Raw genomic sequence first — 225841 nt, 5'->3', positions numbered from 1 at the left:
TCGCCCATGGCATGGGCGGTGAACAGGATCTCGCCGTTGGAAAAGATCGACACCAGGCCCGACACGCCGTTCTGCGGCGGGATCACGATCGAGACCTCGCCGCCCGCGTCGATCGTGGAGGTCTGGTAGCCTTCCCAGGCCTGGCCCTGCCAGGAAATCCGCCAGACATCGCCGGCCTCCTGGATCAGGAACGGATCGCCGGCGAACGGCTCGCAGGTGCCGCCGCCGCATTGGCGGTCGATATTGCATTCGAACCCGGCAAGGGAAACGGACGGGATCAGGGCCAGCATGGCCGAAAGCGCAAGGCGGGTCATCGTCAGCCTCCCAGGAAGGACTTGCGAACGTCGGGGTCGGCCAGCAGGGCCTTGCCGGTATCGGTATAGCGGTTGGTGCCCTGCACGAGCACATAGCCCTTGTCCGCGATCTCCAGCGCCTGACGGGCATTCTGTTCCACCATGAGGATGGAAATCCCGGTGCGGGCGATCTCGATGATGCGGTCGAACAGTTCGTCCATCACGATGGGGGAAACCCCGGCGGTCGGTTCGTCCAGCATCAGGACCTTCGGCTGGGTCATCAGGGCACGGCCCACGGCGACCTGCTGGCGCTGGCCGCCCGACAGCTCTCCGGCTTTCTGATAACGCTTTTCACGCAGGATCGGGAACAGCCCGTAGATCTGCTCCATCGTGTCGCGGATCGTGTCGTCCTCGCGGATGAAGGCGCCCATCTCGAGGTTTTCCTCCACCGTCATGCCGGTGAAGATGTTGTGGGTCTGCGGGACGAAACCCATGCCCTTGCGCACCCGAGCCTGCGGCGTCAGCGTGGTGATGTCCTCTCCCATCAGCCTGACGCTGCCCTGGCGCAGTTTCAGCATCCCGAACACCGCCTTCATCGCGGTGGACTTGCCCGCGCCGTTCGGACCCACGATCACCGCGATCTCGCCGGGCTCTACCGCCAGGGTGCAGGAATGCAGGATATCGACCGCACCATAGCCGCCGGTCATGTTCTCGCCGATCAGGAAGGGTTCAGCCATGCGCGGCCTCCTCCTTCAGCTTGTTCTTAAGGCCCCGGCCCAGATAGGCCTCGATCACCCGTTCGTCGTTCTTGACCTCGTCCACCGTGCCCTCGGCCAGGACCTTGCCCTCGGCCATGCAGATCACCGGATCGCAGAGCCGCGCGATGAAATCCATGTCGTGCTCGATCACGCAGAAGGTATAACCGCGCTCCTTGTTCAGGCGCACGATGGCATCGCCGATCGTGTTCAGCAGCGTCCGGTTCACGCCGGCGCCGACCTCGTCCAGGAAGACGATCTTGGCATCCACCATCATCGTGCGGCCCAGCTCCACCAGCTTCTTCTGACCGCCCGAGATCATTCCGGCCTTCTGATCGGCGATGTGGCTGATGGTCAGGAACTCCAGCACCTCGTCGGCCTTCTGACGGATGCGCTCTTCCTCCTCGGCGACCGCCCCGCGCGAGAAGATCGCGTTCCAAAGCTTCTCTCCCGTCTGGCGCGGCGGGACCATCATCAGGTTCTCGCGCACGGTCATGCTGCCGAATTCGTGCGCGATCTGGAACGTGCGCAGAAGGCCCTTGTGGAACAACTCGTGCGGCGGCAGGCCGGTGATGTCCTCGCCGTCCATGAAGACGTGGCCGGAGGTCGGCTGGTAGCGACCGGCGATCACGTTGAACAGCGTCGTCTTGCCGGCGCCGTTCGGGCCGATCAGGCCGGTGATCGTGCCGGTCTTGATTTCCAGCGATGCGCCGTCAACGGCGTGAAAGCCGCCGAAATGCTTGTGCAGCTTCTCGACCCGGATCATGTCCTTCCCCTGTCGCGGCTCGTCTCGCCCATGGCGGCGGCCTTCTCTTGGGCAACGGCCCGGGGGTTTCCCGGGCCGCGCCGTTTCATCCGATCCGCGGACGGATCAACGGAACTTGACGGTCTCGTACTTGCCGTCCTTGACCACGAACTCCTTGTAGCGTCCGGCGGATTCGCCAGGACCGATCAGCGTCACGCCCGAGGCCCCGTCATAGTCGATGGCGGTGCCAGCCGCGATCAGCTCCAGCGCCTTGCCCAGCTCGCCCGGAAGGATCTTGGTGCCCGAACCGTCGGCCGGCCCGTTGGCGATCTCCATGATCTTTTCCTTGTAGACGTTCGGATCGGTAGAGCCCGAAGCCTCCATCGCCAGCATGATCAGCGCGGCCGCGTCGTAGCTTTCCATCGTGTAGGGCGAAGTGGCGTCATAGGCAGGGTTGTTGGCCTTGCCCATCTCGGCAAGGATCGCGGCGCCGGGGCTGTCCGACTGGGCGACCTGACCGTAGGATCCGTCCAGTGCCGGGCCGATGGCTGCGGGCAGGCTGTCGCCCACCATGCCGCCCGGCAGGCCGAAGGTCGAGAAGGCGCCGGTATCCAGCGAAGCCTGGATGATGCCCTTGCCGCCCTGGTCCAGATAGCCCGCCACGACCAGCAGGTCGCCGCCGGCTGCTGCCAGAGCCGCGACTTCGGCCGAGTAGTCCGCCTTGCCATCGTCATGTGCGGCGTTGATCGTGACGACGCCGCCCTTGGCGGTGAAGGCATTGGCGATGGCTTCGGCCAGGCCCTTGCCGTAGTCCGAGTTGGAATAGGTCAGCGCGATGGACTTCACGCCCTTTTCCACCAGGATGTCGGCCATGACTTCGCCTTCGCGCGCGTCCGACGGCGCGGTGCGGAAGAACAGACCGTTGTCCGGGTCGGCGGTCAGCGCCGGCGAGGTGGCCGAGGGCGAGACCATCACGATGCCGTTCGGCATGGCGACGTTGGTCAGCACAGCGCGGGTGACGCCCGAGCAGTCGCCGCCGATGATGCCCTTGACGCCTTCGGCGGTAATCATCCGCTCGGCAGCGGCGGTCGCTGCGGCGGCATCGGTGCAGGTCGAGTCACCGCGGACCGAGGCATAGGTGTTCTTGGCCTTGCCCGAGGCGTTCACTTCGGCCATCGCGGCTTCGGCAGCATTGGCCATGTGGCCGGTCAGCGATTCGATGGGCCCGGTGAAACCGATCAGGATGCCGATCTTCACGTCCTCGGCAGCGGCGGCACCAGCCATCAGCGCGCAGGCCGAAGCGGCCAGCAGAAGTTTCTTCATTGGTTGTGTCTCCCATGTTGGATCGAAATCCTGGCGCAGAGCGTAGAGAGGCGCCATGCAAAAGGGAAGCCCCTTTTTGTCGACACGGAGTCGGCAAGATAGCGCCGCCAAACCGGGAGTTAAGGCGGATGGCCAACCGGTAGGCGCAGGCTCTTCGGACTTCAAGCCATAAGTCACATCCTCGTGGCAGGGGCGGTCCGACCCGCGACTACGATGCTATATCTCCTGCGAGATCACCCAGTAGTTGCGCCACGGAGGTTTGGATTGTTTGCAACCCGGAAACTTCTTCTCCTCGTCATGGCGCTGGTCGCGCCATCTGTCCACGCATCGACCGTCGATACCTCGGCGGGTGGCCTGTCGATCACCAGTGTGATCGGAGGTCTTGAAGAGCCTTGGGCCATCGCCTTCCTGCCGGACGGGACGGCACTGGTCAGCGAACGCGGGGGGCGGCTGCTCAGGGTTGCGGACGGCGCAGGACAGCCCATTGCCGGAGTGCCCGAGGTGATGGCGGAAGGGCAGGGTGGATTGCTGGACGTGATGGTGCCGGCGGATTTCGACCGGACCCGGGAGGTCTGGCTCAGCTTCGCTGCGCCTGCTGGTGGCGGCGGGGCCACGGCAGCAGGTGTCGGGCGGCTCTCGCCGGACGGGCGGCGGCTGGAGGATTTCCGCGTGGTCTTTTTCGGCGAGCCCTATCGCGGCGGGCGGCACTTCGGGTCGCGGCTGGTCGAGATGCCGGATGGGTCGGTTGCGTTGACCACAGGCGACCGGGGAACCGGGCCGCAGGGGATGCAGGCGCAGGATCCGAAACTGTCGGCGGGAAAGGTGATCCTTCTGCGACGCGACGGCAAGCCGGCGGTCGCCGTCGAGGGCTGGACGCCCGGCATCCTCTCGATTGGCCACCGCAATATCCAGGGTGCGGCACTGGATCTGGAGGGCCGGCTCCTGACCGTCGAACATGGCGCCAGGGGAGGCGACGAACTGAACGCTCCGGATGCGGGCAGGAACTACGGCTGGCCGGTGATCTCCTTCGGCGTGAACTACGACGGCACCCGGATCGGCGAGGGCACGGAGAAACCGGGAATGGAGCAGCCGCTGCATTACTGGGACCCGTCGATCGCGCCTTCTGGACTGATGGTCTATTCGGGCAAGCTGATCCCGGAGTGGAAGGGGGACATCTTCTTCGGCTCGCTCAACAGCGATTTCCTCGGCCGGCTGGACCCGGACACCCCCGCCGAAACGGGCTATGCCGAGGAACGGATCAGTGCCCCGGAAACCGGCCGGGTACGAGACGTGGTCGAGGCGCCGGACGGGTCGATCTGGTTCCTGTCGGTGCTGGACGGGGCGGCCTACCGGATCGCACCGGCGGAGTAGTGTCCACGGTGGTAAAAATCAGAAAAACGCATCCCAACAATAACTTGTCGATTTGCGTTAACCTGGTCTTAACTTCTTCCCACGGTGCCTAGATCGACAGCCTGACCGGAACGGCGCCGGGAATGCCTTGCGTGCCGCGTTCACGGTAGGGCGTGGTGCTGTAGTGGCTTCGGTAGCACTTGGAGAAGTGCGACGGGCTGGCAAAGCCGCAGGCCAGCGCCACGTTGATAACGCTCATGTCGGTCTGCATCAGCAGGTTCCGCGCCTTTTGCAACCGCAGTTCCATGTAATACCGCTTGGGGCTGCGGTTCAGATAGCGGCGGAACAGACGCTCCAGCTGGCGGGTGGACATGCCCACCTCCTCGGCCAGATCGGCGGGCGACATCGGATCCTCGATGTTGCCCTCCATCATCTGGATGACCTGGCTGAGCTTGGGATGCCGCACGCCGATCCGCGTCGGGATTGACAGGCGCTGCGTGTCCTGGTCGGTGCGGATGGTGGAATAGATAAGCTGGTCGGCCACGGTATTGGCCAGATCCTCGCCATGGTCGGCGGCGATGATCTTGAGCATCAGGTCGATCGAGGAGATGCCCCCCGCCGTCGTCCAGCGGTTGCCGTCCATGACATAGACCGACTTGGTCAGCTTCACGTCCTCGAATTCCTCGGCGAAGCCATCCTGGTTTTCCCAGTGGATCGTAGCCTTCTTCCCGTCGAGAAGCCCTGCCTTGGCCAGCGCGTGCCCTCCGGTGCAGATGCCGCCGATGGTCACGCCGCGCCGCGCCTCGCGCCGCAGCCAGTTCACCACCCCCCGCGTCGTGGTGCGCTGGATGTCGATCCCGCCGCAGACCAGGATCACATCCTCGCGGTCCAACTCCTCCAGTCCCATGTCGAGGCGGAACACCGCACCGTTGGAGCAGGCCTTCTCGCTGCCTTCGCCCGCCAGCACCCAGGTGTAGAGCGTCTCGCCCGCGACGCGGTTGGCCAGGCGCAGGGGTTCGATCGCGCCGGCGAAGGAGATCATGGTGAACTTGTCGAGCAGCACGAAGACGAACCTGCGGGCGGCGGTCTGTTTCTGCGTCGGGGTTGCCTTGAGCGGCGCAAGCGTCATTTCTGCGACCTGTTCGTGTCGTTTGCGGGCCATCGAACCGCAATTTCCGCCCCTCCGCAAGGGCCGAAAGCCGCGGTTTTCGCCCAATCGCCCTTTGCAAAGGCGGAAACGGGGGCGTATATCGCAGGCCGACTGGATGACCGACCGGAGAAGCAGGATGACCAAGGGATGGACGAAATCGGCCTGGCGCGCGAAGCCGCGGATCCAGATGCCGGATTATCCCGACCAGGCGGCGCTGAACGCGGTCGAGGCGCAGCTTGCCAAGTATCCGCCGCTGGTCTTTGCCGGCGAGGCGCGGCGGCTGAAGAAGGCGCTGGCCCAGGCGGCCGAGGGCAAGGCCTTCCTGCTCCAGGGCGGCGACTGCGCCGAGAGTTTCGCCGAATTCAGTGCCGACAACATCCGCGACACCTTCCGGGTGATGCTGCAGATGGCGGTGGTGCTGACCTATGCCGCCAAGGTTCCGGTCATCAAGGTGGGCCGGATGGCCGGCCAGTTCGCCAAGCCGCGCTCTGCCCCGACCGAGGTCATCAACGGGGTGGAACTGCCCAGCTACAAGGGCGACATCATCAACGGCTTCGAGGCGACGCCCGAGGCGCGGATCCCCGATCCGAACCGGATGCTGCAGGCCTATACCCAGGCGGCGGCCAGCCTGAACCTGCTCCGCGCATTCTCGACCGGCGGTTTCGCCGATATCCACCGGGTGCACAGCTGGACGCTGGGCTTTGCCGAGCATGACAAGGCCGAACGCTACCGCGAGATGGCGAACCGCATTTCCGACGCGCTCGACTTCATGAACGCGGCCGGGGTGAACAGCGACACCGCGAACGAGCTGTCGCGGGTGGACTTCTACACCAGCCACGAGGCGCTGCTTCTGGAATACGAAGAGGCGCTGTGCCGGGTGGATTCGATCACCGGGCAGCCGGTGGCCGGATCGGGCCACATGATCTGGATCGGCGACCGCACCCGCCAGCCGGACGGCGCGCATGTGGAATTCTGCCGGGGCGTGCTGAACCCGATCGGGCTTAAATGCGGGCCCACGACCACGGCCGAGGATCTGAAGGTGCTGATGGCCAAGCTGAACCCCGAGAACGAACCCGGCCGGCTGACGCTGATTGCGCGGTTCGGCGCGGGCAAGGTGGGCGACCACCTGCCGCGGCTGATCAGGACCGTGCGCGAGGAAGGGGCGAATGTCGTCTGGTCCTGCGACCCGATGCATGGCAACACGATCAAGGCGGCCTCGGGCTACAAGACCCGGCCCTTTGACAGCGTGCTGCGCGAGGTGCGCGAGTTCTTCGCCATCCACAAGGCGGAAGGCACCGTGCCGGGCGGGGTGCATTTCGAGATGACGGGCCAGGACGTGACCGAATGCACCGGCGGCCTGCGCGCCGTGTCGGACGAGAACCTGGCCGACCGCTACCACACCGCCTGCGATCCGCGGCTCAATGCCTCGCAATCGCTGGAACTGGCCTTCCTGGTGGCCGAGGAACTGTCGTCGCACCGCGAGGCCGCTCGGCGCGTCGCGCTGTAACGGGTGCGGCAGGGCATGATGGGGCGGCGGCGTCAGTCGCTGACGTGGACCAGCGCCAGATGACCGAGGCGTCGGATCGGCCGCGCAGGCGCCGGTTCGGTCGCCGGGGGGATTGCGGGCAATTGCTGGGGCAGCGCCTCGTCGCGCCAGCTTTGCAGCTGCAACTTGCCATGCGCCGGGGCGCCGGCCACGAAGCCCAGGGCGCCGAGTATCGGCCGGCAGGTCGCCTCATCGGCCAGCGGTAGGAGCAGGAGGCGCGCGACAAGACCGGTGGCCGGCGCGCGGTCTAGGCCGAGGTCGAGCTCGACCACGGCGGGGGCCGCGAAGGCCCGTTCGACCATCAGGCCAAGCTGGGGCCGCGACTCGGCGGTGAAGAGGCAACTGAGCGGCAGGCCGCGCAGGTCGATGCCGGCAAAGTCGGCCAGCCGCGAGCCGGCGATACGCACTTGCACCAGGCCGCGCCCGATCCGTTCGGCCAGGAACACCCGGTCGAGGACGCCGATCAGCCCTCTTGGGTCGATTGCCGCCCGCTCTGGCATTGCGCCGTCGCGACGCAGACTTTCCCAATAGGCGCGGACCTGCGCCAGCCCGTCGAACACCGGCTCGGGCTGCGCCGCGGGGCGGGGACGGAAACGGTCGAGGAAACTCGCGGTCATCACACTCTCCACCTGCCGGGCGCACGGGTCTTGCAGCGGAAGGGTCCGCTGCGCCATGAAGGAAGCCTAGCGCGGATCGCGAAGATTCGGCCGAAAATCTAATCAAATGGTAAATACCGCACGCGGCGGTTGAATGGGGCCCGCATGATCTCGATGACAGGTTTTGCCGCGCGGCGGGGTGCCGGGGCTGGCTATGGCTGGGTGTGGGACCTGCGGTCGGTGAACGGCAAGGGGCTGGACCTGCGGCTCAGGGTGCCGGACTGGATCGAGGGCCTCGAGGCAGCGATCCGGACCGAGCTGCAGAAGGCGATCCCGCGCGGCAATGTCAGCCTGACGCTGAAGGTCGCGCCGGAGGAGGGGGGCGGGGATGCGGGCTTTCCGCTGAACGAGGCCGCGCTTGGCGCGGCGCTGGCCTCGCTGGCCCGGGTCGAGGCGGCGGCGATCGCGGCGGGTGTCACCCTGCGCCAGCCCACCGCAGCCGATGTGCTGACCCTGCGTGGCGTGATCGAGCAGGGCGGGCAGGAGACCGACACCGCCCCCTTGCGCGCGGCGCTTCTGGCCGATCTGCCGGCGCTGTTGGCCGATTTCGTCGCGATGCGCAGCGCCGAAGGCCGTGCCCTGGCGCAGGTCCTGTCGGGCCAGCTGGACCGCATCGCCGCGCTTACCGCCGAGGCACAGGCCGAGACCGCGACCCGCAGCGCCACGCAGGCCGACGCCTTGCGCGAGGCGCTGGCGCGGGTCCTTGCCGCGACCGATGCGGTGGACGAGACCCGCCTCGCCCAGGAACTGGCGCTGATCGCGGTCAAGACCGACGTGACCGAGGAACTCGACCGCCTCACCGCCCATGTCGCCGCCGCCCGTGCGCTGGTGGCCGATCCCGCCCCGGTGGGCCGCAAGCTGGATTTCCTGATGCAGGAATTCATGCGCGAGGCCAACACGCTCTGTTCCAAGGCACAGTCGCTGGCGCTGACCCGGATCGGCCTTGACCTGAAAACCGTCATCGATCAGATGCGCGAGCAGGTCCAGAATGTGGAATGACCGATGACCAACCAGTCACCGCGGCGCGGGCTACTCCTTATCCTATCCTCACCCTCTGGCGCGGGAAAATCGACGCTGAGCCGGATGCTGATGGCCTGGGATCCGACGATGCGCTTTTCGGTTTCGGCCACCACCCGCAAGCCGCGACCGGGGGAGGTGGACGGCCGCGAATACCATTTCCGCAGCCGCGAGGAGTTCATGGCTCTGGTCGCGGAGGGCCAGATGCTGGAACATGCCGAGGTGTTCGGCAATTTCTACGGCTCGCCGCGCGGCCCGGTCGAAGCCGCGATGCAGGCGGGCACCGACACGGTCTTCGATATCGACTGGCAGGGCGGCCAGCAGATCAAGCAGGCGATGCGCGGCGATGTGGTGTCGATCTTCATCCTGCCGCCCTCGATCGCCGAGCTTGAGCGTCGCCTGCGGGCCCGCGCCCAGGACAGCGACGAGGTGATCGCCGGCCGCATGGCGAAAAGCCGCGACGAGATCAGCCATTGGGCCGAATACGACTATGTGCTGGTCAACGACGATCTCGACCGCACCTTTGAAAGCCTCAAGACCATCCTCACCGCCGAGCGGCTGAAGCGCGAACGCCAGCCCGGCCTGTCCGCCTTCGTCCGCAGCCTGAACGAGGAGTTCGAGGCCAGATGATCTATGCACTTGACGGGATTGCTCCGACGATCGACCCCTCGGCCTGGGTGGCCGACGAGGCCACGCTGATCGGCAAGGTGGTGGTCGAGGCCGATGCCTCGGTCTGGTTCGGCGCGCAGGCGCGCGGCGACAACGAGGAAATCCGCATCGGTGCCGGGACCAACGTGCAGGAAAACTGCGTCCTGCACACCGACATGGGTTATCCGCTGGTGATCGGTGCCAACTGCACCATCGGCCACAAGGCCATTCTGCACGGCTGCACCATCGGCGAGGGCACGCTGATCGGGATGGGCGCGACGATCCTGAACGGGGCGAAGATCGGCAAGGGCTGCCTGATCGGTGCCTGTGCCCTGGTCACCGAGGGCAAGGAGATCCCGGACGGTAGCCTCGTGATGGGCGCGCCGGGCAAGGTGGTTCGCCAACTGGACGAAGGCGCGCGGGCGCGGCTTCTGGCTTCGGCCTTGGGCTATCAGGCCAATGCACGGCGGTTCAAGGCCGGATTGAGGCCGGTCTGATCCGCCTCAGCCTTCCTCGACCAGTTCGATGGTGATGCCCTGCCGGGCCGCATGGCTGCGCAGTTCGCGCAGCACGATCTGTCGGTTGGGCAGTTTCGGCGCCACCACACGCAAGGTCTTGCGGTAATCCTGCGCCCCCAGCCGTTCGATGATCTCCAGCGCGTCGAACGTGTTGCAGAACAGCGGGGCAACGACCAGTTCCAGCGCGGCCGGAAAGGGCAGGTAGCCGTCCAGTTCGTCCAAGGGTATCGAGGCGAACTCCTCCGGACGCAGGCTGCCCTCGGCCGCTCTCGCTTCCGGAATCCCGATCACCAGGCACCTGAGCTTTTGCGACATTACTCCCCAATCTCCTAGTGAGCGCCGCCAAATCGTCAGACAGAAGGACTTTCGCCGGGGACGACCCCTGTTCCGGACAAGGGCCGGTTCCGCACCGCGTTACATTTACTGCCGGGAATTTACTGGTATTCCTGCGCATGACAAGGGTCGCAATACACGCAGGGGTGGAGAGATGCGCGCATGACCGAGGTCGAGATCTCGAGGCTTCTGGCCGGCTTGCCCCTGCCGGCGATGCTGATCAGCGATGGCGAGCGGGTGCAGGCCTGCAACGCCCAGGCCCTGGCGCTTCTGGGCGAGGGGATCGTGGGTCGGCATCCTGCGATCGCCGTGCGCGCGCCGGGGGTGCTGGAGGCGATCGGCCGGGTCGGGCCGGAGACCCCGCCGCAGGAGGCGCGGATGTCGCTGCGCCGCGAGGGGCAGGAGCAGGTGTTCCAGGTCACCGTGTCTTCATTGCGCGAGGGGCTGGTGCTATGCGTGTTCCGCGACGTGACCGAGGAGGAAAAGGCCGGCGAGATGCGGCGGGATTTCGTCGCGAACGTCAGCCACGAACTGCGCACGCCGCTGACCGCGCTGATGGGCTTCATCGAGACGCTGAAACATGCCGCGAAGGACGACCCCAAGGCGCGGGAGGTGTTCCTGGGCATCATGGAGGCCGAGGCGGGCCGGATGAACCGGCTGGTGCGCGACCTGTTGCAGCTGTCCCGGGTCGAGGCCGAGGAACGGGTGCGCCCACGCGAGCCGGTGGCGCTCAAGCCGCTGCTGGAGGGCGTGATCTCGTCCCTGCGCGGGGTGGCGGAGAAGACGGGGGACCGGGTGGAGCTGGTGGGGGACCCGGTGACGGTGCCGGGGGATCGCGACCAGCTGGTGCAGGTCTTCACGAACCTGGTCGAGAACGCGCTCAAGTATGGGCGCGCGGGGCAGGTGGTGCGGGTGACGCTCACCCCGGAGGAGACAGTCCGGGGGCCGGCGGTGCGGGTGGAGGTGGCGGACGAGGGCGAGGGGATCGACCCGGTCCACCTGCCGCGGCTGACCGAGCGGTTCTACCGGGTGGACACCCACCGCTCGCGCGAGATGGGGGGGACGGGGCTGGGGCTGGCCATCGTGAAGCACATCGTGAGCCGGCACCGGGGCTGGTTGCGGGTGGAGAGCGTGGTGGGCGAGGGGAGCCGGTTCTCGGTCGTCCTGCCGCTGGGGTGAGGTGGGGGCCGCAAGGGGCTCCGGCTGTCCACGGTGGACATCTTCGGATTATGCTTTGAACGCAATGGGTTGCGCGTGGGCGTTAGGGGTCTGTTAAGGGGGTGGTTAATGTGCGTAGGGTGGGGTTTTACCCCACCGTTTGCGACGGTCTGCCCCCGCAGACTCGGGTCTTTCTGGTCGAATATGGTGGGGTGGAACCCCACCCTACGCTTGCTGGTGTTATCAGTGCATGGGTTCGATAAGCGAATGTGGGGACGCGTAAATGACTTAATAACTCGGAGAATTCTTCCACCTCACAACCTCCCCAACCGCTCCGTCAAAAGCCGGTAGAACCCCTCCCGGTCGACGGAGCCCATGAACATCGCGTTGGGCTCGCGCCCGGTCACGCGCCACCAGTCGGCGACGGTCATGCCGAGGGTGAGCTCGGAGCCCGTCTCGATCTCCACGTTGATGTGGCGGCCGTGGAAGAGGGCGGGCTCCAGGAGGTAGGCGATCACGCAGGGGTCGTGCAGGGGGGCGCCTTCGGAGCCGTATTTGGCGGTGTCGAAGCGTTCGAAGAAGTCGGTCCAGGAGGCGACGGCCTGGCCGACGGGCGTGCCGAGGGCGCGCATCTGTTCGACCCACGCCCGCGAGGTCAGGGCCTTGTGGGTGACGTCCAAGGGCATGACCACAAGGGGAACGCCGGATTTGAACACGATTTCAGCGGCTTCCGGGTCGACGTAGATGTTGAACTCGGCCGCGGGGGTGACGTTGCCGCCCTCGAAACAGCCGCCGCCCATCAGGACGATCTCGGCCACGCGGGGGATGATGTCGGGGGCGCGCTGGAAGGCGGTGGCGATGTTGGTCAGCGGGCCGAGGGGGCAGAGGGTGACGGTGCCGGGGGCATGCGCGCGCAGCGTGTCGATGAGGAAATCGACGGCGTGCTGGTCTTGCAGGGGATGCGTGGGCTCGGGCAGCGGGATGCCGTCGAGGCCGGTCTTGCCGTGGACATATTCGGCGGTGACGAGCTTGCGCTTCAGGGGCCGGTCGCAGCCGGCATAGACGGGGATCTGGCGTCCGGCCAGTTCGACCACGATGCGGGCGTTCTTCTGCGTAAGCGGCAGCGGCACGTTCCCGGCGACGGCGGTGATGCCCAGGACCTCGAGCTCGGGCGAGGCGAGGGCGAGCAGGATGGCGACGGCGTCGTCCTGGCCGGGGTCGGTGTCGATGATGATCTTGCGGGTCATGGGCGGCTCCTTTGGCGCGGGCAGTAAGCGGCATGGCGAAAAATTTGTCCAGATGGTCAGGAAATTTCGCGCTGCGCTGTGGCGGTGCGGGTGTAGGCTGCGGGGGCGGGAGAGGAGGCTGGCGATGGAGATACTGGTCGGGACGACGAAGGGGCTGTTCGTGCTGGACGGCGAGCGGGTCGAGGGTCCGTTCTGCGAGGGCTGGCCGATCAACCATGCCATAGGTCGCGGCGGCGAGATCCTCGCGGCCGGGGGCAGCGGCTGGCATGGCGCCGGGGTCTGGCGGCGACAGGGTGGCGAATGGGCGGTGTCGAAGGGGCCGTTCGAGGGGGCGGAGCAGCTCTGGTCGCTGTGTTTCGACCGGGACCGGGTGCTGGCGGGGTCGAAGCCGGCCTATCTGTTCGAGAGCCGCGACGGGGGCGCAACCTGGGCCCGGCTGGAGGCGCTGACGGATCAGCCGGGGGCGGACCAGTGGATGCCGGGAGCGGCGGGGCTGACCTTGCACACGATCCTTTCCGATCAGAAGGGCGGGATCTGGGTGGGCATCTCGGCCGCGGGGGTGTTCGAGAGCCGGGACGGCGGGCAGAGCTGGCAGCAGCGGAACCGTCGGGGGAACCGGGCCGGGCCGGCGGGTGCCTTGCCGCGCGACTGGGGCGACGGGGTGGAGTTCCGCAAGGAGGACGAGATCTTTTCCTGCGTCCACAACCTGGCCTTCGGGGCGGCGGAGGGGCTGATCTACATGCAGAACCACCAGGGGGTCTATCGCAGCCGTGACGGCGGCGCGGTCTGGGAGGAGGTGACGGAGGGGCTGCCCTCGACCTTCGGCTTCCCGGTGGCGGCGCATCCGGCGAAGCCGGGGACGGCCTGGGTCTTCCCGCTGAATGGCGACAGCCAGGGGCGGTATCCGGTGGACGGGCGGGCGCTGGTCTGGAAGACCGAGGATGGGGGCGAGACCTGGGCTGGCAAGGGGCAGGGACTGCCGGAGCGGGATTGCTTCTTCACGGTGCTGCGGCAGGGGATGGCGGCCAGCTCCGAAGGACTTGCCTTCGGGACCAATTCCGGGTCGGTTTTCCTGTCGGAAGACGAGGGCGAGAGCTGGCAGGAGCTGGCGCGGCATCTGCCGACAGTGTTGTCGGTGGAGTTCATGGGATAGGCGCGCGGGCCGAAGGAGCGACGGCTGGCCTTTTCGGGAGGCGGGCTACGACGTCGCGTCCGCGCCGGGTCCGGTGATCGGGTGGTCTGCAAGGCCCGGAAGGCGCTGGCGAGGTCGGGCATGACGGGCGCGGTTGGTGCGGTCCACTGAAGGCAGCGCGTTTTTCCGGAAGCGCACTGTGGCTGTCCCGCGTCGGGCACAGCCGACGGCCTAGACGGTCGAACTCGACCGCCATCTGACGCGCAGAATGTCAGACCTCTGCGGGGCGCCTAGGCAGGCACGGACCAGGCCGGCCGGGATCAGCCTTGTCGCGGCACCCGATCTGATAGCTCTGCGATCGCAGTCTCCGAACCGCGGGCGGCCGGGGCGGGCTTTGCCTTGCCTTTTCTCAGCACCCGCCACGCATCGCGGAAGGGCAGGAAGTAAAGCCGCAGGCAGCTGTTCAGCTCGCCGCCGCGATCCTTCTCGGTCACGCCGAACTTCACGTCGCGATTGTCCTCCGGCATCACATAGGTGCCGAACAGCACGTCCCAGAGCGGCAGGATGAAGGCGAAGTTCTTGTCCAGATGGTCCGGGTGGCAGCTGTGGTGGACCTGGTGATGCGCGGGCGAGGGGAAGACCATCGACCACCGGCCGGGCCAGCGCAGCCAGACGTGCGAATGGCGCAGGTTGTAGCCCATGAAGTTGAAAAGGAACATGAACACCGGCGCGCCGAGGAGCCAGATCATGTCGGGCACATAGCCCAGCCATTTCGCGGTCAGCGCGACAAGCAGCCCGTAGGTGATGCCGATGGTCAGCGAATAGGCGAAGTTGTCGACCGGATGTTCCCGGAAGTTAGAGATGGGATGCATCACCTCGGCGCTGTGGTGGACCTTGTGGAACTGCCACAGGACCGGGATCTTGTGCTGGAGATAGTGCATGTAGAAGGCCGTGAAGTCGGCCACGACGAGGCCGACGATCATGAAGGCCATGGTGATGCCGAAGCCTTCCCAGCCGGTCAGCGTCCGGACCTGCGACGAGGCGGACACCGCGTCGAGGCCAACAATCATGGCCACGACCGAACCGGCCGCCATCGAGCCGATGAAGGTGGCCACGAAGAAGCCCGTGATGTGGTGGAAGAAGTAGTAGCGCAGGTCCAGCCAGGCGGAGGGATGGCTCCAGACCCGCTTGGGAAAGAGGAAGCTGCGGAAGCTTTTCGCCTCGTCCGAGCCCGCCTTGCGCAGCCTGCGGTAGACCACATAGGCGAAGGCCAGGCTTGACAGGATATAGAGATAGTAGAGCCGGTTGTCGGCAAAGAGCGGAGCGAGGATCGTCTCCCGCAGGTTTACCAGAAAACTGATGACGTAGCCGGGAAGCACGTCCTCGACAGAGTAGCCGGCCAGGATGTCCATCTTGCTGCGGTGTCCCTCTTGAACGATGCGAACAGGTTACGGGCATCAGCCACCAGGGACAAGTCGGGTTGCGGCGTTGGGGCGGAGCGGCACCACAAAGGCGCGGCGCCGGGACCTGAAGGCAACACATTGCTGCTCCTGCGGAAGGGCGCAGGCGGATCCGCCCTGCCGGCAGCAGGTTGGCTTGTGCAAGCCGGACCCGGCCGACTAGTATCGGGCGTCGTGCGCATGACACGCGGCGAGAAGCGGTAGCAGGGAACAGACGATGCGGTGGTTCAAGCGGCTGAAAGGGAAACAGGGGAAGAATGAGCCGAACCCGACCGAGGTGCTGTGCCGGCTTCTGGCAAGCCAGGGGTTCCGGCCCCGGCACATCGTGGACATCGGCGGCAACTACGGCCACTGGACCCGCGCAGTTCTGCGCGTCTTTCCCGAGACGAAGGTGACGATGTTCGAGCCGCAGACCCGCCTGGCCGAGAAGCACGTCGATCTTGCGGAGGACCCCAGGGTCCGCATCGAATATGCCGGGGTTGGCGATTTCGATGGCTCTGCCGCCTTCTCGTTCCATGAAGACGTTGGCAGTTGCAGTTTCCTTTACAGTTCGGACGAGGCGGCCCGACAGGGCATGCCGCAGGAAACGATACCGATCCGCAGACTGGATACCGCCATGGCCGAGTCGCCGTTCGGCCCGCCGGACATGGTGAAGATCGACGCCGAGGGGCTGGACCTTAAAGTGCTGGCCGGAGGGCCCGAAACCATCGCCGGGGCGCAGATCGTGCTGATCGAGGCGACCGTTGCGAACGGGGTCTATCCCAATACGGCCGCCATCGTGTTCGCCCGGATGGACGAGCTTGGTTTCCGGCTGTTCGACATCACGGACCTCAACCGCACGCCGGAACGCGGGGTGCTCTGGCTGATCGAGGCGGTCTTCGTGCGCAAGGACACCGAACTGGCCTCGAAGGTGCAGGTCTACATCTGACCGGAAAGCCCCCCGGCCGGCCTGCCCGGCCGGGGGCGCAGGCGGGCCGGGTCAGCCGTCGAAGTTCACCGTCTCCATGATCTTCAGGGCCGCCGCGCGGGCCTTGGCGATCTCGGCCAAGGGCGTCGGGTCCGCGGTGAATTCGCCCCAGGAGGCGACCACCGCCGACCGCGCCACGCCGGGTTTCACCGGGTATTCGTTGTTGGTTTCGGCATAGATCCGCTGCGCCTCGTCGCCCGAGAGCCATTCCATGAACTTCAGCGCGTTCTCCTTGTTCGGGGCGGACTTGGTCATGGCCACGCCCGAGATGTTCAGGTGCGCCCCGCCGTTCTCGAAGGTCGGGAAGGTGACGTTCACCGCCTCGGCCGCCGCGCGCTGTTCGGGGTCGGCGAGCATCTGGCCGATGTAGTAGGTATTGCCGATGGCGATGTCGCATTCGCCGGCGGCAATGGCCTTGACCTGGTCACGGTCGCCGCCATCGGGCTTGCGGGCGAGGTTGGCCTTCAGTCCTTCGGCCCATTTCGTCGCCGCCTCTTCGCCGTGATGGACGATGTAGGCGCCCAGCAGCGCGATGTTGTAGTCGTTCAGCCCCGAGCGCGAGCAGATCCGGCCCTTCCATTTCTCGGAGGCGAGATCCTCGTAGGTGGTGATCTCGGCCGGGTCCACGCGGTCCTTCGCGGCATAGACGATGCGGGCACGGGCGGTCAGGCCGAACCAGTGATCGTTCGGATCGCGCAGGGCTTCGGGGATGTTGGCCTCCAGCACCTCGGACTGCACCGGCTGGGTCACGCCGGCCTCGACGATCTGGATCAGGCGGGCGATGTCCACCGTCAGCACCAGGTCGGCGGGTGAGCGGTCGCCCTCGGCCTGGAGCCGCTCGGCCATGCCCTTGTCCACGAAGGCCACGTTGACCGCGATCCCGGTCTCGGCGGTGAAGGCATCGACGAGCGGCTGGATCAGTTCCGGCTGGCGGTGGGAATAGACGTTGACCTCCTGCGCCAGAAGGGGGGTGGAGCAGGCGAGAAGCGCAAGGGTGGAAAGGCGGAACATGGTTGAGTCCTTTTGTCGGTTTATGGCGGCGGTTAAATCCGACTCTTTTACTTGGGTCAAGAGGCTGAGTGATTTTGTAGGCAATTCTCGGCGCGGTCAGGCGCCGCGTCGCGCCTTGTCCTCGGCCTTGGCCCGGTTCCACAGCGCGTCCATCTCGGCCAGATCGCTGTCGGAGGGGCTGCGGCCGGTTTCGGCCAGCCAGTCCTCGATCCGGGCGAAGCGGCGGGTGAACTTGGCGTTGGCGGCGCGCAGGGCGGCCTCTGGGTCCACCTTCAGGTGGCGGGCGAGGTTGGCCATGACGAAGAGGAGATCGCCGATTTCCTCGGTCAGGGCGTCGTGGGAAAGGCGGTCGCGGGCCTCGACCACCTCGCGGGCCTCCTCGACCAGCTTGTCCAGCACCTCGGCGGTCGAGGGCCAGTCGAAGCCGACGCGGGCGGCGCGGTTCTGCAGTTTCAACGCGCGGGTGAGCGCGGGCAGCGCGGTGGCGATGCCGTCCAGCGTGCGGGCGGTCCCGCGTTCGCGGGCCTTCTGCGCCTCCCAGTCGCGGGTCTGCTGTTCGGCGGTCTTGTCGCGGCTTTCGGAGCCGAAGACATGCGGGTGGCGGGCGATCATCTTGTCCGAGATCGCGGCCACCACGTCGTCAAACGCGAAATGCCCGGCCTCGGCGGCCATCTGCGCGTGATAGACCACCTGGAACAGGAGGTCGCCCAGTTCGCCGCGCAGCTCGTCCCAGGCCTGGCGCTCGATGGCATCGGCGACCTCGTGGGCCTCTTCCAGCGTGTAGGGGGCGATGGTGGCGAAGGTCTGCTCGATGTCCCAGGGGCAGCCCGTGGCGGGGTCGCGCAGGCGGGCCATGATGGCGAGGAGGCGGTCGATGCCGGAAGGGGGGAGGGTGTCGGTGGTCACGTAATGCCTGCGCACGGAACGATGTGCGGGCGCAGTCTAGGGATTTCGCGGGCGGAGTCACGCCCGCCAGGTGGGCGGGTCAGAAGTTGAGGCCCACGCGGAGCGAGAGGGAATTCATGTTGAGGTCCGACGAGAACGCGGTCGTAGGCACGTCGCCACTGGTCTTGCGGTTCATGTATTCGAGGCCGAGCGTGATCCGGTTGGAGACAGCATAATCCATGCCGATGCCGTAGCCCAAGCCGGTCGCGTCATAGTTGAGCGTGGGGTCGATGTCGAAGTTGTAGCCCACCTTGGAGAAACCGAGCACGCCGTAGAACAGCGCCCGGTTCGCGGCAAGGCCCACCTTTCCCTTCAGATCGAGGGAGCTGTCGATATACTCCAGCGGGAAGCCGACGGTGGTGATGTCCGAGCCCTTCGAGAAGGCCAGTTCGCCGCCATAGACCAGTGTACCGCGCTGCATCAGGTAGCCGGCGAACACCGACCGCACGGTGCCGGACTCCATGTCGAAAAACTGCGTATCGCTGTATGTGAAGTCACCCGATGCCCGTCCGTAGGCAAGGCCGACATAGGGCCCGGACCAATCATGCGCCGCGGCCGGGGCGGGCGCGACGGCAGGCACCGGATCTTCGGCGACAACGGTCGGGCCACCGGCAAATACTGGGGATCCCAGGATTGCCATGGTCGCCACAAGCGCAATCTTTCTCATTGTCCGCTCTCCAGATGGAAGGACTTTCGGTCAAGCTTACCATCCTCCCCGCATGTAAGCGTTGCCAAAAGCATCACCCGATTCGCCCCGACCCGAGACGGTGCTGCCGTGCAACACCGTGTTCGAAGGGCTGATTTCGACGCAAGCCGCGGCAAGGCAGGTTCTCCCTATCCTCCACGATCCATGCATCGCGGGAAGGTGCATTGCAGTCGGGCCGGATTTCGGATTTGATCAAAGTTTGCCGTAGACCCCGAAGGACCCGACGCCATGCCCGTTCTGAACCGCATCGCCTCTTATGCCGAGGAAATGAAGGTGTGGCGGCGCCATCTGCACCAGCATCCGGAACTGGCCTTCGCCTGTCACAATACGGCCGCATGGATCGCGGAAAGGCTGCGCGAGATCGGGGTGGACGAGATCCACGAGGGGATCGCCCAGACGGGGATCGTGGCGCTGATCCGGGGCAGGGCGCCCGGGCCGGTGATCGGGCTGCGGGCCGACATGGACGCGCTGCCGATCGAGGAACTCACCGGTGCGCCCTACGCGAGCGTCGAGAAGGGCAAGATGCATGCCTGCGGCCATGACGGGCATGTGACGATGCTGTTGGGCGCGGCGAAGTATCTGGCCGAGACGCGGAACTTCGCCGGGACCGTGGCGCTGATCTTCCAGCCGGCGGAAGAGGACGGCGGCGGCGGGCAGGTCATGGTGCAGGAGGGCATCATGGACCGGTTCGGGATCGGGCAGGTCTATGGCATCCACAACGCGCCGAACATTCCCTTCGGCCATTTCCAGACGACGCCCGGCCCCCTGATGGCCAGCGTCGATACGGCCGTGGTCAAGGTCACGGGGCGGGGCGGGCATGGCGCCACGCCGCACGAATGCGTCGATCCGGTGGTTGCCATCGTCGGCATGGTGCAGGCGGTGCAGACGATCATCCCGCGCAACGTCCATGCGCTCGACGAGGCGGTGATCTCGGTCACGATGATCCACACCGGCTCGGCCTCGAACATCATCCCCGAGGACGGCATGTTCGCCGCCACGATCCGCTGCTTCAAGCCGGACGTGCGGGCGCTCTTGAAGAAGCGGTTCTTCGAGATCGTCGAGGGCCATGCGGCCGCCTATGGCGTCAAGGCCGAGATCAGCTACGATTGGGGCTACCCGGCGACGATCAACCACGAGGACCAGGCCGAGTTCGCCGCCGAGGTCGCGCGCGAGGTTTCGGGCGCCGAGGCGGTCGATGCGCGCGCAAGCCGCGAGATGGGGTCGGAGGATTTCAGCTACATGCTCGAAGCGCGACCCGGGGCCTATCTGTTCCTGGGCACCGGTCCGGGGGCGGGGCTGCACCATCCGGCCTACGACTTCAACGACGAGGCCGCGCCCATCGGGGCGAGCTTCTTCGCCCGACTGGTCGAACGGGCTCAGCCGCTCGGCTGAGGCCGCAGCGCCGGGATCAGGCCGAAACCCACCTGTCCCGCCAGGCCCAGCAGACCGGCCGGGGTGGCCATCGCGGCAAGGAAGCCGGCGGCGGACTGGCCGAAGCTCAGCGCCGTTGCCAGTTCCAGGGCCATCAGCACCAGGAAGGCCAGCGCGCCCATGGCGAGCCTGCGGGGCCAGTCCTGCGGCCAGCGGCGCAGGACGGCTCCGGCGACCAGCCAGGAGAGGGCGAGGACGACCGGCACCTCGAGCGCGACGGCGGCCAGCGGTCCGATGCGAGGCTCGACGAGCGTCACGCGCAGCGCGCCAAGGCAGAAGGCCAGCGCGAAGACCGGCAGCGCATAGGCCAGAGCGGGCTTGACGAAGTGGCTCATCCCGGCGCCTTCTGGGGACATTCGCAGGGGCCGCAGCCGGCCCGCAAGTCACAGGAAGGAAGATTGCCGTGAAGCTGTCCAGCCTTTTCGCCGCGTGCCTGCTTTCCGCCGCGACCCTAGCAGCCCCGGGCCGGGCCGAGGACTATCTCGGCTTCCAGTCGCCGACGGGTAACATCCAGTGCGGGCTTTATCGCTGGTCGGGCGGCGCCTCGGTGCGCTGCGACCTGGCACAATTGACCCCAAGCTACACGCGGGCCCCGGCGGATTGCGAGTTCGACTGGGGTTCTTCCTTCGCGGTGGACGATCGCGGCAAGGGTTATCTGGCCTGCGTCTCGGACGCGGTGGGCGACCCTTCGAACGGAGTGCTTCCCTATGGCGAGGCGGTCAGCCTCGGCGGGATCTCGTGCGTCTCGGCGCGGACCGGAATGACCTGCACCAATGCCGAAGGGCACGGGTTCACCATCTCGAAGGCGAAACAGAAGGTGTTCTGATCCTCTGCGGCTCTGCGCTCCGGCAGAGGGATGCCTCCGCCAGCCTTTCCGGGGTTGTTCGCGAAAGGCAGGCGCGCGAATCGCCGGGCCGCGGGTCCAGCGCCCGGCCGATAGTCCTAATGGGGCCGGATCAACCTTTGGACACCATATCTTGCCCCACCCCAACCTTTGGGTCAGCGCAGGGACTGGCCGGATTTTGATCAAAGTGCTAGGCTCGGGCTGTTATCCATTCGTATCATTCACTGGAAAGGATCCCCGACATGACCGCCCAACTGGCCCTGGCACGGCCCACCCCGCACGATCTCTGGGAAATGGACCGGGCCCACGTTCTGCATCCCTGGACGAATTTCGGACCCTTCGAGCGAGAGGGCTCGCTGGTCATCACGCGGGGCGAGGGCTGTTACCTGTGGGATGCGGACGGGCGGCGCTATCTGGACGCGGTGGGGGGGCTGTGGTGCACCAACATCGGGCTGGGGCGGAAGGAGATGGCGCAGGCCATCGCCGAGCAGGCCGAGCGGCTGGCCTTCACCAATACCTTCGTCGATGTGACGAACGACCCTTCGGCCCGGCTGGCGGCGAAGCTGGCCGAGCTGGCACCGGGGGATCTGAACCGGGTGATGTTCACCACGGGCGGCTCGACCGCGGTCGATACGGCGGTGCGGGCGGTGGCCTATTACCAGACCTGCATGGGGCGCCCCGGCAAGACCGACATCGTCGCGCGGGACTACAGCTATCACGGCTCCACCTACCTCGCGCAGTCGGTGGGCAAGCGGCCGGGTGACCGGGTGCCGGAATTCCGCTACAAGGAGGACGGGATCCATCACCTTTCGGTCCCGAACCCCTACCGCCGGCCCGAGGGCATGACAGAGGCGGAGTTCTGCGACTGGCTGGTAGCCGAGTTCGAGGCGCTGATCGACCGGGTCGGGGCTGACCGGATCGGCGGCTTCATCGCCGAACCGATCCAGGCCTCGGGTGGCGTGATCGTGCCGCCCGACGGGTATCTCAAGCGGATGTGGGACATCTGCCGGCGTCACGACATCCTGTTCATCGCCGACGAGGTGGTTACCTCCTTCGGGCGGCTTGGCCACTGGTTCGCCTCGTGGGAGGTCTTCGGCGTGCAGCCCGACATGATCTGCACGGCCAAGGGGCTGACCTCGGGCTATGTGCCACTGGGCGCGCTGATCGTCAGCGACCGGATGTGGGACGCCATGGCGGCGGACGGCAGCCGCTGGTTCACCGCGGGGTTCACCTATTCCGGCCATCCGGTGTCCTGTGCCGCCGGGCTGAAGAACATCGAGATCATGGAACGCGAAGGCCTGATGGCGCAGGCGGACAAGGTGGGCCGCTATTTCGAGGCGCGGATGGCGGCGCTGGCCGACCTGCCGCTGATCGGCGACGTGCGCGGGCGGCGGCTGATGCTGTGCGTGGAAAGCGTGGCCGACAAGGCGACCAAGGCGGTGCTGCCCGAGGCGGCGAACGAGTCGAAGCGCATCTCGAACGCGGCCGAGGCGATGGGCCTTCTGGTGCGACCGATGGGGCATCTGAACGTGATGTCGCCGCCCCTGGTGATCAGCGAGGCCCAGATCGACTTCGTCGCCGAGACGCTGGAGCGCGCCATCCGCCAGGTCACGGACGAACTGGTGCGCGAGGGCTTCCGGCTGGGCTGAGCGCGCCGGAGTTTTCCAAAACTCCGGACCGGAGCCTTTGAAGGCTCCGGTGCGATTTCTTCGTAGAAATCGCCGGACCGCCCGGTCGAGGTGCTTGACTTGACGGCAGGGCAGGGGTTTCCTGCCCTTCCCGGATCCGCGCGTCTCCGTTGAACGACTGCGCCGCAAGACCCGAGATCATCACCATGGCCCTGGAAGACGCCAAGACGCAGGTCGATACTGCGTTCACCCGCCCCACGCAGCGGGGTTATGCCTTTGAAAACGCCTTCGGCGGCGCGACATCCTTCCTGCGCCGGACATACACGAAGGACCTGACCGGCGTGGACCTCGCCATCACCGGCGTGCCCTTCGACCAGGCGGTCAGCCACCGCTCCGGCACCCGCTTCGGTCCCCGCGCGATCCGCGAGGCATCCTGCCTGATGCCCTACGACCCGCCGCCCGGCTGGGGGACCAACCCCCTGGAAGAGATGGCCATCATCGACTACGGCGACGTGGCTTTCGACTATGCCAATGTGCCGGAGTTTCCCGAAACGCTGACCAACCACATCCGCACCATCCTGAAGGCCGGGGCGGGGACGGTCACCCTCGGGGGCGACCATTACATCACCTGGCCGATCCTGAAGGCCTATGCGGAAAAGTTCGGCCCCCTCGGCGTGATCCACTTCGACGCCCATTCCGACCTCTGGCCCGACGACAATCCCGCGCGGATCGACCATGGCACCATGCTCTACAAGGCGGTGAAGGCGGGCGCGGTGGACCCGAAACGCTCGGTCCAGATCGGCATCCGCACCACGACCGAGGACTACCTGGGCGTCAACGTCATCACGGCGCGCGAGGCGCACGAGTGGGGGGTGGAACGTGTCGTCGCCATGGTGAAGGACATCGTCGGGGACAAGCCCTGCTACCTGACCTTCGACATCGATGCGCTGGACCCGGCCTTCGCGCCGGGCACCGGGACGCCGGTCTGGGGCGGGCTGGCCAGCTGGCAGGCGGCGGCGATGCTGCGGGATCTGGCCGGGATCAACCTCGTCGGCGGTGACATCGTAGAGGTCTCGCCGCCCTATGACACGACCGGGGCGACGGCGATCGCGGGGGCGCATGTCGCCTACGAGCTGATCTGCCTCTACCACTGGGCGCGGACCCAGAGGTAGGCGATGCGGATGACCGGCTGGATCGTTCTTCTCGCCCTGGCGGCCCTGGTTGCGGGGGCGGTCTGGGTCCGCCTTGCGCCCGTCGATCCGGCCCGCTGGCATGCGGACCTGGGGGCGCCGGGCTTTTCGCCGGACGGGGGGGTGCTTGTCTGTCTGGCGCCGGACCAACAGGCGGGCGATCCGGCCGGGACGCTGGCGCGGCTGGAAGCCATAGCGCGCGCCACGCCGCGGACGGAACGGATTGCCGGATCTGTGGGCGAAGGCCGTGTCACCTGGGTGACGCGGTCGCGGCTTGTCGGTTTTCCCGATTTCACCACGGCGCAGATCCTGCCCGACCGGGGCCTCTGCCTCTTTGCCCGTCAGCGGTTCGGATCCTATGACTGGGGGGTGAACGCGAAGCGGCTGGAAGACTGGCAGGCCGCGCTTCTGGCCGCCGAAGGCGCGGGCTGAGCTTGCAGAGGCGGCGCGGCCATGCCAAGGGAGACCGGCGCGGGGCTGTCCTGCTGCCGTGTCCCCGTCCTTTCGGCAGGTTGCGATGACAAGCTGGCAATGCGTTCTGATCGCCTGGGGTGACCGCTACCCGGTATCCGAGATCAACCGTCTGGTCGCCTCGATCCGCGCCCAGTCGCGGGGGCCGGCGCGGTTCGTCCTCTTGTCGGACCGCCCGCGCGAGGGGCTGGACCCCGCCATCGAATTGCGTCCCATCCCGGAGTGGTTCCTTGCGCCCGAGTTTCGCGGCTCTGGCTGCCAGGCGAAGCTGTGCCTGTTCGAGCCCGGCGTGGTGCCGGACGACCTGCCGGCGATCTATCTCGATCTCGACACGATGGTCCTGGGAGACCTCTCGCGGCTGCTGGACATCATGGAGACACCGCAGACGGTGGCCATCCTGCAAAGCGCGATCCTGCCCTTCGGGGCCTTTGCCCGCTGGCTCTATCGCGTGACCGGGCAGCGGCGCTATGCCCGCGGCAATTCCTCGATCGTCGTCTATCACCCGGCACACACGGCCTATATCGCCGCGCGGTTCCGCGAACTTGCCAGTCGGCCCGATGCAAGGGACTTCAAGCCACTGCGGGCCGACGAACGCTTCATCTCCTGGGCGGCGCAGCCGGTGATGCGGGCGGTTCCCCTGCGGCTGGCGGTGAAGTTTCCCACCGAATACATGCAGCCCTGGCGCTGGCTGGTGCATCTGCGAGCAAGTCTGCCCTGGATCCGCCGCCGCCGCGCGGGGCTGATCGCGGTGACCTTTCCGGGGGTCCGGCTGAAGGGCGAGGATCTGGCGGCGCTGCCCGAAGGTGCCACTGTCGTCGATCGCAAGGGGCGGCGGCTGTTCTGGACCGACCGCGCGCTTGGCGGGCTGCGGCGGCGGATCATCGAGCATTACGGGCGATCTCCGGCCTGACCACCCCTTGACCACCCCGGGCTTCCGCGCCAAACCGCGCGCATGGTTCCCTTGGACAAACTCGCCCAGATCGTCGAGCGTTTCGAGTTCCTCGAAGCGCAGCTGAATGCGGGCGCCCCTCCGGCCGAGATCGCCCGGATCAGCCGCGAGTACACCGACCTGAAACCCGTGGTCGCCGACATCCGCGCCTATCGCCAGTCGCTGGACGATCTGGCCGAGGCCGAGGCGATGCTCGCCGACCCCGAGATGAAGGCGCTGGCCGAGGAGGAACTCCCCCGGCTCAAGGCGCGCATCCCCGAGATGGAACAGGCGCTGCGGCTGGCGCTGCTGCCGAAGGATGCGGCCGATGCCCGACCGGCGATCATCGAGATCCGCCCCGGCACCGGCGGCGAGGAGGCGGCGCTGTTCGCGGCCGACCTTGCGCGGATGTATCAACGCTATGCCGAACGCATGGGCTGGCGCTGGGAGGTGCTGGAGGAACAGGCCAGCGACCTCGGCGGGCTGAAGGAACTGGTGGCCCTGGTCTCGGGCGAGGGGGTCTTTGCCCGGCTGAAATACGAATCCGGCGTCCATCGCGTGCAGCGCGTCCCGGAAACCGAGGCCGGCGGGCGCATCCACACTTCGGCCGCGACCGTCGCCGTCCTGCCCGAAGCGGAAGAGGTGGACATCGACATCCCCGCCAGCGACATCCGCATCGACACGATGCGGTCTTCGGGCGCGGGCGGGCAGCATGTGAACACCACCGACTCGGCGGTGCGGATCACCCATATCCCGACCGGGATCGTCGTTACCTCGTCGGAAAAGTCGCAGCACCGCAACCGCGAGATCGCGATGCAGGTCCTGCGCTCGCGGCTTTATGAGGCGGAACGCGAACGGCTGCATGCCGAACGCTCGGCCGACCGGAAGGCCCAGGTGGGCTCGGGTGACCGCAGCGAACGGATCCGCACCTACAACTTCCCGCAAGGCCGGATGACCGACCACCGGATCAACCTGACGCTCTACGCCCTGCCGCAGATCATGGCGGGCGACCTGACCGAGGTGATCGACGCGCTGGTGGCCCATGACCAGGCCGAACGTCTGGCGGAGATGGAGGCGTGACAGGCGCCGAGGCGCTGCGGCTGGCGGTGCCGCGGCTGGCGGCGGCGGGGATCGACGGGGCCGCCCGCGACGCGCGGCTCCTGCTTGCCCATGCGCTGGGGATCGCCCCCGACCGGCTGACGCTGCACCTGCCCGACGAGATGAGCGCGCCGCAGGCGCGGGCATACGAGGAGGCGCTGGCCGCGCGCGTCTCGCGCCAGCCGGTGGCGCAGATCACCGGCACGCGGCTGTTCTGGGGCCTGCCGTTCCGCGTCACCCGCGACACGCTGGACCCGCGCCCCGAGACCGAGATCCTGGTCGCCGAGGCCCTGTCGCGGCCCTTCGTCAAGCTGCTGGACCTTGGCACCGGGACCGGCTGCATCCTGCTGTCCTGCCTGAAGGGAATGCCGGTCGCGCAGGGAACAGGTGTGGACATTTCCGAGGCTGCGCTTGAGGTTGCGCGGGAAAATTCACGCAACCTCGGGCTGGAGGGGCGCGCCCGCTTCCTGCGCTCGGACTGGTTCACCGGCGTTTCCGGCAGCTTCGACCTGATCGTGTCGAACCCTCCCTACATCGCGGCCGATGAAATGTCCTCGCTCGACCCCGAGGTGCGCGACTGGGAGCCGCACCAGGCGCTGACCCCCGGCGGCGACGGGCTGGACGCCTATCGCGCCATCGCGCGGGGCGCGGCGGCGCGGCTGATGCCGGGAGGGCGGCTTCTGGTCGAGATCGGGCCGACCCAGGGGCAGGCGGTGGCCGCGCTGTTCGCTGCGGCGGGGCTGGAGGACATCCGCATCCTGCCCGATCTGGACGGCCGGGACCGCGTGGTTGCGGCGGCGAAACCCGGCGCGGCGGACCGTTGCGGTTACGCCTGATCCCGCCCGAAAACGGATTGTCTGCACGATTTGCGCTTGTCAGCCGGCGGGACCTGTGATTACTGAACTCCAGCTTCGGGCGGGATCGCACCTGCCCAAAGCGCAATGCCGGCCTTGCTGACTTCATTCAGGCTGCCCGTGGCGGGCGGCGGTCGCGGGCCAAAGCCATCAAAAGGACAAGATGCGCTCCTCCAAGAAACGCTCGCGTTCCAACCAGAACCGCCCGCGCAGTCTCGGCAACATCGTCAACCGGGTCTTCGACAGCTCGGGTCCCGAAGGCAAGGTGCGTGGCACGCCGCAGCAGATCATCGAGAAATACCAGATGCTTGCTCGCGACGCGCAGCTGTCGAACGACCGCGTATCGGCCGAGAACTTCCTGCAGCACGCCGAGCACTACACGCGGATGCTGGCCGAGGCGATGAAGGAACTGGCCGCCGAACAGGAGGCGCGCCAGCAGCAGTATCAGCAGAACGGCGCCCAGCAGAACGGCAACGGCGGCGGCCAGCAGAACCAGCCGCGCGGCGACCGTCCCGAGCGCCAGGATCGCGGCGAGCGCAGCGATCGGCCCGACCGGGGCGAGCGGCGCGAGTTCAACCGCGACTTCCGCGCCGAGCGCGACCTCGGGTCCGAGGAGCAGCCGGTGATCGCCGACGTGATCGACCTCGGCACGGCCGACGAGACCGGGTTGATCGAGACGCCGGAATCCGCCGCGGACCTGCGCGGCACGGCCGAGCCCGCCGGTGCCGAGACCCGGGCCCCGGAGGACCGTCCCGCGCGGCGGCCGCGCGGCCCGCGCAAGCCCCGGGGCGAGAGCAAGCCGGACGGCGAACCGCCGCAGGAAGCCGCGGAATAGACCGGAACCGAAGGCCGCCCGCGAGGCGGCCTTTTCCTTTTGCGTCTACGGCAGGGTCAGCGCCAGTTCGCTCCGCTCGCCCGCCTTGACGGCAAGCGGAGTTTCTGCCCGCTTGTCGCCCTTGCTGATGACCACCAGGTAGTCCCCCTCCGGCAGGGTGGTCTGGAAGGCCGGGCCGTAGCCGTAGGCCAGCGAAGCGCGGTTGCCGTTGATGTCGGCTTTGCCCGCGAGGACCTCGATGAACTCGTCGCCCGGTGAGGTGAAGGCCGCGACGCCCGCGTTCAGCGGCACGATGATGTCGGTCCGCTCGCCCACCTTGACCGAGAACGGCACCTCGGCCTTCGCGGCACCGAGCGTCACCGCGGCGACGTAATCGCCGGCCGGCAGATCGAAGGTCAGCCCCGCGCCATAGCCGTAGCCCAAGGACTTGCGACTGCCGTCGATGGCCTTCTTCGCCTCGAGGATCTCGACGAAATGGTCGCCGCCCTCGACCTTCATCCCCTCGGTATAGGTCGCCTCCACGGCGGCGAGGCCGACGCCGATCACCAGGTCTAGGTCGGAGGTCTTGCCCGCTTCGATCACCACCGACTGGCTGATCTCGGCCGGGCCGAGCCGGGCGTTCAGCCCGTATTCGCCGGCCGGAAAGACGCGGAAGGCGCGCTGGTAGCCGTAGTCGGACACATCCTCCGGCCCCCGGATTTCCCAGTAGGCGTCCGGGTCGGGGTCGGCGCCCGGCGCGGGGCGCAGGGTCAGGTTCAGGATACCCGCGTCCAGCACCGCGACGGGTTGCGACAGGTCGCTGGCCGGGCCGATCTCCACCTCCTGCGTTACGACAACCTCGTGCAGCGTCGTGCGCATCTGATAGCGCCCGGCAGGCAGGGCACCCTTCGAGCGGCCATAGATCGTTGTCGCCGCTTCGGTCGCCACGGTCCCGTCGGGCGCGATGGCGAAGAAGTCGAAAACGGCATCGCTTGCGAGCTTTTCGTCAGGTTCGGGTCCGCCCTCGACGAGATGGAGCACCGGATCGACGTTCTCGGCCAGGGCGGCGGGCGGCGGGGGCGGTTCCGGCGCGGGCTGCGGCTCGGGTTCGGCGACCGCCACCGTGGTCTTCAGCGCCTGGACCAGGCTGCCGGCATCCTTGGCCTCGATGTAGCGCCCGCCGGTGTTCTCGGCCAGGCAGGCGACGGTCGCGCCTTCCTCGGCGGTCAGGCCGAAGCCCACGACATGGGCGGTGAAATCGACGCCCGAGGCTTCGAGTTCCGCGCCCAGAGCGCAGGGGTCGGCCTCGCAGGTCTCGATCCCGTCGGTGATCAGGATCACGGTCGCCTTCGCCTCGGTCGAGCGCAACTCGGCCGCGGCGCGGCGGACGGATTCGGTAAGCGGGGTCTTGCCGAGGAATTTCATTGCCTTGGCGGCATCGGTGATCGCCTGCGCGGTGCCGGGACCGGGGGGGACGACCAGTTCGATGTCCTCGCAGGATCCCTTTTCGCGGTGGCCATAGGCCATCAGGCCAAGCTCCGCCTCGGCCGGCATCTCGGACAGGACCGCCCCCAGCGCCTCGCGCGCGATTTCCAGCTTGGGCCGGCCGTCGATCTGGCCCCACATGGAGCCCGAGGCGTCCAGCACGATGATCGAGCGGTCCTGGGCCAGGGCGGGCGCGGCAAGGAAGGGGGCGGCAAGGGTCAGCAGTCGGACCAGGCGGGCAAGGGGCATGAATGGGCTCCGGCAGGTGATGAAATTGGCGAAAGCCTAGGTCAGCGGACCGCCGTAGGTCAACCGGGACGCGCATGCGAAAACGGGCCTTCGCGGGGAGGCGAAGGCCCGGACGGGGCGCCCATCGGACAGCAAGGGGACAGGAGCCGCCGATGGACACCCCGCTTGACCCTGCCGGCGTAGTGACCCGCGCGGCAGGGAGCGGCCGGCGCGATCACATCGCCGGCAGGAGCACCGTGTCGATCACATGGATCACGCCGTTCGACTGCTTGACATCGGCGATGGTGACATTGGCCACGTTGCCCTGGCCGTCCTTGATCATCACCACGCCGTCCTTGTACATCGCGGTGAACTCGCAGCCGCCCACGGTCTTGACCGGATGCGCGCCCTTGTCGTCATCGACCATCTTCATGATCGCATCCGACATGGCGTCGGCCGCGACGACGTGGCAGGTCAGGATCTTGGTCAGCTGGTCCTTGTTCTCCGGCTTGAGCAGGGTTTCCACCGTGCCCGCCGGCAGCTTGGCGAAAGCCTCGTTCGTGGGGGCAAAGACGGTGAAGGGGCCGGGGCCGGACAGCGTCTCGACCAGGCCCGCGGCCTTGACGGCGGCGACGAGCGTGGTGTGGTCGGCCGAGTTCACCGCGTTCTCGACGATGTTCTTGTCCTCGAACATCGGCGCGCCGCCGACCATCGGGTTGCCGGCCAGCGCGAGGCCGGAGGTCAGGGCCAGGATCGCGGTGCCGAGTTTCAGTGCCTTCATGGTGCATCTCCCTTCGGGGTTCGGAGGAGCGGGGTCATTCCCGCCTCGCACCCGAAGGAACGAAGGCTTTCCGGCGAAGTTTCAGCGGCTGCGCGGGCTCACGCCTTCGTGATCAGGTGGTCTCGCCCACGGTGGCGGTCAGGATCACCGGGCCGGTCGGCAGGCCGGTGGGCGAGCCCCCCTCGGGCTCGATCGAGACGGCGAAGATGAAGCCGGGCGGCGGGACCGGGTAGTCGATGACGAGGGGCTTGTCTTCCAGAAGGCCGAGCGAGACCGGGCTTGCCCCCGGCGCGATGATCCAGAGCTGGTGCACCTGGCCCGGCACGGCGGGAACGCCGGCCACGCGGGCCACCTGGAGCGTGCCGCCGAAATGGGTGATCTGGTAGGAAAGGCGGCGGTCGGCGGTGGCCAACGTGGCCACGGGCTCGGGACGGGGCGGGGCGAGGGTCGCCACGGTGGCCAGCACCAGGACCGCGGCCAGCGCGGCGCCTGCGAACCAGCCGAAACTGAAGCCCCGGCCCTGGCGCGCCGGGGCAGGGGCCTGCGGGAAGAGCCGCGCCTCGATCTTCGGCATCAGGTCCGGGGCAGGGGCCTCGGCGAAATCGTCGTTGAGGCCCGCCATCCGCGCCTCCCAGTCGCCGACACGCGCCGCAAAGCCCGGATCGCGCCGGATCCGCGCCTCGGCCTCGGCGCGTTCGGCAAGATCCAGCACGCCCAGCACATATTCGGCGGCGAGCGCGTCATCGGCTTCCTCGGGGGTGAGCGGCGCGTCGGTCATGCGTCGAGGCACTCCTTCAGCTTGAGGAGGCTGCGGCGGAGCCAGGTGCGCATCGTGTTCAGCGGCACGCCGTGGCGCGCGGCGAGGTCGTGGTAGGACATCCCTTCCAGGTAGGCCCCGCGTACCGCCTGCGCCCGGTCCGGCTCCAGCGTCTCGAAGCAGTCGGCCATCCGCCGGGCCTCGCCCTTCGCGATCAGCCTGGTCTCGGCCCGGGGCGTGGCGTCCTGCACCGTGTCGAGGCCCTCGTCCGAGGCGGCCTCGGGCCGGGCGCGCAGGCGGTCGATGGCGAGGTTGCGGGCGATGGCGATCAGCCAGGTCATGCCGCGCCCCTTCGCCGGATCGAAGCGGGCGGCGCGAAGCCAGACACGGGTATAGACTTCCTGCAAGGCATCCTCCGCCTCGGCGCGTTCCTTCAACATACGAAGCAGCACGCCCATGAGTTTCGCCGAGGTGTCGCGGTAAAGCGTCCGGAAGGCCGCCCGGTCGGCGGCGGCGCAACGCGCTATCAGCTGGGCGACGGGATCTTCCATGCGGCAGACGTTACGGATTTATCCCCTGCCCGCAAGCCTTTGCGCGACCGGGGGGGCCGGTTGGCCACGGAAATCACGCCGTTCCGAGACAGGGCGCGTAGCGGCCTAGCCCCGGCGGCGGCGACGCCCGCCCTCGTCCCCGCCGGTTTTCGGATTGTAGCTGACATCCGGCAAAGCGACGATCTGTTGCAGATTCGGAAACGGATCGACCGCATGCGGGATGGCGTTCGCGTTGACGAAATGCTCCTGGAAGCGCGGCTCGATCGCGGTTTCGACCTTGTGGATCTGCTGGACGGTGGCCTCGATCTGGTCGCGGGCCGCGACGTTGCAGAGCGCGATGCGCGCGCCGGTGCCCGCGGCGTTGCCGGCGCTGACGACCTTCTCCAGCGGCACGTCCGGGATCATCCCCAGAACCATCGCGTGTTTCGGGCTGATATGCGCCCCGAAGGCGCCGGCGAGCGTCACGCGGTCCACATGGTCCACGCCCATCTCGTCCATCAGCAGCCGCGCGCCGGCGTAGAGCGCCGACTTGGCCAGCTGGATCGCCCGGATGTCGCCCTGCGTCACGCTGATCCGCGGCCCGCCCTCGGCGCTGCCGTCATGGAGGAGGTAGGAGAAGGTGCGCCCGTGCGGCTCGCAGCGCGGGGTGCCGGTCTGCTCCGGCCCACCGATCAGCCCGCCCGCGTCGATGATACCGGCCATGCGCATCTCGGCCACGGCCTCGATGATGCCCGAGCCGCAGATGCCGGTGACGCCGGTCGTGGCGATGGCGGCCGGGAAACCTGGATCGTCCGACCAGAGGTCCGAGCCGATGACGCGGAAGCGGGGTTCCTTGGTGACCGGGTCGATCTCCACCCGCTCGATGGCGCCCGGCGCGGCGCGCTGGCCCGAGGATATCTGCGCCCCCTCGAAGGCCGGGCCCGTGGGCGAGGAACAGGCGAGCACCCGTTTCTCGTTGCCCAGAAGGATCTCGGCATTGGTGCCCACGTCAACAATCAGCACCATGTCCTTCGATTTGTTCGGCTCTTCGGACAATGCCACCGCCGCGCAATCAGCGCCGACATGACCGGCGATGCAGGGCAGCACATAGACGCGGGCGCTGTGGTTCAGGCTGGCCAGGTCCAGATCGCGGGCATCGAGGCTGAGCGACCCGGAGGTCGCCAGCGCGAAGGGGGCCTGGCCCAGTTCCACCGGATCGACGCCGAGGAACAGGTGGTGCATCACCGGGTTGCAGACCACGACCATCTCGTAGATCGCCGACGGTTCGACGCCCGCTTCCCCGGCGATGGCCCTTGCCAGCGCGTCGATCGCCTCGCGCACGGCCTTCGTCATCTCGACATCGCCGCCGGGGTTCATCATGGCATAGCTGACGCGGCTCATCAGATCCTCGCCGAAGCGGATCTGCGGGTTCATCAGGCCGGAAGAGGCCAGCACGCGCCCGTCCGTCAGGTCGCAGAGATGCGCGGCGATAGTGGTGGAGCCGAGATCCACGGCCAGGCCCAGAAGCGGGCCCTCGTGGAAGCCGGGGAAGATGTCCAGAACCCGCGTCGCGGCGTCGTGGTTGCCCTTGTGCAGGACCGCCGTGACCTTCCACTCGCCCTTGCGCAGCACGGGTTGCAGTCGGCGCAGGACGGTCAGGTCGGCCTCGATCCGGTCCACCTGCCACTGGTCCTTCAGCGCGCGGGCGAGGCGTTCGAGGTCGCCGGTCGGTTCATGCATGTCGGGCTCGGCGACCTCGACATAGACGGCGCGGGTGGCGGGGTCCATGACCATGGCGCGCTCGGTCGCCGATTTCCGGATGACCTGCTTGTGGACCTGGCTTTCGGGCGGCACGTCGATCACGACATCGCCCATGACCCTGGCCTGGCAGCCCAGCCGCCGCCCGTCGATCAGCCCGCGGATGCGCTTGTAGCGGTCCTCGACCGCGTTCCACTCGGAGAGCGCGTCCTCGGCCACCGTCACCCCGTGCTTGGGGAATTCGCCATAGCCGGGGGTGATCTGGCACTTGGAACAGATGCCGCGCCCGCCGCAGACGGAATCGAGATCCACCCCCAGCTGCCGCGCGGCGGTCAGGACAGGCGTGCCAAGCGGAAAGCGCCCCCGCTTGCCCGAGGGGGTGAAGATCACGAGGGCGTCATCGGTCATTCGGGAGTCTCATGCAGGAAACGATAGCGGATGTCGGCGAAACTGTCGGCGGCGAAGGTGTAGAACCAGCGCAGGTGGGCGGTCGCCAGGGGCACGCCATGCACCGCGCCCCCCGGGATGTAAAGCGCCACGCCCGGGGCGAGCCGGTGCTGACGACCGTCGATCGTCACCTCGCCTTCGCCCTCGAGCCCGAAATAGACTTCGGGTCCGGGGTGGGAATGCAGGGCGAAGGTCTCTCCCGGCGCCAGCATGGCGACGCCGCAGACGATCCCGGTCGTCTCGGTGTCAGGCGCCGAGATCAGGGTGCGAAAGCGGATCGTCCCGCGCGCCGGGTCATCCCAGCGCTCGTCCGGCAGGGTGGCTGAATCGATGCGCGTGACCCGGGTCACGATGTCCCTCGCTGTTCGACGCTGTTGTAGTCCGCCCGGCTGCCGGCGCAATGTCCGGAAACGGCACAGCAGAGGAACAATCCGGCACGGGTCCTCTGGCGCGGTCCGGTCAGGCGGGATCCTGCGTTTCGTCCAGCCAGGCCAGGATCGCCGCCCGGTCGCCATCCAGCCGTGGCGCCGGGGGCAGGACGGCCGGTTCGGGCAGGGTGGACAGCTTGATCGGGTTCCCCGGCGCGGTGAAGGCCGGCCCGCCCGGATGCGGCGTCACGGGCAGGATCATGTTCCGCGCGCGGAGCTGCGGGTCGGCCATCACCTCCAGCATGTCCTGCACCCGGGCCGTCGGCAGGCCGGCGGCGTCCAGCAGCGCCAGCCAGTGCGCAACCGGCTGGCCCAGGGTGACCGTCTCTATCAGCCGCTTCAGGAGCGCGTGGTTCTCGCAGCGCGCGGCATTGGTGGCAAAGCGCGGGTCGGACGCGATGTCGAGCCCGAGGACGGCGCAGAGCCGGACGAACATCGCATCGTTGCCGGCGGCGATGACGACAAAACCGTCGGCGGCCCGGAAGGTCGAGAAGGGGGTGATGGTCGGATGCCGCGCCCCGGTCGGCCCCGGCGCGACGCCGGTCGCCGAGGCGATGGCCAGCGCATGTTCCTGGATCGCAAGCTGCGCATCCAGCATGGCCACGTCGACGAAGGCACCCTCGCCGGTCCTTTGCCGCTGGAACAGCGCGGCAAGGATGCCCTGCGCCAGATACATCCCCGCCACGATGTCGCCGATGCTTGCACCCACCCGCACCGGCGGACCGCCGCTTTCGCCGGTGATCGACATCACCCCGCCGCGCGCCTGCACCACCATGTCATAGGCCGGCTTCTGCGCATCCGGCCCGGTCTGGCCGAAGCCCGAGACGGCGGCATAGATCAGCCGGGGGTGGCGGGCGTGCAGCATGTCCCAGCCGTAGCCCAGCCGCGCCATCACGCCGGGGCGGTAATTCTCAACCAGCACATCGGCCCGTGCGAGCAACCTCTCGAAGATCGCCCGGTCGGCTTCGGCCTTCAGGTCCAGCGCGATCGACTGCTTGCCCGCGTTCAGCGTGGCGAAATAGGCGCTTTCGCCGGCCACGAAGGGCGGGAAGGCGCGGGTGTCGTCGCCGGTGCCGGGACGTTCGACCTTGATGACCCTGGCCCCAAGGTCCTGAAGCGACTGGGTGCAGAAGGGACCCGCCAGCACATGTGTCAGGTCGAGGATGAGGATGCCGTCGAGGGGGGCCATGAAGGTCTCCTTTGCCGCCAGCTTGCATGTCCTGCGCGACGATACGTTGACGCCGGTCAATTCCCTCTCTACCTCGCGCGCATGGCACGCGCACCCCTTCTGCAACTTTCCGGCATCTCGCTGACCTTCGGCGGCAACCCCGTTTTCGACGATCTGTCGCTGACCGTCCAGCCCGGCGACCGCATCGCGCTGGTCGGGCGGAACGGCTCGGGCAAGTCCACGCTGATGAAGGTGATGGCGGGGCTCGTCGAACCCGACCGCGGCACCCGCACGGTGCCCCCCGGCGTGACCGTGGGCTACATGGAGCAGGAGCCCGACCTGTCGCGGTTTGCCACGCTGGGCGAGTTCGCGGCCTCGGGCCTGCCCGAGGGGCAGGAATATCGGCTGTCGGTGGTGGCCGAGGGGCTGAAGTTCGACCCCTCGACCCCGGTCGCCACCGCCAGTGGCGGGGAACGGCGGCGGGCGGCCCTGGCCAAGCTTCTGGCGGAGGCGCCCGAGCTGATGCTGCTGGACGAACCCACGAACCACCTCGACATCCAGGCGATCGAGTGGCTGGAGGCCGAGTTGCGCGAGACCCGGGCGGCCTTCGTGCTCATCTCCCACGACCGCGCCTTCCTGCGCGCCCTGTCGAAGGCGACGCTCTGGATCGACCGGGGCGAGGTGCGCCGGCGCGAGGCGGGCTTCGAGGGGTTCGAGGACTGGCGCGAGCAGGTCTGGGCAGAAGAGGACGAGGCCCGCCACAAGCTTGACCGCAAGATCAAGGCCGAGGCGAAATGGGCGGTGGAAGGCATCAGCGCCCGGCGCAAGCGGAACATGGGGCGGGTGCGCGCGCTCCAGCAGCTGCGCGCCGACCGGGCGGCGCAGATCCGGCGGCAGGGGACGGCGGCGCTGGAGCTGGCCTCGGGGCCGACCTCGGGCAAAAGGGTGATCGAGGCGCGGGGGCTGACCAAGTCCTACGGCGGCAAGGTCATCGTGAAGGACTTCGACCTGCGCGTCCTGCGCGGCGACCGGGTGGCTTTCGTCGGGCCGAACGGGGTGGGAAAGACCACCCTTCTCAAGATGTTGATCGGCGAAGTTCAACCGGATGCGGGGACTGTGACGCTCGGCACCAACCTGGAGATCGCGGTCTTCGACCAGACGCGGACGCGGCTGGACCTGGACGCAAGCCTCTGGGACAACCTGACGGTCGATCCGCTGATGCGGGTCTCGGGCGCCTCGGATCAGGTGATGGTGCGGGGCACGCCGCGGCATGTGGTGGGGTATCTGAAGGATTTCCTGTTCGACGAACGCCAGGCCCGCGCCCCGGTGCGCAGTCTTTCGGGCGGAGAGCGGGCGCGGCTTCTCCTGGCCAAGCTGATGGCGCAGCCCTCGAACCTTTTGATCCTGGACGAACCGACCAACGATCTGGACGTGGAAACGCTGGATCTGCTGCAGGACATCCTCGGCGACTACGACGGCACCGTGCTTCTGGTCAGCCACGACCGCGATTTCATCGACCGGGTGGCGACCGCGACCGTGGCGATGGAGGGGGAGGGCAGGGCGACGGTCTATCCCGGCGGCTGGTCGGACTATGCCGCGCAGCGCCCCGCCCCGGCCGAGCCGGCGGCCAGGCCTGCCGCACGCGCCGCTGCCGCCCCGGTGGCCGCGAAGGCCGCGCCGGCGGCAAAGGCCGGTGGCCTGTCCTTCACCGAGCGCAAGCGGCTGGACGACCTGCCGGACCTGATCGCGCGGCTGGAGGCCGAGATCGCAAAGCTTTCCGACCTGCTGGCCGATCCCGATCTCTTCAGTCGCGAGCCGGTCAAGTTCCGCAAGGCGACCGAGGCGCTGGCCGAGCGGCAGGCGGCGCTGGAGGCGGCGGAGGCCGAGTGGCTGGATCTGGCCGAGCGGGCTTGACCGCCGCCTGACGCCGGGGAAGACGGCAAGGCCTGGCCGAAAGGCGCGCGTGCCCTCGGCACTTCCCCGCCGGTGCCGCACACGGCCCATCAAGCGCGCGTGAGCAGGCATTGCGCCGGGGCCTGCAAGACCCCATTCCCTGTCACAGCCCCAAGGGATGCGCGCTCAGGCGCGGCGTCCGCACAGGGCCAGAACAAGGAGACAGAAATGAAAGCTATCGCAGCATTGCTGGCCACCGCCGCGCTGACCGTCCCGGCCTTTGCCGGCGGCCCGACCGTGGTTGCAGAAGAGCCGGCCATCGCCCCTGCGCCCGCCCCAATTGTCGCCCCGGGCCGTGACTGGTCGGGCGCCTATGTCGGTGCGCAACTGGGTTATGGCGACGTGGATTCGAGCGGTGCGGGCCTTGACGGCTACGGCTGGCTGGGCGGCATCCACGCCGGTTATCGCTGGGACCTGGGCAACTGGGTGGCGGCGACCGAGCTGACCTATGACAAGGCCGACATCGACCTGGGCGCAGCCGCGGGCGACAAGCTGGACGACGTGCTGGCCCTGAAACTCTCGGCCGGCTACGAGATCGGCAACAGCCTGGTCTACGGGACAGTCGGCGCGGCGCAGGCCACGGCCAGCGTCGGCGGCGTGGACCTGAAGGACACGGGCTACCTCTACGGTGTCGGCTTCGACTACGCGGTCAACGACCGCTGGACCGTCGGCGGCGAGCTTCTGGAGCACAAGTTCGACAACTACGACGGCACGGGCGTCGATGTGGGTGCGACCACCCTGAAGGCCAAGGTCGGGCTGCGCTTCTGACGCCTCCCGCCTGAGACCCCCGCGGCGCGGCTTCCCCCCGCGCCGCGGCTTGGCGGTTGCCGCCTAGCGACAGGCGGCGGGCCGCAGGAGGAACGACCGGTCGTCGCCCGCGTTTCGCTCCAGCGTCGCAAAGCCCGCGTCGTTCTCGAAGGTCATGCCGAGACTCGACACCGTCAGAAGGATCGCGCCGCCCTTCACAGGGTCGATCTGGAACCCGCCCGCGTCGCCCTCCATGCTGCAATAGAGATGCCCGGCCTCGTTCTCGCAGGCGGCATAGGCCTCGAAATCGCCGCCAGGCACGCCGCGGAGCCGGAGCGTCAGGTGCAGGCCGAGTGCGGGATCGGCAAAGCCGGGCGCGGGGCTGACCGAAATCGCGGTCACGCGCTGCGCGGGATGGGCGGCAAGGTGGGTCTTTTCGTAAGTCCGGTCATAGCAACTGCCGGCACCGGGAAGATCCGGTCCAGCGGGCTTTGCGCCAGGGCGGGCAGCCCGGCAGCAAGAGCGAGGAACGCCCCGCAGGTCATTGCCATACTTACCATTTTCCTGTTGCGCCTCCGCCCGAGGACCGGCCGCCGCCGAAGCCTCCGCCGCCGCCGTTCCCCCCGCCGCCCCGGCGGTCCTCGCGGTCGCGCCTGGCCTCGCTGCTGTTCCAGCGGATCGGATAGGACTTGCGGTCGATGAAACCGCAGGCCGAGCAGGTCAGGTGCTGCATGCCGACCCCGGGTTCGCTGCGCGTCGGGGGTTCGATGGTCTCGCGCCGGCGCTCCAGTGTGGCCGCGCCGCAGCGGGGGCAGGTGACGCGCGCGCGGCGCTGGCGCCAGATGCCGAAGCCGGCGACCGCGGCCACCGCGCCGAAGCCGAGGAGCGCCGTCGGCAGGCCCGAGCTGCCCTCGTCGGCGAATCCGTCGGTCAGCGAGACCTTCTGACCGGACCGGAAAGGCACCACCAGCCGGTCGCGGGCCGAGACGATGCCGGCCTCTATCCCCTCGGCGTAGTTGCCTGCCTGCAGGGCGGGAAGGACGGCGGTGGACAGGACCCGCGCCGCCCGGCCGTCATAGACCGGATCGTAGCCGGACCCGAGCGCGATCCGCGCCTCGCGACGTTCAGTGTCGAGAAGCATCAGGATTCCGTCGTTGCGGTCGGCCGCGCCGACCCCCCAGGCGTTGAACAGCGCCTTGGCATAGGCCTCGATCCCCTGGCCCGCGCCGCCGTAGTCCTCGAGACCCGGCAGGGTGACGACGACCATCTGCACCCCGGTCTCGTCGCGGGTGGCAGCCAGAAGCCGCGAGATGCGCCCCTCCTGCGTGGCGTCCAGCACATCGGCGAAGTCGGAGAGGGTGTCGCTGAGCGGATCGGGAATCGACTGGGCCAGCGCGGACGTGGCAAGCGTCAGCGCGACGGCAAGGGACCGGAGGAACATGATGCAAGCATTTCTTGTACTGTCGTTGACAAGAGCATGACATCTTCCTCGCGGCAGTCAAACGATCCGACCTGCACCCGGATCACAAAGCGCCCATCGACGCGGGACTGGGTCAGATAGACCCGGCCATCGTCGTTGATCCGCTGCAAAAGCGCCTCGGTGGCTGCATCTGTTTCCAGCGCGAAGGAAAAGAGCGACAGGCGCGGTTCGGTCACGATCTCGACCCCGGGCAGGGCGGCCAGCCGATTCCGCGCCTCCTCGGCCCAGCGGACATGGTTGCGAATCCGCTCCCGCAGCCCGTCGAGCCCGTAGGCGCGCAGGACGAACCACAGTTTCAGCGCCCGGAAGCGGCGGCCGAGCGGCACGGTCCATTCGTTGAAGTTGACGATCTCCTCGCGTCCCGCCGTTTCCAGGTAGGTCGGGCGCAGGCCCAGGGTGCGCACCTGCGCGCCGGGGTCCTTCAGGAACTGGACCGAACAGTCGAACTGCGCCCCCAGCCATTTGTGCGGGTTGAAGACGATGGAGTCCGCCCCCTCGACCCCGGCCCAGAGAGGACGGAACTCGGGGCAGATCATCGCCGATCCCGCCCAGGCGGCATCGACATGGACCGGCACGCCCTCGGCCCTCGCCACGGCGATGCAGTCGGCGATCCGGTCGAAGGCGCCGATGCTGGTGCCTCCGGCGCAGAGGATCACGCCGGCCGGGACCATCCCCGCCACCCTGTCCGCCGCGATGGCCGCCGCAAGTGCGGCGCCGGTCATCGCCCGGTCGGCATCGGTCGCGACCTTGACCAGGTTCCGTTGCCCGATCCCGGCCACCCGGATCGCCTTGTCCACGCTGGAATGGGTCTCGGCGCTGGCGTAGAAGCGCAAGACGGGCGCGCCCGACAGCCCCTCGTCGAGCCCGCGCCAGCCCAGCGCCTTTTCGCGCATGGTCAGCACCGCCGAAAGCGTCGCATTGGTCGCCGAATCGTGGATCGTGCCGACGAAGCCCTCGGGCAGGCCCAAGGCCTGGCGCAGCCAGTCCACCATGACCTGCTCGACTTCCGTGGCGGCCGGCGAGGTCTGCCAGATCAGCGCGTTGCAGGCCATGGCATTGACCAGCTGCTCGGCCAGCATCGAGGCGGGGGCGGCGTTGGCTGGGAAATAGGCGAAGAAGCGGGGATGCTGCCAATGGGTCATGCCGTCGGGCACGATCCGTTCGAAATCGGCCCAGATCGCCTCCATCGGCTCGGCGGCCTCGGGCGGGGTGGGGGGGAGCTGCCGGGCGATCCGGCCGGGGACCAGCGGCGCGCGCACCGGGCGGTCGCGCAGGGTGGCGTGGTAGTCGGCCGCCCAGTCCGCCGCGCGTTTCGACCAGTTTCTCAGGTCCTCGTGATCCATGCCTGCCCTCCCTCTGTGCCCGCAAATGGGCATCTTGCCGCCGAAACGGCAAGGGGCGACCGCGTTCCCGACACAGAGGCTCCTTTTTCCGGCCATTACCTGACATTAAGAAATCCGTCGCATGACTGATACCAGACGATCCGAGAGGCCCATCATGTTCCTGTCCCGCCGTGCCGCCCTGTTGGGCATCAGCGCATTCGCCCTGTCCGCCTGTGTGGGCGGCACGTTCAAGACCGAGTATCAGCGGCTTTCCCCCGAGGTGACGCGCAACTGGCGTCTGGCCGAGGTGAGGGTCGATGTGCCGCGCAGTCTCACGGTCTCGGAGGCGAAGACGCTTCTGCCGAACGCCGACATCGTCTGGCGCGAGGATCCCATGGGCGACCGTTACACCCAGGTGGGCAAGATCATGGAGGCGGCGGTGCTGCGCGGGGCGCAGGGCCTGCGCGGCTCGCGGCCCGTGGTGATCAGCATCACCGTCACCCGGTTCCACGCCCTGACCTACGAGGCGGAACTGTCCAATTCGGACTGGGGGGTGCACAACATCGACTTCACCGCCCAGGTCAACGATGCCCGCACCGGCGAGGTGCTGGTGCCGGCCACGCTGATCCGCGCCGAGACGCCCGCCTGGTCGGGCGAGCGCATGCGCGAGGCGCGGCGCAGGGGGGTCACGCAGAAGTCGATGATCTCGAACCACGTTGCGGCCACGGTGGCCGGCTGGCTGGCGATCGGCCCCGACAACCGGGGCGAGTTCAGCCGCCAGGGGAACTGAGCGCGGCCTGCACCTTCTTCGGCAGCCCGGCCCGGATCAGGGCGTAGGAGGTGGCGATGCGTTCGCAGAGCTCGTCGTCCGGCACGCGCTCGAACGGGATCCGCGCCCAGGAGGCGTGCAGGTAGGGCGCGCGGATCGCCCGGCCGGCCTCGATCAGCAGACGCGCGGTGTCGGCATGGTCGGTCTTGACCGAGACGCCGTCGCCCCTCTGGCCGATGATGGCGAACATCTTGCCGCCGACCTTCCAACAATCATGGTCGGGGCCGAAGGGCTGGCTGACCTCGGCCCCGGGGAAGGTGGCGCAGAAGCGGTTCACGAAGGCGCGGTCCTGCATGGCGATTTTCCTTGGCGCGACGGTGGCCCCGGGTGTATGTGTCCCACCCATGACGACGTTGCGCAACATCCGCATCTGCTGCATTACCCGCTGACTTCGGTCGCGCGGGCGCTTCGTCATTCCCTTCGGATGAAAAAGCCGGACCCGCGCGGGAAGCCCGCGTGCCACAGGGACTGACATGGTGACGATCCGCCTGACCAATTCGAAGACCCGCCGGAAGGAGGACTTCCGTCCGATCGACCCGGCCCATGTGCGGATGTATGTCTGCGGCCCCACGGTCTATGACCGCGCGCATCTGGGCAATGCCCGGCCGGTGGTGGTCTTCGACACGCTCTACCGGCTCTTGCGGCACGTCTATGGGGCGGACCACGTCACCTATGTCCGCAACTTCACCGACGTGGACGACAAGATCAACGCCGAGGCGCTGCGCCGCCAGCAGGCGGGGGCAGCGGGGACGCTGGAAGAGCTGATCCGCGAGCGGACCGAGGAGACCATCGCCTGGTATCATGCCGACATGGACGCGCTCGGCGCGTTGCGTCCGACGCATGAGCCGCGGGCGACGGAATACATCGGCCAGATGATCGCGATGACCGAGGGGCTGATCCGGTCCGGCCATGCCTATGTCGTGGAAGGCCATGTGCTGTTCCGCGTCCGCAGCTACCGGGACTACGGCAAGCTGTCGGGGCGCAGCGTGGACGACATGATCGCAGGCGCCCGGGTCGAGGTCGCCCCGTTCAAGGAAGACCCGATGGATTTCGTGCTGTGGAAACCGTCCTCGGCCGCCGAGCCCGGCTGGGATAGCCCCTGGGGGCGCGGTCGGCCCGGCTGGCACATCGAATGCAGCGCCATGGCGCATGAGCTTCTGGGTGCATCCTTCGACATCCACGGCGGGGGCCTCGACCTGCAATTCCCCCACCACGAGAACGAGATCGCCCAGTCCGCCTGCGCCCATCCGCACGGCGACTTCGCGCATTACTGGCTCCACAACGAGATGTTGCAGGTGGAAGGCAAGAAGATGTCCAAGTCCCTGGGCAACTTCTTCACCGTGCGCGACCTCCTGGACCAGGGCATCCCCGGCGAGGTGATCCGCTTCGTCTTCCTGATGACGCATTACCGCAGCCCGATGGACTGGACGGCCGACAAGGCGCGTGCGGCCGAGGCGACCCTGCGCAAATGGCGCGGGGCGACGGCCGCGGTTGCGGCCTCCGCGCCCCTGCCGGCTGTGGTCGAGGCGCTGGCCGACGATCTGAACACCGCCGGCGCGCTGGCCGCGCTGCATGCCGCGGCGGGCGAGGGGGACTGGGCGGGGCTGAAGGCCTCGGCGCAGCTGATGGGCCTTCTTACCGAGGATCTGGGCGCCTGGGCCGCCGCGCCGCGGGTGGACCTGTCGGGACAGGCCGAACGGCTGGCCGCGCTCCGCGCCGAGGCGATGGTGTCAAAGGATTTTTCCGCCGTCGATGCCCTGAAGGCCGCGCTGGTCGCGGCGGGGGTCGAGGTGCGGATGTCGAAGGCGGGGGTCGAGCTGCTGCCCGGCCCCGGCTTCGATGCGGCAAGGCTGGAGGCGATCAAGTGACCGTAGAGAAAGAAAAATTTTCGTCCGAAAATTTTTCGGCCCGACGTGAGCGCCTCTGGCTTTACGACACCACGCTGCGCGACGGGCAACAGACGCAGGGCGTGCAGTTCTCCACCGCCGAAAAGCAGCAGATCGCGCGCGCGCTGGATGCGCTGGGGGTGGACCACATCGAAGGCGGCTGGCCGGGCGCGAACCCAACGGACAGCGATTTCTTCGCCGCCCCGCCCGAGACTCGCGCCACGCTCACCGCCTTCGGCATGACCCGCCGCGTGGGCCGGTCGGCCGAGAACGACGACGTGCTGGCCGCCGTCCTGAACGCCGGCACCCCGGCGGTCTGTCTGGTCGGCAAGACGCATGACTTTCACGTCACCACCGCGCTTGGCGTGACGCTGGAGGAGAACCTCGAGGCCATCGCCTCCTCGATACGGCATCTGGTGGCGAAGGGCCGCGAGGCGCTGTTCGATGCGGAACATTTCTTCGACGGCTACCGCGCCAACCCGGCCTATGCGCTGGCCTGCCTGACGGCAGCGCGGGATGTGGGCGCGCGCTGGATCGTGCTGTGCGACACCAACGGCGGCACGCTGCCGGCCGAAGTGGGCCGGGTGACGGCCGAGGTCATCGCCGCCGGCATCCCCGGCGACCGGCTGGGCATCCATTGCCACGATGACACCGGCAATGCGGTGGCGAATTCGCTGGCCGCCGTCGAGGCCGGGGCGCGGCAGGTGCAGGGCACGCTGAACGGGCTGGGCGAACGCTGCGGCAATGCGAACCTGACGACGCTGATCCCGACTCTCCTCTTGAAGGAACCCTATGCCAGCCGCTTCGAGACAGGCGTCAGCCGCGCGGCGCTGGCGGGCCTTCTGAAGACCAGCCGCATGCTGGACGACATCCTGAACCGTGTGCCCCTGCGCAGCGCGCCTTACGTCGGCGCCTCGGCCTTCGCGCACAAGGCGGGGCTGCACGCCAGCGCGATCCTGAAGGATCCCTCGACCTACGAACACATCGACCCGGCGCTTGTCGGCAACGAGCGCGTGATCCCGATGTCGAACCAGGCGGGCCTGTCGAACCTGCGCGCGCGGCTCGCCTCGGCCGGGATCGAGGTCGATCCGAAGGATCCGCGCCTGGGCCGGATCATCGAGGTGGTGAAGGCGCGCGAGGATCAGGGCTATGCCTATGACGGCGCGCAGGCGAGTTTCGAGCTGGTCGCCCGGCGCGAGCTGGGCCTGTGTCCGGAGTTCTTCGAGGTGAAGCGCTACCGGGTGACGGTGGAGCGGCGGAAGAACAAGTACGACCGGATGATCTCGCTGTCCGAGGCCGTGGTGGTGGTCAAGATCGGCGACCGCAAGATGATGTCGGTCAGCGACAGCATGGACGAGACCGGCAGCGACCGCGGCCCGGTGAACGCGCTGGCCAAGGCGCTGGGGAAGGATCTCGGCCCCTATCAGGCCTGCATCGACGACATGAAGCTGGTGGACTTCAAGGTCCGCATCACCAATGGCGGGACCGAGGCGGTGACGCGCGTCATCATCGACAGCGAGGACGGGCGGGGCCACCGCTGGTCCACCGTGGGGGTCAGCGCCAACATCATCGACGCCAGTTTCGAGGCGCTGCTGGATGCGATCCAGTGGAAGCTGATCCGCGACTTCGGCCAGCCGCAGGGGGCCGCGGCATGAGCCTCGACGCCTGCGCCGGACTGGTGCAGCGGGGCGATCCCGACCGTTTCCTCGCGGTGATGGCCGCCCCCGTCGCGGTGCGGGCGCAGCTTCTTCCGCTTTACGCCTTCAACCTCGAAGTCGCCCGCGCCCCCTGGGTGACGCAGGAGCCGCTGATCGCCGAGATGCGCCTGCAATGGTGGCGCGACGTGGTGGAGAATGCGGCCTCGGGGGCTGCCCGCGCGCATGAGGTCGCGGGCCCGCTGCACGCGCTGATCCGGGATTTCGGCCTGCCGGTCGAGGTCATGGACCGCCTGATCGCCGCCCGCCGCTGGGACATCCACCACGAGTCGCATGACGGGATCGCCGGGCTGACGGCCTACCTGGACGACACCGGGGCGGGGCTGATGTGGCTCGCGGCCCGGGCGCTCGGGGCGCCGGAGGGGGCGGAACATGCGGTGCGCGCCTATGGCTGGGCCACGGCGGCGGCCTTCTACCTGCGCGCCGTGCCCGAGCTTGTGGCGCGCGGCCGGCAGCCCTTGCCCGAGGGCGTCGGCGCCGCTGACCTGGCGCGGCTGGGGCTGGAGCGGCTGACGGTTGCGCGCCAGGCGCGCAGGTCGGTGCCCAAGGGGGTCGCCCCGGCGCTTCTGGCGGGCTGGCAGACAGAGGGTCTGCTGCGTCAGGCGCTGGCCGGGGAAAGCGCATCGCTGGGGCTTTCGGACTTCCGGCGCCGCTGGCTGCTTCTGCGGCAGGGCGTCACCGGGCGCTGGTGAGGGCGGCTCCTCGTGCGACTGCGTCGCCTCGTCGCGGGACCGAGCGATGAGCGCATGCAATGCGACGAAGAGCGGCGGGTCAGGCGCGCGTCTCCTGCGGCCGCAGCCAGAGCCAGATCAGCGCGCCGCCGGCCAGCACGAGGAAGGGCAGCATGGCCAGGTTGACCATCTGCCAGCCCGCCTGCACCGACCCGCCGGAACAGTTCATCAGCCCGCCCGACGAGAACGAGGCCAGCGTCACGCCCCCGAACACCACCAGGTCGTTCAGACCCTGGAGACGCCCGCGCTCCTCCGGCCGCTGGGCGCTGGTCAGCATGGTCGTCGCGCCGATGAAGCCGAAGTTCCAGCCGATGCCGAGAAGGATCAGCGCGACGAAGAAATTCTCCAGCTCCACCCCGGCCATAGCCACGGCACCCGAGGCCGCAAGGATCGTCAGCCCGACGGCGATGATCCGCTCGGTCCCGAAGCGCGCGATCAGATGGCCGGTGAAGAACGAGGGCGCATACATCGCCAGCACATGCGCCGTCACCACATTCGCCGCATCCCCCGTCTCGAAGCCGCAGCCGACCACGGCCAGCGGCGAGGAGGTCATCACCAGGTTCATCAGCGCGTAAGACACGGTGGCGCAGATCATCGCCACCAGGATCACCGGATTGCGCAGAAGCTCGCCGCGCGACCGGCCTTCCGGGCTGCCGGCGGCCGGGGCCGGGGGCGCGGGGATCTTCAGCGCGAAGAACAAGAGCGAGCCGACCAGGTTCAGCGCGATGACCATGAGATAGGAGCCGAGGAAGGTCACCGCCATCGCATCCGAGGTCACCTTCACCAGTTGCGGGCCGACCACCGCCGACAGGAGTCCCCCCGCCATGACCCAGCTGATCGCCTTGGGCCGGTAGCCTTCCGAAGCCGTGTCGGTCGCGGCAAAGCGGTAGAAGCCGTTGGCCGACATGTAGATGCCGGAAATCAGCGCGCCGATGCAGAAGGCAAGGAAACTGCCGGCGGAAAGGCCCCAGGCGCCGATCGCCGCCCCGAGCGCCCCGCCGCCCGCGCCGAAGAAGAACCCGGCCCGCCGGCCGAAGCGCTGCATCAGCATGGACAGCGGCGTCGCGGTCAGCATCGAGCCGATCACCATCATCGTCACCGGCAGGGTCGCCCAGCAGGCGTTGGGCGCAAGGCTCGACCCGGCAAGCCCGGCGATGGTGAAGATCATCGGCAGTTGCGCACCCAGCACCGCCTGCGCGGCGACAAGGACCATGACATTGCGGCGGGCGAGGGCGTCGGTGCTCATGCGCCAAGCCCTAGACCCCGGCCGGGTCTTCCGCAAGGGGCGGGGGTTGCGGCGCCCCGCCGCGGATGCAAGGCTGCGGCCATGGTGGGACGGATCATCGAGACAGCCGACTGCGTGGCCGAGGGGGCGGAGTGGCTCGCCGCGCGCGAGCCGGCCTTTGCCCGGGCGCTGCCCCTGGTCGGGCCGCTGCCCCTGCGGCGCGAGCCCGACGGGTTCGCGGCCCTGCTGCGGGCGATCGTCGGCCAGCAGGTCTCGGTCGCCAGCGCCCGGGCGATCTGGGCGCGGCTGGAAGGCGCGGGGCTGACCGGGGCCGAGGCGATGGCGCGCGCCTCGGACGAAGAGCTGCGCGCCGCGGGCCTGTCGCGGCAGAAGGCGCGCTATGGCCGGGCGCTGGCGCAGGCGGGCATAGATTTCAACGCCTTGCGCGCTGTTCCTGATGCCGAGGTCGTTCGCACTCTGGTCGCCGTGCCGGGGATCGGGGTCTGGACGGCCGAGATCTATGCGATGTTCGCGCTGGGGCGGGCCGATGTCTTCGCCCCCGGCGACCTGGCGCTGCAAGAGGCGGCGCGGATGCTGTTCGACCTGCAAGCGCGTCCCAGCGACAAGGCGCTGCGGGTCATGGCCGAGGCCTGGTCGCCCTGGCGCTCGGTTGCGGCGCGGGTGCTTTGGGCCTACTACCGCGTGGCACGGGAACGGGAAGGGGTGATCTGATGCGGGAGTTGCGGTTCGGGCGCAAGGGCGCGGAGCGGGGGCAGGCGCGCTCGCTGGTCGTGTTCCTGCACGGCTATGGCGCGGATGGCGCGGATCTCCTGGGCCTGGCCGATGTCCTGGCGCCGCACCTGCCGGAGACGGCTTTCGTCGCCCCGGACGCGCCAGAGCGCTGCGCGGGGGGCGGCTTCGGCTATCAATGGTTCCCGATCCCCTGGCTCGACGGGTCGTCCGAGGCCGCCGCAGCCGCAGGATTGTCCTCCGCGGCCAAGGACTTGAACGGCTTTCTTGATGCGCGCCTGGCCGAAGAGGGTCTGACGCCCGACCGCATGGCGCTGGTCGGCTTCAGCCAGGGCGCGATGATGAGCCTGGAGGTCGCCCCGCGCCGCGACAGGGCCGTGGCCGGAGTGGTCGCGATCTCGGGCCGGCTGCTCCGCCCCGAGGCGCTGGCGGCCGAGGCAAAGGTCAAGCCGCCGGTCCTGCTGATCCATGGCGATCAGGATCCGGTGGTGCCGTTTTCCGACATGGCCAAGGCGGGCGATGCGCTGGTGGCGGCGGGGTTCGAGACCTTCGGCCATGTCATGCAGGGCACCGGCCACGGCATCGCGCCGGACGGGCTGGGCGTGGCGCTGCGTTTCCTGAAGGATCGGCTGGAAATAACCGAAATCCGGTGACTTACGCCTGATTGTTCAGGTAGGCGGCGCAGCCGGTCAGGGCGGCATAATCGTCCTCGACCACGGTTACCGAGAAGTCGTTCAGCAACAGGTCCACCCGCCGCGCCTCGCGGAAGCTGCGTTCCAGACCGAAGCTCTGGAACCAAGGCGTCATCGCCCGCGACATGCCGCCGATCAGGTAGATCCCGCCATAGGGCAGGTGGATCAGCGCCAGGTCGGCCAGCATCTGTCCGAGGATGTGTATATACAGCCGCGCCGCATGGGTGGCGACCGGATCACCCTGGTCCAGTGCCGCCAGTACCTCGGCCGAGGTCAGTTCCGAGGGATGGCCCGCGGCATGGGCGGCAAAGGCGTGCAGATTGGCAAGGCCGCGGCCCGCCAGAACCTCCTCGACCCCGGCATGGGGCACCTCTCCGGCGGCCTTCAGGCGGGCCTCGACAAAACGGGCCAGCAGGAAATCCTCCTCGCTGCGCACCGGCATGTTGACATGGCCGCATTCCGAAGGCGGCACCACGCGGCCCTGCGGTCCGGGATGGACCGGCGCCGCATTGACCCCGGTGCCGAGGCCGACGACCAGCATCGCGGCTCCGGTCTTGACCGGGCCAGGAATGATGTTGCGCAGGTTGGCGGCCGGGATGTGCCCCAGCGCCTGACCCTGGGCCTGCAGGTCGTTCAGGATCGCCACCCGCGCCGCGCCAGTCGCGCCCGAAAGCTTGGCGGCATCCATCACCCAGTCGAGATTGGTCATCGTCGCCACCCCGTCCTGCACCGGCCCGGCGGCGGCGACGCAGACGCCGGTCACCGTGGCCCCGGTGGCGGCGAGATAGTCGCGCAGCACATGGGCGATGTCCTGACCGCGCGCCTGATACTCGGCATTCGGATAGCGCCGGATCGAGTCGATCCGCACCCTGGCCCCCTCGGCCAGCGCAACACGGGTGTTGGTGCCGCCAATGTCGGCAAGGATCGAAAGGGTCATCGGGCAGGTCCGTCGTTCGGCATGCGCAGGTGATAGGGCGAAACCGCCGGTCGCGCCAGAGGTTTCAAAGCGGTTCGGATGGGTCAGCCGCGCGGTGCCGGCCCGGTGGACATGCCCTCGACCAGTTCGGCCTCGAGCATGCGTTCCACCTCGGGCGCGTCGGGATTGGCGATCTTTGCCAGCAACATCTCGGCCACCAGCCGCCCGGCCTGACGGACAGACGAGCGCATGGCGGTGAAGATCGGCCGCTCTTCGCCGTTCTTCAGGTAGCTCAGCTCATCGTCGAAGATGATCACCGACACGTCGCGGCCCAGTTTCAGACCCGCCCCCTCGATCGCGCGCCGCACGCCCATGCCCGACAGCATCGAGGCCGCGACGAAGGCGGTGGGCGGATCGGGCAGGGCCAGCATGGCGCGGGCGGCGCGGAAGCCCGCAAGCTCGGTCATCTCGCCCGAGGCCATCAGCGCGGGATCGGGCGCGATCTGGTGCGCGGCCAGCGCGTCCAGATAGCCGCGGCGGCGGCGGATGGCGAAATCCATGAATTCCAGCCCGTTGACCAGCGCGATCCGCCGGTGGCCGAGACCGATCAGATATTCGGTCGCCTGCTGGATGGCGCGGCGGTTGTTCACGTCCAGCCAGGAATAGGGCTCGGTCGCGCCGGTGGCCCGGCCGTGGACGACGAAGGGCAGGCCGATCTCGCGCAGAAGCGGGATGCGGGGGTCGTTCTCGCGCGGGCCGTGGACGATGACCCCGTCCACATTGCCCTTCACCTTCATCGCGCGGTAGGTCTGCGCCTCCTCCTCGTCGGGGACGACCGACAGCAGCATGTCATAATCGTTGCGGCTGTAGGTCTCGCCCGCGCCGGCGATGAAGTCGGCAAAGACCGGGTTCACGATCTCATGCTGGTTGGCGATGGCGATGACGTGGCCCACGGCCATGGCGCGCCCGGTCGCCAGCCGTATCGCCCGGGCGTTCGGGTGGTAGTTGTGTTCCTTGGCCGCCCGGATCACCCGTTCGCGCGTTGCCTCGTTCACCTCGGGATAGCCGTTCAGCGCGCGCGATACGGTGGTCGGCGACAGGCCGAGCGTCTGGGCAAGATCCTTCAGGTTCATCTGGGCAGGGCACTCAACGCGGTTTGGACGCAGCCGACCTTAGCCACAGGTCGGGGAAGCGTCAAAGCATTCAGCGCGCCAGGTTCACATCCGGATCAGCGCCAGAAGGCCCAGCCAGAACAGGCCAAGCGCGCAGGCGATCATGATCGGCACCCAGAGCGTCAGCCGGGGTGTCGGGGCGGGAGAGCGTTTCAGCGAGATGCGTTGCATGGTCGGGATTAACCGCCCGGAAATCTTTCGGTTCCATTAAGACGGCATGGCAAGTTGCGAAGAATGCGCCGGTTTCCTGCCCCTGCAGCAAAGCGCGCCCTATGCGGCGGCGCTGGAGGCTTGCGGTGCACGGGTCCGTTGGGCCGATGCGGACGGCGGGCCGGTGCTGATGGTGGAACGCGGGCGGTTGCGGCTGATCTCGCGCATCCGCCCGGCGGGCCAGCATGCCGACATGGCGCAGCGGCGCCGTGCCTTGCGCCGGCTGGCGCGCTGGCCGGGCCTGACCATTGCCACTCCCGAGACAGGCGTGCGCGGCTTTGGCCTTCTGCCGCTGGTCACGCCGATGCACCATGCGATCTGGGCGCTGGGGCCGGATCTGCGTGCCGGAATGGCGCGGACCTGGCGCGACCATCTCGCCGCGGCCGAAAGGGCCGGGCTGGCGGTGCGGCAAGGGGGCACAGCGACGCTCGACGCGCTGATCCGCGCCGAGGCGCTCCAGCGGGCCGAGCGGCGCTATCATGCGCTGCCGGAGGCCTTCACGCGCGCCCTGCCGCCATCGGACCTGCGGCTGTGGGAATGGCGGCAGAGTGGCAAGCTTCAGGCTGCGATGTGCCTTGTGGTGCATGGCGCATCGGCCAGCTATCATCTGAGCTGGGGCTCGGGCGAGGCGCGCAAGGCGGGGGCACACGGCCTGATGCTGACCCGCGCGGCCGAGGCGTTGCGCGAAGAAGGCGTGCGCTGGCTGGACCTCGGCTCGGTCGATACCGAGCGCGCGCCGGGCCTGGCGCGGTTCAAGCTGGGGACGGGGGCGCGGCTGCACCGGCTGGGCGCGACGGTGCTGGTCTTGCCCTGACCGCGGCGGCGGGGCAGGGTGGCGCAAAGCGGGGAGGCGCCGATGGTGACGGTGACGGACGAGATGGTCGAGGCCTATCAGCGCGACGGAGTCGTGCTGATCCGGGGGCTCTGGGCCGACTGGGTGGAGATGTTGCGCGCGGGCGTGGCGCGCAACATGGCCAATCCCACGAACCAGATGCCGACGCTGAAACCGGGCGAGCCGGGGTATTTCTTCGACGACTACTGCAACTGGACCAGGGTGCCGGAGTTCGCCGCCGTCATCCGCCAGTCGCAGGCGGCCGAGGTGGCGGCGCGGCTGATGCGCTCGGAAACGGTGCAGCTCTTCCACGACCACGTGCTCGTCAAGGAACCCGGCACGACCAAGCCCACACCCTGGCACACGGACGGCCCCTACTATTTTGTCGAAGGCCGCCAGACCGTCAGCTTCTGGTCGCCGCTCGATCCGGTGAGGGAGGCCTCGCTGCGCTGCGTCGCGGGCAGCCACCTGTGGGAGAAGGACGTGCTGCCGACCCGCTGGGCCGCCGAAACGAACTTCTATCCCGGAGAGGACGACTACATGCCGGTCCCCGACCCGGAGGCCGAGGGGATGCGGATCCTGGAATGGGAGATGGCGCCGGGCGATGCGGTGGCCTTCAACTTCCGCACCCTGCACGGGGCACGCGGCAACCTGGCCACCACCCGGCGCCGGGCCTTCTCGCTGCGCCTCGTCGGCGACGATGCGCGCTATGTCCAGCGGCCGGGTCCGACCTCGCCACCCTTTCCCGGCCACGGCATGCGGCCGGGCGAGCGGTTGCGCGAAGACTGGTTCCCGCGACTCCATCCCCGTGCGATCTGATGAAGAACGGGGGGCAGGACATTGACTGCGAAAGAAATTCGGCCTTGTAGATACGGACGTATATATAGCCGCATATACAGGCATTTCCGGGCCAGTGTCTCGCGCAGGCTCTGCCCTAGGGTGAGGCGGCCCGGCCCGTTTCGCGTCGGACCTGCGACCCTCTGGCATCTGGACGGGCGGGGCGATGGCTGGTTTTCCCGGGCGCAAAGGAGACCGGCATGACCCAGGAACCCGTTCGCTTCCGCCCGAAGCCCTATCCCCCGCCGGAGTTTCCCCCGCGGCGCCTGCCGGCCTTTTCCCGGACGCCCCCCGCCATCTTTCCGCCGATCCTCGGGCTGCTTGGCCTGGTGGTCGCGCTGCGCCTGGGGCTGGACATCCGGGGGCTTCCGCGCGAGATCGGCGATCTGGCGGCGGGGCTGGTCCTGGCCCTGTGGGCCTTTGCGGCCTGTGTATACATTCTTAAAATGTCACGCCGGATCAGCGTGATAACGGATGATCTTAAGGTTATGCCATCGCGTGGCGCGCTGGCGGCGGGAACGATGGGCGGCATGGTCGCGGCCGGGCTTCTGGGCAATTTCGCGCCGCGACTGGCGATCGGGCTTCTGGTCCTGATGCTGGCCCTGCACGCGGTGCTCGCCCTTCTGACGCTGCGCAAGCTGCTGTCGCTTGCGCCCGAGGCGCGCGCGGTCAATCCCGGCTGGCACATGAGCTTCGTGGGCGTCATCGTCGCCGGTCCGGCGGCGGTTTCGCTGGGCCTGCCAGAGCTGGCGCGCGTCCTTCTGTTCACCACGCTGCCCGTCGCGCTCGGGATCTGGGGGGCGAGCCTGATGCAGCTTGTCCGCCAGAGTCCGCCGGCGCCGCTGCGGCCCATGCTGGCGATCCACCTGGCACCGGCAAGCCTTATGGCCACGACGGCAAGCCTGCTGGGGCTGGAGGGCCTTGCAGCGCTCCTCGGCTGGGCCGTCGTCGCATTGGCCCTGGCCCTGTTCGCTGCGCTGCGCTGGATCACCGTGTCAGGGTTCTCGGCGCTTTGGGCCGCCTTCACCTTCCCGCTCGCTGCCGCCGCGACGGCGCTGATGCGGCAGGGAGGCGCGCTTGGCCTGGCGGGGCAGGGGCTGCTGGCCCTGGCCCTGGTGGCGGTGCCCTGGATCGCCTGGCGGGTGCTGAAGATGTGGCCGGGAGGGCAGCTGGCGGCCCGGACCAACGCGGCCGAGGCCTAGATCAACCCGACCCAGGCCCGCGCCAGCGCCAGACCATGCGCATCCGCCTCGATGCCCCGGGTCGCGGCCTCATGGTCGTGCCGCTCGGCCCAGCCGGGCAGCATGCGTTCGATCGTCTCGGGGAAACTCTGCACCCAGTCGCGCACGACCGATCGGCTGGCCTCGAAATGGAACTGTGTGCCATAGGTCGCGCGGCCGATGCGGAAGGCCTGGTTCCGCGCGCCCGGGCTTGCAGCCAGATGCAGGGCGCCTTGCGGGAGGGTGAAGGTGTCCGAGTGCCACTGGAAGATCGGAAAGCGGTCGGGAACCGCCGACAGGACCGGGTCGGCACGACCGGCCTCGGTCAGGCTGACATCGACCCAGCCGAACTCGGGCGCGGTGCCGATGTGATTCTCGCCGCCGAAGGCCCGGGCCAGAAGCTGCGAGCCGAGGCAGATGCCAAGGACCGGCCGGTCCATCGCCGTGTAGTCGGCCATCAGCCGAGCGAGATCGGGCAGGTAGGGATGGGTATGGTCGTCGGTCGCCGCCTGTTCGCCGCCGAAGACGACCAGCGCATCGGCATCGACGCTCTGCGGCAGGGGCTGGCCCGACCAGGGCTTGTAGAGGTCGATCAGCGCCGCCGCCTCGTGCAGGGCGACGCCGACCTGGCCGTGATGGGTGATCCGGGTGTTCTCGACGATGGCAACGCGCATGGGGCATCCCTTGTTTCCCGGCGTAATCTGCACGGGCGCCGGGCGGCGGCAAGGGGTGGATTGGCTCTTGCAAAGCCGGCGGCCGCGTGAAAAGGGGAACCGCCAAACGATGCTTGCTCCCGGAGGGTTCGCCTATGGAGATTCGTGAGGCTCTCACCTTTGACGACGTGCTTCTGGTGCCGGCGGCATCCAGCGTCCTGCCCTCGGATGCGGACACCTCGACCTTCGTGACGAAGGCGATCCGGATGAACATCCCGCTTCTGTCCTCGGCGATGGACACGGTGACAGAGGGGCGGATGGCGATCGCCATGGCTCAGGCGGGCGGGATCGGGGTGATCCACCGCAACCTCGACCCCGAGGCGCAGGCGCGCGAGGTGCGGCGGGTGAAACGCTTCGAGAGCGGGGTGGTCTATCAGCCGATCACGCTGCGCCCCGACCAGACTCTGGCTGATGCCAAGGCGCTGATGGAACGCTATTCGATCACCGGCTTTCCGGTGGTGGACGAGGCGGGCCGCGTCCTGGGGATCGTCACCAACCGCGACATGCGCTTTGCCAGCGACGACAAGACGCCGGTGCGGGTGATGATGACCTCGGAAAATCTCGCGGTCCTGAAGGAACCCGTGGACCGGGCCGAGGCGATTTCCCTGATGAAGGCGCGGCGGATCGAGAAGCTTCTGGTGACGGACGGGCAGGGCAAGCTGACGGGGCTTCTTACGCTGAAGGACACAGAGAAATCGGTACTGAACCCCAATGCCTGCAAGGACGAGATGGGCCGCCTGCGGGTCGCGGCGGCCTCGACCGTGGGGGATGCCGGGTTCGAGCGCAGCCAGGCGCTGATCGACGCGGGGGTGGATCTCGTTGTGATCGACACGGCGCACGGGCACAGCGAGGGCGTCTCGAAGGCGGTGGAGCGGATCAAGCGGCTGTCCAATACGGTGCAGGTCGTCGCAGGCAACGTCGCGACGGCCGAGGCGACGCGCGCGCTGATCGGCGCGGGGGCGGATGCGGTGAAGGTGGGGATCGGGCCGGGCTCGATCTGCACGACGCGGATCGTCGCGGGCGTGGGCGTGCCGCAGCTGACCGCGATCATGGATTCGGCCCGCGCGGCGGGCGACATCCCGGTCATCGCCGATGGCGGCATCAAGTATTCCGGCGACTTCGCCAAGGCCATCGCAGCCGGGGCCTCCTGCGCGATGGTGGGCTCGGCGATCGCGGGAACGGACGAAAGCCCGGGCGAGGTGATCCTGTGGCAGGGCCGCAGCTTCAAGGCCTATCGCGGCATGGGCAGCCTCGGCGCCATGGCCCGCGGCTCGGCTGACCGCTATTTCCAGAAGGACGCGGCCTCGGACAAGCTGGTGCCGGAAGGGATCGAGGGGCAGGTGCCCTACAAGGGCAGCGCTGCGGCGGTCATTCACCAGATGGTCGGAGGCCTGCGCGCCGCCATGGGCTATACCGGCAACCGCACCATCGAGGAGATGCGCACCCGCTGCCAGTTCGTGCGCATCACCGGGGCCGGGCTGAAGGAAAGCCACGTCCACGACGTGCAGATCACCCGCGAAAGCCCTAACTACCGCATCGGCTGAGGCCGGATCATGACCCCTGGCGCGCGCGCCTCGGCGGCCATCGAGATCCTCGACCGCATCCTCGCCGGCGATCCGGCCGAACGCGCTTTGACCAACTGGGGCCGCGCCAGCCGCTATGCCGGCTCGGGCGACCGGGCGGCGGTGCGGGACCTGGTGTTCGACGCGCTCCGCCAGCGCCGCTCGGCCGCTGCACGCGGGGGCGGGCTGACCGGGCGTGGCCTGGTCCTAGGGCTGATGCGGGCCGCGGGGCAGGAGGCCCTGTTTTCGGGCGAGGGCCATGCCCCGCCGCCGCCCGCTCCGGACGAGACCGGCCGCCCGCCCGACCCGGACGAGGCGCTGGACCTGCCCGACTGGCTGATCCCCGACCTCAGGGCCAGCCTCGGCCCCGACCTCCGCCCTGTTGCCGAGGCGCTGCGCCACCGCGCGCCGGTGTTCCTGCGGGTGAACCGGCTGAAGGCCGACCTGCCCGCCGCGCAGGCCGCGCTGGCCGCCGAGGGGATCGAGACCCGGCCGCACCCCCTTTCGCCCACCGCGCTGGAAGTCACCGCCAATCCGCGCAAGCTGCAGGCCAGCGCCGCCTACCGCGAGGGGCTGGTCGAACTGCAGGACGCCTCCAGCCAGGCGGTGGTGGATGCGCTGCCGCTGGCGGACGGGATGCGGGTGCTCGACCATTGTGCCGGGGGCGGGGGCAAGACGCTCGCCATGGCGGGCCGGGCGCGGCTGCGACTTTTTGCCCATGACGCGACCCCGCGGCGCATGGCCGACCTGCCCGAGCGCGCCCGGCGGGCCGGCGCCGCCGTCACCCTGACCGATCGGCCCGAGGCCGAGGCCCCCTACGACCTGATCCTGGCCGATGCGCCCTGTTCGGGCTCGGGCAGCTGGCGGCGCGACCCGGAGGGCAAGTGGAACCTCACGCCAGAAGGGCTTGATCGTACCGTGGAAATCCAGCGCGACATCCTCGACCGGCTGGCTCCGATGGTCCGCGAAGGGGGGATTCTGGCCTACGCCACCTGCTCGCTTCTCGACCGCGAGAACTCCGGCCAGGCCCGCGCATTTCTCGCCCGTCACCCGGAGTATGCCGAGGAGCGCGCGCTGACCCTGACTCCGATGCAGGGCGGCGACGGCTTCTTTCTTGCAATCTTTCGGAGACGATGAGTTTCGCTTTGCAATCTAGACGCGCATTCCGTCTCGGTTAATGATGCCTTAACCCCTTGCAGCGATGTTGATGAGCACCCGGAGAGGGGTTGGGTATTTCGGAGCACGCAGTCAATTGGCAGTTGTCGACGTTCTGGGGCCGAAGCAGACCGGGCCGGGTCTGGTGCTGGGGGCCATCGGGGCCGGGCTGATCCTGGCCTGGGTGATCCTGTGGCGGGACGGGCCGCTGCTTCCGGCCTTCGTGGGGTTGGTGCTTCTGGGGCTGGCTCTGGGACTGCTGATCCGGGGCCGGCAGGCGCAGAGCCGGGCCGACCGGCGCGGTCACCTGGCCTTCTCCCTGATGGCCGACGATCCGGCAGCCTGTTTCCTGACCGATGCGGCAGGGCAGGTGATCCTGCGCAACCGGGCGGCCGAAACCCGGTTCGGCACGGATGTGCACCGGCTGCATTCGGCACTCGCCGACCGGGTTCTGGCGCCGGGAGAGCTGCTGCTGCGCCTGCAGAAGGCGGCCGAGGCCGCGGGCGCGGCGCAGGAGGACCTGCCGGGACGCAAGACCGTCTTGCGTCTGCTGGTGCATCGCGCCGACGCCGAACACTTCTTCTGGCGGGCCGAGGATCTGCCGCTGCCGTCGGATCTGCCGCAGGCCGCCGCCGGCGACCCGGCGCCGGTCGTCACGGTGGGCGCCGATCTCGAGGAGGTGCCGGTCCCGATCCTGACTTTCGGTCCCGACGGCGTGATGCGGTCGGCCAACCTGGCGGCGCGTGAGCTGCTTTGGAAGGGCGATACCCGCGCGGCGATGTTCCACGAGTTGTTCGAGGGTCTCGGCCGGCCGGTCTCGGAATGGCTGGCCGATGTCACGGCCGGGCGCCATCCCGGCGGCTCCGAGGTGCTGCGCCTGCGCGGCGAGGAGGAACGCTTCCTGCAGATCACGCTGCGCCGCTATGTCGAGGGCGGCCGGTTGGGCGCCCTGGCGATCCTGAACGACGCGACCCGGCTCAAGACGCTTGAGGCACAGTTCGTCCAAAGCCAGAAAATGCAGGCAATCGGGCAACTTGCGGGCGGTATCGCACATGATTTCAACAACCTGCTGACGGCGATTTCCGGGCATTGCGACCTGCTGCTGCTGCGCCACGGCCGCGAGGACAACGATTTCGCCGACCTGGAACAGATCCGGCAGAACGCGAACCGCGCCGCCTCGCTGGTGGGGCAGCTTCTCGCCTTCTCGCGCAAGCAGACTCTGAACCCCGAAGTGCTGGACCTCGAGGACGTGCTGGCCGACCTGATCCACCTCCTGAACCGGCTGATGGTTGAGAAGGTGGACCTGTCGCTGGTGCATCGGGGACGCGAGGGCAACCGTCCCCTGGGCCGGATCTGGGCCGACAAGCGGCAGATCGAGCAGGTGCTGATCAATCTGGTCGTCAATGCCCGGGACGCGATGCCCGAGGGCGGCGATGTCACCATCGAGACCGAGCCCGTCACCCTGACCGAGGACCTGAAGCGCGACCGTGCCACGGTGCCGGCGGGCGACTACACGGTGGTCCGGGTGGTGGATCGCGGCATCGGCATCCCCGAACACCAGCTGCGGCAGATCTTCGAGCCCTTCTTCACCACCAAGCGTATCGGCGAGGGAACGGGCCTTGGCCTGTCGATGGCCTACGGCATCATGAAGCAGTCGGGCGGGTTCATCTTCGTCGATTCCGAAGTGGGGCAGGGCACCACCTTCTCGTTGTATTTCCCGACCCATGACGGCGAAGCGGTGAATGAAAAGCCGGTCGAGACGCGCCGACCGGCGGCGCGCAAGGGCGAGGGTGTTGTGCTCCTGGTCGAGGACGAGGCTTCTGTCCGCGCCTTCGCCGCCCGGGCGCTGACCCTGCGCGGCTATACCGTGCTGGAAGCCGCCAGCGCCGAGGAGGCACTGGCGCGGCTGGAGGACAAGAGCCTGCATGTCGATCTGTTCGTGACCGATGTGGTCATGCCGGGGATGGACGGTCCGGCCTGGGTTCGCCGGGCGCATCTGGATCGGCCGGGGGTGAAGGTGATCTTCATGTCGGGATATGCCGATGACGGGCTGGCCGAGGATCAGGCCAGGGTGCCGAACTCGGTCTTCCTGCCGAAACCCTTCTCGTTGGGCGACCTGACGAACACGGTGCAGTCCCTCTTGGGCTAGATCCACTCGGACGGCATTGGAACCCTGGTTTCCAGAAGGTTAACAGGATCTGGTAAGGTTCTGCTAATAAAAGGTTTTGCGAAAATGTCCACCGTGGACAGCGGGCGATCTCACTGCCGCAGGATCAGCTTTCCGCCGGCGAACTCCATCCGGAACTGGCCGAGATAGTCCATCCCCAGAAGCGACTGCTCAAGCTCGCCCTCGGTCACGAAGGCACTAAAGCTGTCGTTGCGGAACGGTCCCAGCTCCACGTCCTGCAGGGTGACCCGCGCCGTCCGCACCACCCCGTTTGCCGTGTTGGCCTGACCGAGGAAGCTCAGACTGTCCGGGTCGATACCCAGCCGCTCGGCGTCCCGCGCCGCCAGAACCATGCCGGAAGCCCCGGTATCCACCATGAAGGGCACCGCCGTGCCGTCGATGCGGAGCGTCAGGTAGTAGTGCCCATCCGCGGATCGCGGCACCTCGACCACGCCGTCGACCACGGACTGAACCGGCATGATGTCCTGCCGGATGTCCGACCACAGCCCGTAGCCCGCCATCATGCCCACAAAGATCATTCCCCAAGCCAGCGCCATCCGCAGCGCCTGGCCCATCCGCTGGCGAAACTCGACGATGACCCAGCCGCCCAGGGCGACCAGGATCAGCGCCAGGTAGCCCACGCGCGCCAGTGTCTCGCCGTCCATCCGCACCTCCGGTTCACGATGAATATGGGGGCAGGGGGCGCGGTTGGAAAGGTCAGCCGATCAGCCCGGTGCCCCGGACGCCATCGATCACGAATTGCACAGAAAGCGCCGCAAGCAGCATGCCAAGGAGGCGCGTGATGACGATCACCCCGGTCCGACCGAGCATCCGTTCCAGCGGCGGCGAGGCGAGAAGGAAGGCATAGGTCACGGCCATCATCAGGATAAGCAGTCCAAGCACCCAGATCGTCCCGCTCCAGTCCGGCCCGGCCTGACCGACAAGCAGGATCATCGTCGCGATGGCGCCGGGACCCGCGATGAGGGGCGTGGCCAGCGGGAACACCGAGGGGTCATGATCGGGCTCGGCCTGCTGCCCCTCGCGCCGCTGGGTGCGGCGTTCGAACAGCATGTCGAGCGCGGTCAGGAACAGCAGGATGCCGCCGGCGATGCGGAAGGCGGGCATCGAGATGCCGATGAAGGTCAGGATCGCCTCTCCGGCCAGTCCGAACAGGAGCAGAAGGCAGGCCGCGATTATGCAGGCCCGTTGCGCCATCGCCCGCCGCCGCTCCGGCCCCATCCCGCGGGTCAGGGCGATGAACAGGGGCACGAGGCCCGGCGGGTCGATCACCACGAATAGCGTGGCGAAGGCGGTGATCAGGAAAGCGGTTTCCGGCATCTGTCCCCCGGGGTTTTCCGCAGGCTAGGCGGCAAGCCGCGCTTTGGGAAGCGGAACCTCAGACGACGCCCGGGCCAAGGGTGGCCGGGTCGATGCCGGGGGGCGACCAGGATTCGGCCTCGAAGGGGGGACAGGGGGGCAAGCAACCTGTCGAAATCCGCGCGAAGGACGGATTTTCGCAGCGCATAGGCCGTCGCCTAGACGCAATTCGGCAGCGTCAGGCTGTGGTGTGGGCGCAGGGCCGTCGCCTCTGCCGTCCAGTCGGCGACGAAGAGCGCGCGCAGGACACTGGGCAGGACCTGCGCGAAGTCGAAGGCCTGTTGTGCGGTCAGCCGCCGGTGGAAGGCCTGCAAGACACCCTGGACGGCGGGAAAGGTCAGGTTGTCTGTCTCTAGGTGCATGGCCTGCCGCGCCATGGCGAGAAAGGCCTGCCATCTGCTCGTTGCCTGACGACAGGAACATGGCATCGGCATTGTGCCTCACTTCAGAACAATGTGTAAATACAGTCGTATATACAAATTGTTCTCGATTCTAAGCTATTGCAGTTTCGAGGTTTTCTTGCGCCACCAGCCAGAGCGCCTCGGCCCTGTCCAGGGCTTCCATGACCTCGGCGTATTTCCTGTTCCAGGTCTCGAGCTCGCCCTTGCGTGCGTCCTGGTAAAGCGCCGGGTCCGCGAGTTTGGCCGCCAGCTTGTCGCGCATCTCGTTCAGCTTGGTCAGCCTGTCCTCGCACCTGCGCACTTCGCCCTTCAGCGCCAGCACCTCATCGCGACTGGGTTTCTTGACCTTTTCAACCGGCTTCGTCGTTGTCTTGACCTCGTCGTCGCCGGCGAGCAACTGACGCCGGTAGGCCTCCAGGTCGTCGGTGTATGGCGTCACCGCGCCGTCCTTGACCAGCCACAGCCGATCGGCGACCAGGCCCAGTAAGTGCATGTCATGGCTGACAAGAATCACCGCGCCGGGGTATTCGGTCAAAGCCTCGACCAATGCCTCGCGGCTTTCGATGTCGAGGTGGTTGGTGGGTTCGTCCAGAATGAGCAGGTGCGGCGCGTCGATTGTCGCAAGAAGCAGCGACAATCGCGCCTTCTGTCCACCAGAGAGACGGGCGACCACCGTTTCCGCCTGGTCCGCCATCAGGCCGAACCCCGCAAGCCGAGCGCGCAGCTTCGCCTGCCCCTCGGTCGGGCGCAGCCGCATGACATGCTGGAGCGGCGTCTCGTCGAGGTGCAATTCGTCCACCTGGTGCTGCGCAAAGTAGCCGATCCGCAGCTTCGAGGACCGCGAGATCCTGCCTTCGGATGGCTGAAGTTTGCCCGCCAAGAGCTTGGAAAGCGTGGATTTTCCCTCGCCGTTCCGGCCAAGCAGGGCGATGCGGTCGTCCTGGTCGATGCGCAGGTTCAGCCGCCGCAGGACCGGCGGGCCGCCATAGCCCACTGCCGCTCCGTCGAGGTTGATGATCGGCGGCGCCAGTTCCTCGGGGGCAGGGAAGGTGAAGACGACCTTCTTCGCCTCTTCCGGCGCGGTGATCGGAGTCAGCTTCTCCAGCATCTTCACGCGGGATTGTGCCTGCACGGCCTTGGACGCCTTGGCCTTGAAGCGATCGACGAAGCTTTGCAGATGGGCCCGTCGCGCCTCGACCTTCTTCGCCTCGGCCTGCAAGACGGCGCGGCGTTCGGCCATCTGGCGGGCGAACTGGTCGTAGCCGCCTTGCCAGTAGGTGAGCTTGCGATTGTCGAGATGCAGGATGCCCTGGACCGCGCGGTTCAAGAGCCCGCGGTCGTGGCTGATGATGAGCACGGTGTGGGGATAGTTCTGCAGATAGCTTTCCAGCCAGAGCGCGCCCTCGAGGTCGAGGTAGTTGGTCGGCTCGTCCAAAAGCAGGTAGTCGGGCCGGGCAAACAGTACGCCCGCCAGCGCCACCCGCATCCGCCAGCCACCCGAGAAGGCCGAGCAGGGCATCAGCTGTTCTTCGGCTTCAAACCCCAGACCCTTGAGGATGCTGGAGGCCCGCGCCTCGGCCGACCAGGCGTCAATGTCGGCCAGCCGCGCCTGGATCTCGGCGATCCGGTGCGGATCGGAAGCGGTCTCGGCCTCGGCCAGCAGACTGGCGCGTTCGGTATCGGCGGACAGCACCGTGTCCAACAGCGAAGTCTCGGACGATGGCACTTCCTGCGCGACGCCGCCAATCCGGGCGCGTTGGGGCAGGGTGATCGTGCCTCCCTCAAGCGCAAGTTCGCCCCGGATCAGCCGGAAGAGCGTGGTCTTGCCCGCGCCGTTGCGACCGACGAGGCCGACCTTGTGTCCGGTCGGGATGGTCGCGCTCGCGTTCTGGAACAGCGGGCGACCCTCGACGCTGTAGGTGATGTCCTCGATCTTCAGCATGGGGTGCGGAGTGCCTCATGCCGGGCGTCGCGTCAATGCCGGCGCACCTTTTCAACGGGGCTTTGGCATGGTAGCAGCCGCGCGTCCCATTCCGGCGCCCGGCGCCGCAACCCATGGAGAGCCCGATGGCCATTGAACGGACCCTGTCGATCATCAAGCCTGACGCGACCAAGCGCAACCTGACCGGCAAGATCATTGCCAAGTTCGAGGAGGCGGGCCTGCGCGTCGTCGCCTCGAAGCGCATCCACCTGACGCCCGCCCAGGCCGGCCAGTTCTATGCCGAGCACAAGGAACGCCCGTTCTACGGCGAGCTCTGCGCCTTCATGGCCTCGGAGCCGGTCGTGGTGCAGGTACTGGAAGGCGAGAACGCCATCCTGAAGAACCGCGAGGTCATGGGCGCGACCGATCCGGCCCAGGCCGCGGACGGCACGATCCGCAAGGAATTCGCACTGTCCAAGGGCGAGAACTCGGTCCACGGCTCGGACAGCGAAGCTTCGGCCGCGCGCGAGATCGCGTTCTTCTTCTCGGGCCTCGAACTCGTCGGCTGAGTTCGGACGGCATTGCGGAACGGTCCGGTCACTGACCGGGCCGTTTTCTTTTGCGGGGCAGAGCCCGGACCGGCTGGTCAGATTATCGTGTAATCAATATTATGTAATGTCCCCGGATACTGGAAAGACTGCGCGCTCCGGGATATGAGGCCGGCACGCGCAAGGAGCCCTGACAGATGTTCGACCGATCGATCAAGATTGCCCCCTCGATTCTGGCCGCCGATTTCGCCAGTTTCGGAGCCGAATGTCGCGCCGTCGAGGCGGAAGGCGCTGACTGGGTGCATGTGGACGTGATGGACGGCCACTTCGTCCCGAACCTGACATTCGGTCCGGCGATGTGTGCGGCATTGCGCCCGCATATCCGGGGCGTGATGGATGTCCATCTCATGATTTCGCCGGTCGATCCTTACCTGGAGGCCTATGCCAAGGCCGGTGCCGACAACATCACGGTGCATGTCGAGGCCGGCCCCCACATTCACAGAACGCTGCAAGCCATTGCCGCATTGGGAAAAAGACCGGGTGTTGCGATTAACCCTGGCACTCCGGTCGAGGCTGTCGCCGAGCTTCTGGATCTGGTCGGGCTGGTCTGCGTGATGACGGTGAACCCGGGCTTCGGCGGCCAGGGATTCATCGAGACCCAGCTGGCCAAGATTGCCAGGCTGCGGCAGATGATCGGCGACCGGCCGGTGCATCTCGAGGTCGATGGCGGTATTTCTGCCACCACCGCGCCGCTGGTCACGCGGGCCGGGGCCGACGTGCTGGTGGCCGGCGCGGCGGTGTTCAAGGGCGGCACGCCGGAGGCGCCGGCCGCCTATGGCGCCAACATTCGCGCAATCCGGGCCGCCGCGGAAACCGGCCTGCGGTGACGGGGCGCCCCTGCCCCTCCTGAGGTCCTGGCCGATGGCCGGACCGGCCCTTTGGTCGATTTGACGCCGGACTGACGGGGCATTCACTCGACAAGCCAAGGAAATCTGCCGTATCAGGCGTCCAAGTCACCAGTGCCGCAGCGTCAAGCGATCGCGGGCGGCACCCAGGGACAAGGAACGACCGCAATGACTGATACCATCCTGCCGCTGCTGAACCGGATTGCCGCCTCGTCGCGGATCGACGATGCCTGGGACCTCGCCACGGCCCATTTCGCCGGTTTGGGCTTCGGGCGGGTCAACTACGGTTTTACCCGCTTCAAGCACCAGACGACCATCGGCGATCCGGACGATGCACTGTTCCTGTCCACCTGCGACGCAGACTACGTCAAGCGCTACTTCCAGGGCGGGTTCTACGCCAAGACCCCGGTGTTCCGCTGGGCCGAGACCAATTCGGGGATCTGCACCTGGTCCTGGGTGCGCGAGGCCTACGAGGCGGGCAGGCTGTCGCCACAGGAAGCCGAGGCAGTTCGGCAGAACATCGAGATGGGGATCGTTGCCGGGATATCGGTCAGCTTTCCCGAGGTGCTGTCACGGTCGAAGGGCGCCATGGGCCTGATCGCCGATCCCGGTATCGGCCCGCAGGAGGTAGAGGCGATCTTTGCTTCGCGCCGCGAGGAAATCCTCGCCGTGGCCAACATGATGCATCTCACAATCGTGCACCTGCCCCAGCTCTCCCGGCATCGCGCACTCAGCCCGCGCCAGCGCGAGGCACTGGAATGGGTGGCGGACGGCAAGACGACGCAGGACGTGGCGCTGTTGATGGAGGTCAGCCCGGCTATGGTCGAAAAGCACCTGCGCCTGGCCCGCGAGGCGCTGGCGGTGGAGACCACGGCGCAGGCCGTCGCCAAGGCCGCGCTGCTGAACATGATCTTCCAGCGCGCCGCCGATGTCGCGCGGGCTGCCCGCTGAGGTGAAGGTAGGGTTTTCCTTACTCGCCTGACGTTGGGTCATGTGAAACCCAAGGGTATCGGGGCGCGGATCACGGTGCGGATTCGGGCTCAACTTGCGGTGATGGTCCGTCGAGCGGGCTTGTCCCCGTAAAGTACAGATCGACAACCGTCTTGCCATCAATCGCCCCTATCCCCAAGGGGCTGGCAAGCCGATGCGGCGCGGTTTTCCCCAGAACCGCGCCGCAGATCGTTTCCGGGTGCCTGTCCGGCCGGAATCACAAGGGGCCGGCACGATGCGCCGGCCCCCTGCCCTGTCCTTGCAGGATTGACTCAGCCTTGCAGCGCCTTGGCCACTTCGGCGGCAAAGTCTTCCTGCTTCTTCTCGATGCCTTCACCCACGGCGACGCGGGCATAGCCGGTGATCTCGACCCCGGCCTCGCTGGCTGCCTGTTCCACGGTCAGGTCGGGGTTGATCACGAAGGCCTGGCCCAGAAGCGTGTTCTCGGCGAGGAACTTCTTCATCCGGCCCGGGATGATGTTCTGGTGGATCACCTGCTCGGGCTTGGGCTTGGCGGAGGCCGCGTTCTCCTCCAGCGCCTTGGCGGTCTGCACGGCAAGCTCGCGCTCCACCACGGCCGGGTCGAGGGTAGCCTCGGAGAGCGACAGCGGGTTCGTCGCGGCGATATGCATGGCGAACTGCTTGCCGATCTCTTCCGCCTTGGCCTTGTCGCCCTTCAGCGCGACGAGGACGCCGATCTTGCCCATGCCCGCGGCTGCGGCGTTGTGCACATAGGACACCACGGTGTCGCCTTCCAGCACATGCAGGCGGCGGAAGGTCATGTTCTCGCCGATGCGGGCGATGGCTTCCTGGATCACGGTCTCGACCGTCTTGCCGTTCAGATGCGCGGCCTTGACGACCTCGACCGAGTCGCCGGTGGTCAGCGCCACGTTGGCCACGTCGCGGACGAGGGCCTGGAAGTCCTCGTTCTTGGCGACGAAGTCGGTTTCCGAGTTGATCTCGATCGCCACGCCGCGGCCGTCGGTGACGGCGACGCCGATCAGGCCCTCGGCCGCCACGCGGTCGGCCTTCTTGGCGGCCTTGGCCAGGCCCTTGGTCCGCAGCCAGTCCACCGCGGCTTCCATGTCGCCGTTGGTCTCGGTCAGCGCCTTCTTGGCGTCCATCATCCCCGCGCCGGTCGATTCGCGCAGTTCCTTCACCATCTGAGCGGTGACAGTCATCGGTTCACTCCTTGGGAAATGCATGCCCCGGCGGGTAGTCCCGCCGGGTGACAGTCATGTGACGGTTCGGCCGATCAGGCCTCGGCTTCGGCCTCGGCAACCGCTTCCTCTTCCGGAGCGGCCTCGAGCGCGCCGAGATCGACACCGGCCGCACCCATCTGGGCCGACATGCCGTCGAGCGCCGCACGGGCCACCAGGTCGCAGTAGAGCGCAATGGCGCGGGCCGCATCGTCGTTGCCGGGGATCACATAATCCACGCCCTTGGGCGAGCAGTTGGTATCGACCACCGCCACGACCGGGATGCCCAGCTTCTGGGCCTCCTGCACGGCCAGGTCTTCCTTGCCCACGTCGATGATGAAAAGGAGATCCGGAATGCCGCCCATCTCGCGGATCCCGCCGAGGCTGGCCTGGAGCTTGGCCTGGTCACGCTCCATGCCGAGGCGTTCCTTCTTGGTCAGCCCCTCGCCGCCCGCGCCCAGGACCTCGTCCAGGTGCTTCAGGCGCTGGATCGACTGCGAGACGGTCTTCCAGTTGGTCAGCGTACCGCCCAGCCAGCGGTGGTTCATGTAATACTGCGCGCATTTCTCGGCGGCCTCGGCGATCGGCTTCTGGGCCTGGCGCTTGGTGCCGACGAAGAGGATGCGGCCGCCCTTGGCCACGGTGTCGCGCACGACCTTCAGCGCCGCGTCCAGCATGGGCACGGTCTGGGTCAGGTCGATGATGTGGATGCCGTTGCGCTCGCCATAGATGAACTCGCCCATGCGGGGGTTCCAGCGCGCGGTCTGGTGGCCGTAGTGAACGCCAGCTTCCAGCAGCTGACGCATGGTGAACTCGGGAAGAGCCATGCCTTATCCTTTCCGGTTTGAACCTCGGCGCCGCCGTCTTCACCCCTTGCGGGGCAACCGGTGGACCGCACGGGATTTCTCCCCGCATCGGCCCCGACGACGCCTGTGAAGTGGCGCCCGTATAGACGGGTGCGGGCGCGGATGCAAGTCCCCTGCCCTGCCCCCTGCCCCGGATGACGCCTTGCACCGGCGGAGGCTTTCGGCGATTGAGGCGCCATGACACCGGATATCCTCTGCATCGGTTCGGTCCTGTGGGATGTCATCGGCCGCTCGCCCACCGCGATGCGGCTGGGGTCGGACGTGCCGGGGCGGATCACCCGGCTGCCCGGCGGGGTGGCGATGAACATCGCCATGACGCTGCGCCGGTTCGGCCTGACGCCTGCCCTGCTCACCGCCATCGGCCGCGATGCCGAGGGCGACGAGCTGGTGGCGGCCTGCGACCGGCTGGGGCTGGTGACGGAGACGGTCTATCGCTCGGAGGACCTGCCGACGGACCGCTACATGGCCATCGAGGGCGCGAACGGGCTGATCGCGGCCATTGCCGACGCCCATTCGCTGGAGGCCGCAGGCGAAAAGATCCTGCGCCCGCTGGCGGACGGGCGGCTAGGCTCGGCAGAGGCGCCCTGGCCCGGCCCCATCGCGCTGGACGGCAACCTGACCGAGGCGCTGCTGGCCGAGATCGCCGCCTCGCCGCTGTTCGCGCGGGCCGACCTGCGGGTCGCGCCGGCCTCGCCCGGCAAGGCGGGGCGGCTCCTGCCGCTGCTGACGCATCCCTCGGCCACGCTTTATGTGAACCTCGAAGAGGCCAACATCCTGGCCCGCACCGACCATGCCAGCGCCGCCGAGGCGGCGGGCGCGCTGCTGGCGCGCGGGGCGAACCGGGTGCTGGTGACGGACGGCGGGCGTCCGGCGGCCGAGGGGCGGCGCGGCGCGGGCGTGATCGCGGGCCAGCCGCCGCAGGTGCTGGTGACGCGGGTCACCGGCGCGGGCGACACATTCATGGCCGCGCATCTGGTCGCCGAACGCCGCGGCGCGACCCGGCAAGAGGCGCTGGACGAAGCCCTGCGCGCCGCCGCAATCTATGTATCCGGAGACATCGGCTCATGACTTTGCCCCTGACCCTATCCCCCGAAGTCGCCGAGGCGCGCGCCAATGGGGCCGCGATTGTCGCGCTGGAAAGCACGATCATCACCCACGGCATGCCATTCCCGCAGAACGTGGAAACGGCACGGCGGGTGGAGGCCGAGGTGCGTGCCCATGGCGCGGTGCCGGCCACCATCGCGATCATCGACCGGCAGATCCATGTCGGCCTGACCGACAGCGAGCTTGACGCGCTGGGGCGGGCGCAGGGCGTGGCGAAGCTGTCGCGCGCGGATCTTGCGGCCTGTCTCGCTACGGGCGGCACAGGGGCCACCACGGTTGCGGCCACGATGATCTGCGCCCACCTGGCCGGGATCGGCGTGTTTGCCACCGGAGGAATCGGCGGCGTCCATCGCGGGGCCGAGACCAGCTTTGACATCTCGGCCGACCTTCGCGAACTGGCGGAAACCCCGGTTACCGTGGTCGCGGCCGGGGCGAAGGCGATCCTGGACCTGCCCAAGACGCTGGAAGTGCTGGAGACGCTGGGTGTCCCGGTGATTGCCCATGGCCAGGACGACTTCCCCGCCTTCTGGTCGCGGGCCTCGGGGCTGAAGGCGCCACTGCGCATGGACAGCGCGGCCGACATCGCCGCCGCGCACCGGATGCGCGCGTGCCTCGGCCTGCCGGGCGGTCAGCTGGTCGCCAACCCGATCCCGGCCGAGGCCGAGATCCCCCGCGCCGAGATCATGCCCCATATCGAGGCGGCCCTGGCCGAGGCCGAGGCGCAGGGCATCGCCGCCAAGGCGGTGACGCCCTTCCTGCTGCAACGGATTTTCGAACTGACCGAGGGCCGGTCCCTGACCGCCAACATCGCGCTCGTCCTGAACAATGCCCGCCTCGCTGCGGCGATTGCACTGGAACTGGCCGCGCCGCGCTGAAAATCGCATGTCGCAGACGTTCGCGCCATTGCGCAGCGCAAGGCCGAACCCCTAGATAGGCGGCGAAGGGGACCCGTCCGTGACCGAACCGACCACGCCACACCGCCGCGGCTTTCTTGCAGGTCTGCGTGCCAGCTTCCTGACGGGTCTTGTCGTGGTGCTGCCGATCGGGCTGACGATCTATTTCGTCTGGTCCGTGATCGGCTGGATCGACGGCTGGATCCTGCCCCTTATCCCGGCCTACTGGCAGCCCGATGCGGTGATGGGCCGCTGGTTCGGGCCGGACTACGAATTCCCGGTCCGCGGTGTCGGCGTCCTGGTCTTTCTGGTCGTGACCATCATCATCGGCTGGCTGGCCAAGGGCCTGATCGGCAGGACCGTCATCCGCTCGGGCGAGGATCTGGTGGACCGGATGCCGATCGTGCGCTCGATCTACAGCGCGTTGAAACAGGTGGCCGAGACCTTCTTCAACAAGAAGGAAAAGAGTTTCGACAAGGTCGTCCTCGTCGAGTTTCCGCGCCCCGGATCCTGGGCGCTCGGCTTCATGTCCACCCGTCCCAAGGGCGAACTGGCCGAACGCCTGGCGGCCATGGGGCCGGACATTTCGGCCGTCTTCGTCGGCCTGACACCCTTCACCAGCGGGATGCTCCTGTTCGTGCCGACCAAGGACCTGATCGTGATGGACATGGGCGTTGACGATGCGGCCAAGCTGATCGTCTCGGGCGGGCTGGTCTACCCGCTGCCGAAGGATCTTCAGGCCTAGCCGAGCAGCCCCTTGAGGTCGGCGCTGCCCTCGAGGCCGATCTTGGGGCCGCCCTCGGCCAGGAAGCGTTCCGCCGCCGCCCGCCCGGCCTCCTTCAGCCGCGCCAGCAGCCGGGGCGTTGGCGCCAGCTTTGAATCGACCGAGAGCGTGTTCATCAGGTCATCGTCGGCGATCAGGTGGAGGTTGACCGCCTTCATCCGCCCGCGCTCCATCCGGCCCTCCTCGATCAGCCGGCGCACGAACCTGATTGCGCGCAGCTCGCCAAGCAGGCTGGAGTTGAAACTGATCTCGTTGATCCGGTTCTGGATGTCGAGCGGGGTCTCGGGCACATCCTCGCGGCGCAAGGGGTTTATCGAGACGACGATGATGTCGTCGGGCAGGTCCGGCTCGTAGAGCGGGAAGAGCGCGGGGTTTCCGGAATAGCCGCCGTCCCAGTAGGCCTCGCCGCCGATCTCGACGGTCTGGAACACGGTAGGCAGGCAGGCCGAAGCCAGGATCGCCTCGGGGCTGATGTCCTGCCCGGTGAAGATCCTGATCCTGCCGGTCCGAACGTTCGTCGCGCTGATGAACAGTTTCGGCCCCGCCATGGCGCAGACCTGGGTGAAATCGAGGTCGCGGACGGCCGGTTCCAGCGGATTGGTCCAGGTGGAGCCGAAAACGTAGGGCGAATAGAGCTGCGCCGCGATGCCCTGGGGCGAGAACGGCAGGACGGCCGCGCTGGCCGTCTGCCAGAAGCGGATCGCGGGCAGGAAGGGTGCGATCCAGGGCAGCATGCGGAAATCGCCGATCTCGCCGACATGGGTCCAGAGCCGGTCAAGCCGCTTGCGCGCCGCTCCCCTGCCGCCGGCGATCAGCCCGGCCTTCAACGCCGCACCGTTCAGCGCGCCGGCCGAGGTGCCCGAGATGCCGGCGATCTCAAGCTCTTCCTCTTCCAGAAGCCGGTCGAGCACGCCCCAGGTGAACGCGCCATGCGCCCCACCACCCTGCAAGGCCAGGCTGACCCGCCTCACGTCCGGGCCCCGCAAATCCTTTCGAAAGGATTTGCAAGATCCTTCGAAGGATACTGGCCCGTCACAACGCCGTCCACCCGCCATCGACGCTGATCGTCGTCCCCGTCACCTGGTCTGCCGCCGGGCTGCACAGATAGACTGCCGTGCCGCCGATCTGTTCGACCGTGGCGAACTGGCGCGAGGGCTGGCGCAGCAGCATCACCTCGCGGATCACCGTCTCGCGGTCCATCTTGTGCACCTTCATCTGCTCGGGGATCTGGGCCTCGACCAACGGTGTCAGGACGTATCCCGGACAGATCGCATTGCAGGTGATCCCCTGCCCCGCCGTCTCGAGCGCTACGGTCTTGGTCAGGCCGACGATGCCGTGCTTGGCCGCGACATAGGCCGACTTGAAGGGACTGGCGGTCAGGCCGTGCGCGCTTGCCACGTTGACGATCCGCCCCCAGCCCTTGGCCCGCATCCCCGGCAGCGCCGCCGCCGTGGTGTGGAAGGTGGAACTGAGGTTGATCGCCAGGATCGCGTCCCATTTCTCGACCGGGAACTCGTCTATGGGCGAGACGAACTGGATGCCCGCGTTGTTCACCAGGATGTCGCAGCCGCCGGCCTTCTCGATCAGGGACCGGCACTCGGCGCCCTTCGACATGTCGGCCGGAATGTAGCGCGCCGCCACCCCGTGCCGCGCCCCCAGATCGCGCGCGAGATCGTGATCCTCGGGCCGGTCGGTGAAGCTGTTGAGAATCACCTCGGCGCCCGCCGCCGCCAGTGCCTCGGCCACGCCCAGCCCGATCCCCGAGTTCGACCCGGTGATGATCGCCCGCTTGCCCGAAAGTATCATCCGCGCCTCCAAATGCTGCAGTTGCGAAAGCATTGCATGCCTTACGGATGAACGGAAGTCTCGGCTGAAAGACAAAAAAACGCCGGCGCGAGGCCGGCGTTCAGTCTTTGAGGCAGGTTTCATACAGGCAAGAAACCTATCGAGCAGTAACGCCTTTATAGTCCCCTCTCCGCCGATGGCCAAGCTAAAAGTTTGAATTGATTCAATCTCCGTCCTAGTCTTGCCGCACACAACCGCAGGATAGGGGAGCGACGGGGGATGGGACGGGAAAGCAGCGCCGGTTTGCGCGGGTTCGGGCTGTCGGTGGCACTGGCAGTTCTTGCCGCAACCGCAACGGCGGAACCCATGCATGGCATAGCTATGTATGGCGACCCCGCACTTCCCCCGGATTTTGTGTCCCTGCCGCAGGTCAACCCGGACGCGCCAAAGGGAGGCACCTATCGCTGGGGCGAAGCGGGCAGCTTCGACAGTTTCAACCCCTTCGTCACCAAGGGCCGCCCGGCGCTCGGCATTTCGGCCCTGACGGTCGAGACGCTGATGGGCCGGAACTACGACGAACCCTTCTCGCTTTACGGCCTGCTGGCCGAATCGATTGATACCGACGAGGGTCGCACCTACGTCGAATTCACCCTGCGACCCGAGGCCCGATTCTCCGACGGCTCGCCTGTCACGGTCGAGGACGTGATGTGGTCGATGGAGACGCTCGGCGCCGAGGGCAACCCGCGCTATGCCGCGGCGTGGAAGAAGATCGCCTCGATGGAGAAGACCGGGGAACGGTCGGTCCGCTTTACCTTCAACGTCGAGGACCGCGAACTGCCGCTGATCCTGGGCCTGCGACCGGTTCTGAAGAAGGCGCAATGGGAGGGCAAGGACTTCGCCGAGGCGACGATGGAGGTGCCGATCGGATCGGGTCCCTATGTGCTGGCGGAGTCGGAACTGGGCGTCCATGTCACCTACAGGCGCAATCCCGACTGGTGGGGCAAGGACCTGCCCTTCAACCGGGGCCAGTGGAATTTCGACGAGATCCGCTATGACTACTACGCCAACCCGCAGGCGATCTTCGAGGCGTTCAAGGCGGGGCAGCTTTCAGCCTATCGCGAAGCAAATGTCTCGAAATGGCTGTCATCCTACGACTTCCCTGCCGTGCAGTCCGGCGATGTGGTAAAGGCCGAGATCCCGCATGGCCGGCCCTCGGGGATCGAAGGGTTCGTGATGAACACCCGCCGTCCGCTCTTTGCCGACTGGCGGGTGCGCGAGGCGCTGATCCTGGCTTTCAACTTCGAATTCATCAACCAGACCCTGAACGGCGGGCTTCTGCCGCGGATCCCGTCCTACTTCGGCAATTCCTTCCTGGGGATGGAGCCGGGCAAGCCGGCCACGGGGCGCGAGCTTGAACTGCTGGAACCCTTCAGGGCCGACCTGCCGCCCGGCGCGATCGAGGGCTATGCGCTGCCGGTGTCGGACGGCAGCCAGGCCAACCGCAAGAACATCCGCGCCGCGGCCGCGCTTCTGGAAGAGGCGGGATGGACGGTCGGCGATGACGGCGTCCTGAAGAACGCGGCCGGCGAGCCCTTCGCCTTCGAGATCCTGCTCGTCACCGGGCAGGACGAGATGGCCTCGGTCGCCGAGGTCTATATCGAGGCGCTGAAGTCCCTGGGGATCAGCGCAAGGCTGAACAAGATCGACGACGCGCAATACAAGGAGCGGACCAGCGCCTACGACTTCGACATGACGCATTACATCCGGTCGCTGTCGCTGTCGCCGGGGAACGAGCAGCTGCTCTACTGGGGCGCGGCCGGCGTCACGGAGCCGGGGACCCGGAACTGGATGGGCGTCAACTCTCCGGCGGTCGAGGCGATGATCGCGGCCATGCTGAAATCGCCGACGACCGAGGACTTCACCGCCGCGACCAGGGCGCTCGACCGCGTGCTGACCACGGGCCGCTATGTGATTCCGATCTGGTATTCCGACCGCTCGCGGCTGGCCTTCTCGGCCGATCTGAAGTATCCCGAACGCATTCCGCTTTACGGTGACTGGACGGGCTTCCTGCCCGACACCTGGTGGCATGAGCCGAGGTAGGAAAGGCGAGAGAGAGGCAAGAGCATGAAAAAGCTGCTGATTCTGGCCGCGCTGGCGGCGCTTGCGGGCTGCAACACGGTTGCCGGCGTGGGCGAGGATGTCTCGGCCGGCGCCCGCAAGGTGCAGGAGATCTTCTGATCCAGGCGCAGGAATTTTCGACGAAAATTCCTGGGCTCCCTCAGACCAGCGAGGTGACCCAGAGGATCGTCGCGTCGTCTTCCGAGAGGCTGACGACATTGTGCCCCATGGCGGCGTCGTAATAGGCGCTGTCGCCCCGGCGCAGGTCCACGGGTTCGTAGAATTCGGTGTAAAGCCGGATGACGCCGGTCAGGACATAGAGGAACTCCTCGCCGTCGTGGCGCACCCAGCCGTCGAATTCCTCGAGCGCCCGCGCCCGGATCACGGCGCGGTAGGGCAGCATCTGCTTCTTCGTCAGGCCGCCGGCCATGAGCTCGTGCTCGTAGGTCACGGTCGCCTGCGCCTGGCCTTCTCCGGCCTTCGTCACCGCCATCCGCCCCATCACCTGCGGCTTCGACGGCGGGGTGAAGAGTTGCGGTACGCTGATTGCCAGGCCCCCGGCGAGCTTCTTCAGCGCCTCGTAGGTCGGGCTCATCTGCCCGTTCTCGATCTTCGACAGCGTGGAGCGCGCCAGACCCGCCCGCACCGCCGCCTCTTCCAGCGTCCAGCCGCGCTGGCGGCGCAATTCGCGCACCCGCTCGCCCAGGTTCACCGGCTCGACATGCGCCTCGCCGCCCGCCTCGCGGGCGACACGGATCATGCTTTTCGGATCGGTCAGCGCCATGGCTCCCGGATAGTCGAGCCCGCCACGGCTTGCAACCGGCACGCAGGCCCCCTACCCCTTGACGATGCTGTCCGAGATCGACACCCGCCCCTTCCCCGCGATCCCGCCGGCCTTCAACCTGGCGGGCCATGTCCTTGCCCGGGCCGGCCAATTGGACAAGCCCGCGCTCGTCCTCCTCGCCCCCGAAGGTGACGAAACCCTCAGCTATGCCGACCTGCTGGACCTGACGCAAAGGACCGCCGGCGCGCTTCTGTCCCGGGGCCTTCTGCCCGGCGACCGCGTCCTCCTGCGCCTCGGCAACAGTCTCGCCTTTCCGATCCTCTACCTCGGCGCGATCTGGGCCGGGCTTGTGCCGGTACCGACCTCGTCCGCGCTGACCCGGGACGAGATCACCCGGCTTGCCGCGCTGGTCCGGCCGACCCTGGTCGCGGCCGAACCCGGCATCGCCCTGCCCGACCATCCGGCGCCGGTCATGATCCCGGAGCTGGCCGCCTGGGCCCGCCTGCCGCCGGCCGACCTGCATTTCGGCGACCCCGAACGCGAGGCCTACATCGTCTTCACCTCCGGCAGTTCGGGCAGTCCCATGGCCGTCAGCCACGCCCACCGCGCCATCCTTGCACGGGCCAGCATGCATCGGCACTGGGAGGGGCTCACCGGGGATGACCGCCTCCTCCACGCCGGCGCGCTGAACTGGACCTACACGCTGGGCACCGGCCTGCTGGACCCCTGGACGCTCGGCGCAACCGCCCTGATCCCGGCCGCCGGAACCTCTGTCACCGCGCTGCCCGACCTGCTTGCGCGCGCCGGGGCCACGATCATCGCCGCCGTCCCCGGCGTCTATCGCCAGATACTTCGCGCGGACCTGCCGCCCCTGCCCTGCCTCCGCCATGGCCTTTCCGCGGGCGAGGCGCTGCCCGTCGCCCTGCGCCGCCAGTGGCGCGAGCGCACGGGGACCGACCTGCACGAGGCGCTCGGGATGTCCGAGGTCTCGACCTACCTCTCCGGCTGTCCTGCGCGGCCGGCGCCCGAGGGGGCCAGCGGCTATCCCCAGCCCGGCCGTCACATCGCGATCCTCGACGATGCAGGGCGCCCGGTTCCGCGCGGGACGCCCGGGGAACTGGTGGTCTCCACCGCCGATCCCGGCCTGATGCGGCACTACCTCGGTCATCCGCCCCCGACCGGCCCCTGGTTCCGCACGGGCGATGTCGCCACCATGGCCGAGGACGGCGCCGTTACCCATCTGGGCCGCAGGGACGACCTGCTGAATGCCGGCGGCTTCCGCGTCTCGCCCTTCGAGATCGAATCCGCCTTCCAGGGCCTGCCCCTCACCGCCTGCGCCGCGACCCAGGTCGAACCCGCCCCCGGCACGACGATCCTGGCGCTGTTCTACGAGGCTCCCTGCGAAATCGCCCTCTCGACCCTGCGGGAATGCGCCGAAAAGAGCCTTGCCCGCTGGAAGCAGCCGAGGCACTACCAGCGCCTCGACGCCCTGCCCCGCACCGCCACCGGCAAGCTGATCCGCAAGGGCCTTGCCGCCCGCTACAGGAGACCCGAATGACCTCCGGCCTCGTCCGTCTCGACATCTTCTCCGACCCGGTCTGCCCCTGGTGCTATGTCGGGAAGGCGAATCTCGACCGTGCGCTTGCCGCGCATCCCGAACATCCGTTCGTAATCCAGTGGCACCCGTTCCAGCTGAACCCTGACATGCCTGTCGAAGGCGTCGAGAAGCGCGCCTATCTGGAACAGAAATTCGGCGGCAAGGCCCGGGTCGATGCGATCCACGAACGCCTGCGCGACGTAGCCCGGGCCGCCGGCGTCGATCTCGACCCCGACAAGCCGCAGCGGATGCCGAACACGCTGAACGCCCATCGGCTGATCCACTGGGCCGGGATCGAGGGTGTCCAGCCCGCCGTCGTCGCCGCCCTGATGCGCGCCTACTGGGTTGATGGCCGTGACATCGGCGATCTTCCGACCCTCGCCGACATCGCCGGCGAAAACGGCATGGACCGCGCGGCGACCCTGCGGCTCCTCCAATCCGACGCCGATGCCGACGACATCGCCGCGCGCGACGCGGACGCCCGGCACAAGGGCGTCACCGCCGTGCCGACCTTCCTGATCGCCCAGCACTATGTCGTAAGCGGCGCGCAACCGACCGAGACCTGGGGCAAGGTCATCGTAGAACTGACGGGTCGTGCCGAGTGAGCCAATCCCGCCCCTCGCAGACCGAATTCGTGGCGCTGGTCGCCATGCTGTTCGCCACCATCGCGATCTCGATCGACGCGATGCTGCCGGCGCTGCCGGACATCGCCGCCACCCTCTCGCCCGACGCCCCGAACGCGGCTCAGCTTGTCGTCACCAGCTTCGTCCTTGGCATGGGCATCGGCACCCTCTTCACCGGCCCCCTCTCCGACACCTTCGGACGCAAGCGGGTGATCCTCGTCGGCTCCGGCCTCTACGCACTTGCGGCCCTGGCCTGCTATTTCGCCCCCAGCCTGGAAATCCTGCTTGCCGCCCGCCTCCTCCAGGGCCTCGCAGCCGCCGCGCCCCGCACCGTTGCCATCGCCATGGTCCGCGACCTCTTCTCGGGCCGCGAGATGGCCAGGATCATGTCCTTCGTCATGATGATCTTCACCATCGTCCCCGCGCTGGCCCCCCTGATGGGCCAGGGGATCATCGCCCTTGGCGGCTGGCATGCGATCTTCCTGGCCTACATCCTCTTCGCCGGCCTCTCGATGCTCTGGCTCGGCTTGCGCCAGCCCGAGACGCTTCCGCCCGAAAACCGCCGCCCGCTCCACCTCGGCACGCTCTGGACCGGCACGAGGGAGCTTTTCACCCACCGCATCGTCCTGGTCTCCACGCTTCTCCAGACCCTCACCCTCGCCTGCCTCTTCGCGACCCTGTCCTCGCTGCAAGGCATCTTCGAGCGCCAGTTCGACCGGGCCGAGACCTTCCCGCTCTGGTTCGCCCTGATCGCGGTCGCCTCGATGGGCGGCAGCCTTCTGAACTCGCGCATCGTGATGACCCTCGGCATGCGCCGTGTCGTCCAGCGGACCTATGCCGGGGTCCTGGTCCTGTCGCTGCTGGCCTTGGCCACCCTCGGCACCGGCCTTCTGCACGGCAACCTCAGCTTCGCCGTGCAAATGCTTTGGTGCATTGGGCTTTTCGCAATGATGGGCCTGACGATGGGCAACCTCAACGCACTTGCGATGGAGCCCGTCGGCCACATCGCCGGCCTCGCCGCCAGCGTGATCTCCTCGCTCGCCACCGTCGGCTCGGTGGTGCTGGCCATCCCCATCGGCCTTGCCTTCAACGGCACCTCGACGCCGCTGATCCTGGGCGTCACCGTGCTTGCGGCGCTGAACCTGGTCCTGTCGCTGAATACCCTGGGCGAGCCGCGAAACTAGGCCTTCCGCCCCGCCTTAACCACTTCGGCCAGATCGCGCGCGATGTTGAAGGCACCCTTGATCCGGTCGGCTTCCGTCTTCATCTCGCCGGTCAGGACGATCCGGTTGCCGTTCACCCGTGCCGCGCCGCCTTGCGCCTTCAGGAAGTCCACCAGCCCCGCGGGATTGGCGAACTTGTCGTTGTGGAACTGGATCGTCGCCCCTTTCGGCCCCGCGTCCAGCCGCGAGATCCCCGCCCGCTTTGCCATCGCCTTGATCCGCACGATCAGCATCAGCGTGTTGACCTCTTTCGGCAGCGGCCCGAACCTGTCGATCAGCTCCGCCGCAAAGCCCTCAAGCTCGACCTTCGTGGTCAGCGAGGACAGCCGCCGATACAGCCCCAGCCGGATATCGAGGTCGGGGATGTAGCTTTCGGGGATCATCACCGGCACGCCCAGGTTCAGCTGCGGCGACCAGTCGTCGTCGATGTTCGCCAGCCCCTGCAACTCGCCCGACTTGATCCTGGCGATCGTTTCCTCAAGCATGTGCTGGTAGAGCTCATAGCCTACCTCGCGGATGTGGCCCGACTGCTCCTCGCCGAGAAGGTTCCCCGCCCCGCGCAGGTCCAGGTCGTGCGAGGCCAGGTTGAACCCCGCCCCCAGCGAGTCGAGGCTGCCGAGCAGGCGGAGCCGTTTCGTCGCCTGCGGCGTCAGCGGCGCGCGGGGCTTCGTCGTCAGGTAGCAATAGGCGCGGGTCTTGGACCGCCCGACCCGTCCCCGGATCTGGTAGAGCTGCGACAGGCCGAACATGTCCGCCCGGTGAACAATCATCGTGTTGGCCGTGGGAATATCCAAACCGCTTTCAACAATCGTCGTCGCCAGCAGCACGTCGTACTTGCCGTCGTAGAACTGGTTCATCCGGTCGTCGAGTTCCCCGGCCGCCAGTTGCCCGTGCGCGATGACGTAGGAGGCTTCCGGCACATGGGTCTTCAGGAAATCCTCGATTTCCGGCAGGTCGGCGATGCGGGGGACGACATAGAAGGTCTGCCCGCCGCGATAGCGTTCGCGCAGGATCGCCTCGCGGATCGTGATTGTGTCGAATTCGGAAACGTAGGTGCGGATCGCCAGACGGTCGACCGGGGGCGTGGCGATGATCGACAGGTCCCGCACCCCGGCCAGCGACAGTTGCAGGGTCCGCGGAATCGGCGTCGCGGTCAGGGTCAGCACATGCACCTCGGACCGCATTTCCTTCAGCCGTTCCTTGTGCACGACGCCGAAATGCTGCTCTTCGTCGATGATGAGCAGGCCGAGCTTCTTGAACGTCACCCCCTTCGCCAGAAGCGCATGGGTACCGACGACGATGTCCACCGACCCGTCCGCCATCGCCGCCCGTGTCGCATTGGCTTCCTTCGCTGGAACAAAGCGCGACAAGGGCCTGACCGATATGGGAAATCCCCGGAATCGCTCGGCAAAGCTGCGGTAGTGCTGGCGCGCCAGGAGCGTCGTCGGGCAGATCACCGCGACCTGCATCCCCGACAGGGCCGCGACGAAGGCCGCCCGCATCGCGACCTCGGTCTTGCCGAAGCCCACGTCGCCGACAATCAGCCGATCCATGGGCGAGCCCTTCGCCAGGTCCGCGACCACATCGGCGATCGCCGCCAGCTGGTCGTCGGTCTCCTGATAGGGAAACCGCGCCGCGAAGGCCTCCCAGATCGAATGCGGCGCTTCCAGGATCGGCGCATGGCGCAGCGCGCGTTCCGCCGCGACCCGCATCAGGCGGTCGGCAATCTCCTTGATCCGCTCTTTCAGCTTGGCCTTCTTCGCCTGCCAGGCCCCGCTGCCGAGACGGTCCAGCAAACCCTCCTCATGGCCATAGCGACTGAGCAGCTCGATGTTCTCTACCGGCAGGTAAAGTTTCGCGTTATCGGCATATTCGAGCATGACGCAGGCATGCGGCGCCCCGAGCGCGGTGATCGTCTCGATCCCGAGGTAGCGCCCGACCCCGTGTTCGACATGCACCACCAGGTCGCCCGGCGAAAGCGTATCGACCTCGCGCAGGAAGTTGTCGGCCTTGCGCTTACGGCGTGGCTTGGCCGTCAGCCTCTCGCCCAGCACGTCCTGTTCCGAGATGACCGCCAGACCGGGCGCGACGAACCCCGCCTCCAGCGGCCAGACCACGAGGAATAGTCCGCCCTTGCCATCCGGCACGTCGCGGAAATCGGCGATCTCCATCGCGCCTGTCACGCCGTTGTCGGCGAGCAACCCCTTCAACCGCTCGCGCGCGCCCTCGGACCACGAGGCGATGACCACCTGGCCCGCCCTGGACAGGGCTTGAACATGATCTGCCAAAGCACCGAAAAGATTGATCTTCTCTTGCTGCCGTTCCGGCGCGAAGTTGCGACCGGCGCGCGCGCCTGCGTCCAGCACCCCCGGCCCGGGCGACTGCGGCAAGGGCGACAGCTGCACCACCCGGAAGCTGGACAAAGCCGTCTCCCAGGCCGCGTCGTCCAGATAGAGGTCCTCTGCCGGCACAGGCTTGTAGACCGTGTCGAGCCGGCCCTTCGCGCCCATCGCCTCATGCCGGGCGTCGTAGCTGTCGAGGGTTGCCTCCCACCGCGCCAGCCGCGCCGCCGTCACCTGGTCGTCCAGCACCACCGAGGCGCCCGGGAGATAGTCGAAGATCGTCTCCAGCCGTTCGTGGAAGAAGGGCAGCCAATGCTCCATCCCCTGGTGCTTCCGCCCGGCGCTGACGGCTTCGTAGAGGGGATCGTCGGTGCCCGCCGCGCCGAAGGCGATCCGGTAGTTCTGCCGGAAGCGGGCAATGGCCGCCTCGTCGAGGATCACCTCGGAAACGGCTGAAAACTCGACCTTCTTCAGCTTTTCCGTGGTTCGCTGCGTCTCGGGATCGAACCGCCGCGCGCCGTCGAGCACATCGCCGAAGAAATCCAGCCGGATCGGGCCGCCGCGCCCGGGCGGGAAGATGTCCACGATCCCGCCGCGCAGCGCGTAGTCCCCCGGCTCGGCCACTGTAGATACAGGGGTAAAGCCCATCCGCGCGAGGAACCCCTTCAGCCGGGCCTCGTCCACCCGTTCGCCGATCGAGGCCCGGAAGGAGGCCGCGCGCACAACCTCGCGCGTCGGCACCTTCTGCGTGGCGGCGTTCAGCGTGGTCAGCAGCACGAAAGGCCCCGGCAGGCCGTCCGCAAGCGCGGCCAGTGTCGCCATGCGACGGGCGGAAATCTCGGGGTTGGGACTGACGCGGTCGAAAGGCAGGCAGTCCCAGGCCGGGAAGTCGAGGACCGCGACCTCGGGCGCCATCACCGCCAGCGCCGCCCGCATCGCCTCGGCCCGCTTGTCGTCGCGCGCAACATGGACGACCGGCTGGCCGCGCGACAGTTCGCGGACCAGGATCCGGGCGTCGAAGCCCTCAGGCGCTCCGCCTATCAGGATGCGTTCGGCTGTCATCGGTTCCGGACGACGGGTCAGTAGAGGATGGAAACCCGGATGTTCTGCCAGGTTCCGTAGAAGGCCGTCACCGCGATAGAGATCATGCCGATGACCTGCAAGACCCGGCGATGCACGGTCAGCCGGCGCAGCAGGGCCTCGCCGGTACTGGCGCCGGCGGCGATGCGGCGGGATTCGCGCACGCTGACCCAGACGACCAGGGACAAGGGCCCCAGAAGCAGCACCAGCGCCTGTGCGAACTCGACGTCATAGTAGAAACCCAGGACAATCAGCGTTGTCAGCCAGAAAGCCGCGAGCCCGACCACGGCCATTGCCCCGCTGTCCATGATATGCAGGATCCGGTTGACGTTGATCCGCACCAGGTCCTCGACGTCGCCCAGGGCCTGACCGCCCTCGCGCCGGGCGCGCTGGACCATGTCGTGCGGCACGCCCAGCGACCAGTGGCTGACCGATGACCATAGGACGGCCAGCATGATCCAGTACCAGAGGTTCGAGAACGACCTCAGGTCGATCACTTCCAGTGCCGTGTCGAAGACGTCCACTCTGCACGCTCTCCCTAGCCGAACCGTCGGCGGCCCAAGTGGCGACTTGAGGCCGATCCCTTTCCATGGCAGGCAGAAGCGCAAGCCGCAAGTCCCTGCCGTGCCGCAGATGAAGGAGCCAGCCATGCAGCCTGTCCAGGCGACCTATCCGATGACCCGGTTCCGCCGGCTGCGCCGGACTGCAGCCTTGCGGGCCCTGACGCAGGAGAACGCCCTGACGGCCGACGACCTGATCTGGCCGGTCTTCCTGTGCGACGGGGTGAACCAGCGCCAGCCCGTCGTTTCGATGCCCGGGGTAGAGCGGTTGTCGCTGGACCTGATCGTGGAGGCCGCCGCGATGGCCTGCGACCTGGGGATCCCGGCGATCTGCCTGTTTCCCTACACCGATCCGCGGGTGAAGACGCCCGGCTGCGAAGAGGCCTGGAACCCCGAGAACCTGACCAACCGGGCGATCCGGGCGATCAAGGCGCAGGTGCCCGACATTGCCGTGATGACCGATGTCGCGCTGGACCCTTACAACGCGCATGGTCATGACGGGCTGGTCGTGGACGGGATCATCCTGAACGACGAAACGGTCGAGGCGCTGGTGCGCATGGCCTTGGCCCAGGCCGAGGCGGGGGCGGACATCCTGGGGCCTTCGGACATGATGGACGGCCGAATCGGCGCGATGCGGTCGGCGCTGGAGGCGGCCGGGTACAAGGACATCGCGATCCTCAGCTATGCCGCAAAGTATGCCTCGGCCTTCTACGGACCGTTCCGCGATGCGGTGGGCGCCTCCGGCGCGCTGAAGGGCGACAAGAAGACCTACCAGATGAACCCCGCCAACCGGGACGAGGCGCTGCGCCTGGTCGCGCGCGACCTGGCCGAAGGGGCGGACATGGTGATGGTCAAACCCGGGATGCCCTATCTCGACATCTGCGCGCGGGTGAAGGACTCCTTCGGCGCCCCGACCTTCGCCTACCAGGTCTCGGGAGAATACGCCATGATCCGGGCGGCGGCGCAGAACGGCTGGATCGACGGCGACAAGGCAATGGTAGAGAGCCTGATGGCGTTCAAGAGGGCAGGCTGCGACGGGATCCTGACCTATTTCGCGCCCGACATGGCCCGGCTTCTGCGCAAGGGCTGACCGGGCGACGCACCTAACGCGCGGGGCTTTCGGCCTTCTTCTCCCAGCGGCCCGCTTCCTCGGACCAGTACTGCGCGGCGTGGCCGGCGGCGACGGTCGCCTTCCATTGCTGGCGCGCGGCCTGAAGCCGGTCGGGGTCGTTGCCGTCGAACAGGATCCAGACCCGCTCCATCGCCGCGATCTCGGCATCCGTCGCCATGGCCCCATCGACGAGGGCCAGAACCCTTGCCCCGTTCACCGGTGCGCCGAGGCCCAGCAGAACCGGCTGGTCGGCATCCTGAGGGCCACCCTCCAGCCCGTGCGGCAGAAAGCTCTCGTCGCCGCCCTTGAGCCAGAGTGCCGCGTCCAGCCGCTCCAGCGCCGCCGGGTCTGTGCCGCGCACCATGACGCGCCAGCCCTGCGCCAGTGCGCGCGGAGCGTTTACGGCAAGCGTATCGGCCGGGGCCGACCGCATCAGGTGGAAGAACATCACCGTGCCCATCTGGGTCCGCTCGTCGTGCGTCTGCGACTTCTCCTCGCGCCGACACCGCCCCGCGAGGAGCGATGCGGAACGCGAGCGAGGAGCCTCACTTCTCGAACCGGTCGCGGATCAGGCGATCGAGCGCCATCACGCCCCAGCCGCTTGCGCCCTTCGGGGCAAGCGTTGCGTCGGATTTCAGCAGCGCGGTCCCGGCGATGTCGAGATGGCACCACGGCACCTCCGGCTTGACGAAGCGTTGCAGGAACTGCGCCGCCGTGATCGCCCCCCCGTCGCGGCCGCCCACGTTCATCATGTCGGCAATCCGCGATTTCAGCTTGGCGTCGTAGGCATCCCCCATCGGCATGCGCCAGGCCCCCTCGCCTTCCGCCTTCGCGGCCGCGAGGAAGGCGTTGCACAGCTCGTCATTGTTGGAAAAGACACCCGTGTTCTCGTGGCCGAGGGCGATGATGATCGCGCCCGTCAGCGTCGCCAGATCGATCATGCCGGTAGGCTTGAACCTTTCCTGAGCATACCAGAGCACGTCGGCCAGGACCAGGCGCCCTTCGGCGTCGGTGTTGATGACCTCGATCGTGTCGCCCTTCATCGACTTCACGACATCGCCGGGACGCTGCGCGCGGCCGTCCGGCATGTTCTCGACCAGACCCACCAGGCCCACGACATTGGCCTTGGCCTTGCGCAGCGCCAGCGTCCGCATGACGCCGGCGACGACGCCCGCGCCGCCCATGTCCATCGTCATCTCCTCCATGCCGGCGGCCGGCTTGATCGAGATGCCGCCGGTGTCGAAGACGACGCCCTTGCCGATCAGCGCGAAGGGCGCATCGCCCTTCTTGCCGCCGTGCCACTGCATGACCACAACCTTCGACGGGCTTTCCGACCCCTGCCCCACACCGAGAAGCGCGAACATGCCCAGCTTTGTCAGATCCTCTTCCTCCAGGATCTCGACATCCAGACCGATCTCCTGCATCGCCGCTAGGCGCGCGGCGAAGTCATGCGTGGTCAGGACGTTGGCAGGTTCGTTCACCAGGTCGCGGGTGAAGAAGACGCCTTCCGCCACCGCAGCCATCGGAGCCGCGGCCTTGGCGACCGCCTCGGGGTTCGCCGCCATCAGCGTGACCGGGCCCGGCACCTTCCTGTCGCCGGTCTTGTGGCTGTCGAAGTCATAGGCCCTCAACGCCAGACCGAAGGCGATGTCGGCGGCACGCGCATGTGCTTCGGCAAGGACCAGCGAGCCCGCCGTCCCATGCGCCCGCCCGATGGCCGCGCCGGCCTTGCGCGCCTCCGCCAGATCGGCCTTCTTCGGCAACCGGACCAGTTGCACCGCCTCTGCTTCCAGACCCGGCGGGAAGGCCAGGTCCAGCGCCTCGCCCGGCTTGAGCTTGGAAAAGGCTTCCGACCCGAAGGCGCGCGACAGGGCGCCCTTCGTCAGGCGGTCGAGGCGGCGAAAGCCGGGGCTGGTCGGCAGGCCGACATCGGCCAGCACCGCGATGCGGCCCTTCTCGCTGGCGAGGGCGTCGAGGTTCGTGGCCTGGAACTGGATCGGCAGGGGTTTCGGCATCATGCGCTCTTTCGTCAGGGTGGGTCGGCAGCCTCGGCGGCGGCTTGCCGGGAGGCTACAACCGGTCATGACCGTTGGCCAGATAGCAGTTTTCGCCGCTGGTGAATTCCGCTAGGGTCCGACCCAGATGTAGTAGGGGCCGGGTCGGGCGTGTCTAGATTCGACAGATATATCTTGTCGCAACTCCTCGCGCTGTTTGGCTTTTTCGCCCTGGTGCTGGTCGCGGTCTACTGGGTGAACCGGGCGGTCGGGCTGTTCGACCAGCTGATCGGCGACGGGCAGTCGGCCCTGGTGTTCCTGGAATTCTCGATCCTGACCCTGCCGAACGCGATCCGGCTGGTCATGCCGGTGGCGGCCTTCGCCGCGACGGTCTATGCAACCAACCGGCTGATGCAGGAAAGCGAACTTGTCGTGATGCAGGCCACCGGCTTTTCCGCGTTCCGCCTTGCGCGTCCGGTGCTGTATTTCGGGCTGACGGTCATGATAATGCAACTGGTGCTGACCAACGTGCTCGTGCCCGCCAGCCAGCGGATGCTGAACGAACGCTCGGCCGAGATTTCCCGCAACGTGACCTCGCGCTTCCTGAATGCCGGGCAGTTCATGCACCCCGCACCGGGGGTCACGCTGTACATCCGCGAGATCACCCCGAACGGCGAGCTTCTCGACCTCTTCCTGTCCGACGAACGCTCGCCCACCGAGCGCGCGATCCATTCGGCGCGCAAGGCTTTCCTCGTGCGCGGCGAGACGGCGCCGAAACTGGTGATGGTCGATGGCTCGACCCAGACGCTGACTCGCGAGGGCGCACGGATGGCCGTGACGCGGTTCGCCGATTTCACCCTGGACCTCGCCGGGCTGGTTCCGGTCGGTGCCGCCGGACAGATCGCGCTGAATTCCGTTCCGACGCGCCTCCTGCTGGAAGCCGCACCCGAGGCCCAGGCGGCCACCGGGGCGAGCATTGCGCAGATGCTGGAGGAGGGTCACTCCCGCCTGGCTGCGCCCCTGCTGGCGGTGGCTGCCCCGCTGATCGGATTTGCCGCGCTGATGCTGGGCAGTTTCTCGCGCTTCGGGCTCTGGCGGCAGATGGCGCTGGCGGTGGGCCTTCTGATCGTGCTGCAACTGGTCTGGACCTGGGCCGGATCGGCGGCGATCGCCTCGGTCAGGGTCTGGCCCGCGCTCTATCTTGCACCGCTTGCCGGACTGGCAACGGCTGCGGGCCTGCTTTGGCATGCGCAGCGCCCGAGACGGCAGAGGGCAGCCACATGACGCTGAACCTCTACATCGCGCGCCGCTTTCTGGGCACCGTCGGCCGCGTGTTCCTGATCTTTTTCGCCATCCTGTTCCTGATCGACATCATCGAGCAGCTGCGCCGGTTCTCGGACGCGGGGATCGGGCTGTCCGGGGCGGCAGAAATGTCGCTGCTCAGCGTTCCCGCGACGCTGTACCGCATCCTGCCGCTGATCATGGTGATGGGGGCGATCGCCAATTTCCTCGGACTTGCCAGATCCTCGGAACTCGTGGTCGTGCGTGCGGCCGGGCGGTCGGGGCTGCATTTCCTGATGACCCCGCTTCTGGTGTCGGTCGCGCTTGGCCTGCTGGCGGTCGCACTGTTCAACCCGTTGGTCGCCGCGACCTCGAAGGCCTACGATGACAGGCGCTCCGAGCTCAGCCAGGGCGGGAGCTCGGTCCTTTCGGTTGCCGATACGGGTCTGTGGTTGCGCCAGGGGTCCGAGGATGGCCAGACGGTGATCCAGGCCGCAAGGTCGAACCTCGACGGGACCGAACTGTTCGGGGTCACCTTCGTCGGCTTCGGCGTCGACGGCACGCCCGGCAAGCGGGTCGAGGCCGAGACCGCAAGGCTGGTCGAGGGCGCCTGGGAGCTGACGGGCACCAAGAGCTGGGATCTCGCCAGCCCGAACCCGGAACTGACGGCGGTGGTCGATCCGGGGCCGGTCGCCCTGCCTTCGGACCTGACGCCCGAACGGATCCGCGACAGCTTCGGCACGCCCTCCGCGATCGCCTTCTGGGATCTGCCTGACTACATTGCCGACCTCGAGCGCGCGGGATTTTCGGCGCAGGCCTACAAGCTCTGGTACCAGATGGAACTTGCCCTGCCCCTCCTGATGGCGGCGATGGTGCTGGTGGCGGCCGGCTTCACCATGCGCCATGTCCGCTTTGGCGGCACCGGGCGGATGGTGCTTTATGCCCTCCTGGCCGGGTTCGGCTTCTACTTCCTGCGGAACTTCGCGCAGGCGCTTGGTGACAGCGGGCAGATCCCGATTCCACTGGCCGCCTGGAGCCCGCCGGTCGCGGCGGCCATGCTTTCGCTCGGCCTCTTGCTGCATCTCGAGGAGGGCTGACATGCGCCGCCTCCTGATGCTGATCGCTGCGATCCTGACCCTGACGAGCCCCGCGCTTGCGCAGGATCAGGCAACCCTGGTTTCCGACAGCCTCCGGATCACCGGGGACACCCGGCTGATTGCGGACGGCAATGTCGAGGTGTTCTTCAAGGGTCGCCGCCTGAAGGCCAGCCGCATCGTGTTTGACCAGGCGACGGACCGGCTCGAGATCTCGGGCCCCATCGTCCTGACCGAGGAAAGCGGCGCCACGCTGATCCTGGCCAGTCAGGCCGAGCTTGCCGCCGACCTTTCGGAAGGCATCCTGTCCAGCGCGCGGCTGGTGCTGAACCAGCAGCTGCAACTGGCGGCGAACCGGATGCTCCGGGTCTCGGGCCGCTACACCGCGTTGCAGAGCGTCGCAGCCTCGTCCTGCAAGGTCTGCGAGGGCGACCCGACTCCCCTGTGGGAAATCCGCGCCCGCCGTGTGGTGCATGACCAGGTGGAACGGCAGATCTACTTCGATCGTGCCCAGTTTCGTGTGGCCGGGGTGCCCGTGTTCTACATCCCGCGCCTGCGGATGCCCGACCCGACGCTGAAGCGCGCCACGGGCTTCCTGATGCCGGGGATCCGCACGACCTCTGACCTCGGCACCGGGATCAAGCTTCCCTATTTCATCGTGATCGGCAAATCCGCCGACCTGACGCTGACGCCCTACCTGACCGCCCGCAAGTCCCAGACGCTTGGCCTGCGCTACCGCCAGGCCTTCGCGACCGGCCTGGTCGAGGCTTCGGGATGGATCACGCGCGACAGGCTGCTTCCGGGTGAGACCCGGGGCTATCTGCGGCTGCAAGGGGCCTTTGCCCTGCCGCGGAACTTCCAGCTGACCTTCGATGGCCAGACGGTGACCGATCCGGCCTACATGCTGGATTACGGTCTGGGCAACGCCGACCGTCTGGACAGCCGGATGGAGATCAAGCGCACCCGCAGGAACGAGCATATTGCCGCGCGGATCATCAGCTTCCAGACCCTGCGCGAGGACGAGACCGACAGTTCGATTCCCTCGCTGGTGGCGGACCTGACCTTCCACCGGCGCTTCTCGCTTGGCCCGCTGGGCGGTGAAGGCGGGCTCAGACTTCAGACCCACAACCAGTATCGCTCGTCCTCCAGCCCCCTCGACGGGCCGGACAGCGACGGCATCCCGGATGGTCGCGATATCGGTCGGATCTCGGCCCGGATCGACTGGCGGCGCAGCTTCATTCTGCCGGCGGGAATCGAGGCCTCGGTGCTGGGCGAGCTGACGGCGGACGCCTATACGATCACCGATGATGCGGTTTACGCAGGCAGCACCACGCGCACACACGGTGCCGCCGGGGTGGAGCTGCGCTGGCCCTGGGTGAAGGTCGGCGCCGGTGGTGCGACGCATGTGATCGAGCCGGTGGTGCAGCTGCTGTATGCCTCCGAGTCCGCGGATTCCATCCCGAACGAGGATTCCGCGCTGGTGGAGTTCGACGAGGGCAACCTGTTCGCGCTCGACCGCTTTCCGGGTTCGGATGCGGTGGAGCGTGGCGCGCGCGCCAACATCGGGATCGGCTGGACCCGGCACGACCCTGCGGGTTGGTCGATGGGCGTGACCCTTGGCCGGGTGATCCGCGAGGCCGACCTGGGGCAGTTCGGACCCGGATCAGGCCTTGCCGGGATGCGCTCCGACTGGCTGGCGGCGGCCAACTTCACCCTGGCCGACGGCCTTGCGCTGACCGGGCGGCTGGTGCTGGACGACGACCTCGACCTGACCAAGGCCGAGGCGCGCCTGGCGCTGAACGGCCCGAAGACCGCGTTGTCCACCTCGCTGATCTGGGCGGTTGCCGATCCTCTGGAGAACCGGCCTGAACCGACCCGCGAGATCACTTTCGATGCGCGACGCAAGGTAACCCCGAACTGGACAGCAAATTTCTCGGGGCGCTACGATTTCGTGGCCGATCGCGGCACCGTCGCGGGCATGGGTCTGGGCTTCCAGAACGAATGTGTGCGCCTTGATGTTTCCCTCTCGCGTCGGTTCACGTCCTCGACTAGTGTGAAGCCGACGACCGACTTCGAGCTGTCTGTGGATCTGGTCGGCTTCGGCAGTGGCGTCAGCGCAGGCCCCGCGCGGACTTGCCGGAAATAGATGCGGATGGATCGCGGCGGAAGAAACGGCGGGCCCGAGACCCGCGTGATTGAGGAAGAGTGGCGGAAACGATGGGTATTTCGGTTCTGAAACGTCGGGCAGTGGCAGTCGCCATTGGCTTGGTTCTGGCCCTTCCGGTCTCGGCCCAGGACCTTTTCACTCCCCGGCTCTATGTCAACGACCGGGTCATCACCAACTACGAGGTGGCGCAGCGCGCCCTGTTCCTGCGCGTCCTGCGCGCCCCCGGCAATCCCGAGGAAGAGGCGCTGAAGGCGTTGACCGAGGACCGTCTGCGCCAGACCGAGGCCGAACGCCTCGGGCTGACGCTTTCGGACGAGGACCTGATGCGCGGCATGAACGAGTTCGCCTCGCGCGCGAACCTGACCGCAGAGCAGTTCGTGGCCGAACTGGAAAAAGCCGGGATCGCCGCCGAAACCTTCCGCGATTTCGTCGCGGCCGGCCTCTTGTGGCGTCAGGCAGTGCGGGCGCGTTTCCTTGGGCAAGTGCCGATCAGCGAAGTCGACGTGGACCGCGCGCTGGAGGCTTCGGCCCGCCCGCGCGCCTTGCAGGTTCTGGCCAGCGAACTGGTGATCCCCGCGCCCGAAGGCCAGGAGGATGCCGCCATGGCCCGCGCGCAGGAACTGTCGGATACCCTCAGCGGCGAGGCCGCCTTCGCCTCGGCCGCGCGGCGTTTTTCGGCCGCGCCCACGGCCGGGGCCGGCGGGCGGCTCGACTGGCTGCCGCTGGCGAACCTGCCCGCGGCGATCGCCCAGAAGATCCTCGCTCTCGACACCGGCGAGGTGTCCGATCCCATCGCGGTTCCGGGGGCGGTTGTGCTGTTCCTGTTGCGCGACGTCGCCATGGACACCAAGGCCGAACCGCTTTCGGTCAGCGTGGAATGGGCGGAATTCCTGGTGCCGGACGATGCCGCCGAGATCGCGAGGATCCGCGCTGCGGCCGACAGTTGCACCGATCTCTACACACAGGCGAAAGGCCTGCCCGAGGATCGGCTGACCGTCACCAAGGCCGGGATCGACCAGGTGCCGGGGGACGTGGCGCTGGAACTGGCTCGGCTCGACCGTGGCGAGATCTCGACGGCGCTGACCCGCGGCGGTTACCGGCGGCTGCTGATGCTGTGCGGCCGCGAGCAGGTGGTGGAACCGCCGCCAACCCGCGATCAGATCCGCGAGCAGGTCATCAACCAGAAGCTCGAAGGCCTGGCCGAGGGCTACATGGAAGAACTGCGCTCCGCCGCAATCATCCGCGAGCCGTGAGCGACACCGTCCTTGTGACCTGCGGCGATCCGGCCGGCATCGGCCCCGAGATCGCTGCCAAGGCTTGGGCCACGGGCGAAAGGTTCGTGTGGATCGGCGATCCCCGGCATCTGCCCCCCGGCACAGCCTGGTGCGAGATCCAGGAAGGTGAGGCACCGTGTGAAGGGCCGCTTGCGGTCCTCCGGCTGGATTTTGCCGCCGAGGCCCGGCCCGGCCGTCCAGACCCGGCCAATGCCGCCGGTGTCATTGCCGCAATCGAGCGCGCCGTGCGTCTCGTCTCGGCCGGCATGGCCGGAGCGATCTGCACCGCGCCGATCAACAAGAAGGCGCTTAAGGACGGCGCCGGCTTCGCCTTCCCGGGCCATACCGAGTTCCTTGCGCATCTCGCCGGGGTGGGCCGGGTGGTGATGATGCTGGCTTGCCCCGGACTCAGGGTGGTGCCGGCCACGATCCACATTCCCCTGTCCGAGGTGCCAGGAGCGCTGACCGAGGCGCTTCTGGAAGAGACGATCCGCATCACCCATGCCGGGCTGGTCCGCGATTTCGGGCTGCCGTCCCCGCGCATCGCGGTGGCCGGATTGAACCCTCATGCCGGCGAAGGCGGCGCGATGGGCTGGGAGGAAGAGCGGATGATCCGTCCGCTTGTTGCGCGCCTTGCGGCCGAGGGGCTGGAGGTGACCGGGCCATGGCCGGCCGACACGATGTTCCACGCTGCCGCCCGCGCCCGCTATGATGCGGCGGTCTGCACCTATCACGACCAGGCGCTGATCCCGATCAAGACCATCGACTTTGCCGGCGGGGTGAACGTGACGCTGGGCCTGCCCTTCGTGCGCACTTCGCCCGACCACGGCACCGCCTATGACATCGCCGGACAGGGTCGGGCCGATCCCTCCAGCCTGATCGCCGCCCTGCGCCTCGCCCGGGAAATGGCCGTCGCGCGCCGAGCCTAGGCAGCCATCGCCTTGGCCAGCCGGTAAAGACGGGCACGTTTCAAGAGGGCCTTCAGCCCGACCGGCTGGCCCGAGATCGCCTCGGCCTTCGCGCGCACCGTCTCGACGATGGCAGCCATCGCCTCGGGGTGGCGGGACTGCAATTCCCACAGGAAACCGTCCGGATCGCGGCGGGCGACGCCCTCGGCGGCCAGCACATGGCCGGGGAAGTCCTGCGCGTTGAAGGTGACGATGGCATCGGCGCCGCTGGCGATTGCAGTGGCCAGCACATGCCGGTCGTTCGGGTCGGGCAGGAGCAGCCGCGCCTCGATTTCGGGATGGTCGCGGACCAGCCCGCGCGGGAAGGCTGCGCGGAAGGCCGCCGCTTCGCCCGCCGCGATCGCCGGCGCCTCGGGCCCGAGCTTCGCCGTCGCCAGCACCCATTCGCGCAGGATCCGTTCGGAAAAGACCGGCTGGAACAGCCCCGCCTCCCCCGCGCCCTGCAGGATCTCGCGCAGCACCGTGGGATACAGGACACAGGCGTCGAGGACCGCCTTCATCAGCCGTCCAGCCGGAAGACCAGGGCCTTGAGGTAGGAGCTCTCCGCCAGTTGCGGCAGGACCGGATGGTCCGGCCCGGCAAAGCCGGTGTGGGTGATCTGCCCCCGCCGCCCGCCCCGCCCGATGCCCCGGGCGCTGGCGTTGCGGAAGGCCTGAAGATCGGCGGCATGCGAGCAGGAACACAGGACCAGATAGCCCCCAGGTGCGACCAGCGGCGCGGCCAGCCGCGCGATCCGCTCATAGGCGCGCAGGCCGGCCTCCAGCGCGGGTTTCGCCGGCGCAAAGGCCGGTGGATCGCAGATCACCAGGTCGAAACGCGCGCCTTCGGCCCCCAGCGCCTCCAGCACCTCGAAGGCATCGCCCTGCCGGGTCGCCAGCCGCTCGCCGAAACCCGAGGCTGAGGCTCCCTGCCCCGCCAGCGCAAGGGCGGGGGCCGAGGCATCGACGGCCAGCGCGCTTTCCGCACCGCCGGCGAGAGTGGCCAAAGCGAACCCGCCGACATGGGAAAACACGTCCAGCACGCGCGCCCCGCGCGCCAGCCTGGCCGCGAAGGCATGGTTCGGTCGCTGGTCATAGAACAGGCCGGTCTTCTGCCCACCCATCAGGTCGGCCATGTAGGTTGCCCCGTTCATCGGCACCGGCACCGGACCCTGCGGCGCCGGCCCGTGGACCACCGCCATCTCTTCGGCCAGCCCTTCCAGCCCCCGCGCCCGGCCCTGGCCGTTCTTGACGACCGTTCGCACCCCGCTCACCGCGACCAGCGCGGCGACGAGATCGGGCAGCGCGGCCTCGGCCCAGGCCGCATTGGGCTGGACCACCGCGACCTCGCCGAAGCGGTCGATGACGATGCCGGGCAACCCGTCCGCCTCGGCATGCGCCAGTCGGTAGAAGGGCGCGTCGAACAGGCGGTTACGCAGGGCTGCGGCGCGTGCAAGGCGCGCCTCGAACCAGGCCTGGTCGATCCTGGCCGCCGGGTCGCGGTCCAGCATGCGTGCGATGATCTTGGATCTCGGATTGACGGTCACGAGGCCGAGGGGCCGCCTCTCGCCGTCTTCCAGCACGGCCAGAGCGCCAGGCGACAGCGCCATGGTGCGCCGGTCCGTCACCAGTTCATCGGCATAGACCCAGGGAAAGCCATGCCGGATCGCCCGGGCCTCGGCCCGGGGCTTCAGTCGCACCACCGGACGCGCGCGTGGCGAGCTTGTCTCGTCTGTCATCCGGCGCCCCCGCGCCTCCGCTGTGTCAATCCAGCATCCGCTTAGCCGGTTTGCCCGACCACGGGAAGGGCGTATCCGGGCCCGGCTGTGTCACCCGGCCCGGTCGCGGATCAGCGGTCGGTCTCGGCGCAGTCGCCGGACTGGGCGGCAGCCAGCGTGACGCTGCGGTCGTGCAGCCGCCTGGCCGCCAACGCGTCCTGCCAGCTCTGGACTTCGCCCGCGACCCGGAACGCCGACGCGCCGCATTCGGCCTGGGCAAAGATCTCGGCCCGGTTGGGGGCCACGGCGGGTTTGCCCTTCGTCTCGACATTGGTGGTCGACGCGAACACAACGGCGGAAAGCAGCACGGGCGAAACCGCGACGGCAGCGAGGATCTTCATCGTTTTCATGGCGGGATGTCTCCTGGTTCCGGGTGATACCCGTCGATCCCACGTTTGTTTGTTGGCTTTTTGACCAGTGCGGGTAAAGATTCCGCTGACAATCGGGCATTTATGTGCAGATTGCAGACCGCTGGTCAGCAAACACAACGACGGGCGCAGAATGATGCCGGATCGGGTCCAATAGCGATTGTTAGCGCTAACAGATGCTGCTATAGACGAGACCGAACTGCCCGCAAGCGAACTGCCCCAAACCGGAAGCCGACATGACAATGCACCCCACCATCGCCCGCGTGACCGACCGCATCCGCGCCCGATCCGCAGAAGCCAGGGGACTGTATCTCGAGCGCATGCGCCGGGCCGTCTCGGACGGGCCGGTGCGCGCTCATCTCAGCTGCGGCAACCAGGCCCATGCCTATGCCGCGATGGGACCGGCCAGGGAAGCGCTCGCGGCGGCCAAGGTGCCCAACATCGGGATCGTCACGGCCTACAACGACATGCTGTCCGCGCACCAGCCCTTCGAGCGCTATCCCGACATCATCCGGGCGGCGGCGGCGAAGGCGGGCGTCACGGCCCAGGTGGCCGGCGGGGTGCCGGCAATGTGCGACGGGGTCACGCAAGGCCAGCCGGGGATGGAGCTGTCGCTGTTCAGCCGCGACGTCATCGCGCTGGCCGCAGGGGTGGCGATGAGCCACAACTGCTTTGACGCAGCACTCTATCTCGGCGTTTGCGACAAGATCGTGCCCGGCCTCGTCATCGCCGCCGCGACCTTCGGCCATGTCCCCGCGGTCTTCGTCCCCGCCGGCCCGATGACGAGCGGGATTCCGAATGACCAGAAATCCGCCGTCCGCAACGCCTATGCCGAGGGCCGGGCCACGCGGGCAGAACTGATGGCGGCCGAAATGGCCAGCTATCACGGCCCTGGAACCTGCACCTTCTACGGCACCGCCAACACCAACCAGATGCTGATGGAGATCATGGGGCTCCACCTGCCCGGCGCGAGCTTTGTCAACCCCGGCACCCCCCTGCGTGAGGCCCTGACGGTCGCCGCCGTCGAGCGGGCGGCGGCGATCACCGCCCTCGGCAACGATTTTCGCCCGGTTGGCGAGATCCTGGACGAGCGCGCCTATGTCAACGGCATCGTCGGGCTGATGGCGACGGGCGGGTCCACCAATCTGGTCCTGCACCTTCCCGCCATGGCCCGCGCGTCGGGCGTGATCCTCGACCTGGAAGACTTCGCCGAGCTGTCGGAGGCCGTGCCGCTGCTGGCCAAGGTCTATCCCAACGGCCTGGCGGACGTGAACCACTTCCATGCGGCCGGGGGGCTTCAGTTCCTTATCGGACAGCTTCTGGATGCGGGCCTCCTGCATCCCGATGCGAAAACCGTCGCCGGCGAGGGGCTCGCCGCCTACCGGCAGGAGCCGGTGCTGGAGGGCGGGCGCCTCGCGTGGCGCGACGGTCCGACCGCCAGCCTGAACGACCGGATCGTCCGTCCGGTGGCCGACCCCTTCGCGCCGCAGGGCGGACTGAGGCTGCTCGGCGGCAACCTCGGGCGTGGCGTCATCAAGATTTCCGCCGTGGCGCCCGAGCGCCAAGTCATCGAGGCACCCGCGCGGGTGTTTCACAGCCAGGATGCGGTGAAGGCCGCCTTCAAGGCAGGCGAGTTCACCTCCGACACGGTGGTGGTGGTCCGTTTCCAGGGACCGAAGGCCAACGGCATGCCGGAGTTGCACTCGCTGACCCCGACGCTTTCGGTGCTGCAGGACCGCGGGCTGAAGGTCGCGCTGGTGACCGATGGCCGGATGTCGGGCGCGAGCGGCAAGGTGCCGGCGGCAATCCATGTCGCCCCCGAGGCGGCCGCCGGCGGTCCGCTCGCCCGGTTGCGCGACGGCGACATCGTTCGCCTCGACGCGGTGGCCGGGACGTTGTCGGTGCTGGCGCCCGATTTCGACAGCCGCAGCCCGGCAGAGGCCGACCTCTCCGCCAACGAATACGGTATCGGCCGCGAACTCTTTGCCGCCTTCCGCCGCCATGCCGGCTCCGCCGACACCGGCGGGGCCCTCGTCATCTGACCGGCTCGCCCGGTCGATCTGCCACTGCCGCCGGCGGGAGAAGACCGAAACGCGCAGGTGCAGCACCCGCATTTGCCCTTTCGCAAATACTCCCGCCGGAGGCGACCCTGCCGCCCACCCCGCACCGACGCCGGGGCCCGAAGGAGCCAAGACAATGACCCCCTCCCTGCAATCCGCGAAAGCCGCAGAGATCTGCCGCCTCGCCCCCGTTGTCCCCGTTCTGGTGATCGAGGATCTTGCCCATGCCAGACCTCTGGCCGAGGCGCTGGTCGCCGGTGGCCTGCCGGCGCTCGAGGTGACGTTGCGCACGCCTTGCGCCCTGGATGCGATCCGGGCGATGGCCGAGGTCGCGGGCGGTGTCGTGGGCGCCGGCACGCTGCTGACGCCTGCCGATGTGACGGCGGCCAAGGCGGCAGGGGCGACCTTCGGGGTTTCGCCGGGTGCGACCGACCGCCTCATCGCGGCCTGCGAGGACGAGGGGCTGCCGCTTCTTCCGGGCGCAGCGACCGCCAGCGAGATCATGGCTCTGCTGGAGAAGGGCTACACCGTGCAGAAATTCTTCCCGGCCGAACAGGCGGGCGGCGCAGCCTATCTCAAGTCGATCGGCTCGCCCATTCCGCAGGTGAAATTCTGTCCGACGGGCGGGATCAGCCTGAAGATCGCGCCGGACTACCTCGGCCTCGGGAACATCCTCTGCGTCGGGGGCAGCTGGGTCGCGCCGAAGGAGGCCATGGCCAGGGGCGATTGGGCGGCGATCACGACGCTTGCCCGGGAAGCCGCCGCCCTGCCCCGCAGCACCTGAACATCCGCCGCGAGAACCGATGGCGCCGCCGCCGGTTCGCGGTCAGGCGCCGGCGCCGAGGCGCCCGGTGCGCCCCCCTCGGCGGCGGGGAACGTCGGGTGCCGTCAGTGCCTGGCGGAGAACGGCTGTCATAGGGTGGTCGGGATGAGCCGTGGCGTAGGTCGCAATCAGGGTCCGCACGGCGTCCGGGACCGGCGCTCCGACCGGGATCGACAGCGCCCAGTCCATGAAGATCGAGCGACATTCCCCGGCCGTGATCCCTTCGATCCGGTAGCTTTCCCGGACCAGCCCCTTCGGGTCCGCCTCAGCCAGTTCCATCGCCCGTCTCCCCATCCGACGTCCCCACCAGTCGCGTCACCGCCGCCTCCGCATCCGACACCGCCCGCGCCAGGGCTTCGGCCAGAGCCGCCGCGTCCGCCGCCCCGGTCTCCCGCAACAGGAAGGCCCGGCCGCCCTCGCCCAGGCTTTGCCAGTCGAGCGCCCTCTCGCTGAGAAGCCGCGCCCCAGCATGCAGTCGCCACAGAAGCCTGTAGGCTGAGGTCAGCAGTTGCACGTCCGAATCCGGCATGATCCGGCCCGCCGCCGCCAACTGGCGTTCCACCCCGCGGGCGGGGCTGCCCGCGATCAGCGCCACGGTCTGCGCGGCAAGCTCGATGTCCATGATCCGGCCTGGGCCGTTCTTGGCGTCCCAGGCCCCTTGCGCCGGTTTTGCCGCGGCAAGCCGCGCCCGCATCTCGGCCACGTCGCGCCTGACCCGGTCTCCCTTCCCCTTTCGGGCCAGGAGTTCGCGGCGGAAGGCTTCGACCTCGCCGGCCAGCGTCGGCTCGCCCGCCAGCACCCGGGCGCGGGTCAGGGCAAGATGTTCCCAGGTCCAGGCCTCGGTCTCCTGGTAGGTGGTGAAGCTGTGCAGGCTCGTCGCCACCGGACCCGCCCGGCCCGAGGGTCGCAGCCGCATGTCCACCTCGTAAAGCCGGCCCTCCGGCATCTGGGCGGTCAGCGCCGTGACCAGGGCCTGGGTCAGACGCGCGTAATAGGGGCGCGTCGCCAGCGGCCGGGGGCCGTCCGAGCCCTCGACCCCCTGATCGTCGTAGATCACGATCAGATCCAGGTCCGACCCGGCATTCAGACGGGCGGCCCCCATCGACCCCATGCCGACCACCACCGCGCCGCGCCCCGGCATCGCCCCGTGCTTGCGGACGAAGTCGGCGGTGGCTTCGCTCCAGATCACCTGCACCACGGCCTCGGCGAGGTCGGCGTACTGCTTTCCGGCCTCGAACCCGTCGATCAGCCCGCGCAGGTGGTGGACGCCGACGCGGAAGTGCCATTCCTTCATCCAGCGCCGCGCCATGTCGAGCCGGCCCTCGTAGTCGGGCGCCGGGGCAAGACGCGCCTGAAGCTCGGCGCGCAACGCCGCCGTCCCCGGCCACTCGCCCCAGAAGCTGCCACCGATCACCCCGTCGAGCACGGCCGCGTTGCGCGCGAGATACTGCGCTAGAGCCGGGGCCGATCCGGCGATGTCGATGATGAGGTCGATCAGCGTCGGATTCGCCTCGAACAGCGCGAATATCTGCACCCCGGCCGGCAGTTTCGCGAGGAACCCGTCAAGCGCGCTCAGCGCCTCGTCCGGGTTGGCAGCCCGGGCCAGGCCCTTGAGGAAGCGTGGGCGCAGACGCCGGAAGATCGCCTGCGCCCGGTCCGATCGCAGCGCCGGATAGTTTTCCCAACCCCTCGTGATCTCGCGCGCCTTGTCCGAAAGCTCCGGCCCGTCCTCGACCTCGCCAGGAGAGAAGAAGCCCTCGGTCAGGCGGTCGGTCCGGGTCAGGCGATCCAGGAGACCGGCCCTGAACTCGGCTTCGCTCTGGCCACAGAAGGCAGCGATGCGGGCCACGCCCTCGGCGCTGGTCGGTATCGAATGGGTCTGGGCGTCGTTCACCATTTGGAGCCGGTGCTCCACCTCGCGGTGCGCGCGGTAGAGGGTGGTCAGTTCGTCTGCGACCTCCGTCGGAACCCAGCCCTTGGCGGCAAGTGCGGCCAGACCGCCCACCGTGGTGCGGTCTCGCAACGAGGGGTCGCGCCCCCCGGCGATGAGCTGGCGGGTCTGGGTGAAGAATTCGATCTCGCGGATCCCGCCCGCACCGAGTTTCATGTTGTGGCCTTCCACCGTGATCGGCCCGTGCAGGCCGCGGTGGTCGCGGATGCGCAGACGCATGTCGTGGGCATCCTGGATCGCCACGAAATCGAGGTGCTTGCGCCAGACGAAGGGAGTCAGGGCCTTGAGGAAGCGTTCCCCCGCCGCGATATCCCCGCCGCAGGGCCGCGCCTTGATGTAGGCGGCGCGTTCCCAGGTGCGCCCCTCGGCTTCGTAATAGGCCTCGGCCGCGGCCATCGACAGGCAGACGGGGGTGACGGACGCGTCGGGGCGCAGGCGCAGGTCGGAGCGGAACACATAACCGTCGGTCGCATCCGAAAGGATCGCCGTCATCCGCCGGGTGACCTTGATGAAGCTCGCGCGGGCCTCCTGCTCTTCGCCCGGATAGCGGGTTTCGTCGAACAGGCAGATGAGGTCGATGTCGGAGGAATAGTTGAGTTCCCCCGCCCCCATTTTGCCCATTGCCAGCGCCACCATGCCACCCGCCGTTGCGGCATCCTCGAGGGTCGCTCCGGGAAGCTTGCCGCGCCGGATCTCCTCGGCAACGAGGGCGGTGAGCGACAGGTGGACGGCGGTGTCGGCAAGTCGGGTCAGTGCGCCTGTAACCACTTCCAGCGGCCACGCGCCGCCAAGGTCGCACAGCGCGGCAAGAAGGGCGACGCGGCGTTTGGCTTCGCGAAGCCCAAGCGGGAGGGCGTCGGCGGTCAGGTGGGTGGCGGACAGGAGAGTTGCATCAAGGGCCGCTTCTGGGTTCTCGACCGCCCCACGCAGCCAGTCGGCCTCCCGCTGCATCAATCCGCGCAGATAAGGGCTGCAGGCCGCTGTCGCCGCCATCAGGTCCATCACCTCGGGCGCGAAGCCGGACAGTTCGGCGCGCAGGTCGGCAGCGGCGGCGGGGTCGAAGGGGATGGGCAGGCGGGTGATGCGGGCGGCAAGGGTCATGGGGCGACCTTGCGGCGGCGAGGCGGCAGGGTCAACGGTTGACCGCCCGGCGTTGCGCCGGTTAGCTGCCAAGAAACGGAGGATCGCGATGTCGAAATCGCTGGCGCGGGTGGCCGCGGCCTTGCGGGCGGCGGGGCTGGACAGTGTGCCGGTCGAGGCGAAGGGCGAGATCCGCACGGCCGAGGCGGCGGCGGCGGACGCGGGTGTGGCGGTGGATCAGATCGTCAAGTCGATTCTGTTCCGGGGCGAAGGCGGGCTGTTCCTGTTCCTGACCGCAGGAGGCAACCGGGTCGATCCGGCCAAGGCGGCCGCACTGGCCGGGGAAGCGCTGTCGCGGGCCGAGATCGAGCTGGTGCGTGAAGTCACGGGCTTTGCCATCGGCGGTGTGGCACCCTTGGGGCACCTGACCCCTCTGCCGACCTTCCTTGACCCCCGGCTTCTGGACTTTGCCGAGGTCTGGGCGGCGGCCGGCACGCCGCGCCACATGTTTCGGATCGCGCCAGAGGATCTGGTGCGGGCAACGGGCGCACGCGTGACGGACTTCACCGGATAGGCGGAAAAGCGCCCGCGACTCCGGGATGTGAAAATACTTCACATTGCCACTTGCGAAGCTGCGGGACCAGGCCCATCTTCCCCAATGTGAAAGACGTTCACATAAAACAGGAGACCGCCATGCACAGCACGACGAACACCGCCCCGCAAGGCGGCTTCCGCAACAGCCTTCGCCGGGGCGAAGCCTGGCTCGATGCCAAGGGGAAATGGGCCTGGATCGCCTTCACGGTCCTGGGCTTCGTCATCAACCCCTTCCTCGGCCTTGCCATCCTGGCCTATCTGATCTGGGGAAAACAGATGTTTGCACGTTCCTGCGGCCAGCGCCGCCATGCCCACGACCACAGTTGGGGCCGCCATGCGATGCGTGCCGGCCAGCCGACCGGCAACCGCGCCTTCGATGACTACAAGGCCGAGGCGCTGCGGCGTCTGGAAGAAGAGCAGGAGGCCTTCGAGGCCTTCCTCGAGCGCCTGCGCGCCTCGAAGGACAAGACCGAGTTCGACAGTTTCATGGAGGAACGCGCCCGCGCCACGGCCGCGCAGGATGTCGCCCAGACCGAAGCCCGTCCCGAACCCGGTGCCCGTCCCAGCGAGTACTGACCGCCTGGCGACCTGCCCCGCCCGCCCGCGCCTGCGAGCGGGCGGGGCAGGCATTTCCGCAAGGGGACGCTTGGCGGAAACGATTTCGCTTGCTAGGCTCTGCGCGTCTCCATCCCCCGAACCGAAGCCTATGCGCCATTCCCTTCCCTTGACGCCCCAGTTCTATGTGACGGCGCCGCAACCCTGCCCCTACCTGCCCGGGCGGATGGAGCGCAAGCTGTTCACCGCGCTGCAGGGGGAACACGCGCAGAAGCTGAACGATACCCTGTCCAAGCAGGGCTTCCGACGCAGCCAGAACGTGCTTTACCGCCCATCCTGCGCGGAATGCTCGGCCTGCCTGTCCGCCCGGATCCGGGTGGCGGATTTCCGGCCCACGCGGACGCAAAGGCGGATCCTGAAACGCACGGCGCACCTGCGCCGCAATGCCACCTCGCCCTGGGCGACCGAGGACCAGTTCGCGCTGTTCCGCCGCTATCTAGACCATCGCCACGCCGACGGGGGCATGGCCGACATGGACATCTTCGAGTTCGCCGCGATGATCGAGGAGACGCCGATCAAGTCCCGGGTCATCGAATACACCCGTCCGCCGAACCCGGGGGAACGCGGCACGCCTCTTGCCGCAGTCTGCCTGACCGACGTGTTCGACGACGGGCTGAGCATGGTCTACAGCTTCTACGATCCCGACCTGCCCGGGCTCAGCCTCGGGACCCATGTCATCCTCGACCACATCGCGATCGCGCGGGAGGCGGGGCTGCCCTATGTCTATCTCGGCTACTGGGTGCCAGGCAGCCGCAAGATGGGCTACAAGGCGGGCTTCTCAGCCCTGGAGATCTACAAGGGCGGGGAGTGGGTGCCGTTGGGCGACCCGGCCAGCCACGGCGCCGACCTGCATCCGCTCTCGGTGGATCCCATCGCCGAACAGGTGGCCCGGATCAGCCTGCCGGATACCCGGAAATAGCACGACCGGCCCTACCGCGCCTCTCGCCCCTGCCTAGCCGCGCTGGCTGAGCAGCACGCCCGCCGCCATCAGGCCGAGCCCGAGCATCCTTTCGCCGCTGACCGGCCGCGATGCCAGCCCCGCAAACCCGGTCGCGTCGATCAGTGCCGCGCTGACCAGTTGACCCAGCAGCACGCACTGGATCGCCCGCGCAAGGCCGAAACGGGGCGCGACATGGGTGATCGACAGGATGTAGAAGGCCACAAGGCAGCCCGCGAGCAAGAGGACCGGCGGTTGTCCGGCGACCCGGCCAAGCGCCCTGCCCTCTCCGGTGGTGGCCAGCACCGCCAGCGCCGCCGCCAGCGCCACGGCAAACAGCACCACGGCGGCCGCATTGGCCGAGCCGATCCGCTGGCCCAGGGCCGCGTTCAGCGCAGCGAGGACCGGAATGCCGATCCCCGCCGCGACCATCAGGGCGGCATCGCGCAGGCCCTCACCCATCGGAGCGAACTCGCGCCCGGTAGGCCTCGACCGGCAAGCCGCCGATGCCCCAGTCCTCCAGGGCGACCTCGTCGATCACGACGAAGGTCGTCGCCGGCGACTTGTCCAGCACCCGGACCAGCAGATCGGTCACCCCGGCGATCAGTTCGGCCTTGCGGGCCGGCGTCGCACCCTCGGGGGTGATCCTGATGTTCACATAGGGCATGCTCAGGCCTCCTCTTCGTAGTGGAACACCTTGGAGATCACCTGCCAGCGGCCCTCCAGCCGGATCAGGGTCAGGAAGTCGGTGAACCGCCGCGTCCCGATGGAACAGCGCAGGACGGCCCGCGCCGTCACTGGCCCGGCAAAGTCGATCGAGACGATCTCGTCGCGCCGCGGCTCGCCGCGCGAGGCCGGCGAGGGCCTGGCATCGACCACCGGAAAATAGGTGTCCATGTCGCGGTAGAGCAGCGTGCCGTCGGTCGCGCAGACATATTGCGCCTTCGGGTGGAACACCTGCCGCAAGCGGGCGGTGTCGCTGAAATGCAGCCCGTCGAAATAGGTAACGACCACGGCCGCCACCCCTGCGAAGTCCCCTGCCGCGCCGCTCATGCCGCGAGTCCCTCGGCCTGCAGCACGCGCTGCACCGCAGGGCGGGCCGCCACGCGCGCCATGAAGGCGGACAGGCGAGGCCAGCGCGACAGGGCGATCCCGGTGAAATTCGCCCAGTTGGCGACGACGAAGGCATAGGCATCGGCGATGGTGAAGGCGTCGCCGGTCAGATGCGCCCGCCCGTCGGCCAGCCGGCCTTCCAGCCAGTCGAGCCTGCCCGCCACCGCCTGCCGGGCGGCTTCCTTCTGCGCCTCGGTCGCGGAGGGACTGAACAGCGGTCCGAAAGCGACATGCAGTTCGGTCCCGGTGAAGTTCAGCACCTCGTTCACCCGCGCCCGCGCCATCGTGCCACCCGCCGGGGCCAGCCCCCTGCCCGGCGCCCGGTCGCCCAGGAACTGCAGGATCGCCGGGCCTTCGGTCAGCACTTCGCCTTCGACCTCGAGTGCCGGAACCTTGCCCTTGGGATTGATGTCGCGGTAGTTCGCCCCGCTTGCGGTCTCGCCATTCGCGGTGTCCACGATCTCAACCGCGAAATCGCCGCCGATTTCGGCCAGGATGATATGCGAGGCCATCGAGCAGGCGCCGGGCTTGATGTAGAGTTTCATCGTCGTCTCCTTGGTTGTCGGTGCGACATGGCTAGCGCACATGATAACCAAAGGTAACAGAGTAACTTGCGGTAATCTCCAGAATGAGGTATCCGCCCGGTAACCGCCCGGAGATCCGCGATGGCCCTGATCCGCCGCAAGAACCGCACGCCGCATCCGATGTGCCCATTGTCCGACTGCATGGCCTTCATCGGCGGGGCCTGGACGCCGAACATCATCTGGTATCTGTCCTCCGGTCCCCGGCGTTTTTCCGAATTGCGGGGGGATATTCCCCTCGTTTCGGCCAAGGTCCTGACCCAGCGCTTGCGCGAACTGGAAGACCGGGGCATCCTGACACGGTCCGTGATGGAAACCTCTCCGCCCTCGGTCGAATACGCGCTGACGGACTTGGGGCGCGAATTCATGCCCGTCATCCGCGCCATCGCCGAGGTCGGGCAGCGGCTCAAGGACCGCGTCGCGACCCTGGAGTGACCGGTGCACCCCAACGGGCTTGACCCGCGGGCATGAATTGCGCTAATTGGTCAGATTAATTTACCAGATAATTGGTCCATCGGAGAAACCGGTGGCGATCCAGGGGAGGAACCCAATTCATGCAGGTCCTGCTGGCCCTGTCTCGGGGCGTCGATCGCGTGACCGAGCTCATCGGCAAGTTCGTCATGTGGCTCATCCTGCTGGCCGTTCTGGTCAGCGCGGGAAACGCGGTAAGCCGCAAGCTGTTCAACCTGTCCTCGAATGCCTGGCTCGAACTGCAATGGTATCTGTTCGGAGCGGCTTTCATGGGGGCAGCGGCCTACACCCTGCAACAGAACGAACACATCCGCATCGACGTGTTCTACGCCACGCGCTCGCGCCGCACCCAGCACTGGATCGACCTCTTCGGGCACATCTTCTTCCTTTTGCCCTTCGCCGCACTCATGGCCTGGTATCTCTGGCCCTACACCATGCAGGCCTACAACTCGGGCCAGGTCTCGACCAACGCGGGCGGTCTCATCATCTGGCCGGCGCGGGCGATCCTGCTGGCGGGCTTCCTGCTACTTGTGGCACAGGCGCTGGCCGAGATCGTCAAGAAGATCGCCGTGATGCGCGGACTGATCGATGACCCCCATCCCTTCGTCTCGGCCCAGGACCACGCCCTGCAGGAGGTCGAAGAGCTCAAGGCCGAAGTGCAGTCCCAGACCGAAGAGGTGCGCAAATGATCGAGATCCTCGCGCACAACATGGCGCCGATCATCTTCGCCAGCCTCGTCGTCTTCCTGCTGCTGGGCTACCCCGTTGCCTTCTCGCTGGCGGCGAACGGGCTGATCTTCTTCGTCATCGGCGTCTGGCTCGCGCCTTATTCCAACGGCGAGATCACCCTGGGCTGGCCGCTGCTCGGCACGATGCCGCAGCGATTGTGGGGCATCCTGTCCAACGAAACGCTGCTGGCCATTCCCTTCTTCACCTTCATGGGGATCGTGCTCGAACGAAGCGGCATGGCCGAGGACCTTCTCGACACGATCGGCCAGCTCTTCGGACCGATCCGCGGGGGCCTGGCCTTTGCCGTGGTCCTGGTCGGCGCCCTGCTGGCGGCCACGACCGGCGTGGTCGCGGCCTCGGTGATCGCCATGGGCCTGATCTCGCTGCCGATCATGCTGCGCTACGGCTACGACCGGCGCACGGCGACCGGGGTGATCGCGGCCTCGGGGACGCTGGCACAGATCATTCCGCCCAGCCTCGTGCTCATCATCCTGGCCGATCAGCTGGGCCGGTCGGTCGGCGACATGTACAAGGGCGCGCTGATCCCGGGTCTGGTGCTCACCGGCATGTATCTGGGATACATCGCGATGATCGCGATCTTCCAGCCGCACAAGGTGCCGGCGCTGCCGCCCGAGGCCCGGACGCTGGGCGGAGGGGTGACCTCGCTGCTCGTCGCGCTCGCCGTAGCGGCCGGCATCGGCTATGGCGCGCATCTTTGGGCCTATGCCGACTGGGGTGCCAATGCCGACGTGCTCGGGGCGACGATCGGAACGGTGGCGATCTATCTCTACGCCCTGGCCGATCGCTATGCGGGCCTGAATCTTCTGTCCAGGCTCGCGCAGCAGGTCATCATGGTGCTGATCCCGCCGCTTGCGCTGATCTTCCTCGTGCTCGGCACCATCTTCATCGGGCTCGCCACACCCACCGAGGGCGGCGCGATGGGTGCGGTCGGCGCGATGGTGCTCGCCTTCGCGAAGGGACGCTTCACCTTCCCGATGGTGCAGTCGGCGCTGGCGGCCACTACGCGGCTGTCCGCCTTCGTGCTCTTCGTCCTGATCGGCGCGCGGATGTTCAGCCTGACCTTCTATGGCGTTAACGGCCATATCTGGGTCGAGGAACTGCTCACCGCCGTGCCGGGGGGCCAGTACGGCTTCCTCTTCGTGGTGAACCTGATCATCTTCATCCTGGGCTTCTTCCTCGACTTCTTCGAGATCGCCTTCATCCTGATCCCGCTTCTGATCGCGCCGGCGCAGACGCTGGGGATCGACCTGATCTGGCTGGGTGTCATCATCGGGGTGAACCTCCAGACCAGCTTCCTGACCCCGCCCTTCGGCTTTGCCCTGTTCTACCTGCGCTCGGTCGCGGCGCGGGTGCCCTATCTCGACAAGGTCACGGGCAAGAAGATGGACGCGATCACGACCGGACAGATCTACCGGGGCGCCATCCCCTTCATCGCGATCCAGGTGCTGATGATCTTCGCCGTCGTGCTGTTCCCGCAGATGGTGATGCACTACAAGGGCCCCACCGTGGATCCCTCGACGATCGAGATCAAGGTGCCTGGCTTCCAGCCGATGGCCCCGGGGGGACAGGGCACCGCGCCTGCCGCGCCGGGGGGGCTGCCGGGCCTGCCGGGCGCCCCGACGCTCGGCGCGCCGAACCTGGGCGGGGCGCCGACGCCCGCGCCGCAGGGCGCTGCCCCGGCGCCGGGCGGCCTGCCACGGCTGGGCGCACCTGTGATCACGCCCTGACCAGAGCGATCGGGCCGGTCAGCCTGTGCCGCAGCGGCAATGACAAAAGGCCCCGGAGCGATCCGGGGCCTTTCGCCTTTCGTGGCTCTGGATGCCTTACAGCTTGCCGGCCTGCTGCTGGGTCATCATGAACACGTCGTAGTTGTATTCCGCGATCTGGGCGTTCAGATAGGCGTCCCGGCGGAACGCATCCTGGCTTTCCTTGATCTTCTTGAAGGTCGCATTGGTTGCCGAAACCTCGTCATAGGTCGCCTTGGCGGCATCGAACGCGGCCGAGAGCACATCCTGCGGCAACGGGCGCAGTTGCGCGCCGTTGGCCACAAGCGATTTCAGCGCCGTCGGGTTCTTCCAGTCGTAGTTCGACAGCATGTCGTTGTTCGCCACCAGGCAACCCGCCCGCAGGATGGCCTGGTAGGCCGGGGTCAGCTCGTTCCACTTCGCCAGGTTGATCATCGTGGCGATGGCCGGCCCGCCTTCCCACCAGCCGGGATAGTAGTAGTAGGGCGCGACCTTGTAGAAGCCGAGCTTCTCGTCGTCATACGGCCCGACCCATTCCGCCGCGTCGATGGTGCCCTTTTCCAGCGACGGATAGATATCGCCACCCGCGATCTGCTGCGGGACGACGCCCAGCTTCTCGATGACCTTCCCGGCAAAGCCCCCGATCCGCATCTTCAGCCCCTGCAGGTCGGCGACCGAGTTGATCTCCTTGCGGTACCAGCCGGCCATCTGGACGCCGGTGTTGCCAGCCGGGAATGCGATCAGGTTCTGCGTGGCGTAGAACTCGTTCATCATGTCGATCCCGCCACCATGGTAGAACCAGGCGTTCATCATCCGGGCGTTCAGACCGAAGGGCACCGCAGCGCCAAGCGCATAGGTCGGATCCTTGCCCCAGAAATAGTAGGGCACCGTATGGCAGGCCTCGACCGTTCCTTGCGACACCGCATCTGCGGCCTCCAGACCCGGCACCAGTTCGCCCGCCGGGAAGATCTGCAACTGGAACTTGCCGTCAGTGGCTTCGGCCACATACTTCGACATGGTCTCGGCCGCGCCGTAGATCGTGTCCAGCGACTTCGGGAAGGACGATGTGACCCGCCAGGTCACGGTGGGCGCGTCCTGGGCGATTGCCGGCGCTGCCAGCACGGCCGCACCGGCGGCGGCGACACCACCGACGGAAGCCTTGGTCAGAAACGAGCGTCGATCCATGCAGTTCTCCTCCACTGTTGGCCCGTCCGGGATCGCTGGCCCCGGCTCGGGCATCGTCTGCGAAATAGACCCTAGAGAAGCTTGCGCGAGATGAGAACTCAAAACTGCATCAGCCTCGCAAATGTGGTCAGAAAACCTTACCAAACGGCCCGCATTGCCGGTTGGCACCGCCTGTTGGCGCTATCATCTGCCGGCGGGGGGCCCAGGGGGCAGACAACTGCCTGCCGACCGGGCAAATCTTGCGCGTGAATCGAGAATCACCTGCCGCGAAAGAGCCAGCCCCATGTTCAGTTACGTCTCGCTCGGCACCCGCGATCTTGCCCGCGCCCTGCCCTTCTACGACGCGGTCCTCGCGCCGCTCGGCCATTCCCGTCTCGAGGACTACGACCCCGAGGACCGCTCGGCCGCCTGGGGGCTGGACGATCCGGGGCCGCATCTGTGGGTGACCCAACCCTTCGACGGCGCACCGGCCACACCGGGAAACGGGGTGATGGTCAGCTTCCTTGCGCCCTCGCGCGCGGCGGTGGATGCCTTCCACGCCGCGGCGCTGGCCCATGGCGGCACCGACGAGGGCGCCCCGGGACTGCGCCCGCAGTATGGCCCGAACTTCTATGCCGCCTATGTCCGCGACCCGGACGGCAACAAGCTGAACGCGGTCTGTTACCTGCCCGACACGGCCACGCACTAGCCGCAGGCAAATCTGCGCCGGCGCTGCCGAATTTCCGGCGCGGCCCCTTGTATTCGCGCAGCGCACGCCAACCTTGTGCCCGAAACCAGCAGGGTGAGATCTCGTGACCTATCTTCTGTTCGTTGTCGGCCTCGGTATTCTTGTGGCGGGCGGTGAGGCGCTTGTGCGCGGCGCATCGGCCATCGCCCGCGCCTTCCACCTGTCGCCGCTGCTGATCGGCCTGACCATCGTCGGCTTCGGCACCTCTGCCCCCGAGATGATCGTCTCGGTCCAGGCGGCGCTGGCCGGCCAACCCGGAATCGCCATCGGCAACGTGATCGGATCGAACATCTCGAACGTGCTGTTGATCCTTGGCATCTCGGCCCTGATCGCCCCCCTCATCATCCCCGGCCGCAAGCTCTGGCGCGACCTGGCCTTCATGCTGGGCGCAACCGCGATCGTCTGGTTCCTGCTTCTGGACGGGCAGATCACCCGCACCGACGGGCTGATCCTTCTCGCAGGTCTCGCCGCCTTCCTGACCACGGCGGTGATCGCCGGCAGCGGTCACCCCCCCGAGCCGGGGACCGAGACCATCGGCCCGAACTGGAGGCCCTGGATCATGACCGGCGCGGGACTTGCGGGACTTGTGATCGGCGCGCGCCTTCTGGTCGACAGCGCCACCACCATCGCCCGAGATTTCGGGATCTCCGAGGCGGTGATCGGCCTGACCATCGTCGCCGTCGGCACCTCGTTGCCGGAAATGGCGACCAGCGTCATCGCCGCCTTCCGCAAGCATACCGAAATCGCGGTCGGCAACATCGTGGGGTCGAACATCTTCAACATCTTCGGCATCCTGGGGATCACCGCCCTTGTCGCCCCGATCCCGGCCGAGGCCCGCTTTGCCGCCGTTGACATGTGGTGGGTCGCGGGCTCGTCGGTGGGTCTTGCCGCGGTGGCCTTCGTGCTGGGCGGCCTGCCGCGGATTGCCGGGGCGGGGCTGCTTGCCGCCTACGGGGCCTATCTGGCCTTCATCGGCTGACCGCCGTTTCGGCCCGTTCGGGCGGCATGCACGCGGCCGCCCCCATGGCCGTTCGGAAAGTTGCGCGGCACAATGCTCAGTCGCAAGAAAAGTTCAATATCCACGGCGTTACGCGACATTTTCGTATTGCAAATCCCGTTGACGACCGGCATATCGCCCCCTACTGTTCCGACCGAACGTGAAGGGGATGGGCCCATGGCCAGACTTCTTGTCATCGTAGGAAGGACGCGCATGGGCCGGTGACGGTTGACCATAACGGTTCCCATGCGCCCCCGAAGGAAACCTCGGGGGCTTTTTGTTGCGCGAGAACGGAGACGCGGTAAATGTCGAAGCAGATGACCGGTGCGAAGATGGTGGTCCAGGCGCTGAAGGATCAGGGCGTCGAGGTCGTCTTCGGCTATCCCGGCGGCGCGGTGCTTCCGATCTATGACGAGCTGTTCCTGCAGAACGACATCCGCCACATCCTCGTCCGCCACGAACAGGGCGCGGTCCACATGGCCGAAGGCTATGCGCGCTCCACCGGCAAGCCGGGCGTGGCGCTGGTGACTTCCGGCCCCGGCGCGACCAATGCCGTGACCGGCCTCACCGACGCGCTGATGGATTCGATCCCGATCGTGGTGCTGACCGGCCAGGTCCCAACCTTCATGATCGGCACCGACGGCTTCCAGGAGGCCGACACGGTGGGCATCACCCGGCCCTGCACCAAGATGAACTGGCTCGTGAAGGACACCGCAAAGCTGTCGGAAACCATCCACCAGGCCTTCCACGTCGCCACCCACGGCCGCCCCGGCCCGGTCTTGATCGACATTCCAAAGGACGTGCAGTTCGCCACCGCCGACTACACCCCTGCCGAGAAGGCCAAGATCTCGCATTACCAGCCCCGCACCGAGGGCGACCCCAACCAGATCGCCCGCCTGGTCGAGATGATGGAAACCGCCGAGCGTCCGATCCTCTACACCGGCGGCGGCGTCATCAACTCGGGCCCGCGCGCAAGCCAGCTCTTGCGCGAACTGGCCAACGAGACGGGCTTTCCCGTGACCTCCACCCTGATGGGCCTCGGCGCCTATCCCGCAAGCGGCAAGAGCTGGATCGGCATGCTGGGGATGCACGGGCTTTACGAGGCCAACCTTGCCATGCACGGCTGCGACCTGATGATCAACATCGGTGCCCGCTTCGACGACCGGATCACCGGCCGGGTCAAGGATTTCAGCCCGCGCTCGAAGAAGGCGCATATCGACATCGATCCCTCTTCGATCAACAAGGTCATCCATGTCGATGTGCCAATCCTCGGCGACGTGGCGAAGGTGCTGGAAGAGCTTCTGCGCCAATGGCGCGCGCGCGGGTCGCGGACCGACAAGGCGGGCCTCGCGAAATGGTGGAAGCAGATCGACGAGTGGCGCGCGGTAAAGTGCCTCGCCTACAAGCCCTCGACCAGCACGATCAAGCCGCAATACGCGCTGGAACGGCTGGAGGCGCTGACCAAGGGCATGGACCGCTACATCACCACCGAGGTCGGCCAGCACCAGATGTGGGCCGCGCAGTTCCTGGGGTTCGAGGAGCCGAACCGCTGGATGACTTCCGGCGGCCTCGGCACCATGGGCTACGGCCTGCCCGCCAGCATCGGCGTGCAGATCGCCCATCCCGAGGCGCTGGTCATCAACGTGGCCGGCGAGGCGTCGTGGCTGATGAACATGCAGGAAATGGGCACCGCGATGCAGTTCCGGGCGCCGGTCAAGCAGTTCATCCTGAACAACGAACGGCTCGGCATGGTGCGCCAGTGGCAGGAACTGCTGCACGGCGAACGCTATTCCTCCTCGTGGTCGGAAAGCCTGCCCGATTTCGTCAAGCTGGCCGAGGCCTTCGGCTGCAAGGGCATCAAGTGCGACGACCCGAAGGACCTCGACGACGCGGTCATGGAGATGATCCGCCACGACGGGCCGGTGATCTTCGACTGCCTGGTGGAAAAGCACGAAAACTGCTTCCCGATGATCCCCTCGGGCAAGCCGCACAACGAGATGCTGCTCTCCGCCGACGCCGAGGCGTTCCGGTCGGGGGCGGTGCTGGTGTGATGCGCCCGGACCCCGGAGTTCGGTCCGGGGTCCGGCCGACCAGCCGCAGGCAGATCACAGATGACCCTTCCCGCCGAGTCCCGCGCCCAGACCCGCGACCTGTCGCTGGATGTCGCCAAGGGCGTCGGCATCCTCTTGGTCGTCATCGGCCATGCCTGGCGCGGCCTCGACTCGGCGGGCATGATCGGCAACCCCGACCTGTTCCGCCTGATCGACCGGCTGATCTACAACTTCCACATGCCGATGTTCTTCATCCTCTCCGGCATGACCTTCCAGGCCTGGGCGCTCCGCCGCCCGCTGGCCGAGGCCGCGAGCAGCCGCCTGACCCGGCTGATCTGGCCGCTGGTCCTCTGGACCTACCTCTTCGCCGCCGCGCGCCTCGCCGCCGGGGATGCCGCCAATACCCAACTGAGCGGCTGGCAGAGCCTGGCCTTCTGGCCCCTGCCGCCGCGCGACCATTTCTGGTTCCTCTGGGCGCTGTTCCTCCAGCACCTCGCCGTGCTTGGCCTGATCCGCCTCGTCACCGGCCCTCTGCCCGCGCCAGCCTGGGCGATGCTAGCCGCGCTGATGGTGCTGGGCTCCAGCTTCACCCCTTACGGCCTGACCCCCTGGACCTTCGGTGCGCTGACCTATGCCGGGGCCTTCCTGACCGGCCTCGCGCTCGGCCAGACGAGCGTCCGGCCGGAAGGCCTTACGGCGCTGGTCATCGCCGCCCTGGCCTTCATCGGTTTGCAGGTGCTCAGCTTCCGACTGCCCGAGACGCTGCTGACCACCCAACTCCTCGGCATCGCGCTCTCGCTCGCCGCGCTGGCGGTGATCCATGCGCTCACCGCGGCGCGCAGTGGGCGCCTCTTGCGCCTTTTCGCCTGGCTCGGCGTCTCCTCGATGGGGATCTATCTCGCCCACACCATCTTTTCCGCCGGCACCCGCGCGGTGCTCTCGCGCTTCACGCTGGACCTGTCCCTGCACATGATCGCCGGAACGCTGGCCGGGATCATCGGCCCGCTCCTGATCTATGCCGTCATCCGCCGCATCGGCCGCCCGGCCTGGATCGGCTTCTAGACCCCATGCCACCCCTCAACGGAAGGTAATCCCCCGTGTCCGCACTGAACATCAAGAAAGGCTCGACCAGCCATTCCGCCTATGACCTCCGTTCGGCCAATTCCGAGGTCGAGGAATCCCACACCCTCGCCGTCATCGTGGAAAACGAACCCGGCGTCCTGGCCCGCGTGATCGGCCTCTTCTCGGGGCGCGGCTACAACATCGACAGCCTGACCGTGGCCGAGGTGGACCACACCGGCCACCGCTCGCGCATCACCATCGTCACCCGCGGCACCCCCGCCGTCATCGACCAGATCGAGGCGCAGCTCTCCCGCATGGTCCCGGTCCACGCCGTCCACGACCTGACGATGGACGGCCCCTCGGTCCAGCGCGAACTGGCCCTGGTCAAGGTCAGGGGCAAGGGCGAGCACCGGATCGAGGCGCTGCGGCTGGCCGAGATCTTCCGCGCGAACGTGGTCGATTCCACGCTGGAAAGCTTCGTGTTCGAGATGACCGGCACACCGGAAAAGATCGACGCCTTCGCCGACCTGATGCGCCCCCTTGGCCTGGTCGAGATCGCCCGGACCGGCGTGGCCGCACTGAAACGCGGCTTCTGACGTGGCCCCCCAAGAATTTTCGCCGAAAATTCTAGGGCCTACCGCCCCGTGAACCGCGGCGCGCGCTTTTCCTGGAAGGCCGCCACGCCTTCGCGGAAATCCTCAGACTGCCCGCAGATGCCTTGCAGCCGCGCCTCCACGGCGAGCTGCGCCTCGAGGCTCTGGTCAAAGGCTCCGCGCAGCGCCTGTTTCAGCGCGGCATAGGCCCCGGTCGGGCCAGCGGCAAGCTTCGCCGCCCGCGCCGCCACCACCTCGGCGAGCCGCTCGTCCGGCACCGCCTCCCAGATCATCCCCCAGTCCGCCGCCTGCCGCGCGGGCACCGGCTCGGCCAGAAGCGCCGCGCCCATCGCGCGCTGCAACCCCACCCGGCGCGGCAGGAAACTGGTGCCGCCCGCATCCGGGATCAGCCCGATCCGGGTGAAGGCCTGGATGAAGACCGCGCTTTCCGCCGCGATCACCAGGTCGCAGGCCAACGCCAGGTTCGCCCCCGCCCCTGCCGCCACCCCGTTCACTGCCGCGATGACCGGCACCGGAGCCTCGGTGATCGCCCGGATCATCGGCACATATTCGCCGTTCAGCACCGCCTCGAACCCGGCCGCGTCCAGACCCGAGGCATCGCTCAGGTCCTGCCCGGAACAGAACCCCCGCCCCGCCCCGGTCAGCACGATCACCCGCGCCCCGTGCCCCTCCAGAAGCGCGGCGGTCAGTTCCCGCCGCAACGCGCGGTTCAGCGCGTTCATCACCTCGGGCCGGTTCAGCGTGATCCGGCAGATGTCCCCTTCCCGTTCGACCTGCACAAGCCCTGCCATCCGCTCCTCCCTCGTTCAGGGGCGCCTCCCCTCCCCCTCCGTGGGGAGGGGATGGGGGTGGGGGGCCGAGCGCCCCTCCCGCGCCCCGCACCTCGATAGCCCGACCGACGCCCCGGGCCAAAGCCCGACGCGGCGTCACTGTTTCAGGATTTCGCGCAGCCGCGCCTCTTCCTCGGCGCTCAGCGTGGCCTCGGTGCTTGCGCGCCGCCGTCCTGCGGCGACCGCAACCGCGATCCCGGCGATCAGCAGCGCCGGACCGGCCAGCCACAGGACCAGGTTCACCCCTTCGGCCCGGGGCTTGAACAGCACCCCCTCGCCATAGCGGGCGACGATGAAATCCACCACTTCCGTGTCGCTGTCGCCCGCCACCAGCCGCTCGCGGATGATCAGCCGCAGGTCCCGGCTGATCGGAGCATTGGAATCGTCGATCGTCTCGCCCTGGCAGACCGGGCAGCGGATCTCGCGGCTGATCGCCCGGGCGCGGGCTTCCAGCGCGGGGTCGGCCAGCATCTCGTCGGGCTGCACCGCCCATGCGGGGCTGAGCATCAGGAACAGGGCAAGGATGTAGGGTGGGGTTCCACCCCACCGCGACTTGAGCGATGTCATTCCGCCGGCACTCCCGCCAGATCCTGCCGCCGGGCACCCGCCGCGACACGATAGCGCCGGTCGGACAGGCTGAGGATGCCGCCAAACGCCATCAGGATCGCCCCGCCCCAGAGCCAGTTGGCGAAGGGCTCGATATAGCTGCGTACCGCCCAGCCGCCGCTTTTCTGCCGGTCGCCCAGCACCAGATAGAGGTCGCGCGTGAAGCCATAGTCGATCGCGGCCTCGGTCGTGGGCATCTGCGCCACGGGGTAGAACCGCTTTTCGGGGTTCAGCACCGCGATGGGCACGCCGCCCTTCGCCACCGTCATCGTGCCCATGGTCGAGCTGTAGTTCGGCCCCTCGACCTCTTCCACTTTGTCCAGCCGCACCGTGTAGCTGCCCAGCGGGAAGCTTTCGCCCTCCTGCACCACGCGGATGTCCTCGATCTTCCAGGCCAGCATGGCCGAGACGGCAAAGATCGTGACTCCCAGCCCGAAATGCGCCGTGGCCTTGCCCCAGTCGGCCCGCGGCAGACGCGCCAGACGGGCAAAGCGCGCGCCGACGTCCTCGCGCCCCGTCCGCGCCCAGAGGTCGGTCAGCGCGCCGAAGGCGACCCAGGCCCCCAGCATCAGCCCGACCGGACCCAGCGCCGTCCGCCCGGTCTGCATGGCCCATGCCAATGCCGCCAGCGCCAGAGCCAGCACCGCCGCCGGGGCCAGCGACCGAAGCGACCGCGCGATGGACCCGCGCTTCCACGCCAGCATCGCCCCGGGCGGCAGGATCAGCGCCAGCGCCACCATGAAGGGGCTGAAGGCCGCATTGAAGAAGGGCTCGCCCACCGAAAGGTCACGGCCCAGCAACATTGTGCCGACAAGCGGCCAGATCGTCCCCACGAAGACGACAAAGGCCGCGACCGTCAGCAGGATATTGTTGGCCACCAGCGCGCTTTCGCGGCTGACCAGGCTGAAGACCCCGCGCGCCTCCATCACTCCGGCGCGCAGCGCGAACAGGATCAGGGCCCCACCGGTGAAGACGCCCAGGATCAGCAGGATGAAGACCCCGCGCTCCGGGTCGTTGGCGAAGGCATGCACGCTGGTGATGACGCCCGACCGCACGAGGAAGGTGCCGATCAGGCTGAAGCCGAAGGCCATGATCGCCAGAAGGATCGTCCAGGCCTTCAGGCTTTCACGCTTTTCCACCACGATCGAGGAATGCAGCAGCGCCGCGGCCAGCAGCCAGGGCATGAAACTGGCGTTCTCCACCGGGTCCCAGAACCAGAACCCGCCCCAGCCAAGCTCGTAATAGGCCCACCACGACCCCAGCGCGATGCCGATGGTCAGGAAGACCCAGGCCGCCAGCGTCCAGGGCCGCACCCAGCGCCCCCAGGCGGCATCGACCCGGCCCTCGATCAGGGCGGCGACGGCAAAGCTGAAGGCCATGCTGAGGCCGACATAGCCGAGGTAGAGGAAGGGCGGATGAAAGGCGAGGCCCGGGTCCTGCAACAGCGGGTTCAGGTCCTGCCCGTCCAGCGGCGGCGCCGCCAGCCGCCAGAACGGGTTCGAGGTCAGAAGCAGGAACAGCATGAAGGCCACCCCGATCAGCCCCTGCACCGCCAGCACGCGCGCCTTCAGCCGCACGGGCAGGTTGCCGCCGAAGGCCGCCACCGCCGCGCCATAGACCGCCAGGATCAGCACCCAAAGGAGCAGCGAGCCCTCGTGGTTCCCCCAGACACCGGAAATCTTGTAGAGCATCGGCTTCAGCGTGTGCGAATTCGACACCACCACGGCCAGCGAGAAGTCGGACGTGACGAAGGCCCAGGTCAGCGCCGCGAAGGACCAGCCGACCAGAAGCAGCTGCATGCCCGCCGCCGGCCCCGCCAGCGCCATCAGCCGCGCATCGCCCCGATGCGCGCCCCACAGGGGCAGCGTGGACTGCACCAGCGCCACCATCAGCGCCAGGATCAGCGCGAAATGTCCAAGCTCGACGATCATGCGGATGCTCCTGTCGTTTGCGCAATGATAGGCCGCCCCGGCCCCGGGCGAAAGCCCTGCGCCCTTCCGCCGCGCTCTGTCGGCAGAATGACCGGGTCGGTGGCCGCAAGCCGCCGATTTGCCGGTTGCCAGCCGGCCGACCGCCCCGCTACATCCGTCCTGAAGCGGAGGTTCCCATGCCCAAGACCATCCTGATCGGCGCCCCCATCGACACGGGCCAGAAACGCCCCGGCTGCCTGATGGGCCCCGCCGCCTACCGGGTTGCGGGCATCGCCCGCGAGATTGCCGCCGAAGGCCACGGGGTCGAAGACTGGGGCGATCTCGCTCTGCCCGAACTGCGCGAGGTCTCCTGCCCGAACCCGGTCGTGCACGACCTCGCCGAAACCGTGGGCTGGGCGGAAATCCTGATGGACCGGGTGGACGACGCGCTGTCCGAGGGCGGCTTCCCGATCATCATGGGCGGAGACCACTCGCTTGCCCTCGGCTCGGCCGCCGGGGCCGCGGCCTATGCCAAGCGGCAGAACCGCCCGCTGTTCCTGTTGTGGCTCGACGCCCATTCCGACTTTCACACACCGCTCACCACCACCTCGGGCAACCTCCACGGCACGCCGCTCGCCTATATCGCTGGCCGCGACGGCTTCGACGCCTTCCCACCCTTCCCCGCCCCCGTGCCCGCGCACCGGATCTGCATGTTCGGCATCCGCTCGGTCGATCCGGCGGAGAAGGCCGCCATGCAGGAACGTGACATCTTCGTGAACGACATGCGGGTGATCGACGAACGCGGCCTCGTCGCCCCCTTGCGCGAATTCCTCGACCTCGTGCGCCGCGAATCCGGCATGCTGCACGTCTCGCTCGATGTCGATTTCCTCGACCCCTCGATCGCCCCGGCCGTCGGTACCACCGTTCCCGGCGGCGCCACCTTCCGCGAAGCGCATCTGGTGATGGAACTCCTCCACGAATCCGGGCTCGTCACCTCGCTCGATCTGGTGGAACTGAACCCCTTCCTCGACGACCGCGGCATGACCGCGCGGCTGATGGTCGATCTCGTAGGATCGCTGATGGGCAAGAAGGTGTTCGACCGCCCGACGCGGGCCAAGTGACGCTCATCCCGCCCTTGCGGGCAGTCTTCGCTGGCCCGGGGCGCACCCGGCGAAGAGCGACCGAAGGAAGCGATGAGCGGCCCGTCAGAGGTCCCGATACAGGTGCTCTCGTCCCTGCGGATCGGTCACGACCCAACTGTCGCCCGCGCGCCGCAGATACTCAGGCCCGACCGGCACCTTGCCGTGCCCGCCGGGAATGTCCAGCACATAGGTCGGCTGGGCGATCCCGGTCAGCCGCCCCCGCAGTGCCGCCATGATCGCCTGCCCCTCCTCCAGCGTCAGGCGGAAGTGGCCCGTGCCCTTCGCCAGATCGGGATGATGCAGGTAATAGGGCTTCACCCGATGGCGGAGCAGCTTGCGGAACAGCGCCTCCAGCACCTCCGGGTCGGCATTGATCCCGCGCAACAGCACCGTCTGCGACAGAAGCGGCACCCCGGCCCGGGTCAGCCGACGCAGGGCCGCCGCCGCCGCCTCGGTGATCTCTTCGGGATGGTTGACATGCACCACCATCCAGACCGGCAACGCCCGGTCCAGAACCCCGGCCAGCGCCTCGGTCACGCGCTCCGGCGCCACCACCGGCACGCGGCTGTGGAACCGCACCAGATCCAGCGTCCCCAGCGCCTGAAGCCGGTCGAGCATCCCGCCCAGCCGCCGCGCCGACAACACCAGCGGATCGCCCCCGGTAAAGATCACCTCGCGCACCGCCGGGGTGGCGCGCAGATAGTCCAGCACCTGGCGGAACTCCGCCTCGGACAGGGCACCCGCGCTGCCCACCGTCTCGCGTCGGAAACAGAAGCGGCAATAGACCTCGCAGGCCTGGGTCGCATGCAGGATCGCGCGGTCGGGATAGCGATGGGTCAGCCCCGGCACCGGGCGATGCGCATCGTCGCCGATGGGATCGGCCAGCTCTTCGGGGCGGATCTGCAACTCGCGCGCATCGGGACGGAACTGGGCCCGCACTCCCTCGGCGGCTGTCCCCGCCATGGCCGGGCTGATCCGCACCCGGAAGCTCTCTGCCACCTGCGCCAGCATCGCGCGGTCGGCCGGATCGGTCAGCCCTACCCGTTCCATGGCCTCGAGGCTGGTCAATGCGGCGGGAGTGGTCGGGCGTGCGGTCATGCCGCGCGGGCCTAGCTGCTGTGCCCGCCCCACGCAACCCCTTCCGGCCCCGGCCTCAATGCAGCCGGAACTCGCCCACCACGTTGCGCCATTCCCCCGGAGCGATCAGCTTGCGATGGGTGAAGCGCACCGAATGCAGCGGCCCCTCGATCTTTTCCTGCCAGAATTCGATGAACTTGAAGAGCGCGGGATAATCCGGCGCCAGATCGTATTCCTGCCAGATGAAGCTGTTGAGAACGTTGCGATAATCCGGCATCCGGTAGTAAAGCTCGGCCGTGGTCAGCCCATAGCCCTTCAGCATCAGCTCCGTCTCGCGTCCGACCATGCGGATCCTCCTTTCTGGTGGTCCATGACGGAATCATGACAAGGCCAGCTTAAAAATCAATGAAAACAGTATGTTGTCACTCATCCTTGATGGCTGCCAGCCCGACGGCAACCCGCCATTGCACCCCATAGCTTGGATGGTGTATCCTGCCGCCTGCTAGATGTTGATACCGCAAGGAAGGCGCGCGCCCTCATGGCCGAGACCCCGGAAGATACTGACAACAAAGAAGAAAACCCGGAACGTCCCAGCTGGCACGGCCCCCAGGTCGATATCGCGGCCGAGATGAAGACGGCCTATCTCGACTACGCGATGAGCGTGATCGTTTCCCGGGCAATCCCCGACCTGCGCGACGGACTGAAGCCGGTCCACCGCCGCATCCTCTTTGCCATGCAGGAATCGGGCAACACCCACGACAAGCCCTACCGCAAGTCGGCCCGTCCCGTGGGCGACACGATGGGGAAATACCACCCCCACGGCGACAGCGCGATCTATGACGCACTGGTGCGCATGGCGCAGCCCTTCTCGATGTCGCTGCCGCTCCTCGACGGCCAGGGCAACTTCGGTTCGATGGACGGCGATAATGCTGCCGCCATGCGCTATACCGAAGTGCGGATGGACAAGCCCGCCGCCTTCCTTCTGGCCGACATCGACAAGGAAACCGTCGATTTCCAGGACAACTACGACGGCAAGGACAAGGAACCCACCGTCCTTCCCGCCCGCTTCCCCAACATGCTGGTCAACGGCGCGGGCGGCATCGCGGTGGGCATGGCCACCAACATCCCGCCGCACAACCTCGGCGAGGTGATCGACGGCACGCTTGCCCTGATCGAGAACCCCGACATCTCCATGGAACAGCTCATGGAGATCATCCCCGCTCCCGATTTCCCCACCGGCGGGGTGATCCTCGGCCGGTCCGGCGCCCGCAAGGCCTATCTCGAAGGCCGCGGCTCCGTCATCATCCGCGCCAGAACCCATGTCGAGGAGCTGCGCAAGGACCGCTGGGCCATCGTCATCGACGAGATCCCCTATCAGGTCAACAAGGCCACGATGATCGAGAAGATCGCCGAGCTGGTCCGCGAAAAGCGGGTCGAGGGCATCGCCGGGATCGCCGACGAATCCGACCGGATCGGCGTGCGCGTCGTGATCGAGCTCAAGCGCGACGCGACGCCCGACGTCGTGCTGAACCAGCTTTTCCGGTTCTCGACGATGCAGGTCTCGTTCGGCTGCAACATGCTGGCCCTGAACGGCGGCAGACCAGAACAGCTGACGCTTCGCGATTTCCTCAGCCATTTCATAACCTTCCGCGAGGAAGTTGTCGCACGTCGCACCGCCTTCGAACTCCGCAAGGCGCGCGAGCGCAGCCACATCCTCTGCGGCCTCGCCGTCGCCGTGTCGAACGTGGACGAGGTGGTCGCGACCATCCGCGCCTCCGCCGACCCGGCCGAGGCACGCGACCGGCTGATGACCCGCCGCTGGCCCGCCCATGACATCGCCGCGTATATACGGCTGATCGACGACCCCTCGCACACGATCAACGAGGACGGAACCTACAACCTGTCCGAGATCCAGGCCCGCGCCATCCTTGACCTGCGTCTCCAGCGGCTGACCGCGATGGGGGTCAAGGAAGTCACCGACGAGCTCGAGGAATTGGCTGGCAAGATCAAGGACTTCCTCGACATTCTTTCCTCGCGCGACCGGATCATGGCGATCATCTCGGACGAGTTGCGCGAGGTGAAGGCCCTCTTCGCCGTCCCCCGCCGCACCGAGATCGCCGACTGGTCCGGCGACATGGAGGACGAGGACCTGATCGAGCGCGAGGACATGGTCGTGACCATTACCTCGGGCGGCTACATCAAGCGCACCCCGCTCGCCGAATTCCGCGCCCAGAACCGGGGAGGCAAGGGCCTCGCCTCGATGCAGACCAAGGACGATGACGTGGTCACCACGCTTTTCGTCGCCAACACCCACACGCCGCTCCTGTTCTTCACCACCGACGGGATGGTCTACAAGCTCAAGACCTGGCGCCTGCCTCTTGCGGGGCGCAACGCCCGCGGCAAGGCCCTGGTCAACATCCTGCCGATCGAGACCGGCATCACCATCGCCGCGCTGATGCCGGTGGACGTGCCCGAGGAAGACTGGGGCAACCTCCAGATCGTCTTCGCCACCTCTGACGGCGACGTGCGGCAGAACGACCTTTCCGACTTCACCAACGTGATGCGCAACGGCAAGATCGCGATGAAGCTGCCCGAGGGCGTGAGCCTCGTGAACGCCGCCATCGCCGACGAGAACGACGACGTGATGCTCGTCACCGAGGCCGGCCGCGCCATCCGCTTCCCCACCACCGAAATCCGCGTCTTCCGCTCGCGCGAATCGACCGGCGTGCGCGGCATCCGACTGGCCGAGGGCGACCATGTCGTCTCGATGTCGATCATCCGCCACTTCGAGGCCACGCCCGAGGAACGGCAGGCCTATCTGAAACAGCGCCGCCTCATGGCCGGGATCACCGAGGACGAGGGCGACGACGAGGAAGACACCGTTCCCGCCGGCCAACTTTCCCCCGAACGCTATGCCGAGATGTCGGCGGCCGAGGATCTGATCCTCACCGTCACCAAGGGCGGTTCGGGCAAGCTGTCCTCCAGCCACGACTACCCCGTGCGCGGCCGCGGCGGCATGGGCGTGAAGGCCATCAGCCCCGGCCCCCGCGGCGGCCGCATCATCGCCTCCTTCCCGGTAGAGCTTTCCGACCAGATCATGCTTGCCACCTCGACCGGCCAGTCGATCCGGGTGCCGGTGGACCAGATCAGCTTCCGCTCGCGCAGCGCGGGCGGGGTCAAGGTCTTCTCCATCGCCGCGGACGAGGAAGTCGTCTCCGTCGCCCGCGTCGCCGACCAGGGCGATGACAGTTGAGGACCGCCTCGCGGCGCTGGCCGCCGCGGGGCAGACCATCACCTACGGCGAACTTGCCCGCGATCTCGGTCTGCGCATGGCGGAGCTCACGGCGCGGCTCGAAGCCCTGATGGAGGAGGACGCCGCCGCCGGTCGCCCCTTCCGCGCCGCCCTCCTCCGCCAGCGCCTGTCACCCGACCATCTGCCCGCCCCCGGCTTCTTCCTCAAGGCAGCCGCCCTCGGCCGCCCTGCCTCTGACCCGCAAAGCTTCACCCTGGCCGAACGCCACGCCCTTCATCTGTCCGCAAATATCCCGGGGTGAATGGGCCCGAAGGGCCCAGAGGGGCAGCGCCCCTGCTTGCAACGCCTGCCCCGCACCGCTACATCCGCCCGCATGGAACCCCTGCACATCATCGGCGGCGGCATGGCCGGATCCGAGGCCGCCTGGGCCGCCGCGAACCTCGGCGTCCCGGTGGTGATCCACGAGATGCGCCCCAAGGTTGCCACCTTCGCCCACCGGACCGGCGATTTCGCCGAGATGGTCTGCTCGAACTCCTTCCGCTCCGACGACCACGAACGCAATGCCGTGGGCCTGATCCACTGGGAAATGCGCGCCGCCGGCAGCCTGGTGATGGAAATGGCCGACCGCCATCGCCTGCCGGCCGGCGGCGCTCTGGCCGTGGACCGCGACCCCTTTGCCCGCGCCGTGACCGAACGGCTCAAGGCCCACCCGCTGATTTCCACGTCGTATGAGGAAGTTACCCAGCTTCCTTCATCCGGGCACTGGATCATCGCGACCGGCCCGCTTACCAGCCCGGCCCTGGCGGAAAGCATCCGTTTCGCCACGGGCGCCGAGGCGCTGGCCTTCTTCGACGCGATCGCTCCGATCGTATATACAGAGTCGATCGACATGTCCGTCGCCTGGATGCAAAGCCGCTACGACAAGGGCGAAAGCGAGGACGAGAAGAAGGCCTACATCAACTGCCCGATGAACCGCGACCAGTACGAAGCCTTCATCGACGCCCTCCTCGCCGCCGAGAAGACCGAGTTCCACGAAGGTGAAACCGCCGGCTATTTCGACGGCTGCCTGCCGATCGAGGTGATGGCCGAACGCGGCCGCGACACCTTGCGCCACGGCCCGATGAAACCGGTCGGCCTGACCAACGCGCATCGCCCGGAGGAAAAGCCTTATGCCGTGGTCCAGCTCCGCCGCGACAACAAGCTCGGCACGCTGCACAACATCGTCGGCTTCCAGACCAAGATGAAATACGGCGCGCAAACCTCTGTTTTCCGGATGATTCCGGGACTGGAAAATGCCAGCTTCGCCCGTCTCGGCGGCATCCACCGCAACACCTTCATCAACTCGCCCACGCTCTTGGACGCGCAGATGCGGCTGAAATCGCGCCCGTATCTACGCTTTGCCGGGCAGATCACCGGGGTCGAGGGCTATGTCGAATCCGCTGCCATGGGCCTCCTGGCGGGCCGCATGGCCGCGCATGAGATCCTCGGGCGTATGCTTCCCCCGCCGCCCCCGGAAACCGCGATGGGGGCGCTTGTCACCCACATCACCGGCGGGGCCGAGGCGAAGACCTTCCAGCCGATGAACGTCAACTTCGGCCTCTTCCCGCCCATCGAGGCGCGGGGGGGCCGCCGGGGTCGTCATGACCGCTACAAGGCCTATACCGACCGGGCGAAGCAGGCGTTCACGGAATGGCTTTCGTAACCCGCTTCGCCCCCAGCCCGACCGGCCCGCTGCATCTTGGCCACGCCTATTCTGCGATCCTCGCCCATGACATGGCCCGCGCCGAGGGCGGCCGGTTCCTGTTGCGGATGGAGGATACCGACCTCGACCGCTGCCGCCCGGAGTGGGACGCCCTGATCCAGGAGGATCTCCGCTGGCTCGGCCTTGCCTGGGACGGCCCGATCCTGCGCCAGTCCACGCGGATCGAGGACTACAACATCCGCCTCGAAGCCCTTGCCGATACAGGACTTCTCTATCCCTGCTCCTGCACCCGCGCCGACATCCGGGCGGCCCTTGCCGCCCCGCAGGAAGGCGTGGCCTTCGCCGTCTATCCCGGCACCTGCCGCCACCGCCCGATGTCCGACCGACGTCCGGGCGACGCCCTGCGGCTGAACCTCGCCGCCGCGCTCGACCAGTTGTCGGGCGCCGACCTCGCCTTCACCGAAACCGGCCCCGCCCATGCCGGACGGCACTGCATCGACCCCGCTCGCGCTCTGGCCGAGATCGGCGACGTGGTCCTGTCGCGGAAGGGAGTGGGCATCGTCGCCTATTTTCTCGCCTCCGCCTTCGACGATGCCGACCAGGGCATCACCCATGTCATCCGGGGCGAGGATCTGTTCGACTTCACGCCCGTCCAGGTGATCCTGCAACATCTCTTCGGCCTGCCGACACCGATCTACCACCACCACCGCCTGATCCGGGACGAAGCTGGCAAGCGGCTCGCCAAACGCGACGACGCGCGGGCGCTTTCCAAATACCGGGCCGAGGGCGCGACCCCCGCCGACATCCGCAGGATTGTCGGATTGCCAAATCCTTAACGCCCGCGACCAAGTCATTGATTGCAAAGGAAGGATCAGGAATGTCCACCGTGGACAGGATCAAGGAAGACCACCTCTTCCCCGTCCCGCACCGCCGTATAGAAGCACGACCGCCGGTTCGTGTGACAGGCCGGCCCCTCCTGTTCGACCAGCGCCAGCAGGCAGTCCCGGTCGCAGTCCACCCGCAGCTCGACCAGCCGCTGATGGTGCCCCGAGGTCTCGCCCTTCACCCAGAACGTCCCCCGCGAGCGCGACCAGTAGGTGACCTTCCCCGTCTCCAGCGTCCGCGTCACGGCGGCGGCGTTCATCCACGCGACCATCAGCACCTCGCCCGACACCGCGTCCTGCGCCACGCAAGGCAGCAGCCCCGCGGCATCATACTTTAGTGTGGCCGGGTCGAAGGACATGGGCTTCTCCTTGGCAGTCAGGCGGCGCAGGTCTACATAAGGGGTCAGCCGAGGGATTACCATGAGCGACAGCGACCTCATCAAGCTCTACTCCGCCCGCATCCTCGGGCTCGCCGCCGACATCCCGCATCTCGGCCGCCTGCCCGCCCCGCAGGGCACCGCCCGGCGCCGCTCGCCCCTCTGCGGCTCGACCGTCACGGCGGATGTGGTGGTGCAGGACGGCAGGGTCGCCGAGTTCGCCCAGGACGTGAAGGCCTGCGCGCTGGGCCAGGCTTCGGCCGCGGTGCTGGGTCAGGTCGTCCTCGGGCGCAGCCTGCCCGAACTGCAAGCCGCAAGAGATGCCTTGCGCGCCATGCTGAAGGAGGGCGGCCCCGTGCCGGCGGCCCCCTTCCAGGGTTATGAAGTCCTGCTTCCCGCCCGCGACTACAAGAACCGGCACGCCTCGATCCTCTTGGCCCTGGAAGCCGTCTGCGAAGCGATGGAGGCCGCGCAGGCCGCTGCCTAGCCGGACGCAGCACAAAAAGCCGCCGCGCATCCCATGGGACGGCGGCGGCAGTGGCGCTTCTGGATGGACGGCGGGCCAGGCGAGGCGGACCGTCACATTTCAGGGGACAGAGCGCGGGGCAGAAAGCTCAGTGCAGGCCGGGCAACGACAGCACGGCAAACAGGATCACGAACAGCGAGGCAACACCGACGAGGTCCTCCATCGCGCCTTTCGGGGTGTGGCTCAGCAGGGTCTTCATGGTGTCTTTCACGGCGTCCTCCATGATCTGTTGCTGCATTGTTCTCACATCGGCAATGCCATGTAAAGAACTTTTTAAGAACATTCGCGAACAGATCGGAACAAGCCGCGACTCAGCCCACGCTCATCAGCCGCAGCGCGCGGTCCTGGTCCATCAGCCAGAGGAGCACCCGTGCAGCCTTGCCCCTGGAACCGGACAGGCCCGGATCGTCCAGCAAGAGCTTCCGCGCATCCGACTGGGCCAGTTGCATCAGGCCCGCCTGGCGTTCCAGATCCGCCACGCGAAAGCGCGGCAGGCCGGATTGCGCGGTTCCGATCAGGTCGCCCGCCCCGCGCATCGCCAGGTCCTCCTCGGCGATGCGGAAGCCGTCCTCGGTGTCGCGGATCGTGGTCAGGCGGCGCCGCCCGGTCTCGTTCAGCGGCGGCTGATAGAGCAGCAGGCAGGTCGAAGCCCCCTCGCCCCGCCCGACCCGTCCGCGCAACTGGTGCAGCTGCGCCAGGCCGAAGCTTTCCGCCTGCTCGATCACCATGATCGTCGCGTTCGGCACGTTGACGCCAACTTCGATCACCGTGGTCGCCACCAGGACCGAGGTCTCGCCGGCCAGGAACCGCGCCATTGCCGCGTCCTTCTCGGCCGGCGGCATCTGGCCGTGGACCAGGCCGACCCGGTCGCCCAGGGCAGCCCGCAAGGATCGGAACCGTTCCTCGGCGCTGGCATAATCCACCACCTCGGATTCCTCGACCAGCGGGCAGACCCAATAGGCCTGCCGCCCCTCGGCCACGGCCTTGCGCAGGTGCTCCACCACCTCGTCCAGCCGCGCAGCCGAGACCATCGCGGTGCGGATCGGCTTCCGGCCCGCCGGCTTTTCGTCCAGGACCGAGACATCCATGTCGCCATGGGTCGCAAGGGCCAGGCTCCGCGGGATGGGCGTGGCGGTCATCACCAGCACATCCACCGCCGCACCCTTGGCGCCAAGCTCCATCCGCTGCGCAACCCCGAAGCGGTGCTGTTCATCCACCACCGCCAGCCGCAAGTCCTTGAATTCCACATCCTTCTGAAAGACCGCATGGGTTCCGACGAGGATCGGAATACGCCCCGCCGCCAGGTCTTCCAGCTTCATCGCCCGCTCCGCCCCCCGGTCCCGGCCGGTCAGCAGCTCCAGCCGCACGCCGGCCGCCCGGGCCAGCGGTGCCAGCCCCTCGAAATGCTGCCGCGCCAGGATTTCCGTAGGGGCCATCATCACGCCCTGCCCGCCAGCCTCGACCGCGATCAGCAGCGCCAGGAACGCGACCAGAGTCTTCCCGGACCCCACATCGCCCTGCAACAGACGGTTCATCCGCAGGGGTTGCGCCATGTCGGCGGCGATTTCGCGCACCGCGCGAACCTGGGCGCCGGTCGGCTGATAGGGAAGGCTTTGCAATACCTTGTTGCGCAGACTTCCATCGCCTTCGGTTGCCAGGCCCTTGGACTTCCGCAGGGTGCTCCGAGCGATCGCCAAGGTCAGCTGGTGGGCGAAAAGCTCGTCATATGCCAGCCGCTGCCGGGCAGGATGGGTGAAGGCAAGCCCCGCCGCATCCGCCGGACCATGCGCTGCCGCCAGCGCCTCGGCCCAGCCGGGCCAGCCCTCGCGTGCCCTCAGTCCGGGGTCGATCCATTCCCCGACATCGGGGATCCGGGTCAGCGCCGCCGCCACCGCCTTGGCCACCACCCGTTGCGACAGGCCGGCACTCAGCGGATAGACCGGCTCGTAGGCCGGAATCTCGGCGGCCTCCTCGACCCGCAGCACATGGTCGGGATGCACCATCTGCGCCACGCCGTCGAAAAGCTCCACCTTCCCCGAAACCAGCCGCCTCTGCCCGGTCGGCAGAAGCCGGGCCAGCGCCTCGGCCCTGGCGTGGAAATAGACGATCAGGAACTCGACCTTCGCGTCGCGGACATGCACCCGATAGGGCCCGCCCTTCCGCCGTGGCGGGACGTGCTGGCCGATCTCGACCTCGACCGTCAGGGTTGCCGGCGGCCTGACATCGCGCACCGAGGGCCGCAGCGCCCGGTCCACCCCGGAATGGGGCAAGAGGTAGAGCAGGTCCTTCGGTCGCGTCACGCCCAGGGCCTCGAAGGCCCTGGCCGCCTTCGGCCCGACCCCGGGCAGCGTCTCGATCTCCGCAAACAGCGGAAACAGGATCTCTGGCCGGCTCATCCTCCGATCAGCCGCAGCCAGGCGTCCTCGTCGATGATCTCGATGCCCAGCCGTTCGGCATCCTTCGCCTTGGAACCTGCGCCGGGGCCGGCCACCACGAGATCGGTCTTGGCGCTGACGCTGCCGGCGACCTTGGCTCCCAGCGCCTCGGCCCGGGCCTTGGCCTCGGCGCGGGTCATCCGTTCCAGCGTCCCGGTGAAGACCACGGTCTTGCCGGCAACCGGGCTGTCGGTGGCCGCGGCGGCAACGGGCAGGACGGTCAACATGCCGACCAGCCGGTCCACCTCGGCGCGTTCGGGACTGTCGGGATGCAGGGCATCCACCAGCGCCCTCGCGCTGACCTCGCCGATCCCGTCGATCGCCGTCAGCGCCTCCCAGTCCGGTCCCGAGCAGTCGCGCGCGGCATCGATGGCCTGCACGAGGGCCTCCCAGGTGCCGAAGTGGCGGGCCAGAAGGCCGGAGGAGGTTTCTCCGATATGCCGGATTCCAAGGGCAAAGATCAGCCGGTCCAGCCGGATCCGGCGCCGCGCCTCGATCGCCGCGAACAGCTTGGCGGCGGAGACTTCTCCGAAGCCGTCGCGGTTACGCAGTTTCTGCAGGGGGTTGGCAGCGTCTCTTTCGGCCAGGGTGAAGATGTCGGCCGGGCTCCGGACCGGCAGGATGGGATCGTTGAAGAACATCTCGATCTGTTTCGCGCCGAGGCCCTCGATATCGAAGGCGTTGCGGCTGACGAAATGCTTCAACCGCTCCACGGCCTGCGCCGGACAGATCAGCCCTCCGGTGCACCGGCGCACCGAATCGCCCGGCTCGCGGTGCGCCGGGCTGCCACACTCCGGGCATACGTCCGGAAAAACAAAGGGTTGCGCATCACTCTTGCGGCGTGCGAGATCCACGTCTGCGACCTTGGGGATCACATCGCCGGCGCGATAGACCTGCACCCAGTCTCCGACGCGGATGTCCTTTCCGCCCCGGATCGGCTGGCCGCGGCTGTCGCGACCGGCAATGTAATCCTCGTTGTGCAGCGTGGCATTCGAGACGACGACGCCCCCCACCGTCACCGGCCGCAGCCGGGCCACGGGAGACAGCGCGCCGGTCCGACCGACCTGGATGTCGATGCCGAGAAGCTCGGTCCAGGCCAGTTCGGCCGGGAACTTGTGCGCGATCGCCCAGCGGGGGGTCGACGAGCGGAAGCCCAGCCGCTGTTGCAGGGCAAGATCGTTCACCTTGTAGACGACGCCGTCGATGTCATAGCCCAGCGTGGCCCGCTGCGCTTCGATCCGGCGGTAATGCGCAAGCATCGCCTCGGGTCCGTCGCAAAGCACTGTCAACGGATTTGTCTGGAATCCCAGTTCGTTGAGACGGGCGATTGCGCCAAGCTGCGTCGTGGACAAGGGGGCCGAAACCTCGCCCCAGGCATAGGCGAAGAACCGAAGCGGCCGACTGGCGGTGATCGAGGCATCCAGCTGGCGCAGTGACCCCGCGGCGGCATTGCGCGGGTTGGCGAAGGTCCGGTCGCCCGTGGCGGACTGGCGCTCGTTCAACGCCGCGAAATCGGCATGCGACATGTAGACCTCGCCGCGCACTTCCAGCACTACGGGGGCGCCGGTCAGGCGCTGCGGGATGTCCGCGATGGTGCGTGCGTTCTCGGTGACATTCTCGCCGACCTCGCCATCCCCCCGCGTCGCCGCCTGCACCAGCACCCCGTCCTCGTAGCGCAAGGACAGGGACAACCCGTCGATCTTTGGCTCCGCCGTGTAGTCGAGCGCGCCGCGATGCCCCAGGAACTTGCGCACGCGGTCGTCGAACTCGGCCACCTCCTCTGGGGTAAAGGCGTTTTCCAGCGACAGCATCCGCACCCGATGCGCGACCTTGCCGAACCCCTCGGCGACGGTCGCCCCCACCTGGTCCGTCGGCGAATCCGGGCGCTTCAGAGCCGGGAACCGCGCCTCGATCGCGGCATTGCGCCGCTTGAGGGCGTCGTATTCGGCATCCGATATCTCGGGCGCATCCAGCGTGTGATAGGCGGTGTTCGCGGCCGCAATCGCCTGTGCAAGCCGCGCAAGCTCGGCCCGCGCCTCGGCTTCTGTCAGCACCTCGACCGGTTTGTCCGTCATCCCTCTCCCCGACCCCTATGCCGCTTCCCGCTCCTCTTTGGAGGTTAGGCGGGGCGCCGGGCGAGGTAAAGATCAGGCGCTTGCCGCCAGCCTGACCCCGGCACCGGCAGCCGGGTCTCGCAGGACATAGCCCCTGCCCCAGACGGTTTCGATGTAGTTGTCGCCACCCGTGGCCTCGGCCAGTTTCTTGCGCAGCTTGCAGATGAAGACGTCGATGATCTTCAGCTCCGGCTCGTCCATCCCGCCATAGAGATGGTTGAGGAACATCTCCTTGGTCAGCGTCGTCCCCTTGCGCAGGGAAAGAAGCTCCAGCATCTGGTATTCCTTGCCGGTCAGATGCACCGCCTTGCCGTCCACATCGACGGTCTTTGCGTCAAGGTTCACCGAGATCCGCCCGGTCCGGATGACCGACTGGCTGTGTCCCTTCGACCGGCGGATGATGGCATGGATGCGGGCGACCAGTTCCTCGCGGTGGAAGGGCTTGGTCAGGTAGTCGTCGGCGCCGAAACCGAAACCTTTCAGCTTGTTTTCGGTATCGTCCGCGCCCGACAGGATCAGGATCGGCGTTTCCACCTTGGCCTGGCGCACCTGGCGCAGCACCTCGTGCCCGCTCATGTCCGGCAGGTTGAGGTCCAGCAGGATCAGGTCGTAGTCGTAGAGTTTCGCGAGGTCGATTCCGTCCTCGCCCATGTCGGTGCAGTAGACGTTCAGGTTGGCATGGGTCAGCATCAGCTCGATGCTGCGCGAGGTCGTGGGGTCATCCTCGACAAGCAGAATACGCATGATCCAAATAACTCCGCTCAGGTGGGTCTTCGTTAACGACCTTGCCGCCAAATGGTTAACTGTCGGTTACTATGCCAGAGGGAGAAAGTGAATCCACTTAAAGTTGTCTGTATTTCCGGATCGACGTGACCTTCAGCCCGTCCTCGCCATGCTTCAGCGCGGCCGTGCGCCACAGGGCGAACTCTTCCTCGGACAGGGCATAGCGCTCCAGCGCCTCCTTCTCGGAAATCAGGCCGTAGACCACCGCCTTCACCACCACTGCCTTGCGACTGGCCACCCAGCGCCGGGTGTCCACCGGCGGCAGATCCGCCCGCGTGAGGAAACTGCCATCCGGTAGCGTCACCTGTCTGGGTCCATCGATACGCTTGAGAAACATCGCCGATCCCTCTCCGTTTCGGCAGAGGATGCCGCAACAGGCTTAATCAATGCTGAAACTGGGGATTGAGACTGCACAGCATTTTCATATATTCCCCATCATTCCCTGACCCCGGACAATCCCATGCCGCGCGACCTGGCGCTCAACTCCCTCGGCCTGCCCAAACCCCCGTCCGAGACGCGGGTCGTCGTCGCCATGTCCGGAGGCGTGGACAGCAGCGTCGTTGCAGCGATGCTGGCCGAGGAAGGTTACGACGTCGTCGGCGTCACGCTCCAGCTCTACGACCATGGCGCGGCGCTCGCAAAGAAGGGGGCCTGCTGCGCGGGCCGCGACATCCACGACGCGCGGCGGGTGGCGGAAACCATGGGCTTTCCGCACTACGTCCTTGACTACGAGAACACCTTCCGCGAGGCGGTGATCGAGGAATTCGCCGACGCCTACCTCTCCGGCGCAACCCCGGTGCCCTGCATCCGCTGCAACGAACGGGTGAAGTTCAAGGACCTGCTGGCCACGGCCAGGGACCTCGACGCCGACTGCATGGCCACGGGGCACTACATCCAGCGCAAGCTTGGGCCGTCCGGGCCGGAACTGCACCAGGCCGCCGATCCCGCGCGCGACCAGTCCTATTTCCTGTTCTCGACCACGCCGGAACAGCTCTCCTACCTGCGCTTCCCCCTGGGGCACCTCGCCTCCAAGGCCGAAACCCGTGCGCTTGCGGCGAAATACGGGCTGCCGGTGGCCGACAAGCCCGACAGCCAGGACATCTGCTTTGTCCCGAACGGCAACTACGCCGCGGTGATCGAGAAGCTGCGCCCCGGCGCCGCCGATCCGGGCGAGATCGTGGACCTCGACGGCAACACCCTCGGCCAGCACCGCGGCGTGATCCACTACACCGTGGGCCAGCGCAAGGGCCTCGGCATCGGCGGCCTCGGCGAGCCGCTCTATGTGGTGAAGCTCGACCCCGACACCCGCCGCGTGATCGTCGGCCCCAAGGCGGCGCTGTCCACCCGCATCATCCCGGTGCGCGAGATCAACTGGCTGGGCGATGCCCCCTTCGACAGCCGCCCGGACTGGCATCTGAAGGTCAAGGTCCGCTCCACCCGCCCTCCGGCCGAGGCGGTGATCCGCCCCACCGGCCCGACCACGGCCGAGGTGGAACTCCTCGCCCCCGAGGACGGCGTCAGCGCCGGGCAGGCCTGCGTCTTCTACGCCCCCGAAGGCAGCCGCATCTTCGGCGGCGGCTGGATCTGGAAAGGATGATCCGTTGAAATCCCTGCTTCTTGCGGCGCTTCTGGCGCTGCCCCTGCCCGCCCTCGCCGAAACCCGCGAGGAGCGGCTGGCCGTGGCCGCCGAATATGTCGAACTGGCCCTGCAGGGCTTCGACATGAATGCGCTGATCGAGACGATGTATCAGCCGATCCTGCAGCAGGTCGCGGCCGGGGGGCAGACTCTCGGCGAGGAGCAGATCGGCAAGATCCGCCAGCTTTATCTCGACACCTTCACCGAACCGATGACCCGGCTGATGCGCGACCAGGCCGGTATCATGGCCGACATGTTCACCCTGGCAGAGATCACGGCGCTGCGCGACTTCTACGCCACGCCCGAGGGACGGTCGGTGATGGCCAAGCTGCCCCAGCTGACCGCGGCGCAGCAGCCGGGGATGATGAAGCTCATCAACGAGAAGATGGACGGGCTGATGCCGCAGGTCCTGGCGATCGTCAACGGCGAAGCGCCGCCAGCACCGACCGCGCAGCCCTGAGACCAGGCGGCTCTCCGCCCCGGCCCAGCCGCTGCATCGTCAGCGCCATGGCGGCCCTTTGCGCGCCGGGGTCGGCCAGCACCGCCTCCAGCGCCGGGGCGATCCGCTCGGCGCGGCAGTCCGGGCCGATGAACTCGGGCACCGCGCGGGTCTCGCTGACCAGGTTGACCAGCGTCACCGTATCGACCAGCGCCGCGCGGCGCATGAGCCACAGTGTCAGCGGGTGCATGTCATAGGCGATGACCATCGGGCAGGCGTTGGCAGCCAATTCCAGCGAGACCGTCCCCGAGGCCGCCAGCGCCACATCGGCGGCGGCAAAGGCGCCGCGTTTGCCGGCTGCATCCTCGATGATCTGCGGTGCCACCGGCCAGTCCGCGGTCAGCGCGCGGACCAGGTCTGCCACACCGCGCACCGTGGGCAACGCCACGCGCAGGTCCGGGTGCCGCGCCTTCAGCCGCCCGACCACCGCCCCGAAAACCGGCGCCAGCCGCGCGACCTCGCCCCGCCGCGACCCCGGCAGCGCCAGGAGGAGCGGACCCGGCCCCGCGAAGGCGGCGCGTTCGGCCTCCGTGGCCAGCGGCTCGGCCACCACCGGATGCCCCACGAAATCGCATGTCATGCCGGCCGCCGTCATGTAGGGCGGCTCGAAGGGCAGAAGCGCCAGCACATGGTCGATGACCCGCGCCATCTTCGCCGCGCGACCCGGCCGCCAGGCCCAGACCGAGGGCGCGACATAGTGGATGGTGCGCATCTGCGGCCGCCGCGCCTTGACCAGCGCCGCGACGCGCAGACAGAAATCGGGCGAGTCGATGGTCACCAGCGCCACCGCGCCCGAGGCCAGGGCCGCCTCGGCCGTCTCGCGGATCCGGCGCTTGAGGTGCAGGTATTTCGGCAGCACCTCGGCGATGCCCATCACCGACAGCTCCTCCATCGGGAAAAGGCTCGCCATCCCTTCGGCCTGCATCAGCGGCCCGCCGACCCCGGAGAACTCCACCGGCACAAGTGACCTGAGCCCCGCCATCAGCGCCGCGCCCAGGCGGTCCCCCGAGGGCTCGCCCGCGATCAGGAACAGCTTCACCGGCCCGCTCATCGCTCGGCTGCGCCCGCTCTTCGCTGCGCGTCGCCCGGCGAAGAGCGCCGCGCAGCAAGCGATGAGCCCGCGGCAGTCATGCGCGCGCCCAGAGGAACAGACCCAGTTCGTCGGCCAGCTGCCGCATCCCCGGCAGGTCGAGGCAGATCACCGATCCCGCCTCGAAGGCCACCCCGCCCAGCCCCGCCGCCGCCGCGCCGCGCAAGGTCTCCGGTCCCAGCGTCGGCAGGTCGATGCGCCGGTCCTGCCCGGGCTTCGCGGCCTTGTAGAACACCCCGCGCCCCCGGGCCGGGTCGGGGCGCAAGGCGCCGACGCCCGCCACCTGCGCCAGAAGCGCATCCGTCCCCGGCAGCGCCTCGACCCCGAGGCACAGACCCTGCGCCACCACCGCGCCCTGCCCCACATCCACCGCCCCCAGGGCGGCGACGATCGCCGCGGCCCGCGCCGCATCGGCCTCATCCTGAGGACCGACCGATCCGGCCAGCACCCCCGCGCCCGGCAGCAGCGCCGGGGCCACCTCTTCCACCCCGGCGACAGTGAAGCCCGACTCCTCGAACAGCTCGATCACCACCCGCAGCGTCGCGTCGTCCCCCGCCGCCATCGCCTGCATCAGCCGCGGCAGAAGCGCGGCGGTGCCCTCGTCGATCAGGCCGGGGTCGAGGCGCGGGCGGGTGACGGCTCCGGCAAAGATCACCCGGTCCACCCCGTCCCGTTCCAGCGCCCGCAGGAAGGGGACCAGCCGCTCGACCCGGAAGGTCAGGTCCACCGTGATGCCTTCGGGCGCGAAACCGTCCAGCGCGGCGACCAGCGGCGGCTCGGCCATCGCCGCGGCCAGTTCGGCCGGCAGCCGTCCCCGCCCGGCGATGATCGCCGTCCGCATGGGTCAGCGCCCGCCCTTGGGGGTCAGGAAGCTGCGGTCCGACTTCGACAGGATGAAATCGGCGATCTCGCGCACCAGGGGATTGTCGCTTTCCTCGGCCAGCTTCCGCGCCCGGTCGAGGAAACTGCCGTCCTCCTGCGCCAGCGTCTGATAGGCGGCGCGCAGCGCGGTGATCCCCGCCCGGTCCACGCCCCGCCGTTTCAGGCCCACGAGGTTCAGCCCATCCAGCTCGCCCCGCGGCGCCTGCACCAGGCCATAGGGGATCACGTCATTGGTGACCATCGTCACCGCTCCGATGATCGCGCCCTGGCCGACGCGCACCCATTGGTGCACGCCCGACAGGCCGCCCACGATCACGTCATCGCCCAGCACCACATGACCGGCAATGGCCACGTTGTTCACCAGGATCACCCGGTTGCCGATCTGCGCATCATGGCCGACATGGGCGCCGGTCATGATCAGCACGTCATCGCCGACCCGCGTCACCCCGCCGCCGCCCTCCGTCCCGGTGTTCAGCGTCGCGCCCTCGCGGATGCGGCAGCGGGCGCCGACGATCAGCCGCGTGCGCTCGCCCTGGTATTTCAGGTCTTGCGGAACCTCGCCGACGGTAGCGAAGGGAAAGATCACCGTGTCCGCGCCGATCTCGGTCCAGCCCGTCACCACGGCATGCGACTTCAGCACCACGCGGGCGCCCAGCACCACCTCGGGCCCGACGATCGAGAACGGACCGATCACGCAGCCCTCACCGATCACGGCGCCGGGCTCGACGATGGCCGAAGGGTGGACCTGGGCGGAAGGGTGAATGGTCATGCCCCGGCTCAGGCCTTCGCCACGTCGAACATCGCCATGAAGGTGGCCTCGCAGGCCAGCTCGCCCTCGACCATGGCGCGGCCCTCGAACTTCCAGACCCGGCCGCCCCCGCGCAGCGCCTTCACATGCAGTTCCAGCACGTCGCCCGGCACCACCTTGCGCCGGAACTTCACCCCGTCCACGCCCATGAAGAACACCTTGGCGTTCCGGTCCACCAGATCCATCGACAGCCCGACCAGCACGCCCGAGGTCTGGGCCATGGCCTCGATGATCATCACGCCGGGAAAGATCGGCATGCCGGGGAAATGGCCCTGGAACTGCGGCTCGTTCAGGGTGATGCACTTGATGCCGACGCAACTGTCGTTGAGTACGATGTCGCGCACCTTGTCGATCAGGAGGAACGGATACCGGTGCGGAATGATCCGCTGGATCAGGTCCAGATCGGCATGTGTCACGGCAGTTCCATCCATCCTGGCACCCTTTCGTCCGAAGAAGCCCGCACGCAGTTGCGGTCTAGCTAGCAAGTCGCGCAGGACGGCACAAGTTGTCGCGGAAGGCCGGGCCGGATCAGGGGGCAGGCGCCTGCGGCTTGGCGAGTGCGGCATTGACCCTGGCGATGGCCTCATCGGTCACATCCACCGCCGACAGGGACAGGATGACCATGTTCTTGTCCAGGATCGCCGTTGCCCCCCGGTCGCCAAGCAGGGCGCCCAGCACTGGCACGACCACCTCGAGAAAGGCCTTGCGGTCGGCGTCGCGCCGCTCGGTAAGACGCCGGGCCTTGGCATCCTGTTCGGCCCGGATCCGTTCGACCTTGGCATCGAAGGCTTCTGCCCGCGCCGAAAACTCTTCGGCCGCAAGCGTGGCCCGCAGGTCGGTCAGCGCCTGTTCTTCCGCCACCAGTTCCGCCTCGATGCGGCGGTTCTCCTGCTCCAGCGCGGCCGTGTCGGCCCTCTCTCGCGCCACCACCGCCTTGCCGAAGTCCGATTCCAGGAACAGGCGGTCCTGGTCCAGCGTCAGAATCGGCGCAGGCTCCGGGGTCTCCTGCGCCGAAGCCGCCACGCCCACCAGCATCAGCCCGGCCAGAATCAGGCTTCGCAGCCCCAGGCGCCGGGATCCGCGCCGCCAGGCCACCATCAGAACCGGGTCTGGATCGTCAGGTCGAAGCTCTGTTCCCTGTCGTAGTCTTCCTTGACGATCGCCTTGCTGAAGTTGAACCGCAGCGGACCGATCGGCGTGGTCCAGAACAGCGACAGGCCCACGCTGGCACGCGGGTTGAAGCCGTCGTCCACCTCGGCGCCGCCGAACCCGGACGTGTTGTCGAGGCTCCAGACCGAGCCCACGTCGAAGAAGGCGCCGCCGGTGATGCCGTATTCCTCGGGCAGGCCCAACGGGAAGTCGGCCTCGAAACGTGCGACCGCGAACATGTTGCCGCCAAGCGCATCCTGATCCGTGGCGCCCAGATCGCGCGGCCCGATCCCGTTCGGCTCGAAGCCCCGGATCTTGCCGTTGCCGAAGAAACGATCCGTCACCCGGGTGACGTTTCCGCCCAGCGAAGTGATCGCGCCACCCTCGAAGATGGCGCGCAGCGTCACCTCCTCGTTCAGGACCTTGGTCTCGGCCAGGGCCAGCGCCGTGGTCTTGATATAGCTGTTGTCGCCCCCCAGACCAGCGAAGTCCTGGCCAAAACGCAACAGGACACCGCCCTTCGGATTCAGACCCGTGATCCGGTTGTCGAACTCGTAGGTGTATCCCACCGAGGTGGACCGGCGCGCGCCTTCCGCCTCCTCGGCAATGATGATCGGCGAGTCGCCCGTGTAGTTGAACAGCCTGTCCTCGGCGACCCCGATCCTCAGATCCAGGCTGGACTGCTCGCCGACCGGGAAGCCCAGGCTGGTGCTGAACCCGACGCTGCGCGTGTCATAGGCCGAGTAATCCGATTCGGAAGTCCGGTAATAGGCGCCGATCGAAAAGCGCAGATCCCTGCCCAGGAAAGCCGGCTCGGTGAAGCTGAAGCTGGAGTTCTGGTTGTCCGAGGCGGTCGAGATCGACACCGAAAGCCGCTGACCGCGACCGAGGAAGTTGGTCTCGGAAAAGCCGATGTTGAAGCCGGTGCCGTTCGCCACCGAATAGCTGACGCCGAAGTTCAGCGAGCCGGTCGGCTGTTCCTCGACGCCGACCTTCACCACGACCTGGTCCGGTGCCGAGCCCTGGTCGGCGTTGACCTGAGCGTCGGAAAAGAACCCAAGCGCGCGGATCCGTTCCGCGGCCTGGCGGATCTCGCGCGGATTGAAGGGGTCGCCCTCGCTGGTGCGGAACTGGCGGCGGATCACCTGATCCAGCGTGGTCGTGTTGCCCTCGATGTCGATGCGCTCGACGAAGATGCGCTCGCCGCGGACGATGGCGAACTCGATGTCGACCGCCTGGTTGCGGTTGTCGCGGGTGATGCGCGGCTCCACACGGACGAAGTTCAGCCCCTTCTTCAGGGCCAGCGTTTCCATCCGGGTGATGTTGTTGTCGATCAGAAGCGGGCTGTAGGTCTGGCCGGTGCGGATCCGCTGCACCGCCTCGAACTCGGCCGCGTCCAGTCCTTCGACCTCGGACACGGTCGAGATCTTGCCGATCTTGTAGGACAGCCCCTCGCGCACGGTGAAGGTGACGAAGGTCGCATCGCGTTCACGGCTCACCTCGGCGCTGGCATCGACAACCTGGAAGTCGATGTAGCCGCGCGACTGGTAGAAGTCGGTCAGCATCTTGCGGTCCAGGTCCAGCCGCTCGGCGACAAAGGTGTCGCGCTGGATCAGGGTGCGCAGAAAGCCCGCCTGCTTGGTTTCCAGCACCTGGCGCAGACGGCGGTCGGAGAAGGCCTTGTTGCCGACGAAGGTGATCCGCTCGTTCTCGACCACGCGACCCTCGGTGATCTCGAATACCAGATCGACCCGGTTGTCGCTGCGGCGGATGATCTTGGGCGTCACCGTCGCGGCCAGACGCCCGCCGACGCGGTAGGCCTCGGCGATGGCGGCGGCGTCCGCCTCGGCCTGGGCCGGAGAATAGACCCGCCGCGGCTGCGACTTGATCAGCTCGGCCAGCTTCTCGTCCTTCAGCCGCTTGTTGCCCTCGATCGAGATCACGTTGACGATCGGGTATTCCTTTACCCGGATCACCAGGGTCGAACCTTGCGGCACCAGTTCGACCGTCTCGAACAGGTTCGAGTTGAGAATGCGCTGGTAGGCATCGTTCAGGGCCGCGGCGGAAACCTCCTGCCCGCGCCTGATTCCGGCATAATTCAGGATGGTTGCGGCATCGACACGCTCATTGCCCTCGATGGTCACGTTCGAAAAGGAATAGACCTGCGCGAACGCGGGCTGGAGAAACGGCTGCGAAGCCGTTGCGGCACCGAAGAAAACAGCCGTGGCCAGCAGACGAGCCCTGGACCTTGCCCGGGCAGGCTGCCCCTGGGCCGCGCATTGGGTCATCCGCATTTTGCATCCTCGCCGAATTTATTGTTACGGGATTGACTAGCGGGAAAGCGCAGCTTTGTCAAAAGCCTGCGGTCCCTGTGGATAACTTTGCAAGATGTTGTGGTAGAAGGGCAATGGCCGCGCAGCGCCCTGCCGATCAGGGCGCAGACCGTGCCGGCGCTGTCAGTGGCACAGAAGGTCGCGGCTCAGCCCGAACAGCATGATCGACAGCACCAGCGTCAGACCCACCGTCATCAGGATCCGCAGCGCCCGCTCCGAGGGCTTGCGCCGCGTCACCGCCTCGTAGGCGTGGAACACCAGATGACCGCCATCCAGGACCGGGATCGGGAACAGGTTCAGGATGCCCACGCCCAGCGACAGGATCGCCAGCATGCCGACGAAGCTCTCCGCCCCGTTGCGCGCGGCGTCACCTGCCGTTTCCGCCATCCCGATCGCGCCCGACAGATTGCAGCTGCTGATGGCCCCCTGGATCATGTGCCACAGGCCCGAGAAGGTCGTCGTCGTCATCAGCCACATGCTCTGCGCCGCGCCCGTCACCGCCTCCCAGGGGCCCACACTGCGCACGGCAGGCTCGAAGAACATGCCGGAATAAAGCCCCAGCAGGTAGCGTTCCGTGAAGCCGCCGCTGCCGTCGTCCACCGTGCGGATGCGCGGGGTCAGCGACAGCTCGAAGGTCCGGCCGTCGCGCCAGACGGTCAGCGCCACCGGCTGGCCCTTGCCGGCCGCGACGATCTCGGGCAGTTCGGCGAAGAAGCGGACATCCTTGCCGTCCGCCCTCAGGATCACGTCGCCCTCGCGGAGGCCCGCGTCCATCGCGGCGGACCGGATCTGCACCTCGCCCACCACGGGCGCGCGCGGATGCGGGCCTTCGACCTCCAGCTCCTCGCCCCCCCGGCGCACCCGGTAGGTCAGCACGGTCCGGTCCTGCACTGTGTCCACCACCTGGTTGAAGGTCGCCCAGTCCGGCGTCGGCTGGCCGTCCACCGCCAGGATCACGTCGCCCTCGACCAGCGACGGCCCCTCGTACGGAAAGGCCCGCAGCGCGCCCACCGTCGGTTCCTCGCGCGGAACGCCCACCGCCAGCGCCAGCCCCGCAAGAAGCACGAAGGTCAGTATGAAGTTGAACACCGGCCCCGCCGCCACCGTGGCCGCCCGCGCCCAGAGCGGAGCGCCCGCCATCGTATGCCGCCGCTCCTCGGCCGACAGCCCCGAGACATCGGCCGACCGCACCGAGGACGCATCCACATCGCCGAGGAACTTCACATAGCCGCCGAAGGGAATCGCCGCGACCTGCCATTTCGTGCCGCGCCGGTCGGTGCGGCTGAACAGGACCGGGCCGAAGCCGATGGAGAAGACCTCGGAATGGATCCCCGACCAGCGGCCGACGATGTAATGGCCGTATTCGTGCACGAAGACGATCACCGACAGCGCGATCACGAAGAACACCACCGTCCAGGCCGTGCCGCCAAGCGCCGCCACAATCGCTTCCATCACCGCTCTCCTGCCTGCCGGCGCACGATCTCACCTGCCCTTTGCCGTGCCAGATGGTCCACGGCCTGCACATCCTCAAGGGTCATTCTGTCGTTTTCGCGGCCAAGCTCGGGGTCCAGCACCTCGAGCACCGCCTCGACCACGCAGCCCATGTCCATGAATCCGATCCCGCCGGCCAGGAAATGGTCGAGCGCCACCTCCTTGGCCGCGTTGAAGGCCGCCCCTGCCAGTCCGCGCCGCGCCATGACCTCACGGGCCAGCCGCAGCGCGGGATAGCGCTGAAGGTCCGGCGCGCGGAAGGTCAGCTGGCCGATCCGGGCCAGGTCCAGCCGCGCCACCGGCAGCGGCGCCCGCTCGGGCCAGTTCAGCGCATAGCCGATGGAATGGCGCATGTCCGGCGCCCCCATATGCGCCATGATCGCCCCGTCGCGGTAGCCGACCATGGAATGGATCAGGCTCTCGGGGTGGATGATGACCTCGATCTGCTCCGGGGCGACACCGAAGAATTCCCGGGTCTCGATGACTTCCAGTGCCTTGTTGAACATGGATGCCGAATCGATCGTGATCCTGTGCCCCATCGTCCAGTTAGGATGTGCCAGCGCCTCGGCCACGGTTGCCGCGGCCAGACGCTCGATCGGCCAGTCGCGGAGGGCGCCGCCCGAGGCGGTCAGGATGATCCGCTCCACCGCCGCGATGTCCTCGCCGACCAGCGCCTGGAAGATCGCCGAGTGCTCGCTGTCCACCGGCAGGATCCGCGCCCGCTGCCGCGCGGCCTCGGCCATGAGCAACGGCCCGGCCGTCACCAGGCTTTCCTTGTTGGCCAGCGCCAGCGTGCCCCCGTGCCGCAGGGCGCGGAACCCCGGCGCCAGCCCTGCCGCGCCGACGATTGCGCTCATCACCCAGTCTGCCGGGCGGTCGGCGGCCTCGAGCAACGCCTCCGGCCCCGCCGCCGCCTCGACACCCGAACCGGCCAGCCGCTCACGAAGCTCCCGCAAGTCTCGCGGATCGGCGCAGACCGCGATCTCGGCCCGCAACAGGCGCGCCATCTCGGCCAGCCGTGCCAGGTTCCGTCCCCCGGTCAGCGCCACCACGCGATGCGTCCCGGCCCCGCCCGCGCGCAGCAGAAGATCGACGGTCTGCTCGCCGATCGACCCCGTGGCACCAAAGATCGAGATGCTGCGCATCGCCTCACCCACCGAACAGGCGCGTGACCGGCGCGAAGAGGCCCAGAAGCAGCACGAAGACCACCGCCCCGATCAACGCGTCGAACCGGTCCAGCACGCCGCCATGGCCCGGGATCAGGTCCGAGGCATCCTTTACGCCGGCCCGCCGCTTGACCCAGCTTTCGGCAATGTCGCCCATCTGCCCGGCCAGGGCCACCAGCGCCGAGACCGGCACGATCAGCCAGCTCGTGCCCACCGCCAGGACAAGGACCAGCCCCACCAGCGCCGCGCCGATCCAGCCCGCCACCGTGCCCGACCAGGTCTTCTTCGGGCTCAGCGCCGGCCAGAACTTCGGGCCTCCCACCAGCCGGCCCACGAAATAGCCCAGCACGTCCGAGACGATCACCACCGCCACCAGCCACAGGATCGCCCGGTCGCCCCCGGTCTGGCGCAGCTCGACCAGTCCGTAGCCCGCCAGCATGATCGCCAGCGCATAGGCGCCCGACAGCCGCCGGTCGCGGCGCGGGGTCAGGATCAGGACCAGCGTCGGCACCATCAGGAACAGGACCGCGATGTCGCTGCGCAGCACCATGGCCAGCATCAGCGCAGCCCCCGCCGTCACGGCGATGGTGACCGGAGCCTTCCGCCCCCCCGGCGCCGTCATCGTCGCCAGTTCCCAGACCATCACCGAGGTCAGCCCGATGACCAGCGCGGCAAAGGCCGTGCCGCCCAACCAGATCTCGACCGCGCCCACCGCCAGCATGACGATGGCCGACAGGATGCGCGTGCGCAGGTCCGCCCATCTGCCGGCAGGCGCCGGCCCCGGATCGCTCACCGGACCACCCCGCCGAAGCGCCGCTGTCGGTTCGAGAAGCGCGCCACGATCGCGGCCAACTCCTCCGGCCCGAAATCCGGCCAGAGCGTCTCGGTGAACTCGTATTCGGCATAGGCCGCCTGCCAGGGCAGGAAATTCGAGGTCCGCGTCTCGCCGCTGGTGCGGATCACCAGGTCAGGGTCGGGCAGCCCCCCGGTGTCGAGCCTTTCGCCGAAGGCCGCCTCGGTCAGATGCCGAGGGTCCAGAAGCCCCGCCGCCGCGGCCTCGGCCACCTTGCGGGCCGCGCGGACGATCTCGTCCCGCCCGCCGTAATTGATCGCGACCGTGAGGTTCAGCCGGTCAAGCCCCGCCGTGCGCGCCTCGATCCCGGCCATCATGCGTTGCAGCTTGGGGTCGAGCCGGCTCCGGTCGCCGATGAAGCGCATCCTGACGCCCGCCTGCGCCAGCCGGTCGGCCTCGCGCTCGATGTAACGGGCGAAGATCGCCATCAGGCCCAGGACTTCCTCTGTGGACCGCTTCCAGTTCTCGGTCGAGAAGGCATAGAGCGTCAGCCACCTGATCCCCAGGTCGGGGGCCGCCTTGACGATCTCGCGCACCCGCTCGGCACCCTTGCGGTGGCCGACCAGACGCGCCCAGCCCCGGTTGGTGGCCCAGCGGCCGTTGCCGTCCATGATGATCGCCAGATGGTTGACTGGCCGCGCTGCGGCCTCCACCTGCAAGTCCTTCGACACTCGCCGCCCCTCCGCCCGCAGGTCAGACCTGCATGATCTCCGCCTGCTTGGCTTCCAGCGCCTTGTCCACGGCAGCGATCGCCTTGTCCGTCAGCTCCTGCACCGTGTCGGCCCAGAATTTCTGGTCGTCCTCGCTCATGCCCTGCGCCTTCGCCTTCTTGATCTGGTCCATCCCGTCGCGCCGCACGTTGCGAATCGCGACCTTGGCCTGCTCGGCATATTGCGCGGCAACTTTGGTCAATTCGCGGCGGCGCTCCTCGTTCAGTTCCGGGATCGGCAGGCGGATCAGCGGGCCGTCGGTGACCGGGTTGATCCCTATCCCTGACTCGCGGATCGCCTTCTCGACCTTGCCGACCATCGCCTTGTCCCAGACGTTGATGACCACCATCCGCGGCTCGGGCACGTTGACCGTGCCCAGCTGGTTGATCGGCGTCATCTGGCCATAGGCCTCCACCTGGATCGGCTCGACGATCGAGGCCGAGGCGCGGCCGGTTCTCAGCGAGGCGAATTCCGTCTTCAGCGCCGCCATCGCGCCGTCCATCCGGCGCTGGAGGTCGTCGGTGTCGATCTCGATCTCTTCATGAGCCATCGGCTGCTCCTTCACTTCCCTGCGGGCTGCCCCACCCGCGATCTGGCGCTCTATAGCAGAGCCGCGCGGGCCGGGTATAGGCCCAAGCGCCCGCCCGACCGCAGGGCTGCTCGCCGGACATGGTTAACGCCGGCCCCGCCCGCCCCGTGCCCGACGCAAAGCCGACGCATGCCAGACGGATGCCAGACGCTACACTTTCCGTTAACCCGCCGGTTTAACGCTGCGTCCGCAAGGGCTTAGCCCTCGACGCGGGTATAGGTCCCCTGCCCCGCCAGGATTCCCCGGAACCCGCCGGGCTCGTCCAGGCTGAAGACGATGATCGGCAGCGCATTGTCGCGTGCCAGCGCGATCGCGGTCGCGTCCATCACGCCCAGATGCTTTTCCAGCACCTCGTCGTAGGTCACATGCTCATAGCGTTTCGCGTCGGCATGCTTCTTGGGGTCCTTGTCATAGACCCCGTCCACCTTCGTTCCCTTGAAGATCGCCTGACAGGCCATCTCGGAGGCCCGCAGCGTCGCCGCCGTGTCGGTGGTGAAATAGGGGTTCCCGGTGCCGGCGGCGAAGATGCAGACCCGCTTCTTCTCCAGGTGCCGCACCGCGCGGCGGCGGATGTAGGGCTCGCAGACCTGATCCATCGGGATGGCCGAGATGACGCGGGTGAAGACCCCGATCGCCTCCAGCGCCGACTGCATGGCCAGCGCGTTCATCACGGTGGCCAGCATCCCCATGTAGTCCGCCGTCGTCCGTTCCATCCCCTGTGCGCTGCCCTGCAAGCCGCGAAAGATGTTGCCGCCGCCGATCACCATGCAGATCTCGACGCCGAGGTCGCGGACCGATTTCACCTCTTCGGCAATGCGCGCCACGGTCGGCGGATGCAGGCCATAACCCTGGTCCCCCATCAGCGCCTCGCCGGAAATCTTCAGCATGACGCGGCTGTATCTGGTGGCTGTCTCCGCCATGGGACCCCTGCATATCGTTTTCTTGTTTGGACTGGGCCGCAAAATGTCGCAAAACCGCGGCAGGTTCAACCGGGGTTTCCAAGTGCAGACCGCCAGCATATCGCGCGAGGCGCCGGTCCTGATCGCCGGTCCCACGGCCAGCGGCAAGTCGGCCCTGGCGATGGAGCTTGCCGCGCGCGACAACCGCCTGATCGTCAACGCAGATGCCCTTCAGGTCTATGCCAACTGGCGCATCCTGACCGCCCGCCCCTCGCCCGCCGACGAGGCCGCCCTGCCCCATGCGCTCTATGGCCACGTCCCGCACGACGCGCCCTATTCCGTGGGTCACTGGCTGCGCGATGTAGCGCCCCTCCTCGACCGCCCGGTCGTGATCGTCGGGGGGACGGGTCTCAACTTCAACGCCCTCACCCGCGGGCTGGCCGAGGTGCCCGAGGTCCCGCCCGAGATCCGCGCCGAAGCCGATGCCCGCCGCGCCGCCGAGGGGCACGAGGGGCTTCTGGCCGAGCTAGACCCAGAGACCGCCGCGCGGATCGACCGCCAGAACCCCGTCCGCGTCCAGCGCGCCTGGGAGGTGCTGCGCGCCACCGGGCGGGGCCTTGCCGCCTGGCAGGCGGACACGCCCGCGCCTTTCCTGCCGCTCGAACGCGCCGAGGCCCTGGTCCTCGTGCCCGAGGTTCCCTGGCTGAACGCCCGGATCGACCGGCGCTTTCACCAGATGCTAACCGAAGGCGCGCTTGATGAGGCGCGGGCGAACCTGGCGGACTGGGACCCGCGACGCCCCTCCGCAAAGGCGATCGGCGGGCCGGAACTGATCGCCCATCTGCGCGGGGAAACGACGCTGGACGAGGCCACCCAGGCCGCCACGCTGGCCAGCCGGCAATATGCCAAGCGGCAGCGGACCTGGTTCAGATCGAACATGAAGGACTGGCGGCAGGTTTCCCTTCCCTGACATGGGGTTGGCCGCACAAGTTATCGGAACTTTCCACTTATCCACAGCCTTTTACACAGGAAAATGGAACATCCGTGGACAAGTCAGGGCCGGACCCCGGAAAATCTCTTGGGTTGCGGGCCGGGGCCTGATTAACTGCGTTCAACGCTGCCTCTGCCACGGGATCCGAGCGAAAATGCCCATCGCCACGCCTGCCTCGCAACTGCGTCTCGTCGCCATTCCACGCCTGGCCTCCGGTGGCCGCTGGCGGGTCGAGGCGATGCGGTCGCTTTCGGAGCCCTGCCTGCTGTGGTTCACCAAAGGCCAGGGCCGCATCACGATCTCGGGGGTGACGCGCGGCTACACGGCACATAATGCGATCTTCATCCCCGCGGGGGTCATGCACGGCTTCGAGGCGGGCCCCCAGGTTTTCGGCACCGCCGTCTTCTTCGGCCGCGATCCGAAGGTGGTCCTGCCCAAGACGCCGCAGCACCTGCGGATCCGCGAGGTCCATGCCCAGCAGGAAGTGAACGTCCTGCTTGATTCGATTCTGCGCGAGCTGGAAAGCGACACGCCCGCCCATGACCGCGCGACCGAGGCCTATGTCGGCCTTCTGGGCGTCTGGCTGGAACGCCAGGTGCGCAAGGCCGACCCGCTCGAGGCGCCGCGCCAGGACGCGACGCGGCGGCTGGTGGCGCGCTATACCGCGCTTCTGGAACGGAACTTCCGCACCGGCATGAACGTCGCCGATTTCGCCGCCGCGCTGGGCGTCACGCCCACCCATCTGACGCGTTGCTGCAACGCCGCCTGCGGGCGCCCGGCCTCGGCCCTCCTGCAGGACCGGCGTATCTTCGAGGCGCGCAAGCTCCTGGCGGAAACCCGAATTCCCGTGGGCCGGATCGCCGAACAGCTGGGCTTCAACTCGCCCGCCTACTTTACCCGCGCCTTCCAGCATGTGACCGGAAAGTCCCCCACCGCCTTCCGCCGCGCGGGGTGATCCGATCGCGACAGTCCACAGTCTGTTTTCGACCACCCAATGTCGCAAATGCGATATCATTGGTCGAAAGCAGTCGTTGACGGATTGCCGAAAAAGATGCGCAATGCGGGCAAGGGGTGTGCAGTCGTCTGGACGGTCGATCTGGACCGCTGATCGCGGTCAGGGCGGATCCAGAGGGGTGGCGACACCACCGCAAGCAAAGAAAAACTCACAGGGAGACGATGATGAAGGACTTCAACAGCGAGCGCGACCTGCATCCGGCCGCGCGGATGTATGCCGGCGAATATGCCGAGGGCAAGCTCAGCCGCCGCGAGTTCCTGACCCGCACCACGGCGCTGGGCGTGTCGGCGGCGGCGGCGTATGGCCTGATCGGCATGCCCGCACCGGCACAGGCGCAGGAGGCCAAGGTCGGCGGCAAGATCCGGGTGGCGATGGAAGTGAAGGGCACCAAGGACCCTCGTCTGGCCGACTGGCCGCAGATCGCCAACATCTATCGCGGCTGGCTGGAATACCTGATCCAGTACAACAACGACGGCTCGTTCGAGGGCCGGCTTCTGGAAAGCTGGGAAGCCAACGAGGACGCGACCCAGTACACGCTGAAGGTCCGCCCCGGCGTGACCTGGAACAACGGCGACCCCTTCACTGCCGATGACGTGGTGCGCAACTTCGCCCGCTGGACCGACGGCAACGTCGAGGGCAACGCGATGGCCTCGCGCTTCCCTGGCCTCGTCAACCCCGACACCAAGACCCTGCGCGACGGCGCCGTGGTCAAGGTGGACGACATGACGGTGCAGCTTAACCTGACCGCCTCGGACATCGCCGTGGTGCCGAACCTCGCCGACTACCCGGCCGCCGTGGTCCATTCCTCGTTCCAGGACGGCCAGGACCCCTCCACCAACCCGATCGGCACCGGGCCCTATGTCCCGCAGGAGGTCTCCGTCGGCCAGCGCGCGATCCTCGTGCGCGCTCCGAATCACACCTGGTGGGGCGGCACCGCGCCCCTGGACGAGATCCACTACATCGACTTCGGCACCGACCCTGCTGCGATGGTCGCGCTGTTCTCCTCGGACGAGGTGGACGCGAACTATGAATCGGTGGGCGAATACATCGACATCCTCGACGGCATGGGCCTGGTGAAGGAGGAACTCGTCACCGCCTCGACCATCGTGGTGCGGATGAACTCGGCCACTTCGGACCTCTACAAGGACAAGGCGGTCCGCTCGGCGATCCAGCTGGCGGTCGATCCGAAGGTGGTGCTGGAACTGGGCTACAACAACCTCGGCGCGACGGGCGAGAACCACCACATGTTCCCGATCCACCCGGAATATCCCGAGCTTCCGAAGCAGACGATAAACCCGGCCGGGCTGATGCCTGCGCTGGAAGCGGCTGGCCTCAAGGATGCCGAGTTCGAGGTGATCTCGCTGGATGACGGCTGGGAAGCCGCGACCACGGCTGCGGTGCAGGCCCAGCTCAAGGACGCGGGCATGAACATCAAGCACACGGTCATGCCGGGCTCGACCTTCTGGAACGACTGGCAGAAGTATCCCTTCTCGTCCACGACCTGGAACCACCGGCCGCTCGCCGTGCAGAACATGAGCCTCGCCTACACCTCGACCGGCTCGTGGAACGAAACCGGCATGGCGAACCCCGAGTTCGACGCGCTGATGGCACAGGCCCTGTCCATCGCCGACGCCGACAAGCGGCGGGAACTGGCGGCCAAGATGGGCACGATCCTGCAAGAGGAAGGCTACATCATCAACCCGTTCTCGCGGTCGCTGTTCAGCCACCACAAGGAAGGCTTCCTCGGGCTAGCCCATCACCCGGCCTTCGAGCATCACCACTACAAGTGGTCGATGGCCTGATCGACCGAAGGGGTTGAAACGACGGACAGGGGCGCGACACTCGCGCCCCTCCCAAAAAGCATAACCAAAGGGGACCGGCATGGGACTGTTCGTGCTCCGGCGTCTGGGAGTCATGCTCCTGACCGCCATCGCCCTGACCTTCGTGGTCTTCTACCTGACCAACCTGCCGCCCAACCTGGAAAAGCTGGCCCGGACCGAGGGGTCCGTGCGCATGACCGACGAGGCGGTCGCCGACTGGATCGTGAAGAACGGCCATTCCGGGTCGGTCTTCTTGCGCTATGGCCAGTGGCTGGGCGTGGTGCCGGGCTGGACCTATACCGACGAGAAGGGCCAGTCGCGCGGCCGCTGCTTCCAGATCGGCGAGGATGCTGCTGCCGCACCCCGTTTCTGCGGCATCCTCCAGGGCAACTGGGGGTATTCCACCTTCTTCAAGTCGCCCGTCGCCGCGTCGCTGGGCGAAAAGCTGGCGGCCACCGGCTGGCTGATGCTGGCGGTGATGCTGGTGATGGTGCCGACGTCGCTGCTTCTGGGCGTGCTGTCGGGGATGCGCGAAGGCTCGGCGACCGACCGGACGCTTTCCACCTTCTCGATCGCCACCACCGCGACGCCGGAATATGTCTCGGGCGTGATCCTCGTCGCGCTGTTCGCCACGGCCTCCACCGGGATCTCGCCGCTTCTCGCCAGCTACGGGCTGATCGAGCCGAACAAGACCCTGTTCCTCGCCTCGGCCACCTCGGCGATGGATGACATCACCTTCTGGAACTTCACCCTGCCGGTGATGACCATCGCGCTTTACGGCATCGGCTACATCGCGCGGATGACCCGCGCCTCGATGACCGAGGTGATGACGCAGCAATACATCCGCACCGCCCGTCTGAAAGGCGTGACCTTCCGCAACGTGGTGCTGAAGCACGCGCTGAGGAACGCGCTGATCGCGCCCTTCACAGTCATCATGCTGCAGTTCCCCTGGCTGCTGAACGGGGTCGTGATCGTGGAAAGCCTGTTCAACTACAAGGGCTTCGGCTGGACGCTGGTGCAGGCGGCCTCGAACAACGACATCCCGCTGCTGCTGGCCTGTTCGGTCGTGGCGGTGGTCGTCGTCCTTCTGACGCAGCTGATCTCGGACATCGGCTATGTCTTCCTGAATCCCCGTATCCGGCTGGCCTGAGGGAGAGCGCATCATGGATCAGCTGACCTGGACCGGAACCGCAGGCACCCTGCTTCTGCCGCTGTTGCAGATCGCCCTCCTCGCGCTGGCGCTTGGCCTAGTGGCCAAGCTCCTGTTCGTCCTCGCCGGGCTCGACGGGCCACGCCTGCCGTCCGCCGACGGCACGATCGCAGCCCGCTCGCCCGGCGATTTCGCCTCGCTCGGAATCCGCTACAGCTTCTTCGCGGCCGTCGCAGCGATCTTCTTCATGCTGGCGGCCGGCGCCGTCATGCCCTCGCCGGTCGAGGCCGGGATCCTCGGCGCCATGGCGGTGCGGTTCTGGCCGGTCTGGGCGGCGCTGGCCGCGACCTTCGTCCTGTCGCTGCGCTTTCGCCGCAGGCTCGGGCTCTACGGCAAGCTTTTCGACAGCACTGTGGGCATGATCGGCTTCGCAATCGTGATGTTCTGGGTCTTCACCGCGATCTTTGCCGACGTGATCGTCACCCATGACGCCTTCGCCCAGCTTTCGGGCCTGAAGAACAAGCCCCCCGGGATCGCTGCGCCCGACAGCGCCTATGGCTGGTATCTTCTGGGAGGCGACCACCTGGCCCGCGACGTTTTCAGCCGGATGGTCATGGGCGCGCGCGAGGTGCTGAAGATCGCCCCGGCCGCGACGCTCTTCGCCTTCATGGTCGGGATCACGCTCGGCCTGCCTGCCGGCTATTTCGGCGGCCGGCTGGACACCGTCATCTCGTTCCTCGCCAACCTGGTCCTCGCCTTCCCGGTGATCCTGCTGTTCTACCTTCTGGTCACGCCCGAGATCCGCAACACCGGCATCCCGGTGGTGCTGGCGGCGCTGTTGTTCATCTTCCCGATCATCTTCCTGACGGTCCTGTTCAACAGCCGCTTCTACACCGACCCGACCAAGCGCAACATCTATGTCGGCCTGACGCTGCTGATCGGCCTCTGGGCCTATTCCGGCCTTGCCTTCAACCGCGACCCGCTGGGCATCTGGTCGATGCAGCCGAACATGCTCAACGTCTTCGTCTCGGTGGTCTTCGTGAACTCGCCCGGCGTGTTCCGCATCGTCCGCGGCCTCGTCATGGACATCAAGGCGCGCGACTATGTCGCCGCCGGCCAGACCCGCGGCGAAGGCCCCTGGTACATCATGCTGTGGGAGATCCTGCCCAACGCGCGCGGGCCGCTGATCGTCGATTTCTGCCTGCGCATCGGCTACACCACGATCCTCCTCGGCACGCTGGGCTTCTTCGGCCTTGGCGTCTCCCCGGACAGCCCGGACTGGGGGTCCACCATCGACGACGGGCGCAAGCTTCTGAACCTCTTCCCCCATCCCGCCGTCACCCCGGCCCTCGCGCTGATGAGCCTCGTCCTCGGCCTGAACCTCCTGGCCGACGGGTTGCGCGAAGAAAGCCTGAAGGATTGATGCCATGACAGCCTCTGCCAGCAGCGCCGCCAGCAGCACCTGGGACCCCTCGCAGCCGATCCTGGAGATCGAGCATCTGTCGATTTCCTTCTTCACCCGCCTGCGCGAGATTCCTGCGGTGATGGATTTCTCCTGCACAGTCATGCCGGGCGAGGCGATGGGCCTGGTCGGCGAATCCGGCTGCGGAAAATCGACCGTCGCGCTGGCGGTCATGCGCGAGCTTGGCAAGACCGGCCGGATCGTCGCGGGATCGATGAAGTTCAAGGGCCGCGACCTGGCGAAGATGGACGACGAGGAGCTGCGCCATATACGGGGCAGCGAGATCGCAATGATCTACCAGGAGCCGATGGCCAGCCTGAACCCGGCGATGAAGATCGGCGCGCAGCTGGCCGAAGTGCCGATGCTGCATTCCGGCATGTCGAAGGACGAGGCCTGGAAGCTTGCCCGCCAGATCGTCGCCGACGTGCGCCTGCCCGACCCCGACCGCATCATCAACAGCTACCCCCACCAGCTGTCGGGCGGCCAGCAACAGCGCATCGTGATCGCGATGGCGCTGATGGCCAAGCCCGCGCTTCTGATCCTCGACGAACCCACCACCGCGCTTGACGTGACGGTCGAGGCCGGGATCGTCGATCTGGTCAAGGAACTGGGCAGGAAATACGGCACCTCGATGCTGTTCATCAGCCACAACCTCGGGCTGGTGATGGATGTCTGCGACCGGATCTGCGTCATGTATTCCGGCGAAGCGGTCGAGACCGGCAGCGTCACCGAGGTCTTCGACAAGATGCGCCACCCCTATACCCAGGCGCTGTTCCGTTCGATCCCGCTGCCCGGTGCCGACAAGAACGCGCGCCCGCTCATCAGCATCCCCGGCAACTTTCCCCTGCCCCACGAGCGGCCCAAGGGCTGCAACTTCGGCCCGCGCTGCGACTATTTCGAGAAGGGCCGCTGCGACGAGACCGACATTCCCATGGCGCATGTCCCCGGCGACGACCGCCACGACACGCGCTGCCTGCGCTGGCAGGAAATCGACTGGTCGGCCCCGCCCGCCAAGCGCGCGGTGAAGGAAAAGGCCGCCATCGGCGATGTCGTCCTGAAGATGGAGGACCTGCGCAAGTACTACAACGTCTCGACCGGCGCCTTCGGCGGCGGGGCCTCGAAGGTGGTGAAGGCGAACGAGACGCTTTCCTTCGAGGCGCGCGAGGGCGAGACGCTGGCCATCGTGGGCGAGTCGGGCTGCGGCAAGTCCACCTTCGCCAAGGTGCTGATGGGGCTGGAAACCGCGACCTCGGGCTCGATCATGCTGTTCGACGAAAACGTGCAGTCCACCCCGATCCAGAAGCGGAACACCGATACCGTCTCCCAGGTGCAGATGGTGTTCCAGAACCCCTTCGACACGCTCAACCCCTCGATGACCGTGGGCCGCCAGATCATCCGGGCGCTGGAGATCTTCAAGTTCGGCAAGTCCGACGCCGAGCGCCACCAGCGGATGCTGGAACTGCTCGACCTGGTGAAACTCCCCCGCGCCTTCGCCGACCGGATGCCGCGGCAGCTTTCGGGCGGGCAGAAGCAGCGCGTGGGCATTGCCCGGGCCTTTGCCGGCGGGGCGAAGGTGGTTGTCGCCGATGAGCCCGTCTCGGCCCTCGACGTGTCGGTCCAGGCGGCCGTCACCGATCTCCTGATGGACATCCAGCGCGAGAACAAGACCACGCTCCTGTTCATCAGCCACGACCTGTCGATCGTGCGCTATCTTTCGGACCGGGTGATGGTGATGTATCTCGGCCATGTGGTCGAGATGGGCACGACCGACCAGGTCTTCTCGCCCCCCTACCACCCCTATACCGAGGCGCTTCTGTCCGCCGTGCCGATTGCCGACACCAAGGTCGAACGCAAGCGCATCGTGCTGGAGGGCGACATCCCCTCGGCGGTGAACCCGCCGCCCGGCTGCCCGTTCCAGACCCGCTGCCGCTGGAAATCCCAGGTCCCGGGCGGGCTCTGCGACCGCGAGGTTCCGCCGGTGCAGATGCTCGCGGACGGGCACCAGATCAAGTGCCACCTGTCGGCCGAGGTTCTGGCGACGATGGAGCCAGTGATCAAGATTGCGGCAGAGTGAGGGGGATTGCCCGACTAGCCGAGGATCGCCTTGACGTAGGACCTGGTTTCCTCGAAAGGCGGGATGCCATCGTGCTCTTCGACAGCGCCCGGCCCGGCATTATATGCTGCCAGCGCCAGTTCCCAGGTGCCGAACTTGTCGAACATCATCCGCAGGTAGCGCGCGCCGCCTTCCAGGTTCTGCTCGGCATCGTGGACGTCCACGCCCAGGATCTCCGCCGTCTCGGGCATCAGCTGCGCAAGCCCGGTAGCACCCTTGACCGACACCGCGGCCGGATTCCAGCCGCTTTCCTGCTGCACGAGACGCAGGAACAGATCCTCCGGCACACCATGCTTGCGGGCCGCCGCCTTGGCGACCTCCAGATAGGCGCCCTTGTAGCTGCCGCGATAGGCCGGGATGCCCTTCGCCTCGGCGATTTCCTCGCCCTTCTTGTACTTGGGCGTCAGCTTGACCGAGCCGCTGTACTGCTTGGACAGCTTGCGGTCGATCAGGTCGGACTGCGACTTGAAGATGGCATTGCGCGACTTGGTGGACCCGGTGATGTTCAGCCCCTCGGCGAGCGCCGCGCCCGGCAAGCCAAGCGTGATGGCGACGACCACGATGGTTCGACCGACAATCCGAAGTCCGAAGTCCACGTTCATCCCACCCGGAACGCCTCTGTCACGACCCGCGAGACTATAGCCAAGTCGTCGGCATTTTCCAGACGCGATTTGTCTTGCCGCCCGGGCTGCTCCGGCCAGGCCCGACGGCTTGGTTGCGGCGGCGCTGAAGCACGCTATAGGTTTGTTAACCATCCGCGACGAAGCTCGTCCGGACAATCGCAAGGGAGATTCGCATGGCGGGGTCGGTCAACAAGGTCATTCTCATCGGCAACCTCGGCCGAGACCCCGAGGTACGCAGCTTCCAGAACGGTGGCAAGGTGGTGAACCTGCGCGTCGCCACCTCGGAGTCCTGGCGCGACCGCAACACCGGCGAACGCAAGGAACGCACCGAATGGCACTCGGTCGCAATCTTCAACGAGGCGCTGTGCAAGATCGCCGAGCAGTATCTGAAGAAAGGTTCGACCGTCTACATTGAGGGTTCGCTGGAGACCCGGAAATGGCAGGACCAGTCCGGGCAGGATAGGTATACCACCGAGATCGTCCTTCGGCCCTACAGCGGCAACCTGACGCTTCTGGGCGGCCGCGGCGAGGGTGGAGGCGGCGGCTACGACGATCGCGGTGGCTATGACGACGGCAGCATGGGCGGCGGTCAGGGCGGCGGTTATGGCGGCGGCGCATCCAGCGGCGGGCGCGGCGGCTTTGGCGGCGGGTCGGGCGGCGGCGGCGGGCGCTCGGACATGGACGACGAAATCCCGTTCTGACCGGGGTCTCGCGCGCTGTCCGGCGGCACTGGACCTTGAACGGCCCATTCCCTATATAATCGGTCAACATCCCGAACCGCCGAGACCGCGCCATGCAGGACCAGACTGAGGGCAAGCCGCTGATCAAGCCCTCGACGACCGACCATCCGCTCTATCCGCAGATCGTCGAGGCCTGTCGCACGGTCTTCGACCCGGAGATTCCGGTGAACATCTTCGACTTGGGTCTGGTCTACACGATCGAGATCAGCAAGGAGAACGAGGTCGAGATCACCATGACCCTGACCGCCCCCGGCTGTCCGGTGGCGGGCGAGATGCCGGGCTGGGTCGCCAATGCGGTGGAGCCGCTGCCGGGGGTCAAGCAGGTGGACGTCAACATGACCTTCGATCCGCCCTGGGGCATGGACATGATGTCCGACGAGGCCCGGCTGGAACTGGGGTTCATGTAAGGCAAGCCCTAGGGCTGGCCCATGGATAAAGCAAGCTTTAATGCTTGCTTTTGAAGTTGCAAGTTATATAACTTGCGCATGAAGCTACGATGTGTCCTCTGTGGCGATATTGTCGGATCGGGCCGCCTAGGAACAGCGGCTACCGATGCGGCGATGGACTGTCTGCGGCGGGCCGCTGGCCAGATCGGCAACTGGGCAGGTGAAGACCCGCGTTTCACCAGGTTTCGCGGCGACGGCTGGCAGTTCTACCTTGCAGTGCCGCAACTCAGCTTGCACGCGACGCTTCTGCTGATGGCCAGCCTCAGGGGTGCCGGCCCTGGGGCCGAAACCCGGATTGCGATCGGCTTCGGCTCGATCGACAGGCTTGGAACGTCCGACCTCTCCGCAGCCGCCGGCGAGGCCTTCGAGCTGGCCGGAACCGCGCTTGACACGATGCCGGGTCACCGACGTGTCGCCCTGGAGAACCGCAAAGTCCTGCGCGACTGGCACCACGCCGTCTTCGATCTTTCCGCCTGGGTCGCCTCCCGCTGGTCGCCCGAACAGGCCACGGCCATCGCGCTGGCCCTTGATCCCACCCGACAACGAACGCAGTCAGAGATCGCCCGACAGCTTGGCATCACTCGGCAGGCAGTGCAACTTCGCCTCAGTGGTGCCGGTTGGGATGCGCTGCAAGCATCGCTGGAGGCCGTGCTTCGGGAAGACTGGAAAGTCCATGACTGAAACCCTCATCGCGCTCCTCTTCGCCCACACCCTGGCCGATTTCGCGTTCCAGACCGGCTGGATGGTCGCCAACAAGCACACTCCGTTTGCGCTGGGCCTGCACGGGGCGGTGGTCCTGGCGACGGCTTTCGCCGCGACCGGAACCCTGCACCCGGCGCTGCTGATGCTTGCCCTCGTCCATATCGCGATCGACGTCGGCAAGCTGATCCTGACCCGGACCGGTGCGACCGCGGGCGGCCTTGCGCCCTTCCTGATCGACCAGGCCCTGCACCTTGCCAGCCTGATTGCCCTAGCCTTCTGGCTGCCGGGGCTCTGGGCCGGAGGGCTCTGGGCGCCCGGGGCCATCGTGACGGGCGACGACGGCGGCATCCTGGGCACGGGTCTCTGGTCCGAGGCGGCACCGTTGCCGGTCGGCCATCTCCCCGCGCTCATGGTCCTGGCCACCGGCTTCATCCTGGCCACGCGCGCGGGGGGGTTCGCGGTCGGCCTCTTGATGCGTCCCTTCGCGGCGAACCTGCCGGGCAACACCGCGGCCGAGGGCCTGCCCGGCGCGGGCCGGATGATCCGGCTTCTGGAACGCGGGCTGATCTTCGTCCTCGTCCTGATCGGCCAACCGCAGGGCGTGGGCCTCCTGATGGCCGCCAAGTCGATCCTGCGCTACGGCGCTCTGAAGGAGGACAGGGAGCTGTCCGAATACGTCATCATCGGCACGCTGGCCTCCTTCGGCTGGGCACTCGTCGTCTCTTATGCGACCCTTGCCGGTCTGGCCGCCCTGCCCCCGCTTGGAATCCTGCCCGCGACGCCCTAGATTATCCGCCAAAGGAGTTCCCCCATGTTCGGCATTCCCGGCAAGGCCGCCGTCACCCTCACCCCAGCCGCCGCTGGCCAGATCGCCCGGCTGATGCAGCGCGAGGGAAGCCAGGGACTGCGCATCGGCGTCAAGAAGGGCGGCTGCGCGGGCATGGAATACACCATGGAATACGTCACCTCCGTCAACCCGCTGGACGAGGTGGTGGAACAGGACGGCGCCCGGGTGATGATCGCCCCCATGGCGCAGATGTTCCTGATCGGCACCGAGATCGACTACGAGACCGGCCTGATTGAAAGCGGCTTCAGGTTCCGAAACCCCAACGTGGTCGAGTCCTGCGGCTGCGGCGAATCGGTCAAGTTCCGCGACGCCCCCGGCGGCTGACCGGCTTTCGGCCCGTCAGCCCCGCCCCGCAAACGAAATGTTGCCAATCTGTGGCCTTTTTCTTTCCGGAGCTCCACGCTAGGGGTGTTCGGAGCGCACGAGGAACCGACAGATGAAGAAGCTTGCCGCCGGAAACTGGAAGATGAACGGAACCATGGCCTCGCTGGCCGAGGTGACGGCCCTTCTGGAAGCGCATCCCCGGCCTGCCTGCGAGATGCTGCTCTGCCCGCCCGCGACGCTGATTGCGGCCATGGCGGCGCAGGCGCGAGGCACGGCGCTGAAGGTCGGCGCGCAGGACTGCCACCCCAAGCCTCAGGGGGCCCATACCGGCGACATCTCTGTCGCCATGCTGCGCGATGCGGGGGCGACCCATGTCATCGTCGGCCATTCCGAACGCCGCACCGACCATGGCGAGACGGACGCCCTGGTGCGTGCCAAGGCCGAGGCGGTGGTCGATGGCGGACTGACCGCCATCGTCTGCATCGGCGAAACCGAAGCCGAGCGTGACGCGGGCAAGACGCTTGCCGTGATCGGCAGCCAGCTCGACGGCTCGATCCCGGGGGGCGCGACAGCGGCGAACCTGGTCGTGGCCTATGAACCGGTCTGGGCCATCGGCACCGGCCGTACCCCGACCCTGGCCGAGATCGCCGAGGTGCACGGCTTTCTCCGCGGCCGCCTGCGCGGGCTGATCGGGCCCGAGGCCGAGAAGGTCCGCATCCTTTACGGCGGGTCCGTCAAGCCGTCGAATGCCGCCGACATCTTCGCGGTCCCGCATGTGGACGGGGCGCTCGTCGGCGGGGCAAGCCTCAAGGCCGCCGATTTCGGCGCGATCGTCGAGGCGCTTTCGGCCGCCTGACGACATGGCCTGTCGCTGATGGATCAGCCCGCGCAGGCTGCGGCGCCTAGCTTGCCCGAATGACCGTGATTTCCCCCGAAGCGCGCCGGTCGCTGCTGACCGCGAACCTCATCTGCCTGGCCTCGATGGTGGTCTGGGCCGCCGGCCTGCCCGCCGCCGACCTCATCATCCCGCACATGCCGCCGATTGCGCTGACGGCTGCCCGCACCACCCTTGCGGCCCTTGTCCTCCTGCCCTGCTGGATCGCCGTCGAGGGCCTTGGCGCCGTGACCCGTGCCAACTGGGCACGCGGGGCCTGGGTCGGCTTCGTCACGCTGGGCCTCGCCTCTTTCTTCGTCATCATCGCCTTGCAGTTCAACGACCCCGTCACCGTGGCCATCGTCTCGGCAGCCATGCCGGTGTTCGGAATCCTGCTGGAATGCCTCGCCGACAAGCGCCCCTTCACCCGCGCGCTGGCCCTGGGCCTTGCGCTGTCTCTGATCGGTGGCCTCATTGCCGTCAGCGGAGCCGAGGGCAAGGTGGACTTCGGCCTCGGGGTGCTCGCCGCGCTGGCCTCGGTCACGCTTTACACCTGGGGCTCGCGCGAGACGGTGAAGGCGCTTCCCGAACTCACACCGCTCGGCCGAGTGGCGATCACCGTCGCGGGCTGCGCGGTCGTCGCGCTTATCGTCGCGCTGGGTGACGGGCTCGTGCGCGGCAACTGGCCGGACTGGGCGGCCATCGGCCCGGCCGAGTTCGGGGGCCTTGCGATCTTCGGCATCGGCTCGATGGCGCTCAGCCAGCTTCTGTGGATCATCTCGGTCGGCCGCATCGGCATCGGCGCGGCCTCGATGCACATGAACGCGGTGCCGTTCTACGTCATGCTGATGGTTTTCCTCCTTGGCGGCCCCTGGAACTGGGGCCAGACGCTGGGTGCGGCGATCGTCGTGACCGGCGCCCTCATCGCCCAGGGGCTGATCGCCCCCGGCCTTTCCACCAGACCCAGATGATGCAAAGCCTCTCCCAGTCCCCCAAAAACCCCGATTTCGTCCAGGACCCCTACCCGTTTTATGAGCGCGCCCGCGCCCTTGGCCCCTTCTTCCGCTGGGAGGATTACAACCTGACCTGCACCGGCAGTTCCGCCGCGGTGAACGCGATCTTCCGCGACCGCCGCTTCGGGCGCGAGCCGATCGAGCCGCCCGTCATCCCGCCGCATCTCGCCCCCTTCTACGCGGTCGAGGCACATTCCATGCTGGAACTGGAACCGCCCCGCCACACGCGCCTGCGCAACCTGGTCCTGCGCGCCTTCACCTCGCGCCGGATCGCGGGCCTCGCCCCCGACATCACCGAACTGGCCGAAGAGCTGATCGGCGCCTTTCCCGCGGGCGATTTCGACCTGTTGCAGGCCTTCGCCCAGCCCCTGCCCGTCCGCATCATCGCGCGCCTCCTTGGCGTGCCCGAAGAGATGGCGCCGGATCTCCTGCGCTGGTCGAACGCGATGGTCGGCATGTACATGGCCGGGCGCACCCGCGCCATCGAGGATCGTGCCGTCGCCGCGACCGAGGCCTTCGTCACCTTCCTGCGCGGCTATATCGACCAGCGCCGCGCGCGTCCCGCCGACGACCTGATCACCCAGCTGATCGCCGCCGAGATGGAGGGCGAGCGCCTTTCGACCGACGAACTGATCTCGACCTGCATCCTGCTCCTGAACGCCGGGCACGAGGCGACCGTCCACACCATCGGCAACGGGGTGAAGGCGCTTCTGGAAACCGCCACGCCCCCCAGCGCCCTCGCCCCCGAGGCCGTGGAGGCGACGGTCGAGGAAATCCTCCGCTTCGATCCGGCGCTGCACATGTTCACCCGCTGGGCCTACGAGGACGTCGAGGTCATGGGCCATACCTTCCGCCGCGGCGACCAGGTCGGCCTCCTCCTCGCCATGGCCAACCGCGATCCCGGCGTCTGGGACAATCCCGCCCGCTTCGACCCGACCCGCCCGCCGAAACCCCTGGCCACCTTCGGCGCGGGCCTGCATTTCTGCGTGGGCGCCCCCCTCGCCCGCCTCGAACTGCAGATCGCCCTGCCGATCCTGTTCCGCCGCTGCCCCGGCCTGACCCTGGCCGAGCCGCCGCGCTATGCCGACGTGTTCCACTTCCACGGCCTGCGGCAGCTCATCGTCCGGCGCTGACCTGCCCTTGCCCTTTTGCAAATACTCTCAGGGGGTGCGGGGGCAGAATGCCCCCGCGGGCCGGGGCCGGGTCACAGCGGCAGCACGGTAGTGGACTTGATCTCCTCCATGCTCAAGAGCGCGGTCACGTTGTAGATCTTCACCTCGGAAATCAGCGCCTGGTAGAAGGTGTCATAGGCCCGCGCGTTCTTCACCCGCACCTTCAGGATATAGTCGATGTCGCCGGCCAGCCGGTGCGCTTCCAGCACCTCGGGCCGCTCGCGCAGCGCCTTGAGGAACTTCCGCTGCCACTCCGCCTCATGCTCGCTGGTGCGGATGAGCACGAAGAAGCAGGCCTCCAGCCCCAGCGCCTCGGGGTCAAGGATCGCGGTCGTCCGGGTGATGACCCCCTGCTCGCGCATCCGCCGGATCCGGTTCCAGACCGGCGTCTTGGACGAGCCCACCTTCCGGGCAATCTCGTCCAGCGATTGCTCGGCATCGGCCTGAAGCTCGGACAGGATTTTCCGGTCAAGATCGTCCAGCGCGGCGCTCATTCCTGATTTCCCCCAATTCCCGGAACACGGGTTCCCCTTGCCAGCAGTATCGGAACATCCGTCCTTATCTGCAAGGCCATCTGGCCCATGAATAGGAAATTATTCTATATTCAGGGCAGTTTTCCAGTCCCCGAGGGCCCCGATGAGCCGCCGTTTCACCCCCAAGGTTGTCACCGCCAACCGTCTGCGCGAGGGCGACGTGGTCTATCTGACCGCCGACGACCGCTGGTCGCCCTTCCACCACGAGGCCGAGCTGATCGAGGACGAGGCCCATGCCCAGATGCGCCTGCTGCATGCCACGGCCCAGAAGCTGACCGTTGTCGGTGGCTATCTGGCCGACGCGCGGCCCGGCCCGATCGGCCCCGAGCCCACCCATTTTCGCGAGGCGTTCCGCACCCGCGGCCCTTCCAACTACCACCACGGCAAGCAGGCCGATCTGGCGAACTGAGGCAGGCATGTATTCCTACTCCGACTTCGACGAAGCCTTCGTCCGCGCCCGCGTCGCTCAGTTCAGCCAGCAGGTCGCGCGCCGCCTCGAGGGCAGCCTGACCGAGGATGAATTCCGCCCGCTGCGCCTGATGAACGGCCTCTATCTGCAATTGCACGCCTACATGCTGCGCGTGGCGATCCCCTATGGCTCGCTTTCGCCCCGCCAGATGCGGCAACTGGCCTACATCGCCGACACCTGGGACAAGGGCTACGGCCACTTCACCACCCGGCAGAACATCCAGTTCAACTGGCCGAAGCTGCCGGACGTGCCCGCGATCCTCTCGGCGCTGGCCGATGTCGAGATGCACGCGATCCAGACCAGCGGAAACTGCGTGCGCAACGTCACCGCCGATCATTTCGCCGGCGCCGCCGCGGATGAAATCGCCGACCCCCGGCCTTACGCGGAACTCCTCCGCCAGTGGTCCACCGACCACCCGGAGTTCCAGTTCCTGCCGCGCAAGTTCAAGATCGCCATCACCGGCAGCCCGAACGACCGCGCCGTGACCAAGGCGCATGACATCGGCCTGCGCATGGTCCGCAACGCGGCGGGCGAGCCCGGTTTCGAGGTCATCGTCGGTGGCGGTCTCGGCCGGACGCCGATGATCGGCGTCACCGTCCGCGACTTCCTGCCCGAGGCCGACCTGCTCCCGTATGTCGAGGCAATTCTCAGCGTTTACAACACCTTGGGTCGCCGCGACAACAAGTACAAGGCGCGCATCAAGATCACCGTGCACGAGACCGGACGCGAGGCGATCACCGAAATGATCGAGGCCCGCTTCGCCGAACTGCGCCCGCTTTTCGGCGGCGCCGATCAGAAGCTGCTGACCGAGATCCGCGAAGCCTTCGCGCCCCCCGCCTTCCGCAACGCGCCCACGGATGCCTACGATGCCTTCTACAAGGCCGACCCGGTGTTCCGCGCCTGGGCCGACACCAACCTGACCCGGCACCGCAACGACCAGTATGCCATCGTCACGATCAGCCTGAAGGCGCATGGGGCAACTCCGGGCGATGCGACCAGCGACCAGATGCGGCTGATCGCCGATCTGGCCGAACGCTATGGCCATTCCGACCTGCGTATAAGCCACGAACAGAACGTGATCCTGCCGCATGTCCACAAGTCCGATCTGCCCGCGCTGCATGCGGCGCTGGTCAAGGCCGGCCTCGGCACCGCCAATGTCGGGCTTCTCTCCGACATCATCGCCTGCCCCGGCATGGACTACTGCGCGCTGGCCACCGCCCGCTCGATCCCCGTGGCGCAGGAACTGGCCACCCATTTCGAGGCGCTGAAGCTGGAACACGAGATCGGCCCGCTGAAGATCAAGATTTCCGGCTGCATCAACGCCTGCGGTCACCACCATGTCGGCCATATCGGCATCCTCGGCCTCGACCGTGCAGGGGTGGAGAACTACCAGATCACCCTCGGCGGCGACGGCACCGAGGATGCGGTGATCGGCGAAAAGACCGGCCCCGGCTTTGCCTATGACGAGATCGTGCCCGCGATCGAACGCATCCTGCGTGCCTATCTGGACCTGCGGCTCGAGCCTTCGGAGACCTTCCTGCAGGCCTTCCGCCGGGTCGGGATGGAGCCGTTCAAGGCCGCGCTTTATGAGGCAGAGAGGGAACAAGATGCCGCGTGATGGGCGCCACGAAGGCCCGGTTGCCGAGCGTGTCGCGGCGCTGAACGCCCGCTACAGGCACCACTCGGCGACCGCCGTGCTGGAGCACGCGCTGAAGGACGACGATCTGGGCCAGGTCGCGCTCGTCTCCTCCTTCGGGGCAGAGTCGGTCGTGCTTCTGCACCTGGTCAGCGTCATCGCGCCGGAAACGCCGGTGCTGTTCATCGACACGAGGATGCTGTTCCAGGAAACGCTCGACTACCAGCGCGAGTTGGCCGAGAAGCTGAACCTCTGCGACATCCGCACGATCCGCGCGAACCCGGCCCGTGTCAGCTTCGAGGATCCGGACGGGACCCTGCACCAGTTCAACACCGACGCCTGCTGCGCCGTGCGCAAGGTAGAACCCCTCGAACGCGCGCTCGCGCCCTTCGACGGCTGGATCACCGGCCGCAAACGGTTCCAGAACGCCGAACGGGGGACGCTGGACTTCTTCGAGAACGAGGGCGATTTCCGCATCAAGGTCAACCCGCTGGCCCATTGGGGCCGCGAGGACCTTGAGGAGTACATGGTGGAAAACCGCCTTCCCCGTCACCCCTTGGTGGCCAGGGGCTATCCCTCGATCGGCTGCGCGCCTTGCACCAGCCCGGTGAAGCCCGGCGAAGACCCCCGCGCAGGCCGCTGGCGTGGCCAGTCCAAGACCGAATGCGGCATCCATTTCATCGACGGCAAGGCCGTGCGAACCCCCAAGGAGAACGCGGCATGAGCGTTGTCGTGACCGATGCGGGCTTCGGCCCGGGAACCGAGGCCAAGGTCGTGGCCCTGGCCGACCTGACCGACCAGACGACGGTGGACCTGTCGAACACCGACGATCCGGCTGCACTGGCCGGGCATCTCGACCGGCTGAGCCTGATCCGCGTGGCCTTCCCCGCCTTCAATGACGGGCGCGCCTTCACCATCGCCCGCCGTCTGCGCGAGATGGGCTATCGCGGGCAGCTTTTGGCCCTGGGGCCGGTCATCGCAGACCAGTTCGCGATGCTCCGCCGGGTGGGGTTCGACGGGGCAGAGATCCCCGATGACCTTGCCGCCCGCCAGCCCTGGGACCAATGGCAGTTCCGCGCCGACTGGCAGGCGCATCACTATCAGGCCCGGCTGCGCGCCTGACTTCCGCTTGACCTCGATCAACGCTAGACACGGAAAGCCGGTCTAAGGCCGGGATGATCCACATGACCGAAGCGACCCTGATGACCGAAGCAAGCCCCGTCGCAGCCAAGCCGCATCTGCCCGATGCCCAGACCGTGACAGCCGTCCGGCACTGGACCGACCGGCTGTTCTCGTTCCGCGTGACACGGCCCAAGTCCCTGCGCTTCCGGTCGGGGGAGTTCGTGATGATCGGGCTGCTCGACGACAAGGGCAAACCCCTGCTTCGCGCCTATTCCATCGCCTCGCCCGCTTGGGACGAGGAGCTGGAGTTCTACTCGATCAAGGTGCCGGACGGTCCGCTGACCAGCCGGCTCCAGCACATCCAGCCCGGCGACGAGATCATCCTGCGGCCGAAACCCGTGGGGACGCTGGTCCACGACGCGCTTCTGCCCGGCAAGCGGCTCTGGTTCCTCGCCACCGGCACCGGGATCGCCCCCTTCGCGAGCCTGATGCGCGAGCCCGAGACCTACGAGAAATACGATCAGGTCATCATGATGCACACCTGCCGCGAGGTGGCCGAGCTGGAATACGGCCGGCAGCTGGTGGAAAGCCTGAAGGATGACCCGCTGATCGGCGAGCTGGTGGGCGACAAGCTGATCTACTATCCGACCACCACGCGCGAGCCCTTTCATCACATGGGGCGGGTGACCGACAACCTGTCCTCGGGCAAGGTCTTTGCCGATCTCGGTCTGCCGAAGATGAACCCGGCGGAAGACCGGGCCATGGTCTGCGGCAGCCTTGCCTTCAACATCGACGTGAAGGCGATCCTCGAAGGCTTCGGCCTGCGCGAGGGGGCGAACTCGGATCCGAAGGAATTCGTGGTCGAGAAGGCCTTCGTCGGGGACGGAGTCTGACCCGTGTCCACGGTGGACAGATCGGGATAACATAGTCTGACCAACAGGATAGCGGATCGCATTAAGGTGGTCTTAACCCAATGGTAAAGGCCGCAGGAACCATCCTGCGGCCTTCGTCCTGTCCGGCATCAGCCGAAGATCACATGCCAAGCGCGGTCTTGACCTGGGCGATGGTGTCGGCAACCAGCGCCGGGTTGGCCTTGGCGGCCTCGACAGCGGTCTTGAGGGTCGCCTTGGTCGCGTCATCGAGCGAGGAACCGTCGATCAGGGCGACCACGGAATCCGCGTTGAAGTTCGCCGGGTCGAGGGCGGCCGCGGCATCGGTGACGGCCTGAGCCGCATCGGTCGCGGCTTCGGTCGCGGCCTGGGTGGCCTCGGTTGCAGCCTGGGTCGCAGCCTGGGTGGCCTCGGTCGCAGCCTGGGTCGCAGCTTCGGTGGTGGCCGTGGCGGCGGCGGCAGCCTCGTCGGCAGCCTTCTGGGCAGCGGCGGCGGCCTCTTCGGCGGCCTTGGCGGCGGCTTCCTCGGCGGCCTTGGCGTCGGCCTCGGCCTTGGCGTCGGCCTCGGCCTTGGCGGCGGCCGCAGCGGCGGCTTCCTTGGCCTCCTGAGCGGGCTTGTAGCTGAACTGGTAGTAGCCGCCAGCAGCCAGCAGGACGACGATGGCGCCGATGATTACGGATCTGTTCATGTCATATACTCCTATGGCCGGAGCCCCGGGTCCGGATGCGGGTGATATGGCAGTTTGTCCCGGCAATGAAAAGCCCGTGGGGAATGCGAGGGGCGAAAAACCCCCAGAACCGCGGAAAACTTGGGAAAACGTCCGCCTGCCGGGTTGCAGAGCCGCCCGCGCTCGCCTAGATTGCCGCCGCGAATTCAACCATCAAAGGACGACTGCCATAGCCCGCAGACCCCACAATGCCCCGCCGCAACGCGAAACCGGTCCCCGCATCAACGACCGCATCCGCGCTCCGGAAATCCGCCTGATCGGCGCGGATGGCGAGAATGTCGGGGTCGTCACCCCGGCCCGGGCGCTGCAGATGGCCGAGGAAGCCGGACTGGACCTGGTGGAGATCTCGCCGACCGCAGTGCCGCCGGTCTGCAAGATCATGGACTTCGGCAAGTTCAAGTACGAGACGCAGAAGCGCGAGGCCGAGGCGCGCAAGAAGCAGAAGATCATCGAGATCAAGGAAATCAAGTTCCGTCCCGGCACCGATACTCATGACTATGACGTGAAGATGCGCTCGGTGCTGAAGTTCCTGGGCGAAGGCGACAAGGTGAAGGTCACCCTGCGCTTCCGGGGCCGCGAGATGGCGCACCAGGAACTGGGGCTCGAGCTTCTGAACCGTGTCGCGGCCGATGTGGGCGAGGCGGGCAAGATCGAATCCATGCCCAAGCTGGAAGGCCGGCAGATGGTGATGATGGTCGCGCCGAAGTAAGGTGTCCGCGCCTCACGGGTTACGATCCACATCGGGCCGCGCTCTATCAGGCGCGGCCCAAGAATTTTCGGCGAAAATTCTTGGGCGTCAGTCGCGCGCCTCGCGCGGGCGACCGCGGTGCGGGGTTTCCTTCAGAAGGCCGCCCACACCCATCGCCGCGATGTCCACAGCCGCAACCGGCACGCCGCAGATCAGCCGTTCCATCACCCAGTCGGCCCCGTTCAGCGCGGGGCTGCGCACGCAGCCGGGCAGACCGATGACCGGGATCGTGCCGAGGCTGCCGAGGAAGAGCAGGTTGCCCGGGTCTACCGGCATGCCGAAGCGGTCGATCCGGCCCCCTGCCCTGCGGACAGCCTTCGGTGCCACGTCCATCGGATCCGACGTGGCCGAGGCGGTGAGGATCAGGATCAGCTCGGCCCCGGCAACGCTGGCCAGGGCAGCGGCCAGATCGGCCTCGCGGTGCGGGCAGCTGCGATGTTCGTTCAGCCCTGCACCCAGGGCGGCAAGGCGCCGGATGATGGCGTCGGCGCCAAGTGGTCTGGCCTCCGGGTCGGTATGGGTCTCGACCAGGGCGACGCGCCTCAGCCGCGCGGTGCGCAGAAGGAGCGCACCGGCCCCGGCGGCGCAGGCGGCGGCGACGGAAGCTGCCGCCACGCCATAGGCGATGATCTTCACTGTCGCCGCCATTTCCCCCGCCGCCAGCCGCTGCCAGCGCGGGACGGTCGCGAGCGTCAGCATCGGATCGACGGCATTGAGCGCATCGACCCGGTCGGCCGCGACCTCCAGCAGTCCGGCCGCGCGTGCATGCAGGTTCACCCGTCCGGTGCCGACGGGCCGCAGGTCGAGGCCCGCCGCGTCGGGGTCGGGCACCAGTGCCCGGGCGATGGCTAGCGCGGCCGCGTCCTCGTGCAGGTCGGTGGGATCGAGGCGGGCGGCGATGACCTCGCCGTGGCCGGCGGCGGCCAGCCGGGCGAGATCCTCGGGCCCGAGGATGCAGCCCTTGCGGAGCCGCCCCTCGGGCAAGGCGACGGAATGGGCGAGGATCGCTCCTTCGGCCTGCGACAGGGGAACCGGGCCGAAGCGCATTATTTCCGCAAGGTCTGGGTGATCTGCGCCATGATGCTGACGGCGATCTCGGCCGGCGTCTTCGCGCCGATATCGAGGCCGACGGGGGCATGTATCCTGGCGATCTGGTCGGGGGTGAAGCCGGCGGCGGCCAGCCGGTCCAGCCGTTTGGCATGGGTGCGGGTGGAGCCGAGGCAACCAAGGTAGAAGGCGGGCGAGGTCAGCGCGAAGCGGATCGCCGGGTCGTCGAGTTTCGGGTCGTGGGTCAGGGTGACGATGGCGGTGCGGGCATCGGGCTTGAGCCGCGCCAGCGCCTCGTCGGGCCAGTCGTCCAGGATGGTCTCGCCGGGGAAGCGCTCGGCCGAGCCGAAGGCGGCGCGGGGGTCGATCAGGGTGGGCGCGTAGCCGCAGGTGCGGGCGATGGTCAGGAGCGGCTGGGCGATGTGGACCGCGCCCACGACGATGAGGCGCAGCGGCGGGTTGTGGATGGCGATGAAACGGCCATCCTCTTCCATCCCCGAGCGGTCGGAGCGGAAGCGGGCGTCAGTTGCGGCGTCCTCTCCCGGCGCGACGAGAGTCCGGGTCCAGGTCGCGGGGGTGGTGACAAGTGCGATGGCGCGGGGTTCGGCGCGGGCCGCGACGAGCATCGCGAGGAGCCCCTCGGGCAGGGCCTCGGCGCCCTCGCCCACGGGTTCGACCAGGACGCGGATCGTGCCGCCGCAGGCGAGGCCCGCGGCGAAGGCGGTCTCGTCGGACACGCCGAAGGTCAGGACGCGCGACTTGCGGTCGGCAAGCGCCTCCAGCGCCTCGGTGACGACCGCACCCTCGACGCAGCCGCCGGAGACGGAGCCCGCCATCTCTCCCTCGCCCGAGATGGCCAGCTGGCTGCCCGCCTGGCGCGGGGCCGAGCCCCAGGTCTCGATCACGGTGGCGAGGGCCGCGCCCTTGCCGGCGCGGTGCCAGGCAAGCGCGGTTTCGGGGATCCGGTCGTGGGAGGCTTCTGTCATGGGCGCGATTATGCGTCCGGGCCGGACGGGATGCCACCGAAATGAACGCGCCGCGGGCGGACCCGCGGCGCGACTTTGGTAGGGGGCCGGATCAGCGGATCGTGGCGGTCCGCAGGAGCGGAGTGATGACCCGGACCTCGACCCGGCGGTTGCGGGGTTCGTTCGCCTGGGTGTCGATCAGAAGCTCGGTCTCGCCATAGCCCTGCACGACCATGTTCTCCGGCGGGATGTCGAAGTATTCGGTCAGCGCAAGCGCAACCGATTCCGCCCGGCGGTCCGAAAGCGCGAGGTTCATCGCCGCCTTGCCGGTCGCGTCGGTGTGGCCCTCGATCAGGAAGATCTCGCGCGGGTTTTCCGCCAGCAGGTCCTGCATCAGCCGGCCGAGGTCGGCAAGGTTGCGAGCCTGCTCGGGCGCGACGGCGGCCGAGCCGCTGGCGAAGGTGATCGGCGTCACGTCCAGCGTGGCGGCCAGCGCGCGCACCGCCGGGATCTCGCGGATCTGGCGCAGCGAGAAGGTGCGGCCGACCCGTTCCGCCTCGATCCGGGCCAGTTCGCGCTTGAGAGCGATGTCCTGGTCCTTGGACGAGATCACGATGGGCCGACGCGGCCGGGGCAGGTCGCGGACGATGATCGGCTCTTCCTCGACCAGATCGTCGATCAGGATGACCTCGCGGCCGAGGCTGTCATAGGTCGCCCGCCGCAGCACCCGACCGGTCGCATCGCGGATCGTCACCACCTGGGTGCCGTCGGCGCGTTCGACGATGGTGCGGGTCGAGCCGTCCTTGAAGGTCTCGGTCCGCACGGTCGATCCGGGACGACGGATCACGGCGTCATCGTCCTTGAGCACCCGGTAGGTGCCGTCGGGTTGCAGCACGATGACCCGGTCGCCGGTATTCGACACCACGCGCGCCTCCTGCGGACCCATGGTCGAGACCGTGGTGTCCGCTGCCGCCGCGCGGTTGTTCTTGATGATCGCGCCGACCGCCAGCGCGCCCAGCACCAGAAGACCGGCCTTCTCGAGGTCCGACAGCCCGCTCTTCTTGCCCTCGGCCAGCGCCACCGGAGGCGCGGCGAACTCCTGCGCCGAACTGCGCACGTTGGCATCGGTGATCGTCTCGGTCACGGTGGCAACAAGGTCTGCAGGATCCGCCTCGACGATCGGGGCGGCGCCCTCGGCCTGCGGGGCGTTGGTGACCAGCTCGGCCGCGGCGATCTCTGCGGGGTTGATCGCGGTCGGGTCGCTGGTCAGGAGGTCGGTCAGACTTTCGACCTCGGTTTCGCTGACCACGGGCGCATCCACCGGCACGACCTCGACCGCGGGATCGGGTTCGGCGACCTTCAGGCCGGCGGCGGGATCGACAACCTCGCCTTCCGGCGTGATGGCCAGTTCGGCCTCGGCCGCGGCCAGCGCGGCAGCGGCGGCCTCGGGATCGACGACTTCGCCCGTGGCCTGATCGACGATCGCGCCTTCAGGGACGACCTCGGCGGCAGGAGCCTCGGCGGTTGCATCCTCGGCCGGGGACTCGACGACCGGCTGTTCGCCACCGGACGTCTCGGCATTGGCGGCAGCGTCTGCTTCGGCCTGGGCAGCAGCCTCGGCGGCGGCGGCATCTGCGGCGGCCTGCTCTTCGGCAGCCTTCGCGGCCGCGTCTGCTTCGGCCTGGGCAGCAGCCTCGGCTGCTGCTGCTTCGGCGGCGGCCTGCTCCTCGGCAGCCTTGGCGGCAGCTTCCGCCTCGGCCTGAGCGGCGGCTTCGGCGGCGGCCTGCTCTTCGGCGGCCTTCGCAGCGGCTTCCGCCTCGGCCTGTTCCTGCGCGGCCCGGGCGGCGGCGTCCGCCTCGGCCTGGGCGGCGGCGGCCTGGGCCTCGGCTTCGGCCTGCGCGGCGGCTTCGGCCGCAGCAGCCTGGGCGGCCGCCTCCGCGGCGGCAGCTTCGGCCGCTGCGGCGGCGGCTTCGGCAGCGGCCTGGGCCTCGGCGTCTGCCTGGGCCTGCGCGGCGGCCTGGGCGGCAGCGGCGGCTTCGGCCTCGGCGGCGGCCTGGGCTTCGGCGGCTGCCTGGGCTTCGGCTTCCGCCTGAGCGGCCTGCGCGGCGGCCTCGGCGGCAGCGGCCTCGGCGGCCATCGCCTGGTCAAGCTTCAGTTTCTCGACGATCGCCTCCAGATCGCAGGGCGCTTCGGCGGTCGGCGTGCAGAGCACGGTGCCGTCCTCGGCGGTGACCGAGCCATCCTCGTTCAGCACCTGCGCGAAGGCGGGCATGGTGCCCAGTGGGCTGATCGCGACCGAGAGGGCCGTCGACAGGGCCGTGGTGGAAACCAGAAGCTTTCTCATTACTAGTCCTCATTCTAGGGGCACGGGATAACCGCATCGTGGCGAAACGGTTCCCCGATTGCCCGGCCATCCTAACAAAGCGAGGTTTTGCGTGATATGCGATATCAGCGACCTGTTGTGCGATATCCTGCGCGAAGCCCCGCCTATTGCCGGATCAGCGCGAGCAGTCGGTCACGTTCGCCATGGTCCGAGGGTTCCGAGATCGCACGGCCCAAGGCTTCCAGCGAGGCGATGGAATGGCCGGCGCGGAAGCTGTCCACATGGGGCAGGATGGCGCGGATGCCCTGGGCTTTCGGCGCGAACCCGGTCCAGCGGAGAAGCGGGTTCAGCCAGATCAGCCGGCGGCAGGACAGGTGCAGCCGTTCGACCTCTTTCGCGAGCAGGTCAGTATCGTCGCGGTCGAGTCCGTCGGTGATGAGAAGGACCACCGCACCCTGCCCCAGCACGCGGCGCGACCAGTCGCGGTTGAAGGCGTGGAGCGACTGGCCGATGCGTGTGCCGCCCGACCAGTCCTGCGCCTCTGCCCCCGCGGCCTTGAGCGCAGCATCCACGTCGCGGGCTGCGAGGTGGCGGGTGATGTTGGTCAGCCGCGTGCCGAAGGTGAAGGCGTGGACCTTCGCCCAGCCCTGGCCTTTCCGGTTGGCGACGGCATGGACGAAGTGGAGGACCATGCGGGAGTAGTCGGCCATCGAGCCCGAGATGTCGCAGAGGACGACGAGGTTCGGCCAGCGGGTGACCGGGGCCTTGTATTTCAGGCCGGAGATTTCGCCGCCCTGCCGCATCGCCGCCCGCAGGGTGCGGCGGGCATCGATGCGCGCGGCAAGGGTCGAGGCCTGGCTGCGCCGGGTTTTCAGCGGTTGGACGGGGAGCGCCAGCTTGGCCAGCATCCGCCTGGCCTCGGCAATCTCGGCGGCGGACATCTGTTCGAAGTCGAGCGTCTTCAGGCGTTCCTCGGCCGACATGGTGGCGGTGGCGTCGATCTCGATCTGGTCGCCTTCCGGGATATCGGTTTTCGGCGGTGGGGGAAGCTGGCCGTCAAGGAGGGCTTCGGCGGCGCGCTTCTCGGCGGCCTGGGCGGCGCGGTCTTCCTGCACGCCGTGGACCTGGGGCAGGAGGAGCGACATCATGTGGTCGAGGTAGCGCGGGTCGCGCCAGAAGAGGCGGAAGACCTGGGCGAAGAGGCTGCGTTCCTCGGGGCGGGAGACGAAGATGGACTGGAGCGTGAAGTAGAAATCCTCGCGCCGGTCGAAGCCTGCGGCGGTGACGGCGTTCACCGCATCAAGGGTGCGGCCGGGGCCGACGGGAAGGCCCGCCTTGCGCAGCGCACGGGCGAAATGGGCGATGTTGTGGGCGAGCTTGCCGTCTTCGGGGATGTCGAGGGGGGCGTAGGTCGGAGGCATGGCGAACCCCCGGGGGGTTTCACACCCCCCGGACCCCCCGTGGGATATTTGTGGACAGATGAAGGGTCATGCGGGCACGAGGTCGCGCTTCACTTCGTCCAGCAGGCGCCTGGCCTCGGAACCCTGCAGTTTCTGGATGTCGTCCTGGTATTTCAGGATCGCGCCGAGGGTGTCGGAGATGACTTCGGGCGAGAGGGCAATCACGTCGAGGGCGAGGAGGCATTTCGCCCAGTCGATCGTCTCGGCCACGCCGGGGCGCTTGAACAGGTCCTCGCGGCGGAGTTTCTGGACGAAGGCGACGATCTCGCGGGAGAGGGTTTCCTGCGCCTCGGGGGCGCGGGCGTGGAGGATGTCCAGTTCCCGGTCGAAGCTGGGGTAGTCGACCCAGTGGTAGAGGCAGCGGCGTTTCAGCGCGTCGTGCACCTCGCGCGTGCGGTTCGAGGTGAGGATGACGATGGGGGGTTCGGGGGCGCGGATGGTGCCGAGTTCCGGGATGGTGACCTGGAAGTCGGAGAGGGCTTCGAGGAGGAAGGCCTCGAAGGGTTCGTCGGTGCGGTCGATCTCGTCGATGAGGAGGACCGGCGCGCCGCCGGGCTGGGGGCGCATGGCGGCGAGGAGCGGGCGTTCGATCAGGTAGTCTTCGGTGAAAAGCTCGGATTGCAGGTTGTCGCGGTCGGCCGTGGCTTCGGCGGTGCGAATGGCGATCATCTGCGCGGCGAAGTTCCATTCGGCGACGGCGGAGGCGGCGTCGAGGCCTTCGTAGCATTGCAGGCGGATCAGGCGGCGGTTCAGCGCCGTGGCCAGCGTCTTGGCGATCTCGGTCTTGCCGGTGCCGGCCTCGCCTTCGAGGAAGAGCGGGCGGCCGAGTTTGAGGGAGAGGAAGACGACGGTGGCCAGCGCGCGCGAGGCGACGTAGCCCTGGGCGGAGAGGAGCTTCTCGACGGCGTCGATGCTGGTGGGAAGGGCGGTCACGGGGCCTCCGGCTTTGGGGCGAGAGTGGCGGGCGGAGCCACGGGGGTCAAGGCGGGATCGGCGGCCTCGGCCTGCAACCATAGTCGTAGGGACCGCAGCGGCGCGCGTTCGGGAAGGGTGCTGGGCCAGACGAGGTAATAGGAGCCGAGCGCGCGGACGGGCGGGCCGAAGATCGGGACGAGGCGGCCCTCGGCCAGTTCGCGTTCGATCAGGAAGGTGGGGATCAGCGCCGCACCCATCCCGTGGATGGCGCCCTGGGTCAGCGTTGCGAACTGGTCGAAGAGCATGCCGGGCGGGCGCAGGCCCGGGTGGCCGTGATGGGCGAGCCAGCGGCCCCAGTCGCCGCTGCGGCTTTCGAGTTGCAGGAGCGGGTGGTCGAGGATGTCGGCGGCCCTGCCGAGCGCGGGGAAGCCGGGGGCGGCGACGGCGAGGACATCCTCGTCCATGAGTTTCAGGTAATCGACGCCGGGCCAGTCCTGCCTGCCATAATGGATCGCGGCGTCGAAGCTGGAGCCGGCGAAGTCGAAGGGGCGCAGGCGCGTGGAGAGGTTGACGGTGACCTCGGGGTGGGTCTGGGCGAAGCGCGCGAGGCGCGGGGCGAGCCAGTGCATGCCGAAGGCGGGCAGGATGGCGAGGTTCAGGGAGCCTCCGGTCGGGTTGGCGCGCAGCGTGATCGAGGCGGAGGCGAGGAGGTGGAGGGCCTTCCTCACCTCGGCCACATAATCGCGGCCCGCTGGCGTGAGACGCAGGCGCTGGCGTTCGCGGATCAGAAGGGGGACGCCAAGCTGGCTCTCAAGGCTTTGCAGCGCCCGACTGATCGCGCCTTGCGTCAGGCTCAACTCTTTCGCGGCCTCCGAGGCGGTGCCGAGGCGGTCGACGGCCTCGAGCGCCATCAGGGCCGGGATCGGCGGCAGGTAGCGGCGAGGGAGCATTATGAGTTTTCCTCATCAACTCGTGCAGGGCTTTCGATAGCAGGCCCCTGCCCTTTCGTGCAATACTGCACCCAGCGAATGGAGGTCTCACCATGCTGGATGCACCGAAACTGAAAGCCAAGGATGCCCCGGACCTGGGGCGGTTCGATTGGGAGGACCCGTTCCGGCTGAACGATCAGCTGACGGAAGAGGAGCGGATGCTGCGCGACGCGGCCCGCGCCTATGCGCAGGAGAAGCTGCAACCGCGGGTCATCGCGGCCTACCGCGAAGAGAAGACGGACCCCGGCATCTTCCGCGAGATGGGCGAGATGGGGCTTCTGGGCGTGACGATCCCCGAGGAATACGGCGGGCTTGGCGCGTCCTATGTGGCCTATGGCCTGGTCGCGCGCGAGGTGGAGCGGGTCGATTCGGGCTATCGCAGCATGATGTCGGTCCAGTCGTCGCTGGTGATGTATCCGATCTACGCCTACGGGACCGAGGCGCAGCGGCAGAAATACCTGCCGAAGCTGGCCTCTGGCGAATGGATCGGGTGCTTCGGGCTGACGGAACCGGATGCGGGTTCGGACCCGGCGGGGATGAAGACCACGGCGAAGAAGACGGCGAACGGCTATGTGCTGAACGGCGCGAAGATGTGGATTTCCAACGCGCCGATCGCGGATGTCTTCGTGGTCTGGGCCAAGTCCGAGGCGCATGGCGGCAAGATCAAGGGCTTTGTCCTCGAGAAGGGCATGAAGGGCCTGTCGGCGCCGAAGGTGGGGGGCAAGCTGTCGCTTCGGGCCTCCATCACCGGCGAGATCGTGCTGAAGGATGTCGAGGTGGGCGAGGATGGGCTGCTGCCGCATGTCGAGGGGCTGAAAGGGCCGTTCGGCTGCCTGAACCGGGCGCGCTATGGCATCAGCTGGGGCGTGATGGGAGCGGCGGAGTTCTGCCTGCACGCCGCGCGGCAGTATGGGCTTGACCGCAAGCAGTTCGGCAAGCCCATCGCGGGGACGCAGCTTTACCAGCTGAAGCTGGCGAACATGATGACCGAGATTTCGCTGGGGTTGCAGGCGTCCTTGCGCGTCGGGCGACTGATGGACGAGGCCAATGCGGCGCCGGAGATGATCTCGATCGTCAAGCGCAACAACTGCGGCAAGGCGCTGGAGGCCGCCCGCTGGGCGCGTGACATGCACGGTGGCAACGGGATCCAGGAGGATTTCCAGATCATGCGCCACATGGTGAACCTGGAGACGGTCAACACCTACGAGGGCACGCATGACATCCACGCGCTGATCCTCGGGAGGGCGATCACCGGGGTGCAGGCCTTCTTCTGAGGCGCGCCCCGTGCTAGTCCTGCGGGCGCAGCGCGGGGTGGAGAGGGCGGATGCCTCCGGCGGGGATATTTGTGGACAGATGAAAGGGCGGGCGCGGTGAGGATCACGGCAGTCCTTTGCGTGCGGAACGAGGGCGCCTTCCTTCTGGAATGGCTTGCCCATCACCGGGCCTGCGGGATCACGGATGTCCTGGTCCTTTCCAACGATTGCGAGGACGGCACCGATGCGATGCTGGACCGGCTGGAGGCCCTGGGCTGGCTTGTCCACCTCCGCAATCCCGGGCCGCATCCCGAGGGGCCGCAATGGTCGGCACTTAAACAGGCCGACCGGCATCCGCTGGTCAGGGAAGCGGACTGGGTGCTGCCGCTGGACATCGACGAGTTCGTCAATGTGCAGGTCGGGGACCGGACGATCTCCGCCCTGCTGGCGGCCTTGCCGGAGGCGACGGCGATCACGCTGACCTGGCGTCTGTTCGGCAACGCCGGGGTGGTGCGTTACGCCGATGCGCCCGTCACCGAGACCTTCACCCGCGCCGCGCCCGAGGTGCTGCACTGGCCCTGGCGGGCCTATCTGTTCAAGACGCTGGTCAGGAACGACGGTTCCTACCGAAAGCTTGGCGTTCATCGCCCCCGTGCACCCGATGACGACCGGATGGCCGCGCAGCACTGGGTGGACGGCGCGGGGCGCAAGCTTCCTGCGTCATTCCACCGCGGGCGGATCTTTTCCGATGTCGGGCGCAGCCCCTACGGGCTGGTCCAGTTGAACCACTACCCGCTGGGCGCGGTGGAGAGTTTCCTGTTGAAGCGCGACCGCGGGCGCGGAGTCCATGCCGACGGGGGGCTGGACGTGGGCTACTGGGTCGAGCGCAACTTCAGCACCGTCGAGGACCGCTCGATCCTGGCGCTGGACAGCCGGCCGCTGCGGGCAAGCCTGCATGCGGATGCCGTGCTGGGACCGCTGCACCGCGCGGCGGTGGACTGGCGCCACGCGCGGTTCCGGACCCTGATGCAGCAGGACGCGTGGCGCAGTCTTTATGGCCAGCTGCTGATGGCTGGGCCGACGCGCGTGCTTGCAAGGGAAGAGGCCGAGTCGATCTGGAAGCCCCATATCGGCGTGCATCGTGCCGGAGCGTGAGCCCCATGCAAATCTGGCAACTTATGGTTGATGATTGTTTACATCCTTGCAAATAATGGCAACTCGGCCACAGGGAAACAATCCGATAACACCCCAGAGCCTTGTCGAGGCCCGAATCTCTCGCCAAGGTCGAAGGCCGACGCCAACCAGTAACCAAGATTGCCAGTATGTCCGACCCGTCCCCGCCCCCCGAATGGCAGCGCCAGATGCTGGCAATCGCCGAAGGCGACGGCGATTTCCTGCCGCTGGGCGACAGGCACTATGCCTTCTTTGCCGAGGAACGGCCCGAACTTCTGGTCACCTTCGAGGATGCCGCCACCCTGCGCGAGCGGGAGGACAATCTGCCCGAGCACTATGCCCTGGCCAAGTCGCGGGGCTGGTCGCTGCTGACCATCCTCGCCGAGGGCGAGACCTGGTGGCGCGATCCGGCGGTGTTCCGCTATTTCGACCGGCTGGCCGATGACGGGTTCCTCGAGGATTTCGATCGCGTCGTGTTCTACGGTGCCGGGCCGGCAGGCTATGCCGCGGCGGCCTTTTCGATCACCGCGCCCCAGGCGGAACTGGTGCTGATCGCCCCGCGCGCGACGCTGGACCCGAGCCTCGCGGGCTGGGACGAGCGCCACCGCATCGCGCGGCGCATCAACTTCCGCGGCCGCTATGGCTATGCACCCGACATGACCGAAAGCGCCTCGCGGGTCTGGCTGATCCACGATCCATTGCACCAGCCCGACGCGATGCACGCGGCCCTGTTCCAGCGCCCCTGGGTCACGCCGCTCTACGCGCGCTTCACCGCCGAGGGCACCGAGGACACCCTGCGCGAGATGCGCGTGCTGGACCGGATCATCGAGGCGGCGATGGAGGGCAAGATGTCGGCCGACCGCTTCTCCTGGCTCTGGCGCGCGCGGCGGTCGAACGGCAGCTACCTGCGCGCGATCCTCGCGGCGGCGCGGCTGTCGGGGCATCCGAAGCGCGAGATCAAGATCTGCCGGTCGGTCACGTCGCGGCTGAACGCGCCGCGCTTTGCGCGCCGGCTTGCGGAACTGACCGGAGAGCCGGTCTGAGCGCGCCCCGCGATGGCACTGGAAACGGCGGCGGCTTTGCGATAGCTGCCGGGGTCATGCAACGCATCACCCTGCCCCGCCCCGACGACTGGCACCTGCACCTGCGCGACGGCGCCATGCTGAAGGCGGTGCTGCCGGAAACGGCCCGCCATTTCGCCCGCGCGATCATCATGCCGAACCTGGTGCCGCCGGTGGTGACGCTGGACGACGCGCGCGCCTACCGCGACCGCATCCTGGCCGCGCTTCCCGAGGGCGTGGCCTTCGAGCCGTTGATGACGCTCTACCTGACCGAGGGCACGGACCCGGCCGACGTGGAACGCGCCGCCGCCTCGGGGCTGGTGAAGGCGGTGAAGCTTTACCCGGCGGGGGCCACGACCAATTCGCACTCCGGCGTGCGCGACCTGGAAAAGGTCATGCCGGTCCTCGAAACCATGGCGCGGATCGGCCTGCCGCTTTGCACCCATGGCGAGGTCACGACGCCGGAGGTGGACATCTTCGACCGCGAGGCGGTGTTCATCGAAACGGTCCTCGATCCCCTGCGCCGCCGGTTGCCGGAGCTGCGCATCGTGATGGAGCACATCACCACCGAGGAAGGCGTGGCCTATGCGGCCGAGGGCGGCGACAGCCTGGGCGCGACGATCACCACGCATCACCTGATCATCAACCGCAACCACATCCTCGCGGGGGGGATCCGGCCGCACTACTACTGCCTGCCGGTCGCCAAGCGCGAGAAGCACCGGCTGGCGCTGCGCAAGGCGGCGACCTCTGGCTCGCCCCGCTATTTCCTCGGTACCGACTCGGCCCCGCACATCGACGCGCTGAAGGAACACGCCTGCGGCTGTGCGGGCTGCTTCACTGCGACGAACACGCTCAGCCTCCTCGCCCATGTCTTCGAGGAAGAGGGCGCGCTGGACCGGCTGGAGGGCTTCGTATCGCGCCACGGGCCGGCCTTCTACGGCCTGCCGGTGAACGCCGGGACGATCACGCTGGAAAAGCGCGCCGAGCTCTGCACCTGGCCCGAGAAGATCGTCTCGGAGGCCGGCCCCGTCACCGTCTTCAACCCCGGTCACCCCGTGCACTGGCACGTCGTGACCTGACCGCTCCTCGTCGACTTCGTCGCTCGTCGCGAGCCTGCGAGGAGAAGCCGAAGGCGCACGACGAGCCCGCCCGAAAGGACCCCGCATGATCCCCTCGACCTTCCCGCCCAAGGACGAAATCGCCCGCCTGACCGCCCGCGCGCTCCTGGAGATCAAGGCGGTCCACTTCAATGCCGAGACGCCCTTCACGCTGGCCTCGGGTCTGCCCTCGCCCACCTACATCGACTGCCGAAAGCTGATTTCCTACCCGCGCATCCGGTCCACCCTGATGGACTTCCTCGCCGTCACCGTCATGCGCGAGGCCGGGATGGAGGCCTTCGACAACATCGCGGGTGGCGAGACGGCCGGCATCCCCTTCGCGGCGCTGGTCGCCGAACGTCTGGCCTTGCCGATGACCTATGTCCGCAAGAAGCCCAAGGGCTATGGCCGCAACGCCCGCATCGAAGGCGCGATGACCGAGGGCCAGCGGGTGCTTCTGGTCGAGGACCTGACCACCGACGGCGGCTCGAAGCTCAGCTTCGTCGACGCGATCCGCGAGACCGGCGCCAGCTGCGGCCATACGGCGGTGATCTTCTACTACGGCATCTTCGCCGGCACCGAGGACCGGCTTGCCGCGCATGGGGTCCGCCTGCATCACCTCTGCACCTGGTGGGACGTGCTGGCCGAGGCGCGGGCGCAAGGCGCCTTCGACGCGGCGACGCTGGCCGAGGTGGAAGCCTTCCTGAACGACCCCCGCGCCTGGCAGGACGCGCGGAAGGGCTGATTCCCGACTTCCGGCATCGCGCTCGACGGAATGTCGCGCACTAAGGCCTGCCCCGCCTCCAAGGGCTAGCTTGGCGCTTCATCCCGACCGCAAGCCGTGGTAGGCTCATTTCTGTGGATAAGCGGCTTATGCACAGCTTTCCCCCAACCCATTCCACCGCCGGGCATGCTAGGCGATGGGCACCAAAAAGCAGGCAAGACGGCAGGGGGCATGAATGACCGAGATTACCGCACTGCGACCCGTCGGGTCGGGGCCGATGGTTCCGTCCGCACCCGCGGGCGCGTCCGAAGAGACGCTGCCGCACAACATCGAGGCCGAGCAGCAGCTCCTGGGCGCGATCCTCACCAACAACGACATCTTCGACCGGATCTCCAGCCTGGTGAAGGCGGAGCATTTCTTCGACCCCGTCCACCAGCGGATCTTCGAGATCGCCGCCGCGCGGATCCAGAAGAACGCGCTCGCCTCGCCGGTGACGCTCAAGGCCTTCCTCGAGGACGACGCGGGCCTGAAGGAGCTGGGCGGGCCGGCCTATCTGGTGCGCCTGGCGGGGGCGGCGATCTCCGCCTATGCCGCGAAGGATTACGCCCAGATGGTCTACGACCTCGCGGTGCGGCGGGAACTGATCCAGCTTGGCCGCGACATCGCGGCGCAGGCGGCGAAGGTCGAGGTAGCAAGCGAACCCAAGGACCAGATCATCGAAGCCGAACAGCGGCTTTACAAGCTGGGCGAACAGGGCGTCGCCGAGCGCGGATTTCAAAGCTTTCTCAAGGCGGTGACTGATGCCGTGAATGTGGCCAACGCCGCCTATCAGCGCGATGGCGGCCTTGCGGGCATCTCCACCGGCCTGATCGACCTGGACAAGAAGCTGGGGGGCCTTCACCCCTCGGATCTCCTGATCCTCGCCGGGCGGCCGTCCATGGGCAAGACCTCGCTGGCCACCAACATCGCCTTCAACATCGCCAAGGCGCACCGGCGCGGCCGTCTGCCGGACGGGACCGAAGGCTCGGTCGAAGGTGGTGTCGTGGGCTTCTTCAGCCTCGAGATGTCGGCCGAACAGCTGGCGGCGCGCATCCTGTCCGAGGCCGCCGAGGTGCCCTCGGAACAGATCCGCCGCGGCGACATGACCGAGGCCGAGTTCCGCCGCTTCGTCGAGGCGGCGAAGGCGCTGGAGGCCTGCCCGCTCTACATCGACGACACGCCAGCCCTGCCGATCAGCCAGGTGGCGGCGCGGGCACGGCGGCTCAAGCGGACGCATGGGCTGGATGTGCTGTTCATCGACTACCTGCAACTGCTGAAAGGGTCGTCGAAGGACAACCGGGTGCAGGAAGTCAGCGAGATCACGCAAGGCCTGAAGGCAATCGCCAAGGAACTGAACATCCCCGTCGTCGCGCTGTCGCAGCTGTCGCGCCAGGTCGAGGCGCGCGACGACAAGCGCCCGCAGCTTTCCGACCTGCGCGAATCCGGCTCGATCGAGCAGGACGCCGATGTGGTCATGTTCGTCTTCCGCGAGGAATACTACCGCGAACGGGAAAAGCCGGGCGATCACGAGCTGGAGAAGATGGCGCAATGGCAGGCGCTGATGGAATCGGTCCACGGCAAGGCCGAGGTCATCATCGGCAAGCAGCGCCATGGGCCCATCGGCACGGTTGAGCTTTCCTTCGAGGGCCGCTTCACCCGCTTCGGCAACCTCGCGCGGCCCTGGCAGGGCTCGGGCGGCCCGGACGTGGGCTTCTGAGCCAACCCCGCCCCCGATCTTGCCCCTTTCCCAAATACTCCCGCCGGAGGCGCGCCGGCCGAGGGGCTCGATGCCCCGAGGCCGGCCCCTCCGCCCTCATCCCCGCGCGCGGATCGGGTCTGCCAGCAGCCGCAGCCCGTTCAGCACCACCAGAAGCGTGCCACCCTCGTGCCCGAGCACGGCCAGCGGCAGCGGCAGTTCGAAGAAGAGGCTGCCCGTCACCAGCACGGCCATGGCCCCGAGTGCCAGCGTCAGGTTCTGCCGGATCACCCGCGCGGTGCGCCGCGACAGGCGCCGGGCGGCGGCCAGCTTGCGCAGATCCTCGGCCATCAGCGCCACATCGGCGGCCTGAAGCGCAACCTCGCTGCCCGCGACCCCCATCGCCACCCCGACATCGGCCCGCGCCAGCGCCGCGGCATCGTTCACTCCGTCCCCGATGAAGGCCACCTTGCCGCGTTTCGCGGCGGTATCGACCAGCCGCACCTTGTCGCCCGGCAGAAGGCCCGCATGGATCTCGTCCGCGGCCAGACCGAGATGCGACCCGATCCGCGCCGCGACCGGTGCCCGGTCGCCGGTCATCATCAGGATCGCGGTCCCGCCCCCGGCCTTGAGCGCCGCCAGGGCCTCGCCAGAGGTCGCGCGCGGCTCGTCCGCCACGGTGAGCGCGCCGAGGATCCGCGTGCCGCGCCCGAGGATGACCAGGGTCTCGGCCCCGTCGGCCAGCGCCGCGATCCCGGGCGGCAGCTCTGCCCCCATCTGCGCCAGCATCCGCGCATTGCCGGCCCAGAGCGGCCCCGAATCGTCCGTGCCCGTGATCCCCTCGCTGGGCAGCGAGCGCACATCGCGCACCGACTTCGGCACCAGGCCGCGCTCGCTCGCCGCGTGCCGGATCGCCCCTGCGATCGGGTGTTCGGACTGCGCCTCCAACCCTGCCGCCAGGGCCAGGAAGGTATCCTCGTCCCCCTCGAGCGCCACGATCTGCGTCACCGCCGCCTGCCCGGTGGTCAGCGTCCCGGTCTTGTCGAAGGCGAATGTGCGCACCTCGGCCAGCCCCTCCAGCGCCGCGCCGCCCTTGAACAGCACCCCACCCCGCGCCGCGGCCGACAAGGCCGACAGGATCGCCGCGGGCACCGAGATTACAACCGCGCAGGGGCTGGCCGCGACCAGAAGCGTCGCCGCACGATACAGCGCCTCGCCGGGATCATGGCCAACCGCCCGGAAGCCGAACCAGGACAGCACCGAACCAGCCAGCACCGCGATCGTGTAGCGCTGGCCGAACCAGTCCGAGAACCGCTCGGACGGCGACTTCATCGCCTGCGCCTCGGTCACCATGCGGATCATCTGGGCAACCGTGCTTTCCTCCAGCCCGCGCGTCACCTCGGCGGTCAGGATGCCGTCCAGGTTCACCGTCGCCTCGTGCACCGGATCGCCAAGCCCCTTGCGCACCGGCTCTGCCTCGCCCGTCACCGTGCTTTCGTCGAGATGACCCGAGCCCGCCACGATCCGACCGTCCACCGGAACCCGCGCGCCGGGCCGCAGGATCACCCGGTCGCCGGGCACCAGATCGGCCACCGCGACCTCGACCACGCCCTCCGGCCCCTCGCGCAGTGCGGTTTCCGGGCGCAGCCGCATCAGCGCCTCGACCGCGCGCCGCGCCTTGCCCATCGCCCGATGTTCCAGCGTCTCGGACAGGGAAAAGAGCGCAAGCAGCACCGCCCCCTCCAGCGCCGCCCCGACCGCGGCCGCGGCCAGCGCGGCCACCACCATCAGAAGGTCGATGTCCAGCCGCCGCTCGTGCCACAGCTCGGACACCGCGCTGCGCAGGGGCGGCAGGCCGCCGGTCAGATAGGCCAGCCCCAGGGCCGCCCAGACCAGCCCGGCGGGCAAGGGTTGCACAAAGGCGTCCAGCGTCCCGAGAGCCAGGCCGATCCAGCACAGGATCGTCAGATACAGGCCCGAATCCTCGTCGGTGTCATGGATCTGCTCGGGCACGGGCGGCGCTCCCTCTCCTGGCTCGCGCGCAAGGTCGCCCAGCGGCGGGGAAAGGGCAAGGTCCACCCCTTTGCCCGCTTTCCCCTTGACCCCGGCTCCGCCCCGGTCGAAACAGCCGCATGGCGAGCGGAACCCTGACGATTGACCTCGATGCGATAGCCGCGAACTGGCGCGCGCTGGACCGGATGTCCGGCCCGGGCGTGCAGACGGCGGCGGTGGTGAAGGCCGATGCCTATGGCCTGGGCGTGACGCGGGTCGCGCGCGCGCTGGCCAGGGCCGGGGCGCGTCGGTTCTTCGTCGCGCTCGCCGAGGAAGGCGCGGCGGTGCGCCAGGCGCTGGGGCCGGGGCCGCAGATCGCGGTCCTCTCGGGCCACATGGCGGGCGACACCGAGATGATCCAGGATCTCGACCTGACGCCGATGCTGAACAGCCTCGAACAGATCACCCGCCACCTCGAATCGCTGCCGGGTCATCCGTTCGGCGTCCAGCTGGATACCGGCATGAATCGGCTGGGCGTCGAGCCCCTGGAATGGCAGGCTGTGGCCCCGATCCTGGTCGATGCGGGACCGGAGCTTTTGATGAGCCACCTTGCCTGCGCCGACGAGCCCGACCATCCGCTGAACGAGGCGCAGCTGCGCACCTTCCACGAGATGACCGACGGCACCGGGCTGCCGCGCAGCCTGGCCGCGACCGGGGGCATCCTTCTCGGTCCGCGCTATCATTTCGACCTGACGCGGCCCGGCATCGGCCTTTATGGCGCTCTGCCCCACGCGGCGGCCATTCCCGTCGTCACCCTGTCCCTGCCGGTGATCCAGACACGCGAGGTCGCGCCCGGCGAGGCGGTGGGCTATGGCTGCACCTGGGTGGCCGAGCGGCCCTCGGTCATCGCCACGGTGTCGGGCGGCTATGCCGACGGGCTGCACCGCGCCCTGTCCGGCAAGGCGCAGCTCTGGGATGGCGACACGCCCTGCCCGCTGGTCGGTCGGGTCTCGATGGACCTGATCACGGTGGACATCACCGATCTGCCGGAAGTGCCGAAGAGCCTCGACATCCTTGGCCCGAACCAGGGCGTGGATGCCTTGGCCGAGGTTGCAGGTACCATCGGCTACGAACTGCTGACCGCACTTGGCGCGCGCTACAGCCGCCGCTATCAGGAACGCCCGGCATGACGGGGATCCTCGGCGCGTTCGGCCGCCCGGTCCTGCAGGCGCTCGTTGCACTGGGCCGCGTGGTGCTGTTTGCCGGCGCGATCCTCGGGCACATCCTGCGCCCGCCCTTCTACTTTCGCGAACTCGGCCATTCGATCCTGCAGATCGGCTGGTATTCCCTGCCTGTCGTCGGCCTGACTGCCATCTTCACCGGAGGCGCGCTGGCCCTGCAGATCTATGCCGGCGGCGCCCGCTTCAACGCGGAATCGGTGGTGCCGTCCATCGTCGCGATCGGCATGACGCGGGAACTCGGCCCGGTGCTGGGAGGGTTGATGGTGGCGGCGCGTGTGGCCTCCTCGATCGCGGCCGAAATCGGCACGATGAAGGTCACCGAACAGATCGACGCGCTGGTGACGCTTTCCACCAACCCGCTGAAATATCTGGCGGTGCCGCGCGTGGTGGCCGCGACACTGTCGATGCCGGTCCTGGTCGCGGTGGGCGATGCCATCGGCATCATGGGTGGCTGGCTGGTGGGAACCACGCGGCTCGACTTCAACTCGGCCACCTATCTGAAGAACACCGCCGATTTCCTCGAGGCCTGGGATGTGGGTTCCGGCCTCGTCAAGGGCGCGGTCTTCGGCTTCATCGTGGCGCTGATGGGCTGCTATCACGGGATGCAATCGGCCCGCGGCGCGCAGGGCGTGGGCGCGGCGACCAAGGCAGCGGTGGTCTCGGCCTCGGTCCTGATCCTTGCGGCCAACTACGTCCTGACCGAGGTCTTCTTCAGCACATGATCGAGCTTCGGGACGTCCACAAGCGCTTTGGCGAGAACCGCGTCCTGCAGGGCGTGAACCTGAGCGTCGCCTCGGGAACCTCCATGGTCATCATCGGCGGGTCGGGCACGGGCAAGTCGGTGCTGTTGAAATGCATCCTCGGGCTGGTGCACCCCGACAGCGGCACGATCACCCTGGACGGCCAGGACGTGACCAAGGCCGACCGCGACGCCTTCCTCGCCCGGTTCGGGATGCTGTTCCAGGGCGGCGCGCTCTTCGATTCGCTCCGCGTCTGGGAGAATGTCGCCTTCCGTCTGGTCCGTGGCCCGAAGGCCCTGCCCAAGGCGCAGGCGCGCGACGTGGCCATCGAGAAACTGCGCCGCGTCGGCCTGAAACCCGCGGTCGCCGACCTCTACCCGGCCGAACTGTCGGGCGGCATGCAGAAGCGCGTGGGGCTGGCCCGCGCCATCGCCGCCGAGCCCGAGATCATCTTCTTCGACGAACCCACCACCGGCCTCGACCCGATCATGGCGGGCGTCATCAACGACCTGATCCGCGAGATCGTGGTCGAGATGGGCGCGACCGCGATGACCATCACGCATGACATGACCTCGGTCCGCGCCATTGCCGACCACGTCGCCATGCTGCACGGGGGCGTGATCCGCTGGACCGGCCCGGTCGCGGAAATGGACGCCACGCCAGACCCTTACGTCCAGCAATTCATCCACGGACGCGCCGATGGCCCGATCGAATCCGTCCGCTGAACCCTCCGCTCGCGGCACCCGCCCCTTGCCCTTTGCGCAAATACTCCACGGGAGGTCTGGAGGGTGTGAAACCCTCCAGTCCGCCGCCAGTCCGATGGGCCGCCGATGAAGTATCTAAACCTCGCCCTGCTGGTCCTCTTCCCCGTCGCCTGGTTCGCGCCCCTGATGCGTGCCGCGATCCTGCCGGTCTTCGGCATGGACGAGATCAGCGTCGTGACCGGTCTGCAATCCCTGTGGGAAAGCGACGCTGCGCTGGCGCTTCTCGTTACCTTCCTTGCCGTCTTTGCGCCCTATGCCAAGACCATCGGCCTGGCGCTGCTGCACTTCGGCCTGCTCAGCCCGCGTGCCCTGCCCGCGCTGGAGGTCCTGGGGAAACTCGCCATGGCCGACGTGTTCCTGATCGCGCTCTACATCGTGATCGTGAAGGGCGCGGGGATGGTCACCGTGGAAACGGCCTGGGGGCTCTATCTCTTCACCGGCTGCATCCTGACCTCGATCCTGATCTCGTGGCGTTCAAGGCCAGATCCCTGACGGACCATCATTTTCTTGCGGAAAACGTCGCGGGTGCGAAGGGGTTCCGGTCCGGGAGTCGCAGGAAATACTGTCGCACGCGCGCCTTGATGCTGCCCCAAACACCCGTCACTGTCCCGTCTCATGAAACAGACCACGTCCTACACCTGCACTGTCTGCGGCGCCGCCTATCGCAAATGGGCTGGCAAATGCGACGCTTGCGGCGGGTGGAACACGATCGTGGAAGAGGCGCCGCTGTCCACCGGGCCGAAGTCTCTGGGCGCCAAGGGCCGGCCGATCCCCCTCTCCGACCTCGCGACCGAGGAAGCCCCACCGCCCCGCGCCTCCTCCGGGATCGCGGAACTCGACCGCGTCCTCGGCGGCGGCCTCGTGCCCGCATCGGCGATCCTCGTCGGCGGGGATCCGGGGATAGGCAAGTCCACGCTCCTTCTGCAAGCCGCCGCGAGTTTCGCCCGCAAGGGGCTGAAATGCCTCTACATCTCGGGCGAGGAAGCCAGCGCGCAGGTCCGCATGCGCGCACAGCGCCTGGGCCTGACCGACGCCCCGGTCGGCCTTGGCGCCGAGACCAATCTGCGCGACATCCTGACCACGCTCGACGCCGAACGCCCCGCGCTGGCCATCATCGACTCGATCCAGACCATGTGGCTGGACAGCGTCGAGGCCGCGCCCGGCTCGGTCTCCCAGGTGCGCGCGGCCGCGCATGAGCTGGTCAGCTTCGCCAAACGGCGCGGCGTCGCGGTGATTCTCGTGGGCCATGTCACCAAGGAGGGCCAGATCGCCGGCCCCCGCGTGGTCGAGCACATGGTCGATACGGTCCTCTATTTCGAGGGCGAGCGCGGCCACCAGTTCCGCATCCTGCGCGCGGTGAAGAACCGCTTCGGCCCGGCCGACGAGATCGGCGTCTTCGAGATGACCGGCGGGGGGCTCGCCGAGGTGCCGAACCCCTCGGCCCTGTTCCTCGCGAACCGCGACCAGCCCGCCCCCGGCTCGGCGGTCTTTTCCGGCATCGAGGGCACGCGACCGGTCCTGACCGAGATCCAGGCGCTCGTCGCCCCCTCGACCCTCGCCAGCCCCCGCCGGACGGTCGTCGGCCTCGACAGCGGACGGGTGTCCACGATCCTTGCCGTTCTGGAGGCCCGCTGCGGCATCCCCTTCGCAGGGCTCGACGTGTTCCTGAACGTCGCGGGCGGCCTGCGGGTCAACGAGCCTGCCGCCGACCTCGCCGTGGCCGGCGCGCTCCTGTCGGCGCGCGAGGATGTGGCAATGCCGCCTGACATGGTGCTTTTCGGCGAGATCAGTCTGTCGGGGGCCTTGCGCCCGGTCGGGCAAACCGAAAACAGGTTGAAAGAGGCCTCGAAACTTGGTTTCTCACAGGCGACCGTGCCGTCCCAGTCGAAGATCGAGGGGGCGTCGGGGCTGACGGTGCGGCAGATGCCGGACCTGACGGCGTTCGTGGGCGAGATGTTCGGGGCGGGATAAGCCCTTGGTGAAAGAACGGGATTGGGGACGTAAACGATGGAAAACCTGACCGCAGTCGATGGTGGTGCGGCACTCATCATCATCATTTCGGCCATCCTCGCCTTCTCGCGCGGTCTGGTCCGGGAATTGATGGCGATCCTCGGCTGGATCGGCGCCGCCATCGCCGCCTACTACTTCGCCCCCGGTGTGCAGCCCCTGGTCAAGGAACTGCCCGTGGTGGGCGAGTTCCTCGCCGACAGTTGCGAACTGTCGGTCGTCGCGGCCTTTGCCGGCGTCTTCGTGATCGGCCTGATCGTGGCCGCCCTCTTCACGCCGCTCTTCTCGGGCGCGGTGCAGCGCTCGGCCCTCGGTGGGATCGACCAGGCGCTGGGGTTCCTCTTCGGCGCGGCGCGCGGCATCCTGCTGATCGCCATCGCCTTCATCGTCTATGACCGCGTCCTGTCGGACCAGAAGATCGAGATGATCGACAATTCCCGCACGGCCCTCGTCTTCGCCAATTTCCAGAAGCAGATCGACGAGAACATCCCCTCGGACGCGCCGGGCTGGATCGTCGACCGCTACAACGACCTGACCAATGTCTGCGCCCCGGGCTCGGCACCCACGATCCAGCCGGCCCCGGCCCCGGCGGCTCCTGCCACCAATCCGTGACCTGTGACGGGCGTTTCGGGGCGTGACAGCCCCGGACGCCTGTCTTACATAGCGGGCCAGGCTCAGGACAGGATTCGGACGCATGGCCCCCTTCCGCTCGCACCCCTTCGATGACGACAAGCTGAAGGAGGAGTGCGGCATTTTCGGCGTGATCGGCGTGGCGGATGCGTCGAACTTCGTGGCCCTCGGCCTGCACGCGCTGCAGCACCGCGGGCAAGAGGCGGGCGGGATCGTCAGCTATCACCCCGACCACGGCTTCAACTCGGCCCGCCGCTTCGGCTATGTCCGCGACAACTTCACCAAGGCCGAGGTGATGGACACCCTGCCCGGGTCGCTGTCCATCGGCCATGTCCGCTATTCCACCGCCGGCTCGAAAGGCGCGACCGCGATCCGCGACGTGCAGCCCTTCTTCGGCGAATTCTCGATGGGCGGCTGCGCCATCGCCCACAACGGCAACCTGACCAATGCAGCGGCACTCCGCCGCGAGCTGATCGAGCGCGGGTCGATCTTCCAGTCGTCGTCCGACAGCGAATGCATCATTCACCTGATGGCGCGGTCGATCCAGAAGAACCTCTCCGAACGCATCAAGGACGCACTGCGCCGGGTGGAAGGCGCCTTCAGCGTCGTCGCCATGACCCGCACCAAGCTGATCGGGGTGCGCGACCCCCTGGGCGTGCGCCCGCTGGTGCTGGGCCGGCTGGGCGATTCCGGCTGGGCGCTGTCGTCCGAGACCTGCGGCCTCGACATCATCGGCGCCGAGTTCGTGCGCGAGATCGAGCCGGGCGAAATGGTGGTTATCGAGGGCAACAAGGTGGACTCGACCCGCCCCTTCGCGCCTGCGAAGTCGCGTTTCTGCATCTTCGAGAACGTCTATTTCAGCCGCCCCGACAGCATCATCGGCGGCCGCTCGGTCTATGAAACCCGCCGCCAGATCGGGGTGGAGCTGGCGCGCGAGGCGCCGGTCGATGCCGACCTCGTCTGCCCGGTGCCCGACAGCGGCACCCCTGCGGCGATCGGCTACAGCCAGGAATCCGGCATCCCCTACGCCATGGGGATCATCCGCAACCAGTACATGGGCCGCACCTTCATCGAGCCGACCGACCACATCCGCAACATGGGCGTGCGGCTGAAGCTGAACGTCAACCGCGCGCTGATCAAGGGCAAGCGGGTGATCCTGGTCGATGACAGCGTCGTGCGCGGCACCACCAGCCGCAAGATCAAGGACATGATCCTCGAGGCCGGTGCGGCCGAGGTCCATTTCCGCATCGCCTCGCCGCCTACCGCCTGGCCCTGTTTCTACGGGGTGGACACGCCGGAACGGTCCAAACTCCTCGCCGCGACGATGTCCGAGGACGAGATGCGCGACTGGATCGGGGTGGACAGCCTGAAGTTCATCTCGCTCGACGGCCTCTACCGCGCCGCCGGCGAAGCCGCGGGCCGCGACGCCGCCAACCCCAAGTTCTGCGACGCCTGCTTCTCGGGCGACTACCCGGTCGCGCCCTCGGACAAGATCGAGGAAGGCTTCCAGATGAAGGCGGCAGAGTAGGCGCGACCCCGCGTCGCTCCCGCTTGCCATTTGCCCTTTTCGAAAATACTCCCGCCGGAGGCTCCGACGCCTCCAGGAAGGACCGCCCATGACCTCGAAGATAGCCCCCAAGGTCGCCCTCGTCACCGGCGCCTCGCGTGGCCTCGGCTCTGCCTTGGCCGAGCAGCTGGCGCTGCGCGGCTGGCATGTGGTGGCCGTCGCCCGCACCGTGGGCGGGCTGGAAGACCTGGACGACCGGGTCAGACGGGCCGGACTGCCGGGTGCAGGCGCGCTGACGCTGGCCCCGATGGATGTCACCAACGACGACGCGATGCGCCACCTCTGCCGGTCCATCCACGACCGCTGGGGCGGGCTGAGCCTCTGGGTCCATGCGGCCATCCATGCCGCCCCCCTGGCCCCGGCCGGGCATATCGACCAGAAGGACTGGGAAAAGTCGCTGGCGACCAACGCGCGGGCCACCGGCATGCTGATCCCGATGGTCGAGCCTCTCCTGCGCGCCCAGGACGGCACCGCGCTCTTCCTCGACGATCCCCGCGCCGGACAGCCGTTCTTCGGCGCCTACGGCGCCACGAAGGCCGCCCAGATGGCGCTGGCGCGCAGCTGGCAGGCCGAAAACGCGAAACACGGGCCCCGCGTCGTCATCGCCGAACCGGCCCCCCTGCCGACCGCCACCCGCGCCCGCTTCTTCCCGGGCGAGGACAGGACGAAGCTTGCCGATGTGCAGGCCGAGGCGGCGCGGATTCTCGACACGCTCTGACGCAGGGTGCCAAATTCCTTCGAGGGAATTTGCAAGACTTTTCGAAAAGTCTTGGCCCCTACCCCGCCAGCGCGCCCTCGATGGCGGCCCAGAGCACCTCGACCGGCTCCACCCCCACCGAGAGCCGGATGAACCCGTCGGCCACCGCATCGCCCCAACGCGCCCGCCGCTCGGCTGCGGTATGGACTCCGCCGAAGCTCGTCGCCTGCTCGATCAGCGGACAGCGGGCGAGAAAGGCCTCGGCCTCCGCCTCTCCCGCAAGTTCGAAGCCGATCAGGAAGCCGCCGTTCGCCATCTGGCCCCCGACCGCCCAATGGGATGCATCCCCGCCGAGCCCCGGATAGCGCAGACCGCGCACCCCGGGATGCGCCCGCAACCGCTCGGCAATCACCGCCGCCGAGGCGCACATCCGCGACAGCCGCACTTCCAGCGTCTCCAGCCCCCGGTGCACCAGGTAGGCCTCGAACGGCCCCGGCACCGAGCCCGACTGCCGCCGCCATTCCCGGACCCGCGCGATCAGGTTCGCATCCCGCCCCGCAACATGGCCGAACAGCGCATCCGAATGTCCTGCCGGGGCCTTGGTGTCGGCGGCCACCACCAGGTCCGCCCCCAGGTCGAGGGGGCGTTGCAGCAGCGGCGTCATCGTCGTGTTGTCGGTAATCACCAGCGCCCCCGCCGCATGGGCCTTGCGCGCCAGCGCAGCGATGTCGACCACGTCGAGGCCCGGGTTCGAGGGCGTCTCGATGTAGATGACGTCGAACCCCGCGAAATCGCGGTCCGCCATCTCCAGCGTCGGGACCTGCTCCACCTCGGCCCCATAGACCTGCAACAGGTCGCGCCCCAGAAGCCGGGTCACATAATAGCCGTCCGAGGGGATCATCACCCTGGCCCCCGCCTTCAGGCAGCACACCAGCGCCGCCGTTATCGCGGCCATGCCGGAGGGGAACGAGACCACCTCCGCCGCCTCCAGGATCGACAGCTGCGCCTCGACCGCGTCCCAGGTCGGCTGGCCCGAGCGGCCGTAGTAATGCGCCGCCCCCTGCGCCTGCGGCAGGTGGAAGGTGGTGGCGACCGAGATCGGCGGCACCACCGGCTCGCCCAGGGCGAGACCCGCCTTCCGGTGGTGCAGCAGGCGGGCGATGCGGGTGTCGGTCTCGGCGGTCATGGATGCTCCTTCGCTGTCCACAGTGGACAAACGCGGCATCCTTCGTGTTTTCAAGGGCTTGGCCGCGGACGTTTACCGAACCTTAACCCGCGCCCACGCCACCCTCAAGCCGTCATTCCAGACGGGCCGGAAAGCCCGGGGCCCGCAGGTCGGTGCCCAGCAGATCCTCCAGCAGCTTGGCGATCATCGGCGACTGCGCCTCGCCGCCATAGGCCGCCTTGGCCGCGATGTAGGTCTGGTTGGTCATCGAGGCGAGGTCGAGCGGCACGCCGAACTCCTTCCCGAAGCCAAGCGCGAAGCCGAGATCCTTCAGCGCGAGGTCGATGTTGAAGGCGATGTCGTAGGAGCCGTTCAGGATCAGCGCGCCTTCGGTCTCATGCACGAAACTGTTTCCGGAACTGGCGGCAATCGCATGCCAGGCCTGGCCCAGATCAAGGCCCCCGCGCTTGGCCAGCATCAGCGCCTCGGACGTGGCCTTGAGATGGATGAAGGCCAGCATGTTGGTGATGACCTTGATGATCGAGGCCGACCCCAAAGGCCCCATGTGGAAGATCCGGTCGCCCATCGCCTGCATCGCCTTGTGGTGCAGGTCGAAGAGGTCGCGGTCCCCGCCCGCAAGCATGGTGATCTTGCCCTGACAGGCCAGATGAACCCCGCCAGTCACCGGCAGTTCCATCATCCGCACCCCGGATTCGGCGGCAACGGCGGCCAGTCGCAACACCTCGTCCCGGCCAAGGGTGGACATCTCGACCCAGGACGCGCCCTTCCGCATGTGCGGCAGGACGTTGCGCAGGACGCGCTCGGAGACCGCAGGCGACGGCAGGCAGGTGATGACATGATCGACCGAGGCCGCCAGCTCCTCGGCACTGGCTGCAAGCGTCGCTCCGGCTGCCACCAGCGGCTCGGCCAGGTTCGGATTCAGATCGTAGACAGTGACCTTGAAGCCGTCCTTGACCAGACAGCCCGCACAGGCCGCCCCCAGGTTTCCCAGGCCGATATATCCGTAATGCATTTCTTTTCCGTGCCTTGCATGGCTTATTTGAAGTAGATGTTGAACCGCTTGCGGATGGCCGCATCAATCTCGGGATCGACCCGGCAGCCGGCCTTGGCCAGGATCGCATTCTTCCGGGTAATGGCGGTGTCTAGGAGCAGGGGCTTGCCCGCCTCGTTCCATTCCTTCGGCGACATCCGGTTGCCGACGTTGGGGTAGATGTATTCGGTCTGCATCAGCTTCAGCGTCTGGTCCGAGCCGAGATAATGGCCCGGCCCGCCAAGGCAGACCTCCTTCATCGCGTCGATAGAGGTGGAGTCCGGGGTCACGTCGATGCCGCGCACCAGCCGCATCGCCTGACCCAGCAGGTCATCGCCGAGGACCAGGCTTTCCAGGCAGAAGCCCAGCAGCGAGGCGTGCATCCCGACCGCCTCGTAGCACATGTTCAGCCCCGCAAGGCCGGCGAGCGCGTTGGTAATGCCCTGCTCCCACCCGGCCTGCATGTCGGGCAGCTTCGAGTCGCTGATCCCCGAGGCCGCACCGCCCGGAAGGTCGTAGAACCGATGCATCTGCGCGCAGCCGGCGGTCAAGAGCGCCTGTTCCGCGCTACCCCCGGACATGGCGCCTGTTCTCAGATCCGAAACAAAAGGCCAGGTCCCGAAGATCGCCGGCGCGCCGGGCTTGATCGCGTTGACATAGACCACGCCCGCGAGACATTCGGCCACGGCCTGCACGATGGCCAGCGCAATCGGAGCGGGAGCCGTTGCCCCGGCCTGGCCCGCGCTGAGGAGCAGCATCGGCATGCCGCGCCGGATGCAATCCTCCATCGTGATGCAGGATTCCTCGGCGAACTTCATCGGCGGGACGACGAAGCAGTTGGAGTTCGACACGAAGGGCCGCTCGCGCCACTTCTCCTCACCGCCCGCCACCATGTAGAGCATCTCGAAACAATCGGCGACATGCGAGGGGTCAGAGAAACTGGTGCCGACATGTTTCGTCGTCCCCGCCAGGCAGGCGTAAAGGGTGTTCAGGTCCATCTCCCGGTTGTCGGTGACATCCCGGCAGACCATGGTGCGCTGGTAGAAATGGATGTTGTCGAGGTTGTCCACCAGCCGCGCCGCATCATAGAGGTCCTGCGCGGTGGATTCGCGATAGTCGAGCGTCACCGGATCGACGATATGCACCGCCGCGCCGGCCGTTCCGTAGTGGACGTTGGTGCCGCTCAGATGCAGGTCGTGCTTCGGGTCGCGGGCATAGAGCGTTATGTTGCGGGCGGCAATGGCCAGCATGTCCTCGACCAGCGCGCGGGGGAACCGGATGCGGCCGTCATCGCCCAGAATCGCACCGGCCTCGGTCAGGATTTTCCGCCCCGATTCAGGGGCTTGCGAAAGACCGATCTGCTCCAGCGCGTCCAATGCCGCGGCGTGGATCTGCTGCACGCCCGCCTCGGTCAGCGGCTTGTACTGACCGCCTGGCAATCCGGGACGAACTGGCTTCACGTCGTCGGCCAGGGGGGCGGCGCGCAGCGCAACACGGGCCTGCCGGCCGCCGGATCGCCGGGCACGGGCAGGTTCGCAGGTCTCGCCGGGCAGGTCGGAGAGGTCGGTCATGCCTTTACCCTTTCGGAGTTCGGATCGTACATCGGAACGAGGCTGGCGACGGCCGCGTGGCGCTGGCCCGCCACCTCGATCTCATAGGTGGAGCCAAGGATGTCGTCGTCGGTCTGCCCCTTCGCCGGGACATAGCCCATGCCGATGGCCGAACCCAGGAAATGGCCGTAATTGCCGCTGGTCACCGGCCCGACTATTTCCCCATCACGAACAATCGCCTCGTTGTGGAACAGGAGCGGCTCGGGGTCCTTGAGCCGGAACTGCACCATGCGGCGGTCGAGGCCCTGCTGTTCGCGGCGCAACACCGCCTCGCGGCCGAGGAAGGCGGGTTTCTTCCGGCTGACGGTTAAGCCGAGGCCGGCCTCCAGCACATGATCCTCATCCGTGATGTCGTGGCCCCAGTGACGATAGGCCTTCTCGATCCGGCAGCTGTCGAGCGTATGGAGACCGCAGAGCTTCAGGTCCGGCTGGGCCTCCATCAGCGTCTCGAAGACATGGGCGGTCTGGTCGGTGGGTATGTACAGCTCCCACCCCAGCTCGCCCACATAGGTCACGCGATGGGCGCGGGCGAGACCCATGCCGATCTCGATTTCCTTCGCCATGCCAAAGGGATGGGTGGCATTGCTGAAATCGTTCGGCGAGACCTTGGCCAGGACCTCGCGCGACTCCGGGCCCATCAGGCAGAGGACGGACTCGGATGCCGTCACATCGGTGATGACGGCGAAGTCGTCTCCGACATGGGCGCGCATCCAGGCGAGGTTGCGTTGCAGCGTGGCACCGGGGACGACGGCAAGATAGGCGGTCTCGGACAGGCGCGTAATGGTAAGATCGGCCTCTATCCCCCCGCGCTCGTTGAGGAACATGGTATAGACGATCCGCCCGGGGGCCACGTCCATCTGCGCCGAACAGATGCGGTTCAGGAAGGCGCAGGCGTCACGGCCCTCGACGCGGATCTTGCCGAACGAGGTCATGTCGAACAGGCCTGCGGCCTCGCGCACCGCCATGTGCTCGGCGCGCTGGTTGTCGAACCAGTTCTGCCGCTTCCAGCTGTAGCGGTATTCCCGCTCCTGCCCCTCCTTCGCAAACCAGTTCGCGCGTTCCCAGCCCGCAACCTCGCCAAAGACTGCGCCGCGCGCTTTCAGGTGCTCGTGGATCGGCGAGCGGCGAACGCCGCGGGACGTCACCACCTGTCGATACGGGAAGTGGTCGGCATAGAGGAGGCCGAGGGTTTCGGAGACCCGCTCCTTCAGGTAGCGGCGGTTTTTCTGGAAGGGCTGGGCGCGACGGATGTCCACCTCCCAGAGGTCGAAGGGCGGCTCGCCCTCGGTGATCCAGTGCGCCAGCGCCTGACCGGCCCCGCCGGACGACACGATGCCGATGGAATTGTATCCGGCCGCGATCCAGTAGCCCTTCACCTCGGGCGCCTCGCCCAGGTAGTAGCGGTCGTCGGGGGTGAAGGATTCCGGCCCGTTGAAGAAGGTGTGGATGCCGGCGGTCTGGAACAGCGGCATCCGGTTCATCGCCTGTTCGAGGATGGGCATGAAGTGGTCCCAGTCCTCGGGCAGGGTGTCGAACTCGAAGTCCTTGCGGATGCCCTCCATCCCCCAGGGCTTGGCCTTGGGCTCGAAGGCGCCGAGCATCATCTTGCCCGCGTCCTGCTTGTAATAGGCGCATTCGTCCGGCACCCGCAGGACCGGCAAATCGCCAAGCCCGTCAACGGGTTCGGTGACGAGATAGAAGTGCTCGCAGGCGTGCAGCGGCAGCGTCACGCCGTTCTGCGCGGCAAGGTCGCGGCCCCACATCCCGCCGCAGTTCACGATGACATCGGCGGCGATATGGCCCGGCCCCTCGGCGGTCTCGTAGTCCACGCCCGTGACGCGACCGCCAGCGGTCGTCACCTTCGTGACCAGCGTGTTCTCGAAGATTCGCGCGCCCCGCATCCGCGCGCCCTTGGCCAGCGCCATCGCGATGTTCGCCGGGTCGCATTGTCCATCAAGCGGCAACGCAACCGCGCCCACGACACCGTCGATGTTCAGGTGCGGATACCTGGCCTTCGCCTCCTGGGGCGAGATCTCGTGCACCTCGACGTCGAAGATCCGCGCCACCGTGGCCTGCCGCAACAGCTCTTCATGCCGCTCCTTCGTCAGGGCCACGGAAATCGAGCCGACCTGCTTCATCCCTGTGGCAACCCCGGTCTCGGCCTCGAGCCCGCGGTAGAGATCGGCCGAATACTTGGCGAGCCGCGTCATGTTGGCCGAGCCGCGCAGCTGCCCGATCAGCCCCGCCGCATGCCAGGTCGTGCCACTGGTCAGCTTGCGCCGTTCCAGCAGGACCACGTCGGTCCAGCCCGCCTTGGCCAGGTGATAGGCCACCGAACAGCCCGAAACGCCGCCCCCGATCACCACCGCCCGTGCCTTCGTCGGAATTTCAGCCATCACTCAGGTCTTTCATCTGTCCGGAAATATCCCACGGGGGTCCGGGGGTGTGAAACCCCCGGTCCGCCCGCCATCACGCGCGGATGCGCTCGTTCTTCGCGTCCCAGGCCGGACCGTCGGGCAGGACCAAAGCCTTCACCCGGTCGCCGAAGATTTCCACCTCGACCTCGGTCCCGGCGACGGCGAGGTCCGCCCGCAGCATCCCCAGCGCCATGGAATGCCCCACCCGGTAGCCCCAGGCGCCCGAGGTCGTCTCACCAACGACCTGCCCGCCGTGCCAGAGGGTCGACATGTAGGGCGCATCGCACTCGCCGGCCTCGACCTTCAGCGAAACGAAGCGCTTCTTCACGCCGCGCTGCTTTTCTGCCAGCAGAGCCGCCTTGCCGGGGAAATCGTGGTTCCAGTCGATGAACCGTTCAAGCCCGCCCTCCAGCAGCGAATAGTCGGTGGACAGATCGCCCTTCCAGGCGCGGTAGCCCTTCTCGATCCGCAGGGAATTCAGCGCCTTCATGCCGAAGGGCCTGGCCCCGCCCGCCAGCAGCGCGTCGTAGATGTGCGGCGCATCGGCCAGGTCGCAGTGGATTTCCCAGCCGAGTTCCCCGGCGAAGGAGACCCGGATCAAGGCCACGTCCCTGCCCGCCACCTTCGCGGCAGCCTGGACCGACAGCCAGGGCAGCGTCAGGTCGGCCTCGGCGATCCGCGACAGGAGCTCGCGCGACTTCGGACCCGTCACGATGAAGCAGGCCACCTTGTCGCTGTGGTCCTCGATCACGCAGCCCTCGGGCAGGCCCTTCCGCAGCACGTCGGCATCGTGCCATTGCGCGACGGCGGCGGTGATCAGGCCGACCATGTCCTCGCCATGCACCATGCAGGACATCTCGGTCACGATCCGGCCCCGGTCGTCGGCGAAATAGACGAGGCCGATGCGCCCCTCGGCCGGCAGGCGCGAGGCGGTCAGCCCCGCCACATGCGCCCGCGCGCCCGGGCCCTTCACGAGGAACCGCGAGAAGCCCGGCAGGTCGAGGACGCCGACCCCGTCCCGCACCGCCTCGCATTCCGCCTTGATCCGGGCCTCCCAGGGGCCGGCCCTGCCCCAGGTCTGCGTCGCCTCCCAACTGGTATCGTCACCGGGGGCGGCGAACCATTCGGCGCGCTCCCAGCCGTTGTAGGGCGCGAACTGGGCGCCGAGCGCTTTCAGCTTGTCATGCACCGGCGAAAGCTTGCGGTCGGGCGCGGCGGGCCAGCGGGCCATCGGGAAATGCATGCCGTATTCGTGGCCATAGACCTCCATCCCCTTCTGGACGAGGTAGTCGTGATCCTCCCACCCGGTGAAGCGGCGCGGGTCGCAGGACCACATGTCCCATTCGGTGCCGCCCTCGGTCACCCATTCCGCCAGCACCTTGCCCGCGCCGCCCGCCTGGCAGATGCCGAAGGTGAAGACGCAGGCCTCGAAGGCATTGGGCACCCCCGGCATCGGGCCGATCAGCGGGTTGCCGTCCGGCGTATAGGGGATCGGGCCGTTGATGACCTTGGTCAGGTTCGCCTTCTGCAAGAGCGGCACCCGGGCCATCGCATCGTTGATGTGCCATTCCAGCCGCTCGAGGTCGTCGGGGAAGAGCTGGAAGCTGAAATCCTCGGGCATCGGATCGTCCGGCGTCGCCCAATGCGCGCGGCAGGGGTTCTCGTAGGGGCCGAGGTTGAAGCCCATCTTCTCTTGCCGGAGGTAGTAGGAACTGTCCACGTCGCGCAGAAGCGGCAGCTTGTGGCCGACCTCCTTGGTCCAGGATTCCAGCTCCGGGATGGTGTCGAACAGCATGTACTGGTGGCTCATCACCATCATCGGCACCCGGCGGCCGAACATGGCGCCCACCTGCGCGGCATGGTAGCCGCCCGCGTTGACCACATACTCCGCCCGGACCTCGCCCTTGGGGGTGGAGAGGATCCACTCCGCCCCCGTCCAGCGTGCCGCCGTCACCGGGCAGAAGCGTTCCACCCGCGCCCCCATCTGCCGGGCCCCCGCCGCAAGGGCCTGGGTCAGCTGCGCGGGGTCGATGTCGCCGTCATAGGGGTCATAGAGTGCGCCGGTCAGGTCATGCGTCTCGACGAAGGGATAGCGCGAGCGGATCTCGTCCGGCGACAGGATGGTCAGGTCCATCCCCTGATAGCGCCCCATGCCGACGACGCGCTTGAACTCCTGCAGCCGTTCCTTCGAATGGCCCAGCCGCACCGATCCGGTGACATGGTAGTTCATTGGATAGTTCACCGCCTCGCCGAGGCCCCGGTAGAGGCCCGCCGAATAGCGCTGCATGTTCATGATCGACCAGGAGGACGAGAAGGTCGGCACGTTGCCCGCCGCATGCCAGGTCGATCCGGCGGTCAGCTCGTTCTTTTCCAGAAGCAGGCAGTCCGTCCAGCCCGCCTTCGCCAGATGATAGAGCGCCGAGGCCCCCACGGCCCCGCCGCCGATGATGACCACCCGAGCCTGCGCAAATTCCGCCATCGCCGCCTCCCCGTTCCGGCGCCACTATCAACTGCGACGCGCCCGCTTTCAATTCGGCCGGAACCCGGCTATTGATCGGGAAAAGCGATCACGACTTTCATCTGTCCTCAAATATCCTCTGGGGGTCCGGGGGGCGAAGCGCCCCCGGGGCCAGCCGCCAGCGCGAGACGCCCGACCATGCAGATCGACCTTCTCGACACCTTCCTCGACCTCGCGGAGACCCGCAGCTTCCACCGCACGGCGGAACGGCTGCGGATCACCCAGTCCACCGTCTCGGCCAGGGTCACGGCGCTGGAGCAGGCGGTGGGGAGCCGCCTTTTCGACCGCTCGCGCGCGGGTACCGATCTCACGCCGGAAGGCAAGCGGTTCGAGCCCCATGCCCGGGCGCTGCGGCACGAATGGAACGAGGCGAAGCGGCGCATCCAGATCCCGCACGGCGCGGCGCAGCTTCTGCGCCTTGGCATCCAGAACGACCTTGCGGCGGTCTATCTCGGCGACTGGGTGGCCGAGTTCCGAGCCGCCCTGCCCGAGACGGCCTTCTACATCGAGCCGGACTATTCCAACCAGATGTGTGCGGACCTTCTGACCGGGATCCTCGACTTCGCGGTGATGTTCAGCCCCAAGCCCCACCCCGACCTGCATTTCGACAGCGTGGGCGAGGTCAGCTACCGCATGATCTCGACCGAAACCCCGCGCCTCGCAGAGGTCGCGCCCGACCGTTTCGTCTTTGCCCATTTCTCGCCCGCCTTCGAGGAGATGCACCGCCAGCTTACCCCGGACCTCGCGGCCTCGCCCGTATCAGTCGGCCAGTCGGGGTCGGTCGTGTCGCTGCTGACGGCGATGGGCGGGTCGGGCTATGTGCTGGAAAAGACCGCAGCCGACCTGATCGCGGGGGGGCGCTTCATGGCGGTCGAGGATGCGCCGGACCTGCGCCAGCCGGTCTTTGCCGCGATCCACATCCGGCACCGGACCCTGCCCCTGCACCGCAGGCTTACCCAGCTCGTCGCCCGGCACTTCCGGCAAGGCGCATAGGCGCGGGCCGGGCCTCGGGGTAGCCCGCGACCGGGACACCGTTATGCCGCAGCATCCGGCCCAGGCCGAGGCGCGGGATCCAGTCCAGCACCGGCGGCGGAACCGGGCCGTAGAGATCGGTCCGCACCAGCCGCGCCGCCGCGCGCAGGGCGACCGTCTCGGGCCAGGCCAGGATCAGATCGTGATGCGCGACCCAGGCCTCGGCCCCGTCGTAGATGGCGACCAGCCGCCGCTCGCGCGGGTCGCTGCCGGAGAAGCGATAGCTGCGCACCCCTTCCATGCCCTGCAGCCGCATCCGGCGCACCAGTAGCCGCGCCGCCCGGTCGAAGCCCTCGGGGTCGCGCAGCGCGTAGAAGTTGGCGACGACGATCTCAGCCGTCATCGCGCCAACGGTTCGCGATCGGATAACGGCGGTCGAGCCAGAAGGCCTTCTGCGTCAGCCGCACCCCCGGGGCCGACTGGAACCGCTTGTATTCCGCGATGTAGAGCAGATGCTCGACCTTCTTCACCGTGGCGCGGTCGAACCCCAGCGCCACGATCTCGGCCACCGACATCTCCTTTTCCACCAGACATTCCAGGATCGCGTCGAGGACCTCATAGGGCGGCAGGCTGTCGTCGTCGCGCTGGTTGGCGCGGAGTTCGGCCGAGGGCGGGCGGGTGATGATCGCCTCGGGGATCACCTCGCCCGGCGGCCCCTTCATCCAGGGCCGGTGGTTCTGGTTGCGCCAGCGCGCGGTGAGGAACATGCGGGTCTTGTACATGTCCTTCACCGGGTTGTAGCCGCCGTTCATGTCGCCGTAGATCGTGCAGTAGCCCACCGCCATTTCCGACTTGTTGCCGGTGGTCAGCAGCATCTCGCCGAACTTGTTCGACAGCGCCATGAGCATCACGCCGCGCAGGCGCGACTGGATGTTTTCCTCGGTGATCCCGGGTTCGGTTCCCTCGAAAAGCGGTGCCAGAGCCTCGCCTACCGCCGCCTGCGCCCCGGTGATGGGCACCGTGTCATAGCGGCACCCGAGCGCCCGCGCGGCCGCCGTCGCCAGGTCAAGCGACTGCTGGCTGGTGAATTCGGATGGCAGCATCACGCAGCGCACGTTCTCCGGCCCCAGCGCGTCCACCGCCATCGCGGCGACGATGGCGCTGTCGATCCCGCCCGACAGGCCCAGCACCGCCTTCCTGAACCCTGTCTTGCGCATGTAGTCGCCCAGGCCCATGACGCAGGCGCGATAGTCGGCCTCGCCGATCGGCGGGATCTCGGAGATCTCTCCCGGGTCGGCACGCCAGCCGTCCTCGGTGCGGCGGAATGTGACCATCACCTCGCATTCGTCGAACTGCGGCAGCTGCGCCATCAGCCGCCCGCCGGGGTTCAGCACCATGGAAGAGCCGTCGAACACCTGGTCGTCCTGCCCGCCGACCATGTTGAGGTAAACGAGCGGCAGGCCGGTCTCGACCACGCGGGCCACCATCAGGTTCAGCCGCAGGTTCGGCTTGCCGCGATGGTAGGGGCTGCCGTTCGGAACCAGCAGGATCTCGGCCCCGGTCTCGGCCAGGGTCTCGGCCACGTCCGGGTGCCAGGCGTCCTCGCAGATCGGCGTGCCGATGCGGACGCCCTTCACCACATAGGGCCCGTGGACATCGGCCGAGGCGAAGACGCGCTTTTCGTCGAAGACGGCGTCGTTCGGCAGATGGTGCTTCAGGACGCGGGCATGCACCCTGCCGCCGTCGAGGATGTAGTAGCCGTTGTAGAGCCGCCCCCCCTGCCGCACCGGCCCGCCGATCCCCAGCGCCGGGCCATCGGCGCAGGTCGCGGCCAGCGTCTCGATCGCCGCGATGGCCGCGGTGACGAAGGCGGGTTTCAGGATCAGGTCCTGGGTCTGGTAGCCGGTGACGAACATCTCGGTCAGGGCGACCATGTCGGCACCTTCGTCCCGGCCGCGCCGCCAGGCTGCCTCGGCGCGCGCCGTGTTGCCGGCGATGTCGCCCACCACGGGGTTCAGCTGCGCCAGCATCAGGTTGAACGTGTCGGTCATCGCCGCCCCCCACAATATCATCCCTTTCTACCAAACCTGGCCACAAGGGAAAGTGGCAAGGGCGTGAATTCCGACCCGCGGGTCCGCTGGCGGAGAGATGATCGTCACGCGCTTGTCACACCGGATGCCCCCCCTTACGCTTTGCCGCATCGCCCGGAGGATTCGTCCATGCGCCTGTTGCCTGCCGCCCTGCTTGTCGCCCTTGCCTTGCCCGCGCAGGCCCAGGACGGCGAGGTGATCACCAAGCAGTACGATGACGGGTCGGTCTACGAGGGCACCTTCAAGGACGGACGTCAGCACGGCACCGGGACCTACCGCCTCCCCTCGGGCTTCGAATACAGCGGGCAGTGGGTCGAGGGCCAGATCACCGGCCAGGGTACCGCGCGCTATGCCAACGGTTCGGTCTATGAGGGCACGTTCGAGAACGGCCAACCCGACGGCAAGGGCAAGATCACCTCGCCGGACGGTCGCACCTACGAGGGCGACTGGTTCCAGGGCGAGATGACCGGCGAGGGCAAGGCCACCTACGCCAACGGCTCGGTCTATGAAGGCAGCTTCGTCAAGGGCAGCCACAACGGCAAGGGCAAGCTGACCAATCCCTCGGGCTATACCTACGAGGGCGACTGGGTGATGGGGGTGAAGGAGGGCCGCGGCCGGATCACCTATCCCGACGGCACGGTCTACGAGGGCACGCTGGTCAAGGGACAGCGGTCGGGCCAGGGCAAGCTGACCATGCCGGACGGGCTGGTCTACCAGGGCGCCTGGGCGGACGGGCAGATCAACGGCAGCGGCATCCTCACCCAGCCGAATGGCGACGTCTACGAGGGCAGCTTCAAGGACGGCCTGCGCGAGGGCGAGGGCAAGCTCACCCACAAGAACGGCGACATCTATTTCGGTCAGTGGCAGCGCGACCGCCGCCACGGCCAGGGCAGCTTCACCACGCCGGACGGGTTCAAGTACGAGGGCACCTGGGTCGAGGGCCGGATGGAGGGGACGGGGTCGATCACCTATCCGGACGGCTCGGTCTATATCGGCGCGATGAAGGCCGACCAGCCGAACGGCCAGGGCGCCATCACCTATCCCGACGGGTCCACCTACCAGGGCGACTGGCAGGCCGGCGTCATCACCGGCCAGGGCCGGGCGACCTATCCGGACGGCCGCATCTACGAGGGCGCCTTCCGCAACGCCAAGCCGCACGGGACCGGCGTGATGACCTACCCCGACGGCTATCGTTACGAGGGCGACTGGGTGGACGGCCAGCGCGAGGGAACGGGTGCCGCGGTCTACCCCGACGGCAGTCTCTACAAGGGCACGTTCAAGGCGGGCCTGCGCGACGGCGAGGGCGAATTTTCCACCACCGACGGGTTCAAGTATGTCGGCCAGTGGGTCGCCGGCCGGATCGAGGGGCGCGGTATCGCCACTTATCCGGGGGGCGATGTCTATGAGGGGATGTTCAAGGACGGCAAGCGCGAGGGCGAGGGCAAGCTGACCTACAAATCGGGCCAGGTGGCCGAGGGGATCTGGCTGAACGGCATCCTGACCGCCCCGCCCGAGCCGCCCCCCGAGGCCGCAGCCGAAGCCCCTGCCGAAGGCGAGGCCCCACCCGCCCCCGCGCCCAGCCCCTAGGCCGGGTCTCGGACCGGCAGTCCTCAGAACGTCATCGTAACCCGGTGCCCCGGCGCATGCGCGAGCCGCGCCAGCGTCACCGGGCCGAGCGTGCCCTGCGTCGTCCGTTCCGCCACCAGCAGCGCCGTGCCGGGGGCGATGCCCATGACCTCGGCCTCGCGCGAGCTGGCGGGTTCGGCGGTGAAGGCGATGTCGCCCGAGACCAGCGGCACATGGGTGACGAGCCATTCGTTGGCGCTGACCGCCGCGAAATCGGGGGCAGGGTCGGGCAGGACGGCGGGGTTCAGCCAGCGCGTCTCCAAGACGAAGGGGCGGCCCCCGGCAAGGTGCAGCGTCTCCAGATAGCGCAGCCGCGCGCCTTCGGGCAGGCCGAGCCGCGCGGTGACGGGGACGGGCGCGGCCTCTTCCCGGTCGGCCAGCAGGCGGAAGTCGTAAGTCAGACCGCGGCCCAGCACGTCGAGCCGGATCACCGGGATCTCCAGCCGCGCCCGGCGGACGGGCAGCGCCGCGACACGGGTTCCCGCGCGCTTGCGGCGCTCCAGCACCCCGGCCTCGGCAAGCGCGGTCAGCGCCCGGTTCACCGTGGCGCGGGCGACGCCGAATTCCTCGGCCAGCGCCTCCTCGCCCGGGATCAGCGCGCCCGGCGGCCAGTCTCGCGCCCGGATGCGGCGCAGGACCTCGGCGCGGATCTCCTCCCAGCCGAGCGTCACAGCGCGTCCCTGAGACGGCGCATGGTGGCGCGGAAGCGATGGGCCACGGCCTCGCGGGCGATGTGGCGCCCGCCCTGTACGATATGGCGTCCGGCGGACCAGAGGTCCGTGACCAGCCCGTCGCGCCCGGCGAAGATCAGCGCATCCAGGAGCCGGTCGCCCGTCAGCCCCTCAAGCCGCAAGTCATTCGTGTCGAGGGCCAGCAGATCGGCCCATTCGCCCACCGCGATCACGCCGCGCCCCCGCCCCGCCGCCCGCGCGCCGCCCCGCGCGGCCTGGTCCCACAGAAGCCGCCCGGTGGAGCGGTCATCCGCCATCACCACCCGCGCCTTGTGGCCAAGCCTTTGCGAATATTCCAGAAGCCGCAATTCCTCGGCCAGCGAGATGCGGACGTTGCTGTCGCTGCCCACCCCGAAGGCCCCGCCCGCCGCAAGCCAGCCCGGCCCGTCGAAGATGCCGTCGCCCAGGTTCGCCTCGGTGATCGGGCAGAGGCCCGCGACCGCCCCCGTGCGGGCCAGCGCAGCCGTCTCGGAGGGCGTCATCTGGGTGGCATGGATCATGCACCAGCGGGCATCGAGGGCCAGGTTCGCGCAGGCCCATTCCACCGGCCGCGCGCCCCAGGCGGCCCGCACCTCCTCGACCTCGGCCACCTGTTCGGCGATGTGGATGTGGATGGGGCCCCGCGTCATCCCCGGCACGCGGGCCAGCGTGTTCCGACTGACCGCGCGCAGCGAATGGGGCGCGACGCCCAGCACCGCGTCGGGCAGGCCGGAGAGCGCCCGCCCCGCACCCTCCAGCACCGCCGCAAAGACCTCGGGCGAGGAGCCGAAGCGCAGCTGCCCGCCCGAGAGCGCCCGGCCATCCACCCCGCCCTGTTCGTAGATCACCGGCAGAAGGGTGAGGCCCAGCCCGGTTTCCCGCGCCGCCTCGGCAATGCGGGCGGACATCTCGGCCGGATCGGCATAGGTTCCGCCGCCGACCGGATGATGCAGGTAGTGGAACTCGGCAAGACCGGCAAATCCGGCCTCGGCCATCTCGACCATGGCCTGCGCCGCGATGGCCTGCACGTCCTCGGGGGAAAGCTGCTCGAGGAACCGATACATCAGCGCGCGCCAGGTCCAGAAGCTGTCCTGCCCGGCGGTGCGCCCCTCGGTCAGCCCGGCCATCGCGCGCTGGAAGGTGTGGGAATGGAGGTTGACCGGCGCGGGCAGGATCAGCCCATGCCCCTGCCCCGTCCCGTTGCCCGGCACCCCAGCCGTCACCTCGGCGATGCGGCCCCCTTCCACACGGATGCGGACATCGCGCGCCCAACCGTCGGGCAACAGGGCAGAGGCGGCGTGCAGGATCATGGCGACTCACTTGACTTGCATTATGTCTAGACATATTAGCCAATCCATCCCGCACAAGGCAAGCCGATGCTTCTGACCCATGCCACCCTAGCGACGATGAATGACGGCTACGGCCTGATCCCCGACGCCGCCCTGGCGCTGGAGGGCGACCGCATCGCCTGGGCCGGGCCGATGTCAGCCCTTCCCGCCGCCTTCCGCGCCCTACCCGCGCAGGACTGCGACGGCCGCCTGGTCACGCCGGGCCTGATCGACTGCCACACGCATGCGGTTTTCGCCGGTCACCGCGCGGTGGAATTCGAGCTGCGGCTGAAGGGCGCCAGCTACGAGGACATCGCGCGCGCCGGCGGCGGGATCCTGTCCACCGTCACCGCCACCCGCGCGACCTCGGAGGACGACCTTCTTGCACTGGCCCTGCCCCGGATCGACCAGCTGATCGCCAGCGGAGCCACGACGGTCGAGGTGAAATCGGGCTACGGGCTGACCGTCGAGGACGAGCTGAAGATGCTGCGCGTGGCCCGCCGCATCGGCCAGCATCGTCCGGTCGCGGTGCGGGTGACGCATCTGGCCGCCCATGCCGTTCCGCCGGAATTCAAAGGCGATGCAAAGGGTTATATCGAAAACATCGCCCTGCCCTCGCTGCGTGCTGCCCATGCCGAAGGGCTGATCGACGCCGTGGACGCCTTCTGCGAGACCATCGCCTTCTCCGTCGAGGAGCTGCGTCCGCTGTTCACCGAAGCCCGCGCGCTTGGTCTTCCGGTCAAGCTTCACGCCGAGCAGCTATCCGACCTCGGCGGCGCCGCCTTCGCCGCTGGGCACGGGGCGCTTTCGGCGGACCATCTGGAATACCTCTCGTCCGAAGGGATCACGGCGATGGCGGCGGCGGGCAGCGTCGCGGTGATCCTGCCGGGCGCCTTCTACACCTTGCGGGAAAGCCAGCTGCCCCCCATCGCCGCCCTGCGCGCCGCCGGGGTCCCGATGGCGGTGGCGACCGACCTGAACCCCGGCTCCTCGCCCATGGCCTCGCTGACGCTGGCGATGAACATGGCCTGCACCCTGTTCCGCCTGACGCCGGAAGAGGCGCTTCTTGGCACGACGGCCCATGCCGCCCGCGCGCTGGGGCTGGGCGACCGGGGCCGGATCGCGCCGGGCCTGCGCGCCGATCTGGCGCTCTGGGAGGCCGACCATCCGGCGGAACTCAGCTACCGCATCGGCGCCACCGCGCTGCATCAACGTATATACGGAGGCCGTCTTGACGCCTGAAATCCTGATCCCCGGCCAGGTCAGCCTTGCCCAGCTTGAACGTATCTACAGGCAGCGCCTGCCCGCCCGCCTGCATGACAGCGCGCGTCCGGGGATCGCGCGCGCCGCAAGCCACATCGCCGCCGCCGCGACCGGCCATGCGGCGGTCTATGGCGTAAATACAGGCTTCGGCAAGCTTGCCAGCATCAAGATCGCGCCGGAAGATACGGCCACGCTTCAGAAAAACCTGATCCTCAGCCACTGCTGCGGCGTGGGCGCGCCCATGGCCGAGGACGTGGCGCGGCTGATGATGGTGCTGAAACTTCTCTCGCTCGGCCGCGGCGCCTCGGGCGTGCGTCCCGAAATCGTGGCGCTGATCGAGGACATGCTGGCACAGGGCGTGACCCCGGTCATCCCCGACCAGGGCTCGGTCGGCGCCTCGGGCGACCTCGCGCCCCTGGCGCACATGACGGCGGTGCTGATCGGCCATGGCGAGGCGATGGTGGACGGCCAGGTGAAGCCCGGCGCAGAAGCCCTTGCGCAGAAAGGACTATCGCCGATCACGCTGGGCGCGAAGGAAGGGCTTGCCCTCATCAACGGCACGCAGTTCTCCACCGCCTATGCGCTGGCGGGGCTGTTCCAGGCCTGGTCCGCCGCGCGCGAGGCGCTGGTGATCTCGGCGCTCTCGACCGATGCGATCATGGGATCTACCGCGCCGCTGGAGCCCGAGATCCACGCCCTGCGCGGCCATCCCGGCCAGATCGAGGCGGCGGCCACGATGCGCGCGCTGCTTGCCGGCAGCGAGATCCGCGAAAGCCACCGCGAAGGCGACAGCCGCGTGCAGGATCCCTACTGCATCCGCTGCCAGCCGCAGGTGACGGGCGCCGCGATGGACGTGCTGCGCATGGCGGCCCGGACGCTCGAGATCGAGGCCAATGCCGCCACCGACAACCCGCTGGTGCTGTCGGACGGCCAGATCGTCTCGGGCGGCAATTTCCACGCCGAACCCGTGGGCTTTGCCGCCGACATGATCGCCATGGCCATCGCCGAGATCGGCGCCATTGCGCAGCGCCGCGTGGCGCTGATGGTGGACCCGACGCTCAGCTTCGACCTGCCCGCCTTCCTGACGCCGAAGCCCGGCCTGAACTCCGGCCTGATGATCGCCGAGGTCACCACCGCCGCGCTGATGAGCGAGAACAAGCACCTCGCCCATCCCACGGTGATCGATTCGACGCCGACCAGCGCCAACCAGGAGGATCACGTCTCGATGGCCGCCCACGGCGCGCGCCGCCTGGGCAGGATGGCGGCGAACCTTCACGTCATCCTCGGCGTCGAGGCGCTCTGCGCCGCGCAAGGGGTGGAGTTCCGAGCGCCCTTGCGCACCTCCGCCCCGTTGCAGGCCGCCCTGCGCGCCCTGCGCACCCATGTCCATGCCCTCGAGGACGACCGCTACCTTGCCCCCGACCTCAGCCGCGCGGCGACCCTCGTGGCCGATGGCGCGCTCTCGACGGCCACGGGTATCGCGATGCCCGATCTTCTTTCATCTGTCTGAAAATATCCTCTGGGGGTCCGGGGGGCGAAGCGCCCCCGGGGTCTCCACCCCGCACAGGAGCCAGCCCATGACGAACCCGCGCCACAACCTCCGCGATGTCTATCCCCCGACCGGACCGGACAGGACCTGCAAGAGCTGGCAGACCGAGGCCGCGATGCGGATGCTGATGAACAACCTGCACCCGGACGTGGCCGAAAACCCGCATGAACTGGTGGTTTACGGCGGCATCGGCCGCGCCGCGCGGACCTGGGACGACTTCGACCGGATCGTGGCAAGCCTCAAGGATCTCGAGGCCGACGAGACCCTGGTCGTCCAGTCCGGCAAGCCCGTGGCCATCGTCCGCACCCACACCGACGCCCCGCGCGTGCTGATCGCCAACTCGAACCTTGTGCCGCACTGGGCCACCTGGGCGCATTTCAACGAACTCGACCGCAAGGGCCTGATGATGTACGGCCAGATGACGGCCGGATCCTGGATCTACATCGGCACCCAAGGCATCGTGCAGGGCACCTATGAGACCTTCGCCGAGGCCGGGCGGCAGCATTACGGCGGGAACCTCAGGGGGAAGTGGATCCTCACCGGCGGACTTGGCGGCATGGGCGGCGCGCAGCCGCTCGCCGCGGTCATGGCCGGAGCCTGCTGCCTGGCGGTGGAGGTCGACGAGACCCGGATCGATTTCCGCATCCGCACCAGATACCTGGACGCGAAAGCTCATACTCTGGACGAGGCCCTGGCCATGATCGCCGGTTGGACGGCGAAGGGCGAGGCGAAGTCCGTGGGCCTTCTGGGCAACGCCGCCGAGGTCTTCCCCGAGCTCCTCGCCCGCATGAAGGCCGGCGGCCCGCGCCCCGACATCGTGACCGACCAGACCTCGGCGCATGATCCGCTGCACGGCTATTGCCCGGCGGGCTGGACCGTCGGCGAATGGCGCGCGAAGCAGGAGACCGACCCGGCGGCGGTGGAGAAGGCCGCCCGGCACTCGATGCGCGCCCATGTCGAGGCGATGGTGGGGTTCTGGAACGCGGGCGTGCCGACGCTCGACTACGGCAACAACATCCGCCAGGTGGCCAAGGACGAGGGCTTCGAGAACGCCTTTGCCTTCCCCGGTTTCGTGCCGGCCTATATCCGCCCCCTCTTCTGCAAGGGGATCGGCCCGTTCCGCTGGTGCGCGCTGTCAGGCGACCCCGAGGACATCCGCAAGACCGACGCGGCGATGAAGCGGCTGTTCCCCGACAACGCGCATCTGCACCGCTGGCTCGAGATGGCGGGGGAGCGCATCGCCTTCCAGGGTCTGCCGGCGCGGATCTGCTGGATCGGCCTCGGCGACCGGCACCGGGCGGGGCTGATGTTCAACGAGATGGTGGCCTCCGGGGAACTCAAGGCCCCGATCGTGATCGGGCGGGACCATCTGGACAGTGGCTCGGTCGCCTCGCCCAACCGCGAGACGGAAGGCATGAAGGACGGTTCGGATGCGGTTTCCGACTGGCCGCTCCTGAACGCGCTGGTGAACACCGCGAGCGGAGCGACCTGGGTCAGCCTGCATCACGGCGGCGGCGTCGGCATGGGGTTCAGCCAGCACGCGGGCGTGGTGATCGTGGCCGACGGCACGCCCGAGGCCGCGCGGCGGCTCGAGCGCGTGCTGTGGAACGACCCGGCCTCGGGCGTGTGGCGGCATGCGGATGCGGGCTACGAGACCGCGATCCAGTGCGCGAAGGATCACGGGCTGCGGCTGCCGGGGATCCTGGGGAACTGATCCGGCTGGCCCGGATCAGCGCTCCAGCGCCCCCTTGCCGGCAAGGATGCGCGCCCTGCCCTTCGCGATCCGGCCCTGCCGGGTTGCGGCGGTCTTGGCGCCGGCCACATGCAGCACCCAGCTTTTCCGCCGGCCGGGGGTCAGCGCCGCAAAGGCCTCGGCGAGGTCCGGGTCGGCGTCCAGAGCCTCGACCAGTTCCTCGGGCAAGGCAATATCCGACGCCTCCTTCGGCGGCAGGGTGCCGCGTTCGGCATGGGCCATCGCCTCGGCCAGACAGGCACGGATCGCCGGTTCCAGCCGCGGGGGTCCGTCATTGTCTGTGAACCGGAAACAGTCCGGGTGCCGGGTGTTCGGCCCCTGCCGCTGCAAGAGGCGCCCGGGATCGGAAAGGAGCGCGGCGTTGAACAGCGTAAGGCGGAAATCGCCGCGGAAGGCGCCGAAGATGCAGATGTTGCGGCCCGCGTGCATGTAGCAGGGATGGCCCCATTTAGCCGTCTCGCCAAGGCCCGCATCGCGGCAGATCCGCCGCAGCGCCAGGAGGCCGGTCAGCCAGGTCCGGGTAGAACAGTCTGGGGAGGCAAAGCGGTCGCAGCGGCCGCAGCCCCGGGCGAAGTAGTCCTCCACATCCGTGATCATGGCCGCCCTCCGTTCCGGAGCCCGGGAACTTTCGGCGAAAATTCCCGGGCTTGTCCATTCAGCGCAGCCAGATCGGGTTCGACCAGGCGCGCTTGCCCGCCGCATCGATCACCGCGACGCGCAGCCAGGGGCTGTCGTTCAGGCGGGCAAGCGGCACCGCGGCCCGGGTCATCGAATGGCCGTGAACCGCTTTCGCGCCGGTGCCATGCCCCATCGCCACCACCGACACGGCGGCCGAACATTCCACCACCACATGGTCGCCCTCGACCACCACGTCGCGCAGTTCCGGCCCCTGCGAGGAATAGAAATCACCCCGCTTCAATGCCGCAAGCAGCGCCTCGGGCTCGTTCTCCTCGGCCTTGACCATCACCCAGCCGCCGAAATGGTCGGGCTCGGAAAAATGCGCGTCGTCGGTGGCGATCAGGTTCAGCCGGCGGCCTTCGGTCAGCAGGAGGTCGGCAATCGCCGCGCCGTCCGGGCGGTCGCAGCCGGTGGCGCAGCCGTGGTTGTAGATCTCGACCGCGTGGGCGGCGGTGATCGCGCGGGCATCGGCCAGCGTCAGGCCCGACCATTGCGGATGGGCGATGGCGACGAAGGCCCCGGCAGCGACCGCGCGCGCGGCAATCTCGGCGCCGGTTTCCTGCCCTGGCTTCGGATGGAAGTCGGGGCTGTCCGAGGGCGCGAAATCGGGCGGCAGACCGACGGCCAGGATGTGCCACAACTCGCCGTTGGCCATGGCGCCGGAATGCAGTTCGGCGCCGAGGATGGTGGTGAAGCGGTTGGTGCGGAAGGGCGTGGTATCGACTATCGGATAGCCGTAGGAGCCGATGAAATGGTCGGTCAGGGCAAGGAAATCATAGCCTTCGTCGCGATAGCGGCGGCAAACCTCTTCCGGCGGCAACACGCCATCCGAGCGGGTGGAATGGGTATGCAGGTTGCCACGCCAGAATCGGCCGGGGGCGGTGAAGGCGGAAGGGCGGGTCATGGTCTGGTCCTTTGCGCAGGATTTGCGCGTTCCTGTTAGGTCGGCACGGTGACCGGCACGGTGCCGAGGCGGTGGCCATCGGGAAGGCCTTCCCGACTTCGGCGAAACCTTGCCCGGCGATTGCGGATTGGGCAAGCCTCTGTCGAGCCGTCGTGCGCGATGTGATAGGCTGGAATTCCGTGGGCGGTCAGAGGTGAAGAATGTCGCTGGATCGTGGGCCGGCCGATGCCCGGAACCTGGGGCCGCAGGCCACTGGCAAAGGGCCTGCGGCGGGCCGGTCGCTGGCCGATTCGATGGGCCGTCATGCCGAGCCGGCGGCGGCGCTGATGAAGGCGCTGAGCCATCCGGGTCGGCTGATGATCCTGTGCCACCTCGCCGACGGCGAGAAGGCGGTGCAGGACCTCGAGGTGCTGACCGGGCAGCGGCAGGCGGCCGTCAGCCAGCAGCTGGCACGTCTGCGCATGGAAGGCATGGTCACCGCCCGACGCTCGGGCAAGGCGATCATCTACGCGCTGCGCGATGCCGAGGTGATGCGGCTTCTGTCCTGCCTGTCGCTGCTGTTCGACCGGCCGGACTGAGGCGCGCCACCGCTAGCCGCGCCCGATATAGGGCATGTCACGCGCCATGATGGTGACGAAGGGGGTGTTCACCTCGAGCGGCAGGCTGGCCATGTGCAGGACCATCCGCGCGACGTGATCCACGTCCATAACCGGCTCGACCCGGATGCTGCCGTCGGCCTGCGGCACGCCGCGGGTGAAGGCGGCGGCCATGTCGGTCAGCGCGTTGCCGATGTCGATCTGCGCGCAGGCTATGTCGAAGGCGCGGCCATCCAGGCCCAGGGTGCGGGTCAGGCCGGTCACGGCGTGTTTCGACATGGTGTAGGGCGCCGACCCGGGGCGCGGCACATGGGCCGAGATGGATCCGTTGTTGATGATCCGCCCGCCACGCGGGCTTTGTCGCCGCATCAGCCCGAAGGCCGCGCGGGCGCAGAGGAACATGCCGGTGATGTTGGTGCGGCTGACCTCCAGCCATTTGTCGACCGGGATCTCGTCGATGGGCGCGGCCGGGGCCGAGATGCCGGCGTTGTTGAACAGCACGTCCAGCCGGGGCAGCCGGGCGAAGGCCGACTCGACCTCGGCCGGGTCGCCGACATCGGCGACAAGGATGCGGGCCTTCGCCCCGTCGGCGGTTTCCTCCAGCGCCGCGCGGCGACGGCCGAGGAGGCTGACCTCCCATCCGGCGGCCAGGAAGGCGCGCGCGGTGGCGCGGCCGATGCCGGCACCCGCGCCGGTGATCAGGATCGAACGGGGGGTCGTCGCTTGGGCGGTCATGGAGCCTCCTCCAGATAATCGTATTTCAGCAACCAGAGCGCGGCACGGCCGACCACTGCGGGCGACAGGCGCAGGGCAGCGGCGATCTCGGCCTCGGTCGCGCCCTGCGGGCCGGCCGCGGCATAGGCGGCGCGCACCGCCTCGATCCGGGCCGGGTCGTCGATCAGGCGGCGGCGGAGCGCATAGTTGCGCAGGCCGAACATCTCGGCCGGAGACGGACGGTCGCCGAGTGCATGTGCGCGGAGACGGCGATCCTCGGCGGCGAAGGTCGTGGGATAGGCGGCAAACATCTCTTCGACCGCCGGCCCCACCGGCACCAGCGCCGGCCCGCGCGGGGCAATCCCGGCAGCGCCCTTTGCCCGGGCGTGGGCCAGCATCGCCCGCTGTTCGCCCCAGAGCGCCTGATACTGCGGGATCACCCCGCGCCAGTCGTAGAGCGACCGGGCCCGCGCCCGCCCCGCGGCGCCCATGCGGGCGCGCAGGTCTGGGTCGAGCGCCAGCCGCACCAGCGCCCGCGCGAAGGCGCCCACATCCATGCGGGTCAGGGCAGAGATCTGGCTGAGGTATTGCACATAGGAATCCGTCCCGCCGACGAACCGCTGGCTGACATAGCCCGAGAGCCCCGCCCGCGGCAGTTCGGTCGGCACGCGGATCCCGACCTCGGGCGTCACCGTGTCCTTCATCCCGTCCCAGTCGGTCACGATCACCGGCAGGCCTGCCGCCATCGCCTCGATGGGGGCGAGGCCGAAGGTTTCCTGCAGGTTGTCGATCGGAAAGACGAAGATGTCGCCCCCCGAGAGCGTGGCCTTGCGGTCGTCGGGGTTGCCGCCGTCCAGCAGGCGATAGCCGCAGGAGGGCATCAGCCGGGCCGCGGCCCGGGCATAGATGTCCTGCCAGGCCTCTTCGCTGAACTGGCCGCAGAGAACGAGGTGCAGCCTGCCGCCGCCCCGGGCACGGACTTCGCCCGCGGCCTGTTCCATGGCCAGGAACAGAGGCAGCGGGTCGAACTTCTCGTCCGGGGTAAGGCGTGCGATGGTGACGGCGACCACGTCGCCGGGTGCGGCACCGATCCGCGCGCGCATCGCCTGCCCCAGCGCCGGGTCGGGCTGGAAATCGTCGCAGACGATGCCCAGCGGAATCACCGGCAACAGGGGCCGCGCCGGCAGGGTGGCGCCGGGGAAGCGTTCGGCAAGGTGGGCCTCGGCCAGTTCCATCAGGCGGCGGATCGAGGCCTGCACGGCCTGAGAGGTGCAGATGACAGCATCCCAGGGCATCTGCGGCGCCGAGCGCAGATCAAAGATCGTCTGCATGACATTCTTCGTCGCGGTGGTATGGGTTACACCGCACAGCGCCCAGGCCGCCGCCCCATGCACCGACCGGCGCCAGCATTCCGACGCGCTGATCGGGGCGGGATAATGCAGCACCTCGACCGGCGCCATGGCAGCCGGCGCATCCAGCCTGACCGCGCGCAGGGGCCGCGTCACGCCCGCGGCGCGCGCCATCCCGGCGAAGGTGGCGTGGTCGCCCTGCGCATGGGCGATCGAGACGAACTCGTCCACCCTGCCATGCGCGAAAAAGCCGCGCAGGAAACTTTCGCCCGCGACGCGGCGGCCGTTGATGCCCCTGCGGACCGGATCATAGCCGTCGGTCGTGAACCAGATCGCCGCATTGGCGGCAGGGGTCTGATCGGGCATCAGCGGCGTTCCATCCAGAGCCAGGGCGTGGGCGCGGCGCGCCATTCCCACAACAGGAGCAGGCGGTCGAGGTCCGACAGCGTCTCGGCCCAGTCGGGCAGGAGATCGGGACGCAAGCTGCGGTCGATCCGGGTGATCCGGTGGGTGCCCGCGAAGCGGTCGGTCAGAAGCGCAAGGAGGCCCGGGCGCATGCCCTCATGCACCTCGACCAGCAGGTCGGCCTCGGCCAGCGCCGGGGCGCGGGCTGGGTCGAGCAGCTCGGCCTCGGCGCCCTCGATGTCGCAAAGGACAAAGGTCGGACCTTCGGCGCAGAGCGCGAGGTCGGCATGGGTCACTTCCCCGCCGATTTGGAGCCGGTCCTCGACCCCGTTCGCGCGGGCAAGCTGCCCGCAGAGGTCGCGCGCGGCGGGGTTCGTGTCGCGGGCATGGATCAGGGCGGCGGGCATGCGGCGGGCAAGGCCCACGGCGTAGTAGCCTTCGGCCGAACCGATGTCGATCACGCCGGCGTAGCCGCGGGCGATGACGGTTTCGATGACCGGGTGGAGGCTTGCCTCGTAAAGCCCGAGCAGCCGCGGGGCGCGGCCTCCCTCGGCGGCGGCGACGGGATAGAGCATGCCGGCGAAGGGGCCATGGGCGACCCGACCGCCGCCTCGCTGGAGGAGGGTATTCGCCAGCACGATCGAGCGCCATTTCGCCAGCTGGCGCAGCTGCGCCTCCAGCCGCGCGGGCCCCGGCGGCAGGGCGGCAAGCCGGGCGAGCTGGGCGTCGATCGCCCGGGTCATGGGGGTCGGTCCGGTCATCGTCCCATGGGTAAGGGCTGGCCGGGCCGGCGGCAAGCCGGATCAGGCGGTGCGGGCGCGGATCGTCCGGTAGAGGAAGGCAAGCAGGAACATCCCCGTCAGGATCAGGATCACCGTCGGCGCCGGGGCGGAGTCGAGATGGAAGCTGGTCCAGACGCCCAGGATCATCGCGGCAAGGCAGATCACGGTGGCCAGGATCAGCATGGCCCCGAAGCTGCGCGCCAGAAGGAAGGCGATTGCCCCCGGCGCGATCAGAAGGCCGATGGCCAGGATCAGGCCGACCGAGGAGAGCGTGGCGACGATGGTCAGCGCCAGCATCGCGAGGAGCCCATAGTGCAGGATCCGGGTCGGCAGGCCCGAGACCTGCGCCTGGGCAGGGTCGAAGGCATGCAGCATCAGGTCGCGCCATTTCAGCGCCAGGATCAGCGTTACGGGCCCCGCGATGGCTGCCGAGGTCAGGAGATCCTGCCGCCCCACCCCCAGCATGTTGCCGAACAGGATGTGGTCGAGGTGCATCTCGGTCGGGATGGCGGTGAACAGCACGATCCCGGCCGCGAACATGCCGGAGAACACCACTCCCATCGCCGTGTCGCGCTTGATCCGGCTGTTGTCGGCCAGCCAGCCGGTCATCAGCGCCGCGCCGAGACCGGCGGCGAAGGCCCCGAGCAGGAGCGGCAGGCCGGCGAGCCAGGCCAGGACGATGCCGGGCAGCACCGCATGGCTGACCGCGTCGCCCATCAGCGCCCAGCCCTTCAGCACGAGAAAGCAGGACAACAGCGCCGCCGGCGGCGCCACGATCAGCGCGATCCAGAAGGCGTTCTGCATGAACGGGAACTGGAAGGGTTGCACAAGCGCGTCGATCATGCCGCCCTCGCCCGCGCCCGCGCCGCCAGCAGCCCGTGCTTCGGGGCGAAGAGGAAGGCCAGCCCGAAGAGGAAGCTCTGGAGAAGCACGATGACGCCCCCGGTGGCGCCGTCGAGGAAGTAGGAGATGTAGGCGCCGCTGAAGCCCGTCGCCGCGCCGATCCCGGCGGAAAGGGCCAGCAGGCGCGGGAAGCGGTCGGTCAGAAGATAGGCCGTGGCACCCGGGGTGACGACCATGGCAACGACGAGGAAGGCCCCCACCGTCTGCATCGCGGCCACGGTCGAGGCCGAGAGCAGGGTGAAGAACACCAGTTTCAGCAGTTCGGGGCGCAGGCCGATGGTGCGGGCGTGGGCCTCGTCGAAGAAGGTGACCATCAGATCCTTCCAGAGCACGAGGAGGACCACGGCCGAGACGGCTCCGATCAGCACCAGTTGCAGCGTGTCGGCGGGCGAGATCGCCAGCACGTTGCCCATCACGATGGTCTGCACCGAAACTCCGGTCGGGAAGATCGAGATCAGGAACAGGCCGAGGCCGAAGAACGAGGTGAAGATCAGCCCGATCACCGTGTCGGTCTTCAGCCCGGTGCGCCCGGACAGGAACAGCATGGCCCCGGCGGCAAGGCCCCCGGAGAGGAAGGCGCCGAGCGCGAAGGGCAGTCCGAGGATGTAGGCTCCGGCGACGCCGGGGACGACGGAGTGCGAGAGCGCGTCGCCGATCAGCGACCATCCCTTCAGCATGAGATAGGCCGACAGAAAGCCGCAGACCCCGCCGACGAGGGCGGAGACCCACATCGCATTGGTCATGTAGGCATAGGCGAAGGGCTCAAGCATGGCCAGGCGCTCGCGGGCCGGGGCAGCTATCAGATTGCGCGCCTTGCGGCGCAAGCCTTGTCTCTCGCCTCCGGGCCTGCGGCCCAACCGGCTCGGCACGGCCTCCGGCGGGAGTATTTGGGCAAAGGGCAAATGCGGGGGTCATGTCGCGCCCTTCCGGCCATACTGGACGAAGGGGCGTTCGTCGTCGGTCAGGATCGAGACCTCGCGGCTGTCGTCATCGTCGTGCAGGTCGCTGCCGCCGAGCGTGAAGTGGCGCAGCACTCCGCCGAAGGCGCGTTCCAGGTTGGCGCGGGTGAAGGTGGTCTCGGTCGGGCCATGGGCGAGGACCGTGCCCTTCACCAGCACGGTACGGTCGCAGAAATCGGGCACCGAGCCGAGGTTGTGGGTCGAGACCAGCATCACATGCCCCTCGTCTCGCAAGTCGCGCAGGAGGGCGATGATCTGTTCCTCGGTCGTGACATCGACGCCGGTGAAGGGTTCGTCGAGAAGGATGATCCGCCCCTCTTGCGCCAGGGCCCGGGCGAGAAAGACGCGCTTCTTCTGGCCGCCGGACAATTCGCCGATCTGGCGGTGGCGGAGGTCTGAGAGGCCGACCCGCGCGAGCGCCTGGTCAACCTTGGCGCGGTCGGTGGCCGAGGGACGGCGCAGGATCCCCATGTGGCCGTAGCGGCCCATCATCACCACGTCCTCGACGAGGACCGGGAAGGACCAGTCCACCTCCTCGGCCTGGGGAACGTAGGCCACGAGGTTGCGCCGCAGCGCCTCGCGCACGGGCAGGCCGAGAAGGCGGATCGTGCCGCGCGCGAGCGGCACGAAGCCCATGATCGCCTTGAAGAGCGTGGACTTGCCCGCCCCGTTCACCCCCACCAGCGCGGTGATGGTGCCGGTCGGGATGGCGAAGCTGGCGTCGGTCAGGGCGGTCAGACCGTTGCGGTAGGTGACGGTGACGCCCTCGGCGAAGATGCCCTCGGTCGCGGAGATGTCGCGCATCATGCCCTCAGTTCCCGGCGGTCAGGCCCCGGACGATGGTTTCGGTCGTGACCCGCAGGAGGTCGAGATAGGTCGGCACCGGCCCCTCGGGGGCCGAGAGGCTGTCGACGTAGAGCACCCCGCCAAAGGCCGCCCCGGTTTCGCGGGCGACCTGTTCGGCCGGGTCGGAGGGCACGGTGCTTTCGCAGAACACGGCCGGAATGGCGTGCGCGCGCACGCCGTCGATCACCGCGCGAACCTGCCGCGGTGTCCCCTGCTGGTCGGCGTTGATCGGCCAGAGGTAAAGCTCCTTCAGCCCCAGGTCGCGGGCAAGGTAGCTGAAGGCGCCCTCGCAGGTGACGAGCCAGCGGCGGTCTTCCGGCAGGGCGGCGATCTGGGCCTTCAGCGGCTCGAGCGCGGCGCGCAGCCGGTCCTTGTAGGCGGCGGCATTGGCGGCATAGGTCGCGGCATTCTCCGGGTCGATGCCCGAAAGCGCCTTGGCGATGTTGTCAACGTAGATGAGGGCGTTGTCCACGCTCATCCAGGCATGGGGGTTGGGGCGCCCGTCATAGTCGCCCCCGGTGATCGAGATCGGCTCGATCCCGTCGCTGAGTGTGGCCGAGGGGACCTCGCCGAGGTTCGACAGGAACTGCTCGAACCAGCGTTCGAGGCCGAGGCCGTTGCGCAGCACCAGATCGGCGTCGGAGGCGCCGACGATGTCGCGGGGCGTGGGCTCATAGCCGTGGATCTCGGCCCCCGGCTTGGTGACCGAGACGACCTCCACCCCCTCGCCCGCGACGTTGCGGGCCATGTCGGCGATGACGGTGAAGGTGGTGACGACCTTGAGCGGAGACTCGGCAAGGGCCGGCAGAGGGGCCAGCGCCAGAACGGCCAGTAGCAGAGGGCGAAGCGAGGGCATGATGATCCCGAGGGTCAGGCTGCATTAGAATGTAAATGAGAAGCATTTGCAAGAAGGCAAGGGTCCGGCCCGACGATCAGCTCGGCAGGCCGTGGCTTCAGGCCCGGTCGGGCAGCAGGCGGGCTGCCATGGGCGCCAGCACGATCACGACGAGGATGCGCACCACATGGTGCAGCGCGACGAAGGCCACGTCCGCCTGGATGGCGAGCGCGATGAGCCCCATCTCGGTCAACCCGCCGGGGGCGAGCGAGAGCAGCGCCTGGTCGAGGCCGACCCCTGCCCCGGCCCGCATCGCCAGCCCGGCGACCAGAGCAAGCGCGAGCGTCAACACCGTGGCGCCAAGGCTGAGGAGCCCCGCCCGGGCCAGCAACGCCGGCGCGATCCCGACGAACCGGCACCCGAGGATCGTGCCGAGCAGCACCTGCGCGGCGACGACCAGCGGGGGCGGCGGCGCGCTTTCGGTCAGCCCGGTCACATGGACGAGCGCCGAGAGGATCAGCGGGCCGAGGAAGGTCGGCGCGGGCAGGCGCAGGCGGATGCCGAGAGCCGCGCCAAGGAGCGCCGACCCGGCCAGAAGCGCGATGTCGGCGATCCCGAGCGGGCCGCCTGCGGTCGGCACGGTCCGGCCGACATCATGGCCGAGGACCACGCGGAACAGGAAGGCCATCAGTGCGATGGTCACGACGATGCGCAGCGAATGGGCCAGCACGATCGCCGGCACATCCGCGCCGCGGGCCTCGCCGAACTCGATCATCTCGGACAGCCCGCCCGGCATGCCGGCGAAATAGGCCGTGGTCCAGTCCTGCCTTCCGACCAGCCGGTAGAAGGGCACGACAACGGCAGCGACGGCGACGAGATAGACGAGGAGGATCGCCAGCGTCTGCGCGGTCTGCCCGGCCTGACCGAGGATCTCGGGCGTGAAGCGAGAGCCGAGCAGCACGCCGATCACGGCGACGATGGCCGGGCGCAGACCCACCGGTCCCCGGATGGGTGCCCCGGCCACCGCAGCGGTCATGGTGGCGAAGAGCGCCCCCAGCATCCATGGCAGGGGCAGCGACAGCAGGTAGAACACCGCCCCGCCCAGGCTGCCCAGGGCAAGACCGGCGAGCAGGGCCAGGGGGGGGCGCGGCATGTCAGTCCTCTTCGTCGCGGACCAGACTGCAAAGTGCGGCGACTTTCAAGCCGGTGCCGGGGCATGGCCGTTGACAGGCGGCGCTTGCGCTGGAACGCTTGCCCGGGTTCCGAGGAGTTCCGATGCGCCTGACTCCGTTCATTGCCGCCGTCCTGCTGCCTGCCCTGCCGGCCCGGGCCGAGGTGGGGGACTGTTCGGCGCCGGGCTATCTGGCCGCCTTCGCCGATGCGCCGACGGCCCGCGATCTGACCTGTGTGGAACTGTTCCGCTTCGAGGTGCCGACACCGGATGGCCCGCGCCTGATCCGCGGCATCGCGGATGCGGCGGCGGACTGGGCGGTGCCGCCGGCACTGGCGGCCGAGGTCGAACGCGGCGCGCGGCTGGCCGGGCAGGCCTTTGCCGGGCTGGGCCGGTTCCGGGTCGAGGACATCACGATCCTGGTCCTGGACGATGTGCACCCCGGCACCGACCTGTCCCACCACGGCAGCGGCGCGGCCGAGGTGCTGGGCGTCACCCTTGGCACGCCCGACCCGGCACGGGGGGCGGAATGTCTGATCACGCTCTACGGGCTGGCCGGGGCGGCGACGGACGGCTCGATGCCGGTGACGGTGGCGCACGAGATCTTCCACTGCGTGCAGGCGGCGACCTATGCCGGACCGAAATACGACAGTTACACCTCTGGCGGCGCCTGGTGGATCGAGGGCGCGGCCGAGGCCTTCGCCGCCGCGGCCATTCCCGAAAGTGCCCCCTACACCGACCGGGGCGGCGCCTTCGACGCGGCGGTCGAGGCACGGGTGGCGCTGAACGACATGGCGCATGAGGCGGTGCATTTCTTCTACTGGCTGATGCAGGGCCGGGGCGGGCTGGCGGCACTGATGCCCTTTCAGGAGGCCATGGCCGATGCCGGCGGCGCGGCGGCCCAGCAGGCGGCGATGCGCGCCGCAATGCCGGCAGGCGACTGGCAGGACTTTGCCGAGGCCTACGCCGATGGCCGGATCCGCCATCCGCAGGGCGGCGCGCTGGCCTCGACCCCGCCCGAGGGCACGGTGCTGGACATCTCGGCGGCCGGACGGCACGCGCTGCCGATGGATGCCTTCACCCTGACGCTGGGCCGGGCGGACTATGCCTGCGGGGTCTGGGGCAACCAGCCCCGACCTGCCCCGCCGGGCCTGACCTGGAAGGCCGAGGGCGACTGGGGCGCCCTGCCCGAGGAACTCGACACCCGCGAGGGCGGCGCGGCGGCCGCGTGGCGGCTGGCGGCACTGCCGGTCGAAGCGGCCGATGGCGGGCTGACGGCAGAGCGACGGCGCAGCTGCGCGCCCTGCCTGGGGTCGGACGCGCTGGACGCGTGCCTGGTCGGCACCTGGGAGATGACGGGCGGCGGCCCGGCGGAATGGATGCGCGCGCAAGGCTTTGCCGCACGGGCGGAGCATGCGGGCGATCGCCACGTCAGCTTTCGCGGCGACGGGGTGTTCGGCACCTCGTCCTTCCGGGTCTCGTTGACAGAGGACCGCCGCGACATCCTGTGGGAGGGCGAGGGCACGCTCACCGGGGCCATGGGCGGCTGGTCGGCCGAGGGGGGGCAGCTGAACCTCTGCACCGAGGCGGGGGGCGGAATGACCGGCCGGGTCAGGGGCAACATGCCCGAGGGCAGCGGCGAGTTGCCGGCCGGTGCCCCGCCTGGCGGGTCGATGTCGCTGCGCTACGTCTGCACCGGCGACAGCCTGCAGACAATCCTGCCGATGCGCGGCCTGCCCGACATGGTGACGGACTACCACCGGATTTCCGACTGAAAGGGAACTGGCGCACCCGACAGGATTCGAACCTGTGACCTCTGCCTTCGGAGGGCAGCACTCTATCCAGCTGAGCTACGGGTGCCTGCGCCGTCCTTAGCGGATGGCGCGGGGGGTTTCAATGGCGGACCGACGTCACGCGAAAAGTTCGTGGGCAAGCTCGAGCGCCGAGACCAGCGCGTCCACCTCCTCGACCGTGTTGTAAAGCCCGAAGGAGGCCCGGCACGAGGCAGTGATGCCCAGATGCTCCATCAGCGGCATGGCGCAATGGGTGCCCGCGCGCACGGCGATGCCGCGCTTGTCGAGGATGGTCGAGATGTCGTGGGCATGGGCCGCGCCCTGCAGGGTGAAGCTGAAGATCGCCCCCTTCGTCGCCGAATTCCCCTGCACGTTCAGCCAGTTGAGCCCCGAAAGCCGCGCGCGGGCATAGTCGCGCAAGGTCCGTTCATGCGCGGCGATGTTGGCCATGCCGAGGCCCATCAGATAGTCCAGCGCCACGCCGAGACCGATCTGCTGCACGATGCCGGGGGTTCCGGCCTCGAACTTCATCGGGGGATCGTTCCAGGTGACGCTGTCGCGCGTGACCTCGCGGATCATGTCGCCGCCGCCGAGGAAGGGGCGCATCTCGGCCTGGCGTTCTCGGCGGATGAAGATCGCCCCGGAACCGCTTGGCCCGTATAGCTTGTGCCCGGTCACGGCATAGAAATCGCAGCCGATGGCCTGGACATCGACCGGCATGTGGACGGCGGCCTGCGACCCGTCCACCAGGACCGGCACGCCCTTTTCCCGCGCGCCGCGGCAGATCGCGGCCACATCGACCACGGTGCCGAGCACGTTCGACATGTGGGTGACGGCGACAAGCTTCGTCTTCGGCCCGATGGCCGCCAGCACCGCCTGCGGATCGAGGTCGCCGTTGGCATCGACCTCGACCCATTTCAGCACCACCCCCTGCCGTTCGCGCAGGAAATGCCAGGGGACGATGTTGGCGTGATGCTCCATCACCGACAGCACGATCTCGTCGCCCGGCCCGAGGCGCGGGGCCGCCCAGGCGTAGGAGACCAGGTTGATCCCTTCCGTCGTGCCGGTGGTGAAGACGATCTCTTCGTCCGACCGGGCGTTCAGGAAGCGGGCGATGATGCCGCGGGTGGCCTCGTATTTCTCGGTGGCGAGGTTCGACAGATAGTGCAACCCGCGATGGACATTGGCGTATTCGTGGGAATAGGCCCGCGTCACCGCGTCGATCACCACCTGCGGCTTCTGCGCCGAGGCGCCGTTGTCCAGGTAGACCAGGGGCTTGCCGTTCACCTCCCGAGACAGGATCGGGAAATCGGCGCGGATCTTCTGAATGTCATACATCGGGGATGAAGGCCTCCGGCCCGACGATCAGCATGGCCGCCAGCCCCAGGACCATCCCGGCGGCGAAGGCGGTGACGACCATGCCCAGGAACACCTTCCCGCGCGAGGCAAATCCGTGCAGTTCGGCGATGAAGCAGGTCATCAGCCACAGGAAGAGGACAAAGCCGGCCAGCCCGATCAGCCCGCCCAGCGGCGGGATCAGGATGCCCGCAACCAGTTGCAGCGCCTGCACGACCAGCATCAGCACTTGCAGCCAGACGACGACGAGGAGCGAGTCGGCAAAGGAGCCGCGTCCGCCGAAGGCCCGGCCGACCCGGTGGATCAGGAACACGGACAGCGCAAGAAAGACCCATTGCACCACCGCCGCGCGGAAGGGGCTGGCCAGCATGAAGGCGCTGATCGGGTCCATCGGCTGGGGGTTCAGCCCCAGTTGCAGGCTGGCGAGAAGCGCCGAGACCACCGCGACCAGGAGAAGGCCCGCGGTCCGCGCCGGCATCGGCACGCCCTCGGACAGAAGCGCGCGGGTGGCGGCGCGGGGATCCTCCAGCGTCAGCCGCGCGAGCTGGATCAGGCGGTCGGTCAGGGTCATCCGC

The 225841-nt window shown here is 68.0% G+C and carries 217 protein-coding genes and 1 tRNA gene (2 of these 218 cut by a window edge); 110 read left to right on the top strand and 108 right to left on the bottom strand.

The genetic code is table 11. From position 1 onward, the window contains the following. From FL625_RS01910 to FL625_RS01895, 4 genes are all read right to left on the bottom strand, one after another. Window positions 1-314: the 5' portion of a hypothetical protein gene (locus FL625_RS01910; protein WP_149586934.1), read on the bottom strand. Its footprint begins 52 nt before the window's first position; 314 of the gene's 366 nt are visible here — the first part of the coding sequence; it begins with the start codon at window positions 312-314; its stop codon lies off the left edge, out of view. A gap of 2 nt (window positions 315-316) precedes the next feature. Next, the gene (locus FL625_RS01905) at window positions 317-1030 is read right to left on the bottom strand and encodes an ABC transporter ATP-binding protein (protein WP_149586933.1); all 714 of its coding nucleotides are present in this window, start codon (window positions 1028-1030) and stop codon (window positions 317-319) included. Further along, window positions 1023-1814 carry an ABC transporter ATP-binding protein gene (locus FL625_RS01900; RefSeq protein WP_149586932.1) on the bottom strand — a complete coding sequence of 264 codons (792 nt, stop codon included), beginning with the start codon at window positions 1812-1814 and terminating at the stop codon, window positions 1023-1025. Before FL625_RS01900 ends, FL625_RS01905 begins: the two co-directional genes overlap by 8 nt. Window positions 1815-1919: 105 nt before the next feature. Then, window positions 1920-3116, bottom strand: coding sequence for an ABC transporter substrate-binding protein (locus FL625_RS01895; protein ID WP_149586931.1), 1197 nt, complete (start codon window positions 3114-3116; stop codon window positions 1920-1922). Between the two features lie 264 nt (window positions 3117-3380). Between FL625_RS01895 and FL625_RS01890 the strand changes: the two genes are divergently transcribed. Next, window positions 3381-4487 (top strand): PQQ-dependent sugar dehydrogenase, encoded by a 1107-nt coding sequence (locus tag FL625_RS01890; RefSeq protein ID WP_235019278.1) that lies wholly within the window; start codon window positions 3381-3383, stop codon window positions 4485-4487. Window positions 4488-4575: 88 nt separating this feature from the next. Here FL625_RS01890 and FL625_RS01885 read toward each other — a convergent pair whose 3' ends face one another. After that, complete coding sequence (locus tag FL625_RS01885) at window positions 4576-5595, bottom strand: GlxA family transcriptional regulator (RefSeq protein WP_149587153.1); 1020 nt, start codon at window positions 5593-5595, stop codon at window positions 4576-4578. A gap of 157 nt (window positions 5596-5752) precedes the next feature. Between FL625_RS01885 and FL625_RS01880 the strand changes: the two genes are divergently transcribed. Then, on the top strand, window positions 5753-7123 hold the full coding sequence (locus FL625_RS01880; protein WP_149586930.1) for a class II 3-deoxy-7-phosphoheptulonate synthase: 1371 nt from the start codon (window positions 5753-5755) through the stop codon (window positions 7121-7123). A gap of 32 nt (window positions 7124-7155) precedes the next feature. On the opposite strand, the gene FL625_RS01875 is transcribed toward FL625_RS01880, so the two are convergent. Next, a complete protein-coding gene (locus tag FL625_RS01875) occupies window positions 7156-7779 on the bottom strand; it encodes a PAS domain-containing protein (protein WP_160147711.1) in 624 nt (207 codons plus the stop codon). A 144-nt stretch (window positions 7780-7923) separates the two neighbouring features. On the opposite strand from FL625_RS01875, the gene FL625_RS01870 reads away from it, so the two are divergent. The 3 genes from FL625_RS01870 to FL625_RS01860 are packed head-to-tail and all read left to right on the top strand — an operon-like array spanning window position 7924 to window position 9980. Further along, window positions 7924-8817 (top strand): YicC/YloC family endoribonuclease, encoded by an 894-nt coding sequence (locus FL625_RS01870; protein ID WP_200833850.1) that lies wholly within the window; start codon window positions 7924-7926, stop codon window positions 8815-8817. A 3-nt stretch (window positions 8818-8820) separates the two neighbouring features. Continuing rightward, a complete protein-coding gene (gmk, locus tag FL625_RS01865) occupies window positions 8821-9465 on the top strand; it encodes a guanylate kinase (RefSeq protein ID WP_149586928.1) in 645 nt (214 codons plus the stop codon). Beyond that, window positions 9462-9980, top strand: coding sequence for a gamma carbonic anhydrase family protein (locus FL625_RS01860; protein ID WP_149586927.1), 519 nt, complete (start codon window positions 9462-9464; stop codon window positions 9978-9980). The genes gmk and FL625_RS01860 overlap by 4 nt, the downstream gene beginning before the upstream one ends. Window positions 9981-9986: 6 nt before the next feature. Here the strand turns inward: FL625_RS01860 and FL625_RS01855 are convergent, their stop codons facing one another. Next, the gene (locus FL625_RS01855; RefSeq protein WP_149586926.1) at window positions 9987-10316 is read right to left on the bottom strand and encodes a hypothetical protein; all 330 of its coding nucleotides are present in this window, start codon (window positions 10314-10316) and stop codon (window positions 9987-9989) included. Window positions 10317-10496: 180 nt separating this feature from the next. Here FL625_RS01855 and FL625_RS01850 point away from each other — a divergent pair, with 180 nt between their 5' ends. Beyond that, window positions 10497-11513 (top strand): sensor histidine kinase, encoded by a 1017-nt coding sequence (locus FL625_RS01850; protein ID WP_149586925.1) that lies wholly within the window; start codon window positions 10497-10499, stop codon window positions 11511-11513. Between the two features lie 293 nt (window positions 11514-11806). On the opposite strand, the gene FL625_RS01845 is transcribed toward FL625_RS01850, so the two are convergent. Further along, window positions 11807-12739, bottom strand: coding sequence for a nucleoside hydrolase (locus FL625_RS01845; RefSeq protein WP_149586924.1), 933 nt, complete (start codon window positions 12737-12739; stop codon window positions 11807-11809). Between the two features lie 124 nt (window positions 12740-12863). Here FL625_RS01845 and FL625_RS01840 point away from each other — a divergent pair, with 124 nt between their 5' ends. Further along, window positions 12864-13892 carry a WD40/YVTN/BNR-like repeat-containing protein gene (locus FL625_RS01840; RefSeq protein WP_149586923.1) on the top strand — a complete coding sequence of 343 codons (1029 nt, stop codon included), beginning with the start codon at window positions 12864-12866 and terminating at the stop codon, window positions 13890-13892. A gap of 299 nt (window positions 13893-14191) precedes the next feature. Here the strand turns inward: FL625_RS01840 and FL625_RS01835 are convergent, their stop codons facing one another. Then, entirely contained in the window at window positions 14192-15283 is a 1092-nt protein-coding gene (locus FL625_RS01835) for a sterol desaturase family protein (RefSeq protein ID WP_149586922.1), read from the bottom strand. Between the two features lie 265 nt (window positions 15284-15548). Between FL625_RS01835 and FL625_RS01830 the strand changes: the two genes are divergently transcribed. Beyond that, on the top strand, window positions 15549-16259 hold the full coding sequence (locus FL625_RS01830) for an FkbM family methyltransferase (protein ID WP_149586921.1): 711 nt from the start codon (window positions 15549-15551) through the stop codon (window positions 16257-16259). Window positions 16260-16310: 51 nt separating this feature from the next. Here FL625_RS01830 and FL625_RS01825 read toward each other — a convergent pair whose 3' ends face one another. The 3 genes from FL625_RS01825 to FL625_RS01815 form a co-directional block, all read right to left on the bottom strand. Next, complete coding sequence (locus tag FL625_RS01825) at window positions 16311-17309, bottom strand: Fe(3+) ABC transporter substrate-binding protein (protein ID WP_149586920.1); 999 nt, start codon at window positions 17307-17309, stop codon at window positions 16311-16313. 96 nt (window positions 17310-17405) lie between these two features. Next, window positions 17406-18215, bottom strand: a complete 810-nt coding sequence (gene mazG, locus FL625_RS01820; RefSeq protein ID WP_268815752.1) for a nucleoside triphosphate pyrophosphohydrolase — start codon at window positions 18213-18215, stop codon at window positions 17406-17408. Window positions 18216-18294: 79 nt separating this feature from the next. After that, entirely contained in the window at window positions 18295-18921 is a 627-nt protein-coding gene (locus FL625_RS01815; protein WP_149586919.1) for an outer membrane protein, read from the bottom strand. A 267-nt stretch (window positions 18922-19188) separates the two neighbouring features. Between FL625_RS01815 and FL625_RS01810 the strand changes: the two genes are divergently transcribed. Next, a complete protein-coding gene (locus tag FL625_RS01810) occupies window positions 19189-20352 on the top strand; it encodes a M20 aminoacylase family protein (RefSeq protein WP_149586918.1) in 1164 nt (387 codons plus the stop codon). Here the strand turns inward: FL625_RS01810 and FL625_RS01805 are convergent. Then, window positions 20337-20726 carry a hypothetical protein gene (locus FL625_RS01805; RefSeq protein WP_149586917.1) on the bottom strand — a complete coding sequence of 130 codons (390 nt, stop codon included), beginning with the start codon at window positions 20724-20726 and terminating at the stop codon, window positions 20337-20339. The two genes, FL625_RS01810 and FL625_RS01805, sit on opposite strands and share 16 nt — an antisense overlap. A gap of 68 nt (window positions 20727-20794) precedes the next feature. Here FL625_RS01805 and FL625_RS01800 point away from each other — a divergent pair, with 68 nt between their 5' ends. The 8 genes from FL625_RS01800 (at window position 20795) to FL625_RS01765 (ending at window position 28239) form a co-directional block, all read left to right on the top strand. Next, entirely contained in the window at window positions 20795-21217 is a 423-nt protein-coding gene (locus FL625_RS01800) for a DUF6636 domain-containing protein (RefSeq protein ID WP_149586916.1), read from the top strand. 260 nt (window positions 21218-21477) lie between these two features. Next, the gene (locus FL625_RS01795; protein WP_149586915.1) at window positions 21478-22884 is read left to right on the top strand and encodes an aminotransferase; all 1407 of its coding nucleotides are present in this window, start codon (window positions 21478-21480) and stop codon (window positions 22882-22884) included. A gap of 185 nt (window positions 22885-23069) precedes the next feature. Continuing rightward, a complete protein-coding gene (gene speB, locus FL625_RS01790; protein ID WP_149587150.1) occupies window positions 23070-24035 on the top strand; it encodes an agmatinase in 966 nt (321 codons plus the stop codon). Window positions 24036-24044: 9 nt separating this feature from the next. Beyond that, on the top strand, window positions 24045-24485 hold the full coding sequence (locus FL625_RS01785; RefSeq protein ID WP_354001241.1) for a DUF1499 domain-containing protein: 441 nt from the start codon (window positions 24045-24047) through the stop codon (window positions 24483-24485). 85 nt (window positions 24486-24570) lie between these two features. Beyond that, the gene (locus FL625_RS01780) at window positions 24571-25434 is read left to right on the top strand and encodes a hypothetical protein (RefSeq protein ID WP_149586913.1); all 864 of its coding nucleotides are present in this window, start codon (window positions 24571-24573) and stop codon (window positions 25432-25434) included. Window positions 25435-25476: 42 nt separating this feature from the next. Further along, window positions 25477-26532, top strand: a complete 1056-nt coding sequence (gene prfA, locus FL625_RS01775) for a peptide chain release factor 1 (protein ID WP_149586912.1) — start codon at window positions 25477-25479, stop codon at window positions 26530-26532. Further along, complete coding sequence (gene prmC / locus FL625_RS01770) at window positions 26529-27386, top strand: peptide chain release factor N(5)-glutamine methyltransferase (RefSeq protein ID WP_149586911.1); 858 nt, start codon at window positions 26529-26531, stop codon at window positions 27384-27386. Before prfA ends, prmC begins: the two co-directional genes overlap by 4 nt. Window positions 27387-27567: 181 nt before the next feature. Then, window positions 27568-28239, top strand: a complete 672-nt coding sequence (locus FL625_RS01765; protein WP_149586910.1) for a DUF4167 domain-containing protein — start codon at window positions 27568-27570, stop codon at window positions 28237-28239. Window positions 28240-28284: 45 nt separating this feature from the next. On the opposite strand, the gene FL625_RS01760 is transcribed toward FL625_RS01765, so the two are convergent. The 7 genes from FL625_RS01760 to FL625_RS01730 form a co-directional block, all read right to left on the bottom strand. Then, the gene (locus FL625_RS01760) at window positions 28285-29952 is read right to left on the bottom strand and encodes a vWA domain-containing protein (RefSeq protein WP_149586909.1); all 1668 of its coding nucleotides are present in this window, start codon (window positions 29950-29952) and stop codon (window positions 28285-28287) included. A gap of 214 nt (window positions 29953-30166) precedes the next feature. Beyond that, window positions 30167-30712 carry a fasciclin domain-containing protein gene (locus FL625_RS01755; RefSeq protein ID WP_149586908.1) on the bottom strand — a complete coding sequence of 182 codons (546 nt, stop codon included), beginning with the start codon at window positions 30710-30712 and terminating at the stop codon, window positions 30167-30169. A gap of 112 nt (window positions 30713-30824) precedes the next feature. Then, window positions 30825-31490 (bottom strand): anti-sigma factor, encoded by a 666-nt coding sequence (locus FL625_RS01750; RefSeq protein WP_149586907.1) that lies wholly within the window; start codon window positions 31488-31490, stop codon window positions 30825-30827. After that, window positions 31487-32020 carry a sigma-70 family RNA polymerase sigma factor gene (locus tag FL625_RS01745; RefSeq protein ID WP_149586906.1) on the bottom strand — a complete coding sequence of 178 codons (534 nt, stop codon included), beginning with the start codon at window positions 32018-32020 and terminating at the stop codon, window positions 31487-31489. The genes FL625_RS01750 and FL625_RS01745 overlap by 4 nt, the downstream gene beginning before the upstream one ends. Before the next feature lie 105 nt (window positions 32021-32125). After that, the gene (locus FL625_RS01740; protein ID WP_149586905.1) at window positions 32126-34165 is read right to left on the bottom strand and encodes an ASKHA domain-containing protein; all 2040 of its coding nucleotides are present in this window, start codon (window positions 34163-34165) and stop codon (window positions 32126-32128) included. Further along, the gene (locus FL625_RS01735; RefSeq protein ID WP_160147709.1) at window positions 34162-34554 is read right to left on the bottom strand and encodes a cupin domain-containing protein; all 393 of its coding nucleotides are present in this window, start codon (window positions 34552-34554) and stop codon (window positions 34162-34164) included. Before FL625_RS01735 ends, FL625_RS01740 begins: the two co-directional genes overlap by 4 nt. A gap of 109 nt (window positions 34555-34663) precedes the next feature. Further along, window positions 34664-35821, bottom strand: a complete 1158-nt coding sequence (locus FL625_RS01730; RefSeq protein ID WP_149586903.1) for a CaiB/BaiF CoA transferase family protein — start codon at window positions 35819-35821, stop codon at window positions 34664-34666. An 81-nt stretch (window positions 35822-35902) separates the two neighbouring features. On the opposite strand from FL625_RS01730, the gene FL625_RS01725 reads away from it, so the two are divergent. Then, entirely contained in the window at window positions 35903-37714 is a 1812-nt protein-coding gene (locus tag FL625_RS01725) for an ABC-F family ATP-binding cassette domain-containing protein (RefSeq protein ID WP_149586902.1), read from the top strand. 207 nt (window positions 37715-37921) lie between these two features. Beyond that, a complete protein-coding gene (locus FL625_RS01720) occupies window positions 37922-38521 on the top strand; it encodes an outer membrane protein (protein ID WP_149586901.1) in 600 nt (199 codons plus the stop codon). A gap of 63 nt (window positions 38522-38584) precedes the next feature. Here the strand turns inward: FL625_RS01720 and FL625_RS01715 are convergent, their stop codons facing one another. The 3 genes from FL625_RS01715 to FL625_RS01705 form a co-directional block, all read right to left on the bottom strand. Then, entirely contained in the window at window positions 38585-38902 is a 318-nt protein-coding gene (locus tag FL625_RS01715) for a hypothetical protein (RefSeq protein ID WP_149586900.1), read from the bottom strand. Between the two features lie 151 nt (window positions 38903-39053). Beyond that, entirely contained in the window at window positions 39054-39941 is an 888-nt protein-coding gene (locus tag FL625_RS01710) for a TPM domain-containing protein (RefSeq protein WP_149586899.1), read from the bottom strand. Further along, window positions 39911-41323, bottom strand: coding sequence for a pyridoxal phosphate-dependent decarboxylase family protein (locus FL625_RS01705; RefSeq protein WP_149586898.1), 1413 nt, complete (start codon window positions 41321-41323; stop codon window positions 39911-39913). Before FL625_RS01705 ends, FL625_RS01710 begins: the two co-directional genes overlap by 31 nt. Before the next feature lie 121 nt (window positions 41324-41444). On the opposite strand from FL625_RS01705, the gene FL625_RS01700 reads away from it, so the two are divergent. Next, the gene (locus tag FL625_RS01700) at window positions 41445-42092 is read left to right on the top strand and encodes a DUF6778 family protein (RefSeq protein WP_149586897.1); all 648 of its coding nucleotides are present in this window, start codon (window positions 41445-41447) and stop codon (window positions 42090-42092) included. Here the strand turns inward: FL625_RS01700 and FL625_RS01695 are convergent. Next, window positions 42073-42426, bottom strand: coding sequence for an MmcQ/YjbR family DNA-binding protein (locus tag FL625_RS01695; RefSeq protein WP_149586896.1), 354 nt, complete (start codon window positions 42424-42426; stop codon window positions 42073-42075). The two genes, FL625_RS01700 and FL625_RS01695, sit on opposite strands and share 20 nt — an antisense overlap. 178 nt (window positions 42427-42604) lie before the next feature. Here FL625_RS01695 and cysS point away from each other — a divergent pair, with 178 nt between their 5' ends. The 3 genes from cysS to FL625_RS01680 are packed head-to-tail and all read left to right on the top strand — an operon-like array spanning window position 42605 to window position 46424. Next, window positions 42605-43999, top strand: coding sequence for a cysteine--tRNA ligase (gene cysS, locus FL625_RS01690; protein WP_149586895.1), 1395 nt, complete (start codon window positions 42605-42607; stop codon window positions 43997-43999). After that, window positions 43996-45672, top strand: a complete 1677-nt coding sequence (gene cimA / locus FL625_RS01685) for a citramalate synthase (protein ID WP_149586894.1) — start codon at window positions 43996-43998, stop codon at window positions 45670-45672. The genes cysS and cimA overlap by 4 nt, the downstream gene beginning before the upstream one ends. Beyond that, window positions 45669-46424 carry a phytoene/squalene synthase family protein gene (locus FL625_RS01680; protein WP_149586893.1) on the top strand — a complete coding sequence of 252 codons (756 nt, stop codon included), beginning with the start codon at window positions 45669-45671 and terminating at the stop codon, window positions 46422-46424. Before cimA ends, FL625_RS01680 begins: the two co-directional genes overlap by 4 nt. A 79-nt stretch (window positions 46425-46503) precedes the next feature. Here the strand turns inward: FL625_RS01680 and FL625_RS01675 are convergent, their stop codons facing one another. After that, complete coding sequence (locus FL625_RS01675; RefSeq protein ID WP_149586892.1) at window positions 46504-47709, bottom strand: MFS transporter; 1206 nt, start codon at window positions 47707-47709, stop codon at window positions 46504-46506. 81 nt (window positions 47710-47790) lie between these two features. On the opposite strand from FL625_RS01675, the gene FL625_RS01670 reads away from it, so the two are divergent. Both FL625_RS01670 and FL625_RS01665 read left to right on the top strand, forming a co-directional pair. Beyond that, window positions 47791-48420, top strand: coding sequence for a DNA-3-methyladenine glycosylase family protein (locus FL625_RS01670; RefSeq protein WP_149586891.1), 630 nt, complete (start codon window positions 47791-47793; stop codon window positions 48418-48420). Then, window positions 48417-49091: an alpha/beta hydrolase gene (locus FL625_RS01665; RefSeq protein ID WP_149587149.1), complete on the top strand. Its 675-nt coding sequence runs from the start codon at window positions 48417-48419 to the stop codon at window positions 49089-49091. Before FL625_RS01670 ends, FL625_RS01665 begins: the two co-directional genes overlap by 4 nt. Before the next feature lies 1 nt (window position 49092). Here FL625_RS01665 and FL625_RS01660 read toward each other — a convergent pair whose 3' ends face one another. The 3 genes from FL625_RS01660 to FL625_RS18460 all read right to left on the bottom strand — a co-directional run bounded on the left by FL625_RS01660 (window position 49093) and on the right by FL625_RS18460 (window position 51389). Continuing rightward, window positions 49093-50067: a glucokinase gene (locus FL625_RS01660; protein WP_149586890.1), complete on the bottom strand. Its 975-nt coding sequence runs from the start codon at window positions 50065-50067 to the stop codon at window positions 49093-49095. An 83-nt stretch (window positions 50068-50150) separates the two neighbouring features. Further along, on the bottom strand, window positions 50151-51179 hold the full coding sequence (locus FL625_RS01655) for a LacI family DNA-binding transcriptional regulator (protein WP_149586889.1): 1029 nt from the start codon (window positions 51177-51179) through the stop codon (window positions 50151-50153). An 84-nt stretch (window positions 51180-51263) separates the two neighbouring features. Then, complete coding sequence (locus FL625_RS18460; RefSeq protein ID WP_268815751.1) at window positions 51264-51389, bottom strand: hypothetical protein; 126 nt, start codon at window positions 51387-51389, stop codon at window positions 51264-51266. A gap of 46 nt (window positions 51390-51435) precedes the next feature. On the opposite strand from FL625_RS18460, the gene FL625_RS01650 reads away from it, so the two are divergent. The 3 genes from FL625_RS01650 to FL625_RS01640 all read left to right on the top strand — a co-directional run bounded on the left by FL625_RS01650 (window position 51436) and on the right by FL625_RS01640 (window position 54299). Next, window positions 51436-52242, top strand: coding sequence for a GNAT family N-acetyltransferase (locus tag FL625_RS01650; RefSeq protein WP_149586888.1), 807 nt, complete (start codon window positions 51436-51438; stop codon window positions 52240-52242). Window positions 52243-52284: 42 nt separating this feature from the next. Beyond that, window positions 52285-53079 (top strand): phytanoyl-CoA dioxygenase family protein, encoded by a 795-nt coding sequence (locus FL625_RS01645; RefSeq protein ID WP_149586887.1) that lies wholly within the window; start codon window positions 52285-52287, stop codon window positions 53077-53079. A gap of 218 nt (window positions 53080-53297) precedes the next feature. Further along, the gene (locus FL625_RS01640) at window positions 53298-54299 is read left to right on the top strand and encodes an SLAC1 family transporter (RefSeq protein ID WP_149586886.1); all 1002 of its coding nucleotides are present in this window, start codon (window positions 53298-53300) and stop codon (window positions 54297-54299) included. Here the strand turns inward: FL625_RS01640 and FL625_RS01635 are convergent. Further along, a complete protein-coding gene (locus FL625_RS01635; RefSeq protein WP_149586885.1) occupies window positions 54296-54991 on the bottom strand; it encodes a type 1 glutamine amidotransferase in 696 nt (231 codons plus the stop codon). The two genes, FL625_RS01640 and FL625_RS01635, sit on opposite strands and share 4 nt — an antisense overlap. Before the next feature lie 134 nt (window positions 54992-55125). Here FL625_RS01635 and guaB point away from each other — a divergent pair, with 134 nt between their 5' ends. From guaB to FL625_RS01620, 3 genes are all read left to right on the top strand, one after another. Further along, window positions 55126-56574, top strand: coding sequence for an IMP dehydrogenase (gene guaB, locus FL625_RS01630; RefSeq protein ID WP_149586884.1), 1449 nt, complete (start codon window positions 55126-55128; stop codon window positions 56572-56574). 9 nt (window positions 56575-56583) lie between these two features. Continuing rightward, window positions 56584-57729, top strand: a complete 1146-nt coding sequence (locus FL625_RS01625) for an RsmB/NOP family class I SAM-dependent RNA methyltransferase (RefSeq protein ID WP_149586883.1) — start codon at window positions 56584-56586, stop codon at window positions 57727-57729. Window positions 57730-57844: 115 nt separating this feature from the next. Continuing rightward, window positions 57845-59896 carry a hybrid sensor histidine kinase/response regulator gene (locus tag FL625_RS01620; protein ID WP_435532689.1) on the top strand — a complete coding sequence of 684 codons (2052 nt, stop codon included), beginning with the start codon at window positions 57845-57847 and terminating at the stop codon, window positions 59894-59896. 110 nt (window positions 59897-60006) lie between these two features. Here FL625_RS01620 and FL625_RS01615 read toward each other — a convergent pair whose 3' ends face one another. The 4 genes from FL625_RS01615 to FL625_RS01600 all read right to left on the bottom strand — a co-directional run bounded on the left by FL625_RS01615 (window position 60007) and on the right by FL625_RS01600 (window position 63634). After that, entirely contained in the window at window positions 60007-60579 is a 573-nt protein-coding gene (locus FL625_RS01615; protein ID WP_149586881.1) for a retropepsin-like aspartic protease family protein, read from the bottom strand. 52 nt (window positions 60580-60631) lie between these two features. Next, a complete protein-coding gene (locus FL625_RS01610; protein WP_149586880.1) occupies window positions 60632-61252 on the bottom strand; it encodes a MarC family protein in 621 nt (206 codons plus the stop codon). A gap of 197 nt (window positions 61253-61449) precedes the next feature. Continuing rightward, window positions 61450-61653: a DUF2267 domain-containing protein gene (locus FL625_RS18315; protein WP_235019277.1), complete on the bottom strand. Its 204-nt coding sequence runs from the start codon at window positions 61651-61653 to the stop codon at window positions 61450-61452. A 130-nt stretch (window positions 61654-61783) separates the two neighbouring features. Next, the gene (locus FL625_RS01600; RefSeq protein WP_149586879.1) at window positions 61784-63634 is read right to left on the bottom strand and encodes an ABC-F family ATP-binding cassette domain-containing protein; all 1851 of its coding nucleotides are present in this window, start codon (window positions 63632-63634) and stop codon (window positions 61784-61786) included. 125 nt (window positions 63635-63759) lie between these two features. Between FL625_RS01600 and ndk the strand changes: the two genes are divergently transcribed. The 3 genes from ndk to FL625_RS01585 all read left to right on the top strand — a co-directional run bounded on the left by ndk (window position 63760) and on the right by FL625_RS01585 (window position 66017). Further along, the gene (gene ndk, locus FL625_RS01595; RefSeq protein ID WP_149586878.1) at window positions 63760-64182 is read left to right on the top strand and encodes a nucleoside-diphosphate kinase; all 423 of its coding nucleotides are present in this window, start codon (window positions 63760-63762) and stop codon (window positions 64180-64182) included. Window positions 64183-64358: 176 nt separating this feature from the next. Further along, window positions 64359-65048 (top strand): ribulose-phosphate 3-epimerase, encoded by a 690-nt coding sequence (gene rpe / locus FL625_RS01590; protein WP_149586877.1) that lies wholly within the window; start codon window positions 64359-64361, stop codon window positions 65046-65048. Between the two features lie 186 nt (window positions 65049-65234). After that, window positions 65235-66017, top strand: a complete 783-nt coding sequence (locus FL625_RS01585; RefSeq protein WP_149586876.1) for a helix-turn-helix transcriptional regulator — start codon at window positions 65235-65237, stop codon at window positions 66015-66017. A 311-nt stretch (window positions 66018-66328) separates the two neighbouring features. Here the strand turns inward: FL625_RS01585 and tsf are convergent, their stop codons facing one another. Further along, window positions 66329-67237 (bottom strand): translation elongation factor Ts, encoded by a 909-nt coding sequence (tsf, locus tag FL625_RS01580; protein WP_149586875.1) that lies wholly within the window; start codon window positions 67235-67237, stop codon window positions 66329-66331. Window positions 67238-67311: 74 nt separating this feature from the next. Next, complete coding sequence (gene rpsB / locus FL625_RS01575; RefSeq protein WP_149586874.1) at window positions 67312-68082, bottom strand: 30S ribosomal protein S2; 771 nt, start codon at window positions 68080-68082, stop codon at window positions 67312-67314. A gap of 216 nt (window positions 68083-68298) precedes the next feature. On the opposite strand from rpsB, the gene FL625_RS01570 reads away from it, so the two are divergent. From FL625_RS01570 to FL625_RS01560, 3 genes are all read left to right on the top strand, one after another. Beyond that, window positions 68299-69189, top strand: a complete 891-nt coding sequence (locus FL625_RS01570) for a PfkB family carbohydrate kinase (RefSeq protein ID WP_149586873.1) — start codon at window positions 68299-68301, stop codon at window positions 69187-69189. Continuing rightward, on the top strand, window positions 69186-70100 hold the full coding sequence (locus FL625_RS01565; protein ID WP_149586872.1) for a pseudouridine-5'-phosphate glycosidase: 915 nt from the start codon (window positions 69186-69188) through the stop codon (window positions 70098-70100). Before FL625_RS01570 ends, FL625_RS01565 begins: the two co-directional genes overlap by 4 nt. A gap of 79 nt (window positions 70101-70179) precedes the next feature. Next, window positions 70180-70863, top strand: a complete 684-nt coding sequence (locus tag FL625_RS01560) for a DUF502 domain-containing protein (protein ID WP_149586871.1) — start codon at window positions 70180-70182, stop codon at window positions 70861-70863. Here FL625_RS01560 and FL625_RS01555 read toward each other — a convergent pair. Together FL625_RS01555 and FL625_RS01550 are read right to left on the bottom strand one after the other, a co-directional pair. Next, entirely contained in the window at window positions 70860-71873 is a 1014-nt protein-coding gene (locus FL625_RS01555) for a patatin-like phospholipase family protein (RefSeq protein ID WP_235019276.1), read from the bottom strand. The two genes, FL625_RS01560 and FL625_RS01555, sit on opposite strands and share 4 nt — an antisense overlap. A 61-nt stretch (window positions 71874-71934) precedes the next feature. Beyond that, on the bottom strand, window positions 71935-72708 hold the full coding sequence (locus tag FL625_RS01550; protein WP_149586869.1) for a 3-hydroxybutyrate dehydrogenase: 774 nt from the start codon (window positions 72706-72708) through the stop codon (window positions 71935-71937). A 258-nt stretch (window positions 72709-72966) separates the two neighbouring features. Between FL625_RS01550 and FL625_RS01545 the strand changes: the two genes are divergently transcribed. Continuing rightward, window positions 72967-74787 carry an extracellular solute-binding protein gene (locus tag FL625_RS01545; RefSeq protein WP_149586868.1) on the top strand — a complete coding sequence of 607 codons (1821 nt, stop codon included), beginning with the start codon at window positions 72967-72969 and terminating at the stop codon, window positions 74785-74787. A 24-nt stretch (window positions 74788-74811) separates the two neighbouring features. Next, window positions 74812-74925: an entericidin A/B family lipoprotein gene (locus tag FL625_RS01540; RefSeq protein ID WP_149586867.1), complete on the top strand. Its 114-nt coding sequence runs from the start codon at window positions 74812-74814 to the stop codon at window positions 74923-74925. Window positions 74926-74965: 40 nt separating this feature from the next. Here the strand turns inward: FL625_RS01540 and FL625_RS01535 are convergent, their stop codons facing one another. Further along, complete coding sequence (locus FL625_RS01535) at window positions 74966-75589, bottom strand: helix-turn-helix domain-containing protein (protein ID WP_149587148.1); 624 nt, start codon at window positions 75587-75589, stop codon at window positions 74966-74968. Window positions 75590-75653: 64 nt separating this feature from the next. Here FL625_RS01535 and FL625_RS01530 point away from each other — a divergent pair, with 64 nt between their 5' ends. The 3 genes from FL625_RS01530 to FL625_RS01520 are packed head-to-tail and all read left to right on the top strand — an operon-like array spanning window position 75654 to window position 78993. Continuing rightward, window positions 75654-77147, top strand: coding sequence for a class I adenylate-forming enzyme family protein (locus tag FL625_RS01530; protein ID WP_149586866.1), 1494 nt, complete (start codon window positions 75654-75656; stop codon window positions 77145-77147). Beyond that, window positions 77144-77791, top strand: coding sequence for a DsbA family oxidoreductase (locus tag FL625_RS01525; protein WP_149586865.1), 648 nt, complete (start codon window positions 77144-77146; stop codon window positions 77789-77791). The genes FL625_RS01530 and FL625_RS01525 overlap by 4 nt, the downstream gene beginning before the upstream one ends. Before the next feature lie 44 nt (window positions 77792-77835). Continuing rightward, a complete protein-coding gene (locus tag FL625_RS01520; RefSeq protein ID WP_149587147.1) occupies window positions 77836-78993 on the top strand; it encodes a multidrug effflux MFS transporter in 1158 nt (385 codons plus the stop codon). Here the strand turns inward: FL625_RS01520 and mfd are convergent. Then, window positions 78990-82436, bottom strand: coding sequence for a transcription-repair coupling factor (mfd, locus tag FL625_RS01515; protein WP_149586864.1), 3447 nt, complete (start codon window positions 82434-82436; stop codon window positions 78990-78992). The genes FL625_RS01520 and mfd overlap by 4 nt on opposite strands. A 17-nt stretch (window positions 82437-82453) precedes the next feature. Then, a complete protein-coding gene (locus tag FL625_RS01510) occupies window positions 82454-82978 on the bottom strand; it encodes a component of SufBCD complex (protein WP_149586863.1) in 525 nt (174 codons plus the stop codon). Window positions 82979-83102: 124 nt separating this feature from the next. On the opposite strand from FL625_RS01510, the gene hemB reads away from it, so the two are divergent. Further along, entirely contained in the window at window positions 83103-84104 is a 1002-nt protein-coding gene (gene hemB, locus FL625_RS01505; protein ID WP_149586862.1) for a porphobilinogen synthase, read from the top strand. Window positions 84105-84117: 13 nt separating this feature from the next. Here the strand turns inward: hemB and FL625_RS01500 are convergent, their stop codons facing one another. Both FL625_RS01500 and FL625_RS01495 read right to left on the bottom strand, forming a co-directional pair. After that, entirely contained in the window at window positions 84118-84585 is a 468-nt protein-coding gene (locus FL625_RS01500; RefSeq protein ID WP_149586861.1) for a DNA polymerase III subunit chi, read from the bottom strand. 85 nt (window positions 84586-84670) lie between these two features. Beyond that, window positions 84671-86140 carry a leucyl aminopeptidase gene (locus FL625_RS01495; protein WP_149586860.1) on the bottom strand — a complete coding sequence of 490 codons (1470 nt, stop codon included), beginning with the start codon at window positions 86138-86140 and terminating at the stop codon, window positions 84671-84673. A gap of 150 nt (window positions 86141-86290) precedes the next feature. On the opposite strand from FL625_RS01495, the gene lptF reads away from it, so the two are divergent. The 5 genes from lptF to pdxA all read left to right on the top strand — a co-directional run bounded on the left by lptF (window position 86291) and on the right by pdxA (window position 92864). After that, a complete protein-coding gene (gene lptF, locus FL625_RS01490) occupies window positions 86291-87403 on the top strand; it encodes an LPS export ABC transporter permease LptF (protein WP_149586859.1) in 1113 nt (370 codons plus the stop codon). Next, on the top strand, window positions 87400-88497 hold the full coding sequence (lptG, locus tag FL625_RS01485) for an LPS export ABC transporter permease LptG (RefSeq protein WP_149586858.1): 1098 nt from the start codon (window positions 87400-87402) through the stop codon (window positions 88495-88497). The genes lptF and lptG overlap by 4 nt, the downstream gene beginning before the upstream one ends. Window position 88498: 1 nt before the next feature. Further along, on the top strand, window positions 88499-90640 hold the full coding sequence (locus FL625_RS01480) for an LPS-assembly protein LptD (RefSeq protein WP_149586857.1): 2142 nt from the start codon (window positions 88499-88501) through the stop codon (window positions 90638-90640). A gap of 119 nt (window positions 90641-90759) precedes the next feature. Beyond that, the gene (locus FL625_RS01475; RefSeq protein ID WP_200833848.1) at window positions 90760-91914 is read left to right on the top strand and encodes a peptidylprolyl isomerase; all 1155 of its coding nucleotides are present in this window, start codon (window positions 90760-90762) and stop codon (window positions 91912-91914) included. Next, window positions 91911-92864: a 4-hydroxythreonine-4-phosphate dehydrogenase PdxA gene (gene pdxA, locus FL625_RS01470; protein ID WP_200833847.1), complete on the top strand. Its 954-nt coding sequence runs from the start codon at window positions 91911-91913 to the stop codon at window positions 92862-92864. The genes FL625_RS01475 and pdxA overlap by 4 nt, the downstream gene beginning before the upstream one ends. Here pdxA and FL625_RS01465 read toward each other — a convergent pair. The 3 genes from FL625_RS01465 to FL625_RS01455 all read right to left on the bottom strand — a co-directional run bounded on the left by FL625_RS01465 (window position 92861) and on the right by FL625_RS01455 (window position 95009). Then, window positions 92861-93403, bottom strand: coding sequence for an RSP_2648 family PIN domain-containing protein (locus FL625_RS01465; RefSeq protein WP_149586854.1), 543 nt, complete (start codon window positions 93401-93403; stop codon window positions 92861-92863). The genes pdxA and FL625_RS01465 overlap by 4 nt on opposite strands. Beyond that, window positions 93403-94620, bottom strand: a complete 1218-nt coding sequence (locus FL625_RS01460; RefSeq protein ID WP_149586853.1) for an RSP_2647 family RNA methyltransferase — start codon at window positions 94618-94620, stop codon at window positions 93403-93405. Before FL625_RS01460 ends, FL625_RS01465 begins: the two co-directional genes overlap by 1 nt. Window positions 94621-94730: 110 nt before the next feature. After that, on the bottom strand, window positions 94731-95009 hold the full coding sequence (locus FL625_RS01455) for a hypothetical protein (RefSeq protein WP_149586852.1): 279 nt from the start codon (window positions 95007-95009) through the stop codon (window positions 94731-94733). A 254-nt stretch (window positions 95010-95263) separates the two neighbouring features. On the opposite strand from FL625_RS01455, the gene edd reads away from it, so the two are divergent. Next, on the top strand, window positions 95264-97069 hold the full coding sequence (edd, locus tag FL625_RS01450; protein WP_149586851.1) for a phosphogluconate dehydratase: 1806 nt from the start codon (window positions 95264-95266) through the stop codon (window positions 97067-97069). A 154-nt stretch (window positions 97070-97223) separates the two neighbouring features. Then, on the top strand, window positions 97224-97871 hold the full coding sequence (gene eda / locus FL625_RS01445) for a bifunctional 4-hydroxy-2-oxoglutarate aldolase/2-dehydro-3-deoxy-phosphogluconate aldolase (protein ID WP_149586850.1): 648 nt from the start codon (window positions 97224-97226) through the stop codon (window positions 97869-97871). Between the two features lie 42 nt (window positions 97872-97913). Here the strand turns inward: eda and FL625_RS01440 are convergent, their stop codons facing one another. Together FL625_RS01440 and FL625_RS01435 are read right to left on the bottom strand one after the other, a co-directional pair. Continuing rightward, window positions 97914-98189 (bottom strand): hypothetical protein, encoded by a 276-nt coding sequence (locus tag FL625_RS01440; protein WP_149586849.1) that lies wholly within the window; start codon window positions 98187-98189, stop codon window positions 97914-97916. Further along, the gene (locus tag FL625_RS01435; RefSeq protein ID WP_149586848.1) at window positions 98176-100962 is read right to left on the bottom strand and encodes a [protein-PII] uridylyltransferase family protein; all 2787 of its coding nucleotides are present in this window, start codon (window positions 100960-100962) and stop codon (window positions 98176-98178) included. The genes FL625_RS01440 and FL625_RS01435 overlap by 14 nt, the downstream gene beginning before the upstream one ends. A gap of 88 nt (window positions 100963-101050) precedes the next feature. Between FL625_RS01435 and FL625_RS01430 the strand changes: the two genes are divergently transcribed. From FL625_RS01430 to FL625_RS01420, 3 genes are all read left to right on the top strand, one after another. Next, window positions 101051-101515 (top strand): YbaK/EbsC family protein, encoded by a 465-nt coding sequence (locus FL625_RS01430; RefSeq protein WP_149586847.1) that lies wholly within the window; start codon window positions 101051-101053, stop codon window positions 101513-101515. A gap of 119 nt (window positions 101516-101634) precedes the next feature. After that, on the top strand, window positions 101635-102111 hold the full coding sequence (locus FL625_RS01425; RefSeq protein WP_149586846.1) for a DUF2852 domain-containing protein: 477 nt from the start codon (window positions 101635-101637) through the stop codon (window positions 102109-102111). Between the two features lie 130 nt (window positions 102112-102241). Beyond that, entirely contained in the window at window positions 102242-103069 is an 828-nt protein-coding gene (locus FL625_RS01420; RefSeq protein ID WP_149586845.1) for an arginyltransferase, read from the top strand. A gap of 33 nt (window positions 103070-103102) precedes the next feature. Here the strand turns inward: FL625_RS01420 and FL625_RS01415 are convergent, their stop codons facing one another. The 4 genes from FL625_RS01415 to gstA are packed head-to-tail and all read right to left on the bottom strand — an operon-like array spanning window position 103103 to window position 104745. Then, the gene (locus FL625_RS01415; protein ID WP_149586844.1) at window positions 103103-103549 is read right to left on the bottom strand and encodes a DMT family transporter; all 447 of its coding nucleotides are present in this window, start codon (window positions 103547-103549) and stop codon (window positions 103103-103105) included. Further along, window positions 103542-103754, bottom strand: coding sequence for a tautomerase family protein (locus tag FL625_RS01410; RefSeq protein ID WP_149586843.1), 213 nt, complete (start codon window positions 103752-103754; stop codon window positions 103542-103544). The genes FL625_RS01415 and FL625_RS01410 overlap by 8 nt, the downstream gene beginning before the upstream one ends. Window positions 103755-103756: 2 nt before the next feature. Beyond that, entirely contained in the window at window positions 103757-104140 is a 384-nt protein-coding gene (locus tag FL625_RS01405) for a nuclear transport factor 2 family protein (RefSeq protein WP_149586842.1), read from the bottom strand. Then, window positions 104137-104745 carry a glutathione transferase GstA gene (gene gstA, locus FL625_RS01400; RefSeq protein ID WP_149586841.1) on the bottom strand — a complete coding sequence of 203 codons (609 nt, stop codon included), beginning with the start codon at window positions 104743-104745 and terminating at the stop codon, window positions 104137-104139. The genes FL625_RS01405 and gstA overlap by 4 nt, the downstream gene beginning before the upstream one ends. Window positions 104746-104865: 120 nt before the next feature. On the opposite strand from gstA, the gene FL625_RS01395 reads away from it, so the two are divergent. The 3 genes from FL625_RS01395 to FL625_RS01385 all read left to right on the top strand — a co-directional run bounded on the left by FL625_RS01395 (window position 104866) and on the right by FL625_RS01385 (window position 107728). Beyond that, window positions 104866-105216 carry a winged helix-turn-helix transcriptional regulator gene (locus tag FL625_RS01395; RefSeq protein WP_149586840.1) on the top strand — a complete coding sequence of 117 codons (351 nt, stop codon included), beginning with the start codon at window positions 104866-104868 and terminating at the stop codon, window positions 105214-105216. 119 nt (window positions 105217-105335) lie between these two features. Continuing rightward, on the top strand, window positions 105336-105941 hold the full coding sequence (locus tag FL625_RS01390) for a TRAP transporter small permease subunit (protein WP_149586839.1): 606 nt from the start codon (window positions 105336-105338) through the stop codon (window positions 105939-105941). Next, complete coding sequence (locus tag FL625_RS01385) at window positions 105938-107728, top strand: TRAP transporter large permease (RefSeq protein ID WP_149586838.1); 1791 nt, start codon at window positions 105938-105940, stop codon at window positions 107726-107728. Before FL625_RS01390 ends, FL625_RS01385 begins: the two co-directional genes overlap by 4 nt. Before the next feature lie 96 nt (window positions 107729-107824). Here FL625_RS01385 and FL625_RS01380 read toward each other — a convergent pair whose 3' ends face one another. Next, window positions 107825-108931 (bottom strand): TRAP transporter substrate-binding protein, encoded by a 1107-nt coding sequence (locus FL625_RS01380; RefSeq protein WP_149586837.1) that lies wholly within the window; start codon window positions 108929-108931, stop codon window positions 107825-107827. Window positions 108932-109214: 283 nt separating this feature from the next. On the opposite strand from FL625_RS01380, the gene FL625_RS01375 reads away from it, so the two are divergent. The 5 genes from FL625_RS01375 to ilvN all read left to right on the top strand — a co-directional run bounded on the left by FL625_RS01375 (window position 109215) and on the right by ilvN (window position 114364). Continuing rightward, complete coding sequence (locus FL625_RS01375) at window positions 109215-109619, top strand: VOC family protein (RefSeq protein ID WP_149586836.1); 405 nt, start codon at window positions 109215-109217, stop codon at window positions 109617-109619. A gap of 103 nt (window positions 109620-109722) precedes the next feature. Beyond that, the gene (locus tag FL625_RS01370) at window positions 109723-110637 is read left to right on the top strand and encodes a calcium/sodium antiporter (protein WP_149586835.1); all 915 of its coding nucleotides are present in this window, start codon (window positions 109723-109725) and stop codon (window positions 110635-110637) included. Between the two features lie 323 nt (window positions 110638-110960). Then, window positions 110961-112706 (top strand): acetolactate synthase 3 large subunit, encoded by a 1746-nt coding sequence (locus tag FL625_RS01365; RefSeq protein WP_149586834.1) that lies wholly within the window; start codon window positions 110961-110963, stop codon window positions 112704-112706. A gap of 60 nt (window positions 112707-112766) precedes the next feature. Then, on the top strand, window positions 112767-113768 hold the full coding sequence (locus FL625_RS01360; protein WP_149586833.1) for an acyltransferase family protein: 1002 nt from the start codon (window positions 112767-112769) through the stop codon (window positions 113766-113768). Between the two features lie 35 nt (window positions 113769-113803). After that, window positions 113804-114364, top strand: coding sequence for an acetolactate synthase small subunit (ilvN, locus tag FL625_RS01355; protein ID WP_149586832.1), 561 nt, complete (start codon window positions 113804-113806; stop codon window positions 114362-114364). 38 nt (window positions 114365-114402) lie between these two features. On the opposite strand, the gene FL625_RS01350 is transcribed toward ilvN, so the two are convergent. The 3 genes from FL625_RS01350 to FL625_RS01340 all read right to left on the bottom strand — a co-directional run bounded on the left by FL625_RS01350 (window position 114403) and on the right by FL625_RS01340 (window position 117749). Continuing rightward, complete coding sequence (locus FL625_RS01350; protein ID WP_149586831.1) at window positions 114403-115173, bottom strand: enoyl-CoA hydratase-related protein; 771 nt, start codon at window positions 115171-115173, stop codon at window positions 114403-114405. A gap of 135 nt (window positions 115174-115308) precedes the next feature. After that, a complete protein-coding gene (locus FL625_RS01345; protein ID WP_149586830.1) occupies window positions 115309-115779 on the bottom strand; it encodes a cytochrome c-type biogenesis protein in 471 nt (156 codons plus the stop codon). Continuing rightward, window positions 115776-117749 carry a heme lyase CcmF/NrfE family subunit gene (locus FL625_RS01340; protein ID WP_149586829.1) on the bottom strand — a complete coding sequence of 658 codons (1974 nt, stop codon included), beginning with the start codon at window positions 117747-117749 and terminating at the stop codon, window positions 115776-115778. The genes FL625_RS01345 and FL625_RS01340 overlap by 4 nt, the downstream gene beginning before the upstream one ends. A gap of 176 nt (window positions 117750-117925) precedes the next feature. Here FL625_RS01340 and rocF point away from each other — a divergent pair, with 176 nt between their 5' ends. Continuing rightward, window positions 117926-118849, top strand: a complete 924-nt coding sequence (gene rocF, locus FL625_RS01335; protein WP_149586828.1) for an arginase — start codon at window positions 117926-117928, stop codon at window positions 118847-118849. 84 nt (window positions 118850-118933) lie between these two features. On the opposite strand, the gene FL625_RS01330 is transcribed toward rocF, so the two are convergent. Both FL625_RS01330 and FL625_RS01325 read right to left on the bottom strand, forming a co-directional pair. Further along, a complete protein-coding gene (locus FL625_RS01330) occupies window positions 118934-119968 on the bottom strand; it encodes a lysine-2,3-aminomutase-like protein (protein ID WP_149586827.1) in 1035 nt (344 codons plus the stop codon). Between the two features lie 55 nt (window positions 119969-120023). Beyond that, complete coding sequence (locus FL625_RS01325) at window positions 120024-120293, bottom strand: usg protein (RefSeq protein ID WP_149586826.1); 270 nt, start codon at window positions 120291-120293, stop codon at window positions 120024-120026. A gap of 192 nt (window positions 120294-120485) precedes the next feature. On the opposite strand from FL625_RS01325, the gene gyrA reads away from it, so the two are divergent. The 4 genes from gyrA (at window position 120486) to gluQRS (ending at window position 125738) form a co-directional block, all read left to right on the top strand. Next, window positions 120486-123200 (top strand): DNA gyrase subunit A, encoded by a 2715-nt coding sequence (gene gyrA, locus FL625_RS01320; protein WP_149586825.1) that lies wholly within the window; start codon window positions 120486-120488, stop codon window positions 123198-123200. Further along, entirely contained in the window at window positions 123190-123501 is a 312-nt protein-coding gene (locus tag FL625_RS01315; protein ID WP_200833846.1) for a hypothetical protein, read from the top strand. The genes gyrA and FL625_RS01315 overlap by 11 nt, the downstream gene beginning before the upstream one ends. A 72-nt stretch (window positions 123502-123573) precedes the next feature. Continuing rightward, window positions 123574-124902: a methylenetetrahydrofolate--tRNA-(uracil(54)-C(5))-methyltransferase (FADH(2)-oxidizing) TrmFO gene (gene trmFO / locus FL625_RS01310; protein WP_149586824.1), complete on the top strand. Its 1329-nt coding sequence runs from the start codon at window positions 123574-123576 to the stop codon at window positions 124900-124902. After that, a complete protein-coding gene (gluQRS, locus tag FL625_RS01305) occupies window positions 124890-125738 on the top strand; it encodes a tRNA glutamyl-Q(34) synthetase GluQRS (RefSeq protein WP_149586823.1) in 849 nt (282 codons plus the stop codon). The genes trmFO and gluQRS overlap by 13 nt, the downstream gene beginning before the upstream one ends. A 35-nt stretch (window positions 125739-125773) precedes the next feature. Here gluQRS and hisI read toward each other — a convergent pair whose 3' ends face one another. Further along, window positions 125774-126145: a phosphoribosyl-AMP cyclohydrolase gene (hisI, locus tag FL625_RS01300; RefSeq protein WP_149586822.1), complete on the bottom strand. Its 372-nt coding sequence runs from the start codon at window positions 126143-126145 to the stop codon at window positions 125774-125776. 61 nt (window positions 126146-126206) lie between these two features. Here hisI and FL625_RS01295 point away from each other — a divergent pair, with 61 nt between their 5' ends. Further along, complete coding sequence (locus FL625_RS01295; protein ID WP_149586821.1) at window positions 126207-126650, top strand: iron-sulfur cluster assembly scaffold protein; 444 nt, start codon at window positions 126207-126209, stop codon at window positions 126648-126650. Between the two features lie 127 nt (window positions 126651-126777). Here FL625_RS01295 and FL625_RS18455 read toward each other — a convergent pair whose 3' ends face one another. From FL625_RS18455 to sciP, 5 genes are all read right to left on the bottom strand, one after another. Then, on the bottom strand, window positions 126778-126900 hold the full coding sequence (locus FL625_RS18455) for a hypothetical protein (protein ID WP_268815750.1): 123 nt from the start codon (window positions 126898-126900) through the stop codon (window positions 126778-126780). Window positions 126901-127000: 100 nt separating this feature from the next. Further along, complete coding sequence (gene recG, locus FL625_RS01290; RefSeq protein ID WP_149586820.1) at window positions 127001-129085, bottom strand: ATP-dependent DNA helicase RecG; 2085 nt, start codon at window positions 129083-129085, stop codon at window positions 127001-127003. Then, window positions 129082-131199 carry an NAD-dependent DNA ligase LigA gene (gene ligA, locus FL625_RS01285; RefSeq protein ID WP_149586819.1) on the bottom strand — a complete coding sequence of 706 codons (2118 nt, stop codon included), beginning with the start codon at window positions 131197-131199 and terminating at the stop codon, window positions 129082-129084. The genes recG and ligA overlap by 4 nt, the downstream gene beginning before the upstream one ends. 72 nt (window positions 131200-131271) lie before the next feature. Next, on the bottom strand, window positions 131272-131982 hold the full coding sequence (gene ctrA / locus FL625_RS01280) for a response regulator transcription factor CtrA (RefSeq protein WP_149586818.1): 711 nt from the start codon (window positions 131980-131982) through the stop codon (window positions 131272-131274). 97 nt (window positions 131983-132079) lie between these two features. Beyond that, window positions 132080-132358: a CtrA inhibitor SciP gene (gene sciP / locus FL625_RS01275; RefSeq protein WP_149586817.1), complete on the bottom strand. Its 279-nt coding sequence runs from the start codon at window positions 132356-132358 to the stop codon at window positions 132080-132082. Window positions 132359-132481: 123 nt separating this feature from the next. Between sciP and mnmA the strand changes: the two genes are divergently transcribed. Both mnmA and FL625_RS01265 read left to right on the top strand, forming a co-directional pair. After that, complete coding sequence (mnmA, locus tag FL625_RS01270) at window positions 132482-133618, top strand: tRNA 2-thiouridine(34) synthase MnmA (protein WP_149586816.1); 1137 nt, start codon at window positions 132482-132484, stop codon at window positions 133616-133618. Window positions 133619-133622: 4 nt separating this feature from the next. After that, window positions 133623-134117, top strand: a complete 495-nt coding sequence (locus FL625_RS01265) for a DUF2059 domain-containing protein (RefSeq protein ID WP_149586815.1) — start codon at window positions 133623-133625, stop codon at window positions 134115-134117. Here the strand turns inward: FL625_RS01265 and lpxB are convergent. From lpxB to pyrH, 12 genes are all read right to left on the bottom strand, one after another. Next, the gene (gene lpxB / locus FL625_RS01260) at window positions 134077-135195 is read right to left on the bottom strand and encodes a lipid-A-disaccharide synthase (RefSeq protein ID WP_149587145.1); all 1119 of its coding nucleotides are present in this window, start codon (window positions 135193-135195) and stop codon (window positions 134077-134079) included. The two genes, FL625_RS01265 and lpxB, sit on opposite strands and share 41 nt — an antisense overlap. Before the next feature lie 88 nt (window positions 135196-135283). Further along, on the bottom strand, window positions 135284-136087 hold the full coding sequence (locus FL625_RS01255; protein WP_149586814.1) for an LpxI family protein: 804 nt from the start codon (window positions 136085-136087) through the stop codon (window positions 135284-135286). 3 nt (window positions 136088-136090) lie between these two features. Further along, entirely contained in the window at window positions 136091-136897 is an 807-nt protein-coding gene (lpxA, locus tag FL625_RS01250; protein WP_149586813.1) for an acyl-ACP--UDP-N-acetylglucosamine O-acyltransferase, read from the bottom strand. 8 nt (window positions 136898-136905) lie between these two features. Further along, window positions 136906-137367: a 3-hydroxyacyl-ACP dehydratase FabZ gene (gene fabZ, locus FL625_RS01245; protein WP_149586812.1), complete on the bottom strand. Its 462-nt coding sequence runs from the start codon at window positions 137365-137367 to the stop codon at window positions 136906-136908. Window positions 137368-137464: 97 nt separating this feature from the next. Beyond that, window positions 137465-138034, bottom strand: a complete 570-nt coding sequence (locus FL625_RS01240; RefSeq protein ID WP_149586811.1) for an OmpH/Skp family outer membrane protein — start codon at window positions 138032-138034, stop codon at window positions 137465-137467. Continuing rightward, window positions 138034-140373: an outer membrane protein assembly factor BamA gene (bamA, locus tag FL625_RS01235; RefSeq protein WP_149587144.1), complete on the bottom strand. Its 2340-nt coding sequence runs from the start codon at window positions 140371-140373 to the stop codon at window positions 138034-138036. Before bamA ends, FL625_RS01240 begins: the two co-directional genes overlap by 1 nt. A gap of 168 nt (window positions 140374-140541) precedes the next feature. Further along, complete coding sequence (gene rseP / locus FL625_RS01230) at window positions 140542-141870, bottom strand: RIP metalloprotease RseP (RefSeq protein ID WP_149586810.1); 1329 nt, start codon at window positions 141868-141870, stop codon at window positions 140542-140544. Continuing rightward, the gene (gene dxr, locus FL625_RS01225) at window positions 141870-143054 is read right to left on the bottom strand and encodes a 1-deoxy-D-xylulose-5-phosphate reductoisomerase (RefSeq protein ID WP_149586809.1); all 1185 of its coding nucleotides are present in this window, start codon (window positions 143052-143054) and stop codon (window positions 141870-141872) included. Before dxr ends, rseP begins: the two co-directional genes overlap by 1 nt. 4 nt (window positions 143055-143058) lie before the next feature. After that, window positions 143059-143868, bottom strand: a complete 810-nt coding sequence (locus tag FL625_RS01220; protein WP_268815749.1) for a phosphatidate cytidylyltransferase — start codon at window positions 143866-143868, stop codon at window positions 143059-143061. Beyond that, a complete protein-coding gene (uppS, locus tag FL625_RS01215) occupies window positions 143865-144539 on the bottom strand; it encodes a polyprenyl diphosphate synthase (RefSeq protein ID WP_149587142.1) in 675 nt (224 codons plus the stop codon). The genes FL625_RS01220 and uppS overlap by 4 nt, the downstream gene beginning before the upstream one ends. 82 nt (window positions 144540-144621) lie before the next feature. Then, complete coding sequence (frr, locus tag FL625_RS01210; RefSeq protein ID WP_149586808.1) at window positions 144622-145188, bottom strand: ribosome recycling factor; 567 nt, start codon at window positions 145186-145188, stop codon at window positions 144622-144624. Between the two features lie 236 nt (window positions 145189-145424). Further along, a complete protein-coding gene (gene pyrH, locus FL625_RS01205; protein WP_149586807.1) occupies window positions 145425-146147 on the bottom strand; it encodes a UMP kinase in 723 nt (240 codons plus the stop codon). 43 nt (window positions 146148-146190) lie between these two features. On the opposite strand from pyrH, the gene miaA reads away from it, so the two are divergent. The 6 genes from miaA (at window position 146191) to FL625_RS01175 (ending at window position 154638) form a co-directional block, all read left to right on the top strand. Beyond that, window positions 146191-147096, top strand: coding sequence for a tRNA (adenosine(37)-N6)-dimethylallyltransferase MiaA (gene miaA, locus FL625_RS01200; RefSeq protein ID WP_149586806.1), 906 nt, complete (start codon window positions 146191-146193; stop codon window positions 147094-147096). Window positions 147097-147271: 175 nt separating this feature from the next. Continuing rightward, a complete protein-coding gene (locus FL625_RS01195; protein WP_149586805.1) occupies window positions 147272-148072 on the top strand; it encodes an AraC family transcriptional regulator in 801 nt (266 codons plus the stop codon). 224 nt (window positions 148073-148296) lie between these two features. Then, window positions 148297-149934, top strand: coding sequence for an ABC transporter substrate-binding protein (locus FL625_RS01190; protein ID WP_235019274.1), 1638 nt, complete (start codon window positions 148297-148299; stop codon window positions 149932-149934). A gap of 79 nt (window positions 149935-150013) precedes the next feature. Further along, window positions 150014-151102 (top strand): ABC transporter permease, encoded by a 1089-nt coding sequence (locus FL625_RS01185; RefSeq protein ID WP_149586804.1) that lies wholly within the window; start codon window positions 150014-150016, stop codon window positions 151100-151102. 13 nt (window positions 151103-151115) lie between these two features. Beyond that, window positions 151116-152525 carry an ABC transporter permease gene (locus tag FL625_RS01180; RefSeq protein WP_149586803.1) on the top strand — a complete coding sequence of 470 codons (1410 nt, stop codon included), beginning with the start codon at window positions 151116-151118 and terminating at the stop codon, window positions 152523-152525. Between the two features lie 4 nt (window positions 152526-152529). Then, complete coding sequence (locus FL625_RS01175) at window positions 152530-154638, top strand: dipeptide ABC transporter ATP-binding protein (protein WP_149586802.1); 2109 nt, start codon at window positions 152530-152532, stop codon at window positions 154636-154638. Window positions 154639-154652: 14 nt separating this feature from the next. Here the strand turns inward: FL625_RS01175 and FL625_RS01170 are convergent, their stop codons facing one another. Then, complete coding sequence (locus FL625_RS01170; RefSeq protein WP_494338359.1) at window positions 154653-155273, bottom strand: lytic transglycosylase domain-containing protein; 621 nt, start codon at window positions 155271-155273, stop codon at window positions 154653-154655. Window positions 155274-155473: 200 nt separating this feature from the next. Between FL625_RS01170 and ssb the strand changes: the two genes are divergently transcribed. From ssb to FL625_RS01130, 8 genes are all read left to right on the top strand, one after another. Further along, on the top strand, window positions 155474-156001 hold the full coding sequence (gene ssb, locus FL625_RS01165) for a single-stranded DNA-binding protein (protein WP_149586800.1): 528 nt from the start codon (window positions 155474-155476) through the stop codon (window positions 155999-156001). Window positions 156002-156093: 92 nt separating this feature from the next. Continuing rightward, the gene (locus FL625_RS01160; protein WP_149586799.1) at window positions 156094-156447 is read left to right on the top strand and encodes an SUF system Fe-S cluster assembly protein; all 354 of its coding nucleotides are present in this window, start codon (window positions 156094-156096) and stop codon (window positions 156445-156447) included. 153 nt (window positions 156448-156600) lie between these two features. Then, window positions 156601-157167 carry a Clp protease/crotonase-like domain-containing protein gene (locus FL625_RS01155; RefSeq protein WP_149586798.1) on the top strand — a complete coding sequence of 189 codons (567 nt, stop codon included), beginning with the start codon at window positions 156601-156603 and terminating at the stop codon, window positions 157165-157167. Beyond that, entirely contained in the window at window positions 157160-157975 is an 816-nt protein-coding gene (locus tag FL625_RS01150; protein WP_149586797.1) for a DUF3307 domain-containing protein, read from the top strand. Before FL625_RS01155 ends, FL625_RS01150 begins: the two co-directional genes overlap by 8 nt. 24 nt (window positions 157976-157999) lie before the next feature. Further along, complete coding sequence (locus FL625_RS01145) at window positions 158000-158359, top strand: HesB/IscA family protein (RefSeq protein ID WP_149586796.1); 360 nt, start codon at window positions 158000-158002, stop codon at window positions 158357-158359. Window positions 158360-158471: 112 nt separating this feature from the next. Beyond that, window positions 158472-159215 carry a triose-phosphate isomerase gene (gene tpiA / locus FL625_RS01140; protein ID WP_149586795.1) on the top strand — a complete coding sequence of 248 codons (744 nt, stop codon included), beginning with the start codon at window positions 158472-158474 and terminating at the stop codon, window positions 159213-159215. A gap of 59 nt (window positions 159216-159274) precedes the next feature. Then, window positions 159275-160204 carry a DMT family transporter gene (locus tag FL625_RS01135; RefSeq protein WP_149586794.1) on the top strand — a complete coding sequence of 310 codons (930 nt, stop codon included), beginning with the start codon at window positions 159275-159277 and terminating at the stop codon, window positions 160202-160204. Beyond that, entirely contained in the window at window positions 160204-161379 is a 1176-nt protein-coding gene (locus FL625_RS01130) for a cytochrome P450 (RefSeq protein WP_149586793.1), read from the top strand. The genes FL625_RS01135 and FL625_RS01130 overlap by 1 nt, the downstream gene beginning before the upstream one ends. A 71-nt stretch (window positions 161380-161450) precedes the next feature. On the opposite strand, the gene FL625_RS01125 is transcribed toward FL625_RS01130, so the two are convergent. Further along, window positions 161451-161912, bottom strand: a complete 462-nt coding sequence (locus tag FL625_RS01125; protein ID WP_149586792.1) for an Lrp/AsnC family transcriptional regulator — start codon at window positions 161910-161912, stop codon at window positions 161451-161453. A gap of 142 nt (window positions 161913-162054) precedes the next feature. Between FL625_RS01125 and FL625_RS01120 the strand changes: the two genes are divergently transcribed. The 5 genes from FL625_RS01120 to FL625_RS01100 all read left to right on the top strand — a co-directional run bounded on the left by FL625_RS01120 (window position 162055) and on the right by FL625_RS01100 (window position 166071). Then, window positions 162055-162360 carry a DUF2849 domain-containing protein gene (locus tag FL625_RS01120; protein ID WP_149586791.1) on the top strand — a complete coding sequence of 102 codons (306 nt, stop codon included), beginning with the start codon at window positions 162055-162057 and terminating at the stop codon, window positions 162358-162360. A gap of 7 nt (window positions 162361-162367) precedes the next feature. Then, a complete protein-coding gene (locus tag FL625_RS01115) occupies window positions 162368-164038 on the top strand; it encodes a nitrite/sulfite reductase (protein ID WP_149586790.1) in 1671 nt (556 codons plus the stop codon). After that, window positions 164028-164780: a phosphoadenylyl-sulfate reductase gene (locus FL625_RS01110; protein WP_149586789.1), complete on the top strand. Its 753-nt coding sequence runs from the start codon at window positions 164028-164030 to the stop codon at window positions 164778-164780. The genes FL625_RS01115 and FL625_RS01110 overlap by 11 nt, the downstream gene beginning before the upstream one ends. Next, the gene (locus tag FL625_RS01105; protein WP_149586788.1) at window positions 164777-165178 is read left to right on the top strand and encodes a DUF934 domain-containing protein; all 402 of its coding nucleotides are present in this window, start codon (window positions 164777-164779) and stop codon (window positions 165176-165178) included. Before FL625_RS01110 ends, FL625_RS01105 begins: the two co-directional genes overlap by 4 nt. Before the next feature lie 62 nt (window positions 165179-165240). After that, window positions 165241-166071, top strand: a complete 831-nt coding sequence (locus tag FL625_RS01100; protein WP_149586787.1) for a ferredoxin--NADP reductase — start codon at window positions 165241-165243, stop codon at window positions 166069-166071. A 139-nt stretch (window positions 166072-166210) separates the two neighbouring features. Here FL625_RS01100 and FL625_RS01095 read toward each other — a convergent pair whose 3' ends face one another. Next, window positions 166211-166756: a hypothetical protein gene (locus tag FL625_RS01095; RefSeq protein WP_149586786.1), complete on the bottom strand. Its 546-nt coding sequence runs from the start codon at window positions 166754-166756 to the stop codon at window positions 166211-166213. Between FL625_RS01095 and infC the strand changes: the two genes are divergently transcribed. Next, the gene (infC, locus tag FL625_RS01090) at window positions 166728-167504 is read left to right on the top strand and encodes a translation initiation factor IF-3 (RefSeq protein WP_435532688.1); all 777 of its coding nucleotides are present in this window, start codon (window positions 166728-166730) and stop codon (window positions 167502-167504) included. The two genes, FL625_RS01095 and infC, sit on opposite strands and share 29 nt — an antisense overlap. An 87-nt stretch (window positions 167505-167591) precedes the next feature. Here infC and FL625_RS01085 read toward each other — a convergent pair whose 3' ends face one another. From FL625_RS01085 to FL625_RS01060, 6 genes are all read right to left on the bottom strand, one after another. Then, window positions 167592-168590 carry a DUF8806 domain-containing protein gene (locus FL625_RS01085; protein ID WP_149586785.1) on the bottom strand — a complete coding sequence of 333 codons (999 nt, stop codon included), beginning with the start codon at window positions 168588-168590 and terminating at the stop codon, window positions 167592-167594. Further along, the gene (locus tag FL625_RS01080) at window positions 168590-169576 is read right to left on the bottom strand and encodes an XdhC family protein (RefSeq protein ID WP_149586784.1); all 987 of its coding nucleotides are present in this window, start codon (window positions 169574-169576) and stop codon (window positions 168590-168592) included. Before FL625_RS01080 ends, FL625_RS01085 begins: the two co-directional genes overlap by 1 nt. A gap of 91 nt (window positions 169577-169667) precedes the next feature. Next, on the bottom strand, window positions 169668-171899 hold the full coding sequence (locus FL625_RS01075) for an OmpA family protein (protein ID WP_149586783.1): 2232 nt from the start codon (window positions 171897-171899) through the stop codon (window positions 169668-169670). A gap of 143 nt (window positions 171900-172042) precedes the next feature. Then, entirely contained in the window at window positions 172043-173299 is a 1257-nt protein-coding gene (locus FL625_RS01070) for a vWA domain-containing protein (protein ID WP_149586782.1), read from the bottom strand. 66 nt (window positions 173300-173365) lie between these two features. After that, window positions 173366-174271 carry an AAA family ATPase gene (locus FL625_RS01065; RefSeq protein ID WP_235019273.1) on the bottom strand — a complete coding sequence of 302 codons (906 nt, stop codon included), beginning with the start codon at window positions 174269-174271 and terminating at the stop codon, window positions 173366-173368. Then, a complete protein-coding gene (locus FL625_RS01060) occupies window positions 174268-175203 on the bottom strand; it encodes a LysR substrate-binding domain-containing protein (protein ID WP_354001240.1) in 936 nt (311 codons plus the stop codon). Before FL625_RS01060 ends, FL625_RS01065 begins: the two co-directional genes overlap by 4 nt. 92 nt (window positions 175204-175295) lie before the next feature. On the opposite strand from FL625_RS01060, the gene FL625_RS01055 reads away from it, so the two are divergent. The 6 genes from FL625_RS01055 (at window position 175296) to FL625_RS01030 (ending at window position 182306) form a co-directional block, all read left to right on the top strand. Continuing rightward, window positions 175296-176516 carry an acyl-CoA dehydrogenase gene (locus FL625_RS01055; RefSeq protein ID WP_149586779.1) on the top strand — a complete coding sequence of 407 codons (1221 nt, stop codon included), beginning with the start codon at window positions 175296-175298 and terminating at the stop codon, window positions 176514-176516. 96 nt (window positions 176517-176612) lie between these two features. Continuing rightward, window positions 176613-177650 (top strand): glycosyltransferase family 2 protein, encoded by a 1038-nt coding sequence (locus tag FL625_RS01050; protein WP_149586778.1) that lies wholly within the window; start codon window positions 176613-176615, stop codon window positions 177648-177650. Window positions 177651-177817: 167 nt separating this feature from the next. Beyond that, window positions 177818-178711, top strand: coding sequence for a phosphoadenosine phosphosulfate reductase (locus FL625_RS01045; protein WP_149586777.1), 894 nt, complete (start codon window positions 177818-177820; stop codon window positions 178709-178711). 56 nt (window positions 178712-178767) lie between these two features. After that, entirely contained in the window at window positions 178768-179808 is a 1041-nt protein-coding gene (pyrC, locus tag FL625_RS01040; RefSeq protein ID WP_149586776.1) for a dihydroorotase, read from the top strand. Between the two features lie 85 nt (window positions 179809-179893). Continuing rightward, complete coding sequence (locus FL625_RS01035; RefSeq protein ID WP_149586775.1) at window positions 179894-180571, top strand: orotate phosphoribosyltransferase; 678 nt, start codon at window positions 179894-179896, stop codon at window positions 180569-180571. A gap of 214 nt (window positions 180572-180785) precedes the next feature. After that, complete coding sequence (locus FL625_RS01030) at window positions 180786-182306, top strand: replicative DNA helicase (protein WP_435532687.1); 1521 nt, start codon at window positions 180786-180788, stop codon at window positions 182304-182306. Window positions 182307-182402: 96 nt separating this feature from the next. Here FL625_RS01030 and FL625_RS01025 read toward each other — a convergent pair whose 3' ends face one another. Then, on the bottom strand, window positions 182403-184298 hold the full coding sequence (locus FL625_RS01025) for a heavy metal translocating P-type ATPase (protein ID WP_235019272.1): 1896 nt from the start codon (window positions 184296-184298) through the stop codon (window positions 182403-182405). Window positions 184299-184417: 119 nt separating this feature from the next. On the opposite strand from FL625_RS01025, the gene alr reads away from it, so the two are divergent. The 8 genes from alr (at window position 184418) to FL625_RS00985 (ending at window position 191944) form a co-directional block, all read left to right on the top strand. Beyond that, window positions 184418-185467 (top strand): alanine racemase, encoded by a 1050-nt coding sequence (alr, locus tag FL625_RS01020; protein WP_149586774.1) that lies wholly within the window; start codon window positions 184418-184420, stop codon window positions 185465-185467. After that, window positions 185464-186240 (top strand): MlaE family ABC transporter permease, encoded by a 777-nt coding sequence (locus FL625_RS01015; protein ID WP_149586773.1) that lies wholly within the window; start codon window positions 185464-185466, stop codon window positions 186238-186240. Before alr ends, FL625_RS01015 begins: the two co-directional genes overlap by 4 nt. Beyond that, window positions 186237-186983: an ABC transporter ATP-binding protein gene (locus FL625_RS01010; RefSeq protein ID WP_149586772.1), complete on the top strand. Its 747-nt coding sequence runs from the start codon at window positions 186237-186239 to the stop codon at window positions 186981-186983. The genes FL625_RS01015 and FL625_RS01010 overlap by 4 nt, the downstream gene beginning before the upstream one ends. Window positions 186984-187088: 105 nt before the next feature. Then, window positions 187089-187514 carry a paraquat-inducible protein A gene (locus tag FL625_RS01005; RefSeq protein ID WP_149586771.1) on the top strand — a complete coding sequence of 142 codons (426 nt, stop codon included), beginning with the start codon at window positions 187089-187091 and terminating at the stop codon, window positions 187512-187514. Between the two features lie 123 nt (window positions 187515-187637). Further along, complete coding sequence (radA, locus tag FL625_RS01000) at window positions 187638-188993, top strand: DNA repair protein RadA (protein WP_149586770.1); 1356 nt, start codon at window positions 187638-187640, stop codon at window positions 188991-188993. 36 nt (window positions 188994-189029) lie between these two features. Continuing rightward, entirely contained in the window at window positions 189030-189641 is a 612-nt protein-coding gene (locus FL625_RS00995; protein ID WP_149586769.1) for a CvpA family protein, read from the top strand. A gap of 82 nt (window positions 189642-189723) precedes the next feature. Then, the gene (purF, locus tag FL625_RS00990) at window positions 189724-191187 is read left to right on the top strand and encodes an amidophosphoribosyltransferase (protein WP_149586768.1); all 1464 of its coding nucleotides are present in this window, start codon (window positions 189724-189726) and stop codon (window positions 191185-191187) included. Between the two features lie 88 nt (window positions 191188-191275). Continuing rightward, window positions 191276-191944: an SDR family NAD(P)-dependent oxidoreductase gene (locus FL625_RS00985; protein ID WP_149586767.1), complete on the top strand. Its 669-nt coding sequence runs from the start codon at window positions 191276-191278 to the stop codon at window positions 191942-191944. 58 nt (window positions 191945-192002) lie between these two features. Here the strand turns inward: FL625_RS00985 and FL625_RS00980 are convergent, their stop codons facing one another. From FL625_RS00980 to FL625_RS00960, 5 genes are all read right to left on the bottom strand, one after another. Next, entirely contained in the window at window positions 192003-193109 is a 1107-nt protein-coding gene (locus FL625_RS00980) for a cystathionine gamma-lyase (protein WP_149586766.1), read from the bottom strand. Window positions 193110-193221: 112 nt separating this feature from the next. Beyond that, window positions 193222-194121 carry an NAD(P)-dependent oxidoreductase gene (locus FL625_RS00975; RefSeq protein ID WP_149586765.1) on the bottom strand — a complete coding sequence of 300 codons (900 nt, stop codon included), beginning with the start codon at window positions 194119-194121 and terminating at the stop codon, window positions 193222-193224. A gap of 23 nt (window positions 194122-194144) precedes the next feature. Then, on the bottom strand, window positions 194145-195710 hold the full coding sequence (locus FL625_RS00970; RefSeq protein ID WP_149586764.1) for a trimethylamine methyltransferase family protein: 1566 nt from the start codon (window positions 195708-195710) through the stop codon (window positions 194145-194147). After that, a complete protein-coding gene (locus tag FL625_RS00965) occupies window positions 195707-198145 on the bottom strand; it encodes a GcvT family protein (RefSeq protein WP_149586763.1) in 2439 nt (812 codons plus the stop codon). The genes FL625_RS00970 and FL625_RS00965 overlap by 4 nt, the downstream gene beginning before the upstream one ends. Window positions 198146-198218: 73 nt before the next feature. Then, window positions 198219-200645 (bottom strand): GcvT family protein, encoded by a 2427-nt coding sequence (locus tag FL625_RS00960; RefSeq protein ID WP_149586762.1) that lies wholly within the window; start codon window positions 200643-200645, stop codon window positions 198219-198221. A gap of 177 nt (window positions 200646-200822) precedes the next feature. On the opposite strand from FL625_RS00960, the gene FL625_RS00955 reads away from it, so the two are divergent. Next, entirely contained in the window at window positions 200823-201677 is an 855-nt protein-coding gene (locus tag FL625_RS00955) for a LysR family transcriptional regulator (protein WP_149586761.1), read from the top strand. Here FL625_RS00955 and FL625_RS00950 read toward each other — a convergent pair. Together FL625_RS00950 and FL625_RS00945 are read right to left on the bottom strand one after the other, a co-directional pair. Next, window positions 201637-202059, bottom strand: a complete 423-nt coding sequence (locus tag FL625_RS00950; protein WP_149586760.1) for a hypothetical protein — start codon at window positions 202057-202059, stop codon at window positions 201637-201639. The genes FL625_RS00955 and FL625_RS00950 overlap by 41 nt on opposite strands. Continuing rightward, a complete protein-coding gene (locus tag FL625_RS00945) occupies window positions 202049-203707 on the bottom strand; it encodes an NAD+ synthase (RefSeq protein WP_149586759.1) in 1659 nt (552 codons plus the stop codon). Before FL625_RS00945 ends, FL625_RS00950 begins: the two co-directional genes overlap by 11 nt. Window positions 203708-203875: 168 nt before the next feature. Here FL625_RS00945 and FL625_RS00940 point away from each other — a divergent pair, with 168 nt between their 5' ends. Further along, on the top strand, window positions 203876-205333 hold the full coding sequence (locus tag FL625_RS00940) for a 2-isopropylmalate synthase (protein ID WP_149586758.1): 1458 nt from the start codon (window positions 203876-203878) through the stop codon (window positions 205331-205333). A gap of 23 nt (window positions 205334-205356) precedes the next feature. Here the strand turns inward: FL625_RS00940 and hutC are convergent, their stop codons facing one another. Then, complete coding sequence (gene hutC, locus FL625_RS00935; protein ID WP_149586757.1) at window positions 205357-206043, bottom strand: histidine utilization transcriptional repressor HutC; 687 nt, start codon at window positions 206041-206043, stop codon at window positions 205357-205359. Then, entirely contained in the window at window positions 206040-207392 is a 1353-nt protein-coding gene (locus tag FL625_RS00930; protein ID WP_149586756.1) for a formimidoylglutamate deiminase, read from the bottom strand. Before FL625_RS00930 ends, hutC begins: the two co-directional genes overlap by 4 nt. Before the next feature lie 66 nt (window positions 207393-207458). Between FL625_RS00930 and hutI the strand changes: the two genes are divergently transcribed. From hutI to hutU, 3 genes are all read left to right on the top strand, one after another. Then, window positions 207459-208652 carry an imidazolonepropionase gene (gene hutI, locus FL625_RS00925; protein WP_149586755.1) on the top strand — a complete coding sequence of 398 codons (1194 nt, stop codon included), beginning with the start codon at window positions 207459-207461 and terminating at the stop codon, window positions 208650-208652. Continuing rightward, a complete protein-coding gene (hutH, locus tag FL625_RS00920) occupies window positions 208642-210183 on the top strand; it encodes a histidine ammonia-lyase (RefSeq protein WP_149586754.1) in 1542 nt (513 codons plus the stop codon). The genes hutI and hutH overlap by 11 nt, the downstream gene beginning before the upstream one ends. Before the next feature lie 67 nt (window positions 210184-210250). After that, window positions 210251-211936, top strand: a complete 1686-nt coding sequence (hutU, locus tag FL625_RS00915) for a urocanate hydratase (protein ID WP_149586753.1) — start codon at window positions 210251-210253, stop codon at window positions 211934-211936. Between the two features lie 15 nt (window positions 211937-211951). Here the strand turns inward: hutU and FL625_RS00910 are convergent, their stop codons facing one another. Together FL625_RS00910 and FL625_RS00905 are read right to left on the bottom strand one after the other, a co-directional pair. Further along, window positions 211952-212572 (bottom strand): YdeI/OmpD-associated family protein, encoded by a 621-nt coding sequence (locus FL625_RS00910; protein ID WP_149586752.1) that lies wholly within the window; start codon window positions 212570-212572, stop codon window positions 211952-211954. A 58-nt stretch (window positions 212573-212630) separates the two neighbouring features. After that, window positions 212631-213557, bottom strand: coding sequence for a PHP domain-containing protein (locus tag FL625_RS00905; protein WP_149586751.1), 927 nt, complete (start codon window positions 213555-213557; stop codon window positions 212631-212633). Window positions 213558-213757: 200 nt separating this feature from the next. Here FL625_RS00905 and FL625_RS00900 point away from each other — a divergent pair, with 200 nt between their 5' ends. After that, window positions 213758-214135 carry an ArsR/SmtB family transcription factor gene (locus FL625_RS00900; protein ID WP_235019271.1) on the top strand — a complete coding sequence of 126 codons (378 nt, stop codon included), beginning with the start codon at window positions 213758-213760 and terminating at the stop codon, window positions 214133-214135. A 12-nt stretch (window positions 214136-214147) separates the two neighbouring features. Here FL625_RS00900 and FL625_RS00895 read toward each other — a convergent pair whose 3' ends face one another. From FL625_RS00895 to FL625_RS00860, 8 genes are all read right to left on the bottom strand, one after another. Next, window positions 214148-214888: an SDR family oxidoreductase gene (locus tag FL625_RS00895; protein WP_149586750.1), complete on the bottom strand. Its 741-nt coding sequence runs from the start codon at window positions 214886-214888 to the stop codon at window positions 214148-214150. Then, entirely contained in the window at window positions 214885-216627 is a 1743-nt protein-coding gene (locus FL625_RS00890) for a glycosyltransferase family 4 protein (protein WP_149586749.1), read from the bottom strand. Before FL625_RS00890 ends, FL625_RS00895 begins: the two co-directional genes overlap by 4 nt. Next, window positions 216582-217382 carry a class I SAM-dependent methyltransferase gene (locus FL625_RS00885; RefSeq protein WP_149586748.1) on the bottom strand — a complete coding sequence of 267 codons (801 nt, stop codon included), beginning with the start codon at window positions 217380-217382 and terminating at the stop codon, window positions 216582-216584. The genes FL625_RS00890 and FL625_RS00885 overlap by 46 nt, the downstream gene beginning before the upstream one ends. 42 nt (window positions 217383-217424) lie before the next feature. Then, window positions 217425-218246 (bottom strand): metal ABC transporter permease, encoded by an 822-nt coding sequence (locus tag FL625_RS00880; RefSeq protein ID WP_149586747.1) that lies wholly within the window; start codon window positions 218244-218246, stop codon window positions 217425-217427. Then, complete coding sequence (locus FL625_RS00875; protein ID WP_149586746.1) at window positions 218243-219076, bottom strand: metal ABC transporter permease; 834 nt, start codon at window positions 219074-219076, stop codon at window positions 218243-218245. Before FL625_RS00875 ends, FL625_RS00880 begins: the two co-directional genes overlap by 4 nt. Before the next feature lie 141 nt (window positions 219077-219217). Next, a complete protein-coding gene (locus FL625_RS00870) occupies window positions 219218-220069 on the bottom strand; it encodes a manganese/iron ABC transporter ATP-binding protein (RefSeq protein ID WP_290426954.1) in 852 nt (283 codons plus the stop codon). A 7-nt stretch (window positions 220070-220076) separates the two neighbouring features. Beyond that, the gene (locus FL625_RS00865; protein ID WP_149586744.1) at window positions 220077-220967 is read right to left on the bottom strand and encodes a metal ABC transporter substrate-binding protein; all 891 of its coding nucleotides are present in this window, start codon (window positions 220965-220967) and stop codon (window positions 220077-220079) included. 97 nt (window positions 220968-221064) lie between these two features. Further along, window positions 221065-222099, bottom strand: coding sequence for an AbrB family transcriptional regulator (locus tag FL625_RS00860; RefSeq protein ID WP_149586743.1), 1035 nt, complete (start codon window positions 222097-222099; stop codon window positions 221065-221067). Window positions 222100-222221: 122 nt separating this feature from the next. Here FL625_RS00860 and FL625_RS00855 point away from each other — a divergent pair, with 122 nt between their 5' ends. Continuing rightward, window positions 222222-223892, top strand: a complete 1671-nt coding sequence (locus FL625_RS00855; RefSeq protein WP_149586742.1) for a hypothetical protein — start codon at window positions 222222-222224, stop codon at window positions 223890-223892. 8 nt (window positions 223893-223900) lie between these two features. Here FL625_RS00855 and FL625_RS00850 read toward each other — a convergent pair. The 4 genes from FL625_RS00850 to FL625_RS00835 form a co-directional block, all read right to left on the bottom strand. Further along, a tRNA-Arg gene (locus FL625_RS00850) sits at window positions 223901-223977 on the bottom strand. Between the two features lie 50 nt (window positions 223978-224027). Continuing rightward, window positions 224028-225248 (bottom strand): cysteine desulfurase, encoded by a 1221-nt coding sequence (locus FL625_RS00845; protein ID WP_149586741.1) that lies wholly within the window; start codon window positions 225246-225248, stop codon window positions 224028-224030. Then, a complete protein-coding gene (locus tag FL625_RS00840; protein ID WP_149586740.1) occupies window positions 225241-225837 on the bottom strand; it encodes a YIP1 family protein in 597 nt (198 codons plus the stop codon). The genes FL625_RS00845 and FL625_RS00840 overlap by 8 nt, the downstream gene beginning before the upstream one ends. Further along, window positions 225834-225841, bottom strand: partial view of a YIP1 family protein gene (locus tag FL625_RS00835; RefSeq protein WP_149586739.1) — the end only. The gene runs 472 nt beyond the window's last position; 8 of the gene's 480 nt are visible here — the last part of the coding sequence; the start codon falls outside the window, past its right edge — the gene reads right to left on this strand; its stop codon occupies window positions 225834-225836. Before FL625_RS00835 ends, FL625_RS00840 begins: the two co-directional genes overlap by 4 nt.

The sequence above is a fragment of the Tabrizicola flagellatus genome (assembly GCF_008271465.1).
Lineage (GTDB): Bacteria > Pseudomonadota > Alphaproteobacteria > Rhodobacterales > Rhodobacteraceae > Tabrizicola > Tabrizicola flagellata.
Note: the sequence above shows the minus strand (reverse complement) of the source record. Positions and strands in the feature narration are given on the sequence as shown.

Bases quoted from the DNA above. Each gene is read 5' to 3' on its own strand.
- FL625_RS01905 (WP_149586933.1), bottom strand. From the start codon at position 1,030: ATGGCTGAACCCTTCCTGATCGGCGAGAACATGACCGGCGGCTATGGT.
- FL625_RS01900 (WP_149586932.1), bottom strand. From the start codon at position 1,814: ATGATCCGGGTCGAGAAGCTGCACAAGCATTTCGGCGGCTTTCACGCC.
- FL625_RS01895 (WP_149586931.1), bottom strand. From the start codon at position 3,116: ATGAAGAAACTTCTGCTGGCCGCTTCGGCCTGCGCGCTGATGGCTGGT.
- FL625_RS01885 (WP_149587153.1), bottom strand. From the start codon at position 5,595: ATGACGCTTGCGCCGCTCAAGGCAACCCCGACGCAGAAACAGACCGCC.
- FL625_RS01880 (WP_149586930.1), top strand. From the start codon at position 5,753: ATGACCAAGGGATGGACGAAATCGGCCTGGCGCGCGAAGCCGCGGATC.
- FL625_RS01875 (WP_160147711.1), bottom strand. From the start codon at position 7,779: ATGACCGCGAGTTTCCTCGACCGTTTCCGTCCCCGCCCCGCGGCGCAG.
- FL625_RS01870 (WP_200833850.1), top strand. From the start codon at position 7,924: ATGATCTCGATGACAGGTTTTGCCGCGCGGCGGGGTGCCGGGGCTGGC.
- gmk (WP_149586928.1), top strand. From the start codon at position 8,821: ATGACCAACCAGTCACCGCGGCGCGGGCTACTCCTTATCCTATCCTCA.
- FL625_RS01860 (WP_149586927.1), top strand. From the start codon at position 9,462: ATGATCTATGCACTTGACGGGATTGCTCCGACGATCGACCCCTCGGCC.
- FL625_RS01855 (WP_149586926.1), bottom strand. From the start codon at position 10,316: ATGTCGCAAAAGCTCAGGTGCCTGGTGATCGGGATTCCGGAAGCGAGA.
- FL625_RS01850 (WP_149586925.1), top strand. From the start codon at position 10,497: ATGACCGAGGTCGAGATCTCGAGGCTTCTGGCCGGCTTGCCCCTGCCG.
- FL625_RS01845 (WP_149586924.1), bottom strand. From the start codon at position 12,739: ATGACCCGCAAGATCATCATCGACACCGACCCCGGCCAGGACGACGCC.
- FL625_RS01840 (WP_149586923.1), top strand. From the start codon at position 12,864: ATGGAGATACTGGTCGGGACGACGAAGGGGCTGTTCGTGCTGGACGGC.
- FL625_RS01835 (WP_149586922.1), bottom strand. From the start codon at position 15,283: ATGGACATCCTGGCCGGCTACTCTGTCGAGGACGTGCTTCCCGGCTAC.
- FL625_RS01830 (WP_149586921.1), top strand. From the start codon at position 15,549: ATGCGGTGGTTCAAGCGGCTGAAAGGGAAACAGGGGAAGAATGAGCCG.
- FL625_RS01825 (WP_149586920.1), bottom strand. From the start codon at position 17,309: ATGTTCCGCCTTTCCACCCTTGCGCTTCTCGCCTGCTCCACCCCCCTT.
- FL625_RS01815 (WP_149586919.1), bottom strand. From the start codon at position 18,921: ATGAGAAAGATTGCGCTTGTGGCGACCATGGCAATCCTGGGATCCCCA.
- FL625_RS01810 (WP_149586918.1), top strand. From the start codon at position 19,189: ATGCCCGTTCTGAACCGCATCGCCTCTTATGCCGAGGAAATGAAGGTG.
- FL625_RS01805 (WP_149586917.1), bottom strand. From the start codon at position 20,726: ATGAGCCACTTCGTCAAGCCCGCTCTGGCCTATGCGCTGCCGGTCTTC.
- FL625_RS01795 (WP_149586915.1), top strand. From the start codon at position 21,478: ATGACCGCCCAACTGGCCCTGGCACGGCCCACCCCGCACGATCTCTGG.
- speB (WP_149587150.1), top strand. From the start codon at position 23,070: ATGGCCCTGGAAGACGCCAAGACGCAGGTCGATACTGCGTTCACCCGC.
- FL625_RS01785 (WP_354001241.1), top strand. From the start codon at position 24,045: ATGACCGGCTGGATCGTTCTTCTCGCCCTGGCGGCCCTGGTTGCGGGG.
- FL625_RS01780 (WP_149586913.1), top strand. From the start codon at position 24,571: ATGACAAGCTGGCAATGCGTTCTGATCGCCTGGGGTGACCGCTACCCG.
- prfA (WP_149586912.1), top strand. From the start codon at position 25,477: ATGGTTCCCTTGGACAAACTCGCCCAGATCGTCGAGCGTTTCGAGTTC.
- FL625_RS01765 (WP_149586910.1), top strand. From the start codon at position 27,568: ATGCGCTCCTCCAAGAAACGCTCGCGTTCCAACCAGAACCGCCCGCGC.
- FL625_RS01760 (WP_149586909.1), bottom strand. From the start codon at position 29,952: ATGCCCCTTGCCCGCCTGGTCCGACTGCTGACCCTTGCCGCCCCCTTC.
- FL625_RS01755 (WP_149586908.1), bottom strand. From the start codon at position 30,712: ATGAAGGCACTGAAACTCGGCACCGCGATCCTGGCCCTGACCTCCGGC.
- FL625_RS01750 (WP_149586907.1), bottom strand. From the start codon at position 31,490: ATGACCGACGCGCCGCTCACCCCCGAGGAAGCCGATGACGCGCTCGCC.
- FL625_RS01745 (WP_149586906.1), bottom strand. From the start codon at position 32,020: ATGGAAGATCCCGTCGCCCAGCTGATAGCGCGTTGCGCCGCCGCCGAC.
- FL625_RS01740 (WP_149586905.1), bottom strand. From the start codon at position 34,165: ATGACCGATGACGCCCTCGTGATCTTCACCCCCTCGGGCAAGCGGGGG.
- FL625_RS01730 (WP_149586903.1), bottom strand. From the start codon at position 35,821: ATGGCCCCCCTCGACGGCATCCTCATCCTCGACCTGACACATGTGCTG.
- FL625_RS01725 (WP_149586902.1), top strand. From the start codon at position 35,903: ATGGCACGCGCACCCCTTCTGCAACTTTCCGGCATCTCGCTGACCTTC.
- FL625_RS01720 (WP_149586901.1), top strand. From the start codon at position 37,922: ATGAAAGCTATCGCAGCATTGCTGGCCACCGCCGCGCTGACCGTCCCG.
- FL625_RS01710 (WP_149586899.1), bottom strand. From the start codon at position 39,941: ATGTTCCTCCGGTCCCTTGCCGTCGCGCTGACGCTTGCCACGTCCGCG.
- FL625_RS01705 (WP_149586898.1), bottom strand. From the start codon at position 41,323: ATGGATCACGAGGACCTGAGAAACTGGTCGAAACGCGCGGCGGACTGG.
- FL625_RS01700 (WP_149586897.1), top strand. From the start codon at position 41,445: ATGACTGATACCAGACGATCCGAGAGGCCCATCATGTTCCTGTCCCGC.
- FL625_RS01695 (WP_149586896.1), bottom strand. From the start codon at position 42,426: ATGCAGGACCGCGCCTTCGTGAACCGCTTCTGCGCCACCTTCCCCGGG.
- cysS (WP_149586895.1), top strand. From the start codon at position 42,605: ATGGTGACGATCCGCCTGACCAATTCGAAGACCCGCCGGAAGGAGGAC.
- FL625_RS01680 (WP_149586893.1), top strand. From the start codon at position 45,669: ATGAGCCTCGACGCCTGCGCCGGACTGGTGCAGCGGGGCGATCCCGAC.
- FL625_RS01675 (WP_149586892.1), bottom strand. From the start codon at position 47,709: ATGAGCACCGACGCCCTCGCCCGCCGCAATGTCATGGTCCTTGTCGCC.
- FL625_RS01670 (WP_149586891.1), top strand. From the start codon at position 47,791: ATGGTGGGACGGATCATCGAGACAGCCGACTGCGTGGCCGAGGGGGCG.
- FL625_RS01660 (WP_149586890.1), bottom strand. From the start codon at position 50,067: ATGACCCTTTCGATCCTTGCCGACATTGGCGGCACCAACACCCGTGTT.
- FL625_RS01655 (WP_149586889.1), bottom strand. From the start codon at position 51,179: ATGAACCTGAAGGATCTTGCCCAGACGCTCGGCCTGTCGCCGACCACC.
- FL625_RS18460 (WP_268815751.1), bottom strand. From the start codon at position 51,389: ATGCAACGCATCTCGCTGAAACGCTCTCCCGCCCCGACACCCCGGCTG.
- FL625_RS01650 (WP_149586888.1), top strand. From the start codon at position 51,436: ATGGCAAGTTGCGAAGAATGCGCCGGTTTCCTGCCCCTGCAGCAAAGC.
- FL625_RS01645 (WP_149586887.1), top strand. From the start codon at position 52,285: ATGGTGACGGTGACGGACGAGATGGTCGAGGCCTATCAGCGCGACGGA.
- FL625_RS01640 (WP_149586886.1), top strand. From the start codon at position 53,298: ATGACCCAGGAACCCGTTCGCTTCCGCCCGAAGCCCTATCCCCCGCCG.
- FL625_RS01635 (WP_149586885.1), bottom strand. From the start codon at position 54,991: ATGCGCGTTGCCATCGTCGAGAACACCCGGATCACCCATCACGGCCAG.
- guaB (WP_149586884.1), top strand. From the start codon at position 55,126: ATGGAGATTCGTGAGGCTCTCACCTTTGACGACGTGCTTCTGGTGCCG.
- FL625_RS01625 (WP_149586883.1), top strand. From the start codon at position 56,584: ATGACCCCTGGCGCGCGCGCCTCGGCGGCCATCGAGATCCTCGACCGC.
- FL625_RS01615 (WP_149586881.1), bottom strand. From the start codon at position 60,579: ATGGACGGCGAGACACTGGCGCGCGTGGGCTACCTGGCGCTGATCCTG.
- FL625_RS01610 (WP_149586880.1), bottom strand. From the start codon at position 61,252: ATGCCGGAAACCGCTTTCCTGATCACCGCCTTCGCCACGCTATTCGTG.
- FL625_RS18315 (WP_235019277.1), bottom strand. From the start codon at position 61,653: ATGCACCTAGAGACAGACAACCTGACCTTTCCCGCCGTCCAGGGTGTC.
- FL625_RS01600 (WP_149586879.1), bottom strand. From the start codon at position 63,634: ATGCTGAAGATCGAGGACATCACCTACAGCGTCGAGGGTCGCCCGCTG.
- ndk (WP_149586878.1), top strand. From the start codon at position 63,760: ATGGCCATTGAACGGACCCTGTCGATCATCAAGCCTGACGCGACCAAG.
- rpe (WP_149586877.1), top strand. From the start codon at position 64,359: ATGTTCGACCGATCGATCAAGATTGCCCCCTCGATTCTGGCCGCCGAT.
- FL625_RS01585 (WP_149586876.1), top strand. From the start codon at position 65,235: ATGACTGATACCATCCTGCCGCTGCTGAACCGGATTGCCGCCTCGTCG.
- tsf (WP_149586875.1), bottom strand. From the start codon at position 67,237: ATGACTGTCACCGCTCAGATGGTGAAGGAACTGCGCGAATCGACCGGC.
- rpsB (WP_149586874.1), bottom strand. From the start codon at position 68,082: ATGGCTCTTCCCGAGTTCACCATGCGTCAGCTGCTGGAAGCTGGCGTT.
- FL625_RS01570 (WP_149586873.1), top strand. From the start codon at position 68,299: ATGACACCGGATATCCTCTGCATCGGTTCGGTCCTGTGGGATGTCATC.
- FL625_RS01565 (WP_149586872.1), top strand. From the start codon at position 69,186: ATGACTTTGCCCCTGACCCTATCCCCCGAAGTCGCCGAGGCGCGCGCC.
- FL625_RS01550 (WP_149586869.1), bottom strand. From the start codon at position 72,708: ATGATACTTTCGGGCAAGCGGGCGATCATCACCGGGTCGAACTCGGGG.
- FL625_RS01545 (WP_149586868.1), top strand. From the start codon at position 72,967: ATGGGACGGGAAAGCAGCGCCGGTTTGCGCGGGTTCGGGCTGTCGGTG.
- FL625_RS01540 (WP_149586867.1), top strand. From the start codon at position 74,812: ATGAAAAAGCTGCTGATTCTGGCCGCGCTGGCGGCGCTTGCGGGCTGC.
- FL625_RS01535 (WP_149587148.1), bottom strand. From the start codon at position 75,589: ATGGCGCTGACCGATCCGAAAAGCATGATCCGTGTCGCCCGCGAGGCG.
- FL625_RS01530 (WP_149586866.1), top strand. From the start codon at position 75,654: ATGCTGTCCGAGATCGACACCCGCCCCTTCCCCGCGATCCCGCCGGCC.
- FL625_RS01525 (WP_149586865.1), top strand. From the start codon at position 77,144: ATGACCTCCGGCCTCGTCCGTCTCGACATCTTCTCCGACCCGGTCTGC.
- FL625_RS01520 (WP_149587147.1), top strand. From the start codon at position 77,836: ATGCTGTTCGCCACCATCGCGATCTCGATCGACGCGATGCTGCCGGCG.
- mfd (WP_149586864.1), bottom strand. From the start codon at position 82,436: ATGACAGCCGAACGCATCCTGATAGGCGGAGCGCCTGAGGGCTTCGAC.
- hemB (WP_149586862.1), top strand. From the start codon at position 83,103: ATGCAGCCTGTCCAGGCGACCTATCCGATGACCCGGTTCCGCCGGCTG.
- FL625_RS01500 (WP_149586861.1), bottom strand. From the start codon at position 84,585: ATGGGCACGGTGATGTTCTTCCACCTGATGCGGTCGGCCCCGGCCGAT.
- FL625_RS01495 (WP_149586860.1), bottom strand. From the start codon at position 86,140: ATGCCGAAACCCCTGCCGATCCAGTTCCAGGCCACGAACCTCGACGCC.
- lptG (WP_149586858.1), top strand. From the start codon at position 87,400: ATGACGCTGAACCTCTACATCGCGCGCCGCTTTCTGGGCACCGTCGGC.
- FL625_RS01480 (WP_149586857.1), top strand. From the start codon at position 88,499: ATGCGCCGCCTCCTGATGCTGATCGCTGCGATCCTGACCCTGACGAGC.
- FL625_RS01465 (WP_149586854.1), bottom strand. From the start codon at position 93,403: ATGAAGGCGGTCCTCGACGCCTGTGTCCTGTATCCCACGGTGCTGCGC.
- FL625_RS01460 (WP_149586853.1), bottom strand. From the start codon at position 94,620: ATGACAGACGAGACAAGCTCGCCACGCGCGCGTCCGGTGGTGCGACTG.
- FL625_RS01455 (WP_149586852.1), bottom strand. From the start codon at position 95,009: ATGAAAACGATGAAGATCCTCGCTGCCGTCGCGGTTTCGCCCGTGCTG.
- edd (WP_149586851.1), top strand. From the start codon at position 95,264: ATGACAATGCACCCCACCATCGCCCGCGTGACCGACCGCATCCGCGCC.
- eda (WP_149586850.1), top strand. From the start codon at position 97,224: ATGACCCCCTCCCTGCAATCCGCGAAAGCCGCAGAGATCTGCCGCCTC.
- FL625_RS01440 (WP_149586849.1), bottom strand. From the start codon at position 98,189: ATGGAACTGGCTGAGGCGGACCCGAAGGGGCTGGTCCGGGAAAGCTAC.
- FL625_RS01435 (WP_149586848.1), bottom strand. From the start codon at position 100,962: ATGACCCTTGCCGCCCGCATCACCCGCCTGCCCATCCCCTTCGACCCC.
- FL625_RS01430 (WP_149586847.1), top strand. From the start codon at position 101,051: ATGTCGAAATCGCTGGCGCGGGTGGCCGCGGCCTTGCGGGCGGCGGGG.
- FL625_RS01425 (WP_149586846.1), top strand. From the start codon at position 101,635: ATGCACAGCACGACGAACACCGCCCCGCAAGGCGGCTTCCGCAACAGC.
- FL625_RS01420 (WP_149586845.1), top strand. From the start codon at position 102,242: ATGCGCCATTCCCTTCCCTTGACGCCCCAGTTCTATGTGACGGCGCCG.
- FL625_RS01415 (WP_149586844.1), bottom strand. From the start codon at position 103,549: ATGGGTGAGGGCCTGCGCGATGCCGCCCTGATGGTCGCGGCGGGGATC.
- FL625_RS01410 (WP_149586843.1), bottom strand. From the start codon at position 103,754: ATGCCCTATGTGAACATCAGGATCACCCCCGAGGGTGCGACGCCGGCC.
- FL625_RS01405 (WP_149586842.1), bottom strand. From the start codon at position 104,140: ATGAGCGGCGCGGCAGGGGACTTCGCAGGGGTGGCGGCCGTGGTCGTT.
- gstA (WP_149586841.1), bottom strand. From the start codon at position 104,745: ATGAAACTCTACATCAAGCCCGGCGCCTGCTCGATGGCCTCGCATATC.
- FL625_RS01395 (WP_149586840.1), top strand. From the start codon at position 104,866: ATGGCCCTGATCCGCCGCAAGAACCGCACGCCGCATCCGATGTGCCCA.
- FL625_RS01390 (WP_149586839.1), top strand. From the start codon at position 105,336: ATGCAGGTCCTGCTGGCCCTGTCTCGGGGCGTCGATCGCGTGACCGAG.
- FL625_RS01385 (WP_149586838.1), top strand. From the start codon at position 105,938: ATGATCGAGATCCTCGCGCACAACATGGCGCCGATCATCTTCGCCAGC.
- FL625_RS01380 (WP_149586837.1), bottom strand. From the start codon at position 108,931: ATGGATCGACGCTCGTTTCTGACCAAGGCTTCCGTCGGTGGTGTCGCC.
- FL625_RS01375 (WP_149586836.1), top strand. From the start codon at position 109,215: ATGTTCAGTTACGTCTCGCTCGGCACCCGCGATCTTGCCCGCGCCCTG.
- FL625_RS01365 (WP_149586834.1), top strand. From the start codon at position 110,961: ATGTCGAAGCAGATGACCGGTGCGAAGATGGTGGTCCAGGCGCTGAAG.
- FL625_RS01360 (WP_149586833.1), top strand. From the start codon at position 112,767: ATGACCCTTCCCGCCGAGTCCCGCGCCCAGACCCGCGACCTGTCGCTG.
- FL625_RS01350 (WP_149586831.1), bottom strand. From the start codon at position 115,173: ATGGCAGGGCTTGTGCAGGTCGAACGGGAAGGGGACATCTGCCGGATC.
- FL625_RS01345 (WP_149586830.1), bottom strand. From the start codon at position 115,779: ATGACATCGCTCAAGTCGCGGTGGGGTGGAACCCCACCCTACATCCTT.
- FL625_RS01340 (WP_149586829.1), bottom strand. From the start codon at position 117,749: ATGATCGTCGAGCTTGGACATTTCGCGCTGATCCTGGCGCTGATGGTG.
- rocF (WP_149586828.1), top strand. From the start codon at position 117,926: ATGCCCAAGACCATCCTGATCGGCGCCCCCATCGACACGGGCCAGAAA.
- FL625_RS01330 (WP_149586827.1), bottom strand. From the start codon at position 119,968: ATGACCGCACGCCCGACCACTCCCGCCGCATTGACCAGCCTCGAGGCC.
- FL625_RS01325 (WP_149586826.1), bottom strand. From the start codon at position 120,293: ATGGTCGGACGCGAGACGGAGCTGATGCTGAAGGGCTATGGGCTGACC.
- gyrA (WP_149586825.1), top strand. From the start codon at position 120,486: ATGGCCGAGACCCCGGAAGATACTGACAACAAAGAAGAAAACCCGGAA.
- FL625_RS01315 (WP_200833846.1), top strand. From the start codon at position 123,190: ATGACAGTTGAGGACCGCCTCGCGGCGCTGGCCGCCGCGGGGCAGACC.
- trmFO (WP_149586824.1), top strand. From the start codon at position 123,574: ATGGAACCCCTGCACATCATCGGCGGCGGCATGGCCGGATCCGAGGCC.
- gluQRS (WP_149586823.1), top strand. From the start codon at position 124,890: ATGGCTTTCGTAACCCGCTTCGCCCCCAGCCCGACCGGCCCGCTGCAT.
- hisI (WP_149586822.1), bottom strand. From the start codon at position 126,145: ATGTCCTTCGACCCGGCCACACTAAAGTATGATGCCGCGGGGCTGCTG.
- FL625_RS01295 (WP_149586821.1), top strand. From the start codon at position 126,207: ATGAGCGACAGCGACCTCATCAAGCTCTACTCCGCCCGCATCCTCGGG.
- recG (WP_149586820.1), bottom strand. From the start codon at position 129,085: ATGAGCCGGCCAGAGATCCTGTTTCCGCTGTTTGCGGAGATCGAGACG.
- ligA (WP_149586819.1), bottom strand. From the start codon at position 131,199: ATGACGGACAAACCGGTCGAGGTGCTGACAGAAGCCGAGGCGCGGGCC.
- ctrA (WP_149586818.1), bottom strand. From the start codon at position 131,982: ATGCGTATTCTGCTTGTCGAGGATGACCCCACGACCTCGCGCAGCATC.
- sciP (WP_149586817.1), bottom strand. From the start codon at position 132,358: ATGTTTCTCAAGCGTATCGATGGACCCAGACAGGTGACGCTACCGGAT.
- mnmA (WP_149586816.1), top strand. From the start codon at position 132,482: ATGCCGCGCGACCTGGCGCTCAACTCCCTCGGCCTGCCCAAACCCCCG.
- FL625_RS01255 (WP_149586814.1), bottom strand. From the start codon at position 136,087: ATGCGGACGGCGATCATCGCCGGGCGGGGACGGCTGCCGGCCGAACTG.
- lpxA (WP_149586813.1), bottom strand. From the start codon at position 136,897: ATGACCATTCACCCTTCCGCCCAGGTCCACCCTTCGGCCATCGTCGAG.
- fabZ (WP_149586812.1), bottom strand. From the start codon at position 137,367: ATGGATGGAACTGCCGTGACACATGCCGATCTGGACCTGATCCAGCGG.
- FL625_RS01240 (WP_149586811.1), bottom strand. From the start codon at position 138,034: ATGGTGGCCTGGCGGCGCGGATCCCGGCGCCTGGGGCTGCGAAGCCTG.
- bamA (WP_149587144.1), bottom strand. From the start codon at position 140,373: ATGACCCAATGCGCGGCCCAGGGGCAGCCTGCCCGGGCAAGGTCCAGG.
- rseP (WP_149586810.1), bottom strand. From the start codon at position 141,870: ATGGAAGCGATTGTGGCGGCGCTTGGCGGCACGGCCTGGACGGTGGTG.
- dxr (WP_149586809.1), bottom strand. From the start codon at position 143,054: ATGCGCAGCATCTCGATCTTTGGTGCCACGGGGTCGATCGGCGAGCAG.
- uppS (WP_149587142.1), bottom strand. From the start codon at position 144,539: ATGGACGGCAACGGCCGCTGGGCCACCAACCGGGGCTGGGCGCGTCTG.
- frr (WP_149586808.1), bottom strand. From the start codon at position 145,188: ATGGCTCATGAAGAGATCGAGATCGACACCGACGACCTCCAGCGCCGG.
- pyrH (WP_149586807.1), bottom strand. From the start codon at position 146,147: ATGGCGGAGACAGCCACCAGATACAGCCGCGTCATGCTGAAGATTTCC.
- miaA (WP_149586806.1), top strand. From the start codon at position 146,191: ATGTCGCAAAACCGCGGCAGGTTCAACCGGGGTTTCCAAGTGCAGACC.
- FL625_RS01195 (WP_149586805.1), top strand. From the start codon at position 147,272: ATGCCCATCGCCACGCCTGCCTCGCAACTGCGTCTCGTCGCCATTCCA.
- FL625_RS01190 (WP_235019274.1), top strand. From the start codon at position 148,297: ATGAAGGACTTCAACAGCGAGCGCGACCTGCATCCGGCCGCGCGGATG.
- FL625_RS01185 (WP_149586804.1), top strand. From the start codon at position 150,014: ATGGGACTGTTCGTGCTCCGGCGTCTGGGAGTCATGCTCCTGACCGCC.
- FL625_RS01180 (WP_149586803.1), top strand. From the start codon at position 151,116: ATGGATCAGCTGACCTGGACCGGAACCGCAGGCACCCTGCTTCTGCCG.
- FL625_RS01175 (WP_149586802.1), top strand. From the start codon at position 152,530: ATGACAGCCTCTGCCAGCAGCGCCGCCAGCAGCACCTGGGACCCCTCG.
- ssb (WP_149586800.1), top strand. From the start codon at position 155,474: ATGGCGGGGTCGGTCAACAAGGTCATTCTCATCGGCAACCTCGGCCGA.
- FL625_RS01160 (WP_149586799.1), top strand. From the start codon at position 156,094: ATGCAGGACCAGACTGAGGGCAAGCCGCTGATCAAGCCCTCGACGACC.
- FL625_RS01155 (WP_149586798.1), top strand. From the start codon at position 156,601: ATGGACTGTCTGCGGCGGGCCGCTGGCCAGATCGGCAACTGGGCAGGT.
- FL625_RS01150 (WP_149586797.1), top strand. From the start codon at position 157,160: ATGACTGAAACCCTCATCGCGCTCCTCTTCGCCCACACCCTGGCCGAT.
- FL625_RS01145 (WP_149586796.1), top strand. From the start codon at position 158,000: ATGTTCGGCATTCCCGGCAAGGCCGCCGTCACCCTCACCCCAGCCGCC.
- tpiA (WP_149586795.1), top strand. From the start codon at position 158,472: ATGAAGAAGCTTGCCGCCGGAAACTGGAAGATGAACGGAACCATGGCC.
- FL625_RS01135 (WP_149586794.1), top strand. From the start codon at position 159,275: ATGACCGTGATTTCCCCCGAAGCGCGCCGGTCGCTGCTGACCGCGAAC.
- FL625_RS01130 (WP_149586793.1), top strand. From the start codon at position 160,204: ATGCAAAGCCTCTCCCAGTCCCCCAAAAACCCCGATTTCGTCCAGGAC.
- FL625_RS01125 (WP_149586792.1), bottom strand. From the start codon at position 161,912: ATGAGCGCCGCGCTGGACGATCTTGACCGGAAAATCCTGTCCGAGCTT.
- FL625_RS01120 (WP_149586791.1), top strand. From the start codon at position 162,055: ATGAGCCGCCGTTTCACCCCCAAGGTTGTCACCGCCAACCGTCTGCGC.
- FL625_RS01115 (WP_149586790.1), top strand. From the start codon at position 162,368: ATGTATTCCTACTCCGACTTCGACGAAGCCTTCGTCCGCGCCCGCGTC.
- FL625_RS01110 (WP_149586789.1), top strand. From the start codon at position 164,028: ATGCCGCGTGATGGGCGCCACGAAGGCCCGGTTGCCGAGCGTGTCGCG.
- FL625_RS01105 (WP_149586788.1), top strand. From the start codon at position 164,777: ATGAGCGTTGTCGTGACCGATGCGGGCTTCGGCCCGGGAACCGAGGCC.
- FL625_RS01100 (WP_149586787.1), top strand. From the start codon at position 165,241: ATGACCGAAGCGACCCTGATGACCGAAGCAAGCCCCGTCGCAGCCAAG.
- infC (WP_435532688.1), top strand. From the start codon at position 166,728: ATGGCGCCGATGATTACGGATCTGTTCATGTCATATACTCCTATGGCC.
- FL625_RS01095 (WP_149586786.1), bottom strand. From the start codon at position 166,756: ATGAACAGATCCGTAATCATCGGCGCCATCGTCGTCCTGCTGGCTGCT.
- FL625_RS01085 (WP_149586785.1), bottom strand. From the start codon at position 168,590: ATGCGCTTCGGCCCGGTTCCCCTGTCGCAGGCCGAAGGAGCGATCCTC.
- FL625_RS01080 (WP_149586784.1), bottom strand. From the start codon at position 169,576: ATGACAGAAGCCTCCCACGACCGGATCCCCGAAACCGCGCTTGCCTGG.
- FL625_RS01075 (WP_149586783.1), bottom strand. From the start codon at position 171,899: ATGAGAAAGCTTCTGGTTTCCACCACGGCCCTGTCGACGGCCCTCTCG.
- FL625_RS01070 (WP_149586782.1), bottom strand. From the start codon at position 173,299: ATGCCTCCGACCTACGCCCCCCTCGACATCCCCGAAGACGGCAAGCTC.
- FL625_RS01060 (WP_354001240.1), bottom strand. From the start codon at position 175,203: ATGCTCCCTCGCCGCTACCTGCCGCCGATCCCGGCCCTGATGGCGCTC.
- FL625_RS01055 (WP_149586779.1), top strand. From the start codon at position 175,296: ATGCTGGATGCACCGAAACTGAAAGCCAAGGATGCCCCGGACCTGGGG.
- FL625_RS01045 (WP_149586777.1), top strand. From the start codon at position 177,818: ATGTCCGACCCGTCCCCGCCCCCCGAATGGCAGCGCCAGATGCTGGCA.
- pyrC (WP_149586776.1), top strand. From the start codon at position 178,768: ATGCAACGCATCACCCTGCCCCGCCCCGACGACTGGCACCTGCACCTG.
- FL625_RS01035 (WP_149586775.1), top strand. From the start codon at position 179,894: ATGATCCCCTCGACCTTCCCGCCCAAGGACGAAATCGCCCGCCTGACC.
- FL625_RS01030 (WP_435532687.1), top strand. From the start codon at position 180,786: ATGACCGAGATTACCGCACTGCGACCCGTCGGGTCGGGGCCGATGGTT.
- alr (WP_149586774.1), top strand. From the start codon at position 184,418: ATGGCGAGCGGAACCCTGACGATTGACCTCGATGCGATAGCCGCGAAC.
- FL625_RS01015 (WP_149586773.1), top strand. From the start codon at position 185,464: ATGACGGGGATCCTCGGCGCGTTCGGCCGCCCGGTCCTGCAGGCGCTC.
- FL625_RS01010 (WP_149586772.1), top strand. From the start codon at position 186,237: ATGATCGAGCTTCGGGACGTCCACAAGCGCTTTGGCGAGAACCGCGTC.
- FL625_RS01005 (WP_149586771.1), top strand. From the start codon at position 187,089: ATGAAGTATCTAAACCTCGCCCTGCTGGTCCTCTTCCCCGTCGCCTGG.
- radA (WP_149586770.1), top strand. From the start codon at position 187,638: ATGAAACAGACCACGTCCTACACCTGCACTGTCTGCGGCGCCGCCTAT.
- FL625_RS00995 (WP_149586769.1), top strand. From the start codon at position 189,030: ATGGAAAACCTGACCGCAGTCGATGGTGGTGCGGCACTCATCATCATC.
- purF (WP_149586768.1), top strand. From the start codon at position 189,724: ATGGCCCCCTTCCGCTCGCACCCCTTCGATGACGACAAGCTGAAGGAG.
- FL625_RS00985 (WP_149586767.1), top strand. From the start codon at position 191,276: ATGACCTCGAAGATAGCCCCCAAGGTCGCCCTCGTCACCGGCGCCTCG.
- FL625_RS00980 (WP_149586766.1), bottom strand. From the start codon at position 193,109: ATGACCGCCGAGACCGACACCCGCATCGCCCGCCTGCTGCACCACCGG.
- FL625_RS00975 (WP_149586765.1), bottom strand. From the start codon at position 194,121: ATGCATTACGGATATATCGGCCTGGGAAACCTGGGGGCGGCCTGTGCG.
- FL625_RS00970 (WP_149586764.1), bottom strand. From the start codon at position 195,710: ATGACCGACCTCTCCGACCTGCCCGGCGAGACCTGCGAACCTGCCCGT.
- FL625_RS00965 (WP_149586763.1), bottom strand. From the start codon at position 198,145: ATGGCTGAAATTCCGACGAAGGCACGGGCGGTGGTGATCGGGGGCGGC.
- FL625_RS00960 (WP_149586762.1), bottom strand. From the start codon at position 200,645: ATGGCGGAATTTGCGCAGGCTCGGGTGGTCATCATCGGCGGCGGGGCC.
- FL625_RS00955 (WP_149586761.1), top strand. From the start codon at position 200,823: ATGCAGATCGACCTTCTCGACACCTTCCTCGACCTCGCGGAGACCCGC.
- FL625_RS00950 (WP_149586760.1), bottom strand. From the start codon at position 202,059: ATGACGGCTGAGATCGTCGTCGCCAACTTCTACGCGCTGCGCGACCCC.
- FL625_RS00945 (WP_149586759.1), bottom strand. From the start codon at position 203,707: ATGACCGACACGTTCAACCTGATGCTGGCGCAGCTGAACCCCGTGGTG.
- FL625_RS00940 (WP_149586758.1), top strand. From the start codon at position 203,876: ATGCGCCTGTTGCCTGCCGCCCTGCTTGTCGCCCTTGCCTTGCCCGCG.
- FL625_RS00930 (WP_149586756.1), bottom strand. From the start codon at position 207,392: ATGATCCTGCACGCCGCCTCTGCCCTGTTGCCCGACGGTTGGGCGCGC.
- hutI (WP_149586755.1), top strand. From the start codon at position 207,459: ATGCTTCTGACCCATGCCACCCTAGCGACGATGAATGACGGCTACGGC.
- hutU (WP_149586753.1), top strand. From the start codon at position 210,251: ATGACGAACCCGCGCCACAACCTCCGCGATGTCTATCCCCCGACCGGA.
- FL625_RS00910 (WP_149586752.1), bottom strand. From the start codon at position 212,572: ATGATCACGGATGTGGAGGACTACTTCGCCCGGGGCTGCGGCCGCTGC.
- FL625_RS00905 (WP_149586751.1), bottom strand. From the start codon at position 213,557: ATGACCCGCCCTTCCGCCTTCACCGCCCCCGGCCGATTCTGGCGTGGC.
- FL625_RS00900 (WP_235019271.1), top strand. From the start codon at position 213,758: ATGTCGCTGGATCGTGGGCCGGCCGATGCCCGGAACCTGGGGCCGCAG.
- FL625_RS00895 (WP_149586750.1), bottom strand. From the start codon at position 214,888: ATGACCGCCCAAGCGACGACCCCCCGTTCGATCCTGATCACCGGCGCG.
- FL625_RS00890 (WP_149586749.1), bottom strand. From the start codon at position 216,627: ATGGCGCGCCGCGCCCACGCCCTGGCTCTGGATGGAACGCCGCTGATG.
- FL625_RS00885 (WP_149586748.1), bottom strand. From the start codon at position 217,382: ATGACCGGACCGACCCCCATGACCCGGGCGATCGACGCCCAGCTCGCC.
- FL625_RS00880 (WP_149586747.1), bottom strand. From the start codon at position 218,246: ATGATCGACGCGCTTGTGCAACCCTTCCAGTTCCCGTTCATGCAGAAC.
- FL625_RS00875 (WP_149586746.1), bottom strand. From the start codon at position 219,076: ATGCTTGAGCCCTTCGCCTATGCCTACATGACCAATGCGATGTGGGTC.
- FL625_RS00870 (WP_290426954.1), bottom strand. From the start codon at position 220,069: ATGCGCGACATCTCCGCGACCGAGGGCATCTTCGCCGAGGGCGTCACC.
- FL625_RS00865 (WP_149586744.1), bottom strand. From the start codon at position 220,967: ATGCCCTCGCTTCGCCCTCTGCTACTGGCCGTTCTGGCGCTGGCCCCT.
- FL625_RS00860 (WP_149586743.1), bottom strand. From the start codon at position 222,099: ATGCCGCGCCCCCCCCTGGCCCTGCTCGCCGGTCTTGCCCTGGGCAGC.
- FL625_RS00855 (WP_149586742.1), top strand. From the start codon at position 222,222: ATGCGCCTGACTCCGTTCATTGCCGCCGTCCTGCTGCCTGCCCTGCCG.
- FL625_RS00845 (WP_149586741.1), bottom strand. From the start codon at position 225,248: ATGTATGACATTCAGAAGATCCGCGCCGATTTCCCGATCCTGTCTCGG.
- FL625_RS00840 (WP_149586740.1), bottom strand. From the start codon at position 225,837: ATGACCCTGACCGACCGCCTGATCCAGCTCGCGCGGCTGACGCTGGAG.